The following is a 228,955-nucleotide window of genomic DNA, read 5'->3' on the forward strand; positions in this document are numbered from 1 at the left end:
GATCGGACTGCCATTGATACGCCTGTTCCACCGCAGCGGAGAGGCTCTTGGCAAAGCCGAGCGCATCCTGCTGCAGCCGGGTGATGCGATTGCCCTTGGCGGTATCGTTGGTGTACAGGCTGAAGGCCGGCGCAAGCGCGCTCACCACTTCGTTGAACAACTGGCCGGCAGCCGCATTGTCCAGATCGGTGAAGTCGAACACCTGGCCGGGCTGCAAATAGCTGGCCGGCACGAAGTTCTTCACGAACAGGATCGGGTCGACGATCTTCAACGTGTATGAGCCGCGCGTCACCGCGCCGACCTGCGTGCCCAGAAAGCCATCGTCCCAGTAGATCTCCGATTGCGTGCCGAAGCGGTTGTCGGGCAGCTCCTTCAGCGCCACAAAGAAGGCGGCCTGCTGCGTGCCAGGCTGGCCACCGAACTTGAAGCGCTCCCAGCTCTGCCGGATCAGCGGTGACACCAGGCCGTCGCCGGCAAACAGCGATTGCGCGTTGACATCGTCCGAGCGCCACTCGTAACCGCCGGCTTCGGCGATAAACGCGGTGACGGCGCCGTCTTGCATTAGCAGCAGCCCATAGCCCTCTGGGACCACGATCCTGGAGCCATTGCTGATGACGTTGGAAGATGCACCGGTGTTGGCGCCGCGTCCGGCATTACTGCCGCGCGGCACGGCGGCAAACACGGCAGCCGTTGCAGGCAGGCCCGCCGGCACGGTGTAGAAATCTTTCCACTGGTCGGCAAGAACGCCACCAACTGCACCTGCAACCGCCTGCACAAGACCGATGACAACTCCCTGTAATACGCGGCAGGCACGGCGCCCCGCGTGATCGCGGCACTATATCAGCAGCGGGCAGGGCGCCCGGCCGATCAGGCGGCGATGCAGCGGTCGTGACATTGCGCGAGCGCCAAACGAAAAAACCCCGCCGTAGCGGGGTTCTCGTTGGCAGTGCCAGGCTTGCGCCGGCAGGTCAGCGCGACATGCTCAGGGCACGTCGCATTTGAGTTTTCCATCCACGTAATAAGGCTTTGGAACGTCAGGGTTGGTGCTGGTCTTTTCGAAGACCACCTCGAACGACGCCATGTCTGGCGTGCCTTTGCGTCCCTTGCATGCGTCCTGCAGTTTTTGCTTTACCGCGGTAATGCCGGCGTCGCGATTGGCGCCGTCGGCGCTGTTGGTCAGGTTCACAACCTCGGCCGATGCGTGCGCGCTCAGGCCCAACAGTGCTCCCGCCAATACCAACATGTGCAGCTTGTGCATAACGTCTCCTAATGCAGTGTCCGTGAATGCGTTGCACCGCTTGTCCAACGCCGCGCCAGCATAAGGCGGCAGGGTGAAGGCGTTGTGCGGATGGGCCGGCTTGGCGGTTACGCGCGCACGGGCAATACGCGTCAGCGTGAGAGCCCCACAGTGGCCCAGGCCAGCACCGCATAGCGCGTGGTCTTGGCCACAGTGACCAGCATCAGGAACACACTCAGGCGTTCGCGCATGACACCGGCGGCAAGCGTCAGCGGGTCGCCGATGATCGGCATCCAGCTCACTAGCAGCGACCACTTGCCGTACCTGCCGTACCAGGCTTGTGCACGCAGCAAGGCAGACGGCTTGACGGGAAACCAGCGCCGGCCCTGAAAGCGCGTGACCTCGCGCCCGATCCACCAGTTGATCAGCGAGCCGAGCACGTTGCCCGCGCTTGCAGCGGCGACCAGGCCCCACACCGAACCGCCGTCCAGCAGCAACGCCACCAACGCCGCCTCGGACTGTGCCGGCAGCAAGGTGGCTGCAATCAGCGCCAGTGCAAAGAGCGAGAGATAGGTCATGACGCGTGGGGAAGGGCGGGTTACGTAGGTGGTGCTGGTGTATGGATGCTAGCAAGCCGTGCAGGGGAGGCCGGTGCACACGGCAAGGCGTAGCACCTGCGCATACGTGGCACTGATCCGGGGTCTGCAGATGCAGGGCGATACGCGAGTGGCAACGCGCCTTAGCGGCGAGTACGCGGCGCACTTCGGTCATGCGCGGCGCTGCAGGTGTCCAGCGCGCCTGGGCTCCAATCCAATTACGTTATAATATATCTATACAGCAACGGTGCGCAGGTCGAAGGTCGAACGTAGATGAGAATCAAGGTGTTAGTGCCCGCCATGCTGGCGGCGGCGTTTGCAAACGATGCGCGCGCCGAGTCCGACGACTCGGCGGTCACGATGGGCAGTGTGGATGTGCGGCAGGGCGGGCGCGGCCAGCTCGCCGCCAATCGGGTCCTGACCTCGGTGGACGTGCTGGGCGGTGACCAGGTCGAAAACAAGAACGTCATGAACAGCTGGGAGCTGCTCGGGCAAATGCCGGGCATCCAGCTGACCGAAACGCGCCAGGGCACCGAATCCGGCAAGGCCACGTTCCGCGCCTTTAACGGCGAGGGCTACATCAACGGCATCAAGATCCTGATCGACGGTGTGCCCAGCAACGTCAACAGCGGCAATCAGCGCTTCATCGACATGGTGTTCCCGCTGGAGATCGACTACATCGAAGTGGTGCGCGGCACCAACGATCCGCGTTACGGGCTGCACAACATTGGCGGCAACATCAATTTCGGCACCCGCCAGGGTGGCAACTACATCGACGGCCGGCTGACCTATGGCAGCTTCGACACCCGCGAAGCGCAGCTGGCCGTCGGCCGTGAGGCAGACGCGTTCGCACAGAATTACTTCGTGGGCGTTCAGGACTCCAATGGCTACCGCGACCACGACACCTCGCAGAAGTATTCGCTGGGCGGCAAATGGTTTGTTGGCAGCGACGCGGATACCGCAAAGCTTGGCCTGGTCGCGCGCGTGTATCACCATGAAGCCGACGAACCCGGGTTCATGACCGCCGAAGAACTGGCCACCGATCGCACCGCCTCGGCAGCCAAGAACGCCAACGATGGTGCGGACCGCGACATGCGCCATCTCGGCGTGCATCTGGACCTGCGGCTCAGCGACACCCTGCACTTCAACAACAAGCTGTACTACAACAGCTACGAAGAAACCCGGCGCGTGACATTCACCAGTTTTCCCACCGGCAATGCCCCGCGGCAACAGCGCGAATGGGACGAAAAGCAGACCGGCATGCTGAGCACCATCAGCTGGCGGCAGAGCGAGCTGCTGACCCTGGAGGGTGGGGCGAATGTCGAGCACCAAGACAATGGCTACCGCCGCCTGCGCTTCGCCTACAGCGTGCCGACCGACTTCAACGCCCCACCAGCACGCGTGCAGAACGACGACCGCTACACGCTGGAGAACGTCGGCGCCTACGTGCAGGCCGTGCTGACGCCCACCGCGGCGCTGAAGATCGTGCCGGCATTTCGGGTGGACCGCTTCAGCGGCGACACGCGCCTTCCCGGTGGCGTGACCGCACCGTTGCAGCACACCGGATGGATCGAGCAACCCAAGCTCAGCGTGGTGTATTCGTTTAACCCGGGCCTGCATGTCTATGCCAACTGGGGCAAGACCTTCCAGGTGCTCACCGGCTCGACCGCGCCTGCGTATCTCACCGCCGGCCAGGAGACGTTTCGCCCATCGATCAACACCGGGCAGGAAGTGGGCATCAAGTTCACCCCCGCCGCCGGCACCGAGGCGCGGCTGGCCGTCTGGCAACAGGATGCGACTGACGAAGTGGCCAACATGCCGGCCACAGGTACCACGGTAGGCTTGGGTGAAACCCGCCGGCGGGGCGTCGACCTGCAGGTGTCCTCGCACCTCGGCGAGCACTGGGTGCTGTGGGCATCGCATGCGTATCAAGAGGCCAAGGTCATCAGCGCCTTCACCACTGCCGGCGATGCGCTGGCCGGCAATGAAGTCATCGCCACGCCGCGTTACATCAGCAACATCGGCGCGGACTACCGCCCGAACGCGCAGTGGACCTTCGGCGTGCAAGGCCGGATGCAGGGCGATTACTACATCGAAGAGCGCAACACGCAAGGCAAGTTCGGCGGCTTTGCGTTGGTGGACATGAGCGCACGCTACCAGGTGTCCGAACGGATCAGCCTCGACCTGCAGGTGAGGAACCTGTTCGGCCGCGAGTACGCCTACACCTGGTACGACTACTTCTTCTGGGGCGGCAACGATCAACCGATGTTCTCACCGGCACCAGGACGCACCGCGTTCCTGTCGTTCAACGTCAAGCTGTGATCGGCGCGTTTGGCGGTGCCGAGCACCGTCACGCCAAGGCGATCCCCCCTGATGAGCCAGTTGTTCGGCCAGGTGCAGGATGCGATCACCGTGGCCAGTCTGGCGGCTGGCCTGCTGGTGTATGCGCCCTGGTTGATCGGTGTAGCTGCGGCGCACAGCCTGCTCGTGCAGCTGTGTGATTCGGCGTGGGGATCAGTCTCTCAACTTCTTCGGCTGATGCAGTAATCACCAGGCGCCCTTGCCACGCGCGCAATGTCACCGGACGCGACGCGATCTGACTGTCTAATACGCCGTGTTGGCACCGCCCACCGCTGAGGCGGACGGCGGCAACCAGCGCATGTGGCCTCAGTGCAGCGCGGCAACCTTGAACACGTCAACCGCCTGCACCAGCTGCGCGGACTGCTGCTCCAGCGAACGCGCGGCAGCGTTGGCGGCTTCCACCAGGGCGACGTTCTGCTGCGTGGTCTCGTCCATCTGGGTGATGGTCTGGTTCACCTGCTCGATGCCGCTGGCCTGTTCCTGCGACGCTGCGGCGATCTGGCCCATGATGTCGGTGACATGCTGCACGCTGTCCACGATGCCGCCCATCGTGGCGCCTGCCTTGTGCACCAGCACCGCACCGTCCGCCACTTGCTGGACCGAATGCGCGATCAGGGTCTTGATTTCCTTCGCTGCATCCGACGACCGGTGCGAGAGCGTGCGCACCTCCGATGCCACCACCGCAAAACCACGGCCTTGCTCGCCGGCGCGTGCGGCTTCCACGGCAGCATTCAAGGCCAGGATGTTGGTCTGGAACGCAATCCCATCGATGACAGACACGATGTCTGCGATCCGCCTGGATGAGGCTTCAATGCCCGACATCGTCTCCACCACCTGGCTGACCACATCGCGGCCTTCCGACGCCACGGTGGCCGCGCCCAGCGCAAGTGCATTGGCACGGCGGGCATTGTCGGCGTTCTGCTTGACGGTGGAGGTCAGCTCTTCCATCGACGCTGCGGTCTCTTCGAGGTTGGCGGCCTGCTGCGCGCTGCGGCTGGCCAGCGCCTGATTGCCGGCGGTGATGTCCTCGGCGGCGAAACCGATGTTGTTGGAACTCTCCTGGATGCCGGCAACGATTTCGGTGAGCCGCGCCACGGTGCTGTTGGCATCGTCGCGCATCAGGGCGAACACGCCCTGGAAGTTGCCGTGCATGCGAACCGTCAGGTCACCCTGGGCAATGGCGCGCAGCAGTGCCGAGAACCTGGACAGGGTGGTGTCGGAGGTCGACATCATGGTGTTGAGGTTGTCCACCATGCGCGCAAATGCATGCTCGAATCGGTCGGCCTGACCGCGGCGGCTGAAGTTGCCCGCACAAGCGGCCTCGGTGAGATCCTGGATCTGCACATTGATCGCATGCAGGTTCTGCTTGGCCTGCGACATCGTGGCGGTGATGGCAGCCTTCTCGCCAGGATACTGCTCGATGTCTTGCGCAAGATCACCAACCGCGTAGCGCCCCATGACCTCGGTCATGCGCAGCTGCGTGCGCACATGCGCATCGACCAGCGCATTGGTGTCCTGCACCATGTGCCCGTAGTCGCCGGGAAACCGCTCCGCATCGGTGCGATAGCTGATCGCGCCTGCGTCGTGGCGCGCGGCCATTTCGCGCTGGGCGGAAATCACGGCCTGCAGGCGCGCCTGCATCTGTTGCATCGCACGCAGCAACTGGCCGGATTCGTCCGCGCCTGCCGCCACATCGCGGCTGCTCAGATCGCCCGCGCTGATACGCTCGGCCAGCCCAAGCGCTTGACGCAGTGGCAACACCACGCTGCGCGTCAGCAGCAAGGCAATGGCCGCGCCCAGCAGCAGGGCAGCGATGGTCGACACCACCATGAGCATGGCGAAGCCGCGCGCCGTGGCAACGGCTTCTTCGGCCGCCTCACGGTTCTTGGATTCCTGCAGGTCGATGAAGGCATTGATGCTGGCAAGCCAGTCGATGAAGGCCGGGCGCGCCTGCTTCAACAGGTCTTCTTCCGCATGCAGGCGGTCGCCCGCATCGCGCAGCGAGCGCACCTGGGCGATCAGCGGCATGGAGCGCTGCTCGATCGCCTTGATCGACCGCAGGATGTCCTTCTCTTTCTGGTCCGACGAGGTGGCCAGCAATGCATCCAGCGGCTGCGCCGAGCGGGCGTAGTCGGCGGCGAGCTTGTCGATGGCGTGCTCGGCAGCCTGGCGGTCTGCGGTGGTGTCCATCAGCACCACGTCGCGCAGGGCGATGGCACGGTCGTGCACACTGCCGCGGAAGTTGATCGCGTAGCGTTGCTTGACGCTGTTGACGTCATTGATTTGCGTCAGCCGTTGGTCAATTGCGCGTACGCGCTGGATGCCCACCACCGTGAGCATCACCATCAGCACGATCAACGCCAGAAAGCCGAGCGCGAGGCGCTGGCCGATCCGCAGGTTTGAGAAGAAGGACATAGGTTCGATCGAATGCGAGGAGGGCCCATGCCATGCACAGGAGGCGGAACAGAATCGTTGTCCGCCCGACGGGGCGCACCGGGTTAGCGAACTCGACCAGTCCATTAGCGGCGATGGCGGTCTTGGCTGAACCCACCGCCCAATCGCGTTTAGTTCTCGTTTGCTTTGGCAGCGGCCGGGCGAGCCTGCGGTGATAGCTCCCGGCTGCCGGCGGCGATTCGTTACGCACCAGCCAGCAGCGTCGCTTCGCTGAAGCGCGCGGCGTAGCTCAGCCACAGGCCCCAGGTAGGCGCCAGTTGCCCGGGGCGTGGCTCACGGCGCCGCGACGCCGCAATTGTGATGATGGCCGGATGAACAGTGGGAACCAGATCACACCACGCACCGTCAGCATCGGCCCGATGGGACCTGCCGACGCGGGCCAGGAAGTCACCGTCCACCTCTCGGCAGCGCCGGGCCCACGTTGGCAAGCCTGCTTCAATTTTCTCTTGCAGGGGCGCGATGTACCGCTGCTGCGCGATCACGTGATGTTTGACGGCGCCTCCTTCAGCGGCTGGGCGCTGCCGGGGAGGGCGGAAGCGTTCCGCGAGGAATTGCCGCGGTTGCTGGCGTCCACCGGTGCGCTTGCGCACGCGCAAGGACTTAAAGACGCGGCGCGTTGATCGCAAACCGCATGTGACTGGCAATGGAGCGCCACGCAGCGCCCCGTTCGCCTAATACCAGCCTAAGTAAAGCAACCTCACCCGAGGCTAGCGAGCAAGGGTGCACGCGCACCGGCCCAGAGGGCAGGGTCAATGCGAGTTGGCTACGCGTGACTGGAGCGCGGGACCTCCATGAGCAGGTGCGGCGCGGGTGCGCAAAACGCCGAGCCCGGCACGAACCCGGGCTCCACGCTGTCACGACAACGAGCGATCAACTGCAGGCGTAGCGGCTCAGTCCAGCGTCTTCACTGCCGACAACATCCCCAGCATTTCATCGTATTTGCCATTGGCCTGTGCATACCGCAGATACTTGGCACGTTCCACGATGATTTCGTTCGGCGTGGTGTCTGCGTGCAACAGCGCCAGCGCTTCGTCCAGGAACTCGTCCAGCGGCATGGCGTGTTCGTCATTGCCTTGGCCGAACAGCTTGGTGCGCACGCCAGGCGGTGCCAATTCGATCACCTGCACCGAGGTCTCGGCCAATTGCACGCGCAAGCTTTCGGTGAACGAATGCACCGCGGCTTTGGTGGCGCTGTAGGTCATCGCAATCGGGAAGGGGACGAAGGCCAACGCCGAGCTGACGTTGATGAGGACGCTGTCCGTGTTCCTGACCAGCTGCGGCAGGAACGCATAACTCATGCGGATCGTGCCAAGCAGGTTGATGGCCACTGCGTCTTCGGCCGCCTTCAACGATGCGGGCGTGAGCACGTTGTCGGCCGGCATGATGCCGGCGTTGTTGATGACGACATTCAACGCAGGGTAACGCTCGGCCACCAGCTGGCTGGCCTTGACGATGGCCTCTGCGTCGGCCACGTCGAGCTCGATTGCTTCCAGCCCAGGATGTTCGGCCGTGATCTGCTCCAGCAGCGCCTTCTGGCGGCCCGACACGATGACGGTGTTGCCCGCTTGCTGGAGCCGCAGCGCCAGGCCCAGGCCGATCCCGGAGGTGGCGCCAGTGATGAGAATCGTATTGCCGGTGGTCTTCACGGATATCTCCTGATACGGATAGGTTAGAATCGAAACGGACAGTCATCCGCTTACCGCCAGACAGTGGCGGACAACTGTCCGTTTGTCAACGCATATTTGAACAAGGAGCGACGTGGAGAAGCCGAAGCGGTCCGATGCAGTGCAGAACCGGGAGCGCATCCTGTCCGTGGCGCTGGCCGAACTGGTGCGCGCAGCCGATGTTCCCTTGAGTGCAATTGCCAAGAAGGCTGGCGTGGGGCAGGGCACGTTCTATCGCCATTTCCCGACCCGCGAAGCGCTGGTCATCGAGGTCTACCGGCACGAGATGTTGCAGGTCACCGGGGCGGCCGCGCAGTTGCTCAAGACATTGCCGCCGGAGCGGGCACTGCGCGAGTGGATGAACCGCCTGGCCGAATACGCCATCACCAAGGCCGGCCTGGCCGGCGCGCTGCGCGAGTTTGCGAACGTGAAAGAGCGTGCCGGCAACGAAGGCTACGCACCGGTGATAGCCGCGGCGCAAATGCTGCTCGATGCCAATGAGGCCGCCGGCACGATCCGGCCGGGCGTCACCGCCGACAAGTTCTTTTTGGCGACTGCCGGCATCTGGCAAATCGATGTGACCGAAGACTGGCAGCCAAGACTGAACTGGCTGATGGACACGGTCATGGACGGTTTGTGCGCAGGCGCGCCAGCACGGGCTGCCGCCAAAGCACGCTGATCTTGCAGCGTGCTTGCAGTACGCACGCCGCGCGAGCTCGGCTAGCTCTTCAGCTTGCCCTGCTTGAGCTTTTCCCACATGTCTTCGGCCTGCCGCGATAACGGCCCGGTGTGCCGGATCAGGCAGATGTCCATGGCGATATCCCAGTCCGCCTGTAGCGGCGCAGCGTGCACCAGCCGCCCCTGATCGAGGTCGTCGGTCACCAGCGTGCGCGGCAGCCAGGCAATGCCGCCTCCCGCGCGGCACATGGCCAGCAAGGTTGCGGCAAGGTCGGAGGTGAGCGCGGGCGTCAGGCGCGCTTCGAGCGCGTTGAATGCCGGATGCCCCGCAAGAATGCGGCCCAGGCCGGAATCTGCGCTGTAAGACAGCAGTGGCAGCGCATCGCTTGACTCAAGCGGCCAACGTGGGCGTGCATCGTCGCTGCCCATGGGCGCACTGAAAGGCTGCAGCACGTCGCTTCCGATCACCACTTGCTCGAACTGGCCAGGGTCCAGCCCCAGCTGCAGACGCGGGTGACGGTGGCACAGCATGAATTGCGCTGCGCCCTGCAGCATCAGTTTTTCGCAGGCGCGCAACGTATCGGAGATCAGCTGGAACGCGCCGATGCCGGTGTTCGATTCAATGCGCCGGACAAAGGACGGAAAGAACGTGAACGACAGGACGTGCGTTGCAAGGAAGGCCAGCGCCGGCGTGTGCCGCCCGGCCACCTCCAATGCTTCTTGCCGGGCCGCATACAGTGCGGCGGTAAGCCCGGAGGCCTTGCGGATGAATGCCTCGCCAGCCGGCGTCAACACCACTTCCTTGCGTGAGCGAAGAAACAGCGGCGTGCCCAACCACTCTTCGAGGGCATGAATGCGCCGGCTGAAGGCGGGCTGCGTGACGAAGCGGCGCTTGGCGGCGCGCGAAAAATTCAGCGTGTCAGCCAACGCCACGCAGTCTTCGAGCCAGGTCAATTCCATGATGCCGATTGTGCATCAAGCGCCAAAAAAAGGCATTGGCCGCACCCGGCAACGCGCTCTTACTCTCTGACGCAGGCTTGCAGCACGTCACTCAGCACGTGCCGCGGCAAACGAGATTCTTGATGCGTGGCATGTCGACGGGAGCGGGCGATCATGCAGAAACAAACAGGTCTTACCGGGTTGCTGCGACAACTCTATGTACAGGTGTTGATTGCCATCGTGATTGGCGGGCTGGTGGGCTATTTCTGGCCGCATGTGGGTGTTGTGCTGCAGCCGGTCGCGGAAGGCTTCATCAAACTGATCAAGATGCTGCTGGCGCCGATCATCTTCGGCACTGTTGTGGTCGGGATCGCCAAGATGGGCAGCGTCAGGGAGGTTGGCAAGACCGGCCTCAAGGCGCTGATCTATTTCGAGGTTGTCTCCACATTGGCGCTTGCGATCGGCCTGGTGGTGGTGAACCTCATCAAGCCGGGCGAGGGCATGAACATCGATGCCGGCACCATCGACAGCAGCGCCGTTGGGCAGTATGTGGCGCGTGCAAAAGATGATGCAGGGATGGTGGAGTTCATACTGAACATCATCCCCACCACGCTGGTGGATGCCTTTGCAAAAGGCAACATGCTGCAGGTGATCCTGGTGTCGGTGTTGTTTGCCATCGGCCTGCTGCAGCTGGGCGAGCGGGGCAAGCCCTTGGTCGATCTCATCGATAACGGGCTGCAGGCGCTGTTCCGGATGATCAACATGGTGATGCGTCTGGCGCCGTTGGGCGCAGGTGCCGGCATTGCCTTCACGATTGGCAAGTACGGCCTGGCAACCTTGTGGTCGCTCGGGCACCTGATGCTTGCCGTATATGTGACCTCGGCGCTGTTCGTCTTTATCGTGTTGGGCGCCATCGCACGCTGGGCGGGTTTTCCGCTGCTGCAGCTGCTGCGCTTCATCAAGGACGAAATCCTCGTCACCTTCGGCACCTGCTCCACCGAAGCGGTGTTGCCGCGCATGATGATGAAGCTTGAACTTGCCGGGGTGCGTAAATCCACCGTCGGCCTGGTGCTGCCGACCGGCTACACCTTCAATGCCGACGGGACCTGCATCTACCTGACCATGGCGGCGATCTTTGTCGCGCAGGCCACCAACACACCGCTGCCGATCTACCAGCAGATTGCACTGCTCGGGGTGTTGTTGCTCACCTCCAAAGGCTCTGCCGGTGTTGCCGGCGCAGGCTTTGTTGCGTTGGCGGCAACGCTGTCCACCATCGATACCGTGCCGGTTGCCGGGCTGGTGCTGTTGCTCGGTGTGGACCGTTTCATGAACGAGGCGAGAGCGGTGGTCAACCTCATCGGCAACAGCGTCGCCACGCTGGCGATTGCGAAGTGGGACGGCGCACTCGACCTCGCGCAGACCCAGGACATCATCCGCCGACAAAAGAACGGCGAGCCGCTGCCCACCGCAGCGCCGTCCACAGATGCATCACTGACTTGAATCCACCACAAGGAGCCTCTCCCATGCGCATCATCGATGTTGTCGAAGTGACCAAGCCGATCGCCTCGCCGATCCGTAACGCCTATATCGACTTTTCCAAGATGACCGCGAGTCTGGTCGCGGTGGTCACCGACCAGGTCCGCGACGGTCGCCGGGTTGTCGGGTACGGCTTCAACTCCAACGGACGTTACGGCCAGGGCGGATTGATCCGCGAGCGCTTCCGCGACCGCATCCTCGAGGCGGACGGTGCCTCGCTGTGCAACGACGCGGGCGACAACCTGGATCCTTCCAAGATCTGGAAGGCGATGATGTCCAACGAAAAGCCCGGCGGGCACGGTGAGCGCTCGGTGGCGGTGGGTACGCTGGACATGGCCATCTGGGATGCCACCGCCAAGATCGCCGGCATGCCGCTGTTTCGGTACCTTGCGCAGATGAAGGGCAGGGAGGCCAACCCGCGCGTCTTCGTCTATGCCGCCGGCGGCTACTACTACCCGGGCAAAGACAACAGCGCCTTGCGCAAGGAAATGCGCGGCTATCTGGATCGCGGCTACAACGTGGTCAAGATGAAGATCGGTGGCGCGTCCATCGACGAGGATCGCGCCCGCATCGAGTCCGTGCTGGAAGAAATCGGCAGCCAGGCACGCTTGGCCGTCGATGCCAATGGCCGCTTCGATCTGGAGACCGGGATTGCCTATGCCAAGATGCTGCGGGATTACCCCTTATTCTGGTACGAAGAAGTCGGCGACCCGCTCGACTATGCGCTGCAGGCTGCATTGAGCGAGTTTTATCCCGGCCCGATGGCTACCGGCGAAAACTTGTTCTCGCATCAGGACGCACGCAACTTGCTGCGCTATGGTGGCATGCGCCCGGACCGTGATTACCTGCAGTTCGACTGCGCACTCTCGTACGGGCTGGTCGAATACCTGCGCACGCTCGACGTGCTGCATCAGTTCGGCTGGTCTCCGTCTCGCTGCATTCCGCATGGTGGTCACCAGATGTCGCTCAACATCGCGGCAGGCCTGGGGCTGGGCGGCAATGAAAGCTATCCGGATCTGTTCCAGCCCTATGGCGGCTTCCCGGATGGAGTACAGGTGCAGGATGGCCACATCGTGATGCCGGAACTGCCGGGCATTGGTTTCGAGGGCAAGTCGGATCTGATCAAGGTGATGCGCGAGCTTGCCGAGTAATGCTGCCGAGTGATTTGCCGGTACTCGGTGAGTCGCGAGCAGGTCATATGCAGGGCTGACTCAGCGAGGTCGGCGCAAAGGCTCCGGCACAGTTGCCGGAGCGCGTGGCAGCGTCATGACGTGCAGCGAGCAGCGCCTGACGCTGCACCACGGCGGTTTATAGCGCAGCCAACGCCTCCACCGCGGCGCGTACGCTCTTCCTGTTCGTGCGCACTACCGAGCGGTGAATGGTGGCGCCCTCAATAAAGGCATCGATGGCAGCCGAGGCCGCCTTGGAGAAATGCTGCTCCAGCGCGGCTCGGCTCCTGGCCATCCACTGCTCCATGATCGCGGTCATCTCCGGATGCCTGCGGGCAAACGCGTAGAGCTCATAACTCAGCAACAGCAACCGCGCAGACGCGGTGCCATCGCCGAAGATGATGTTCACCACCGCATCGCACGCTTGCTCGCGTGTTGTTGCAGCACTCACTTCCGCGGCGAAGTCATCGGACACCTCGAGCGAGAAGCGGGTGAATGCAGCAATCAGCAATTCCTGCATCGATGCGAAGTAATACGACGTCGCGGCAAGCGGCACACCGGCTTCTTCGGCAACCTTGCGAAACGTGGTGCCGGCAACGCCGTGCTCCAGCACGACGCGCAACGCGGCCTGCTCGATGCTCTGTTTTCGGTTGGGGTCTTGACGCCAGGTTCTGCCGCTCATGCACGCGTGGGTTCGATGGAAGCACGTCATGGTAATGCAGCGTTTGACATCGAAATAGTACGGATGTACAAATTCGCAACCCGCCGTCCCGGTGCCGTGCTGGCCTCGGTGAGGGCAGCACCATACGAGCCAGGAGCAAGCGCATGCGCGATGACAACGAGAGGAACGTGGACCATGGCCGCCGCGCGACGCTGGGCGGCATCGCTGCCGGCAGCGTGGTCCTGGCGACCGGCGCGAATGCGCAGGCCCGTGGGGTCTGGGAGACTGGCACCTGGCTCAACCCGCCCAAGGTGCACCGCGTCCTGCCCGGTGACGTGCTCGACGTGGTCACCGACAAGGGCACCGACTTCTGGCGCGAAACCCATTATGGCTTCACGCGCGATAGCGGCCATTTTCTCGGGATCAAGGCGCCATCGCGCTTCACCTGTCAGCTCAGGATCCGCGGCAAGTTCGAGCAGCTCTACGACCAGGCCGGCATCATGGTGCGGTTCAACGAACGGCAATGGGTGAAGGCCGGAATCGAGCTCAGCGACGGCCGCGCCATGCTGAGCAGCGTGCTGACCGATGGCACCTCCGACTGGGCCACCGGGCCCTACGAAGCCGACGCGTCCGACTTCTGGATGCGCGCAACCGTCGACAAGGGCGTGCTCCGCTTACAGGTCTCGCGCGACGGCACGTACTGGCCGCTAGTCAGGCTCTGCCCGTTCCCGGTCGCCGACTCCTACCTCGTGGGCCCGATGACCTGCACCCCGGAACGCGAAGGGCTGCGTGTCCAGTTTTCCGACTGGACGCTTGGCCCCGTGCTGGGGAAGGATCTGCACGATCTGTCTTGAAAACCGGTGGTTCCCTAGCAAGCGCCTTGGTCTGAGTCGTCCTTCGGAGCAGACGACGCTCTGCCAGTTCTTATCTCTTACATATGCTGCGGGTGCGCGACGGCGCACGCAGTCACGGAGCTGATTAGGAGCAGGGCAACCGAGAGTGAAGTCGGTCCTAGCGCATGAACCGCAGGGGCTGGGCCGGAACGTAGCCCGCCCAACTGCAATTGCTTGCAGCGTTCCTTCCAACGCATCGGCGCTCACCGAAGGCAGCGCGTCCCTCGAAGCGGCAACAAGCGAACGCTTGGTTATCAGCCAACCTCGGCTATCATTGCCGCGGATCTGATGTGAGTACGGATATGGAAGTGCGACTCACGCGCGAGCAGGTGCTCGCGCTTGCGCCTGATGCATCGTCTAGCAAAGCAGCTGGTGGCTTGGCCACGGACGCAAAATGGGGTCTGCTCGGCGTCGACGCCGATGCCCTGTGGGGCGAATGCCAGGGAAGTGGCTCCAAGCCCTACCAGACGCAGGTGGACCTGTCCGCGCTGGTCAGTCGCTGCTCGTGCCCAAGCCGCAAATTTCCCTGCAAACATGGCCTGGCGCTGCTGATGCTCTACGCCGCAGGCAACCCGCGCTGCATAGCAGGTGTGCGCCCGGCCTGGGTGGAGGAATGGATGCAGGGGCGCCGTGATCGTGCTGTCCGCAAGGAAGTCGCGGCGAGCGCGGCACCGCCCGATCCGCAAGTGCAGGCAGGGACAGCCGCCAAACGCGAGCACACACGTTGGTCGCGCATGGAAGCCGGCGCGGCAGAACTGCAACGTTGGATCGCGGACACCTTCCGCCAGGGGCTTGCCAACCTAGGCGAAGGCTTTGAGCAGGACGCGCGACGCATGATGGCACGCATGGTGGATGCACAAGCACCCGGCTTGGCCAACCGGCTGGAACACGCGCTGGGCGAGGGCGGGCGCGATCTTAGCCAGCTGGCCGAATTGGGCGAGCGTCTTGGGCTGTTGCAATTGCTCACGCAGGCGGTTCCCCGCATGGAAACATTCAATCCAGCGCGTCGGGCAGACCTGCGCGCTGCGCTGGGTTGGCCGATCGAGCGCGACGTGGTGCTACGCGAAGGCGAGGCCGTGCGCGATCAGTGGCATGTGCAGGGCCAACAGATCATTGAGCAGCCAGGCAATTTGGTGGAGCGCCGCGTCTGGCTGCACGGTCTGCAGAGCGCCCGTGCCGCGCTACTGCAGGACTATAGCCACGGCGGGCGTGGTTGGGATCAGCAGTGGCGCAACGGCCATGTCTATGCGGGGACGCTGCATTTCCACATGGGGACGGTGCCCTTGCGCGCAGTGATGGGTGAGGTGGATGCGGTAAGCGCTGCAGGCACCTCGCTACCTCGCGAAGATTCGCTCGATGCAGCTGCGCTCGCACTCGCAGCGAATCCCTGGCTGCCGCTCGTACCCATGCGCTTGGCGCAGGCACATGTGGCGCATGATGGCCACGCCGCTTGGGTACGACACGCAGAAGGCACACTGCCATTGCAGCTTTCATTGATGCAGGGGTGGGCGCTACTGGCGTTTGCCGGTGGCCACCCGTTGTGCGTGGTAGGCGAATGGGATGGCCAGACGCTGCTGCCGCTGACCGCCTGGAATGGGCAGGGAGAATGCTGGGAAAGGGGAGCAGCATGAGTCCGATATGGTTAAAGCCTGCATTACTGGGCATCGACTGCCCACAGGTCGTTCCTGCCGAAGGCGCGCTCGGCGACGTCCTCGCCGCAGTCGCCAAGCACGAGGATGCAGCACTGGCTTATAGCGTGCAGGTGGGCGTCGTGGCTGCCTCCAGACGTGCGGCCCTGCGCATGGCCGCACCGGTGGCTCTGCCGCCACCCGCGGAGAATGATCCTCAGGCACTTCCGGCAGATCACGCCTGGGCACCCCTATTGAAGCGGCTATTTAGCGGCACCCAACCACCGCCCTGGATGAGGCGCGCACGTTACGAAGCCTGCCTGCAACTGGGAGCACACAACCAGTATCTGCCAGTGGCAGTGTTGCCGTTGGCGCTGGACGCCGGGGCACGTGTGAACCCGCTGCGCGCCTTTCTGCGCCCGGTGCTGGGCATCCGTGGCCGCTGGTTGGCTGCCTGCAATCCGGATTGGAACTACGCGGTAGAAGTAGGGGATCATGGACAGGCTGCACCTGCGAATCTAGAACAGGTGTGGGACGAAGGCACATTCGATGCACGGCTGCACCTGTTTCGACAGCTACGAACCCATAACGCCGCGGCCGCAAATGCGCGCTTGCAGTGTGCGCTCAAGGACTTCTCTGCGCGCGAGCGGGTCGAGGTCATTGCCGCATTGCAGCCGCAGCTGAGCGATGCCGATGGCCCGTTGTTGCAAACACTGCTGAAGGATCGCAGCCGTGAGGTACGCATGCTGGTGGGGCCGATGCTTGCCGCACTGCCGTTCACCGTGCACGCGCAATATATAAATGCGCAGATGCGCACGCTGCTGCAGCAGCAACCCGCCGGCCTGCTGCGCCGCATGGCCTGGAAACTGGATGCGCCAGCGGTAGCTGATGCCGGCTGGGCCGACGCCGCCATCGACAGCAAGCGTCCCGGCAGCGACATGCTGGGCGAGCGCGCCTGGTGGCTTTACCAGATTGCGCGTCAACTCCCACTGGGCTGGTGGTGCCAGACCTTGGAAAAAACACCGACGCAGGTGCTGGCCTGGGCACGCAGCACGGACTGGTACGACGCGCTGCTGCGTGCATGGCTGGAACGTGTGGACGCCAGCGAACCCGAATGGGTACAAGCAATGATTGATGTGGAACAGCGACAGCTGCGCCTGGGTGAGTTGCTGGCCATGCTTCCACCCGCGCAGCGCGAGCAGCACTGGCCCGCCAGCATCGCAGAGCTGCAACAAACGTCCCTGCTTGCTGAAGTGCTCGGTAGTACCAGCCCTGGCCAGACCCTGAGCGCCGCATACTCACAGCGGCTGGCTGCGGATTTGGGTGCGCGGTTCGGTGATGAGTCGTTGCGCTACGACTACGTTCAACGTGATCTGGTGCTGGAATTGCTTGCCGTCCTTCATCCCTCCGCACTACCGCATGTGCAGATTGCCGACGCGGCGCCAAATGCCACGGAGGCCATGCTCGACTGCGTACAGCAGGCGCACGACGTTGTGACGCTGCGCCAGGCGCTGCATTCCACTTTCTGATCATTCCGCCCTTTGACTGGAGCACGTATGAGTAACGCTGTCCTGCGTCAGCACGCCGAACATCAATATGCCGAGGAACTGGAAGAACTACGCCGCCAGGACACCCGGCAGCGCCCAGCCAATTGGATCCTGTCGCCGTGGGCGGTGGTGACCTATCTGCTGGGAGGCACCCTTGAAAACGGATTCGTGGTCAGCCCCAAGTACATTGGCGATCGGCGCCTGATGGAGGTGGCTGTCGCCACCATCGCCACCGACCGCGCATTGCTGCTATTCGGCGTGCCGGGTACGGCGAAGTCGTGGGTCTCCGAGCACATGACCGCAGCGATCAGTGGTGATTCCACCCTGCTGGTGCAAGGCACCGCCGGCACCAGCGAAGAGCAGATCCGCTACGGTTGGAACTACGCACAATTGCTCGCCAATGGCCCGAGCGAGAAAGCATTGGTGCCCAGCCCGCTGATGAATGCCATGCGCCTGGGCAAGATTGCGCGTATCGAAGAACTCACGCGCATTCCGGCGGATGTGCAAGATGCGCTCATCACCGTGCTCTCCGAAAAGACACTGCCGATCCCTGAGCTGGGCAGCGAAGTGCAGGCCGTGCGTGGCTTCAGCGTGATTGCCACGGCCAACAACCGCGACAAGGGCGTCAACGAACTGTCCAGTGCACTCAAACGCCGATTCAATACCGTGATTCTGCCGGTGCCATCCAGCGAGGAAGACGAAGTCGCCATCGTGCTCAAGCGTGTCGCCGAGATGGGCGTGGCGCTGGATCTTCCTGCTGAACCGCCGGCGCTGCAGGAAGTCGCGCGTGTAGTGCGTATTTTCCGCGAGCTGCGCAATGGTGTGACCGAAGACGGCAAGGCGAAGTTGAAAAGCCCCACAGCGACGCTTTCCACCGCAGAGGCCATTTCGGTGATCAACAATGGCATGGCTTTGGCGGGACATTTCGGCGACGGTGTGTTGCGTCCAGGCGACATGGCAGCCGGAATGATCGGCGCCATTGTCAAAGACCCGGTACAGGATGCGCTGGTGTGGAAGGAGTATCTGGAGACCGTGGTAAAGGAGCGCGACGACTGGAAAGACCTGTACCGCGCGTTCCGCGAACAAGCCTGAGCAGGCTGCACCTATGACGGAAAGCATCTCCCTGTTCGGCATTCGCCACCACGGCCCCGGCTGTGCGCGCAGCCTGTTGGCTGCCCTTGAGACACTCCAGCCAGACTGTGTGTTGATCGAGGGGCCGGCGGGCACGGAGGCGCTGTTATCGCACGTGCTGGAAGAGGGCATGCAGCCGCCGGTCGCATTGCTGTCCTACAGTGTGGACGATCCACAGCTGGCAGTCTTCCATCCGTATGCGATGTACTCGCCGGAATGGCAGGCCATGCGCTGGGCGCTGCGTCATGGCACCACTCTGCGCTTTATGGATGTGCCCCCTGCATTAACGCTGGAATGGCAGTCACAGGCCCGCGCGAGCCGTCAGACGCCGGCGAGGGAAGAGCACGTTCAGTTGCAGCACCAAGTGGATGTTGAACCTGCCGCCGAAGAAGCCAGCGACGTACGTCCGGCCGATCCACTGGATTGGCTTGCGCGAGCGGCCGGCCACGCCGATGGCGAGTCCTGGTGGAATCACATGGTGGAGGAACGGGGAGACGGACAAGATCTGTTCGCTGCTATCGCCGAGGCAATGACGGCCGTGCGCGAGCACACACCGGACTATCCCGGAGTACGTGGTGAGCACGAAGCCATGCGTGAAGCGCATATGCGTAGCGTGGTACGCAGCGCAGGCAATGAATTCGCCCGCGTTGCCGTGGTGTGCGGTGCGTGGCACGTGCCGGCGCTTCAGCCGGGGGCGTTGCGCGCCAATAGTGCTGCCGCAGACAACCGCCTGCTCAAAGGCATGCCCAGGCGCAAGACCCAGAGCACCTGGGTGCCATGGACCTACCGTCATCTCAGTGTCGAAAGCGGCTACGGTGCCGGCGTGGAGGCACCTGGCTGGTACGACCATCTGTGGCGCAACGCCGGTGCTCGCAATCAGCGCACCGTGGGCTGGTACGCGCGCGTGGGGCGAATGCTGCGCGAACATGGGTTGGATTGCTCCTCGGCCCACCTCATCGAGGCCACACGCCTGGCCGACACGCTGGCGGCATTTCGCGGCCATCCCGCGCCCGGCCTGGAAGACATTGCCGAAGCAAGCCGCGCAGTGATTTGCAATGGTGATGACGCGCCCATGCGGCTTATCCGCGAGCACCTCATGGTGGGCGACGCACTGGGCCAAGTGCCCGCCAGCGTGCCCGTCGTGCCACTGCAGCGCGACCTGGAGGCACATCAGAAACGCCTGCGTCTGAAACCTGAGGCACTGGAAAAGACGCTTGATCTGGACCTGCGCAAAGAAAACGACCTGGCACGTAGCCACCTGCTGCATCGCCTGCGCTTGATTGGCATTGAATGGGGAAGGCTGGCGCGTACCGGACATTCGGCACGTGGCACCTTCCACGAAATCTGGCAGTTGGCGTGGCAGCCGCACTTTCAGATGGATCTGGTGGAAGCCAGCCGCCACGGACAAACCCTGCTGGACGCTGCGTCTAGCATGGCTTTGGTGCAGGCGCGCAGTACCAAGGCGCTGTCAGATCTTTCCGCATTAGTGGATCAGGTATTGCTTGCGGATCTGCCGCAGGCAGTGCATGCGCTTACCGCTGAACTGGAAGCCCGCGCAGCAACAGATGCGGACCCGCTGGCACTACTCGGCGCGCTGCCACCACTGGCCAACATTCTCCGCTACGGAAATGTTCGCCAGACGGAGGGCATGCATGTAGTGCACTTGTTCGACAGCATGCTGGAACGCGCGGCGATCGGCCTGAAACTCGCGCTCGTCAGCCTGGACGAAGCCCGCGCCGAACATGCCCGCACCGTGGTGCTGGATGCTGACCGCGCCATCGGCCTACGTAGTGACACAAGCTGCAGCGGCACATGGCAGCACGCATTGCAACGTATTGCGCTGTCGCCAGCGTGTAGCGCACTACTGCGTGGGGTTGCATTGCGATTGTTGTTTGACACCACTGCCGTGCAGACCGACACAGTGCACACACAGTTGCAACAGCAGCTCTCGCAAGGCGCCGAGCCGCTGCAAGCCGCGCAGTGGCTGGATGGCTTTCTCAACCGCAATGCCACCGTGTTGCTGCACGACGATGCGGTTTGGCAGATGATCGACGGCTGGGTGATCGGACTGGACGAGGTGCAGCTGGTTCGGGTGCTGCCATTGGTACGGCGTACCTTTGCGGCCTTCGAGAACGCCGACCGCCGTGCTCTGGGCGTGCGGGTCAAGCAGGCCCCGGCAGAGGACACGGTTGCCGTCGCGGCACCGGACTGGAACGTGGCCCGCGCCGAGCGCGCGTTGCCGATGCTGCGTGAACTGTTGGGGTTGCCCGCATGACCGAGAACACCGATGCAATGGATGCTCCTATCTCGCGCGAACAGCGCTGGCGTCTGATCCTGGGGCAGGAGGCCGATCGCAGCTGCGGTGCGCTGCCCAAGCAGTTGCAGGGTATCGACCAGGCCCTTGCCGCGCTGTACGAACCGGATGGCGTCGGCGGCCTGGGCCGCCGCGGCGGACGCGGGGCGTCATCTCCGAATGTGGCTCGCTGGCTGGGGGACATCCGGCAATACTTCCCGTCATCGGTGGTGCAGGTGATGCAGCGTGACGCACTGCAGCGGCTGGACCTCACCCAAATGCTGCTGGAAAAGGAAATGCTGGAGCAGGTGCAGCCAGACGTGCATATGGTCGCCAGCCTGATCGGACTAAGTCGGGTGATCCCTGCACAGACCAAGGACACCGCGCGTGTGGTCGTCCGCCAGGTGGTGGACAACCTGCTGCGCCAACTTGAAGAGCCCATGCGCTCTGCCGTGACCGGTGCGCTGGATCGCGCCCGCCGCAATCGCCGCCCGCGCCTGGCCGAAATCGACTGGCACCGCACCATTCGCAGCAACTTGCGCCATTGGCAGCCGGAATTGCGCACCGTGGTGCCGCAGGAACTGGTGGGCTATGGCCGCAAGGCGAAAAAGCCTCAGCGGGAAGTTTTGCTATGTATCGACCAGAGCGGTTCGATGGCGGCCTCGGTGGTGTATTCGAGCATCTTCGGCGCAGTGATGGCTTCGTTGCCGGCAGTGGCCACACGCCTGGTGGTATTCGACACCGAAGTCGTGGACATGAGCGAACAGTTGGACGACCCGGTGGACCTGTTGTTCGGGGTGCAACTGGGGGGAGGCACTGATATTCACCGCGCGGTGAGCTACTGCCAGAGCATCATTCGCGAACCCCACAACGCCATTCTGGTATTGATCTCCGATCTTTATGAGGGAGGTGTCGAGAACAACCTGCTGGCCCGCGCACGCGAGTTGCTGGAAGCCGGCGTACAGTTCATCGTGCTGCTGGCGCTCAGCGACGAAGGCACGCCGTCTTACGATCGCGCACTTGCCGGGAAGCTGGCGGCATTAGGCGTGCCGTCGTTTGCCTGCACGCCGGACGCGTTTCCCGGTTTGATGGCGGCCGCCATCCGCCGTGACGATATCAATCTATGGGCCGGCGGGCAGGGTCTGCTGACAACGCGATGAAGTGTGCACATGGTGTGGAAAGCACAGTGTAGTAGCGAGCAAGCTGCGGCGACGCCTGTGCTGATGTTCCAGCGGTGCTCATAGCCCGCCAGCGCGATGGCCTGTGAGTCAGGCGCGAAGCGGTTACTGACGAATGCTTTGAGTGCAGGCGTGCTCGCCACCCGCATGGCGGCCCGTGGGAGTGCGAGGCCGCAGCGCGTGTGTAGCCAGAGCAGCCGCAGCACCAGCTTGGGAATGTTCTGCATTCGTCGACGCGTGGGGCATCACGCGCTCGTATTGCGCCATGTGGCCGCTGGCGCGTTCATCGCATCCAGAATGCGCGGGAGCTCCCAGCCCTGTGTGGCAAATTGCTGATGAATAAAAACGCGTACTGGTCCACGCTCGAGGGGTTTTCGTCCGCGGGCTTTCTGGATGCAGAGATACACGCCCGGCTTTCTATCGCGGCTGCTTCAGCCCGCTTGTCGGAAATCTGCAGCAACTTCTGCAACGCGCGCATGGGTAGGCAACGCACCGGCAAATCGTTCAAGAGATAATGCGCTGCTGGCAGCACCGTTGTGACAGGCGCGCCGGACACGATGGCCTTCGACGAAGACAAAAACGGTGCTGGCACGCATGCAATTGATCGACCACAAACAAGCCGCGCGTACGCAGGCGATAGCCACTGCCACACGTTTGACATCTCGGCTGGATGCACGGCGCAAGCGAACAGAACAGCAAGCCACTGCAACCAGCGCAGCACTGCGGCGGGCGCTCTCTCGAGTTTCCTCATACATCCAAGAGCGCACCGATACGCTTCCGGCAGCATTCGCTTGCCGGCTCGTGTGGCAATGGTGTTCTCTCGCGCTCTGTCTGAGCGCCGTCTCCACGATCGCAGCGCATGCAACAACGCTCCCGGTCCAGACCTTGGACGTTCCGACGATTGCACCACCGGTGGACCAGCCATTCGCCGGCACGATTTCGCTCGATGTCGAGCAGGTCGATATCGCACATAAGCTGTTCGTCATCCGCGAGCGCATTCCGGTCCAGCAAGCCGGTGCCATGACGCTGCTCTATCCGCGGTGGGAGAGTGCAAGCCATGGACCCAGTCTCTCGGTCACCGATCTCGCCGGGCTCACCATACAGGCCGATGGTCGGGCGCTGGTCTGGCGCCGTAACACGCTCGATTCGCATGCCTTTCACCTGGATGTGCCGCCGGGAACGCAGATGATTGAGGTGCAGTTCCAGATTGTGGGTGCCGACGACGTGTTGTCTCCTGACCTGGTGGTGGTGCCGTGGCAGCGGCTGATCCTGTATCCGGCCGGGTGGTACGCGCGCAACCTGACGTTCGCCCCGAGCATGACGTTGCCGCCCAACCTGCGCGTGATCAGTTCGCTGGCTGTGCGCGACAGCTCCGAAGACACCATCCGGTTTGCAGCGGTCTCGCTCGACACCTTGCTCGACACGCCCGTGTATGCCGCACGCCACGCGCGGCAGCTGCCGTTGTCGGCACCAGGGCAACCGCCTATCTCACTCAATCTGATCGCTCGCCGGCCCGAAGACCTGACCATTGCACCCGAGCGCGTCGCCGCGTTGCGCCGCATGCTGGAGCAGGCCAGCACCGTGTTCGGCGCGGCGCCGTTTCAGCAGTACACCTTCCACGCGCGGATGGAGGACGATGGCTCGGCAGGAGGCACGGAGCATCGCGCGTCCAGCGAGATTTCGCTGCCGTCGGCCTATTTTTCCGACTGGGACAATCAGCTCAATAATCGCGACATCTTCGCGCATGAATTCGTGCATGCGTGGAACGGGCTGTATCGCACGCCCGCAGATCTCTGGGCACCTACGCCGAATGCCCCGCAAGGCGGCAGCCTGCTGTGGGTATATGAAGGGCAGACCGAGTTCTGGGGGCGGGTGCTTGCTGCGCGATCGGGGCTGCGCACACGAGAACAGACACTGGACAGGCTGGCGATCGATGCAGCAGAAATCGCCAACCGGCCAGGACGCACATGGAGGCCGCTATCGGACGATGTGAACTACCCGGCCTTCATGCTGCGCAGGGCAGTTCCGTGGCGCGACTGGCAGCGCCGCAAGGACTATTACCTGGAGGGGGTCATGCTCTGGCTCGATATCGACGCGCGGTTACGTCAGCACAGCGGCGGGCACCGCGGTATCGATGAGTTCGCAAGGCTGTTTTTTGCCGGCGCAACGCCCAACGCACCGGCACGTACGTATGTGTTCAACGATGTGGTCAACGCGTTGAACACGGTGGCGCCCGACGACTGGGCAGGGTTTTTGCGGCGCTGGCTGGATGGCCATGACGAACTCGATGCCACCGCCGGTCTCGCGCGGCAGGGATGGCGGCTGGCCTATGCCGAGACTGCGACAGAGACGTATCGCCAAAACGAGCAGGAGCTCGGCGTGACCGATCTGACGTACTCAATCGGGTTATCGGTATCTGCGAACGGGAAGGTGCGCGCAATCGCCTGGAATGGGCCCGCCTACCGGGCCGGAATCGGGCCACAGACAACGCTCGTGTCCATCGGCGAGGCACCATTTACACCGCAACGACTGCTCGACGCCGTGCGCCATGCAGCCCAGGTGCCGGTCAGCCTGACCTTCGAGCAGGATGGCCGGCGCGTGATGCATACCCTGGATTACCGCGGAACCTTGCGCTATCCGCGGCTGGAAAGGATCACAGCGCAGCCGGATCACCTGATGTCATTGCTCGCTCCGCGCTAAGGGAAACGGCGCTACCACATGAACTTCATTTCGCAGCCAATGTAGTTGCTGTCGCGGCCACCGGCAGCATGCACGGTCTCGCCGGCCTGGTAGTGGACCGCTTCGATGGCGGTCTGCAGGTGCGTGCTCAGCTTCCAATCACCACGCAACTGCAGGTAACGGCCCGTCCAGTGCGTGCCGGTGCCTGCTGTGCCGGCGAGTGGAATGTCCGGCTGCACGTATACCGCATCGGCGATGCTCTGGCGCCATTGCAAACCCAGTGCCGCGGTGAGGCTGAGCTGGGCGGTGGGCTTGATGGTGAGCATCGGTTTGATCACCAGCAGGTTGGTGTAGCCGGTGTAGCCGGCCAGGGTGATGTACGAGCCATTCGGGAACAGCGGGTTGAAGGTTTCAAGCTGGCCGTCGTCAGGACGTCGGTCGCCGGAGGCGGTATCGAGTTGCAGACCAAAACGTGGCGTCAGCGTGATGTCTTGTAGCGTGTAACCGGCCTTGACGCCCAGCGCCCAGGCGCGCGCACGGCTGCGGCCCACCTTGCCGCGTTGGCCCATTGCCTCCAGGTCCCAGTCCAGTGCGTGCTGCACGCCTGCGAAGCGCACATCGAGGATATCGCGTCGCTCATCGCCAGCGGCATCGAGAAAGCTGGCGTCATCCTGCTGATAGCGCGCGTAATACAGCGACAGTTCGTCGGTGCCCAGGACGTGGCGCTCCACACGCACGGTGTCCAGGCGCAGATGCCGGTTGGAGACATCGTCGAAACTGCGCGCATCGGCGTATTGCACTGGCTGGCTGACAAAGGCAATCCAGCGCCACGGGCCGGTCTCGTAGTTCATCCACACGGCATCGAAGGACTGGCGCACATTGGGGCCATCACGCAGTGACACAAACCGCTGCAGGTCGAATGCAAACTCCTGCCGTCCCACGCGTACCTTCATGTCACCCGCGCCCAGTGGCGTGATGTAAGCGACGAAGGCCATGCGCAGATCGGCGCGGTTGGCGTCGGCCGGGCCGATGCGGCGTTTGTCCACGGCGCGTACGTCTTCCAGCTGGGTAAACACCTGCCAATGCGCACCAATGCGCAGGTCTGCATGCACTTGCAGGCGATGCAACAGATAGCTGTCACTCTCGCGGCCGATGCCCAGCGCAGGGGTGTGGTTGCTTTCGAAGCGCTCGCGCAGGTTGATGCCGAACGACGCATACGCTGCGTCACCAAGCGGCACATATTTCAGCCGATCGAGCGGCTGCGTACGCAGCGCGGGATCGGCAAATGGCGACCAGTTCTCCTGCCAGCGGTTCGACTTGATGGCCGGGCGCGCCGGCATTGCGGCAGTCGCATCAATGGATGACTGTGCCCACGCATCGGTGCAGGGGCACAGCAGTAACAGCAACGTCAGGCGGAACGACATATACGATCAGGAGTGCGCATCGGCATGCAGCTCGGCGACATAGCCACCGGGAAATTCAACCATCGCCGAATGCCGGCCCGACCCCGCCACGGCAGGCACCAGCACCTTGGCACCAGAGGCGGTGGCGCGCGCAAGCGTTGCTTCCAGATCGTCCACTGCGTAGCCGGTGAGCTCGTGCCCGTACGGATAGGGCAGGTGGCCGTCGGTCACCAGTACCTGCAGTGCGCCGAAGCCGGAGCTGATTGCGATGCTGCGGTAGGTGTCACCTGGCCGGCCAATCAGTGCTGCATCCGCGTGGCGGTCATCGCGCAGCACCTTGCCATGCGAGAATAGCAGCCACGCTTTCACAAACGCATCGGCGCGATCCGGTGAGACATACACGCGGTTCTCCGGGATGGTGGCCAGCGGCGCGTAGTGCGGCGCGGTGTCGTGCCAATACAGTTGCATGGCGACGCCACCCGGCCAGGCGATCACTGCATCCATGCCAATGGGATCCTTGAACGGCGCCACCAGCACTTCCGCACCGGCCGCCCGCGCAGCGCTGACTGCTTGTTGCATATCGGTGACCAGGTAGCCGGTGCGTTCGTTGCCGAACGGGTGCGGCACCGGCGTACGAAACCCGAACAACGACACCGTGCCTGCCGGCGTCTGTACCAATTGCGAGCTGGTGCTGCTGGGGGTTGGCGTCACAGTCGCGATCACCTGACGCGTACTTTGCCCGCCGAAGGTGGCGGTGAAGCTGCGCACGAATGCGTCCACATCGTTAGGTGCAACGTAGACGTGCGTGGTGTCGTACTGCGGGCCAACCGACACCGGCGCGGCGGCACCGGCAAGCACCGGAGTGAGCGCGCTCAATAACAGCGCGGCGGACAGGCTCAGGGTGAGAATCGGACGCATGGGAATTCCTTTGGGGTGAGGACGCTGCGGCTTGCCGGGGGGTGCAATCGAAGCGGTTACGGCAAGTGGTGACATTGAAAACGCGTTCTTGCGCTGTCTGCGGGTCGGCACGCTGTCCGTGCTTGTGTCGTAGTGTCTTGAACGGGTAGTGGCTTTCTGGCGTGCTGCGTGGATCTGCAACGACTCGGCGGGTTAACCGATGCGCTTGCGTGGTTTTTTAAGACCGCGGCGGCCGCGGCCAACCGCAGGCGCCACGGTGTGCATCAGATCGAACTGCACCGGCCACTTTATGTGTCGTGCTCGTCGTTACGCATGGGTGGCACCAATGGCGGCGCAGAGGGAACATCCGCTGGTGCACGTTCGCCCTTGGGCAGGTGGCCGAACATATGCGGCTTGACCTGATGGCCGATCCACGAGGTTTCGCTGTGGCTGCGCGTCGTCAGCTGACGCACAAGTGGCGGCAACTGCTCGCCGACCAGAATGCCGAGCAAACCGATCAACGCAATGGCCGGAGGCGCTGGCGAGCGCACGTTGAGCAGGCTGTAGATCACACCGACCAGCAGGCCGGCGGCAAGTGAAAGCAGATAAGGCTTCATCACGCATCTCCCTGCTTGAGCGCCCGCTGCACACTGGCTGTGACACCTGCAACAGCCAGCCGTTGCTGGCAATCGCTACCGCACTCGCGCGCGACACGCGCTACGTACCTCTGTGCTGCAGTGCTCGTACTAACGAAGAAGAACGCATCTACCTTGCCGAAGGGCAGGGTGCGGCTAACGAGCGCGTGGCTCTGGCGCGAAAAATCGGACGACGTCATTGACGTGATCTCTCTGGATGGGGGACCACCAGGTCATGACATCTCACGACACCAGCGGTGTCGTCCATGCTGGGCGCTGCGCGACGAATCCAGAACACCGCGTCGGGGCAGTGCCCAATGCCCCGATCGGGGGATGCAGGGGGGTCCAGTGCACCGCGCAGTGCTAATGATCACCTGGCCCTAAGCGGGCGTCGACGGGGTCGGGCTGGCCTGTCCGTACGGCAGTGCCAGCTAGCCGAACCGTTCGATCAACAGCTCGGTCAACACACTGATCTTGCGCGCAGGGTTCGCCGCTGGCGGCCGGACGACGTACAAGCCGGCATCAGGGGCCGGGTACTTCGTCATCACGCGTACCAGCGCGCCGGAGGCGAGATGGTCGGCCACCAGGAAGTCTGGTAGCGCCGCAATGCCCAATCCAGCTAACGCGGCCGCGGCCAGAGCCGTGCCATTGTCCGCCTTGAAGCGTCCACGTGGATGGATGGTCAGCATCTTGTCGCCGGCAAGGAAGCGCCAGCCTTCGGTGCCCTGCATCAGTGCCTCATGCGCGAGCAGTTCTTCCGGAGCTTGCGGCTCACCGTGGTCGCGCACATAGTCCGGGCTTGCGACCAGGCTGCCGCGCATGACTGCGATTCGCCGTGCCACCAGGCTTGAATCGGTGAGGTACCCTAGCCGGATGACACAATCGAAGCCTGGGCAGGACGTCTGGCAGTCTGCCGTACGCAGCTACATCAAGAAATATCAGTACGGCAATGCGGTGACTGATCAGCTGTGGCAGGAGGTTGAACGCGTTGCGCCTGGCAAACGGTTCACCCGGGTGGCGCACGATTTCACCTTACAGCAGGGCGTGCCTCCTATCAGGGTCAGCACCGAATGCACGAACGGGCGCACTACGCTGACACTTGAGCAGGCGGAGTACACCGTGGACCGCCCTGGCAAGGACCCGCTGCGGTGGCACGTGCCTGTCGCTGTGCGCGCGCCGGACGGGACCCAAACACGGGTAGTGGTAGACGGAACCACCCACCTGAGTCTGGCAGGCTGCGGGCGCATGCCGCTCGTGAATGCAGGGCAGAAGGGCTATTTCCGGACGCTTTATACGCCGGCCATGTTCAAGGCGCTGACACAGGACTTCTCGAAACTGCCGGTAGTGGATCAGCTCGGCATGATGATTGATACAAATGCCTTGTCCGCCATCGGGCTGCAGCCGGTGGCTGACTCGCTCGATCTGACCAAGAAGCTTGCAGTCGGTGGTCCACCAGACCTGTGGGCATCGGTGGCGGAGACCGTCGAGATCATCAATGAAATGTATCGGGGTCACCCGCAGGCACAAACGTTATGGAGGTCCTAAGCCCGGCCGCGGCTGCTGTCGGAATTCGATCGGTTGGGGTGGGATGAGCGCAAGGACGACTCGGCGCAGGTCAGACAGCTCAGAACCCTGTTGATTGCAACGCTCAGTGCGATGGAGGAATCAACCATTCTCGACGAAGCCAAGCGCGGCTTCAGTGCGTTTCGCAAGGATCCTGCATCACTGTCGCCCGACCTGCGCAAATCTGTTCTCGACATTGTCGCGCGCAATGCCAACGCCCCAACTTGGGCTCAACTGCATGCTATGGCCAAGCAGGAAACCTCCTCAATGCTGCGTGATCAGCAATACACATTACTTGCCAAGTCAAGCGACCAGAGCCTTGCCCAGCAGGCGCTGGAGATGGCGCTAACGCCCGAGCCGGGCGCAACCACGAGCGCTGGCATGATCAGCGAAGTGTCCGAGCAACATCCTGAAATGGCACTGGACTTCGCATTGCAACACCGGGAACAGGTCAACGCGCTGGTAGATTCGAGTTCGATTTCCAGGTTCTACCCGCGTCTTGGTTACACATCCGCAAAAACTGAAACAGCCGGCAAGATCCAGAGCTTTGCGGACCACTACCTTGCGCCGTCGTCGAGGCGGGATGCAGATACGATCGCGGCTGCCATCCGGACCCGTGCGACATTGCGCGCAGCACAGTTGCCACAGGTGACCGCATGGCTGACCGACAAGCAGGCCCCTCAGGGCGTGGCGCCGTAAAGCCTGGGATGAACGTCCAAAGAGACGATGGCAATGTGGTAGCTGATCGGCGTTGGTCCGCTCACTGCCTGCTGCTTTCGCATCCAGTCATCGTCGACGGCACGCGTCGCAGGACGTCTCCTTTCCAACCTAGGATTTTTTTCTGATGATTGTTTCGGCACGGTGCCTGCTGATCTGCCTGGCAGCCAGCGTTGTTGCGCACGCACCTGCGTTTGCGTCTGAGCCTGGGCGCACCACGATCCATGTCTCCGGCTTGCAGAAGCCAGCCCAGATCCGCGTGGATCGCTGGGGCGTGGCGCATATCTATGCAAGCAGCGATGACGACGTGTTCTTCGTGCAAGGCTTCAACGTGGCGCGCGACCGGTTGTTTCAGTTGGACCTTCTACACCGCAAAGGCCTGGGCCGGCTGGCCGCCGTGTTCGGCCCCTCGTATGTCGAGCAAGACCGCGCATCGCGTCTGTTCCTGTTTCGCGGCGACATGCGACAAGAATGGAATAGCTACGGAAAGGCGGCGCAACGCAACGTCACCCGCTTTGTCGCGGGTATCAATGCTTACATCGCATGGGTGGAGCGCAATCCGCAGGCGCTTCCCTACGAATTCCGCACCTTCGGCTATCAGCCGGACGCATGGCTGCCCGAGGACGTGGTGCGTATCCGTACCACCGGCTTGAGCCGTAACGTCAAGAGCGAAGTCGCGCGTGCCAAGGTGGCCTGCAAGGCCTCGCTGGGCGTGGATGCCGTCCGTCTGCAGTTGCAGCCTGCCTGGACAACTATACTTCCCCACGGGCTCGACCCATGCTTGCCGGACGATGTGCTGAAGGTGTACGAACTGGCCACGCAAAGCCCGAGACTTGCACCCGGCACAACGCTTGCCCAGACGCCTTCCGCACTACTGGCGCCCGGCGAGGAAGCACTGGCCGAAGGCAGCAACAACTGGGTGATCGCGCCAGATAAATCGGCCACTGGTCACGCAGTGCTGGCCGACGATCCCCACCGCGCCTATACGCTGCCAAGCCTGCGCTACTTCGTGCACCTCAACAGTCCTGGCATGAACATCATCGGCGCCGGCGAACCCGCCGCCCCTGGGGTGGCGATCGGCCATAACACGCACAGCGCGTTCGGATTGACCATCTTCAACATCGACCAGGAAGATCTCTACGTCTACCGGCTCAACCCGCGCGATCCATCGCAGTACTGGTACAACGACGCGTGGGTTTCGATGACGACGCAGCGCGAGCAGGTTGCGGTGCGCGGTGGCCAGGCACAATCGGTCGCGCTGCAGTTCACCCGGCATGGACCGGTGATCTACAGCGACGCCAGCACGCTCAGAGCCTACGCAGTGCGTTCTGTGTGGAGCCAGCCCGGCACTTCGCCGTATATGGGATCGCTGCGCTACCAGTCTGCCGCCTCCTATGCGCAGTTCAAACGCGCGCTCGCTCACTGGGGCGCACCATCGGTGAACCAGCTCTATGCGGACACACGCGGCACGATCGGTTGGGTCACCGCCGGCATGACACCGCGTCGCGCGCAGTGGGATGGTCTGATGCCCGTGCCCGGCGATGGTCGCTACGAATGGAAGGGCTTCTGGAACAGCGATGCTTTGCCATCGGCACAGAATCCAGCCCGGGGCTTCATCACCACCTCCAACGAAATGAACCTGCCAAGCGGGTATCCAGCTGCTGAGCGCAAGATCGGGTTCGAGTGGGCCAACGGTGCGCGGCATGCACGCATTACCCAGGTGCTGTCGCGGCTGTCGAAGGTTACCCTTGAGGATTCGCAGGCCCTGCAGAACGACCAGGTGTCGCTACCTGCACAGCGCTTGGTCGCACTGCTGGCGCCACTGCAATCACAAGATGTTGCCACAGCCGCCGCACTTGCATTGCTGAAGCAGTGGGACGGCACGGTAGCTGCCACATCGCCCGCGGCGGCGTTGGAGGAAGTCTGGTTCAGTCGCTATCTGGGCGATGCCTATAAGGCAGTGGTACTCACACCCGCGCAGGCGGCTAGCTTTGGCGCGCCCGACACCGATGTGCTGCTGGACGCACTGGAGCACCCCGGCTCAGCCTTTGGTGCGAACCCCAGCGCTGCACGCGACCAGCTTCTGCTGCATAGCCTGCAGGCGGCGTATCGAGCGCTCACCCAGCTACAAGGCGAGGACAGCAGCCAATGGCAATGGGGCACGCTGCACCGCAATGCCATTGCCCATCCAATGAGCGCTGCCGCCGGCGCGGACCGCGCATTGCTGGATATCGGGCCTTTTGCCAAAGGCGGCAGCCCGTACACCCCCAACCAGTCCGGTTACGACGCCAAGGATTTTCGACAGACCATCGGCCCTTCGGCACGGCTGATTATCGACCTGGGCAATTGGGATAACTCCCGTGCGGTGAATTATCCGGGCCAGTCGGGAGATCCCAACAGCCCGCATTATCGCGACCTCGCCCCGATGTGGCTAAAGGGGCAGTACTTCCCGCTGCTCTACACCCGCGCCGCCGTTGATGCGGCGACCGAGCAGGTATTCGACCTGATGCCTGCTCGGCAATAAGCGAGTAGCGGTTGCATGTCGCCGAGTTCGCGTACCGCTGAATATTAATAAGGCTCCTATTGTTGAGTCCGTTAATCTTATCGAAACTCAGGCATGACTAGGGCGAGCTGAATTACCGCGTGGATGAGGCCGCGTTTCCTGGCGATTACGCAACAATCGTCCGTGACAACAGTGTCTTGCCGCCTCGCATGTCGCCGTAATGATTCACCTGGCACAGATCATGGGCCGCTACGCAGTCGGCGATCTCAGCGAAGACATGGACAAGATACCCGGCGAAAAGGCTGTGCGTACCGACACCATGGCGCAGGTGAAAACCAACCTCGGCGCGATGAACCACGAGATCAAGCATCTGGCGCAGTCCGCCGCCAACGGCGATTTCAGCGGCGATGCCGAGCGCTTCCAGTACGACTTCCGCGTGATGGTGGACAGCCTCAACACCTTGATGTCCACCGCCGATGGCAACCTGCAGTCGCTCTCCAGCCTGTTGCAGCCGATCGCCGTCGGCGACCTCACCGCACGCATGAGTGGCGAATTCCGCGGCGTGTTCGCACAGATGCGCGATGACGCCAATGCCACTGCCACGCAGCTGGCCGAGATCGTCGGCAGCATCAAGACCTCGGCGGTGTCGATCAAGGGTGCGGCCAGCGAAATTGCGGCCGGCAACCAGGACCTGTCGCAGCGCACCGAACAGCAAGCCGCCAATCTGGAAGAAACCGCGGCTTCGATGGAAGAGCTCACCTCCACCGTCAAGCAGAATGCCGAAGGCGCGCGCCAGGCCAATCAGCTGGCCATCGGTGCGGCCAGTGTGGCTGTGCAGGGCGGCGAAGTGGTCGGCAAGGTCGTCGAGACCATGTCCGGTATCGAAGCCTCGTCGAAGAAGATCGCCGACATCATCTCCGTCATCGACGGCATTGCCTTCCAGACCAACATCCTGGCGCTGAATGCTGCGGTGGAAGCAGCACGTGCCGGTGAACAAGGCCGCGGGTTTGCAGTGGTCGCATCGGAAGTGCGCACGCTTGCGCAGCGCTCCTCGGGCGCCGCCAAGGAGATCAAGGATCTCATCGACGACTCGGTGCAGCGCGTGGCCGAAGGCTCCGCACTGGTGCACACCGCCGGCAAGACCATGGGTGAAGTGGTGGCCAGCGTGCAGCGCGTCACCGACATCATGGGCGAGATCTCCGCGGCCTCGCAGGAGCAGTCGGCCGGTATCGAACAGGTCAACCAGACCATCACCCAGATGGACGAGACCACCCAACAAAACGCCGCGCTGGTGGAAGAAGCCACTGCCGCCGCGCGCTCGCTGGAAGACCAGGCCGTGCAGCTCACCGAAGCAGTGGCCGTGTTCAAGACCGACGCCGGCTATGTGGCCGCACCGCTGCAGCATGCGTCACGCCCGGCGGTCACCCCGGCGATCAAGGCGAAATTGGTCGCTGCCGGCCGTACGGCGGCGTCCAAGCCGCGCGCCGTGGTGACCGCTTCGAGCAACGAAGGCAACTGGCAGGCATTCTAGGGCCGTCAATCCGCACGAGGTGACCAGGCAAAGCACAGCTTGCTTTCCGCTGCATGGTGCTCTTCGTTACATCGGGAGCGCTGTGGACTTCGGCCTTGGCTTGTTGCCGAATAAACCAGCGTAGGCGGGAGACCTCACGGAAGCATCCACGCGCGCACGCAGCTCAACGACGCCACGGACGTTGGTCACTGCGCTTGGGAGTACTCGCACTGGCGTCTATGCATCGCATCAGATGGATATAGACGTGTCGATCCCGGCATAGCCCACCACTGCTACGCTGTGGGGCTGTGGAAGCCACCCCTTGTCGATCAGCCAAGCTCATCGAGCGTATTAACTGAGGGCAGTGCCCTTGGCTCGTGCCCTGACAGCAAATGCCTCGCTTACGTCGCCGATGGAAGGAGGCGTAGCGCTCTGCTCTTCGGCATCAGTGACTGACAAACGCCTCGATGTTCTGCACGAGATTGCGGCAGGTGTAGGGTTTGCTCAGGAAGGTCGTGCGCGGCGGCAAGCCCTTCGGTGACGATCCCAGCCCCGAGGTCAATATAGCCGGGAGATTATTGCCATCGGCCCGGAGGTAGGCAATGAGCCCATACCCATCCAGGAGACCCGGCATCTGAAGGTCGGTGAACAGCAGCGCGATTGCAGGGTGTGCATCGATCAGCTCGAGTGCTTCTTGCGCATCAGCAGCGGCGACAACGCCGTAGCCCTTGTCTTCCAACAGCAGCATGGCGATCTCGCGCAAGCCGGCATCATCGTCGACCACAAGGATCAACCGTTCGATTGGAGCGGGCATGAGGCAGGACTTCTTCAGATCGACTCGCAACAATACGTCGCGCAAATGAAGGCTGCGTGATCTACTGGTAAGCTATGAACGCAATGCAAGACTTTCCTGACCATCGTTATCGGCAAATGGTCGAGCTATCGCTGGATTCCATCAAGGAAATTTCGCTCAATGGCCGCGTGGTATTCGTCAACTCGCACGGCTTGGCCAGGGTTGCGGCGCGCAATGCGGAGGCCGTCATCGGCAAACAGTGGGCATCGCTGTGGCCAGAGGAATTCAGGCCCAGGATCGAAGAGGCGCTCGCTGCGGCGGCGCGTGGTGAGTCGCAGCGGTTTGAAGCCGAATGCACCACCGACGATGGCCACCGGCACTTCTGGCTGGTGTCGACAAACCCGCTGCGTGCTGCCGACGGCCATGTCGAAGCGGTGCTGGCGGTCAATCGCGATATCACCGAACGGCGCCAATCGCAGCAGGCGCTGCGCACGCTTAACGACAGCTTGCGCACCCAGCCCGAGCTGCTGGGCCCGCAAAGCGAGCTTGCAGACGCGATTGACCAGGAGCTGCAAAGCTATAGAAATGCCTCGGCGCCGGAGATCGAAGGCGAGCTCGACATCGCACGCGCGGCGCAGCGTCTGGCTGAAGCGGTCGCCGAGCGTGCGCAGGAAGGAGAGGCCGTCGGCCAGCTCCTGGCCGGCGTCGTGCACGACCTGAACAACGTGCTGCAAACGGCCGGCGCGGCCATCGAGATGGTGCAGACACGCGCCTCGGTCATCGGCCAGGACAAACAGCTTCTGGGGATGGCACAGAGCGCACTGCAGAAAGGCTCGATCATGGCGCAGCGCCTGTTGGGGTTTGCGCGCCACCATCCTTATGCCCCCGAGTGCATAGACCTGGGCGACCTGGCGGAGCGCCTGATGCCGCTACTGCAGCAGGCGGCGGGAAGTACCGTTGCGGTCGAATTACATCAAGAAGCGTCCCAGCGGTTCGTCCTGGCCGATGCGCACTCGTTGGAGCGCGCGCTCTTGAACCTGGTGATCAACGCACGCGATGCCTGCGCGGAAAGCGGCCACATTCGCATCACCTTGGGCAACCAGACGACGAGCGATGCCACCGACGCCGACGATCGTGCGGCAGGCGAATACGTCACGCTTGCCGTGCAGGACAATGGCAAAGGCATTGCACCTGATGTGCGTGACCGGCTGTTCGATGCGTACTTCACCACCAAGCCGGTAGGCAAGGGCACCGGACTGGGATTGGCCCAGGTTGACGGTGCGGTTCGGCAAGCCGGTGGATTCATCGATGTCGAATCCGAGCCGGGCCATGGCGCCTGTTTCATCCTGGGCTTCCCAGCGGCGGATACGCAGTGCCTTGCCGCCGACGCCGCGAAACAGCGCGGCCAATAACCTGGCTAATCATCGCAATCGCAAGCGATGGTGCAAGGAGCACGAAGTGCTCGCGAGGCAAGGCGCCCACGCCAGGCAGGAAATGACGGATCAGCGACATTGCTGACAGCGCTGGCGAGCCGAAGAATCGCCGCACCTTCACCGACCTTGGCCGCCGCAGCTTCACAATCGCGACCGACACCACCGTGGCCCAGTTCGACGCCGCGCGGCCGGAGGGCGCGGACTATGTGATCGTGCCCGCGCAGGCGGCAAAACCCCGCCTGCTCGCGTGGCTAAAGCAGCAGGCGGGGCAGGGCGCCACCAGGCGTGGGTCGATGCCCGCGGTCACGCCGGCGGATGACCACACATGCCCATGGGCGCCCGGCACGATCTCCCGCAAAACGAAGCCAACGTGCTCATAGAGCACTTGCATAGGCAGGCTGGTTTCCAGCACAACGTGCCAAAGACCGGGTCTGAGGAATAGCTGCGAGGCGCGCCAGAAGCAGCTGTGTCCCAAGGCCCCGGTGCGTGCCACCATGCCCGGCACAAGCTTGCCGTAGTGCCATTCGGCAGCATCGCGCAGAAGGAATTGGGAGACGTCGGTGCGTGCGTCCGCGCAAAAGAATGCAGAAACATTGCTTTCAAAGATGGCAAGCATGCGGTGAATCACGCTGATGACAGAGCCTGATGAACTCCATTCGTCCAGGCAGATGCACGAATATGCGGAGAGGAAATCGCTTGCCGAGATCGCACAGCTCTTGCAGACCGGCTGATCTGCCCCGTGCAACGGTACTGCAAGCGAGTGCCTCTGGCGCCTGACCCAATGTCAGCCACTGTCCTGAAGCCTTCACATGTCACCTGGCGCCAGCGCGCATGATCCTGGCTCTAGCGGCGCTCACGCCGCACAGGTCCTGTCTCCATGCTTCCACCACGGAAGGCTTCTGCGTTTTCTCTCTGGTGGCAGTCGATTATCCAACCAGCAGCACCACCAACACAGTCGGCGCGTAATGCTGGACTTCCCAGCGCAGCCCTGCTTGGCGATGAACAAATGGAGGGGCTGGCACGTGCGCTGGCAACCTCGCATGTGCTCTACACAGGGCCGGCACGGGAGTTGCTGCTATCGGGGCTCAAACGCAATCAGCGGGCGCTTGGCAGTGCAGCAGCGCAGCTGAGCCAGATGGTTGCTGAGGGGGTGCGCATGCATCCTGCCGGGGAGTGGTTGCTGGACAACTATTATCTGGTTGAAGAGCACATGCGCCTGGCGCGACTGCATCTTCCGCCGGGCTACAGCCGACAACTGCCGCGTCTGCAGACGCCAACCGCGACTGGCCTGCCGCGTGTCTACGAGCTGGGGCTGCAGGTTGTTGCGCATGGCGATGGCCGTGTGGACGCAATTACGCTGAGTCGCTTCATCGCCGCCTATCAGCAGGTCGCGCCGCTCAAACTTGGCGAGCTATGGGCGGTTCCAATCGTGCTCCGGCTGGCCTTGATCGACAACGTGCGCCGCATCGCCGACGACATCATGCACGATGGACGCGACACACATCTCGCCGCGCAGTGGGCAGCGTTGCTCAATGCCACCGCTGCAGCGCAGCCCAAGGATGTCGTGGCCGTCGTGGCCGACATGGCACGCTCGCAGCCGCCCGCCACCGGCGCATTCGTGGCTGAGCTCACGCGTGGTATCCAAGGCCGCGGCCCCGTGTTGTCGATGGCCAGTGCATGGGTGGAGCAGTGGTTGGCCAGCGAAGGCCACAGCGTGGAGGGCTTGGTGCATGCCGAGAGCCAGCGCCAAGCCGCCGAGCAGGTGTCGATCAGCAACAGCATCGGAAGCCTGCGTTTTCTGGATGAGATGGATTGGCGCGAATTCGTCGAGAGCATGAGTTTGGTCGAGCAGACCCTGCGCAAGGATCCCGCCGATGTCTATGCGCGCATGGATTTCCAGACCCGGGATGCCTACCGCCACGTAGTGGAATCGCTGGCGCAGCACATGCGCGGCGACGAGACGGAAGTGGCACACGTAGCGTTGCAGCTGGCGATGCGGGCCGACGACCGGAGCTCGGTCGCCGCACATGTGGGCTATTTCTTGGTGGATGCCGGGCTGCCCACGCTGCGTGCAGCACTGCGTGCGCCACATACGCCTGCGCAAGCGTTGCCGATCTCGCACCGGCCGCAGGCACGCAGGGTACCGCTGCCAATCTATCTGGTGCCGATTGCACTGATCTCGCTGCTGTGGGCCGGCCTCCTGATGCGATGGCTGCCGGAATTGCCGCCGGCTGTGTGGTGGTCTGTCGGCGGCCTTGCAGTGCTGGCCGCCAGCGAGCTGGGGATCGCGCTGGTCAACTGGGTGGCAACGCTGTGGGTGCGTCCGCATCCATTGCCGCGCATGGAATTGCGCCTGGGCATTCCGCCCGACTGCCGCACACTGGTGGTGATGCCCAGCATGCTGGCAAACGCGGAGGCGATCGATGAGCTGGCTGCCGCGCTTGAGGTGCACGCGCTGGCCAATCGCGATGCACAGCTCTACTTCGCCTTGCTCACCGATTTCCTGGATGCGCCAGAGGCATCGCTGCCGGCCGACGCATCGTTGCTAGCGCGCGCAGCGCAGCACATCGAGCGGCTCAACGAACGCTATGCCGATGCGCACGGCGACCGATTCTTCCTCTTGCACCGGGCACGCCAGTGGAACGCAGGCGAGCGCTGCTGGATGGGCGCAGAGCGAAAGCGCGGCAAGCTGGAAGCCCTCAACCGGCTGCTATGTGCCGAGGACGTGGCTCTGCAAGCTGCGGCCGAGTTCTTGCAGTTGCAGGGCGATGTCACCGCATTGGTGCACGTGCGCTATGTGATCACCCTGGACAGTGACACTCAGTTGCCCAGGGATGCTGCCCGTGCGCTGGTGGGTGCCATGTCGCATCCACTGAACGTGCCGCGCCTGGACGCGACCGGCCAACGCGTTGAAGCCGGCTACGGCATTTTGCAGCCTGGCCTTGGCACCGGTATGAGCGAAGGCGGCGAGTCGCGGTTTGCACGCATGTTCGGCATCGAACCAGGCATCGATCCCTACACACGTGTGGTGTCGGATGTGTATCAGGACCTGTTTGGCGAAGGCTCGTTCATCGGCAAGGGGATTTACGCGGTGGCGACCTTTGAACAGGTCTTGGCCGGCCGCTTTCCCGACAACCGCGTGCTGAGCCACGACCTGCTGGAAGGCTGTTACGTGCGTGCCGGCCTGCTCAGCGATGTGCGCCTCTACGAGCGCCACCCACAGCGCTACGCCACGGATGCCAAGCGCCGTGCGCGCTGGGTGCGCGGCGACTGGCAATTACTGCCGTGGCTGCTGCCGTGGGTGCCTGACCGCGACGGCCGACATGCGCGTAATCCGCTGTCGTGGCTATCGCGTGGCAAGTTGCTGGACAACCTGCGCCGCAGTCTGGTGGCACCGGCCGCCTTCGCCCTGTTGTTGACCGGTTGGTTGGCATCGCCGACACCCGTGCGCTGGACGCTCTGGTTGCTGCTGCTATGGCTCTTGCCAGGGCTGTGTTCGGCAGCGTATGCGCTGGCCCATCCCCCTGAAGGATTGGCATGGCACCATCATGCGCGCCAGGTGGCGGTGGGGCCGCGTCAATCGATGCTGCGCATTGGCGTGGTGCTTGCCTGCCTGCCATTCGAAGCCGGACTGCAGCTGGCTAGCCATCGCGCGCTCGCTGGTGCGCATGGTAATGACCCACCGCCATCTGCTGCAGTGGGCGCCGTCCAGCGAGGTGGAACGTGGTGCGCGCAGTGGCGACGCAGAGCATCGGGTCATGGCAGGCGCTGCCTGCACCGCGGCGCTGGTCGTCGCAGCGGTAGCCTGGTTGGCCCCGTGGGCGTTGTGGGCCGCGTTGCCAATGGGGCTGAGCTGGATGGCAGCGCCTTGGGTGATGGCGTGGCTGGGCGAACGTCCCGCCGCGCCGGTGGCACAACTGTCGCAGGAACAGCGCGTGTTTCTTGGCGGATTGGCAAGGCGCACCTGGGCATTCTTCGAGACCCATTGCACGGCGCAGCATCACTGGCTGCCGCCGGACAACATGCAGGAGTATCCGGAGACCGTGGTGGCCAGTCGCACCTCGCCGACCAATATCGGCCTGGGCCTGCTCGCCAACCTGGCCGCCTACGACCTGGGCTATCTGACCATGGGCGGGGTGATTACGCGGGTGACCGACACGCTGACCACGTTAGAAGGGTTGCCGCGTCATCGCGGGCATTTTTACAACTGGTATGACACCGAAACCCTCGCGCCGCTGTCGCCGCGCTACGTGTCCACCGTGGACAGCGGCAACCTTGCCGGGCATCTGCTGACCTTGCGCCAGGGCCTGCTGGCGCTGGCAGATGCGCCGCTGCTGCACTCGGCGCTCTTCGATGGGCTGTCTGACACCGTTGCCGTGCTCGCCGAGCAGCCGCGTGGTGATGGTGACGGTGCCGCTCTGGCTGCAATGACCCACGCACTGGATGGGGTGCGTGAGCTACCGGTGCCGACGGTACTGCAAGCCAAAGCGACATTGCAGCTGCTGCTGGCGCAAGGCCAACTGATGCGGGCAGCACGCCAGGGTCGCGGCAGCGAGGCGCCCGATCCTTGGCTGCAGCGCTTAGTGGAGACCTGTGAAGCGGTGCTGGCCGAGCTGAGCCATTGCACCTCTGCAGAGGCCGATCCCGAGACAGATGCGCCGGTAGCGCACAACAGCCGTGTCGCAACGCTGCGGCAGCTGGCCGCAACCGATGGTACGCCCAGCACGCAGCGCTGGGCCTCTGCACGTCTGCAGGAACTGGAGCAGCTGGCGCAGGTCGCAGGCCGCTTGGCAGAGATGGACTACGACTTTCTTTACCGCCCCGCGCAGCAGTTGTTGTCGATCGGCTACAACGTCGACGAGCGCCGCCTGGATGCGGGGAATTACGATCTGCTCGCTTCGGAAGCGCGTCTGGGAATCTTCGTGGCGATTGCGCAAGGCAGGTTGCCGCAGGAGAGCTGGTTCGCCCTCGGGCGCACGCTGACCGATACCGGCGGCGAGCCGACGCTGCTGTCGTGGAGCGGCTCGATGTTCGAGTATCTGATGCCTGATCTGGTGATGCCAAGCTACCCGCAGACGCTGTTGCATCGCTCGATGCGCGGCGCAGTGCAGGCGCAGATTCGCTATGGCATGGCGCGCAATGTGCCCTGGGGCGTGTCCGAATCGGGCTACAACACGGTAGATACGCAGCGCAATTACCAATACCGCGCCTTTGGAGTCCCTGGGCTCGGACTCAAGCGCGGGCTGGGCCAGGATCTGGTGATCGCGCCTTACGCCAGTGCAATGGCGTTGATGGTCGAACCGGATGCGGCGTGTCGCAATCTGCAGCGACTGCAGGAGTTGGGATTTGGTGGGCGCTTCGGTCTCTATGAGGCGATTGATTACACGCCGGCACGCGTCCCGCGTGGCACCCAGCACGCGGTGGTGCGCTCTTTCATGTCACACCATCAGGGCATGGCGCTGCTGGCGCTCGACCAGGTGCTGCGTGATGCGCCCATGCAAGCCCGCTTCATGGCCGACCCACAATGCCAGGCAACGGCATTACTGCTGCAGGAGCGAGCGCCGCGCGCCGGTGTTTACCTCAAGGGATTGACCGACGCCGAAGATCGACCAGTGCCCAGCGAGGCGGGGATGGCGTTGCGCATCTATCGCGATCCGGACCTGCCGCAACCGGCGCTGCAGCTGCTCTCCAATGGGCGCTATCACGGAATGCTGACCTCCGCCGGCGGTGGCTACAGCCGCGCGCGCGACATGGCCGTCACACGCTGGCGCGAGGACGGTACCCGCGATCACTGGGGTACGTTCTGCTATTTGCGCGACGTGGACAGCGGTGCTACATGGTCGGCCGCACATCAGCCGACCTGCGTTCCGGTGGAGCGCTACGAGGCGATCTTTTCGGATGCAAAGGCCGAGTTCAAAGGCAGCCACCAGGGCTATGAGAGCCATCTGGAAATCGCCATCTCCGCCGAGGACGATGTGGAGCTGCGGCGACTGCGCATCCGCAACCGGTCACGGCAGACGCGGATCATCGAAATCACCACCTACGCCGAAGTGGTGTTGGCACCGGCCGCCTCCGACGAAGCGCATCCGGCGTTCAGCAACTTGTTCGTGCAGACCGAAATCCTGGCCGACAAGCAGGCACTGCTGTGCACACGGCGCCCGCGTGGACATGACGAAGCGCAGCCGTGGATGTTGCATTTGGTTGCCGTCCACGATGCGGATGTGGCGTCGATCTCCTACGAGACCGATCGTGCCGCGTTCGTCGGCCGTGGCCGCAGCACCCGCAACCCAGTGGCGTTGAGCGGGCAGGGCATGTTGTCCGGCGCCGCAGGTTCGGTGCTTGATCCCATTGTGGCTATCCGTTGCCGCATCGCGTTGGCGCCAGATCAGCAGGCGCAGGTGGACATGGTCTACGGCATGGGCACCCAGCGCGAGGCGTGTAGTGCGCTGATCGACAAATACCGTGACCGCCGCTTGGCTGACCGCGTGTTCGATCTGGCACTGACACAGAGCCAGGTCACGCGCCGACAGATCAACGCCTCGCTGGAAGACGCGATGCTCTACGAACGGCTTGCCGCGCGCGTGCTCTTCGTCGACCCGCAATTGCGCGCCGATAGCGAGGTCTTGCTGCATAACCATCGAGGACAATCGGCGCTGTGGAGTCATGCCATTTCCGGCGACCTGCCGATCGTCCTGCTGCGCATCGCCGACCCGGACAATGTGGCGTTGGTGCAGCAGCTCGTGCAGGCACATGCGTATTGGCGGCTCAAGGGGCTGCGCGCGGATCTGGTGATCTGGAACGAAAGCCAGTCCGGTTACCGGCAACAGCTACAGGACACCATCCTGGGGCTGATCGCCGCCGACCCGGAAGCCAATGTGCTGGACCGCCCAGGCGGCATTTTCGTGCGTGCCATCGAACACATCTCGCAGGAAGACCGGATCCTGCTGCAAACCGTGGCGCGTGCAATCCTCAGCGACGCCAACGGCACGCTTGCCGCACAGTTGGAGCGCCTTGCCGGCCGGCGCGTGCAGCCGCCGCTGCTGGAACGCCTGCCGCAGCAGGCCGATCTCACCGATCAGCCTAGCGCGTCGGTGCTGGACATTGCAGTCGCGCAGGCTGAGGCAGGCCAGCTGCTGTTCGACAACGGCCTTGGTGCGTTTGCCGCCGATGGTCGCGAATACTGCATCACCCTGGACGAGGGTATGACCACGCCGGCGCCGTGGTGCAACGTGATGGCCAATGCGCAATTCGGCACCGTGGTCAGCGATAGCAGCCCCGGCTATACATGGGCCGAGAATGCGCATGAGTTCCGGCTGACGCCCTGGCATAACGACCCGGTCGGCGATACCTGTGGCGAAGCGTTCTACCTGCGCGATGAGGAGACTGGCCAGGTGTGGTCGCCGATGGCGCTGCCGTGCCGCGGCAGCGGGCGTTATACAGTGCGCCACGGCTTCGGCTACAGCGTCTATAGCCATACCGAACATGGCATTGCCAGCGAGCTCTGGGTGTTCGTCGATGTAGAGCAGCCCATCAAGTTCAGCCATCTACGGCTGAAGAACCTCTCCGGCCGCGCGCGTCGGCTTAGCGTGACCGGCTATGTGGAATGGGTACTCGGTGACATCCGCACGCGCTCGCAGCTGCACGTGGTGAGTGAGGTGGATTTGGCAACCAGCGTGCTCACTGCACGCAACCCATACAACACCGAGTTCGACGGCCGCGTCGCCTTCTTCGATGCCGATGCACCCAGCCGCAGTATCACTACCGACCGCAGCGAGTTCCTGGGCCGCAATGGCGACATGCAAGCGCCGGCCGCGCTGTCCCGGCAGCGGCTATCCGGGCGGGTCGGCGCAGGACTGGACCCATGTGCGGCGATCCAGATCCCGGTGACGCTGGAGGCCGGGCAGAGCGTGGAGACGGTGTTCCGGCTGGGCGCGGCCAGCAGCCGCGATGCGGCGCTGGACGTGGCGCGGCGCAGTCGTGGCGTGGCCACCGCACACGCGGCATTGCTTGCCGTGCGCACGCATTGGGAGCAGGTGCTGGGCACCGTCCAGGTGACCACGCCCGACCCGGCACTGGACCTGTTGGCCAACGGCTGGCTGCTCTATCAGACCATTGCCTGCCGGTTCCTGGCGCGCAGCGGCTATTACCAATCCGGAGGCGCTTACGGGTTTCGCGACCAGTTACAGGACAGCATGGCGATGGTGCACGCGCAGCCGGAGCTCAGCCGCGCGCACCTGCTGCGCAGCGCCGCGCGCCAGTTTCCGCAAGGCGATGTCCAGCATTGGTGGCATCCGCCACAGAACCGTGGCGTGCGCACACAGTGTTCGGACGACTTCTTGTGGTTGCCTCAAGCCATTTGCCGCTACCTGGACACCACCGCTGACAGCGGCGTGCTCGATGAACTGGTCGGCTTTATTGACGGGCGTGCACTCAAGGCCGACGAAGAGTCGTATTACGACTTGCCTGGTGTGACGGGCGCGCTGCAGTCGCTCTATGCGCACGGCGTGCTTGCACTGCAACGCGGCATGGCACATCTGGGCGAGCGTGGTTTGCCGTTGATCGGCAGCGGCGATTGGAACGACGGCATGAATCGCGTCGGCAAGGAAGGGAAGGGCGAAAGCGTTTGGCTGGGGTTCTTCCTCTACGACACACTGCTGCGTTTTTCTGCCGTGGCGGTGCAATGCGGCGATCACGCCTTTGCCGCTACCTGCCATGCGCACGCGCAGACCCTGCGTGTTGCGCTGGAGCGGCATGCCTGGGACGGGCAATGGTATCGGCGCGCCTGGTTCGACGACGGCACGCCGCTGGGGTCGCATACGTCTGACGAGTGCCGCATCGATTCGCTGTCGCAAAGTTGGTCGGTGTTATCCGGCGCGATGGATCCAGCACGCAGTGCGCAGGCCATGGATGCAATGCACCAGCAGCTGGTCGATGCGGACGCAGGCGTCGTCAAGTTGTTGATGCCGCCATTCGATCGCACCGGGCATGACCCCGGCTACATCCGCGGCTACGTGCCCGGCGTGCGCGAAAACGGGGGGCAATATACCCATGCCGCGGTCTGGGCGGCGATGGCCTTCGCACAGCTTGGCGATAGCGCCCGGGCCTGGCAGCTCGCCAGGCTGATCAACCCCATTCACCATGCGCTGGATGCGCAGGCAGTGCAGCGCTACAAAGCCGAACCTTACGTGCTGGCCGCCGACGTCTACGCGGTGGCCCCGCATACCGGTCGCGGCGGCTGGAGCTGGTATACCGGCGCAGCGGGCTGGATGTATCGGTTACTGACCGAATCGCTGCTCGGTCTGCAGCGGCGCGGCACGCGTCTCCAGATCACACCGTGCATTCCGGCCGCATGGCCGGGCTACCAGCTGCGTTATCGGTACGGCACGAGCACCTATGTCATCGACATCACCCAGCGTAAAGGCGGAGATGCCAGGCTGGAGGTGGATGGAATACCCCAGGCAGCGCTTGCTTTCACCCTGATCGATGACGGCGCGGTCCACGCTGTCGCTCTGGAGTGGCCGGGAGACGCGACATGAGCATCCGCACCAATACCGATCACCAGCTGTCCGATCTGGGCAAGATGCTGGCCGTATGGCCACAGCGCGTGCGCGACCCCAGCCAGTTCTGGCCGCAATTTGATGCGCTGGCGCAACGCATTCTCGACAGTGCTGCCCAAGCCGATGTCGTCCGCGTGCGGCGTGAGTTGCAACGCTTATTGCACCGCAACGGGCTGAGCCGTGCGCGATGGACATTCTCAACGGCTAGTTCCAAAGGACCGCAACGCGTCGGGACGAGGGCGCTGCTGGTTACGAAGTAAGTGGGCACGATTCCGGGGCGTTTATCGGGGTAGGGCACCGGAAACCATTATTCGACGCCAAGTTCTCGGCGGAGACCTGAAACATGGGCGCGGCCCACCGCCAGTTCATTAATAGCGCCTACTGCGTCTGACTTGTTAGCGACGATGCGCCGGCCGCCTGTACACAGGTTGCCTTCATTCCCCCTGTCAGCGGAGGCTGAAATGCCGCGCTTTTCCATCACCACCGTATCCATCGACACCGCGCCGCTGCGCGGCCAGCTGTTGGACTCCAGCGCCGGTGCGTTCGCCAGCTTCGAAGGCTGGGTGCGTGACAGCAACCAGGGCCAGCCCGTCACCGGGCTGCACTACCAGGCCTATGCGCGATTGGCTCAGGCTGAGGGCGAAAAGGTGCTCGATGAAGCGCTGTCGCGCTTTGACATCGTCGATGCACGGTGCATCCACCGCACCGGCGAGCTGGCCATTGGCGAAATGGCCGTGTGGGTCGGGGTGAGCGCGGGCCATCGCGACGGTGCATTTGCGGCCTGCCGCTGGATCATCGACCAGGCCAAGCTGCGCGTGCCGATCTGGAAGCAGGAGCGTTACACCAGTGGCGCGGACGCGTGGCTGCATCCACTCGCGCCTGCCGCTAAGTGATCTTCCTTGCTGGAAGACTAGGCGGGCGGACCGAGGATGGTGGGCCTCGGTCCGCATACATCGCACGAAGTTGCCGCAGTGCGTTGTGGCATCGCCAACGCCTCCTAGCATCGGAGTGTTTGGGAGAGAACTTGTTTCAAAGCACTGATGGGCCGCAATCGACTTGCGTCAAGGCGTGGCTTGGTATGTCGTGGCCGGGTCTTGACGTCAGTGGGTCAGCGACACCGTTCGCAGCTCCACTGACCGTGTGTCAGATCTTTACCAGCACTGCTGGCCATTGCGTCCCGCGTGCGTGGCTGGCGCTGTCAGGCGGGCTACCGGGCCAGACTTATCTGCGCATCGGCGTCTGATTGCCCGGAGGCGAATGGGAGTGCAGCCAGCTTGTGATCGGCACTGCGCACAGGGCGAGCAGCGAGGCGATCAAAAACACCGGACCAAGCCCCAAGGCGTTGGAGACAAGCCCCAGCAGAGGCGCCAAGACGCCCAGTGCAAGATCGATGAAGGCCGTGTAGACCCCCATCGCCAGGCCGCGCGCCTCGGCTGGCGCCCTGGCGACGGCCTCCATGCCAAGGCTTGGGTAGACCATGGCATAGCCAAAACCTGCCATCGCAGACCCGGTAAAGGCCAGCCAAGACCAATGCGCCAGCCAGATCATGGCCAGGCCGGCGCTATGAATGACGATGAAGATCATCGCCGTTCTTGCGCCTCCCAGCCTGTCTGGCAAGGCGCCGAAAAACACACGCGCCACCATCAAGGCGACCGCAAACGCAGTGAAGGACATCCAGGCAGGATGCCAGTCCCGCTGCGTAAAGAGCAGGACCGCGAAGGCTGTCATGATTCCATATCCAACGCTGGAAAGGGCCATCGCCACCCCAGGCACCCAGACCGAGCGCAACACCTTTTTTGCGGAAATGCTGACGCGCAACGGGGCCTTGATCGCCCTTCTGGAGATGACCAGCGGCAAGACCAGTGCGGCCCCCGCGCTCGTGGCGATACCGATCGACAAGAAGCCGAATTCTTCAAAAAGATAGCTGCCGAGCGGGGCGCCCAGCGCCATCGCGACAAACATGGCGGTACCAATTTGGGCAAGCATCCTTCCGACGTTGCCGGGACCGGCCAGCGCCAGGCACCAAGTCTGGGCGCCAATCATGACAAAGCTCTCCGCTCCGCCAAGCAGTACGCGTCCCAGCATCAGAATGGCCAGCGCCACTCGCGCGTCCTGCGTGGCCGTTGTTGAAAGGACATAAATCAGCCCAGACAGTAACGCCAAGAACAGCCCGACGATGACCGCGAACTTTGGCCCCTGCTGGTCGCAGATGCGGCCCGACCAAAGCCGGCACAGTAGCGCTGAGGCGAACTGGGCGCCAGACACCAGGCCGACAGTGAACGTACTGAGGCCAAGGTCGTCATGGATGTACAGCGGCAGGGCCGGTAGCGCTGCGCCGGTGACAAGAAAGACGGCAAAAACACTGCACATCAGCCCGAGCACGATGCGTTGCGGCGCTTGGCTCACTCGCATGGGTCCTGGACTGCGTGCATTTGCGAGATCGCGTCATCGCGGGCCGAGACCATCTCGGCGCACGCGGCTGGTTTGAATCCAACGGATCCGCGCGGCCGCATGCACGTCGGCGGTCTGCGCAGCAAGCAGGTGTCGCATAGGAGCAAAACGGTAATCGTGTCTGTAACCATCGATGAAGTCTCACACGAAACCATAATTAGATTTACTAATATGGCCTTTAAGTATTGATTAGCTATTCAAGATCCGCTTTACGCGCGAGGATGGTCATCACTCCGACAGAAAAGCTGACGTGGGCATCCTGGGGCCGTTTCGTCGCCGGCAAGGGCCAAGTGTGTCCTTCCATGTCGCCCGCCTACACGAGATGGCGTGCGACAACCGCAAGTCACAGCTTGCTGTCCTTACGAATCGCTCATCGTCTTAATTCTGGAGTCTTCAATGCGTCCCATCTTTCTGTCATCTGTCACGCTATTTTCTGCCCTGGTCACGGCCTCGTCTTACGGCCTGGCCGCGTCGCCCGCTCGGCCGCTTGTTGAGGTCCAGGAGCATGTCGTGGCGCCCGCAGGGACAAAAGTCCCGCGTTTTGCAGTTGACCCTTCCTGGCCGCACATGCCCGAAACAATGCTCTGGGGCGAGGTCAGCGGTGTGGCCGTCGACGCCGATGACAGTGTCTGGCTCGTGCATCGCCCGGATTCGCTCACCAAGACCGATGACGGACTCAGTCAATCGCCGCCCATCGCCTTGTGCTGCCGCGCCGCGCCTGCTGTCACGCATTTCAGCGCCGATGGAGATTTTCTTGGTGGATTTGGAGGCCCGGAAACCGCGCCCACAATTGACGGCGTCAACCAATGGCCTGTCAGTCTCCACGGAATTTTCGTCGACAGCGACAGGACGCTTTGGTTCGCCGGCATCGGCAACGGCGATCATGTGGTCATGAACTACACCTCGGACGGGAAGTTCATTCGTCAGATCGGGCGGCGTGAGCAGACCAACGGCAATGCCGATCTTGAGCATCTTGGAAACCCTTCCGACGTGGGCCGCATCGGAGACCGGGTGATGGTCGCCGATGGCTATATCAATCGGCGCTTCCTTGGTTTTGACGAGTCCGGCGGTAAGGCTTTCGGTGTTTGGGGTGCTTATGGTGGCGCGCCGACCACCCAGACACGGCAAGGTACCTTCGACCAGAGTCAGGCAACATCTAATGCGGGCAATGGACCAAACCCGGAGTCGCCTGAATTTGGCACGATCATCCACTGCGTCGTACCCACCGGTGACGGGCAGGTGTATGTCTGTGACAGGCAGAACAACCGGGCCCAGCTGTTTGACCTGAGCAAAGATGGAACCCTGAAGTTTGTACGCAATGTCGTGATCGAAGGAAAGACCGGCGGATTGGGTACGGTCACCGACGTGGCGCTGTCACCCGACAAGAAGTATCTGTATGTCGGCGACATGATGAATGGACGTATCTGGATCCTGCTGCGTGGAACCCATGAGGTGCTTGGCTCGTTTGGCCGGATCGGCCGGCAAGCCGGTCAGTTCACCTGGATGCATTCCATCGACACTGATAGTCAGGGCAACCTGTACGTCACGGAAGTCGGCACCGGGCGACGCGTACAGAAGTTCGTGCTTACTGGCGTCAGATGAGCGATGCAGGATGCGGTTGCATTCGAGGGCATGGGTGTTGACGGCAATCAACAAAGCGTTGGCCGAAAGTGGTGGATGCGGACTGCCCTTCAGAGCTTCAAGGACGAGTCGAACTGCCAGTGGAGATTTCCGGCGACGTCCCCCCGCCCTGAGTAGCGGCCTGGTTTAGAGTCCGGGGTTGATGATATCGGTGTTTGCCAGATGTTGGGCATAAGCAGCCGGGGTCATGCCGCCGATCGCCTTCTTGGGTCGGTCCTCGTTGTATTCGCGTCGCCAGCGTTCGATTTCGGTGCGCGCGTGCAGTAACGTCGGGAACCAGTGCTCGTTGAGGCATTCGTCGCGTAGTCGGCCATTGAAGGATTCGACGTAGGCGTTCTGGTTCGGTTTGCCTGGCTGGATGAGCCGTAGTTGCACATCACGGGCATGCGCCCAGGCGACCATCGCCTTACCGCAAAACTCCTTGCCATTGTCAGTGCGGATCACCTTCGGCAAACCGCGACTGTGCGCCAGTCGGTCCAGCACGCGCGCAACGCCGTGGCCCGAGATCGCGCGCTCCACGTCGATGGCGACCGCTTCGTGGGTTGCATCGTCCACGATCACCAGACACTTGATCACCCGCCCTTCGGCAGTGCGGTCGAACACAAAGTCCATCGACCACACCTGGTTGGCCTGCGATGGCCGCAGCAGCGGCTGACGCTCGCCTATTGGCACTTTTTTGCGCTTGCGCCGTCGGACCTGTAGCTGCTGTTCGCGGTACAACCGCTCCACGCGTTTGTAGTTCACGATGCGTCCTTCTTGCCGCAATTTGAGATAGATCATCCCCACGCCATAGCGACGATGGCGATGCGCCAGCGCAACAATGCGCTCGCGCAGTTCGCCATTGCGGTCTTCGCGCGGGCAATAGCGCAGCGCACTGGCGCTCATGCCGATCGCTGCCAAGGCACGACGCTCGCTGGCACCGCGCCCGATCCACTCGCGCACCAGCGTACGACGCGCCGGTGCGCTTACCACTTTTTTCGCAGCGCATCCTTGATCAGGTCGTTCTCGAACAGCTGCTCGGCTAGCAACTTCTTCAGTCGAGCATTCTCGGACTCGAGGTCCTTGAGCCGCTTGGCATCGGGCACGCTCATCCCGCCGAATTTGCTGCGCCACAGGTAGTACGAGGCCTCGCTGAAGCCATGGCGCCGGCATAGGTCCTTGATCGCTATGCCCGCTTCGGCTTCGCGCAGGAAGCCAATGATCTGTTCCTCGGTAAAGCGCTTCTTCACGTCCAATCTCCTCGGGGTAGGGAATTGGACTCCAAACTGGGGCGCTACTCAAAATTGGGGGGACGTCGGTGGGTGCTACGGATTTCTCGCCAGACTCGGTTTCGTCTAGCCAACGTGGTTTGGTAATTTTGCACCTCCTCCAGCATTCTTATGCTGAGGAGAATAAGCCCCGCCGGTCGTGCTGATTGCCGCAGGGATTGATGAGGATCTCTCATGCTTGTGTTCTGAATGAGGACGCGGATAAGAAGATCGTCCGATGATATGGTGCATCGCACCAAGTACTTTGCCTGCAAAGAAGCCGACTTAGAGCAGCTATCAAAACTACTGCGCAGCCGTCAGGCGGGCGCGGCCGGTGCTCGGAATCGGCATGTACCCACGTACATTCCGGTTCCTCCGCGCCGTCCGCACCCACCTGACGACTGCTCGCTACGTTTTGTTAGCCGCTCTTAATCAGCGCAGTCAAACAACGTCATGTCGAACGCTTTATCGCGTATCGGCCGATTTTGCTGCGTCCCATGGGTAAGCGGACATGCGCCTCTCCACCTAGAGCGTGTTATGAACTTTGCCCTTGTCACGATAACGTATACGGATGAAGCCTCGTAAGCCATATCCAACCGATATCTCCGACGAAGAATGGGCCTTCGCTGCGCCATATCTCACACTGATGGATGCGCAAGCACCGCAGCGCAAATACGCGCTACGCGCGATGTTTAACGCACTGCGCTGGATCGCACGCGCCGGCGCACCGTGGCGATTGCTTCCCAACGATTTCCCGCCTTGGGAAGCGGTGTATCAGCAAACGCAGCGCTGGCTGCAGGCTGGCTGCTTTGAGGCCATGGTCAGCGATCTGCGCTCACTCTTGCGTGTGGCACAGGGGAAGAAAGGCCAGCCGAGCGCGGTGATTTTTGATGGCCGGACGCTGCAGTCCACCTGTGAAAGCGGGCCGCGTGCTGGATACGATGGCTATAAGCGCAAGAAAGGCAGCAAGGTGCATATGGCCGTCGATACGCTGGGACATCTGCTTGCCGTCCAGGTCACGCCGGCCAACGAGCAGGAACGCGCACAGGTCCGTTCGTTGGCCCAGGAGGTACAACACGTGACCGGTGAAACGGTCAAGATCGCTTTTGTGGATCAGGGCTATACCGGCCAAGAACCGGCGCAAGCGGCTAAGGAAGAGGGCATTGAGTTGCACGTCATCAAGCTGCAAGAAGCGAAGAAAGGCTTTGTCTTGCTGCCGCGCCGCTGGGTTGTCGAGCGCAGCTTCGGCTGGGTCAATCGCTTCAGACGACTGGCGCGCGACTATGAGCGATTGCCGGAAACGTTGGCCGGTTTGCACTTTGTCGTCTTCACGATCCTGATGCTTGGAAATGCAGCCGCTCTATTTCAAAGTTCATAACACGCTCTAGGGGATCAGAAACTCGGCGCCTTGCGGAGTATCACTTAATGATGGCTGTAGTGCACACGCAAAACGAACAGTCACTCGAACGTAAACGCAAGGTATTTGGCGCCATCAGAGAACTGCTGTTTGAGCGCGGGCCACAGGTCAGCCTGGAGATGGTGGCGCGTCGTGCCGGTTGCTCCAAACAGACACTCTACAACCAGTTTGGAAGCAAGCAAGCGCTACTCAGCTGCATGCTTGCAGAGCGCCTTGGGCTTGTGGTCGCCCAGCTCGATGAAGCAACGCCTGTCAATGTTGCGCTGGAAAGCGTGGCACGAAACTACCTTGAGCACATGGCAATACCTTTGGTTGCGCTCAGCAGCCAGCTTGCCCCCAGTGCCGGATTGCGGCCGACGGCCAGCTCGGCTTCTCTGTTTCGCGATTTCACCGGGGTTCTGATTGATCGCCTCGCTCTTTGGTTGACAAGGCATTTTGTCTATCCAGGCGCGGTCGATGCCGCGCGGCACTCTGCCGAACTGTTTCTGAGCATGGTTGCCGGCATGGAGATCGAACGCCAACGCTTCTGTATCCCACCGCGCGACGCGCAGGCCCGACTGGCTTGGGTGCATCGCAGCGTTGAGCTGTTCCTGCTCACCCAGACACCCCGCGATCGCTGCAGACCGGCAGCCGCATCGCCAAGCAACTTTGAATGAAAAATATCCCTAGGAGCAATTCAATGACGACCATCCGTTTTCGGCATCTTGGCCTGGCCATCGTGCTGGCTCTGGCCGCCTGTAAAAAGGAAGAACAGCAGGCGCCGCCACCGCCTGAGGTGGGGGTGGTCAAGGTTTTGCCTCAAACCGTGCCGCTGGTGCGTGACTTCAGCGGTCGCCTGGCGCCTGTGCGCAGCGCCGACGTGCGCGCGCGCGTGCCGGGGGTGCTGCTCAAGCGTGTGTACGACGAAGGCACCGACGTCAAGGAAGGCCAAGTGCTGTTCAATATCGATCCGGCACCGCTCCAAGCAGACCTGAGCTCTGCTCAAGGCCAGCTTGCCTCGGCTCAGGCGACCTACACCAATGCCCACGTCGCTGCCGAGCGCGCGCGCCGCCTGGCGCCTGAGCAATTTGTTTCAAAATCGGACTTGGACAACGCCCAGGCAACTGAACGCAGCAGCGCCGCGTCGCTGCAGCAGGCCCGCGCGGCGGTGAGCAACGCCAAGATCAACCTGGGGTATGCCAACGTCACTTCCCCCATTTCCGGCCGCGCCGGCCAGCAAAGGGTGACCGAAGGTGCGCTGGTGGGTTCAGGTGATGTGACCCTGCTGACCACGGTTGACCAGATCGACCCGCTATATATCAACTTCTCGATGAGCTCTTCCGAGCTTGCCTCACTGCGCCAGGCGCAAGGTCAGGGAGAAGTCAGCCTCAACCAAACTCAGGACACGCTTGTTAAAGTCATGATGAATAATGGTCAGGCCTATGACCAGACCGGCATCCTGGACTTTTCGTCCGTGGTCGTGGACCAAGCGACCGGTGCAGTGTCACTGCGAGCCACGGTGCCCAATCCGCAGAAGGCCCTGCTGCCTGGCAGCTTTGTGACTCTTGAGGTCGACTTGGGGCAACGCCGCAATATCTTCCTGGTGCCGCAGGCGGCGATCCAGCGTGATACCAACGGCGCCTACGCCATGGTGGTCGGCCTCGACGGCAAGGTCTCCCGCAAGGATGTGCAGATCGAAAGTCGCGCTTTGGATGGCAAATGGATTGTCACCAAGGGCTTGAATACTGGCGACCAGGTCATCGCGCTGGGCCTGCAGAAGGCCAGGGAAGGCGGTCAGGTCAAGGCCGTGCCGTACGCACAGGCACTTGCTGAGCAAGCTCAGCAGCAACAAGACGGTCCGCCTGGCCCGACAGGCGCAGCAAGTGGCGACACGCCAAATCCCAAATCTTCCGATGACGCGACGGGCCAAGACGCCCAGCAGCCGGCTCAAGCCCAGGCCGAGTAAGGAACTTCCCCATGCCAAAATTTTTCATCGACCACCCGGTGTTCGCCTGGGTTGTGGCGATCCTCATTTCACTTGCCGGGGTGATCTCGATCCTCAACCTTGGCATCGAGTCTTATCCCAACATCGCACCGCCCCAGATCACGGTAGTGGCCAATTATCCAGGCGCCAGTGCCGATACGGCCGAAAGCTCGGTTGCTCAGGTCATCGAGCAACAGCTCACCGGTATCGACAACTTGCTGTATTTCACCTCCACCTCGGCTTCGTCCGGTCGGGTGGAGATCACCTTGACCTTCCAGACCGGCACAGACCCGGACATCGCCCAGGTCCAGGTGCAGAACAAGGTCTCGCTCGCCCAGCCGCGGCTACCCCGTGAAGTGGTCAGTCAGGGTGTGGTTGTGGCCAAGGCCAGTGCGGGCTTCCTGATGATGATCGGCTTGACCTCTGACAATCCGACGATCGGGCGTAACCAGCTCAATGACATCGTGGCATCACGCGTGCTGGACCAGATTTCGCGCATCCAAGGTGTGGGCAGCAGTCGCCAGTTTGGCTCCGAGTACTCGATGAACATCTGGCTGGATCCATTGAAGCTGCAGGGCTACAACATGTCCGCCAGCCACGTGCTCAGCGCCGTGCAGGGCCAGAATGTCCAGTTCGCCGCCGGTGCACTGGGCGCGGACCCGGCCCCGAAGGGCCAGCAATTCACGGCCACCGTCTCGGCCGAGAGCCGCTTCACTACGCCGGAGCAGTTCGAGAACATCATCCTGCGATCTGATGACAACGGTGCGGTCGTGCACCTTCGCGACGTTGCGCGTGTGCAGTTCGGCCCGCAGAACTATGGCTTCGACACGCAATGGAACGGCAAGCCCCTGGGTACCTTCGGGATCCAGCTGCTGCCTGGCGCGAATGCCTTGGATACGGCCAACGCGGTTCGGGCACGAATGAAGGAGCTGTCTAGCACCTTCCCCAGTGGGGTGACTTGGTTCGAGCCTTATGAGACCACGACCTTTATCAAGATCTCTATCGAGGAGGTGATCCACACGCTGTTGGAAGCGGTGATCCTAGTGTTTCTGGTGATGCTGATCTTCCTGCAGAATTTCAGAGCCACGATCATCCCGACGCTGGTGATCCCGGTGGCGCTGCTGGGCACCTTCGTTGGCATGTCCATCATCGGCTTTACCATCAACCAACTGACGATGTTCGCACTGGTACTGGCGATCGGTATCGTGGTCGATGATGCGATCGTAGTGATTGAGAACGTCGAACGCATCATGGCGGAGGAAAAACTCCCGCCACGCGAAGCGACGATCAAGGCGATGGAGCAGATCAGCGGTGCGGTGATCGCCATTACGGTGGTGCTGGCAGCGGTGTTCGTGCCCTCAGCGCTGCAGGGCGGCGCGGCCGGGGCAATCTACAAGCAGTTTGCGCTGACCATGGCCATCGCCATGGCGTTCTCTGCGTTCCTGGCCCTGGGTTTCACTCCTTCGCTGTGTGCCAGTTTCCTCAAGCAGCACGAACACGATAGCCACGAAAAGCCGAAGAACGCGTTCTTCCGCGTGTTCGAAAAATACTATGGAAAGCTGGAGAACACCTACGTCGGCGTGATCGGACGCCAGGTGCGTCATGCCCCGCGCTGGATGGTGGTGTTCGCCGTGCTCCTGGTCATTACCGGCTTCCTGTTCACTAAAATACCCACCAGCTTCATACCCGAAGAAGACCAGGGCTACGCGATGACCATCGTGCAGCTTCCGCCCGGTTCGCCTGTGTCCAAGACAAAAGAGGTCTTTTCGCAAGTGCGCGATGTGACCGGGAAGATCCATGGCTATGGCGACTTCCTGGAAATCAGTGGCTTCAGCTTTGTTGGATTGGGTGAAAACGTCGGCATGGGGTTCTTCAAACTCAAGCCATACGAAGAGCGTGAAGGCACCGTCAGCGATTTCATTCAGCAGGCCAATCAGGCAGTGCAGGGCATCAAGGGAGCCCAGATCTTCGTGGTCAACGTTCCGACCGTGCAGGGGCTTGGTCAGTTTGGCGGTTTTGACATGTGGCTGGAAGATCGCACCGGTGCCGGTAGGGAGGCGCTGACCGCTGCACGCGACCAGCTGCTTGCTGCTGCCCGCCAGGATGATTCGCTTCAGCAGGTGCGTCCCAACACGCTGGAAAACGCTCCCCAGCTGACCATGGCGGTGGACCGTATCCAGGCAGAGACGATGGGTTTGTCGGTCAGTGATGTCTACACCGCGGTCCAGCTGATGCTTGCACCCGTGTACGCTAACGACTTCATCTACGGTGGCCGCATCAAGCGCGTCAACCTGCGAGCCGATGCGCCTTACCGTACCGGTCCAGAGTCGCTGGCACAGTTCTATACCCCTAGCAGTACCGAAACTGATGCGGACGGCAACGCGGCGATGATCCCGCTGAGCAACGTTGTCAAGACCGGCTGGCGTTCCACGCCTCCGTCGCTGGGGCGCTTCAATGGCTATGCCGCAGTGAACATCAATGGCTCGCCGGCTGCCGGGCGCTCCTCCGGGCAAGCCATGACGTCGATGGAACACTATGTCGATGAGCTACCGGCCGGATATGGCTCGGACTGGACGGGCATGAGCTACCAGGAGATCCTGGCCGGCAATAGCCAGGTGCTGTTGTTGGTGCTGTCGCTGGTCGTGGTCTTCCTTTGCCTGGCAGCGTTGTATGAGAGCTGGTCGATCCCGGTTTCTGTCTTGCTGGTGGTGCCACTGGGCGCGCTGGGTGCTTTGGCCTTCACCATGCTTCGTGGCCTTTCAAACGACATTTTCTTTCAGATTGGTCTGATTACCGTCATTGGGCTTGCCGCCAAAAATGCGATCCTGATCGTGGAGTTCGCGGTGATGGAGCGTGCGCAAGGCAAGACGCTGCATGACGCCATCGTCAATGCCGCGCACCTGCGGCTGCGGCCAATCTTGATGACATCTTTTGCCTTCATCATGGGGGTGGTGCCGATGGCCATCTCCAGCGGTGCCGGCGCCAACGCCCGCCACGCCATCTCCACAGGCGTGATCGGAGGCATGTTGTTTGCCACTGTCCTGGGCGTGTTTCTGATCCCTATGTTCTTCGTGGTGGTGCGGCGCATGCTGGGCGATAAGATGGATGAGCCTGCCAGTGGGCCGGAGTATGCCGGGCCAAGCAAGCATTAGTTCATGCCTTGTGGATGGGCAGTAGGGCCGCCCAGCATTGGAGTAGATATTGCACTGGACGCGCCCTAGGCTGAAACCCAGGCTGGGCGCGTTTCGGCGCACATTTATTTCGCTGGAAAAGGGACCTGTGTGCGAGATGTTGCGCGCACCCGTCCGCGCAGGCAGGCTTCCAAAAGAGTCTTGCCGAGGCTACATGGCGTTTCGGGCTTTCAGCACGCGCCGACCCGTCTGGTGAAGCGGATCTTTGCTTTGCTGGAATTGGTCGAAGCAGTAAGCACGCGCTTGGCTAACCCGGCGAGGAATTCTGAGGTCTTGCTGCGTCACTGCCTTGGCGCGTCGGACGCGTGCTTGTACCTGTGGCCTTGTTGAGCAGCATCAAGCATCGTCAGGCACCTATCGCATCGGGCGAGGCCTGATGCGCTTTAAAGCGCACGCGTTCAGACCATTGCTATCAGGCCTTCCTACGGGCCAGGGTTTGCTCGCGGGCATGTCGGGTCAAGGCGTCTCAAGCTTTTCACCATGGGCATGGCCAAGAGCGCCAGCGGGCGATCAGCGCGCCTGTCAGCGCCTGCTTTAAAGTTCAAAGCAAGAGGATTCGCCGACCCTGGCCATTTCGCCACACCCGTACAGAGGTGGTGTCAGGTGGACGAATTGATGGTGCGCGATGTCATCCGCAACGTCATTGCCAGCATACTAAGAATTACGCCTTGGCCATCAGTGTGGGCGATCGCACATTCTTTGGACGACCGCGCCGGTTCGTGGACCTGATCCAGGTATTGATCAATACGGCTCATTCTTGTTAGTTGATTTTCCGACCCCTCACCGCGATCAGCCAATGCTAATTTTGTCGGTGGACTCGACCTGGCCAAGCCATGAAACTGACAGTCAATAATCATACGTTTGAAATCGACTCTCCCGGCGACACCCCGTTGTTGTGGGTGATTCGCGATGAGCTGGGCATGACCGGAACCAAGTACGGGTGCGGCCTCGCCCAGTGCGGCGCCTGCTCGGTCATGATCGACGGGGTGCTGGCGCGTTCTTGCGTGACTCCGGTGGAAGGGGTTGTAGGCAAGCAGGTCAGCACGATCGAAGCGATCGAAGCCGATGCTGTTGGCCAACGGGTCGTACAGGCATGGGTCAAGCATCAAGTGCCGCAGTGTGGGTACTGCCAGTCCGGACAGGTCATGGCCGCTACGGCATTGCTCAAAGAGGTCAGCAAGCCGTCACTGGAGCAGGTCAAGGCCGCCATGGTCAACCTGTGCCGCTGCGGGACTTACAACGCGATTTTCGCCGCGCTTGAAGATCTTTCCGGTGGTGGGCATACGGAGCCGACAGCCCAGGCTGTCTCGGCGACGCAGGCCTCCAGCCCATCGAATGGGGCATCGCCACTGATTGCGGCGGCCACGCTGATGGCGGGTGCGGCCGCCTTCAGGGCAACGCGCTCACCCGGCGACCAGGTCTCGGCCCCGGAGGTGGAGTGATGGCCCGCAATCATCCAGGCGCCGACCTTAAGGAAGTACTGCCTCGTGGCGAACAGCCGGTCAACATTTCCCGGCGTCGTTTCCTGTTGAAGTCTGCCGGCGCGACCGCTGGCGCGCTGGTGCTGGGCTTCGGCCTGCCGATCGGGCAGGCGAGGGCGCAGCTTGGCGTCAAGACGATGGTTCCCGGCACGCGTGTGCCTGCGTTCCTGGAAATCGGCGCCGATAATCTGGTCCGCCTGCAGAGCCCCTTCATGGAAGGCGGGCAGGGGATCTTCACCGCCATGGCGCAGATTGTCGGCGAGGAGCTGGATGCCGACCCATCCACCTTTGTTGTCTCTGCCGCGCCCACTGGCGCCGATTTCCAGGTGATGGGCAACGGCATGCGACTGACCGGTGGCAGCATGTCGGTGCGCACCAGTTACGACACGATGCGCAAACTGGGCGCGCTGGCACGGCGGATGCTGATGCAGGCTGCGGCTGACCAGTGGTCGGTCCCGTTGTCGTCACTGACGACCGAGCCGGGCAAAGTCCTGCACGCCGCCTCCGGTCGCGCGTTGGCTTACGGGCAGCTAGCCCCCAGGGCGTTGGACCTGCCGGTGCCCGCAGTGGAGAGTGTCACCTTGCGCGATCCGGCGACATTCCGCTGGATCGGCAAAGGCGTTGCGCGGCTGGACATGCACGAGAAGTCGGTCGGTAAAGCGGTCTACAGCATCGACGTGAAGGTTGAAGGGATGCTGCATGCCGCTGTCCAGCACGCCCCGCGCCTGGGGATGGAAGTGGCCGGCATCACCAACGAAGACCAGCTCAAGGCGATGCATGGCGTGCATTCGGTGCACCGCTTGCCGGGTGCAGTGGCCGTGGTGGCCGAGCGCTGGTGGAATGCCAAGCGGGCTGCTGAAGCGGCACAGGTGCAGTGGAAAGAGCCTGGCCCTGATTCCAAGCTGCGCTACATGCCAGCGGATTTTTCGAGCGATGCGTTTTCTGCGCAGATGGCCGAGCAGGCGGCGCAAGGCGGTGGCGACGAGGTGGAGGCCGAAGGCGATCTGGACGCGGCGTTCAAGGGTGCGCACAGCACGCTGGAAGCCACTTACCGCAGCCAATACGTCAACCACGGCCAGCTTGAGCCGCCGTCTGCCACCGCACGCTTCAGCCCGGATGGATCGCTTGAGCTGTGGCTGCCGAACCAGGCGCCGGACATGTTTCTAGCCGACGTGGCCAAGCGCACTGGGCTGGGCCCGGCGCAGATCACGCTGCACTCGCCCCTGCTGGGTGGGTTCTTCGGGCGTCATTTCCTCTACGACACGGCCTGTCCCTATCCGCAGGCGATCGAGCTGGCGCGCACGGTCGGACGCCCGGTCAAACTGATCTGGAGTCGCGAGGAGGAATTCTTGCGCGACGCGCTGCGGCCAATGGCCGCGGTGCGCTTCCGCGGGGCGCTGGACGCGCAGGGCATGCCCGTGGCGCTCGAGGCGGTCAGCGCCACGGAAGGCCCCACTGAAGGAATTGCCGGGCAGAAGGGCGAGACGGTCGATCCAACCTCGGTCGAAGGCCTGAGCGGGAAGTCCTACGCCATCGCCAACCGCCGGGTGGCGCGCCTGTACGTCAAGAACCCGGTCGTGCTGGGTTACTGGCGCTCGGTCGGCAACTCCATGAATGACTTCTTCTACGAGTCCTTCCTCGACGAACTGGCCGACAAGGGCAAGCAGGATCCCTACGAGCTGCGCCTGAAGCTGCTGCGTGACAATCCGCGCCTGACCACGCTGCTGAAGTCGGTGGTGGAGCTGTCCGGGGCATGGAAGCGCGGGCCGTTCACCGCTGAGGACGGCAGCCAGCGCGCACGCGGCATCGCCATGGCCTCGCCGTTCGGCACCCAGACCGCAGCCATTGCCGAGGTCTCCATCGAAGGTGGCCAGGTGCGGGTGCATGAGCTTTGGCAGGCGATCGACCCAGGCAGCATCGTCAATCCGGCGATCATCGATGCCCAGGTGAACTCGGCCGTGGCGCTGGGTGTCTCGCAGGTGCTGTTGGAAGAGTCGGTCTGGAAGGATGGCACGCCGGTGGCACGCAACTACGACATGTATCCGATCCTGGCGCCATCGGCGATGCCGCGGGTGCATGTGCGGATTGTCGAAAGCGGCGAAAAGATGGGCGGCATCGGCGAGCCCGGTCTGCCTGCGGTGCCTGCGGCGGTGGCGAACGCCGTGTCCGCGCTCACCCGCCAGCGCGTGCGCAGCATGCCCATGTCCCGCTTGGATTTTGGCGGACAGGTCTGATCCATCGCGCGGGCAAGGTCCGCGTCGTCCCGGAAATGGCTGACTTCTGCAGCAGCGGAAGCAGCCGCCTCTTCATGAGATGGAGCAATCTTGAAAAAGCTCAAATATCTGCTGCTTGCCTGCGTGGTCGCTGCCGTCCTGGTGGCCTGGTATGTTAACCGCACGCCTGCTTCAGCCTTCGATGGCCAGGCGATGGCCAGTAACCAGGCCCCATCCCCCGCGCTGTTGCGCCAGGGCGAATACGTCGCGCGACTGTCCGACTGCGTCGCCTGCCACAGCACGCCGGGCCATGCGCCGTTCACCGGCGGGCTGGGCATGGAAAGCCCACTTGGCACCATTACCACGACCAATATCACGCCCGACAAGGACACTGGTATTGGCCAGTACAGCCTGGCCGACTTCGACCGGGCTTTGCGCCACGGGGTCGCCAAGGATGGGCATCGCCTTTATCCGGCCATGCCGTATCCGTCTTACGCCAAGCTGTCCGACCAGGACGTGACCGCGCTGTACGCCTACTTCATGCACGGCGTCAAGCCAGTGCGTCGTGAGAACGAATCCACCGGCATCAAATGGCCCCTGAACATGCGTTGGCCGCTGGCGTTGTGGAGTGGCGTCTTCACGGAATCGGGAAGCTACAAGCCGGTTGAGGGGAAAGACGCGCAGTGGAATCGTGGTGCGTACATCGTCGAAGGTCCGGGCCATTGCGGTAGCTGCCATACGCCTCGCGGCCTGGCGTTCAATGAGCAGGGTCTGCATGCTGCCGATCCGGACTTCCTCTCCGGGGCACTGCTTGATGGCTGGTACGCGCCCAACCTGCGCGGCGATGCCAAGCGTGGGATAGGCACCTGGGCCGAGGACGACATGTTCCAGTTCCTCAAGACCGGGCGAAACAAGCATGCGGTGGTATTTGGCTCGATGACCGAAGCCTTCAACAATTCGCTGCAGTACTTGACCGACCAGGATCTACGCGCGGTTTCGCACTATCTAAAGACGCTTCCGGCCGATCCTTCCAAGGACGGCGCTGCGTATCAATACGATGCCTCCAGCAACCAGGCACTGGGCCTGGCCCAACGGAGTCAGCACCCAGGTGCGCAGACCTTCATGGCGCGCTGCAGCTCCTGTCATGGCGTCGATGGTCGCGGCCAGGCCCCATGGATTCCGCCGCTGGCCGGCGCCACCTCCTCGATGGTGGAGGCCGGCGATTCGCAGATCAACGTGACCCTCAATGGATCGGACCGCATCGTGGCTGCCAATGTGCCGGACGCCTACCGGATGCCGCCCTTCCGCAAGCAGTTGTCCGATGCCGAGATCGCCGAGGTGGTGAGCTTCGTGCGCACCTCATGGGGCAACGATGGCGGCAAGGTCGACGCAAAGGACGTGGAGAAGCTGCGTGCCAGTACCGATCCGGCCAACCCGACGCCGGTGCAGTTGCAGATGCGCTGAGCTAGAGGATGACAGTCTTTGCGCGGGCTGCAGCAGCGGTGCTCGCGTAAATGGGGAGCTCAGGCTCCCCCATTTCTAAGCAACAGGAGTACCAACATGCAGGTTTATCGCGTCACCCCGGGCAGTCAGATTGAAGGGTTGCAGCGCTATGAGGAGCAGGCTGCCGCGCTTGGTCACAACGATGTCCGCGTGCGTGTGCGCGCTGTATCGCTCAATTACCGGGACCTGATGCTGGTGCGTGGTCGTTATGGCGTGGGCGGGGATCGCAAGGTCATCCCATGTTCTGATGGTGCCGGGGAAGTGATCGCCGTTGGATCGGCAGTCACCGAGGTGAAGGCGGGCGACCGAGTCGCTGCGTCGTTCTTCCCACACTGGAACGATGGCCGGCCGACTGCCGAGAACTGCAGGGCGCCGCTAGGCGCCTACCAGGACGGCATGTTGGCCCAGGAAGTCACCCTGCCTGCGCATTCCTTGGTGCGGGTGCCGCCGGAGCTGACCGATGTTGAGGCGGCCACGCTGCCCTGTGCCGGTGTGACAGCCTGGAACGCGCTGTTTGTCAGTAGCGCGCTGCGGCCAGGTGAGACGGTGCTGCTGCTGGGCACCGGCGGCGTCTCGATCTTCGCCCTGCAGCTGGCCCATGCCGCCGGCCTGCGCACCATCATCACCTCGTGGAGCGATGCCAAGCTAGAGCGTGCCCGTGCACTTGGCGCGCAGCACACCATCAATTACCGGAGCAATCCGGAGTGGCAGGATGAAGTCCTGCGTTTTACCGGCGGCCGCGGCGTGGACCTGGTGGTGGAAGTCGGAGGTGAGAACACCTTGGAGCGCTCTGTGCAGGCAACCGCACCGGGCGGCAACGTGGCCGTGATCGGTGGCGTTAGCGGCTTTGCAGGGAAGTTCGCGCCGTTCCAGCTGGTGCCGGGTTCACGGCGCCTGTCTGGGGTGAACGTCGGCAGTCGCAAGATGCTCGAGGATCTGGCTGGCTTCATCGCCGGAGCTGGCATCAAGCCAGTGGTGGATCAGGTGTTCGGTTTGACCAGGCCATCGATGCTTTGAAGCACCTCGACGCTGCTGGGCATTTCGGCAAGCTGGTGATCCGCATCGACTGAAGTACGAGGAGTGGGCGGCACCCTCATCGCCGCCATCGGAACAGGACAAACTGCAATGCGCCCCAGGATCATCTGTCACATGATCAGCTCCATCGACGGCCGCTTGCTGGTGCAGCGCTGGACGCCACCGGCCCCCGGTGTTGCCCCGGACATCGTCACCAGCGTCTATGAGGACACGGCTTCGCAGCTCGGTGCGCAGGGCTTCATCGTCGGTCGCGCGACCATGGCCGAGTTCAAGGGAGTGCGCCAGGACGCGCCCTCGACCGGCGGCCAGGCGCAAACGCGGCTTCAGCCCTTCGTCGGCCGCCCCCGGGGGCGCCAGCTTGCGATCGTGGCCGATCCCGGCGGCAAGCTGCGGTATGAGAGTGACGATGCCGAAGGTGCACACGTGGTGGCGCTGCTGTCAGAGGAGGTTTCAGAGGACTACCTGCAGGAGCTGCGGCGGCTCGGGGTGTCCTATCTGTTCGGCAGCCTGGCGCATGCGCTCGAGCAGATCCGGGCAATGTTCGAGGTATCTGTGCTGTTGCTTGAGGGCGGCGGCGCCATCAACGGGTCATTTCTCAAGGAGTGCCTTATCGATGAGGTCAGTCTGTTGATCTATCCAGGCATCGACGGACTGGCTGGCACCCCGTGCATCTTCGACTACCGCGGGGGGGCGGACGAGCATCCGGCAGCCGGGCGCTGCCTGGTCCACACCCAAACCCGCACGCTTACCGCAGGCGTGGTTTGGCTGCGCTACGAGGTGACGCCAGCACCATCAACGCTCGCATCGAGCGAAAACTCCGGATGAAAGGCGCGCGGAAGCAACCCGCCGCCGCATCGATGGAAAGCGAGCTGCTGAGGTTTTCGTTCAGTGGATTGACCGCGTTCATTGCAGTGGTTGAAGAACGCAGCTTCACTCGTGCCGCGGCGCGCATCGGCGTGTCGCAATCGGCGATCAGCCATTCGGTTCGAGGGCTGGAGAGCGAGCTCGGTGCGCAATTGCTCGCCAGAAACGCGCGCGGCGTGGTGCCGACCGAAGCAGGTGAGCGCCTGTTTCGTGGGATTGCCCCGCGTTTCAAGGATATTGATTCGGCGATTGTTGAAGTTTCCGAGCTCAGAGACACCCCGACCGGCACCATCAGGATCTCAGCCCCTGCCGACGCCATTCGCACGATCCTGGCGCCCCGCGTGGCGCAACTACTGCGACAGCATCCCGGCATTTCGATCGAGCTGCATGCTGACAACAGCCTGGTCGATATCGTGGCCGATGGCTTTGATGCAGGGGTACGGCTGGGAGAGGCGATTGCACAGGACATGATTGCCGTCAGGATCGGCCCTGACATGAAGTTTTCGCTCGTGGCATCTCCCGAGTATTTCGCAGCCCATGCGCCACCGAAGAAACCAGGCGATCTGGTCGACCACAGCTGTATCAATATCAGGCTTCCAACCCATCAGGGACTCTGGCCCTGGGAGTTCGAAAAAGCAGGCCGCACGCTCAACATCCGGGTGCAGGGACGGCTGATCTGCAACGACATCTACGATTGCATTGACGGCGCAGTGGCACATCTTGGCATCGCCTACGTCCCGGAAGTCTTGATCCTCCAACATCTGGCCGATGGTCGGCTGGTCCAGGCGCTGAGCGACTGGAGCCCACCCTGGCCGGGATATCACCTCTACTATCCGAGCCGCCGCCAGCCCTCCGGTGCGATGGCGCTCCTGATAGCCGGTTTAAGACAAGCCCTCGGCGGGAGTTGAGTAACGGGGGCAGGGGATTGATGAATGCAGCTCATGTCGGTGTTTCGACTTTGCGTCATGACATGTGCGTCCCCTGGGTCTAAGTTTGTGCCTAGGGTCTGCCGGTTACGCCCGCTCGATGGCTGATGGACCTTCTGTCTGGTGGGCACGCAGGTGCCCCATGCGTACCCGGTGCGGGTTTGCGCAACCCACTCCCCTGAAACTGAGGAAATACAATGGAACTCAAGCGAGCTGGCTCAACGCCTTCCGCCAAAGGGCCCGCCGAGTACTTCACCGGCAATGTCCGCATTGACATGCTTGCCTCGGCCAAGGAGCCGGGCCGCGTCGGATGTGCAGCGGTCACCTTTGAACCAGGGGCGCGTACGGTGTGGCACACCCATCCGCTTGGTCAAATCCTGATCGTCACTGCCGGCCTGGGCTGGACCCAGTGCGAGCACGGCCCGATCGTGGAGATTCGCCCTGGTGACACCATCGTGTGCCCGTCCGGGCATCGGCACTGGCACGGTGCAAGCCCCACCACCGGCATGACCCACATCGCGGTCACTGAGTCGCTGGATGGCAAAGCGGTGGAGTGGATGGAACCGGTCACCGGTGAGCAGTACCTGGCAGGTGTCGGACAGGGCACTTGAGGCGCATCCATCCATCGCAGATCAATGAGGTGAAGTGATGAAGCATTTCAATATGCTGCTGTCCGCCGTGCTGCTGTCCGTTGGTTCCCTAACGGCCGGCGCCGCCGAGCCTGCCCCTTCCACCGCGACCCAGCAGATCACACGCGTCGGCACCCAGGGATCCAAAAGCGCGCCTGCCCAGTACTTCACCGGCCGCGTGCGGCTGGACATGCTGTGGCCCGCAAGCAATGGCATCAGCGCCTCTGGTGCCATGGTGACTTTCGAGCCGGGCGCACGTTCCCACTGGCACGTCCATCCGGCCGGCCAGCAGCTGGTGATCGAGTCTGGCGTGGGATACGTGCAGGAGTGGGGCAAGCCGATGCAGGAAGTCCACCCTGGCGACGTGGTGTGGTGCCCGCCAGGGGTGAAGCACTGGCATGGGGCTGCCCCCGGCACGGCCATGTCCCACTTGGCCGTCTCGGGCGCGAGCGAAGGACAGAATGTGACCTGGATGGAGCCGGTGACCGATGCGCAATATCAGGCCAGATAAGTGGTATGGCGCCGCCCTCGCGGCGCTGATCTTCTACGCCACCGCCTTGAGTCTTACAGCGGCGGCAAGTCCTCTGGAGCACACTTTTCCCATGATGACCGATTCAAGTACAGACGCCGCCCAGCAGCTGAGCGAACAGCAACGCGCCATTGTCCCGATCGCCGCGGCTGCAGCAGTAGGCGACATGGCCGGACTCGAGCCAGCGCTCGAAAAAGGCCTGGACGCCGGCCTGAGTATCAGCGATACCCGTGAGATCCTGGTCCAGGTCTATGCCTATGCCGGGTTCCCGCGCAGCCTCAACGCGCTTGGTCAGCTGATGAAGGTCGTCGATGCCCGTAAGCAGCGGGGCATTGACGACGCGCCGGGCCGGGAGCCCAGCAAGCCCATCCCGCAGGGCGACGCTTTGCTCAAGGCTGGCACCGCCAACCAGACCAGGATCGTGGGCAAGCCGGTGGCCGGCCCGCTGTTCGACTTCGCCCCGGTTGCCAACCAGTATCTGCAGGTGCATCTGTTCGGCGACATTTTCGAGCGCGACAACCTTGACTGGTCATCTCGCGAAATCGCCACCGTGAGCATGCTGGCCGCGCTTGAGGGCGTGGAGTCGCAGTTGCGCTCGCACGTGGCCAGCAGCTTCAACGTGGGCCTGAGCGAAGCCCAGCTGCAGCAAGTGGTCCAAGTGCTTGATGGTGCCAACAAGGCCTATGGTCAGCGCGCCCGCGTCGCGTTGGACCAGGTTGTTGCCGACCGGAAATCCTGACCAAAGCAGGCCTGGCGCCACAGGAACAACGGCCACAGCCACAGGTTGATGGCGCTGCGCTGTAAGCACCACCTTCGCGCCGCTGGTGGCATGGCGCGAGGCACGGTACTCAGCGTAGCTCCATGCACAAAAAGCAATGCAGCACTGCGCGCAGGCAGATGATCTGACGTCCGGGTCTCGGCCAGGACGTCGTCCAGGTAGTGCCTTGACTGCCCAACCCTGGTGGATCTTTCGCGATCAGGAATGCCTAGCCGGGCCGCGGCTTCACCGCCAAGCCAGATTGGTCGCGGTGGCCGGACCCATCATCAGGCCGTCGCGGTTCCAGACGCCGAGGCGGCTTCACCCGCGCGCAGGCTGGTGTGATGTTTTTAAGTGGCTCGCGTGGCCGGACCAGAGGCGCGTTGAGCGAAAGTCAGACCACCCACGAGCGCCGGCGCGCTGGGCGCGGCGGCGCGTTTCATCCGCACATGCAGGACGGAAGTGACAACACTCACCCATGCAGCGTGTCGGAATTGAACATGATTTATGCTGCCCACCGCCCCTGACGTTGCAGCAGGGCACTCCGACTTACTGGACGGCCAAGCCTCGATGCCCAAAGAGCACTACAGCGATCTTCTGGCCTTGGCCGCGGTCGCGCGTGAGCGCAACTTCACCAAGGCCGCTGCGCAACTTGGCATTTCGCAATCGCTGCTCAGCTACACGATTCGCCGACTGGAAGCCAGCATTGGCGTGCGCCTGCTGACCCGCACCACACGCAGCGTATCGGTCACCGAGGCCGGGGAGCGACTGCTCGCAGTGGCAACGCCAAGGCTCAAGGGGATCGAAGAAGAATTGCGCGCAGTCCGTGAACTGCGCGATGTAACTGCGGGGACCATCCGGGTCACGGCTACCGATCATGCGATTGAAACGGTGATCTGGCCCAAGCTCAGGGCTTTTTTGGCCGAGTATCCCAAGGTTGCGATCGAACTTGACGTCGACTATGCGCTGAAAGATATCGTGCAGGGTCGCTTTGATTTCGGCGTGCGTCTTGGCAACGCCGTCGCCCACGACATGATCTCGGTCCGCATCGCTCCAGACATGCGGCTGGCCATGGTAGGCGCTCCGGCCTACTTCGCCTCTCACCCGATGCCTTCGATGCCGCAGGAACTGGTCGACCACGACTGCATCAACCTGCGCCTTCCCACGCACGGGAATCTGTACGCGTGGGAGCTAAAAAAAGGAGCGCGCACGACCAGCGTGCGCGTTGAGGGGCGATTGGTGTTCAACAGGATCAGCCAGATGGTGCAGGCCGCGCTGGATGGTTTCGGGCTGGCCTATGTGCCCGAAGACCTGGTGGCCGCACATGTGGCCAGCGGCGCCTTGATCCCGGTGCTCAAGACCTGGTGGCATAAGTCGACTGGCTACCACCTCTATTACAGCAAGCAGCGCCAATCCTCGCGTGCGGCGGAAGCGTTTGTCGGTTCTTTACGCTATGAAGACTGATTGCTTGGCGTGATTAATGGATGCTGCTCATGGTTGCTAGCGGGGCTTGCACCTTACTGAGCTGAGAGGCGCCCCTTAGCATTGCACCTCCTATTACTGCGTGAGACGAAGATCGGCGCCCGCTTGAGCACGCCGGGGTTGTCTTGTGTTCGCGGTGATGTTCCCAGATGGATGACAATGCTCCAGGCTGATAATCGCGAAAAGCACAATGCAGGCAAGGCCGCCTCGCCAATGCCGTTGGCCGGACTGCTGGCCTTGTCGACCACGGCGTTCCTGACCATCCTCACCGAAACCATGCCGGCGGCCCTGCTGCCAGCGATGAGCCAAAGCCTGGAGGCAACCCCGGCGTCTATTGGCCTGCTGGTATCGGCCTATGCGCTGGCCTCGGCTGCAGTCGCCATCCCGGTCGTCGCGTTGACGCGGCGTCTGCCACGCAGGCCGTTGTACATCGTGCTGGTGCTGATATTTGCTGCAGCCAATGCGATGACCGCGCTGTCCAATGCCTATGCCCTGACGCTGGCGTCGCGCATTGTTGCCGGGATCGCGGCCGGCGTGGTCTGGCCGGTGATCTGTGGATACGCGATTCGCCTGGTGTCCCCGGCGCAGATGGGTCGGGCCGTCGCCATCACGCTGGCTGGCAGCACGGTGGCAATGGTCGCCGGCCTGCCGCTGGGTACCTTGCTGGGCGAGGTCCTGGGCTGGCATGCGACCTATGCTGCGCTCTCGGCGCTGGCGCTACTGGTGATCGGCTGGGTCTTGCTGGCGGTGCCGGCGGTCCAGCAGCAGGCCCAGAAGGGGCCGTGCGCAGATGCGAGCGGCTCAGCGTGGCACGTCCTGCGCACGCCAGGCTTGCGCCCGATCCTGTGTGCGACGTTCCTGGCCATGACCGGTCATTACGCGCTGTACACGTACATGGCACCGCTCGCCGATGCCCTGCAGCTGCCCGGTGGCGTTGGCCGCGGTCTCTTGTTGTTTGGGCTGGGCGCTGTGTTTGGCGTGGTGCTGGCCGGACGCCTGGTCGACCAGCGCGGACGCTTGCTGGCGCTCTGCGCGCTGGGGTGTGGTGCAGCGGTGATCGGTGGACTGCTGGCTGGCCCGACCGCGTGGGCGGCCAGCGCTGCGCTGTTGATGTGGGGCCTGTCTTTTGGTGGCTTGCCGACGGTGTTCCAGGCGTCCACCGGGCAGGTTGCGAGCGGGCAGGCCGAACTGGCCACTGCGATGCTCACCACCATCTACAACCTCGGAATCTTCGCTGGTGGCGCGGTGGGCGGGACGCTGCTGGGCTGGGGCGGAGTGCAGGGCTTGCAGGTGCTTGCACTGCTGGCCGTGGCCGGCTCGATGGTGATCGTTGCCAGCAACCGGCGCCATGCCTTTCCCGGATGACTTACTTCCTTTCCCTTACCCAATCCAAGGTTCAAAAAATGAAAATCACTGGTTATGCCGCCCAGTCCGCGCAGTCGGGCATGGCGCCTTTCTCATTCGAGCGCCGTGCTCTGCGTCGCGACGACGTCTCCATCGACATCCTGTATTGCGGCGTGTGTCACTCAGACCTGCACCAGACCCGCGGTGACTGGGAGTGGGCCCAAACCATCTATCCGTGCGTGCCGGGCCATGAGATCGTTGGCAAGGTCGCGGCGGTCGGCGAGGGCGTCAATGCCTATCAAGTGGGCGACCTGGTGGCCGTGGGCTGCCTGGTGGACAGTTGCGGGCATTGCGATCAGTGCCAGGCGCATGAAGAGACGCTCTGCCGCGAAGGGGTGACCGTGACGTACAACGGGCAGGACCGCATCGACGGCCAGCCGACCTTCGGCGGCTACTCCAAGACCATCGTGGTGCGCGAAAGCTTCGTGCTGCGGGTCCCGACCAGCCTGGACACCGGTCGCGTCGCGCCGCTGCTGTGTGCCGGCATCACCTGCTATACCCCGCTGCGCGCTACCAATGTCGGGCCCGGTACCCGCGTTGGCGTGATCGGGCTGGGTGGCCTGGGCCACATGGGTGTCAAGCTGGCGCGCGGCATGGGGGCCAAGGTGACCATGATCAGCCGGTCGGCCGACAAGGCCGCCGATGCTGCCGAACTGGGCGCCGAGGCGTTCCTGCTGTCGTCCAATCCCGAGTCCATGGCCGCAGCGGCCAACGCCTTTGACGTGATCATTGACACCATCCCGGTCAAGCACGATCTGTCGCCGTACATCCCGTTGCTGGACATCAACGGCACGCTGGTGATCGTGGGCCAGATCGGCCCGATGGAGGCCTTCAACAGTGCGCCGGTGCTGTTCGGGCGCCGCAAGATCACCGGCTCGCCGGTGGGCGGCATTGCCCAGACCCAGGAGATGCTGGATTTCTGCGCGGAGAAGAACATCCTGCCCGAGTGCGAGACCATCGCCATTCAGCAGATCAACGAGGCCTTTGAGCGCATGGAGCGAGCGGATGTCCGCTATCGTTTCGTGATCGACATGGCCTCGCTGGAAGGCGCCGCCGCCTGACGCAGGGTTTGCCGGCTTCAGGCCGCTATATGGAGCCCGCCAGCCATCATCAGGCATACACCCGCCGCGGTGCTGGCCGGCCTCATGTGTCCAGGGCCGATCCATCAGGTCAGGTTACTGCGCGTGCGACGCAGCGTAGGCTTGCGGCGCCTCGCCACCGGGGCCTGGCCAGATGGTGTCCAGCCGCTCCAGGGTCTGCTGATCCAGCTTAAGCTTGAGTGCGTTGAGGTTGTCCTGCAGCTGCTGGCGTGTGCGCGAACCGCCGATGGCGGCGGTCACGTCCGGCTTGTGCAACAGCCAGGCCAGGCCCGTGGTTGAGGTGCGCTCAACTGGCTAGGGTGCCGCGCGGGATCCTTGGTTCAAGTGTTCCTGGGCGCGCATCAGGCGCCCGTAGGTTGTGTGGCGGCCACGACACGTCCACACCAGAGCAAGTGCGAGGGCTCCAGGCACACGTACCTGGTCTTTTAGTAATCCATCGATTGATGGATGGGTCGATTGATCAGCATGATTCATTGATCCAATCGACTTGCACGTCTTGTTGACCGCGTATGAGTCGCTATGATTTTGACCACAGACGCGACCGCTTGCGGGCGTTGCTACGCCGCCGGACGGTGACTTGTTCCAGGTTTGGCGCTTGGTCTTTTCAAAACACTCGCTAGCTTCTGCCCCGCAGCAGGAGGTGTGCGCTGCTTTCCGATATCTAGTGGTGGTGATCATGACAGACTCAACGACTGCATCCGTGCAGTCAGCGCGCCAGGTAGGCGGCGCCATCGGATCGATGGCTTTTTGTGTGGCGCTGCTGATCGCGTCTGAATTCATGCCGGTCAGCTTGCTGACGCCCATTGCAGAGGACCTGCATGCGACCCAGGGCATGGCTGGTCAGGCGATCTCGATTTCTGGCTTTTTCGCAGTCCTGGCAAGCATCTTTATTGCCCCGATAGCAGGACGTTTTGACGTCCGGCGCGTGCTGATGTCCATGACCTGCCTCATGTTGCTCTCGCTGATCTTGATTTCCGTCGCGCCGAGCTTTGTGGTCCTGATGGCTGCGCGCGCCCTGCTCGGCGTCGCCGTGGGTGGATTCTGGTCGCTGGCCACCGCCACCGTCATACGGCTTGTACCGCCGGACAAGGTGCCTCAGTCGCTGGGCTTCATTTTCATGGGCAATGCGATTGCCACCGCGTTCGCCGCGCCAATCGGCGCCTTTCTTGGCGGGCATTTCGGATGGCGGTTGGTGTTCATGGGCCTGGTGCCGCTGGCGTTGCTGAATCTTTTCTGGCAGTTCAAGCGTCTGCCGTCGATGCCTCCCCGCGCGGCTATTCCGGTGACGCGCATGTTCGGCTTGCTGAAACGCGGAAATGTCTTGATCGGCATGGTCGCGGTGATGCTGACCTTTGCAGGTGCATTTGGTGCATTCACCTATTTCCGCCCGTTCCTGGAGCAGGCCACCGGCGTCAACCCCAATCAGCTTTCCCTGCTGTTGCTCGGTCTTGGCGTGGCAGGCTTTGCCGGGACGCATTTCGCTAGCGCATTGCTGCAGAAAGGGCATCTGTACCGGCTTCTTTTCTGGCTGCCCGTTGCACTTGCGCTTGCCACCGCGGGGATGGCGGCTTTGGGCCATGTCGTCTGGGTCGTTGCAGCTCTGATGGTGGCCTGGGGCGCGCTGAATGCTGCGATTCCCGTGTGCTGGTCCACGTGGCTTGCCAGGGAGATCAGCGATGCGCCAGAGAGCGGTGGTGGTCTCTTCGTCGCCTCGGTGCAATCGGCCATCCTGATTGGCGGCTCGCTGGGCGGACACCTGCTGGATGGGATCGGCGTGTCCGCGCCGCTGATCGGTGGAGCCGCCTTGCTCTTGCTGGCGGCAGGCCTGATCGGCAAAGGTGCTCGCCTGACTTCAAGCGATCGTGTGACGTCCAAGGCGTAGGAGCACCTGATGAGCACGGACTGGACCAGTACGGGGCAGGGCAGTGCCATGGCTGCAGGTGCAGATGGACTGCAGCGGGTGAGGGCAGGCGGTGCACCCGCAAACACCTCCTTTCAGGTGAGCGAAGGGCATGCGATGCATGTCATTCGCGCCGCTGTCCAGGCGATCCGCGGCGGGGGCGCCGCCTCACTGGCCGTGGTCCTGGAGACCGAGGGCTCCACTTACAGTCGTTCCGGTTCACTGGCTTTGTTTTCCGATGCTGATCACGTGGGCTGGATCAGCGGCGGCTGCCTGGAGCCGGAGATCCAGCGTCGCGCGGTTAGCGCCTTTTCATCCGGGATGATCGAGTGGCTTGAAATCGATACGCGAGACGACACCGCGCTGTTTTCAGGCGCTGCGGTAGGCTGCCGCGGCCGCCAGCGAATCGCGCTGCTGCCGCTTCCAGCAATGACTGGCTTGGTCGATGTATTGGCATCCTGGCTGTCTGGTTATCAGGATCTTCAGCTGGAAATCGGTGCAGATGGGTCCGTGCGTGCGGCCACGCAGCGGGTGCAAAAGCAGTAGCCAAGACGGGGCACTGCCTGGATGTGTCTGTTGCAGAAGCGCTGTCCGGCAGGCCGCCCCCGGACGCGGCATTGGTCATGCACCACAACTTTGAGATGGACCGCGACGCGCTGGAGGCGCTTGCTGGAAAAGCCGTTGCTTTCGTGGGCTTGCTCGGGCCTGAGCGACGCTCCCACGACTTATTCAAGCTGCTTTCACCTGATGATTGCGCGCTTCTGCGGCCAAGGCTACGCTCGCCCGTCGGTCTCCATCTGGGCGGCCGGGGCCCCGAGGCCATCGCGCTTTCCATTGCGGCGCAGCTGCAGGCCTGGCGGCACTCGATCAGTATCTGATCGGTGTCTTGAGCATTTGTAACCCGTGGTAGCCCTCGCAGAGACAGGTTGCATGCAAGAAGACATCCTTCGCGAATCCTTCAGTGGAATGGTGGCGTTTATTGTCGTTGCCCGGGAGAGGAGCTTCACTCGGGCCGCAGCGCACCTGGGCCTTTCCCAGTCCGCAGTGAGTCATGCGGTGCGCGCGCTCGAGAAAAGTCTGGGAGTGCAGCTGCTTGTACGTAGCTCGCGCCTGGTGGCGCCGACCGAGGCGGGTGAACACCTGATCACCACCATTGCGCCACGATTTGAGGAGATTGATGCGGAAATCATGGCGTTGTCGGAGTTGCGCGACAGTCCCACAGGCACGATTCGCATCACCGCCTCTGATCACAGCATCAGATCGGTCCTGTCGCCGAAACTGAAGCGCTTTCTGCCCAAGTATCCGGGTATCAAGATCGAGCTGTTTGGCGACAACGGACTGGTCGATATTGCGGCTGACCGATTCGATGCAGGTGTTCGCCTAGGCGAGGCCGTGGCACAGGACATGATCGCTGTGCGGATCGGCCCGGACATCAGATTTGCCGCCGTGGCCACCAAAGCCTATTTCAAAGCCCATCCAGCCCCGAAAAAACCCGAAGATTTGATCCATCACAATTGCATCAACCTGAGGTTACCCACCCACGGTGGGATCTGGCCCTGGGAATTTGAGAAGGCCGGGAGGGAAGTCAACGTTCGTGTGGATGGCCAACTCACTTACAACAGCATTTATGACTGCCTGGAAGCTGCGTGTTCTGGACTCGGCATCGCCTATGTTCCCGACGATATCGCTGCACCACATATCGCAGCCAAACAGCTGATCCATGTAATGAAAGACTGGAGTCCGCCCTGGCCTGGACTTCATATGTACTACCCCAGTCGCCGCCAACCCTCGGGCGCGATGGCCTTGCTGATTGCGGCACTGAGGTATGAGCCATAGCCACGCTATCGGTGGCATCAGCCAAAGCTGGGCCTGGCTCGGCCGACGAGTGTCTGACGCAGGGTCGGAGCGCTCCGGTAATACTTGGCATCTAGAGCGGTACCGGGCTCGAAGGGCGCGCCACAGCCAGCGCATGAAGCACTGGCTTGGCTGACGGGAATAGTCCGATTGACGCCTACGCACATGATCCAACTCTGCATGTGCCAACCAAGACATTGAAGCGCCACGCAGTGTCCTAGCCTGCATCATCCTGCGATCGGATGGGCAGTGGCGCTCACCGCTTCTCATTGAGATCGCTCGGTTGAAAGACCCTCATTGACCTTATGACATCAACAGACAAGGCGTTTATGAAGAGAATCCTGTATCGCATGCTGATTGCCCTGATCGGCCTGGCTGTGTTGGGCGCAGTGGGCGCGGGCCTCTATCTGCGTGAACCGCTGTTTGGCGCGCTACCAAGTGGAGAGCGCCTTGATCAGATCGCGCTTTCGCCCAACTACCGACAAGGCGCGTTCCGCAATCAGATCAGCACGCCCATGAAGACCACTGACCAGTCCGAGTGGTCCATGTGGGCTGAGACCTTGTTTGGCAACCATGGGCAGCCCCGTCCGCCTAGCGCGTTGCCGGCCGTCAAGACGGATCTGAAAGCGCTGGATCCGGCCCAGGACCTGGTCGTCTGGCTCGGCCACTCGTCCTACTTCGTGCAATTGGGTGGGCGCAGGGTGTTGATTGACCCCGTCTTCAGCTCCAGTGCTTCGCCGGTGCCTATGACCAACACGGCCTTCGATGGCACCAGTATTTACAACGTGGCGGACATGCCACCAATCGACTTCCTGCTGATCAGCCACGACCACTACGATCATCTGGACTATCCAAGCGTCCTGGCTCTAAAACCCAAGGTGAGACAGGTGGTGGTGGGCCTAGGTGTGGGGGCCCATTTCCAGGCCTGGGGCTACGACATGAAGCGCGTGCATGAGGCCGATTGGTACCAGACAATTGGCGATGAGGGAGGCCTGCAGATCCACGTGACACCGGCACGCCACTTTTCAGGACGAACTTTCACGCGCAATCAATCGCTGTGGGTTGGCTTTGTGCTGAGTACCGGTCAGCGCAAGCTCTTTTACAGCGGGGACTCGGGCTATGGGCCGCACTTTGCCCAGATCGGTAAGCGCTATGGCCCCTTCGACTGGGCAGCGCTCGACACCGGTCAGTACGATCCACGCTGGGCAAACGTGCACATGAATCCTGAGCAGGCCGCGCAGGCGGCAAAGGACCTTCGGACGCGTGTGCTGATGCCCAGCCATGTCGGCAGGTTCTCACTCGCGCCGCACGACTGGGATGCGCCGTTCAAGCGCGTGACCGCGGCGAGCCAGAACGCCGGCTATCGTCTCTGGAGCCCGGAGATCGGCGAACCGGCCTATCTGGATGGGCGCGAGCAGCACTTCAGCCAATGGTGGAACCTGACCGGATCTGCGAAGTAAACGGTCTCTTCGAGATTCCAGTGCGACCCGTTGTTGGAGCCTGCGGTTCGGGATCCAACTTGGCGGTCGATTGAGTGGCGTGAATGGTGCTGACGTCATGTTGCTGGCGTGACGGTGGCGTCGGGTGGCTCCAGTACCTTGGTGGCCTGGCAGGTCAAGCTGAAGATCGCGGCCATCCCAGACTGCACAGCCGGTCGGGCAGGGCAACGACATGTGCACGCTTTGATAGCGACGAGCGGCGTTGCGCGATTCCCGTCCGAAGCCCCAGTTTTTTGCGTAATGGAGGCGAATCAACCAAATGCATCTATTGATGCCACTCATGGTTGACTGCATTCATTCGGGGGTCGACCATCAAGTCTGCTGGGCGATACCTTCAAGCTTTGGATCGCGTGGCGATCTCACGCGGCTGACTCTGGCGTTTGACGTGTCTTAAACGCATCAGGCCATGCAATGCCTTGCGACCTTGGTGGATCGTGTATCGCACGACAGGCCTCTTGGGACTCATCGGTTTGCCAAGGTGCCCAGTCCTCACCTCACTTTGAAAGCAGGAGCAGCGCCATGAAGTTCGACACGCCAGCCGGCAACAACCCGGTTGACCAGCTCAAGGTCGTGGGAAAGCCCCATGATCGCGTAGAAGGGCCGCTGAAAGTGACCGGCACGGCGACCTATGCCTACGAGTGGAAGGAGGTGCCGGACAATACCGCCTATGGTTATATCGTTGGCGCCAGCATAGGAAAGGGACGCGTGGCCTCAATCGATACGCGCCGCGCATTGGCCGCACCGGGTGTTCTGGCGGTCCTCACACACCAGAACACCCAGCCCCTGGGGCGAGGTGAGTTCTACGTGCAGCGATTCCTGGCGGCACCCGATGTGGATCACTACCACCAGGCCGTGGCCGTTGTGGTGGCATCGAGCTTTGAGCAGGCGCGTGCCGCTGCATCGCTGGTGCGCGTTGAATATGTCCGTACGAACGGGAAGTTCGACCTGGCCGCTCAAGTGCCGACGGCGCCGGTTGCGCCGAAGGCGCCATTTGGTGGACCGCCATCCACCTCGCAAGGCGACTTCGAAGCGGCCTTTTCCGCAGCGCCGGTACAGGTTGACTCAACCTTCAAGACACCGGACCAGGCACATGCGATGATGGAACCCCATGCCACGATCGCAATGTGGCATCAAGGGCACCTGACCTGTCGCACCTCGATCTAGCAGATGAATTGGGGTCTTCGTGACCTGGCAAAGGCGCTGGGCATCTCCAAGGAAAACATCCACTTGACCGCACCCTATGTCGGCGGCGGTTTCGGGGGCAAAGGCACGGTGCAGTCAGATCTGGTCCTGGCAGTCCTGGCGTCCAAGGCAACGGGTCGGGCGGTGAAGTTGACGCTCCAGCGGCCGTTGATGTTCAACAACACCATTCATCGTCCTGCAACCATCCAGCGGTTGCGCCTTGGTGCTGGGCATGACGGGAAGCTGACCGCCATCGGACATGAGAGCTGGTCGGGCAACCTGGCAGGCGGACGTACCGAGCCGACGACCTTGTCGACCCGCTCGCTCTACGCCGGTGCCAATCGCATGACGCAGATGAGGTTGGCTGTGCTGGACCTTGCAGAAGGCAACGCCATGCGCGCCCCCGGTGAAGCGCCAGGCATGATGGCCCTTGAGATTGCCATGGACGAAATGGCCGAAAAGCTCGGCATGGACCCAGTGCAGTTTCGGATACTCAATGACACCCAGGTCGACCCAGAGAAGCCCTCGCGTCCATTTTCCACCCGTCCTTTCGTGGAGTGCCTGAAGACTGGAGCCGAGCGATTTAGTTGGTCCCAGCGCAACAGCAAGCCCGCCAGCGTGCGCGAGGGGCGGTGGCTGATTGGTGTTGGCGTGGCCTCGGCGATTCGCGGAGCGCCGATTTCAAAATCCGCTGCACGCGCGCGCCTGGATCATAAAGGCATGGTGACGATCGAAACCGATATGACCGACATCGGTACCGGGAGCTACACCATTGTTGCCCAGACAGCAGCAGAGGTGATGGGCGTGTCGATCAACCAGGTTGTTGCGAAGCTTGGCGATTCCAGTTTCCCGGAGAGCCCTGGCTCAGGGGGGCAGCAGGGGGCACCTTCGGTCACCGCCGGCGTCTACGCGGCATGCATGAAACTGCGCTCAACCGTGGCCCAGGCACTTGGACTTTCCGAGGATGATGCCGAGTTCTCCAATGGGATGGTGCATGCAAGAGGCCAGTCACGCCCGCTTGGTGAAGCTGCACATTCCGGCGACCTTATTGCGGAAGATTTCATGGAGTTTGGTGACCTCAAGGAGCAGTTCGCTCAGCAAACCTTTGGCGCTCATTTCGCCGAAGTTGCCGTCGACGCTTACACAGGCGAAGTTCGCGTGCGCCGTATGCTTGCGGTGTGCGCTGCCGGTCGCATCCTCAACCCAAAGACTGCGCGTAGCCAGGTCATCGGCGGCATGGTCATGGGCGTGGGTGCAGCGCTGACGGAAGAGCTGGTGGTGGACAAGCGACTGGGATTTTTCGTCAATCATGACCTGGCCGGCTACGAGGTTCCTGTTCACGCCGATATCCCACATCTGGAGACGTACTTCATTGATGAGGTCGATCCCACGATGTCACCTGTCAAGGCCAAAGGTGTCGGCGAACTGGGTCTGACCGGCGTTGCGCCAGCGTTGGCCAATGCCATCTATAACGCGACAGGGGTGCGGGTCTATGAATATCCGATCACGCTGGACAAATTGCTTGCGCGCTTGCCCGCCGTGACCGCATGAAGATGCGGTGGCCCGAGAGTCTGAAAAACAATTAGCGCCGTAGCGCCGCGGACGGTCACGAACCGTCATCTGGAAGGCTTCCCGCTTGTCGGTGCGTTGAGGGAGTCTCATGGACTTGAGGCTCCATACGGTCTCCATTGGGCATAAAGCAAGCGCTGCGGTTTGCACCACAGCGCTCGATTTATTGAAGGCTTAAAGCCTGGATCCAGCACCTGCTTGAGAAATGGTCGCCGGGGTTGGCGCGGCGCAAGGCCGGCCAACCCGGGAAGCGAGAGGGATACTGAAGCCATTGATCTCAGAAAGCTGGAGCCCTCGCTCTGGCCGGCACCGAGGGTGCCCCTTAGACCGTTTGTCCGCCATCGACGACCACGTTTGAACCGGTAGAGAAGGCAGCCTCTTCCGAACACAACCAGAGTACGGTTGCGGCGACCTCTTCAGGGCGGCCCGGTCGACCCACAGGTTCATTGTCGATCACCATGCGCAGACCTTCCTCGGTACCACCGGTGAAGCGCTTCATCATGGGGGTGTCGATGAAGCCCGGCGAGACCACGTTCACGCGAATGCCGTCAGCGGCATAGTCCAGGGCAGCAGCCTTGCTCATTCCGATAACGCCCCACTTGGTGGCGCAATAGCCGGCTTGTCCGGCAAAGCCTCTGACTCCGGCCCCGGATGAAGTGTTGACGATCGCACCACCGCCTTGCTTGAGCATGTGAGGAATCTGGTGCTTCATGCAGAGGAAGGCGCCGTTGAGATTGACCGAGGTCAGCTGTTCCCAATCCGCAGTGGTTATGTCGGCCAGGGCAATGGCTCCTTGCTCAACGCCTGCATTGTTGAATGCAAAATCCAGGCGACCGAAGGTCGAGACCGTTGCAGCGATGGCCGACTTGACCTCGTCTTCTTTCGCAACATCACACTGCAGCGCGATCGCCTGGCCGCCAGCTTGCGCGATCAGTTGTACGGTCTCCTGCAGGTTCGCTTCGGTGCGGCCTACGACGGCCACGCTTGCACCCGCCTTGGCGAACGCGAGTGCAGCAGCGCGACCAATGCCGGTTCCGCCACCGGTGACGAAGGCAACCTTGCCTGCGTAGTTGAACGCTATTGTCATATCAAATTCCTTGCACGGTTTGATTAAAGAGGGGAAGGGCAGTGCTCCGGCACACACGGGCGCTGAGCGCATCTATCGAGGTGAGAGCAGTGTGTATCGAGCGTTCCCGTCCATTTTGTCCCGCAGGCGCCGCACCGACTAGCCAACTAGTTCTTAAAGATCATATTAGTTGTGCTAATCAAACGAACACCGGATGATGTCTTGATGGTCAGACGCAATCTCAACGATCTCCTCTCCTTCGTCACCGTCGGCCGCGACGGCAGCTTCACTCGCGCGACGGCGCTACTTGGCGTGACGCAATCGGCGCTGAGCCAAGCATCAGCGGCGCTGAATAATGCAATTAGATGAAATTTTCAGTCAAGAATCCGGGTTTGATGACATCGGTGGCAGCGAGCTGTTTGGCGTAGGCGGCGGGCGTCAGCCCGCCCAGCACTTGCTTCGGCCGTTCCTCGTTGTATTCCCTGCGTCAGATTTCGATGATCGTCCGCGCTTGCATAAGCGCGGGAACCGGTGTTCGTTGAGATATTCGTCACGCAGGCGGCCGTTGAACGACTCGATGTAAGCGTTTGATTGGGTTTGCCTGGCTGGATCCGACCAAGCTGTACGCCGCGTTCGTGCGCCCAGCTGACCATCGCCTTGCCGCAGAACTCCTGCCGTTGCCGGTCCTGATCACAGCAGGCAACCCGCGGCTGAGCGTAAGCCGGTCAAGGACACGGCTCACACCGTGCCCAGAGATGGCCCGCTCGACCTCGATGGCGACCGCCTAATGGGTCGCGTCATCAACAATGGTCAGACACTTGAGTACCCGGCCTTCGCTGGTGCGGTCGAACACGAAGTCCATCGACCACCGAGCGCACGTGCACCACGACGTCGTGGCCCTCGGCCAGCAGGGTCTTGGCCGTGGCATGAGCCTGCCTGTCGGCAGAGCCAGTGATGAACACGCGAACTTTACCGCCACCGTTGCGGCCTAGGTGACGACGGGTGCGAATCCGTCGGACCAGTGCGATCACAGCGCGCAGCGATCGTCGGCAACTCCATCCACGCGTTCCCACTGCCACGCATCCATCGTTTTGCCGCGCGGCAGGTAATCGACATCGAACTGGCGTCCGTCGCGACGCAGACGTAGATGCAGATGTTGGGTCTGATTGCCCTGGATGTCATCCTGCGGTACTGGCAACACAATCTCGTCGCCGTTGCGCACACCGGCGAGGGCGGCAGCCGAGCCCTCCACGAGGCCGCGCACGATGCGCTTGGATTCGGCGAGCACCGCCGGCTCGAACCCGAGCACGTATTCGCGCAGCGGTTTGCTGGTGCGGCGAAAGCAGGGGCCAAATGCATCGGAGGCCGGCAGCGGCGGTGTTCCGGCGAGGAAAGCATGAAAATCGGCAACCCCGCTCGCGCCGAGCTCATGCGCAAGCAAGGTTTCCCAGTCCGCCTGGGTGGGTGTCGCCCCCCGCGCGTTGATCTTTAGCAGTGCGCGTTCTAAATCATCCAAGGAACGCTTCCCGCCAGATCGCTTGCGTACAGCGTCGTCCACTGTGGCCAGGTACAGCATGCCGCGGTCGTAGGCAAGCATGCGGATACGCGTGTCTTTCCAGAAACCGCCAGCGGCCTCTGCATTGGACATGGTGCGTAGTGCGTTGGTGTAGTAACGCCCGGCGATCCTATTGAGATCCTGTAAGAACTGCTCTGGCGTGATCATGCCAAAGCGCAGCGGCAAGCGGGCTTCAGCGAACATCGCCAAACCCTCCGTGAACCAGGTGACTGGCTCCGATGCACTTTCAGCAAGATGGGGCTGGTAGGTGTGAAACATCTCGTGTGACAGGGTGATCTTGAGGCGGTTTGGGTCTGCCCCTTGGCCGGCACCGTATGTCACGACGAACGATTGGTACAACGCGACTCCACCACCTGCGTTTATCGGGTTGTAGCGTAAGAAAATTGTGTAGGGGTGGGAGTCGGGTTGGGGAAATAGCGCTTGGAATTGCTGGTGCAGCCTGCCGACCCACGCGGATAATTCAGCTGCATCGAATGGTGGTTGCCCTTGCCAGTTGGCAGAAAACCCGTCCGTGCGCGCGACCTGTGGCCAACGTCCGACCTTCCCGGCCATGAAGAACATGTGTCCAAGTTCGTCGCTGGTGATGCGCTTAAGGATGGTCTGATCAACGGCGTCGGAGGATGAGCCTAACCACATCGGCCAGGCCGACGGCGCTCAGATCCTCGATTTTTTGCCGTTTCCGGCGCGTTTGCAGGGTGTTGCCCGCGTTACAGGCGCACGCTCCCCATAGCAGGCATCAACTGCTTTCGCTTTATCCACAGATTGGAGAGCGCAAACAGCGTCAGCACCTGCGCGGTGTTCTTCGCCAAGCCGCGATAGCGGACCTTGGTGTAACCGAACTGGCGCTTGATCACCCGGAACGGATGCTCCACCTTCGCACGCACGCTGGCCTTGAAGTGTTCCCAACGCTGTTCCCGAGCACGCTCCCGCTTGTTGCCGATGGCTTGCAGCGTCGAGGGCCTGGCGGCGATGAAGAATGCAGCCTCGCAGTCCTGCAGTTCTTCGCGCTTATCCGCACCGGTGTAGCCGCTGTCGCCGAACACGCTGTCTTCTTTGCCATGCAGCAACGTGTGCGTCACCGTGACATCGGCGACGTTGGCCGCTGTGCAATGGACGTGGTGCACCAACCCGGAAAATTCATCCACGCCGATGTGCGCCTTCATCCCGAAATACCATTGATTGCCTTTCTTTGTCTGATGCATCTCAGGGTCGCGCGCATGGTCGGCATTCTTGGTCGAACTGGGCGCCGCGATCAGCGTCGCATCGACGATCGTGCCCGACCGCAGGCTCTGGCCCTTGCGCGCCAGATGCGCGTTGACCGCTTCCAGCATCCGCGCGGCAAGGCCATGGGCCTCCAACAGGCGGCGAAAGTTGAGAATCGTGGTCTCGTCTGGAACGTTGTCCAAGCCACCGAGCTGAGCAAACCGCCGCAAGGTCGGGATCTCGTGCAGTGCTTCTTCCATCGCCGGATCGCTCAACGCATACCACTGCTGCAGCAGATGAATCCGCAACATCGTCGCCAGTGCGTACGGCTGCCGACCTGGCCGCCCCGAGACCGGATAGTGCGGCGCGACCAGCCCGAGCAGTTGCTGCCACGGCACGACCTGCTCCATCTCGGCCAGGAAGATCTCCCGGCGGGTCTGCTTGCGCTTGCCCAGGCCCTCAGCGTCACCGAACGTCAGTTGCATGGATCACTCCTCAACATCAGGCGGGTAGTGTCGCGTATCTGTGGTGCGTTGTTCAGAGGTTCCTTAAGTGTGGCCGTGCCGTTACCGAGGGAGCTGATCCCCAATGCAGGGGGCGGCAGATGGCTCAAATCCCAGCTTATGGTCAGTGCGTAGGACTGCTGAGCTGGCGGCAATACCAAGAATATGCTGGAAGCGCCAGAGAATGCATGGTCATCGTTACGGAACGATATTGGCTCCGCCGGACCACGCGGCGGTCTAATTGCCGTTGCCGGCACCCTGTATCGAAGCGTCAGGGCGCCGGATAGCGCACGCGACGCTGTCCAGACGCGTACTTCCTTCTGCTCGTCGCCTGATGCCATCGTGCTGGTGTGTGCCGAAAGCTGCACCGTGCCATGCGCGTCGGTCGCCTCAATCCCGTCGATGGCTTCGGCGGCCGTATCCACGTTGTCATCCATCAGCGGCAACTGAACCACAGTGTCGCCGCTGGCGATCAAGACCTTGTTCAGCCGGATACGCACGCCAAGCGTCTTGATGACGTCCCCCTCGGCCTGAGGCGACAACTCCAACACGAGTTCCGATGGGCTCACCGGGCGGGGCTCGGAAGACGGCCTCGCGGTCGCTATGTCGACTCCCCGTAAAATTGATCCATCCATAGTTAGAGGTCTCCGGGCACACTAGCCACCAAGGAGACCAACGATGCGCAAGAGCAAGTTCACCGAGAGCCAGATTGTCGCCACGCTGAAGCAGGTGGACGGCGGCCGCCAGGTCAAAGATGTGTGCCGTGAGCTGGGCATTTCCGACGCGACGTACTACGTCTGGAAGTCCAAGTACGGTGGCATGGAGGCAGCTGACGTGCAGCGCCTTCGCGACCTGGAGACCGAGCACAGCAAGCTCAAGCGCATGTATGCCGAGCTCGCGATGGAAAACCATGCACTCAAGGATGTCATCGCAAAAAAGCTGTAGACCCGGCGCATAAGCGCCCGCTTCTTGCCTGGCTCATCGAGCAGCATGGCTGGAGCGAGCGCCGGGCCTGTTCGGTGGTTGGCGTGGCGCGCTCGACAGTGCGCTATCGGCGTCGTCCAGATCGGGATGAGGAGGTCATTGCGCTGTTGTCCGAATTGGCCGAACGCTTTCCCGAGCGTGGTTTTGGAAAGCTTTTTCAGATCATCCGCCGTCGCGGACATGTGTGGAATCACAAGAGGGTCTGGCGCGTGTATTGCTTGATGAAGCTCAATCAGCGTCGTCGCAGCAGGCGCCGGGTCCCGACGCGTCATCCACAACCGCTGACATGCGGAGCAGGCCCCAATGCAGGATGGTCGATCGACTTCATGTCCGATGCGCTGTGGGATGGTCGACGCTTCCGCACGTTCAATGTCATCGACGACTTCAGTCGGGAAGCCTTGGCGATCGAAGTGGACTTGAATCTTCCGGCCGCCCGCGTCATCCGCACCTTGGAGCGCATCGCAGCCTGGCGCGGCTATCCCGTCAAGCTTCGCCTGGACAATGGCCCGGAGTTTGTCGCATTGGCCTTGGCCGAGTGGGCCGAGCGCAAAGGCATCGCCTTGGACTTCATCGAGCCGGGACGGCCGATGCAAAACGGTTTCATTGAACGCTTCAACGGCAGCTACCGGCGCGGCGTGCTGGACATGCACATCTTCCGCACGCTGAGCGAGGTTCGCGAACAGACCGAACACTGGCTGGCCGACTACAACCAGCAGATCCCGCACGACAGCCTGGGCGGGCTAACGCCCGCCGAGTTCCGCGATCAACATCAACCGCAGACCTCTAGTTTTGGCTGGCATTGAATTACGGGGAGTCGACAGCTACGCTGGCAATCAAGCAGAACAGCAGAAAAAATAGGCGGATATTGCGCATGAATGCATCGTATCGGAAAAATGTTCCTCAGTATCGCATGCCCTAGTCCGCCTGCCGGGATGCCGTAGGTCATGCAGCAGCGCAGCGCCTAAATGACGTGCCCTATAGGAAACTCTAAAAAACCTCGATTTCTAAAACTGCACGTAAGACTAAGAGCGGCTAACAAAACGTAGCGAGCAGTCGTCAGGTGGGTGCGGACGGCGCGGAGGAACCGGAATGTACGTGGGTACATGCCGATTCCGAGCACCGGCCGCGCCCGCCTGACGGCTGCGCAGTAGTTTTGATAGCTGCTCTAAGTCAATGGCTTACGCGCGTTCCGGTCGAGTCTTCTAGGGTTATTGGAGGTCCCTTTATGTTGCTGCCAGCTACTGGTGGGCAGGTAAGTGCACAGACTGAATGCGAATGCTTTTTTCGTGAAGAGGGACTGCAGCTGCGATAGGGGCAGTAGATTATTTTTGCATTGCCTTGGCGTTTTCCTTTAGCTTTGGTCTCGCATTTTGGTCGACTGCCAGCTGGTGGCAATTGGGCATGTCCTCCGTTCAGGCCGCCTGGGGGCAAGCGGCCCGCTGCGGCGCAGCGTCGTCAAAGCGGATCATGGGGACGAAGCTGGCGGCAGCCCTCGCTGATCACCTTGGCATGGAACACTGTTGCCCTTGGCCGACAGGAGCCGTTGCAGCCGAAGGCCAGCATGCCGGCGGCCCACCTCGTGGAAAGATGGTGGGATCGCGGAGCGGCTCTTACCAAGGTTGATTCGCGGGGCCGACCGTGAACTCGTTGATCGTCGTGTCCTCGGGCTGATCGATCGCGAAGGCCACGACGCTGGCGATCCGGTCGGGGGAAATGCCGTAGGTGTCGTAGATGCCTTGCATCTGGTCGAGCGACGCCTTGTCGGTGAACGTCTTGAGCAACTCGGTGTTGATGGCCGCCGGATAGATCGTCGCCGTGCGGATGTTGGTTCCCTCCATAGCCGATTCCATGCGCAGGACTTCCATGAAGTCGCGCACGAACCACTTCGTGCCGCCATAGACGGCGCCGCCCGGATAGGCCTTGAGCCCGGCCACCGACGAGGTGGCGATGACATGGCCGGACTTCTGAGCCAGGAACTCGGGCAGCACGGCGGCCACGCCGTTGAGCACGCCCTTGACGTTGACATCGACCATCTGGTGCCACTCGGCGGTTTTGAGCGCGGACAGCGGCGAGTTCGGCATCAGGCCAGCGTTGAGGAAGATGGCATCCACGCGGCCGAACCTGTCCTTGGTCAGCTTGACGATGGCGTCGTTCTCGGACTGCTGGGTGACGTCCAGTTCCTGGTACGCAGCCTGGCCGCCGTGCCGCTCGATCTCATCAGCGATCCGCTTCAGGTTGTCCGCGCGTCGCGCGCCGAGCACGACTTTGGCGCCTTTGCTGGCTAACAGCTTGGCCGTGGCTTCGCCGATGCCGGATGACGCGCCGGTGATGATGACGACTTTGTCTTTGGTCATGTTGTTATGCCTTTCTCTGTGTGGCCGGCAGCAGGCGCCGGGAGGGTGTCAGTAAACGGTGAATCCGCCATCCACGGCTAAGGCCTGGCCGGTCACGAAGGTCGAGCCCGAGCTGCACAGCCAGAGCACCGTGTCGGCGATTTCATCGCCGCGCCCCAGGCGCTTCATCGGCAGGTCGCGCAGCAGGTCGTCCATCGACAGCATTCCCTTGTCCAGCATGGACGAGACCATCGGCGTGTCGATCGTGCCGGGGCACACGGCATTGACGCGCACGCCGCGCGCGGCGTATTCGAGCGCGGCGCTCTTGGTGAGGCCGATCACGCCGTGCTTGGTGCCGTGATAGGCGGCCATCAGCGCCCGGCCGGTAAGCCCGCCGATGGACGAGCAGTTGACGATCGCGCCGCTGCCTTGCTGACGCATCTGCTTCAGCTCGTGCTTCATGCAGGCCCAGACGCCGCGCTGATTGATCGCGCTGATCAGGTCGTAGTCGTCGGCGGACTGGTCGGCGATCTCGGAAGCGGGAACCTGGATGCCGGCGTTATTGAAGGCGGCATCCAAGCGACCGAATGTCGCGACCGTGCGCTCCACCATGGCCGCCACCTGATCCTCGTCGACCACGTCGCACACCACGGCGATCGCCTTGCCGCCCGCGGCAGTGATCTCCTCCACTGCCTTGAGCAACGGCGCTTCTTCGCGGCCCGCCAAGGTGACTGCGGCGCCGGCCTTGGCGAATGCGCGTGCCGTGTCCAGCCCCATGCCGGAGCCGGCGCCGGTGACCAGGGCGACCTGCCCGGCGAAGTCGTAAGTGATGTTCATGGAAGTCTCCCTGGAGATCAGGCCGCCAGCGACGCGTTGTCGATCACGAAGCGATACTTGACGTGGCCCTTGAGCAGGCGCTCGTAGGCGTCGTTAATTTCGTCGGCGCGGATCATCTCGATGTCCGAGACGATGCCGTGCTCGGCGCAGAAATCGAGCATCTCCTGGGCCTCGGGGATGCCGCTGATCATCGAGCCGGCGATTGCGCGCCGCTTGACGATCAGGCCGAACACTGCGGGTGATGGATGCGGCGAGGCCGGCGCGCCGACCAGCGTCAAGCTGCCGTCGCGCTTGAGCAGGGCCAGGAACGGATCGAGGTCGTGCGGGACGGCAACGGTGTCGACGATCAGGTCGAGGCTCCCGGCGTGCACTGCCATCTCCTCGGCGTTGCGCGACACCACCACGTCGTCGGCGCCCAGGGCCTTGGCCGCCTCGCGCTTGGACTCGGAGGTGGTGAAGGCCACCACGCGCGCGCCCATGGCGTGCGCGAGCTTGATGCCCATGTGGCCCAGGCCGCCGATGCCGACAATGCCGACCTTCTTGCCCGGTCCCGCGTTCCAGTGGCGCAGCGGCGAGTAGGTGGTGATGCCGGCGCACAGCAGCGGTGCCACCGCGGCCAGTTGCTGCTCCGGATGGCGGATGCGCAGCACGTAACGCTCGTGCACCACGATCTGTTGCGAGTAGCCGCCCAGCGTATGGCCGGGCGCATCCGGCGTCGGGAAGTTGTAGGTGCCGATCATGCCGTCGCAGTAGTTCTCCAGGCCGGCATCGCACTCCTCGCAGTGCTTGCAGCTATCGATGATGCAGCCGATGCCGACCAGATTGCCCGGCTTGAAACCGCTCACATGCACGCCAACGGCGGCCACGCGGCCGACGATCTCATGGCCGGGCACGCAGGGGAATTGCGTGCCCGCCCATTCGGCGCGCACCTGATGCAGGTCCGAGTGGCACACGCCGCAGTAGGCGATGTCGATCAGCACGTCGTGCGCGCCTGCCGAGCGGCGGGTGATCTCCAGCGGTTCGAGGGGCTTGTCGCCAGCATGGGCGCCGTAGGCTTTGATGGTCATGTGCAATCCTTGAACGGGTGGTTCTAGCCCTTGAGGTGCGTGCCGAAGAACTCGTCGATCTTGTCGAAGGGAATCTTGTCCACGCGGTCGTACAGATCGACGTGGCTGGCGCCGGGGACGATCACCAGTTGCTTGGGTTCGGCTGCGGCCGCATAGGCGGTCTGGGCGAAATAGAGCGAATGGGCTTTTTCGCCGTGCACGAACAGGATCGGACGCGGAGAAATCTCCTTGATGTAGGTCAGGATCGGCATGTTCATGAACGACAGCGGCGTGGTGACCGTCCAGGCGTTACCGGAATTGACAGCGCGCGGGTGGTAGCCGCGCGGCGTCATGTAGTAGTCGTGGTAATCCACCATGAACTGCGCGTCACCAGCCTTCACGTCCTTGTTGTAAGGCGGCTGGTAGGCAGGCTTGCCATTCGCGGCGTCTTCCCAGCGCTGCCGGCTCAGTTGCTCCAGGGTCTGCGTGCGCTGCTCCGGGGTCACGCTGTCGTTGTAGCCCTTGGACATGACGCGGGTCATGTCGTACATGGTGCTGGCGACGACGGCCTTGACGCGCTTGTCGGCGGCCACGGCGTTCAATGCGAAGCCGCCCCAGCCGCAGACGCCGATCACGCCGATGCGCTCGCGATCGACATAGGATTGCAGACCGATGAAATCGACCGCCGCCATGAAATCTTCGGTGTTGATGTCCGGCGAGGCGACGTTACGCGGCTCACCGCCGCTCTCCCCCGTATACGATCCGTCGAAGGCCAGCGCGACGAAACCGCGCTCGGCCATGATCTGCGCATACAGGCCGGAGGACTGTTCCTTCACCGCACCGAACGGACCGCCGACGACGAGCGCCGCCAGCCGCTGATTCTGCCGGTTCTTCGGCAGGTACAGGTCGGCCGCGAGGGTGATGCCGTAGCGGTTCTTGAAGGTGACCTTCTGGTGATCGACTTTGTCACTCTTGGGAAACACCTTGTCCCACGCCTGCGTCAGCCGCAGGCCGCCCGACCCCGTTGAGGCAGAGGAGGTCTGCGCGAGCGCCGTCTGACCGCCAAGCGTGATCGCCAGTCCAGCGAGAAGTGAGCCTTGAACGAAACCCGTGAGGGCCGTCCGCCGCTTGATGTCGGTGATTTCCAGGGTAGCTTCGTTCATGACGTTATTCCTTTGCGTGGTTGGTGATGAGGCTGGTAGGTCGGTCTTGTTGCGCTGGCCGGCGAGGCTCAGCGGTACGCTGCGGGCCTGTCGCCATCGGTGTCGGGCTGGCTGATGCCCAGGTTCTGGTTGGCGTAGCGCTGCGGGTCCCTCACGAGCTCGGCCACGAAGCGCCCGATGCTCGCGCGCGAGGTTTCCGTCCCCTTGTAGGTTTCGCCTTTGCGAGTCAGCTGGAATGTTTCGGCGGGCTTGTTGGTTAGCCATACCGGGCGCAGAACGGTGCAGGCGAGGCCCGATTGCTCGGCGACCTCGGCTGCCTTCAGGTTGATGGGGCGGTACTGGCCGACCATGTCCTTGTCCCAGGCGTTGAAGGCGGGGGGCAGTTCGTCATAGATGCCGCCGGCGCTGATGACGACGATGTGACGTGCGCCGACCTCCTTCATGGCCCGAACGATGTTCGCCGTCTTGGCGTCCAGGTCCATGCCGCCCATGGCGCTGATGGCGATTTCCTGCCCGCGGATCGCACGTGTCAGGTCGGCGAGGCTGGTGGCATCGCCTTCCACGACATCGATGCGGTCGCTCCGCATGTTTTGCAAGCGGCTGGCGCGGCGCAGGAACAGGGTGAGCTTCACGTCGTCCTGTTCCAGCAGACGGGGGATGATCTCTTTCGACGTACTGCCGTTGGCGCCGATCAGAATCACGTTCTTCATGGGTGAGTTGGCCTTCGTTGTATCCGCTGGCTCGAGGCTTGCCTCGCGAACTGGGAATTTTCGGGGGTTAGGGGCGTGGGTCGTTCACCCTGTAGCGCAGCCACACCGCGCTGTCCTGCAACGGCTTCACGTCGATCAGCGTGAACGAACGCGGCGCAATGCGGGTCAGCGGCTCCTTGGCCGTGAACAGGCCCGGCGCGGTAGGCGAGGCGTCGGAGACGGGCGCCAGCAGCAGGCTCAGTTCATCGACCAGGCCGTCCTGCACATACGACCAGTTCAGCACGCCGCCGCCGCCGATCATCACCCGCTCCATGCCGAACAGCGTCGCGAGCTTGTGCAGCGCCAGGGCGTTGTCCGGTGCGTCTTTCCCGGCGATGACGTACGAGATGCCAAGGCGACGCAGCAGGTCCTTGTAGGCGTTGCTCGCCTTTTCGGTCAGCACCGACACCACGTGCGAGCGCACACCGCCATAATCGACGTGGTTCTCCTGCCAGCCCAGGCGTCCGGCAGGGTCGAGCGCCACGTAGTACATCGGCGCGTGCGCCTCTGCCACGAAGTCGCCTTCGGGAACGGTCTCCGCCGACGAGTCCAGGTCCGGCTCGCGATGGTGCGTGAAGTTGTCGTCGCTCGAGACGCGGCCGTTTAGGTAGCCCTGGATGTCGAGGACCTGCTGATCGGCATGCAGCGCCAATTGCTCGTACTGAAGCGCCGCCGCATCGAACTCGGGCAGTTCGATGCTGTGGATCCTTCCGTCCAGCGACGTCAGGGTATGAACGATGACGTAGGGCTTTTTCAAGGAAGTCATGTGCATCTAGTTCTTGGAGAACCCGATCCGCACGCTGCCTTTGCCCACTGCCTGCGCCAAACCTGCGGGGTCATCCACGCGGCCGAGGCGCGTGTACGAGTAGGACGAGCTGAAGGTCAGGTAGAAGACCACCAGCGTCCTCGGTCCATACAACATGAGGTCGCCGTTGCGGATCGTGCCGGGCGGGCTGGCGCTCGTGGGCAGCGATTTGGGCAGTTCGGCGTGCTTCTCGTTGCCGTTGAGGTCGGCCATGTCTATCGAGAGCGGCAACATCGCGGCAAAGGCGCGGGCGGCCTCGGTATCGGCCAGGGTGATGGCGAAGCGGCGTTCGCCGACGGTCATCCACATGCGAGATTCCTCCGGTTGGACGGTTGCCGCCGCGGTGGCGATGGGAGCGGCCGGAACGCCTGGCTGTGCGGCGTCACACCCGCCGAGCAAGCACAGACCGCAAAGCAGGCCTAGTGCGCGCATGGCCCGCGGGCCACGCCCAGGGCGGCGGTGCTCGATGGCCGTCCGCCGGTGGCCGCTGCGAGAGGTACTGAGGCACATGGTCATGGGTTCTCCAAGCGTGGCGAGCGGTTCATGCCGCCGGCCAGCCACGAGATCGACAGGCTGGTCAGCACCGCGAATGCGCCGGAGATCGCGATGCCTTGCCCGGTCATGGCTTCGGTGACGTGAAGGTCGGCCGCCATCGATGTCAGCAGGCTGACCGGCATGAATTCGGACGCGATCAGCGCGAACACGCACAGCGACATGGCGAACACGCCGCTCCAATGAGCGGGCTGTGCGTTGGCTTCTTGTGGGGAGTGAACAGTTCCGCGGGGAGCTGAACCTATCTGCTCTGCCATGGATGTGCTCTTTTCTTTGGTGTGCTTGTGAAAACGCCATGCTCGCCATCGAACCGGGAATCGATTTCCAACTACTTCATCGCCTCGATTCGGCCATTGAATTCGCCGTCCTTCTTCGATAACTGCTCGATGCCGGAGGCGAAGCGGCCGAGGTGAAACAGGTCGTTCGAGTGCCGAACCCTCGTAGTACGCCGGCGCGGCAGATCGAGAAATCGGGGTATCAGTACTGGCTTTTGCGTGGCTTGAATGTTGAGCCACGAAGGTCAACTTGACTAGCTAATGAGCTCTTCTATCCCATATTAGCTTGGCTAATCAATTGTGCCCTGTAAGACTGTCAGCATGATCGACCAACAGATTGAGGTTCGGAGTCGATCCAGATGCTCCGAAAATCAGGTGTAGGCGAGGAGCCGGCCGGCAAAGAGGACGCCTGTCCACGCGATCAGTGACACGCCTGCCCCAACGCGGGCGGCCACCGGGGTCAAGGCGGCATCCGTCCAGTCATTGACGCAGCGATAGATGCCGCGGTGGAACACCAGCACGTTGAGGCAGGCGAGGATCAGCAGGCCGAACTTCCACGGCGCAGCTCCACTATCGGCGACCACAGTCGCTTGCGCGCTAAGCAGTGCGATGCCCGTAATCACTGCGATGGCAAAGCCGACGTGGGAGACGGGCAGCAGATTGCGCGCAGCTGCGTTGACGGATACGACGCGGTGTCCGATCCCCAGCAATCGGAGGTCGAAGGTGAAAGCCGGGCCGACAAGGAGAGCAATCCCGAGAATGTGGCTGGCTTCAAGCACCGGATAGAGGTATTCAGCGCTGCGCACCGCCTCTCCGAGCGCAGAGCCCTGCAACAGCTTGAGCAACGAATAGAGCAATTCAGGCATGGTCCGTTCATTCCGTCCGGCGTGGTGGCGCAGGCGCAGGCGGCGCAACCCATCCGCATATGCTGCGCGCGGCGACGATGATTCCGAACACTTCCCGCATCAGTAAATTTCCAGAGCCTTGTACTGTGGCATCTGACCTGGTGGCAGCGGTGATGCTCACATCTGTCGTGCAAGCCTTATTTCGGCAGTGGCGCTCTTACCGGCAGCGTGTTGCCGAGCACCTGGTTTACCGGCATGGCCTGGTGCCCGTACCAGAACACGACTGGCCGAAACATGTCGTCGTCTGCGCGATTGATGTAGCCGACTGCCTGGAAACGCTCCCCGACCTTCAGTGCGCGGCCCAGTCCCCACCTGCCGGACCACGCCGGCGGCGCAATGATGATCTTTAGCGCCTTGTGGGGGCCCTTGTACGAGGGAGCAGCATTGACCCGGGTACTGTCCTGGGGATCTTGCAACTCCTTGGGAATTGCCAGCTTGGGCGTGCGAGCGGGCAGGTTGCTGTCCAGGGTGACATCGAAGAGCGAGTGCGGATTACCCCAGACACCATCCGAAGAGACGGATCCTGCAATGTAGACGAGGTGGTCAGTGTCGAAGCCCGCCCACCCGTGATGGGCCAACGCCGGGAGGGGCGGCACCAGCGTGGCCAGCGGTACCGCCGCCAGCGCGACAGCGCCGAGGATCACGCGCCGCCGGCTGCGCGATACGGCTTTATCCCCGTGGATGCGTTTGCGGTCGGTATTTGCCATTGGTCTTCTCTCCGCGTTTATCGGTTGCGCCACGAAACCGGCCGAGCCAGGACGTTGGTCTGGACCTTTTGATGTCTTGAATATTGGCGCGTAGCAGGAAACTTGACTAGCTAATTAAAACTTAAATGCCCTATTAGTTGAACTAATCAGTATTTCATGGAAAAATTCTGTCATGGTCAAACGCAACCTCAACGATCTCCTGTACTTCGTCACTGTGGCAAGGGAAGGCAGCTTCACACGCGCCGCTTCGCTGCTGGGCATCACGCAGTCTGCCCTCAGCCAGGCAATCAGCGGCCTGGAGACGCGGCTGGAAATCCGGCTGCTCACGCGCACCACGCGCAGCGTGTCGCCCACGGCTGCCGGCGAGCGGCTGCTCAATGCCATTGGACACCGATTCGACGAGATCGGCGCGGAACTCGATGAGCTGACCGAAATGCGGGACAAGCCTGCAGGCACGGTGCGGATCACCTGCGGCGAACACATCCTCCGGACCACGCTGCTGCCCAAGCTCACGCCCTTGCTGCTGGAATACCCAGACATCAAGATTGAGTTCGACATCAACTACGGACTCCGGGACATCGTGGCTGACCGCTTCGATGCAGGCGTGCGTATGGGCGACACCATCGACAAGGACATGGTCGCGGTGCCGATCGGGCCGCCGTTGCGCATGGTGATCGCGGCTGCGCCCGCGTACTTCAAGACGCATCCCATTCCCAAGACGCCGCGCGACCTGCTCAAGCACAACTGCATCAACATGCGCATGCAGACGGCAGGTGGCATCTACGTCTGGGACTTCGAGCGCCGCGGCCAGGCAGTGAATGTGCGGGTCGATGGGCAACTCATCTTCAATACCTCGCCCAGCGTGGTGGATGCCGCGGTGGCGGGGTTGGGGATCGCGTCCCTGCCTGAAGAAGAGTTCGCGCCCCATCTCGAGGAGGGGCGGCTGGTGCGCGTGCTGGAAGATTGGTGCCCGCCGTTCCCTGGCTATTATCTGTACTATCCGAGCCGCAGACACCCTTCCAATGCGTTCTCGCTGGTCCTCAACGCGCTGCGCGTGGCGCCCCGACCCGGCTCGAAGAAGCGCTAAGTCGGGCCCGTTCAGGACAGGCAGGTCGGTTCCATGTCTCCGCTCAGGCAGCGCAGCCAAGAGCCGTCGTGCGGGCCGGATAGAGGTTCGGCAGGGAATCATTACGTGCGGGGCCGAAATCTCTCTAAACTATTGAATCTAAAGGTCGATCTTTCCGTTTCGGTGTCGGGCTCCCCTGGCGACTGGTGACACGACTGTTGGGTTTAACCCGAGTAAGGGTTCGGCCGACATACGCGACGTCCCCCCAATTTTGAGTAGTGCCTCAGTTTGGAGTCCAATTCCCTACCCCGAGGAGATTGGACGTGAAGAAGCGTTTTTCCGAAGAACAGATCATCGGCTTCCTGCGCGAAGCCGAAAGCGGCGTCGCCATCAAGGACCTGTGCCGGCGGCATGGCTTCAGCGAGGCCTCGTACTACCTGTGGCGCAGCAAGTTCGGTGGGATGAGCGTGCCCGATGCCAAGCGGCTCAAGGACCTCGAGTCCGAGAACGCGCGGCTGAAGAAGTTGCTGGCCGAGCAGCTGTTCGAGAACGACCTGATCAAGGATGCGCTGCGAAAAAAGTGGTAAGCGCACCGGCGCGTCGTACGCTGGTGCGCGAGTGGATCGGGCGCGGTGCCAGCGAGCGTCGTGCCTTGGCAGCGATCGGCATGAGCGCCAGTGCGCTGCGCTATTGCCCGCGCGAAGACCGCAATGGCGAACTGCGCGAGCGCATTGTTGCGCTGGCGCATCGCCATCGTCGCTATGGCGTGGGGATGATCTATCTCAAATTGCGGCAAGAAGGACGCATCGTGAACTACAAACGCGTGGAGCGGTTGTACCGCGAACAGCAGCTACAGGTCCGACGGCGCAAGCGCAAAAAAGTGCCAATAGGCGAGCGTCAGCCGCTGCTGCGGCCATCGCAGGCCAACCAGGTGTGGTCGATGGACTTTGTGTTCGACCGCACTGCCGAAGGGCGGGTGATCAAGTGTCTGGTGATCGTGGACGATGCAACCCACGAAGCGGTCGCCATCGACGTGGAGCGCGCGATCTCGGGCCACGGCGTTGCGCGCGTGCTGGACCGACTGGCGCACAGTCGCGGTTTGCCGAAGGTGATCCGCACTGACAATGGCAAGGAGTTTTGCGGTAAGGCGATGGTCGCCTGGGCGCATGCCCGTGATGTGCAACTACGGCTCATCCAGCCAGGCAAACCGAACCAGAACGCCTACGTCGAATCCTTCAACGGCCGACTGCGCGACGAATGCCTCAACGAGCACTGGTTCCCGACGTTACTGCACGCGCGCACCGAAATCGAACGCTGGCGACGCGAATACAACGAGGACCGACCCAAGAAAGCAATCGGCGGCATGACCCCGGCTGCTTATGCCCAACATCTGGCAAACACCGATATCATCAACCCCGGACTCTAAACCAGGCCGCTACTCAGGGCGGGGGGACGTCGTACGTGCAAAAGTGGCTCACAAGATTGGATTTCGTCCATTTCATCAGTGGGTTAGCGGATTTTTTGGGGGGCATTTTTGCACGTATGTCGGCTGAACCCCGTATTGCCATCAGCATGGACGGCAAGGGCTGCTGGCGCGACAACGTATTCATCGAGCGGCTGTGGAAGTCGGTCAAATACGAGGAGGTCTACCTGCGCGCCTACGACAGCGTCAGCCACGCGAAGGCATCGATCGGCCGTTACCTGAGCTTCTATAACCAGCGCAGGCCACACACCGCGCTTGATCGGCTGACCCCCGATCAGGTCTACTTCAACCAGATGCTGTCCTTGCCCAAGGCAGCTTGAACCCGCAGGCGATCCACTTATCCAGCACGGCTACGCTGTTTAAATGAATGGAGCCACCTCTCTGCACCTCTCCAGCAAGACGCCCTGATGGCTGCCGTGCGCACTCAATTGCTGGACCAGAAGCGCTGAATGAACCGTCCAACTTCTGGGGGTCATTTCAATCCCGGGCGGTTCACTACCGTTATTCTTCAGACCGAGAATAGTTGTTAAGATGAACATCGGTATGACCGCTTGAAAGCGCTGTTGCGTAGTAATCCTCAAATGATCGGTATGCTGGCACGATTCCGCCGCCGTAGTCGTATGCGGCGTACCACATCAACGGATTTCCGTAGCCTAGTGATTCGATGACAGGTTGAGCCTCGGTAAAATATTTGACCATGTCTTCGATAGTTCCATACTCTACTCTTTCGGCGTTATAAGCCGCTCGCCGCTGACCTATTCGCCCCTGCTGGAAACCGGATCTGATCTCCGCAATTTCATTGGCCCGGCTCAGGTTGGAGAGTTCAACCAATAATATATTGAGAGATTGATAGTGGCTCCCTTGAACGTTGCTGGCTGTTGTCTCTGTCAAGGCAATAGTCCGAGTTCCCGGTCGTGTTGCGGCATGCCCAAAGGACTGGCCGATCTCACTGTCTGGCACGATCCTTATCGTGACACCACCTTCGCCTGCAACTGCGTTCATTCTTTTCCTGAACGTGCTTGATGCCTTGTAAATTTCTCCTGCCATCGTCAGCAAATGGTCGATGCGCGGATCTTCGTGAGGATTTCTTACTTGCGCAATAACATTGCGCCAGCTGGCTCCGTGAACGTTTGAGTTCCGTTGCAACGAAGATCTACGCTGCAGGCCATCTAGTGCTCCACTTGATGCCTGATTCTCACCTCGAGCACGCGTCGGAGTAGAAGCATTGGACGTATTTTCACTTGAGGCAGGTGAATTTGACGGTCTGCCTTGTGTTGATATGCAAATGCCCATTGCCTATTTCACCTAACTTTTAATTATACTACACTCGATGTTAGCTAAGAACTTTCACGGATTCCTGCCACACCTCTCGTACGTCATGCTTTCCGGAGACCGGGTAGCTTTGTGCCACGGGTGTCTCTATGGATGATCTCAAGTTGGATATCAGAGGTGTTAGCCAACAGGTCATCCAGGATGTAGATGCCCTTATGTACGCTGACCCAGCATCGAGGATGCAAGAGATCACATATTTCGTTTCGCGTACTCTTGCTCATACCGACCAAAATGACCGGTAGCCAATGAATTTGCCACTGCCTCGTCCTCCGACCGGGTACTAGGCTCGATATGCCCCTGGGCTGTAACCATGCAATGCCATGCGTTGGGGTTGTCGAGACCAACCCGACGTAGCGTTTCGCGCGCTTCCATATAATAAGCCTGAACGTTGCGAGTAGAGTTGTATTCAACCTTTTCAAAGCTTTCCGCGAATTCGCGGGGGGAAAGCTGGGCGATGGCTGCATTGCGCTCGCATTCTTCGAATGCGAGGTCTAGCGAAGCATTGCTCAATTCAAAGGCAAGAACGCCCATTGCAATGGTGGGGTCGCGCGCCATCATCTCTCCCAGTACCACTACCCGCTGTTGCCTATCGAAATACGCTGTGGACACTTCGGGATCAACGCGAATCCCTACCATGCCTTCCTTCTGGACGGTCTCCATGGTCTGCCGGAACGTTGGGGAATCCGCGAATATCAGGAAAAGATCCTTGATAGCCTGCTCGAGTCGCGGGTCCTTACCATCGTGTTGCAAGGTAGTGGTGGTGAGGTGCACCCACTCTTGCGCCCGTTTTTGGAGTGCCTGATGGTGCGAAGAAGCTGCGCCAGTGTCAAAGCTGGCATAAGGGTTCCAGGCGGGCTGAGACCACATATCGGCAGGAGCGATCGGATACTCGCCGGTCGATACGCCCTGCCACTCATGGGCTGAGTCATGCAAGTTGCCCTGGTATTCTGACCAACCGCTAAAACCTTCATGGCCGGACCATCCTGCCCCTTGCCAACTGGGTGAGCCCTGCGGTTCGAGAGAAGCGGAGCGACGCGGTGGGGAAGGTAAAGCCTCGCGCAGTGCACTGGTCGAAGAAGAAGGCGAATCCCTGCGCGATGGCGACGGCGACTCAGATGGCGTGGCCTGCTCTGTGGTGGGGGTTGCATAACGCGCAGGTGACCCTGCCACGCTCGGCTTTGAATTGCATAGTCCCATGTCGATCTCCTGCAGTGACTGTAGAAGCAAGTTTGCCGGGGGAGCGCTCCGCTTCGCTTCGCCTCACCGAAGGCATGGTTGGGACGGCGAAGCATTGACGCGGGGGATTCCCGAGCCTTCGCCAAGCGGCTGATCATCTGCCTGCCGGCATTGCACCGGCTGAGATGGCGTTTTCGGGTTCGCCAACGGAGTGCACTGGCCGCAGCCGCGCCAGGAGTTGTTCCAACGTGCTCAGGCGCACCGTGGCCCGCAAGGTGTCCGCCTCGGCGTGTTCCCGGCGCTGGCGCTCTTCGACCAGCTCGGCCCGCGCCGCAGCCAGTTCGGCGCGCACGCATTCCAGCGCTTGGACATCTTGGGTCCAGCGCACCTGCAGGGCTTGGTGCTCGGCGGCCGTCAGGCGCAGCGCGTCGCGCTCGCGTTGCTGGGCATCGGTCCGCTGGCGTGCCTGCGCCAGTTCCCGCTCCAGGCGGGTATGGCGTTCCAGCCACTGGCCATTGTCGCGGTTGAGCTGCATCAGATCGTGGTTCTTGGCGGTCAAGGCCTCGTTGGCCCGCCGCAGGGCGACCTGCAACTCCTGCACTTGATGCGCGTGCCGGCGCTGCTCCTGCTCGCGCTGGTCTCGGACGGAGGCGACGTCCCCCCAATTTTGAGTAGTGCCTCAGTTTGGAGTCCAATTCCCTACCCCGAGGAGATTGGACGTGAAGAAGCGTTTTTCCGAAGAACAGATCATCGGCTTCCTGCGCGAAGCCGAAAGCGGCGTCGCCATCAAGGACCTGTGCCGGCGGCATGGCTTCAGCGAGGCCTCGTACTACCTGTGGCGCAGCAAGTTCGGTGGGATGAGCGTGCCCGATGCCAAGCGGCTCAAGGACCTCGAGTCCGAGAACGCGCGGCTGAAGAAGTTGCTGGCCGAGCAGCTGTTCGAGAACGACCTGATCAAGGATGCGCTGCGAAAAAAGTGGTAAGCGCACCGGCGCGTCGTACGCTGGTGCGCGAGTGGATCGGGCGCGGTGCCAGCGAGCGTCGTGCCTTGGCAGCGATCGGCATGAGCGCCAGTGCGCTGCGCTATTGCCCGCGCGAAGACCGCAATGGCGAACTGCGCGAGCGCATTGTTGCGCTGGCGCATCGCCATCGTCGCTATGGCGTGGGGATGATCTATCTCAAATTGCGGCAAGAAGGACGCATCGTGAACTACAAACGCGTGGAGCGGTTGTACCGCGAACAGCAGCTACAGGTCCGACGGCGCAAGCGCAAAAAAGTGCCAATAGGCGAGCGTCAGCCGCTGCTGCGGCCATCGCAGGCCAACCAGGTGTGGTCGATGGACTTTGTGTTCGACCGCACTGCCGAAGGGCGGGTGATCAAGTGTCTGGTGATCGTGGACGATGCAACCCACGAAGCGGTCGCCATCGACGTGGAGCGCGCGATCTCGGGCCACGGCGTTGCGCGCGTGCTGGACCGACTGGCGCACAGTCGCGGTTTGCCGAAGGTGATCCGCACTGACAATGGCAAGGAGTTTTGCGGTAAGGCGATGGTCGCCTGGGCGCATGCCCGTGATGTGCAACTACGGCTCATCCAGCCAGGCAAACCGAACCAGAACGCCTACGTCGAATCCTTCAATGGCCGACTACGCGACGAATGCCTCAACGAGCACTGGTTCCCGACGTTACTGCACGCGCGCACCGAAATCGAACGCTGGCGACGCGAATACAACGAGGACCGACCCAAGAAGGCGATCGGCGGCATGACCCCGGCTGCTTATGCCCAACATCTGGCAAACACCGATATCATTACCCCCGGACTCTAAACCAAGCCACTACTCAGGGTGGGGGGACGTCGGACCATCGCCAACACTGCGCGCCTAGCAGGCGCTAGCGTCACCACCGTCAAGCGTGTGTGGGCCGCTCACTGTACGAAAAGCCAACCAGCGGCCGCGCTCTTGCCATCGCCCCAGCATTTGGGGAGCTGCAGGCCGGCGCAGCTGTTGATGGTGTCCCGACAGGCTGCCGCCAGTTTGTTGGCATCCACATGCCGGCGGTTGACGAACAACTGAGAGCCAGATCAATGGCCTGCGGTCTATCAGGCTGAAAAGATAATCTCTCCGTCGTATGAGATAAATCAATCGCTTCTGTACCCGGAATAATGGTAGCTGGCTCTTTTTGGTAGGTCATGCTCAGCCCTCACCGAATTTTCGGAGGGCTGCCTTGTTTTTGAATACTTGTATTCCCCAATACCCACTGCGCGCAACTCTTCTTTTCCGGAATCTGTTTCTGGGTCGCGCGAGTCATCGTAAGAACCCATCCAGGTGCCGCCCATCATGTGCTTGGCGTGTACAAGTTCGTGCGCCAGCAGACTGACCTTATCGCGATGGCTGGAAGTTGGGCCCGTGGGGTCGCCGTCCTCATCCAGTCCCATGCTGGTTTGATGCGCTGTCCAGGTGACTACGACGCTGGATCCTTCATTTTGGCCTTGTGAAGTCTTCCACGCATAACGCCTCCCTGCAGTTTCTCTGATTTCCTGATAATTGTTCAAATCGGGGTGCCGTTCTAGCTGATGCCTCGACAAGACTGGCTCCGCCGATGGCCCCGATTTGGAAACTTCCATTTCATGGATAGTGATCTTATGCCGCCTCTGGCTGCTCAGGCTTACGAGATCATCGAGCAACTGGTTTCCCGTGCTTCCAGAGCCTATGGCGTCCAGGTGAACGTTAACTTCTGCATTGAATCTCTCCAAATTTGTGCTGGAATTGATGAGGCTTTGACTGTAAATACCTCGATAATTTGTTTCGATTGGCATTGGCATTGGCGTATGTGTGAGTTGGAGTTTTATTTTATGATGTGATGGATTTTGTATTGAGATTTGGCGCGAAAAGATTTTTTGTTTTGCGAACGTGGGGTTTTCGTTTTCTGCCGTTCTTCAAAAATCGGTGATTGCCGCAAACGCTGAATCGCCCCGGGAAGTTGGGAGGCTCCAACTCTTGGGAACCTCTGAACAACGCACCATAGATACGCGACACTACCCGCCTCATGTTGAGGAGTAATCCATGCAACTGACGTTCGGCGACGCTGAAGGCCTGGGCAAGCAGACCCGCCGGGAGATCTTCCTGGCCGAGATGGAGCAGGTCGTTCCGTGGCAGCACTTGCTCGGTCTGATCGCACCGCACTATCCGGTGTCGGGACGCCCTGGTCGACAGCCATACGCACTGGCGACGATGTTGCGGATTCATTTGCTGCAGCAGTGGTATGCGTTGAGCGATCCGGCGATGGAAGAAGCGTTGCACGAGATCCCGATCTTGCGGAGGTTTGCCCAGCTCGGTGGCTTGGACAACGTTCCGGACGAGACCACGATTCTCAACTTTCGCCGCCTGCTGGAGACCCATGGCCTTGCCGCGCGGATGCTGGACGCTGTCAACGCGCATCTGGCGCGCAAGGGTCAGAGCCTGCGGTCGGGCACGATCGTCGATGCGACGCTGATCGCTGCACCCAGTTCGACCAAGAACGCCGATCACGCGCGCGACCCTGAAATGCATCAGACCAGGAAGGGCAATCAGTGGTATTTCGGGATGAAGGCGCACATCGGCGTGGATGAGTTTTCCGGGTTGGTGCACCACGTCCATTGCACAGCGGCTAATGTCGCCGACGTCACGGTGACGCACACGTTGCTGCATGGCAAAGAAGACAGCGTGTTCGGCGACAGCGGCTACACCGGCGCGGACAAACGCGACGAACTGCAGACCTGCAAGGCAGCATTCTTCATCGCCGCCAGGCCCTCGACGACGCAAGCCATCGGCAACAACCGCGAGCGTGCTCGGGAACAGCGTTGGGAACACTTCAAGGCCAGCGTGCGCGCGAAGGTGGAGCATCCATTCCGGGTGATCAAGCGCCAATTCGGTTACACCAAGGTCCGCTATCGCGGCCTGGCCAAGAACACCACGCAGGTGCTGACGTTGTTTGCGCTTTCAAACCTGTGGATGAAGCGAAAGCAGTTACAGCACGCAGCTGCAGCGCTGCGAGACCGCCCTGCAGGCCGAATGCGAGGCGAGCGCCACCGCCAGAAGCGAGGTGGCCAGCCGCACTACCGAGCTAGCTCAGCTGGAGGAACGGATCGCGGGCCTGACTGTTCGCGTGGCCGAGCACGACGCCCATGCGAAATCGTTGGAACAAAAGCACGACCATGCCAGGGAAGCCCTTGAGCACTACCGCACCTCGGTCAAGGACCAGCGTGAGCAGGAGCAGCGTCGGCACGCGCACCAAGTGCAGGAGTTGCAGGTCGCCCTGCGGCAGGCCAACGAGGCCTTGACCGCCAAGAACCACGACCTGATGCAGCTCAACCGCGACAATGGCCAGTGGCTGGAACGCCATACCCGCCTGGAGCGGGAACTGGCGCAGGCATGCCAGCGGGCCGACGCCCAGCAACGCGAGCGCGACGCACTGCGCCTGGCGGCTACGGAGTACCAAGCCCTGCAGGTGCGATGGACCATAGATGTCCAAGCGCTGGAAGGCGTGCGCGCCGAACTGGCTGCGGCGCGGACCGATCTGGTCGAAGAGCGCCAGCGCCGGGAACATGCCGAGGCGGACACCTTGCGGGCCACGGTACGTCTGAGCACGCTGGAACAGTTACTGGCGCAGCTGCGGCCAGCGCACTCCGTCGGCGAACCCGAAAACGCCATTTCAGCCGGTGCAATGACGGCAGGCAGATGATCAGCCGTTTTGGGGGAAGGCACCGGTCATCCCGTATGCCTTTCGTCGTCCCAGCCACGACTTCGGTGAGGCGAAGCGAAGCGAAGCGCTCCCCCGCCAAACTTGCTTCTACAGTCACTGCAGGAGATCGACATGGGTCTATGCAATTCAAAGCCGAGCGTGGCAGGGTCACCTGAGCATTATGCAACCCACACTACAGAGCAGGCCGCGCCATCCGAATCACCGCTGTCATCGCATAGGGAGTCGCCTTCTTCTTCGATCAGTGCACTGCGCGAGGCTTTACCTTCCCCACCGCGTCGCTCCGCTTCTCTCGAACCGCAGGGCTCACCCAGTTGGCAAGGGGCAGGATGGTCCGGCCATGAGGGTTTTAGCAGCTGGTCAGAATACCAGGGCAACTTGCATGACTCAGCCCATGAGTGGCAGGGCGTATCGACCGGCGAGTATCCGATCGCTCCTGCCGATATGTGGTCTCAGCCAGCCTGGAACCCTTATGCCAGCTTTGACACTGGCGCAGCTTCTTCGCACCCTCAAGCACTCCAAGAACGGGCGCAAGATTCGCGCACATCTCAACCCGTAACGGAGGCCATCAACGCCCTTCGCCAAATCAAGGCACGCTTCGCGGCGCTGCTCGATGGAAACTGGACGCCGGGAGAGGAAGAAAAAATCTTCGACGCCGTAGTCATTCCGACGCTAATTGCGGCGGAGTCCGCGCGCAAACCCGGCTCGCCATTGACTTTGCTCGATACGTCCAAGGAACTTGGTCAATGGTTGAGAAAAAGCATCCCCGCGTCGGGCAAGAGGGCCGTAGCCGTACTGCCAGGCTACGAAGAGCATGCGGTCGCCGTGGATGTCCGCATTATCGGTGGGCGGCGTTCGGTCCTTATCATCGATCCACTGGGAACGGATCCCGACCGGGTTGCCCAATATCGCCAGGATGTACTTCCAGCACTCAAGGAGATGCTGCCATCCAAAGCGAAGACGACGTTGCTCTGCTTGAGTACCCAGAAGGCGCAGACGGGATGCAAGATCTTCGCGCTGTCGGCTACGTCCAAAGCAGCAGATCAACAGACGCTCATGGATGACCTCCACCATCGGAACGTCAATGGTGACGCGTTCGAGGATTGGAGCGGCAACGAAATCCCCATAGCAGCGGTCGGTGATGGCGGCATCCGCATGATCGACGGGAAGCCGCTATTGCCCGCACAATTCTTCAAGCATTCGCAGTCCAGCGGCACCCTTGGTCAATGGGCGGAGGCCAATCAGCCGGGTTCTGCGGCGGCAGCCATCAACACCCGAGGCGAAACGATCGGTGACCGATATAGCCGACACGCGTCGGAGCGTCATCCATGGCCTTTCGTAATCCTTGAAATGGATCAGCGCGGCCTTCGCGGAACCGTCGACCCGAAGGTGATTGAACCTCGACGATTAAGCACCTCACTGGAGCAGAAGCGGCTTGTCTATCTACAGCGCGCAATAGATTTTCTGCGGGTGGCCTCGAAGGACGAGAGCCGCCAGTTCGTAAAGCGTCTGGAGCGGTTTCATCTAAAGGAGACCGATATCTCAACACCAAACCTGAGGAGCCAACCGTGGGGGCCGGACCCTTACACACTTTGACGGCAGGCTTTGCGAGTCCACGGCATACCGCCCCGTTGGAGCGCCAGGCATGGGTGTGCGGCCTGTCAGTTACAGTTCGTCCTGCGCAGCGCAGGCGCTGTAACTGGGCGCACTTCGTGTTGGTAACAAGCCGCGCCGCCAGGGGGCGGCGTGATTTAAGCCAAACAGCCGGCGGCTTCAACTCTGATTCGCAACACCAACGGTTGTGAAGTGGTCCGGCGACCTGACCTGACGACGTCACAGCCAAGTGGAGTTGCCCACGTCATCCAGCCGCCTGGACCAGGCCGAACGATACCGTTTGCATGCGTTATATGAAACCGGGATGTCGATGCGGGCCATCGCCGATGCGTTGGAGCGCGCGCCCAGCACGATCAGCCGCGAACTGCGCCGCAATTAGCACGCTCGGCACTATCTGCCAGAGCACGCACAGCGCATAAGCGAGCATCGGCGCACGCAGGCCAGCCGGCGTCCACGCATCGACGCTGAGCGCATCTGCCAGATCGAGGTCCTGCTGAGGGAGGACTTCAGCCCGGAACAGATTGCCGGTCGCACCGGCCTGGCCAGTCACGAATGGATCTATCGGCAAATCTACGCCGACCACAAGCGCGGTGGCCAGTTGTTCACGCATCTACGCGAAGCCCAAGCGTGGTGGAGCAGCGAAGCCGCATCGGCGACTGGGAGCTGGATACCCTCCGGGCCTCACACGGAAAGGCCGTGGTGGTCAGCATGACCGAACGCCGCAGTCGCCTGCCTCTGCTGGCTTACTCGCCTGACGGCACCGCCGAGAACGTACGCAACGCCATCGTCCAGCGGCTGGGTGGCCTACGCCATACAGTGCATATACTCACCGCCGACAACGGCAAGGAATCAAGCGTCGCAAGGTCAACTGTCAAGCTTTGCACACTGCCACTCCTGATCCATCAGTAAGCGCCCGCACTTCGGGCCGCATTAGATTAGCAGAAGTCAACAATCCTGATCTCAGGCACTTACGCACCCGGTGACCGACCGGCCTCGCACACTCGCCGCAAGACAGTTGCAGCGTGCCGAACCTCGAAAGGGACGAGGTGGTGGATGAGCCGATGGAAGCGCCGTTTTATCTGGCAACTTCATGTTTTCACAAAAGAAATCGGATTCTGCGAGTCATTTTTACACGTATGTCGTTTACACGTATGTCGGCTGAACCCCGATACGCTGCGCCTTAGAGCGGCCGAATATCAGGCGCTGCAGGTGCGCTGGAGCCAAGATGCTCAGAGTTTGGACGCTACGCGACAAGAGCTCGAACAAGCCCGAGACGAGCTGGCGCAGGAACGCGAACAACGTGAGCAGGCCGAGGTGGAGACCCTGCGCGCCACGGTGCGTCTGAGCACCCTGGAGCCGCTCGTGGCCCAGCTACTGCCGGCCAGTGCAGCTGGCAGTGGCTTAAAGCCGATCTCATCGGAAGAGACGCCGGCGCCATAGCTTACGCAGAGAACACCAGGCGCAACGATCGCAAGGAGCTTTGCCATGAGCGTAGTCACCACCACACCCCCGGAAATCACCCGTGCAGTGCGGCGCTTGGCCGATTCGGTCGTGCGCGGTGCACAGCCGGTATATCTCTCGGTACATCCAGAAGCTGATGCGATCGTGCATGAGTGCTTTCCCAACGTGCAGGCCAAGATCGCTAGGGACGGCGGCCAGATGCTGTGCGGTTGGCAACTGTGGGAATGGCCGCACGTCCTGGTGGAAGCAGAATTTCATGCCGTGTGGATCAGCCCCGCTGGGGAAATGATCGACATCACGCCAAAGCCCGAAGGCGAGGCACGTATTCTCTTCGTGCCCGACCCGCGCAGACGCTACAAAGGCTTGGCCATCGACAACGTCCGCATGCCGCTACGCGACGACCTGTTGATCAAGCACTTTATTCAGATGTCGGAAGCGATCGTTCGGGTCATGAATCGTGGCGAGCGAGCATCGCAGTATGGGCACGTTAGCGTTCCCGTCGATGAGATCCAGCCCCTTCTGCAGGCGAGGGATTTCCTCGGCCAATCACTCGGTGCAGGACTACGCGAGCATGCGCCGTGTCTGTGTGGCAGCGGCAGCAAGTACAAGCGCTGCCATGGCGCGCAGTTGGAGGCGTTCTTCCGTCGCTAACGGTGGTGCCCCTGGTCGGAATCGAACCGACGTGTACGAGCTTATCGGACGGACGCGTGCGCGCACTAGGTCAGAAGGCCGGCGTGTTCGGAAGATTAGCGTGGATATCCGCCGCCGGCATGAAGCAATTTCCTTGCATCTCAGTTAATTAGGCAGGTTTTGGCCCAAACCGTAATGATTCCCTGCCGACCCTCTAGAAACGCAGTGCTGGTTTTCCTATCCACGGCTTGCCTCTCTTAGTGAATACCTTTGCCATACTACGCACCCACGTCTCACGGGCTGCGATCGCCGGAGCGTGGTCCAAATACCAGTGAACACACGCGTGAAGCGAGGTTCATCGCGAGCGACGCTAACAGGCAAGTCAACACCACCCATCCGACGATCAGCGCCAGAGCGATCAGATGATCGAGCGGGGAGAATTGGGACCAGTCGAAGTTACGCATCACGGGACACCTCTGGCACGTGAATGACAAGGGCACTATCAAAACCGATTGACTGCAACTCATCGCTAAGGCGAACTCGCTCAGCTCCCATCTGGCTCGTCAACAGCCAGGATTCATCGCGAAAAATCGAATGAGCATAGCCAGTGCGATTTGCTAGCTGGCGCTCCACAGCTTCCAGCTGTGGCAGCAGGGCTGTGGCGACGCTCGCCGCGTCGCGCCAAAACGTGCCGCTGCCGCACGCACTGACGCCGCTCGCATTGATGGCTCCGGTGATGTCGAGAATCGGCATCGGGCCGATGACATGCCGATGCACCGCACCATCGGCGGTGTCCACTGCGTAGATCCGCCACGGTCGCGCGTCTACCGCCGTCGACGTGACAAACAGCTGCTCCCACGTGTCATAGCTGGCGAGCGTGTCGTACATCTTGCTCTCCCCGCCGGGATGTCGGGTGACTTCTAAGAGCAGCTATCAAAACGACTGCGCAGCCGCCAGGCGGGCGCGGCCGGTGCTCGGAATCTTCATGTACCCACGTACATTCCGGTTCCTCCGCGCCGTCCGCACCTACCTGACGACTGCTCGCTACGTTTTGTTAGCCGCTCTAAATACCACTGCCGCGTGTGGCATTGCGGGCAAGCACCGAGCATCGCCATCGAGATGCAGGGCGCGCCGTCGGCCTGGCGCGGTGCACGCGGGATGGCATCGCCATCGTCGGCAAGATGGGTATCGGGCACGGTCATAGCTATGTCGTTTGGGTATGCCGTCGCCAGCAGGGTGTTGCAGCTGACACACCGGACGGTAGTACTGGCAACCAGTACAACGGGTAGCAATTGGTCTTCAACCTGCATAAAAAATCATCCTCTTCCGCTTCAGATGCTTAGCAATAGCACTAAGCTTGATAATCCTCGGTACTCCCTTGATAAAGAGAATTGGCATAAGTACGCCAACGACGCCTACTGCCACAATAGTGATAACGGCTTGGTTGTCCATATTTAATCCGCGATCCGACCTGCTTTACGGGTGAATGCTACATAGCCAGTTATAGAGGCTACGAAATACAGTGCGCTCATTTTAAAAACGGTTAGACAGAAGTCTGAGCCGTCCGTTGATCCTGGCTCATACCTAACCGTCGACCATAGTGCTGCTGACAGTAATGAGAGAGGAAGCGACACAGCTGCAGATGTACTAGATAGCTCTCGAAGGAAATCCAGTGCGGCTTTCATTGGGATGGCATTAAACATGGACGCTTGTTCCTAGAATATGCATTGCATGGCACACAGCGCAGTCAGGGTTACGGCGATCCGGCGCTTTGGTATTGGGGCAGTTGTCCGGATCGCTATGCTCCAGCACGCCCTCTAGAGCCTGCCGCAGGATATGGACTGCTCCCACAGCACCATCCGCAGCCCGAAGCCATCGCGCATGTGCGATCCCTGGCGTGGTGACATCACCACGCCAGGCACTTCCGTCGTCGGTGTTGAGCAGGACGTACTTGTCAGGCTGATAGGTGGTCACATCGAGTTGATAAAGTTGGCAGTGCTGCGGCGCTTGTGTCAGCGTCCAACAACCTGCGTCAACATGCGCGGCGCCGGAGGCGCGCATCGCTTGAAGGTGTCTTTTCACTCGCGTAACAGGCGGTTCACCTTGTGCCGCAAAAGGCTGCGCCTTGTGCTTGAGCACGAATTGACGGAGCGGTGAACGAGTGAGCAAGTCGGATACCCGCAGACCTCTGCTACCAGCAAGCGCCAGTGCTTCGCGCAAGATGGCATCCAAGGCGGCGGTTGTGGGCATACCTTCAAAATCGGTCTCAATCGGTGCGCTCACGTTGGATCATCCTCTGTCCCATGATTACCATTACTCTCAAAGTACCTGGAGATCGTCGCTAGGCTCGAAGAAACCGATGTAGCAAGTTCGAGAGCCGCATCACGCTCGACGCGCAGTTGATCGATCGTGTGCATATGTTCAACTAAGAGCGGCTAACAAAACGTAGCGAGCAGTCGTCAGGTGGGTGCGGACGGCGCGGAGGAACCGGAATGTACGTGGGTACATGCCGATTCCGAGCACCGGCCGCGCCCGCCTGACGGCTGCGCAGTAGTTTTGATAGCTGCTCTAAGGCCGCGGAGAGAGTGCGTGCCTCACCATGCGCTGCTGCGAGCAGCGTTTCTGACTGCAGGAGCCTATCCTCCAATGTCGTAGCCCTAAGCGAGGCTGCAGCTAGCTCAGAAGCCTTTGCATCGAGTTGCGTCTGATGTAGCTCCAGGCGTTCAGAAAGCCTTTGGAGTGAGTCAAGCAGATTCGTTCCCTGTTCTTGCCCCGACTCGCGCAAGCGATGTATGGCATTCAATATCTTCGCGTATCGATCTTCAAAACGCTCGAAACGCTTACTCGCCGCGTCACGCTCATGGCGGGCTTCAGCCAATGCAAGTTGACTTGCCTGTTCACGCTCCTGGCTCACTGCGATTTCTTGCAGCGCGAGACCCAGCTCATCTCGCACGCCGGCAAGGGCGGAACTCAGCTCTCGAAGTTCTGACTCAACCTGCAGCCGATCCAGACGCGCTTGATCGAGACGCGACACGAGGTTGGTTTTGTCCGACTGAAGTTCGTGAATCAGTCGCTCTTGCTCGCTGGCGCGTTCGGCCATTTTTGCCTGCTCGGCAAACAACGCCTCTTCTTTCGCATCCAGCATCACCGAGCGTTGCTCCGCAGCAGCCTCGCGGGTGCATAGCGCCTCCTGCCGTTGCCGCTCTGCATCCGAGAGTACCTGAGCTGCTTGCTCCGCAGCGTGGCGTATCTGGGCGCCGATATCGGTGATCGGTTTGCGCGAGCGCGCGTCGCCAACCTTGATGAAGAACTCGGCACCGTGTTCTTCAAACCATCGAGCGATGAACTTTGACAGCACTGGACCACTACCGCGACTGCCGAGCACCTCGCGAACACTCATGTGCGTTGGCGCCTGGCCTGCAGCGAGTAGCTTCTCGATCGCATCGAACACTTCCGTCGATGTGATGCGGCTTGACTCGACCATTACAGGCTGATCCTGACTTGTGCCGAATCGATTCCAGCCTCCATCGCCTCAATGGCAGTGATTTCATCGCGCAGACTTACCGCAGTGACGCGAACTCCTGGGGCGACCTCCACGTCTTCGCCCAAAGCCTCTATAAGAGCAGCTATCAAAACTACTGCGCAGCCGTCAGGCGGGCGCGGCCGGTGCTCGGAATCGGCATGTACCCACGTACATTCCGGTTCCTCCGCGCCGTCCGCACCCACCTGACGACTGCTCGCTACGTTTTGTTAGCCGCTCTAAGTGGCTTCATGAATTTCTGCCCATTGGCGGCGTCGGTCATCTCAAACACCACCGTGCGAAACACTTTGGTTTCCATCAATTTTGCCCCTCATCTTCATTGCGGCGATCTTCCAATTCCTGCGTTGTTAGGTGGGGACTGGCGTATACGGCGTAGGCTTCTTGCCAAAAAGTCCATGCAATGCTGCATTCATAATGCCTGTATTCAAGTTCCTGGCCGCCTCTTTCGACTCTTAGGTCCTGTATCCGCGCAAACGCCTCGAAATCCTCGCGAACATCCTCTCCAGCCACTCCTGGCTTGCGCTGGGTGGTACGCATGCCGGCAATGCTGTCGGCTGCCACCGCTACCTGCACAACAGCAGCTGCGGACGGCACAACGTCGATCTCTTGCTTTCCTTGCCATTGCGACGTGAGTGCCGCAATCGCCGCATCCGCGCAAGGCAAGTAGTCTTGCCAGCGACGAGCATTGCCCTGAGCATCACCGGCGTGATCCGGCACCTCTTCGCATGCCAGACAAACAGCGCGTGCGACAGCCTCTAGCTGCTTCTCGCGTTCAATATTTTCAGCCATGTGAGTTCTCCGATTTCTTGGATGTTGTCGAGCAGGCGGCTTGCCGCGACAGCAGGTGCGCGATGTGGCGAGCGTAGGTTGCGACGGCACGCCAATACGCGGCCATTGGGCCTTTGCGTTTGCGTTTGCGCCACGCCTTTTCGGCTTCGGCATTGGCCTGGTTGCGCAGCTCTCGCATCAGCGCCTCCAGGTGTGCGCGCTCGCTCGGGGGAAGCCTCTGCAGCGCTTGGCCGGCCGGTAGTTTTAGAAGTGGGTTCAAGTAGCCCATCAGCCCCTGTCCTGGTAGAGACCGCAGGCGCAGGCGCAGGCGAGCATGTAGCAGACGCCGGCGATATTGTGTTCGTGCTTTGGCTCCCACGACCCTAGATGGGCCTGCACGGCGCGACGTAGAGCCTCAGCACTGAAGCAGGCTTGAGCTCCAGCCGCGCATCGGGCAGGGGCTGCCCGTAGAAGATGGCGCTGGCCAGCTGCGTATAAAGGTTGCCGGCCTTGAACTCCTGGGGGACCTGCTCGTAGGCTGGAAGCAAGCGCTCCGTGGCGAAAGCCACTTCAACGTCATAGGCGCGCTCACGGCGGCGTCTCGCTGCTGGTGGCCAGCACCGGGCGCCCGCCGATCATCAGCCCGGGCACGACGCCGGCGGGCAGGCGCGCGAGCTCGGCCGAGCGCAGGGCGTCGACGCGGGCGACTTCATCCCGCGTAAGGCGCGCCCGCACCATCGCCATGTTGCGACGAGTTCGATGGCACTGCAGTTCCTTGCGCAATTGTTTGCGTCGATCCGCCAGCCCGTGACGCCGGCAGTTGCGCAACTGGCCCCGGGTCTCAAGGGCTAAGCGGTGGTTTTCACGGGCAGCTAACACCCAATATGCTGTCACGCAGTTCATTGGATAATCTGCCCGTCGGCGAAGCCGCACGCCAGCAGGCGCTCGCGGACACGCTCGGTCATCGGCTGCTGCTCGTACCGCGCCGGGCCGTAGCCGAGCCGCTTCGGCAGTTTCTGAGCGACGAACACCTGGCACAGGTCTTCGTCGTCGGTCGAGGCGACAACATAGAGGCCGTCGTCTGCCTGCGGCAAGCGGAACAGCACCGCAAGGGCACTACCATCGTTGTACATCGGCATCGTCGACCTCCGATCAACCGGGCTCGGTAGACCTGTGACCACACTTCTATCGTCTCGACCCATATAAACAATCACTTATCGATGGGCGAAGGTTGGGTTTGGATTCGGTGTCACTGTAACAACATGACCAGTAAAGCTGTGACTATTTTGGGGTGAACACCAAAGCTGTGACTTTCCCGATCCCCTGAATTCTTAGGAAAAGCGATCAACAATCTCCCCCAAGTCATGCTTGGAGAAGGGCCTTGAGCGATGAGAAGTTCGAGCCGTACATACCTTGGGTGCGCGACGCTTTGCTCCCAGGAGAATCAACCTATGCATTTCTGAACAAATTGGGTTGGTTCGCGGTAACGGGCCCACTTCAGCTGATGCGTGATCTTCGCATCAACGAGCAAAATCAGTATCCCCACAAGCCAGGCCGGATCGACTACGCGGAGGTAGTGAATGAATGGAGCAGTAAGGCGCATAGGTATCTGTGGCCAATCCAGCAAGGGAGGCTAGGGGAGTACTTCAACGAGTCGGATTTCTTGATGCTGAAGGACTACTCTGACGGGGCATGGGAAGAAGAGTGTCTCCGCTTCTGCACAGAATGCGTCGCGCTTGGAATGCACTTTACGGTCTGCCAACTGCAGTTTATTGAGTTCTGTCCTTATCACCAACGACGACTGATCTCGCACTGCCCGGTCTGCGGGCGGCAAATGAAATACGCCGCCGCCGTACCCCGCCCAGCATTTAGCTGTGACAGCTGCGGTGGTTCTCTGTTGGATGCCGATATGACCAATGTGTGTGCGAATCAGCGCGTCCGATGGCGGATTTCACACGCCTATCAGGAGCTGGTTGGGGCGATGAATGCTTGCGCACCGATTTATTCCATGGTGACAAGGCGGTTTGGCAGGCGAGGCACGTTGTCGGGCGTCAAGGAAGCTACAACAGCGATGTTGGAGTCCAATAGACAACGTTCCGAGGAGCTTTCTTTTGTACCGAGATTCGCCGCTATCAAAGTCGTTCCCAACCATCGGGGGCAGCCATCTATCCAGCGTATCTTAAAAAGCCACCGTGCCGAAGAACCTTGCTCGATCGAAAAGGAGAGTCGTACCGTCATCCATCGAACTGCCCAATTACGAGCGGGTGCCTGGCTGCTTCAGCGGTATTCCGATCACCTTACCTGTATCGCAACCTCGCGAGAGGTGATCAAGCGCAAAACGTTTGGGCAGTTTCCTGCTCGGACCGCACATAAGCTTTGTTGCATAGGAAACGGGTTTGTGGCGTGGGAGATGTGCCACCTTGACCGTGTACATGAGAGGCTTCCCTATGAACTCTGGGACGCGTGGGGGCTTAAGAGCACGGCCGAGCGATCATTTGGTTCTTACGTTCTTGAGAAGGCATGTCTGATGAGTTCCATTTCGACCTTCCTGAGAAGTGATCCGGATGAACTGTCAGGCTGGTTAGCAAGTAAATTGCCCACAAGCTTTGAGCGTTGGCAAGCATCTAGAGCGTGTTATGAACTTTGAAATAGAGCGGCTGCATTTCCAAGCATCAGGATCGTGAAGACGACAAAGTGCAAACCGGCCAACGTTTCCGGCAATCGCTCATAGTCGCGCGCCAGTCGTCTGAAGCGATTGACCCAGCCGAAGCTGCGCTCGACAACCCAGCGGCGCGGCAGCAAGACAAACCTTTCTTCGCTTCTTGCAGCTTGATGACGTGCAACTCAATGCCCTCTTCCTTAGCCGCTTGCGCCGGTTCTTGGCCGGTATAGCCCTGATCCACAAAAGCGATCTTGACCGTTTCACCGGTCACGTGTTGTACCTCCTGGGCCAACGAACGGACCTGTGCGCGTTCCTGCTCGTTGGCCGGCGTGACCTGGACGGCAAGCAGATGTCCCAGCGTATCGACGGCCATATGCACCTTGCTGCCTTTCTTGCGCTTATAGCCATCGTATCCAGCACGCGGCCCGCTTTCACAGGTGGACTGCAGCGTCCGGCCATCAAAAATCACCGCGCTCGGCTGGCCTTTCTTCCCCTGTGCCACACGCAAGAGTGAGCGCAGATCGCTGACCATGGCCTCAAAGCAGCCAGCCTGCAGCCAGCGCTGCGTTTGCTGATACACCGCTTCCCAAGGCGGGAAATCGTTGGGAAGCAATCGCCACGGTGCGCCGGCGCGTGCGATCCAGCGCAGTGCGTTAAACATCGCGCGTAGCGCGTATTTGCGCTGCGGTGCTTGCGCATCCATCAGTGTGAGATATGGCGCAGCGAAGGCCCATTCTTCGTCGGAGATATCGGTTGGATATGGCTTACGAGGCTTCATCCGTATACGTTATCGTGACAAGGGCAAAGTTCATAACACGCTCTAGAGCGCCTAACGGAATGTAGCGAGCAGTCGTCAGGTGGGTGCGGTCGCGTGGAGGAATCGGAGTGTACGTGGGTATATACCGATTCCGAGCACCGGCCGCGCCCGCCTGGCAACTGCGCAGTCGTTTTGATCGCTGCTCTGGCACGCACACACAGCCGTCAAAGCAGTGTGTGCGTGGCGGCCGTCGTCGCTGCATCGCTCACCGATGAGCGACGACGTCCTTGCAATGCTGGCACGCCAAGCGCGGAGCGTGCCGGTGCGCGTGCACCACCTCAACTGCATCTCCACCTGCCCGCTGGGCGGCCACCTGATGGATGGACGCACGCACGGCGTGCTCGAGCGTGGCCACCTGAGCTGCCACTGCCTGTTGGTGGAAACCAATGCCGGTCTGGTCTTGATCGACACCGGCTTTGGGCTGCGCGATATCGCCGAGCCACGCGCGCGGCTTAGTGCGTTCTTTCTGGCGCTGGTGAAACCGGATCTGCGCGAAGACATGACGGCGATCCGGCAGATCCAGCGGTTGGGCTTCGATCCGCGCGATGTGCGGCATATCGTGCTGACCCATCTGGATTTCGACCATGCCGGCGGGCTGCATGATTTTCCGCATGCGCGCGTGCATCTGATGACGCGTGAGCGTGATGCCGCGCTGGCGCAACACACCTGGATGGACCGGCAACGCTTTCGCCCGCAGCAATGGTCCACGCGTGGGCAATGGCGCACCTACGACAGTACCTCCGGCGCGGCCTGGATGGGCCTGGAGTGCGTGCATGATTTGCACGGGCTACCGCCAGAGATCCTGCTGGTGCCGCTGCCCGGCCACACGTTCGGGCATGCCGCCGTTGCGGTGCGCACCCCTGAGCGTTGGCTGCTGCTCGCCGGCGATGCGTATTTCTATCACCGCGAATGGACCCGCAGCCTTATTGCACGCCTGGGCTGCGTTTCTATCAATGGATGCTGGAAAAGGACCGCGCTGCAAGGCTGCATAACCAGCAACGGTTGCGCGCACTGCGGCAGCAGCATGGTGCGGAGGTGGAGGTGTTCTGTTCGCACGATGTCGTGGAATTCGAGCGCATTGCCGGGCTGCCCGCACGCTTGCCTGCGGGCGCGTTGCAACATGCGCCCACGGCATGAGCACGTGCGCTTCACTTCGCCAGAACGTGCCGCAGCGCGATCATGCGCCACCAGCGCCGCAGCAGCCACGCGGTGCGCTACAGGAGAAGCACGATGCAGCAGATTGAAGTAGGCCAGATGGTGTTCTTGCGCGATGGCGAAGTGGGCGTTGGCGCGGTGCGCGAAGTGCGCAGCAACGGGGCCGAGTTGGTGATCAATATCGAAAACGGTGGCGACTTCATCGTGGCCACCTCGGTGGTGCGCGATGTGCATTCTGGCAAGGTGATGCTGGACGTGGAACAGCTCCCCGAATCAGTGCGCGCCGCCTTGCGCAAACCGCACGAGAACGAATTGCCCACCAGCACCTATGCGGCCAGCGATCCGCAGGATGGCGCGCTCAAGTAAGCGCGCGTATCAGCTTGGTGATTTGGAAACGAGCGCGTGGCGCCGCCGATTCAGGCAGCGCCATGCGCTCTTCGCTTATTCGGGCAGCAGGAAGTTGCGCGGCGCCGCTTGCGATGCGGTATCGGTGCCCAGCAGTGGGCGATCCGCCTCGTCCTTGAGCTGCACGCCGGAGAGTTTGCGTCTGAACGCCTCGCGCAGCAGGTAGCCGAGTTTGTGGCTCGCCTCGGCATAGCTCAGGCCTTCGCCACGGATATTGGAAATGCAGTTGCGTGCCGCATCGGTATGGCCAACACGTGGCGCATAGGTGAGATACAGCCCCAGGCTGTCCGGCGAGCTGAGCCCCGGGCGCTCGCCAACCAGCACGATCACCGCCTGCGCCTGCAGCAGTTCGCCCACCTCATCGCCAATCGCCACGCGGCCTTGCGCAATCAGGGTCACCGGCGCCAACGACCATCCTTCGTGCGCGGCCAGCGCATCGATCTGCTCCAGCATCGCGCCTGCATGCCGATGCACCGCCAGTGCAGACAGACCATCTGCCACCACCACCGCCAGATCCGCGCCACCGCCATGCACGGCGGTCGTGCCACGCAGCTGTTCGGCCGCCTCATCGCTCAGGCGGCGGCCCAGGTCGGGCCGTTGCAGATACAGATGACGGTCGGATGCCGCGCTATGCAGCAACACGCTGCGGCGGCCGCGCTGCTGCAGCACCGCCTGCAACGGCGCAGGATCGAACGCCAGGTGCACGGCATCGCGCGCCTGCGCATGCGCAAGCTGGAAGTCCAGATGCGAAGCGGTCGGCAGGCTGGTGCCGGCTCGCCCCAACGCGATGCGGGCCGGTGTGAGCGCGCGCAAGCGTGCCCACGCATCGCGGGGCGGTGTGGTTGGCGTGCTCATCCGCGTGGCTCCGCATCCAGCTGTGACAGCGCCTTGCGAAACGGTGCCGGCATTTCACTGCCCAACTCGAACCGGCCATCGCGCAGGCGCAGGATGCCTTGCGTGTCCAGCCAGTGTTCGAACTCCGGCGCGGGGCGCAGGCCCAACGCCTGCCGTGCGTACAGTGCGTCGTGGAAGGAGGTGGTCTGGTAGTTGAGCATCACATCGTCCGAGCCCGGAATGCCCATGATGAAGTTGATGCCGGCGGTGCCGAGCAGGGTCAACAGCATGTCCATGTCGTCCTGATCGGCTTCGGCATGGTTGGTGTAGCAGATGTCGCAGCCCATGGGCACGCCGAGCAGCTTGCCGCAGAAATGGTCCTCCAGCCCCGCACGGATGATCTGTTTGCCGTCGTAGAGATATTCCGGGCCGATGAAGCCCACCACGGTATTGACCAGCAGCGGGTTGAACTGGCGCGCCACCGCGTAGGCACGCACCTCGCAGGTCTGTTGGTCCACGCCATGATGCGCATTGGCCGACAGCGCGCTGCCCTGGCCGGTTTCGAAATACATCACGTTGTTGCCCACGCTGCCGCGCTGCTGCGACAGGCCCGCGTCCAGCCCTTCCTGCAGCAACGCCAGGTTGATGCCGAAGCTGGTGTTGGCCGCTTCGGTGCCGGCAATGGACTGGAACACTAGATCCACCGGCACGCCGCGGTTGATCGCATCGATGGTGGTGGTGATGTGCGCGAGCACGCACGCCTGGGTGGGGATGCCGTAGCCAGTGATCACCGCATCGAGCATGCGCAGCAGCGCGGTGGTCGCGGCCAGGCTGTCGCTGGCCGGGTTGATGCCGATCACCGCATCGCCGTTGCCGTACAGCAGGCCATCCAGCACGCTGGCGGCAATGCCAGTGGCATCGTCGGTGGGATGGTTGGGCTGCAGGCGCGTGGACAGGCGGCCACGCAACCCTAGCGTGTTGCGGAAGCGGGTGACCACGCGGGTTTTCTGCGCGACCAGGATCAGGTCCTGCACCCGCATCAGCTTGGAGACGGCCGCCACCATTTCCGGCATCAGCCCCGGTGCCAATGCCGCCAGCGCGTCGTCGTCGGCTTGCGCGCCCAGCAGCCAATCACGAAACCCGCCAACGGTGAGGTGCGCCACCGGCGCGAACGCGGCAGCATCGTGCTGATCAACGATCAGGCGCGTGACCTCATCACTTTCATACGGCACCACCGCCTCATCGAGGAAATGCCGCAGCGGCAGCTCCGCCAGCGCCATCTGTGCGGCGACACGCTGCAGCTCGGAGTGGGCCGCCAGCCTGGCCAGCTGATCGCCCGAGCGCGCGGGCGTGGCCTTGGCCAGCAAGTCCTTCAGATCGGCGAAGCGGAAGCGCTCGCCGCCGGCACTGAAGGCAAATCCACTCATCCTGCGATACCCCCGGCGTTGGCGCCGCCACGCAAGCTCAGCAGGCAACACACCGCACCGAACAGCAGCAGGCCGACGAAGACCAACGCCACCAGCGGGTTGAACCAGACCATCGCCACCAGGCACACCAGCGCCAGCAGCAAGGCGATCGCCGGCACCACCGGGTAGCCGGGCGCACGGAAGCTGCGCTCCAGCGTGGGTTCGGTGCGGCGTAATTTGAACAGGCTGAGCATGCTCATCACATACATCACGATGGCGCCGAACACGGACATGGTGATCATGGCCGCGGTCAGCGACATGCCCTGAATCTTCACCACGCTGTCGCTGCAGATGGCCGCAATGCCGATCACGCCACCGGCCAGGATGGCCCGGTGCGGCGTGCGGAAACGCGACAATTTCGCCAGCCCGTGCGGCAGGAAGCCGGCGCGTGCCAACGCGAAGAACTGCCGCGAATAGCCCAGGATGATGCCGTGGAAACTGGCCACCAGGCCGAACAGGCCAATCCACACCAGCATGTGCAACCACGTCGAGCTGTTGCCCACCACCGCCTTCATTGCCTGCGGCAACGGGTCGTTGATGTTGGACAGTTGGCGCCAGTCACCGACGCCGCCGGCAAACACCATCACACCCAGCGCCAACACCACCAGGGTAAGAATGCCGGCGATGTAGGCGCGTGGAATGGTCCGCTTGGGGTCCTTGGCTTCTTCGGCGGCCATCGCCGCGCCCTCGATCGCCAGGAAGAACCAGATCGCAAACGGGATCGCGGCGAAGATGCCGGAGATCGCCGCCGGCCCGAACTGATTGCTCCCGGCCCAGCCATTGGCGGCAAAGCGCGCCACGCTGAAACCCGGCGCAACCACGCCCATGAACACCAGCAGCTCGATCACCGCCAGCAAGGTCACGATCAACTCGAAGGTGGCCGCGATCGCCACACCCACGATGTTCAAGCTCATGAAGATCACGTACGCCCCGATCGCGGCGACGCGTGGGTCCAGCGTGGGGAACTGCACATTGAGATACGCGCCAATGGCCATGGCAATGGCCGGTGGCGCGAACACGAATTCGATCAAGGTCGCCAGCCCGGCGAGCATGCCGCCATAGGTGCCGAACGCGCGCAGGCTGTAGGCGAACGGGCCGCCCGCATTGGGGATGGCCGTGGTCAGTTCGGTGAAACTGAAAATGAAGCAGGTGTACATCACCGCCACCAGCACCGTGGTGACCAGAAATCCCAAGGTGCCGGCCGTGCCCCACCCATAACTCCAGCCGAAATATTCGCCTGAAATCACTAGCCCGACTGCAATGCCCCACAGTTGCCAGGTGCCCAGGGTCGGCTTGAGTTGCTCGTTGCTCATGTCGCACATCTCCTGCGGTCGGGGGAGGGGAGACGAAGCGCGTCGGTTGCCAGGACTGGGCCGCGACACGGACTGACCGTCGCTGGCTGATCGGCCGCTGTCACCGGCAATGATCGACGCTCTCCCGGTTATACCCCAAAGCCCGGCGACGGACACAAGCGCAGCGGGTAGGTGTGGTGCAACGTGGTGGCGTTCCGATCTTTATTAACTTTCCTGATGCTTGACCTCCGGTTCCGGAGAGACAGGCCCAGCTCCCGGTTCCCGGTCTGGTCTGGTCTGGTCTGGTCTGCGAGTTCAGCATGTCTGCCCTGTGCTCGCGCAGTGGCACTAGCGTGTCGTTGGCTCACGCTTTTAGTGCCGCATAGCCTCGCACGCGCAGCAAATCCATTCGATCAATCGACAAGTGGGTGGAATCACCGACAGGCCGCTGTGCGGCCGCAATTGCTGAAAGCCCCTCTCCCTGCGGGAGAGGGTTGGGGTGAGGGTACGGTTGCTTAGTTAACCAGCAGCCGGCGCGGCCTCATCCGGCGCTACGCGCCACCTTCTCCCGGTGGGAGAAGGGAGGTGTCCACGGGTGGCTGTGAGCGTGCACGGGTTGAGCGCTTGATGCGCAGACACTGGCATTGCCACAGCCCACAGCCCAGGCATTCGATCAATCAACAATTGTAAGCAATCGTCGACGACACGCTTCGCTGCCGGCAAGTGAAAGCCCCTCTCCCCGGGAGAGGGGTTGGGGTGAGGGTACGGTTACTCAGTTGACCAGTAGCAGCCGCACCCTCATCCGGCGCTACGCGCCACCTTCTCCCGAGGGGAGAAGGGAAAAGCCGCCCACTGGCACTTACTTCCCGCGCTCAAGCACCAACAAGGGATCAATCCGCACGTCGAACCAATTCATCCCCCAATGCAGATGCGGCCCGGTCGCGCGCCCGGTGGCGCCCACCGCGGCGATGACCTGCCCCTGTTCCACGCGATCGCCCACCTTCACGTCGATCCGCGACAGGTGCAGGAAGTTCGAACTGATGCCGAAGCCGTGGTCAAGCAGCAACGTGCCGCCGGTCAGGTACAGATCCGGTGCCGCAAAGGTCACCACGCCAGCGGCGGGCGCCTTGACCGGCGTGCCGGTGGGCACGGCGATATCCATGCCCGAATGACCGGCGCCAGGCTGGCCGTTGTACACGCGCGCATTGCCGAAGCGGCCGCTGATGCGGCCCTGCACCGGCCACACGAAGGGCTGCGCAAAATCGGCGCGTGGGTCGTCGCGATCGCGTGCGGCAGTGACCTGCGCCTGCTCGCGCTTGATGCGCTCGGCAATCGCTGGTGGTGGGTTGACGGTCTTTGGCGGCACGCCGTTGACGCGCTCCACCGGCCAGTCGCGCGGAGTGACCGCGATGGTTGCGGTCTCCTTTCCACCATCGGCGCGGGTGATCTGCACCTGCAACGGGCCGGTGGCGTCACGGCCGATGCCGAACACCACGCTGCCATAGCCGCTCACGCGCAGCGCGCGGCCGGCGTACTCGACCCGGCTGCCCGCCGACACCTTGCCGATCACCATCGCCCCTTGCGAGGCGCTGGCCGGAAACACCACGCGCCCGTCTGCAGCGGCGGGCTCCTGCGCAGACACCGGCACCGTGAGCAATGTGCACGGCGCCAGCGCAAGCGCCGCGCCCATCAGCAGTGCACGCATCAGCGGTCGAAGGTCAGGCGCTGGCCGGCGGCACTGCCCACCAGCTGTTCGCCATCCCATACCTGCTGGCCGTTGACCCAGGTCGCAGCGATGCGTGAGCGGAAGGTGGTGCCTTCGAACGGCGACCAGCCGCACTTGGACAGCACCTGTTCGCGCTTTACGGTGAACGGCGTGTTGTCGATCAGCACCAGGTCGGCGAAGTAGCCTTCGCGCAGGAAGCCGCGCTGCTCCACATCGAACAACTGCGCCGGCGCATGCGCGAACTTCTGCACGATACGGGTGATCGGCAGCTTGCCTTCATGCACGAGCTCCAGCGCGGCGACCAGCGCGTATTGCACCAGCGGCAAGCCCGAGGGTGCCTGCGCATACGGCTTCTGCTTTTCGTCCCAGGTATGCGGGGCATGATCGGTGGCGAGCACGTCGATGACGTCTTCGGCCAAGGCCTCGATCAATGCCAGGCGGTCCTCGGGATCCTTGATCGCGGGGTTGCATTTGATCAGGTTGCCCAGGCGCGCGTAATCGCTGCGGTCAAAGCGCAGGAAATGGATGCAGGTCTCGGCGGTGATGCGCTTGCGCACCTTGCCATCGGCATCCACCAGCGGGCCGGCTTCGAACAACATCAATTCATCGGCGGTGGAGATGTGCAGCACGTGCAGGCGGGTGTTGTGCTTGCGCGCCAGCGACACCGCCAGCTGCGAGGACTTCAGGCAGGCTTCGCGCGAGCGGATGTCCGGATGCATCTCGGCAGTCAACGCCTCGCCGTACTTCTCCTTGTAGGCGGCCATCGTGGCATCGATGGTGGGGGTGTCTTCGCAGTGGGTGATGATCGGTGTGGGAGCGTCGCGGAAGATCGCATCCAGCGTCTCGGGGTTGTCCACCAGCATGTTGCCAGTGGAGGCGCCCATGAACACCTTGATGCCGGGTGCGGTCTTGGGGTCCAGCGACTGGATGTGGGCCAGGTTGTCGTTGCTGGCGCCCATATAGAAGCCGTAGTTGGCCCAGGCGCGCCCGGCGGCCGCATCGTACTTGGCCTGCAGCGCGTCGGCGTTCAGGGTCGGCGGATTGGTGTTGGGCATGTCCATGAAGCTGGTCAGGCCACCGGCCACCGCGGCGCCGGATTCGGTGGCGATGTCGCCTTTGTGAGTCAGGCCCGGCTCGCGGAAGTGCACCTGGTCATCGATCATCCCGGGCAGCAGCCAGCGGCCGGCCGCATCCACCACGGTGTCGCCGGCAGCCGGTGCGATATGGCTGTCGATGCGGGCGATGCGGCCGCCTTCGATCAGGAGATCGGCGTCGAACTCCTTGCCTTCATTGACCAGGCGGGCGTTGACGATGACGGTTCGGCTCATGGATGGGGTCCTTTGCAGCGGCAGGAAGAGGGGGAAGATGCGGGCGCATCAGGGACGGGGTCGAACCCGCCCGGATGGAACGGATGGCAGCGGCCCAGGCGGCGTGCAGCCAGCCAGCTGCCGCGGAGCGGACCGAAGCGAGCGATGGCAGTCACCGCATACTCCGAGCAGCTGGGCGCAAAACGGCAGCGCGGCCCCAGCAGGGGGCTGATGAACCGCTTGTAGAAGCGCAGCAGCGCGATGAGCAGGCGTCCGATCACTTGCCAATGATATGCCACTTGGATTAATACGTGGTTGCCGGGGGTCTGTGGGGTAGGCTATAAAGGCCCGCTTTCCCGGGCCCCGGGGGAACCAAGGAAGAGCGTTTCGTGGCTGCTAAAAAAACTGCACAAAAGGCCGTCCAGGCCGCCAAGAAGTCCGCCAAGCCTGTTGCCAAGAAGGCCGCGGCGCCTGCCGCTGCCAAGCCGGCCGCCAAGCAACCGGTTGCCAAGAAGGCACCTGCGACCAAGACCGCTGCCAAGCCGGCGCCGGCCTCGAAACCCGCAGCGCCCAAGCCCGTGAAACCCGTCGCCAAGAGTGCTGCCAAGCCGGCGGCGAGCAAGGCAGCTCCGGCTGCCGCCAAGCCGGTCACCAAGCCGGTGGCCACCAAGTCCGTACCGAAGCCGGCCACCACGCCGGCTCCGGCCAAGTCAGTCCCGGTCAAGGCTGCCAAGCCCGCGCCCGCACCGGCCCCCAAGGCCGTCCCTGCAAAGCCGGCGAAGTCTGCGACCCCGTCATCCAAGAATCCCGTGCCCGTTTCGAAATCCTCAGCAAAAACGCCAACCAAAACCGAAGCCCCCGCCAAGCCCGCCGCGACCCGTCCGGTCGGCAAGGTGGCCGTGGCCGTGACCTCCAAACCGTCGGGCTCGACCCCGAAGGCCAAGTACAAGGTCGTCGATTACAAGACCGACGAAACCACCGGCCGCCCGATCCTGCCGCAGGGCTACAAGCCCTCCGCGGACGAGGAGTACATGAGCAAGCTGCAGCAGGAGTACTTCCGTCAGCGCCTGCAGCGTTGGCGCAACGAGATGGTGGAAGAGTCCAAGCAGACCATCGAGAACCTGCGCGAAGAAGTGCGTGACATCGGCGACGAAGCCGAACGTGCCACCCGCGAAACCGAGAACTCGCTCGAGCTGCGCGCGCGCGACCGTGCACGCAAGTTGATCTCCAAGATCGACAGCACGCTCAAGCGTCTGGAAGACGGCGACTACGGCTACTGCGTAGACACCGGCGAAGAGATCGGCCTGGACCGCCTGGAGGCGCGCCTGACCGCCGAGCGCACCATCGACGCCCAGGAGCGTTGGGAACACCTGCAGAAGCAGCAGGGCGACTGATCACCCGTTAGGGCGGTTGTCTATTGTTGCGACCAAGCCCCGCCTAGTGCGGGGCTTTTGTCGTGGGCTGCGCGACCGGCGGTGGTCAAGGGCAACTTCGCATTCGACAAGGTCCAGCGCCTGCCCGGCAACATCGGCTACGAGAAGTTCCGCCTCTTCGCCTACCCGTATCTGGCGCCGCAACCGCGAGTTCGGCAATGGACTTCGTCGCTAATACCGATGCGCTGATCATTGACCTGCGCGATAACGCTAGCGGCGACCCGGCGACCCGGCGACCCGGCGATGGTGGCGTAGCTGGCCAGCTATCGTTTTGACACGCGCGTGCGCTTGCACGACATCGTGACCCGCAAGGGCAGGGTGACCTAGCAGGCCTGGACCACGCCGGGTCTGCCAGCGCGGCTTTTGGTGGCAGCAACCGGTGTACCTCCTGAACAGCCAGCAGACCTTTTTGGCAGCCGAAGACGTTGCTTATGCGCTGCAGGCGCTGGCGCTGGCGCGCGCCACGGTGGTGGGCGAGGTCACCGCTGGCGGTGCGCATCCAAGCCGCGGCTTCAAGATCAGCAACCAGGTTGTTGCGGTGGTGCCCTACGCCCGGTTAGTGAGCCCGATCACCCGCGACAATTTGGAGCGCAGTGGCGTGATCCCCGACTTGGCGGTGCCGGCCGCACAGACGCAGCAGACGGCCTACCGATCAGGCGTGCAGGCGCTGATCGCTAGGGCGGCCAATGAAGGCGAGGCCGCGGGCTTGCGGGCGTTGCTGGAGGACCCAGCCAGTAGTTGTGTAATGGTCGCACGTGCATCGCTTCACGCGCGACAGCAACGTCTTTGTAGGAGCGCGCTTGCGCGCGAGAGGCGTCCGCGGGAATGCCCTCGTGCGCAAGCGCGCTCCTACGTGTGGCATGCGTTGATCGAGACGTTGGCCAATCTACGGATCGCCAAGAAGCGGCCGCGGTAGTTGCGCTACGCTGCTGTCTTGCTGGCTCTCCATGCGGCGCCAGCGGCGCTAAGCGTTGCTAGTAGCGGCTGTTCGCACGACCGTAAGTGCGGTCCTAATTTCGCGAGCAGGCGCACGCAAACCCGACCACGCTACATGTAGCGGCTACTGCAGATCGCGCAGATCCAGCTTGCGCAATTTCGGCGCCTTCCACGCAGTGGTCGCCACCACGCCCAGGGTCACGCAGCCACCGATCACCACCGCCGGCACCAGGCCGACCAGTCGCGCCATCACCCCGTCGTAGAACGCGCCCAGCTCGTTGGACGAGCCGATAAAGATGCCGTTGATCGAGGACACCCGGCCGCGCATCGCGTCCGGCGTGGCGAGCTGCAGGATGGTTTGCCGCACCACCACCGACACGCCGTCGCACATGCCGTAGGCCAGCAGGATCGCCGCCGATAACCAGAAGTGGCGCGACAGGCCGAAGGCGATCGTGCACAGCCCGAACCCAGCCACCGACAGCAGCAGGATGCGCCCGGCGTTGCGCTGCAGCGGGTGCCGCGCCAACCACACGCCGACCAGGATCGAGCCCAGCGCAGGTGCGCCGCGCAGGATGCCTAGCCCTTCCGGCCCGTAGTGCAGGATGTCGTGGATGAAGGCCGGCAGCATCGACACCGCACCGCCGAGCAGCACCGAGAACATGTCCAGCGCCATCGCGCCGAGCATGATCTGGTTGGACAGCACGAACTGCGCGCCTTCGGCAATGCTGCGGAAGATCGGCGCACGCGGGCCTGCGTTGACCGGCTCGGTCACGCGCAGCAGGAACAGCGCCAGGATGGCCACCAGCGCCACGCTTGCCGCTACGCCATAGGCCAGGCCCTTGCCACCCCAGGCGACCAGCACGCCGCCCAGCGCCGGGCCGATCACCATGCCGGCCTGGAAGGTCACGCTGCCGATGCTGGCGCCACGCGCGAAGGCCTCGCGCGGCAGGGCGCGTGCGAACAAGGCGTTGTATACCGGCGACAGGAACGAGCGCGCGGCGCCGGTCAGCGCGATGGCCGCATAGATCGGCCACACGCCGTTGACGGGCAACCAGCCATGCGTGATGGCCGTCAGGATCAGGGCGGTGGCCACCAGGCCCAGCGCGGCCGTCATGCCGAGCCGGCGCCGCGGCAGATGGTCGACCAGATACCCGGCGAACGGCGCGATGCAGAAGAACGGCAGGATTTCCGCCAGCCCGATCAATCCCAGCGACAGCGGACTGCGGGTGATCTCGTAGATGTGCCAGCCCACCGTCACCGCAACGATCTGGTAGGACAGCATCGCGCTGACGCGGTACAGCAGGATCAACCCGAAGCCGGGGTAGGTCAGCAGCGTGCGCAGCGAGGCTGCCGGTGACGGCGTGGGCGTGCTCACTGCTGCGCGCGGGCGGTGTCGCGGATGAAGGCCAGCATCGCGGCCACGCCATTGCTGCGGGTCGGTGAGAGGTGCTTGGCCAGGCCGATCCCGGCGATGTAGTCCGGCTCGGTCGCCAGGATCTCCTGCGCGCTACGGCCCGAGTACACGCGCAGCGCCAGGTAGATCAGGCCAGAGACGATCGCCGAATCGCTGACCGCGTGGAAGTCCAGGCGCTCGGCATTGCCCTCCGGCACGATCCACACCATCGACTGGCAGCCGTGCAGGCGGTGTTCTTCGCTCTTCCACTGTTCCGGGAAAGTGGGCAGCTTGCGGCCCAGGTCGATCAGGTACTGGTAGCGCTCGGACCAGTCGCCGAAGAAGGAAAACTCCTCGGCGATGGTGGCTTGCGCTTCGACGGCGGTGGGTTCTAGCGGGAAGGGGGTGGTGGTCATCAAAACTCCAGAATCATTCGCAAAATCCAGGGTCGTTCGGTCAAAGCCCCTCTCCCTTCGGGGCGAGAAGGCACGGTTTGCGCGCCACTGGCGCGCGGGCCTTGGAGCGCCCGCGCCGCCAGCGCGGGCCGGGGCGCGGAGCGGGGGTTGGGGCGAGGGTACGGGCGAAGCTTCGCTGGAGTTCGATGCGGGTGGCTTCGCTCTTACCTCAAAAAAATCGATGCACGTGGCTTCGCTCGCACCCTCATCCGCCCCTGCGGGGCACCTTCTCCCGGAGGGAGAAGGGAATAAAGTCATGCACGCTTCCAGCGCACGCCTTGTGGGGTGTCTTCCAGCACGATGCCTTCGTCGGCCAGCTGCTGGCGGATGGCATCGGCGTGAGCGAAATCCTTGGTTTTCTTTGCGGCATTGCGCTCTTCGACCAGCGCAGTGATACGCGCATCGTCGCCTGCATCAGTGCTGGTGCCAGCCTTGTTGCCACGCGATAACCAAGCGGCCGGATCTTGTTGCAACAGTCCCAGGGCCAAGCCAGCGCCGAGGAGTTCGGCTTTGGCTTTCTTCACGGCGTCGGTGCTGCCGGTCTGCTCGCTGTCTGGCCCGCCTGGCGGTGCAAACTCCTTCAGTGCGCGACGCGCCCGGTCAGCAAATTTTGCCAGCACTCTGAGAGCCAGCGGCGTATTGAGGTCTTCGTTCAATGCATCTTCAATCTCGTCAGGGATCGAAGCTTGAACTTCATCAAAAGCCTTCAAACGATTCAGCAGTTTGTACAAGCCGTCGAGCCTGTTGGTCTCGGTCTCAATCAAGCCATCCGACCAATCCAAGGGCTGGCGGTAATGCGCACTCAACAACGCGCAGCGCAGCGCTTCAGGCCGGTGCTTGGCGATCAGGTCGTGCACGGTCTCGATGTTGCCCAGCGACTTGCTCATCTTGGCGCCGCTGAAGTTGAGCATGCCGTTGTGTAGCCAGAACCGCGCGAAGACGGCGCCGCCGTGGGCGCACTCGCTCTGCGCTATTTCGTTTTCGTGATGCGGGAACTGCAGGTCCACGCCGCCGGCGTGGATGTCGATGGTCGGCCCGAGGTGCGCGGCGGCCATTGCCGAGCATTCGATATGCCAGCCGGGGCGGCCGCGGCCCCACGGCGAGTCCCAACCGGGCAGGTCGTCGCTGGAGGGCTTCCACAGCACGAAGTCGCCAGGGTCGCGCTTGTAGGGAGCCACATCGACGCGTGCGCCGGCCAGCATTTCATCGGGATCGCGGCGTGACAGCTTGCCGTAGTCGGCAAAGCTGGCCACCGCGAACAGCACATGGCCTTCGGCGGCATAGGCATGCCCGCTGGCGATCAGCTGTTCTATCATCGCCACGATCTGCGGGATGTGCGCGGTGGCCTCCGGCTCGATATCCGGCGGCACCACACCGAGCGCGGCCATATCCTGGCGGTAGATCGCCGCGAAGCGGTCGGTGATGGTGGAGATCGGCACGCCCTGCGCCTGGGCGGCGGCGTTGATCTTGTCGTCCACGTCGGTGATGTTGCGTGCGTAGCGCAGCGCGCCATAGCGCCGGCGCAGCAGCGCCGCCAGCACATCGAACACCACCGGGCCACGCGCATTGCCGATATGCGCATAGTTGTAGACCGTGGGCCCGCACACATACAGGGTGGGGCTGGACGGATCGAGCGGTGCGAACGGCTCGACCCGCCGCGTCAGATTGTTGTGCAGGCGCAGGCTCATCGGCATCTTGGCGAGGGTAACTGGGCGATTCTAGCCGGTCGCGGCGATGCGGCGAACCGGCAGACAAGCGATGGCAACCGGATGGGCTGCGTTCAGCCCAAGGTCTCGCAAGCTCCATACACTTACGTATTGCTCTGCTCCGCCTCCTTGGTCCTGATGCGACTTCTCCCGTTCTCCATGCTGTGTGTGCTGGCCTGGCAGGCATTGCCGGTGCAGGCGGCAGAACCCGACGTGAAAAACCGGGTGGTCGTGATCGAAAACGTCAAGCTGGACTATGCCCAGGTGCTCAACGTGGAGCCGGTCTACCAGACCTTGCGCGCCACCCGCATCGAAGAGCAATGCGAGGCCGAGCAGGCCGCTGCGGTGGCCGCCGCGCCCGTCGAGTCCGGCGAAGGCCGCATCAACCGGATGATGGATTCGGTCAAGGAGATGTTCTCGCGCCAGCCCGAGCCGGCCGCCCCGGCAGCGGTGCCGCCGACCAGCACGCGGCGCAACTGCAAGGTGGTGGAGGTGCCGCGCGAGTTCCGCCGGCCGATCGCCTTCGACGTGGACTACGTCTACAAGGGCACCAAATACCGTTCCCGGCTGCCGGAAGACCCGGGCAACCGGCTGCGGATCCGGGTCTCGGTGACCCCGTACATTCCCGACGCCATCGTCGCGCCGCCGCGATGAGGCCCGCAGCGGTTGCGCCGTGCCCGCATGCGTGCGAGGATTCGCGCCCTATGCACGCAAACGCCTTTCAGCACGACACCAGCGCCGCCCGGATGGCCTCCGGCATGACGTCGCGTGCCCGCCGACCGGAATCCCACATTTTCGCTGGGTAACCGGAGCGTTTTGCTGCCTGTTTCGAAAACCCAGCCCGCGGCTGGGTTTTTTCGTTTCGGGCCCGGGAAAAGTTTCACTCGCAAGAACCGCGCATTCCGCGCAACCCGTCGCTCGCGGCGGACCACGCAGCAGAAGTACGCAGCAAAGGATCGATCGATGTCACTGAAGCACTTCTTGAACACCCAGGACTGGAGCCGCGCCGAACTGGATGCGCTGTTGACCCAGGCCGCGTTGTTCAAACGCAACAAGCTGGGAAGCGAGCTGAAGGGCAAGTCGATCGCGCTGGTGTTCTTCAACCCGTCCATGCGTACCCGCACCAGCTTCGAGTTGGGTGCGTTCCAGCTGGGTGGGCATGCGGTGGTGCTGCAGCCGGGCAAGGATGCGTGGCCGATCGAATTCAACCTGGGTACGGTGATGGACGGCGATACCGAGGAGCACATCGCCGAGGTGGCGCGCGTGCTGGGGCGCTACGTCGACCTGATCGGCGTGCGTGCGTTCCCGAAGTTCGTCGATTGGTCCAAGGACCGCGAAGACCAGGTGCTCAAGAGCTTTGCCAAGTATTCGCCGGTGCCGGTGATCAACATGGAGACCATCACCCACCCGTGCCAGGAGCTGGCGCATGCGCTGGCGCTGCAGGAGCATTTCGGCACCCAGGACCTGCGCGGCAAGAAGTACGTGTTGACCTGGACCTACCACCCCAAGCCGTTGAACACCGCGGTAGCCAATTCGGCACTGACCATCGCCACGCGCATGGGCATGGACGTGACCCTGCTGTGCCCGACCCCGGACTATATCCTGGACGAGCGTTACATGGACTGGGCGGCGCAGAACGTGGCAGAGAGCGGTGGCTCGCTGCAGGTCAGCCACGACATCGACAGTGCCTATGCCGGCGCCGATGTGGTGTACGCCAAGAGCTGGGGCGCATTGCCGTTCTTCGGCAACTGGGAGCCGGAAAAGCCGATTCGCGACCAGTACCAGCATTTCATCGTCGACGAACGCAAGATGGCGCTGACCAACAACGGCGTGTTTTCGCACTGCCTGCCGCTGCGTCGCAACGTCAAGGCCACCGATGCGGTGATGGATTCGCCCAACTGCATCGCAATCGACGAGGCCGAAAACCGTCTGCATGTGCAGAAGGCGATCATGGCAGCGCTGGTGGGTCAGAACCGCCCGTGAGCCACCACACGCATCGTTATGCCGCCCGTGTCACCTGGACCGGTGATCGCGGGCAGGGCACGCACAGCTATCGCAGTTACGGCCGCGAGCACGAGATTGCCATCGCCGGCAAGTCGCCGATCGTCGGGTCGTCGGACCCGCTGTTTCGCGGCGACGCGGGTCTGCACAATCCCGAGGACCTGCTGGTGTCGTCGCTATCGGCCTGCCACATGCTGTGGTACCTGCACCTGGCTGCCGAGTCCGGCATCGTGGTGCGCGGCTATGTCGACGATGCGATCGGCAGCATGTTCACCGACGCTGACAGCGGCCGTTTCAGCGAGGTGGTGCTCAAGCCCACGGTGACCATTTCCGCAGGCGACCCCGCGACTGCCGACGCCCTGCATCATCTCGCGCATCAAGCCTGTTTCATCGCCAATTCGGTCAACTTCCCGGTGCGCTGTGAACCGCGCATCGTGGTGACGGACTAACTTTTCTCCCTTGCCCCCAGGAACTTCGTCATGAGCAGCAAAGATATCGTCCTCGCTTTCTCCGGTGGCCTCGACACCAGCTTCTGCATTCCATATCTGCAGGAACGCGGCTATGCCGTGCATACCGTGTTCGCCGATACCGGCGGTGTGGATGCCGAAGAACGCGATTTCATCGAGAAGCGCGCCGCCGAGCTGGGCGCAGCCAGCCATGTCACCGTCGATGGCGGCCCGGCGATCTGGGAAGGCTTCGTCAAGCCGTTCGTGTGGGCCGGCGAGGGCTACCAGGGCCAGTACCCGTTGCTGGTGTCCGACCGTTACCTGATCGTCGATGCCGCGCTCAAGCGCGCCGAAGAACTGGGCACGCGGATCATTGCGCACGGCTGCACCGGCATGGGCAACGATCAGGTGCGTTTCGACCTGGCGGTGAAGGCGCTGGGCGACTACCAGATTGTGGCGCCGATTCGCGAGATCCAGAAAGAACACACCCAGACCCGCGCCTACGAACAGAAGTACCTGGAAGAGCGCGGCTTCGGCGTGCGCGCCAAGCAGAAGGCCTACACCATCAACGAGAACCTGCTGGGCGTGACCATGTCCGGCGGCGAGATCGATCGCTGGGAAGCACCGGGCGAAGGCGCACGCGGCTGGTGCGCACCGCGTAGCGCGTGGCCGACCGAAGCGTTGACGGTGACGCTGAAGTTTGTCGAAGGCGAGGCGGTGGCGCTGGACGGCAAGGCGCTGCCGGGCGCGCAGATCCTGGCCAAGCTCAACACCTTGTTCGCGCAGTACGGCGTGGGCCGTGGCGTGTACACCGGCGACACCGTGATCGGCCTGAAGGGCCGCATCGTGTTCGAAGCGCCGGGCCTGATCTCGCTGCTCACCGCGCACCGTGCGCTGGAAGATGCGGTGCTGACCAAGCAGCAGAACCGCTTCAAGCCGGACGTGGCGCGCAAGTGGGTGGAGCTGGTGTACGAGGGCTTCTATCACGACCCGCTCAAGACCGATATCGAGGCGTTCCTGAAGTCGTCGCAGTCCAAGGTCAATGGCGAAGTGACGCTGGAAACCCGTGGCGGCCGCGTCGATGCGGTGGCGGTGCGTTCGCCGCACCTGCTCAACGCCAAGGGCGCGACCTACGCGCAGTCGGCAGATTGGGGCGTGGAAGAGGCCGAGGGTTTCATCAAGCTGTTCGGGATGAGCTCTACGCTGTACGCGCAGGTGAATCGCTGAGGTTTCCAGGCACGTAGGCAAAGCCCCTCCCCCTCGGGAGAGGGGTTGGGGTGAGGGTACGGAGCGAAGCTCTCGCGATGTTCAGTGCACTAGGCTTCGCCCGCACCCTCATCCGCCCCTTCGGGGCACCTTCTCCCGAAGGGGAGAAGGAATCGCTTCGATGAGATTTACCAGTCGTTTGCGCGCCTCCGTGCTTTGCACACTTTCATCCAGCCGCCACTTCGGACCAATGATCAAACAGACATGACCGATCTACTCGCCTCCACCCTCGAACACCTGGAAACGCTGGTGTCCTTCGACACCCGCAATCCGCCGCGTGCGATCGCTGCCGAAGGTGGCATCTTCGATTATCTGCATGCGCAGTTGCCCGGTTTCCAGGTCGAGGTGATCGATCATGGCGATGGGGCGGTGAGCCTGTACGCGGTGCGTGGCACGCCGAAGTACCTGTTCAATGTGCATCTGGACACGGTGCCGGATTCGCCGCACTGGAGCGCCGATCCGCACGTGATGCGGCGCACCGAGGACCGGGTGATCGGCCTGGGCGTCTGCGACATCAAGGGCGCGGCCGCGGCGTTGGTAGCGGCCGCCAATGCCGGCGATGGCGATGCGGCGTTTCTGTTTTCGTCCGACGAAGAAGCCAATGACCCGCGGTGCATCGCGGCGTTTCTGGCGCGTGGCTTGCCGTATGACGCCGTGCTGGTGGCCGAGCCGACCATGGGCGAGGCGGTGCTGGCGCATCGCGGCATCAGCTCGGTGCTGATGCGCTTTGCTGGCCGTGCCGGGCATGCGTCCGGCAAGCAGGATCCGGCTGCCAGCGCGCTGCATCAGGCGATGCGCTGGGGCGGCAAGGCGCTGGATCATGTCGAGTCGCTGGCGCACGCGCGTTTCGGTGGGCTGACCGGTTTGCGCTTCAACATCGGCCGCGTCGATGGCGGCATCAAGGCCAACATGATCGCGCCGGCGGCCGAGTTGCGCTTTGGCTTCCGGCCGCTGCCGTCCATGGATGTGGATGGCCTGTTGGCGACTTTTGCCGGGTTTGCCGATCCGGCTGCGGCGCATTTCGAAGAAACCTTTCGCGGCCCCAGCCTGCCATCGGGCGACATCGCACGTGCCGAAGAGCGTCGCCTGGCGGCGCGCGATGTGGCCGACGCGCTGGACCTGCCGATCGGCAATGCGGTGGACTTCTGGACCGAGGCCTCGCTGTTTTCGGCCGGCGGCTACACCGCACTGGTTTATGGCCCGGGCGATATTGCCCAGGCGCACACCGCCGACGAGTTCGTGACGCTGGCGCAGTTGCAGCGCTACGCCGAGTCGGTCAACCGCATCATCAACGGCTCGCACTGAGCCTGCGTTCCGCGCCTGGCGCGGCCATTCCTCCCAACGATCACCGCAATGTCCCTTCCTGCACAGCCCCACAAACAGACCCGCCAGACCATCGTGCGCCTGCTTTCGAGCATGGCCAGCGCGAAGGAGATCAGCCAGTACCTGAAGCGTTTCTCGCAGCTGGACGCCAAGCGCTTTGCGGTGGTCAAGGTGGGCGGCGCGGTGTTGCGCGACGACCTGGAGGCGCTGACCTCGTCGTTGTCGTTCCTGCAGGAAGTAGGGCTCACCCCGATCGTGCTGCACGGCGCGGGCCCGCAGCTGGATGCCGAACTCTCGGCCGCCGGCATCGAAAAGCAGACCGTCAACGGCCTGCGCGTGACCTCGCCGCAAGCCCTGGCGATCGTGCGCAAGGTGTTTCAGGCCTCCAACCTCAAGCTGGTGGAAGCGCTGCAGCAGAACGGCGCGCGTGCGACTTCGATCACCGGCGGCGTCTTCGAAGCCGAATATCTGGATCGCGAAACCTACGGCCTGGTCGGCGAGGTCAAGGCAGTGAACCTGGCGCCGATCGAAGCCAGCCTGCAGGCCGGTTCGATCCCGGTGATCACCAGCCTGGGCGAAACCCCGAGCGGGCAGATCCTCAACGTCAACGCCGATTTTGCCGCCAACGAACTGGTGCAGGAACTGCAGCCGTACAAGATCATCTTCCTCACCGGCACCGGCGGCTTGCTGGATGCCGACGGCAAGCTGATCGACTCGATCAACCTGTCCACCGAATACGACCATCTGATGCAGCAGCCGTGGATCAACGGCGGCATGCGGGTGAAGATCGAACAGATCAAGGATCTGCTCGATCGGCTGCCGCTGGAATCGTCGGTATCGATCACCCGGCCGGCGGATCTGGCCAAGGAACTGTTCACCCACAAAGGCTCCGGCACGCTGGTGCGACGTGGCGAGCGTGTGCTGCGCGCGACCTCGTGGGACGCGCTGGACCTGCCGCGGCTGACGTCCCTGATCGAATCCAGCTTCGGCCGCACGTTGGTGCCGGACTATTTCAGCAACACCAAGCTGCTGCGTGCCTACGTCAGCGAGAACTACCGCGCGGCGGTGATCCTCACCGATGAAGGCATGCTGGGCGAGGGCACCTTGACCTATCTGGACAAGTTCGCCGTGCTCGACGACGCGCAGGGCGAAGGCCTGGGCCGTGCGGTCTGGAACGTGATGCGCGAAGAAACCCCCCAGCTGTTCTGGCGCTCGCGTCACAACAACCAGGTCAACATCTTCTACTACGCCGAATCCGACGGCTGCATCAAGCAGGAAAAGTGGAAGGTGTTCTGGTACGGGCTGGAAAACTTCGAGCAGATCCAGCACTGCGTGGCGCATTGCGCGACGCGTCAACCCACCTTGCTGGGGTGAGTGCAATGACGGCCGCCGCATCGCAAACGCTTTGGCGCGAGGTGCCCACCTTGCGCGGCCAGCACGTCACGCTGGAGCCACTGCGCGCCGCCCACGCCGATGGCTTGCGTGCGGCAGTGGCCGATGGTGCGTTGTCGCGCCTGTGGTACACCAGCGTGCCCGGTGCTGCGCAAGTCGATGACTACATCGCCGCCGCGTTGGCCGCGCAGGCGGACGGCACTGCGCTGCCGTTCGTGGTGCGCGATGCGGCGGGCGAGATCGCCGGCAGCACACGCTACTACGCACTGGATGCGTCGGTGCCGAAGCTGTCGATCGGCTACACCTGGTACGCGCCGCGGGTGCAGCGCACCGGCCTCAATACCGAGGCAAAACGCCTGCTGCTTGGGCATGCCTTTGAAACGCTCGGCTGCCTGAGCGTGGTGTTCGAGACCAGCTGGTTCAATCACACCTCGCGCGCGGCCATCGCGCGGCTGGGTGCAAAGCAGGACGGGGTGCTGCGCAATCACACGCGCCACGCCGACGGCACGCCACGCGATACCGTGGTGTTTTCCATCATCAATGCGGAATGGGCCGGGGTGAAACGCCACCTGCAGTTCCGCCTGGACGCACACGCATGACTGTTCAACCAACCACCATCGGCATTGTGGGCGCGCGCGGCCATACCGGCGCGGAGCTCATCAAGCTGATTGCCGCGCACCCGCAGTTGCAGCTGGTGTTCGTGTCCTCGCGCGAGCTCGCCGGCCAGCGCGTGGCCGAGCACAGCGACGGCTATCAGGGCGAGCTGCGCTATGAAAGCCTGGACGCCGACGCGGTGGCTGCCAAGGCCGCGGATGTGGTGATCCTGGCATTGCCCAACGGCAAGGCCGCGCCCTTCGTGGCGGCCATCGATGCCAGCCGGCCGAAGACACTGCTGATCGACCTGTCGGCCGACTACCGCTTCGATCCGGCCTGGTATTACGGCTTGCCGGAGCTCACCCGCCACACCTACGCCGGCCAGCGCCGCATCAGCAATCCCGGCTGCTATGCCACCGCGATGCAGCTGACGATCGCGCCGCTGCGCGAGCAACTGGCCGGCCCGCCGCAGTGCTTTGGCGTCTCCGGCTATTCCGGCGCAGGCACCACGCCCTCGGACAAGAACAACCCCGCGTTGCTGGCCGACAACCTGATGCCGTACGCGCTGACCAACCACATGCACGAGCGCGAAGTCTCCGCGCAGCTCGGCGTACCGGTGGAATTCATGCCGCATGTGGCGCCGCATTTCCGCGGCATCACCATGACCGTGAACCTGTGGCTGCAGCAGCCGTTGACGCGCGAGCAGATCCACGCGCGCTACCTGGAGCGGTATGCGCATGAGCCCTTGATCGAGATCGTGGACGAAGCGCCGTGGGTAAGCCGCATCGCCGGCACCCATGGCGTGCAGATCGGTGGGTTCACCGTGGCACCGGGCAACAAGCGCGTGGTGGTGGTGGCAACGCTGGACAACCTGCTCAAGGGTGCGGCCACGCAGGCCATGCAGAACCTCAACCTGGCGCTGGGTTGGGACGAATTGACCGCAATTGGTTGATGCGCGTCCCTCGCACAAGCCCGCACATCCATCTGCGGGGATTCAATTGGACGACTTATTTCGAGACGCTTTCCGATGACCAATCTGTTGTGGCAAAAACCCGGCGTGGCGGTGGACGCCAAGATCCAGACCTTCCTGGCTGGCGATGACGTCATCCTGGACCGCGAGTTCTTCCTGTACGACATCGCGGCCAGCAAGGCGCATGCGCAGGGGCTGCAGCACATCGGCATCCTGTCGCTGGAGGAACTGGGCGGGCTGAGCGAGCAGCTGGATCTGCTGGCCGGCCACTTCCGTAGCGGCACGTTCGTGCTCGATGCGCAGTACGAGGATTGCCATTCGGCTATCGAAGCGCGGCTGACCGAACGCCTGGGCGATGCCGGCCGCAAGATCCACACCGGCCGCAGCCGCAACGACCAGATCCTGGTGGCCACGCGGCTATGGTTGAAAGACAAGCTGCAGCGCGTAGCTGCGCTCAGCACCGAGGTGGCCAAGGTGGCGCTGGACCGCGCGCAGGCCGAAGCCGAGCTACCGGTGCCCGGCTACACGCACATCCAGCGTGCGGTGGTGTCCTCGGCCGGCATGTGGTGGGCGGGGTGGGCCGAGGCCTTCATCGACAACGCCGTGCGCGCCAACGACACCTTCAAGCTGGTCGACGCCAACCCGCTGGGCACTGCCGCGGGTTATGGCGTCAATCTGCCGCTGGACCGTGCGCACACCACCGCCGAACTTGGCTTCGCGCGGCTGCAGGTCTCACCCATCTACGCCCAGCTCTCGCGCGGCAAGTTCGAGCTGGCTGCACTGGAAGCGCTGGGTGGCGCAACGCTGGACCTGCGCCGGATTGCCTGGGATCTGTCGTTGTTCACCAGCGGTGAGTTCGCCTTTGTCGCGCTGCCGGCGCAGTACACCACCGGCAGTTCGATCATGCCGAACAAGCGCAACCCCGATGTCATCGAACTGATGCGCGCCACCCACGCCAGCGTGGCAGCGGCGCGCACCGAGATCGAACAGCTGCTGTCGCTGCCGTCCGGCTACCACCGCGATCTGCAGAGCAGCAAGGGCGCGATCGTGCACGGCTTTGCGCGCGGCCTGGCCGCGCTGGAGCTGTTGCCGGCCCTGCTGGCCAACCTGGAATGGCGGCCGGACAAGCTGCGCGCGGCGATCGATTCGGGCATGTACGCCACCGATGTGGCGGTGGAAGCTGCCGTGGCCGGGGTGCCGTTCCGCGACGCCTACAAGGCGGCCGCCGCCGCGTCTGACAGCGCAGGGCAGGGGCGCACACCGGAAGCCAGCCTGGCCGCACGCGTGTCGCCCGGTGCGGCGGCCGATCTGCAGCTGGATGTGCTGCGCGCCCGCTGGGAGGCGCTGCAGTGATCCCGACCCTCAGTGCCGACACCGCCGAGCACTATCCCTGGGGCGAGGCCTGCGATGGCTGGCACCTGCTGCGCGACCCGGGGCTGAGCGTGCTCGAAGAGCACATGCCGCCCGGCGCGATGGAGCAACGCCACCGGCATAGCCGTGCACGGCATTTTTTCTATGTGCTCGCAGGCGAAGTCATGCTGCAGGTGGATGGCGAGCAGCACGTGCTCAAGGTGGGCCAGGGCCTGCATGTGACGCCCGGCTCGACCCATCAGATGCACAACCTGTCCGACGAGCAGGCGCGGTTTCTGGTGATTTCCACGCCGCATGGCAAGGCCGAGCTTACGACCACCGCGAGCACACCCGTGGCCACCGCCGCCGTGGTGGCACCGGGCGCCGCGCCAACGGAGGCCGACTGATGGCCACGCGCTATCTGGTCCTGGCGATGCGCCAGCCCGACTTCCCGGCCGATGTGGTGCAGCCGCATCGCGATTTTCTGGATGCGCTGCGAGCCGCCGGGCAACTGGAGTTGACCGGGGGCTTCAGCGACGGCAGTGGTGGCGCGTACGTATTGATCAATGTCGAGGGTCTGGCGCAGGCGCAGCAGATCGTGGCGCAGGATCCCCTGGCCGTGCGCGGTGCCTCCACGCTCACGGTGTACGAATGGAACGCGCAGTGAGGCTGCACATCCGCGTGGCACGCGTGGTAATCGCTGCCGCAATCAGTAGGGCACGGTCATGACCCAGCCGGTCGTCGCGACCTCGCTATTCACCGAGCAGGTGCTGCCGCCGTGGCGGCGCGCAGTGCTCAAGGTGGGCAGCAGCCTGCTGGCGGCCGATGGCGGCGGCCTGTCGCCGCGATTTGCGCTGGGCCTGGCGCAGTTTGTGTCGGCCAATCTGGCGGCGGGGCGCGAAGTGGTGATCGTCTCGTCCGGTGCGGTGGCGGCCGGGCGCGCCATCCTGCCCAAGGCAGCCGAAGCCGGCGCCGCCATCGCCGCACGTCAGGCGCTGGCCGCGCTGGGCCAGGCGCAGTTGATCGCGTTGTGGCAGCGCTTTTTCGAGCGCCCGGTGGCACAGGTGCTGCTCACCCACGACGACCTGCGCAACCGCCGCCGTTACCTCAATGCGCGCGCCACGCTGTGCGAACTGTTGCGGCTGGGCGCATTGCCGGTGATCAACGAGAACGACACCGTGTCGGTGGACGAACTCAAGCTCGGCGACAACGACAACCTGGCCGCGATCGTGGCCGCGCTGGTCGATGCCGATGCCTTGTTCATCGCCACCGACATCGATGGCTTGTACAGCGCCGACCCGCGCAGCAACCCGCTGGCACGCCCGCTCGACGAGGTGGCCGAACTCAGCGCCGAGGTGCTGGCGATGGCCGGCGGCAGCGGCAGCAGCGTTGGCACCGGCGGCATGCGCACCAAGCTGGAAGCCGCCGCCAAGGCCGGCGCGGCCGGGATCGAAACCTATCTGTTCAACGGCCGCAGTGCCGAGGTGGTGCGCGGGCTGGCGCAGGACCGGCTGTGCGGCACGCGTATCCACGCCGCGCGCACGCGCATTGCCGCGCGCAAATACTGGCTGCGGCATGCGCCGGTGGAGCCGGGCACGATCCTGATCGATGCCGGCGCCGCACTGGCGCTCACCGACAAGGGCGCCTCGCTGCTACCCGGTGGCGTGGCCGGTGCCGAAGGCGATTTCCGCCGTGGCGACATGGTGGAAATCCACCTGCGCGACAGTGTGGGCAGCCGCTGCCTGGCACGCGGCGTGAGCCAGTATTCGGCAGTGGATGTGCGCCGCATCGCCCGCCGCCATTCGCGCGAGATCGAACCGATCCTGGGCTACAGCTATGGCGAGAATGTGGTGCATCGTGATGATCTGGTAGTTTTGTAGCAGGGATTGGTGAGTCGGGATTGGGGATTCGCAACAGCATCTGTTGTGCGTTTCCCAAACGTTGTCTCTGTGTCCCAACGACTGCTTCCCTTGTGGTGATAAAACGGTCGCTTGCGTTTGCCAATCCCCAATCCCGATTCTCGAATCCCGGCCCCCCAATGACCATCAAATCGCTCGCCCTGCAATGCCGCGACGCCGCGCAGGTGCTGTCGCAACTGTCCGCAGACGCCAAGCAGGCCTTGTTGCTGGCCATGGCCGATGCGCTCGACACCGATGCGCAGCAGATTCTGCAGGCCAACCAGCGTGACGTGGATGCGGCGCGTGAGAAGGGCACCGGGGCGGCGATGCTCGATCGCCTGGCGCTGACGCCGGCGCGCTTGTCGGCAGTGGGCGCGGCGTTGCGCGAGGTGGCCGTGCTGCCGGATCCAGTGGGCCAGGTCACGCGCGACGATGTGCGCCCCAACGGCATCCGCGTGCAGAAGGTGCGCGTGCCGCTGGGGGTGATCGCGATGATCTACGAAGCCCGCCCCAATGTGACCGCTGATGCGGCAGCGCTGTGCATCAAGGCCGGCAACGGTGTGATCCTGCGTGGCGGCTCCGAAGCGATTCACTCCAACACCGCGATTGCGCGCGCCCTGCAGCGTGCCCTGCGCGAGGCCGGCGTGCCCGAAGCGGCGCTGACGCTGGTGGAGGACTTGCGGCGCGAGACCATGCTGGAGTTGCTGCAGCTCAGCGACATCGTCGACCTGGCGATTCCGCGTGGTGGCGAAGGCCTGATCCGCTTCGTTGCCGAACACGCGCGCGTGCCGGTGATCAAGCATTACAAGGGTGTCTGCCATCTGTTCGTGGATGCATCGGCCGATGTGGACCTGGCGGTGCGCCTGCTGGTGGATGGCAAGGCTTCGCGGCCATCGGCGTGCAATTCGCTGGAGACCCTGTTGGTGCACGCAGACATTGCCGAACGCTTTCTGCCCGCCGCCGCCGCTGCGTTGCGCGCGCGCCACGTCGAGCTGCGTGGCGATGCGGCAACGCGCGCAGTGCTGCCCGAGATCGCCGCGGCCAGCGACGACGACTACGCCGCCGAATTCCTGGACCTGATCCTGGCCATCCGCGTGGTGCCGGATCTGGACACCGCGCTGGCGCATATCCGCCAGTACGGCTCCGACCACACCGAAGTGATCGCCACGCAGGACACGGCCAATGCCGAGCAGTTCGTGCAATCGCTGCGCTCGGCCGTGGTGATGGTCAACGCTTCCTCGCGTTTTTCCGACGGTGGCGAACTCGGCCTGGGCGCGGAGATCGGCATCTCCACCACGCGCCTGCATTCGTACGGCCCGATGGGCCTGGAGGCGCTGACCGTTGAGCGCTTCGTGGTGCGTGGTGAGGGCCAGGTACGGCACTGACGGCTTGGCCTGGTGCTGGCGCACAGGCCGCCAGTGCAGGCATGGTTGCAGCAGCGGGCTACGCGATGCACCGGGCCGTTGCTCGGGCGCAGACGATGGTGACGCCGTCCTTCCTCGTTGTCGCTGAGACGCTGGCAGTCACCCGCAACCGAGTGCCGAACCGGAAATCACCCTGCGCAGGCAGTGCATCGAGAGCCTGCGCTGCGTACGCCGCTCCATGCGGACATCACGCGGACGCAGACGCGCACCTAGCGCAGGCCGCCAACCGCGCAGCCTGCTCGCCCGCCAGGCAGCCGCATCACCGCAACCACGACCTTTGACACTCCCCCCGGCAGCGGCGCGCTGCTTACAGTCGACGACTTCCCCCAGTTTCCGGAGTCGTCGATGCGTCGTCTTGCCGCCTGCCTGCTCGCTACCGCCGTTGCCGCCGCCACCAGCGCGGCGCTGGCACAGACCTCGCCGATGACCCCGGACATCACCGGCAAGCCGTTCGTGGCAAGCGACGCTGCCAACGACTACATCAAGCGCGAGGTGATGATTCCGATGCGCGATGGGGTCAAGTTGCATACGGTGATCGTGCTGCCCAAGGGCGCACGCAACGCACCGATGGTGCTCACGCGCACGCCGTACAACGCCAGTGGCCGCACCGAGCGCATGGCGTCGCCGCACATGAAGGACCTGCTCGCGCAGGGCGACGATGTGTTCGTGGAAGGTGGCTACATCCGCGTGATCCAGGACGTGCGCGGCAAGTACGGCTCGGAAGGCGATTACGTGATGACCCGGCCGTTGCGCGGGCCGCTCAATCCCAGCGAGGTCGACCATGCCACCGATGCGTGGGACACCATCGATTGGCTGGTCAAGAACGTCAAGGAGTCCAACGGCAAGGTCGGCATGATCGGCTCCTCGTACGAAGGCTTCACCGTGGTGATGGCACTCACCAACCCGCATCCGGCGCTCAAGGTCGCGGTGCCGGAAAGCCCCATGGTGGACGGCTGGATGGGCGACGACTGGTTCAACTACGGCGCGTTCCGCCAGGTGAACTTCGATTACTTCACCGGCCAGCTGACCCAGCGCGGTAAGGGCACCGGCATCGCGCGCCAGGGCCATGACGACTACAGCAATTTCCTGCGCGCCGGCTCGGCCGGCGACTTCGCCAAGGCGGCGGGTCTGGAACAACTGCCGTGGTGGCACAAGCTCACCGAGCACGCCGCCTACGACAGCTTCTGGCAGGAGCAGGCGCTGGACAAGGTGATGGCGCGCACGCCGCTGAAGGTGCCCACGATGTGGCTGCAGGGCCTGTGGGATCAGGAAGACATGTGGGGCGCCATCCACAGCTATGCGGCGATGGAGCCGCGCGACAAGAGCAACACGCTCAACTACCTGGTGATGGGGCCGTGGCGGCACAGCCAGGTCAACTACGATGGCAGCGCGCTGGGTGCGTTGAACTTCGGTGGCGATACCGCGCGGCAGTTCCGCCACGATGTGCTGCGCCCGTTCTTCGACCAGTACCTGGTCGATGGCGCGCCGAAAGCCGCCACGCCGCCGGTGTTCATCTACAACACCGGCGAGAACCATTGGGACCGCCTGCAGACCTGGCCACGTAGTTGCGACAAGGGCTGCACAGCCAAGAGCAAGCCGCTGTATCTGCAGGCCGGCGGCAAGCTGTCGTTCCAGGCGCCAACGGCGGCGCAACCGGCGTTTGAGGAATACGTGTCCGACCCGGCCAAGCCGGTGCCGTTCGTGCCACGCCCGGTCGACTTCGGCGACCGCAGCATGTGGACCACCTGGCTTGTGCACGACCAGCGCTTCGTCGATGGTCGCCCGGACGTCCTCACTTTCGTCACCGAGCCGCTGACCGCACCGCTGCAGATCGCCGGCGCGCCGGATGTGCATCTGCAAGCGTCCACCAGCGGCAGCGACAGCGACTGGGTGGTCAAGCTGATCGATGTCTACCCGGACGAGATGGCGGCCGACCCGAAGATGGGCGGCTATGAGCTGCCGGTGTCGATGGCGATCTTCCGCGGCCGCTACCGCGAAGGTTTCAGCACGCCCGCGCCGCTGGCAGCCAACCAGCCGCTGGCATTCCAGTTCGGCCTGCCCACTGCCAATCACACCTTCCAGCCGGGCCATCGGGTGATGGTGCAGGTGCAGTCCAGCCTGTTCCCGCTGTACGACCGCAACCCGCAGACCTACGTGCCCAATGTCTTCTTCGCCAAGCCCGGCGATTATCAGAAGGCGACCCAGCGCGTGTACGTGGCGCCGGGGCAGGGCAGCTACATCAGTCTGCCGGTGCGTTGACGCCGCGGGCGCTGCGTGCCGGCGGCGCCCACACGTCTTCCAGCCACTGCGGGCGGCAGGCCACCCAGGCGGCCACCAGCTGGATCACGATGCACGCGACCAGTAGCAGGAAGGGCGAGGTCCAGCCGCCGCGGTGGGCGTGCAACCAGCCGAACAGGAACGGCCCCAGGCAGCTCACCAGGTAGCCCATGCCCTGCGAAAACCCCGACAGTGCCGCCGAGCCGGCGGCAGTGCGGCTGCGCTGGTTGACCAGCACCAGTGCCAGCGGGAACGTGCTGGGCCCCAGGCCGAGCAGGGTGACCCACAGGATCGGCGCCGCCAGCGGTGCCCACCACAGCCCGGCGAACGCCACAAGGTGGCAGGCCGCGCACAGCAGCACGATCGGGAACGGGTTGCGCAGGCGCACCGCCAGGGCGGGCATGGTCAGCGCGCCAACCATGCCCAGCGCCGAGAACAACGCCACCATGGTGCCGCCGAAGGCCGGCGACGCACCGGCCTCGCGGAACAGCGTCGGCAGCCAGGTGAACATCGAATAGGTCACCAGCGAGGTCATGCCGAAGGTCAGCGCCATGCTCCAGCCCAGCGCGGTGCGTGCCACTCGGCCTTCCGCTTCCGGGGTGGGCGTCACCGGGGCCGGCCCGGTCGCGGCCAGGCGGCGATGGCGCGCATGCACCAGCGCCCAGGCGATCAACGCCAGCAGCGCCGGCAGCATCCACACCATCATCGAACTGCGCCAGCCCCAGGCATCGGCCACCGGCACCGCCATCAATGCCGGCAACAGCGTGCCCACCTGGAGCACGGTGATGTACAGCGTGCTGACGCCACCCACGCGGTCACCGAAATAGCGCTTCACCAGCGGCGGCAGCACCACGTTGCCCACGCCCATGCCGGCCAGCGCCACCAGCGAGCCCAGCAGCAATCCCCCGGTGCCCGGCAACAGCGGGCGCACCAGCAAACCGATCGTGGCCAAGCCCATGGCAATCAGTGCGGTCTGCAGCAGCCCGAACCGGCGCAACAACGCGGGCGTGGCCACGCCGGTGAGCGCGAACGCGGCAGTCGGCAACATGCCTAGCGCGCCCATCGTGGGGGCACCAAAATCGTACTCATGCGCGATGCGTTCCAGCAGCGGCGTCAGCGAGGTCACCGCCGTGCGCAGATTGAACGCAGACAACAGAACCGCAGCCAGCACCACCCCGCGACCACGTCGCTGTGCGGAAGGTGAGGCAACGGTAGAAAGTGCACCAGACATGACAGACCGTCCGCACCGACCACAGCACTATGGCGGCGCCTGAAAACACAAAACCGGCACGAGGCCGGTTTTGTGTTTTGAAACTTGGTCGGGGAGACAGGATTCGAACCTGCGACCTCTACGTCCCGAACGTAGCGCTCTACCAGACTGAGCTACACCCCGAAGGAGCCGCGTATGTTACATAGGGAATGCCAAATCGGCAAGCACTGCAGACAACTTTTTTTATCAATGCGGTGTGTCTTGCTCGCGCGCCTCGAACCACATGCCGTTGAGCACGGCAGCCAGTGCGGCCAGACCGGTGCCAAGAATCCATGCGAAATACCACATCGGTGTACTCCTTGTTGCGTTGAAGTGTGGGCATGCGAGCGCTGGTGCGCCGTGGAGCAGCGCCCGCAGGTGTGCGCTCAATACGCGTTGGGATTGCCGGCCATCTCTTCGGCGGTGACCTTGCCCTTGAGCACGCGGTAGACCCAGGTGGTGTAGGCGATGATGATCGGCAGGAACACCGCAGTGGCCAGCAACATGATCCACAGCGTCAGCCGGCTGCTGGAGGCATCCCACAGCGTCAGGCTCGAGCCCGGTGTGCTGGAAGATGGCAGCAGGAACGGAAACAGCGCAAAGCCCACGGTCAGGATGATGCCGGCGATGGCACTGCCCGAGGCAATGAACGCCAGGCCGCCACGGCGTGCGCGCAGCAGCGCCGCGTTGAGGGCCAATCCCAGCAGGCCGACCAGCGGCGCAACTGCAGTGGCGGGCATGCTGCGGTAGTTGTGCAGCCAGCCACCGGCGGCGGTGAGGGCGGCGGTCTTGCCGAGCGGGTCGGTGGCCGCGTCGGTCACCGTTGCCGAGGTCACCACATAGCCGGGCAACCCGAACGCCACCCAGGCACCGGCACCTGCAAACAACGCCACGCCGAGCACGGCCGCACTACTGCCGTAGCGCGCCGCGCGGTCGGCCACCGGGCCGTCGGTCTTGAGCACCAGCATCGCCGCGCCATGCGCCACCAGCATCGCCACGCTGAGCAGGCCGGCCAGCAACGCGAAGGGCGTCAACAACCCGAAGAAGCTGCCGGTGTAGAACACGCGCAGGCTGTCGTCGAAATGGAACGGCACACCCAGCACCACGTTGCCCACCGCCACGCCCATGATCAGCGCCGGAATGAAGCCGCCGACAAACAGCGCCCAGTCCCAGTTGCTGCGCCAGCGCTGCCCCGGCAGCTTGCCGCGGTACTTGAAACCCACCGGGCGCAGGATCAGCGCAAACAGGATCACGAACATCGCCAGATAAAAGCCCGAAAAGCTCACCGCATACAGCGGTGGCCAGGCTGCGAAGATCGCGCCGCCACCGAGCACCAGCCACACCTGGTTGCCTTCCCATACCGGGCCGATGGTGTTGACCACCAGCCGGCGCTCGGCATCGGTGCGCGCCACAAATGGCAGCAGCGTGCCCACGCCCAGGTCGAACCCGTCCATGACCGCAAACCCGATCAGCAGGATGCCGAGCAGTAGCCACCAGATCACGCGCAGCGTTGTGTAGTCCAATCCAATGAAATCCATGGGTGTCTCCGACCGTTACGGTTGAGCGCCAGCCAGCGCATCGCCGGCATGCGTGGGGGCAGGGGAGGTGGTGTCGCGCAAGGCGGGAAAGAACGCGTCCGGGCCTTTGCGGATGGCTTTGAGCATCAGCTTGATCTCGATGATCAGCAGCACCGTGTACAGCGCCACGAAGCCGCCCAGCGAGAGCAGGATCTGATGCAGGGCAAGACCGGAGGCGGCATAGAACGTGGGCAGCACGCCTTCCACCGCCCACGGCTGGCGGCCGTACTCGGCCACAAACCAGCCGCATTCGATGGCGATCCACGGTGCCGGCAACGACCACAGCGCCACCGTCAGGAACCAGCGCTTGTCTTCGAAAGTGTGCTTGCACGAGAACCAGAACGCGGCGGCGAAGAAGGCGATCAGATAGAAGCCCAGTGCCGCCATCACCCGGAACGTCCAGAACAGCGGCAACACGCGCGGCACGGTGTCCATTGCGGCCTGTGCAATCTGCTCTGGCGTGGCGTTGCCGATGTCATCGCGATAGCGCTTGAGCAGCAGCCCGTGTCCCAGATCCTGCCAATGCGCATCGAACACCTTGCGTGCTTCAACGTCGTGCTTGTCGGCACGCAGGCGTTGCAATGCACCGTAGGCGATCTGCCCGCCGCGGATGCGGTGTTCGGCACGCTTGACCAGATCCAGGATGCCGGGGATCTGCTGGTCCAGCGAGCGCGTGGCCACCAGCCCCATCAGGTAGGGCAGCTGGATCGCGTAATCGTTGCGGTGCGTGGTCTGGTTGGGAATGCCGAACGCGGTGAAGTTGGCCGGTGCGGCTTCGGTCTCCCACATCGCCTCGATTGCGGCCAGCTTCATCTTCTGGTGTTCGTTGGCGGCATAGCCGCTCTCATCGCCGAGCACCACCACCGACAGCGCGGAGAACAGGCCGAACGCCGCAGCCACCGCGAACGAGCGCCGGGCCAGCTCGCGGTGCGTGCCGCGCAGCAGGAACAACGCACTGATCGACATGACGAACATTGCGCCGGTGACATAGCCCGCGCTCACCGTGTGCACGAACTTGGCCTGCGCCACCGGGTTGAACAGCACCGCCATGAAGTCCACCACCTCCATGCGCATGGTGTCCGGGTTGAACACCGCGCCGGTGGGGTTCTGCATCCAGCCGTTGGCGATCAGGATCCACAGCGCCGACAGGTTGGTGCCCAGCGCCATCAGCCAGGTCACCGTGAGGTGCTGCACGCGCGAGAGCCGGCTCCAGCCGAAAAAGAACAGGCCGATGAAGGTCGCTTCCAGGAAGAACGCCATCAGCCCTTCGATCGCCAGCGGTGCGCCGAAGATGTCGCCGACATAGTGGCTGTAGTAGGACCAGTTCATGCCGAACTGGAACTCCATCACGATGCCGGTGCCGACACCCATGGCGAAATTGATGCCGAACAGCACGCCCCAGAACAGCGTCATGCGGCGCCAGACGTCCTTACCGGTCATGACATAGACGCTCTCCATGATCGCAATCATGAAAGAAAGCCCCAGGGTCAGCGGGACGAAGAGAAAGTGGTACATCGCGGTCAGTGCGAACTGCAGCCGCGACAGTTCAACGACTGTCGAGTCGATCATGGCAGGGTGGACCTGGTTGAGTGTCGGTAGGAACACAGCGGATGATCTGCCCCTGCCGCGCCCGGCGCGTTGATCCAAATCAAGGCGGCCACCGATGGGTGCGTCAGACTGTCCAACCCGCAGCCGTGGGATGGCGACTTACAATTGCGATCCGCCGCGATGTCTTCCGAGAGCGATGTGAGCCAGCCCAGCGTGCCAGCCAGCGAAACGCCCGCGCAGCGCCGCCAGCGCGGCCAATGGCTGGACGCGCTGGCCGCACCGGCCACGCGCGCGCGCCGTCTGGCGGGCGTGGCGGTGACGATTTCGGGCGTGTTGTTGCTGCTGCAGTCCGCCGCCATCGCCTGGCTGATCCAGTCCGTGCTGGTGCAGCACCGGCCACTGGCGGAGCTGGGCCATGTCGGCCTGGGCCTGCTGGGTGCGGCGATCGGTCGCGCGCTGTGCGGCGCATGGGCGCAATCGCTGGCCGGCGAGGTGGCCGATGTCGCCAAACACGCCTTGCGCCTGCGTATTGCACGGCGCCTGCTCGAACACGGCCCGGTGTGGTTGCGCCGCCAGCGCAGCGGTGAACTCGGTGAACTGAGCCTGGCGCATAGCGACGCGCTGGAAGGTTATTTCGTTGGTTACCAGCTGGCGCGCACCGAAATGCTGGTGGTGCCGGGGCTGATCCTGCTGGCGGTGTTCTCGGTGGATTGGGTGGTGGGCCTGGTGCTGTTGCTCACCGCGCCGCTGATTCCGTTTTTCATGATGCTGGTGGGGTGGGGCGCCGAAGCCGCCGGCCGCGAACAACTGGGCGAGCTGGCGCGCATGGGCGGGCACTTTGCCGACCGCCTCAAGGGCCTGGGCCTGCTGCGAGTGTACGGCCGTGGCGAGGCCGAATTGGGCGGTATTGCGGCAGCCGCCGACGGCGTGCGCGAGCGCTCGCTGAAAGTGCTGCGCATCGCGTTCCTGTCCTCCACCGTGCTGGAGTTCTTCGCCTCGGTGAGCGTGGCGATCGTGGCGCTGTATTTCGGGTTGAGCTACCTGGGCATGCTGGATCTGCACGGGCTGCCGAGCCTGGGCACGGGCATGTTCTGCCTGCTGCTGGCGCCGGAATTCTTTGCACCCCTGCGACGGCTGGCCGCGCACTACCACGACCGCGCCAACGCGCTGGCCGCGGTGTCCGAAGCCGAGCGCCTGCTGCACGGCTTTGCACCGCCTGCGGTGGCGGTGCAGGTGCCGGCAGTGCCGGCGCGGCCGCTGGAACCGGCACAGGCGCACGCACCGTTGCTGCAGGCGCGTGGGCTGGCAGTGCGCCCGCCTGGCTCGCCAGTGCAGGTGGTGCGCGATTTTTCCCTGGCCCTGGAGGCCGGTCAGCGTGTCGCACTGGTTGGCCCCAGCGGCAGCGGCAAGAGCACGCTGCTGGAAGGCCTGGCCGGCTGGCTGGAGTTGGAGGGCGGCAGCCTGGCGGTGCGGCCGGGCGTGCGCATCGGCTATGCACCGCAGCGGCCCTACCTGTTCCACGGCAGCATCGCCGACAACCTGCGCCTGGCCGATCCACAGGCCAACGACACCCGCCTGCGCGCGGTGGCCAACGCGGCGCAGGTGCTGCGGTTTGCCACGCAGCTGCCGGACGGGCTGGACACGGTGATCGGCGAGCGCGGCTTCGGGCTGTCCGGTGGCGAAGCCCGGCGCGTGGCGTTGGCACGGCTGCTGTTGCGGGAGCCCGATGTGCTGTTGCTGGACGAGCCCACGGCCTTTCTCGATCCCGACACCGAGGCGGACCTGCTGCGCAGCCTTGCGCTGTTCGCGCGTGGACGCGCCGTGGTGCTGGCCACGCACAGCGCCGCAGTGATGCAGTGGGCCGATACGGTGATCGATCTACGCGGCGCGCGCGTTGCGATGGAGCAGCCATGAAGCACCCGGCACCCGATCGCCTGCGCGATGTGTTTACCCGCCACCTGTGGCGGTTGCTGGTGTCGGCGGTGCTGGTGCTGGTCACCGCGCTGGCGGGCGTTGGTTTGCTCAGCCTGTCTGGCGGGTTTCTCACCGCCGCAGCCCTGGCCGGTGTTGCCGGGATGGGCTCGGGCTTCAATTTCTTCTCGCCCTCGGCCGGGATCCGGGCGTTGACGTTCGCGCGGATCGTGTCGCGCTATGGCGAGAAACTGATCGGCCACGATGCCACCTTGCGCATCGCGCGCGACGCGCGGGTGTGGTTCTTCCGTCGCGCGTTGCCGCTCGCACCCGGACGCCTGTCGGCCACGCGCACCGGTGACCTGCTGGCGCGGCTGATGTCCGATATCGGCGAGGTCGATGGCGTCAGCGTGCGCGCGTTGGCGCCGTTGTCTGCATTGCTGGGTGTGTGGTGCGCCGGCGTGGCCGCCTCCGCGGTGATCTACCCGTCGGCTGCACGGCTGCTGGTGGTGCTGGGGCTGCTGATCGGCGTGCTGGTGCCGTGGCAGGTGGCACGTGGCGGCGCCGCGCGCGAACAGCGCCGCACCCAGCAGCGCGCCGCCTTGCGCACGCAGGCCTTCGAGGGCTTGGAGGGTGCGGCGGACCTGGCCGCGGTGGAGGCACAAGGCACCTGGATCACCCGCATCGACACCGCCGCCACGGCGTTGGCGCAGGGCGACCGCAGCCAGCGGCGGCACCTGATCGGCGGCAATCTGCTGCATGCGCTCTGCGGCGGTATCGGCCTGGCGGGCATGCTGTGGCTGGCGCTGGATGCGGCCGAGCGCGACCTGATCGACGCCGCGATGGCAGCCGGCCTGGTGTTCCTGACCATGGCCTTGCTGGAGGTGTGGGCCGGCGCCGGCCTGGCGTTGCAGGCGCTGCAGAGTGCGCGCGTGGCCGGGCAGCGCCTGCAGGCGATCGTGGACCAGGCGCCTTCGGTGCAGGACCCGCCGCAGTCAGTCGCGGTGCCGCCCAGCGGTGTGCTGGAACTGCGCCAGGTGCGCTTTGCCTGGCCGGGGGCCGCGCGGCCGGTGCTGCAGGCGGTGGACCTGCGGCTGGGCCCGGGCGAGCGCATCGCCATCAGCGGCGATAGCGGCAGCGGCAAGAGCACGCTGTCGGCCCTGCTGCTGCGGCTGTGGGACCCGCAGGACGGGCAGGTGGACTACGCCGGCATCGCGCTGCGCGCGTTCGCGCAGGCGCAGTGGCACCAACGCATCGCCTGGCTGCCGCAGAACGCGCCGGTGTTTGCCGGCACCGTGCGCGAGAACCTGACCATCGGCGCTGCTGCTGCCAGCGATGCCGCGCTATGGGCCGTGCTCGATCAGGTGCGCCTGCGCGACTGGGCCACCGCCCAGAACGGCCTGGAGACCTGGGTGGGCGAAAACGGCGCCACGCTTTCGGCTGGCCAGGCCCGCCGGCTTGCACTGGCACGCGCGCTGTTGCGCGATGCGCAGATCCTGCTGCTGGACGAACCCACCGACGGCCTGGACGTGGATACCGCAGATGCGCTGTTGATTGACCTGGCCGCCGCACTCGGCCAGCGCAGCCTGGTGATGATCACCCACGACAGCGTGCCCGACGGCGTGGTGCAGCGGCGCTACCGAATGCGGGACGGAGTGCTGGAAGCGCTGCCCTGAGCGAGACGCACCTGTCCCGGTGTGTCTCGCAGTCACGGTGCCGTGCTCAGTCCAGCACCGCTCGGAGCGTGGCCATTAGCCCCGGCTGCAGCCAGGCCCACAGCAACAGGCCGACATTCAACCCGGCGGTGATCCAGAACGTCAGCTGGAACGCGGCCTTGCTGCATTTATGGCGAAACCATTCCTGCGCCAGCAACGCGCCAGGCCAGCCGCCCAGCACACCGATCAGGTGCAAGGTGGCCTCCGGCGTCCGCCATTGGTTGCGTTGCGCCGCAGACTTGTCGATGGCGTAGGCAAGCACAGCCACCCCACTGGCGGTCGCATACCAGAGCAGCACCAGCAACGGCAGCCGCTGCAGCACGACCGCGGCGACGATCGCGCCCAGGAACATCACCGCAATGAACTTGCGCGGCAAGCCGCTGCCGCGTTGCCGGGTCCTGGCCTGGGTGCTGCGGTCTGCCCAGCGCACCTGCGTGGCCTTCAGCCGCGCGTGTGCATCGCGCTGCACCGCGTAGGTGAGCACATCGCCATTGCAGGGCCGCCGCCGCTGCGGCCCAAATGCGCCGATATGCACGAAGGCACGTTCGCCACCGCCATGCGGCACGACGAACCCGAAGCCCTTGTGGTCATCCCAATCGCTCAGACGCCCCTGATAACGCATCGATCCCCCACCATGAGCGGCTTAGCAGTCTGCAAGAAACGCCCGCACTGCCGGGCCGAAGCGGGCGAAATCCACCAGGAAGGCGTCGTGGCCCTGCGGAGAATCCAGGCCCAGGAACTGTGCATCGGCACCGCCGACACGCAGGCCTTCCGCAATCTGCTCTTGCTGCTGCACCGGGAACAGGATGTCGGTATTGGCACCGATCGCCAGTGCGCGCGCGATGCGGATCTGCGCCAGCCCGGCCAGCACGCCGGATTCCGGCGCTGCGCCCTCGGGCACGTGCGGTGCGTATTCGGCCAGATCGAACCAGTCCATCGAGCGGCTTAGATAGAGATAGCAGTTGGGGTCGAAGAAGCGCACGAAGCGGCGTGCATGACCTTCGAGATAGCTTTCGACCTGGAATTCGAGCCCGAATGGATCGTCGGCGGTCTGTTCGGAATCCAGCCGCACGCGGCCGAAACGGCCATCCCATTCCAGCGCCGAGCGGTAAGTGATCACGCCCAGCTTGCGCGCCATGCGCATGCCCGATTCCGGGTACTGCACATCGTCGTAGTGGCCGCCGTTCCAGTGCGGATCCAGGCGAATGGCTTCGCGCTGCAGCGAGCGGATGGCGATCGAAAACGGCAACGCCTGCGCGCTGCCGGAGATGTTGATGTGGCTGCGCGCGATGCCCGGGTGGCGCAGCAGCAACGCCAACGCGGTCATGCCGCCCATCGAGTTGCCGATCAGGCAGGCCAGCTGCGCGATGCCCAGCGCACGCACCACATCGGCTGCGGCATCGGCGACATCTTCGATGGACAATTCTGGGAACGACAGCCGGTAGGGAGCGCCGGTGGCCGGGTCGATCGAAGCCGGGCCGGTGGAGCCCTTGCAACTGCCCAACGAGTTGACGCACACCACGAACCAGCGCTCGGTGTCGATCGGCTTGCCCGGGCCCACCATCGCCTCCCACCAACCGGGCTCGGGGTTGCCGGCATTGGCCGCGGCGTGGGCATTGGGCGACAGGCCGGTGACGATCAACACGGCATTGCCGTGGTCCGCGTCCAGCGTGCCCCAGGTTTCATAAGCCACCCTGGCCTGATGCAGCACGCCGCCGCGTTTCATCGGCAACGGCGAGGGCAGGGCGTGGAAGCGGGTACCGGTGGGAATGAATTCGGTCATCGCGTGATTCTATCCGGCATGGCGGGGGCCGGCGTGCGCACGGTTGGCACGCGCTGTCGCGGTGTGAGGGCGTGGGCAGTGCGCCGCGTTGGAGGTGCCGGTTTCCGGCGATGTGATCGCTTTAGAGCGGCTAACAAAACGTAGCGAGCAGTCGTCAGGTGGGTGCGGACGGCGCGGAGGAACCGGAGTGTACGGCGGTACATGAGGATTCCGAGCACCGGCCGCGCCCGCCTGGCGGCTGCGCAGTAGTTTTGATAGCTGCTCTTAATGCCGAGGTGTTTCCGCGCGCGCCCGGAGTGCTATGCGCTTACAAGCGCGCAGCACTCAGCGGCCGATGACCAGCTCCACCTGCGCATCGGTGGGCAACTGCACCGTCAACGACGTGCTTTCCACATCGTCGCTCTGGCGCATCGCATTGCCGCTGCGCGAGAGCCGGGCCACCAGTTGCACCTTGTCCAGTGACGACAGCGTGCGCGTGGGCATCGGGCTGTCGCCATCATCCAGGGTGACGGTCAATGGCAGCGCGCTGAGCGGGTGTTTTTCCACCGCCACCGGCATCGGAGTGTCGGCGGAGCGTGCAATCACGAACACGCTGGTGTCGTCGGGCAAGCCGGCGCGCTTGGCGAACTCGGCGTCCAGCACCACCCGCACGCGAATGGCCTTGCCTGTGCTGGCCGTGGCGGTTGCCGGTGCGGCGGCCTGGATCGGCGCCAGCTTGGCCTCGCGGCGCGCGGCATTGATCTGTTCCAGCAGCCCGGGGCGGGTCTTGGGGTCTACCACCTCCAGCAGCGGTAGCCAGGTAGCGCTGGCCGCGGCGGGCTGCCCGGCCTGGCGTTGCAGCACGCCCAGGAACCAGCGCGCACGCTCGTGTTCGGGCTGCACCGCAAGCGCATGCTCGAGCAGGCGTTGCGCCTCGTGATCCGGCTGCGGCGTGTCGTCGGCGAGCATGCGCGTCTGCGCGGCGGCCACCAATACATCCGGCTCGTCCGGGCGCAGCGCCACGGCACGTGCAAATGCATCGCGCGCTTCGGCGAACTTCTCCTGGCTGGACAGTGACCGCCCCAGCAGCACCCAGCCTTCGGCCTGGTCTGGGTTGCGCGCCAGGGCAGTGCGCAGTTGCACGATGGCCTCGTCCAATGTGCGTGGCGTGGCCGGGCGGTCGGCGGTCTGTTCGATCGCCGCCGGCGTGCCGACCAGCCAGTAAAGCGCGGCGCTGGCCGCCAGCAGCAACACCACCAGCGCGCCGGCCAAGCCGCGCGCCTCACGCCACAGCGGGCGTAGCACCAGGCCGAACGCCAATACCGCCAGCACCACGATGCACGCGACAAAGATCGCCATTACCACTCCTGCTCGTCGACGCTGGTGGTGGGCGCTGCCGCACTGCGCCGCCGCACCACCAGCGCCACCGCCGTGCCGCCGAGCAGCAGCACCAGCAACGGGCCGAACCACAGCAGCCAGGTGCGCGATTCGACCTGCGGCCGGTACAGCACGAACTCACCGTAACGGGCCACCAGAAACTGACGGATCTGCGCGTCGCTGCGGCCTTCGTGCATCAGCGCCAGCACTTCGCGGCGCAGGTCCTGTGCAATTTGCGCGTTGGAATCGGCCAGCGACTGGTTCTGGCATTGCACGCAACGCAGCTCGGCGGTGAGCGCATGAAAGCGCGCTTCCTCGGCGGCCGAGCGGTACTGCAGCGGCGAGGGGTCGCCCATTGGCTGGGCCAATGCCAGCCAGGGCCACAGCAACAACGCGAGTAGCCAGGCGCGTGTCATCGGGCGGTGTGCAGGTCCGGCGCGGCGCTGGGCGAGCGCTCGATCTTGCTCAGCGCCGGAATCAACTGCGTGTCGATGATGGACTGGGTCAGCATGCCGCTGTACTTCCAGCGCACCACGCCGCGGCCGTCGACCAGGAAGGTTTCCGGTGCGGCGGCAATGCCGAAGTCGATCGCGGTGCGGCCATCGGTGTCGGCGACCACCAGCAGATACGGGTTGCCCAGTTGTTCGAGCCAGCGCAAGGCATCGGCGCGCTCGTCCTTCCAGTTGTAGCCGATCACGCGCACGCGCTTGGTCAGTGCGAAACGGCTCAGCACCGGATGTTCTTCGCGGCAGGCCGGGCACCAGCTGCCCCACACGTTGATGATGTAAGGCGCACCGCGCAGTTCGCGCGCATGCACGATGATGCTGGGGTCGTGCAGCAACGGCAGCGCGAACTCCGGCGCCGGCTTGCCGATCAGTGCCGACGGCAGGGCGTCACGGTCGTCATTGCCCGAACGCACCACGGCGTAGACCAGCAACGCCGCCAGCGCGAGCAGCAGGATGCCCGCTCCCACAAGCACGGCGGTGGGCAGGCGGGAGGTGTGGGGGTCAGACATTTAGGGACTCCGGAGAACGACGGAAACGCCGGTCGGCCGCGGTGACCAGCCCGCCGAGCGCCATCAGCAGCGCTCCCAGCCAGATCCAGCGGACAAACGGTTTGAGATGCACGCGCACCGCCCAGGCCTGATTGCCCAGCGGTTCGCCCAGGGCGACGTAGAGATCGCCAAACGGGCCCGGGCGGATCGCCGCCTCGGTCAGGGTTTGGCCGCCACTGGCGTAGCGGCGTTTTTCGGCATGCAGCGTGCCCACTGCGGCGTCGTCCTTGAACACCTGCAAGGTGGCGCGGTCGGAGACGTAGTTCGGCCCGCGGACTTCTTCCAGCCCGTCGAAGTGCAGCGCGTAGCTGCCGATCTCCATCTGCTGGCCGGGTGCCAGCGCGACTTCACGCTGCAGGCTGAGCGATTCCACCAGCAAGGCGCCGGCCAGGAACACCGCCACGCCCGTATGCGCCAGCGCCATGCCGAGCATCTCGGCGGTGAACTTGCGCCCCTTGGCAGCGCGGCGCGTCCACAGAAAACGCAGCGTGCCCAGCACCACCCAGGCCGCCCCCGCTACGCCGAGTGCCGCTTTCAGCTGGCCCTGCGGTGCGGCGAACCAGGCCAGCACCCCGAGCACGGCGGCCAGCGCGGCCCAGGGTGCGAGCATCGCCAGCGGACGCGAGGGTTGTTCGCGCTGCCAGCGGGTCAGCGGCCCGAACGGCAGCAGCGCCACCAGCGGCGCCATCAGCACCAGGAATAACGTGCCGAAGTAGGGCGGGCCAACCGACAGTTTGCCCAGGCCCAGCGCATCGGCCAGCAGCGGGTACAGCGTGCCCAGCAGCACCATCGCGCAAGCGCAGGCAAGCAGCAGGTTGTTCAACAGCAACAGCGTTTCGCGCGAGCTGCCGGCAAAGGCCCGGCGCGGGTCATCGCCCTGCGACAACCGCGGCGCGCGCAGCACGTACAGCAGCAGCGAGCCGCCAACTACACTCAGCAGGAACACCAGGATGAACACGCCGCGCGAGGGATCGGCCGCAAACGAATGCACGCTGGTCAGCACACCCGAACGCACCAGGAAGGTCCCCAGCAGCGACAGCGCAAAGGCGGCGATCGCCAGCAGCAGCGTCCAGCTGGCGAAGCTGCCGCGTTTTTCGGTGACCGCCTGCGAGTGCAGCAGCGCAGTGCCGACCAGCCAAGGCATGAAGCTGGCGTTTTCCACGGGGTCCCAGAACCACCAGCCACCCCAGCCCAGTTCGTAATACGCCCACCAGCTGCCCAGCGCGATGCCCACGGTAAGCATCGACCAGGCGATGTTGGTCCATGGCCGCGTCCAGCGCAGCCAGCGTGCGTCCATGCGGCCTTCCAGCAGCGCGGCAATGGCGAACGCGAACGGCACCGCAAAGCCCACATACCCGCAATAAAGCATCGGCGGATGGATGATCAGGCCCGGGTCCTGCAGCAGCGGATTGAGATCGGCGCCTTCCAGCGGCACCGGCATCAACCGCGCGAACGGATTGGAGGTGAACAACAGGAACGCCAGGAAGCCGATGCTCACCAGCGCCATCACGCCCAGCACGCGTGCGATCACCTGGGCGGGCAACTGCCGCGACCAGATCGCCACCGCACCCGTCCACAGCGCCAGCACCAGCGTCCACAGCAGCAACGAGCCTTCGTGCGCGCCCCAGACCGCCGAATAGCGGTAGATCAACGGCAGCAACGAGTTGGAGTTCTCGGCCACGTAGCGCACCGAAAAATCCTGCACCAGGAAGGCGTGCGTCAACACCGCGAACGCCGCAGCGATCAGCGCCAGTTGCACCAATGCGGCGGGGCGGGCAACCGCCATCCAGGCATTGCGCCCGCGCTGCGCACCGGCCAGCGGCACGACGGCCTGCACCAGCGCCACCAGCAGCGCCAGCACCAGTAGAAAGGTACCGAGTTCAGGCAGCATCGGCCTGCCTGTTTCCGGGGCCACGTGTGATGGCCGGCGACACCGCGCCGCTATCGCGCCTGTGCGGTGGCGTCTGGCTGTATGCCACGGTCGTGTTGATAACAGCGTCGCATTCGGCCGGGGAGGTCACCGTCACTGGGTCACCTTGGCCGGCGCGACCTGGTGCTTGCGATGCGCACTGCCCATCTTGTCGGCGACTTCCTTGGGCATGTAGGTCTCATCATGCTTGGCCAGCACGTCCTCGGCCACGAACACACCTTGCTGCATGCGGCCGGTGGCCACCACCGCCTGGCCCTCGCGGAACAGGTCGGGAAGGATGCGGTCATAGCGCACCGGCAATTGCGCGTCGCCGTCGGTGACGCGGAAGTGCGCTTCCAGCGAGCCGGCTTCGCGCCGGAACGAGCCTTTTTCCACCATGCCACCCAAACGGAAACGCGCATGCTCCCCGGCTTCACCGCGCAACACCTCGGCCGGCGTGTACAGATACGCCACATTGCGCTGCAGAGCCATGGCCACCAGCGTGGTCGCCAGGCCACCGGCCAGCACCAGCGCCAGCACCAGCCACAGACGGCGGCGACGTTGCGGGTTCATCGGGTCAGCTCCACATCGGTGGGCAGTGTGCGTTTGCGCTCGCGCAGGCGCCGTGCGCGGGCCACCTTCAAGGCTTTGCGCACCTGCCAGCGGCCGGCGATCAAATCCCACAGCAGCACCAGCGCGAACACCGCGTAGGCCGCAATCACATAGGGCAGATAATTCATGCCGTGCCCTCCGCATCGCGCACGATCCACGCCTTGCCGGCTTCGCGGCGCAGGTTGTCGGCACGCGCCCGCGTGAGCAGCGAGCCGGCAAACCAGAACTTGGTGCCGATCACCATCAGCCACAGCGGCAGCAGCATGCTGGCATCGATACTGGACGGGCCCAGCAGACGGATGCTCTGGCCCTGGTGCAGCGAATTCCACCACACCACCGAATAGCGGATCACCGGCAGCAACGCGACGCCGACGATCGCCAGCAGGCTCGCCGCCCGCGCGGCCTGACGGCGGTCGTCGATGGCGTGATACAGCCCGATCACGCCCAGGTACAGAAACAGCAGGATCAATTCGGTGGTCAGGCGCGGGTCCCAGTCCCACCAGGCGCCCCACATCGGCTTGCCCCAGATGCTGCCGGTGAGCAGGGTGATCACGGTAAAGGCGGCGCCGATCGGCGCGCAGGCCATGGCCAGGATCTCGCACACCTTGATGCGCCAGATCAGCGCGATGGCCGCATACAGCGCCATCAGCCCGAACACGAACAGGCTCATCCATGCGCTGGGCACGTGGATATACAGGATGCGGAAGCTGTCGCCCTGCTGGTAGTCGGCCGGCACCGCGAACAATGCCTGCCAGATGCCGATGCCCAGCAATACCGCCGCCAGCGCATAGCACCACGGCGCCCAGCGCGCGGTAAAACGGTCGAAGATCGGCGGGGAAGCAACGTGGTGGAACCAGCGGGCGACGACGTTCATGCGATGGCGATGGCTCTCGGTATGACAATTGCTTGCGGAGCGGAGTGTCGCATCAACGCCGCATCGACTGCATTGGTCAGCTCAGTGAAATACGGATCGCGGCCGCCGCAGCCAGCGGTGCCAAAACCACGCCGATCACCAGGCCGGCCCCCAACAACAACAACGCACCCACCGCATCCTGGCCCTGTCCACTGGCCGCCACACTGCCGGCACCGAACACCAGCACCGGCACATACAGCGGCAACGCCAGCAGCGCCACGAGAATACCAGAGCGTTTCATGGTGACTGTCAGCGCTGCAACCACGGCGCCGAGCAGGCTCAGAAGCGGTGTTCCCAATGCCAACGATGCCAGCAGCACGGGCAGTTGGTCATGTGGCAGGTGCAGCAATTCGCCCAGCAACGGGGTCACCGCGATCAGCGGCAGTGCGCTGGTGGCCCAGTGCAGCAGCACGCGCACCGCGATCAACCAGGCCAGCGGCACCGGCGCGAGCAGCCATTGCTCCATTGAGCCGTCTTCGACATCGCTGCGGAACAGCGCATCCAGCGACAACAGCCCGGCCAGCAGCACCGACAGCCACAGCACCGCCGGCGCGGCCTGTGCCAGCAGGTCCGGGCGCCCGCCCAGGCCCAGCGCGAACAGCACCACGATCAGCAGCGCAAACAGCGCCGGTTGCAGCGCATCGCTGCGGCGGCGCCACAGCAGTTGCAGGTCGCGGCGCACCAGCGCCCGCCCGGCCTGCCACAGCGAGGGTTGCGGCGAATGCGCGCTCATGCGGCGGCCTCCAGGGTCAGCATGCGCGTGCGCACCGGCGGCGCGGCATAGGCGCCGTGCGTGGTGACCAGGGCCGCGCCACCGCCACGCAGATGCGCGGAGATCATCCGGTTGACCAGGGTGATGCCCTCCAGATCCAGGTTGGCATAGGGTTCGTCCAGCAACCACAGCGGCGCCGGCGAGAGCCACAGCCGGGCCAGTGCCAGCCGCTTGCGCTGGCCGGCCGAGAGCTGCCGCACCAGCGCATCCTCGTAGCCGGCCAGGCCCACGATGGCCAGTGCACTGCCAGGCATCTGTTTGGCCCGCCGGCCGTGCAGGCCGCACAGGAAATGCAGGTTTTCCAGCGTGCTGAGGTCGGCCTTGAGGCCGGGCAGATGCCCGAGGTAGGCCATGAAGCGGCTGCGGTCGCCACGGCGAGCGGTCTTGCCGTCGATCAGGATTTCGCCGCGCTCCACGTGCAGCAGCCCGGCCAGCACGCGCAGCAGCGTGGTCTTGCCGGCGCCGTTGTCGCCTTGCACCAGCAAGGCCTCGCCGGCATCGACATGGAAGTCCAGCGGGCCGAACACCGGCTCCTCGTTGCGGCTGAAGGCCAGCGCGCGCGCAGCCAGCAACGGCGGCGCAGTGTGGAGCGGATCGATCATCGGCGCAGCGGGCTCCCGTCGCAGGACGGCATGGGAAGGGCGGGACAGGGCGCGCATTGTAGCGGCGATGCGCACGGCCCGGGGCCGCGCATGCGGTGTGATGTGTCCGGGAACGCTGTTTTGCGCATCGCCCGGCGCACTGGCTGGGCGGGTTTGCGTACACTCGCGGTCCCCTGATTTGTCGACCGGAACCGCGCGATGCCCGTCACGACCAAGCTGCCCAAGGTGGGCACCACCATCTTCACCGTCATGTCGCAGCTGGCGGCCGAGCACAGCGCGGTGAACCTCGGCCAGGGCTTCCCGGATTTCGCGGTGCCGCAGCGGCTGGTCGACGCACTCGGCCAGGCCATGGCCGCCGGACACAACCAGTACCCGCCGATGACCGGTGTGGCCGCGTTGCGCCAGGCCATCGCCGGCAAGGCGCAGCGCTGCTATGGCGCGCAGGTGGATGCCGATACCGAAATCACCGTCACCAGCGGCGCCACCGAGGCCATCTTCAACGCCATCCACGCGGTGGTGCGCGCGGGCGAAGAAGTGATCGTGCTGGACCCGGCCTACGACTGCTACGAGCCGGCGATCGATCTGGCCGGCGCACGCGCCGTGCACGTGGCGTTGGACCCGCAGACCTTTGCGGTGGATTGGGACGCGCTGCGCGCGGCGATCACGCCGAAGACGCGCTTGCTGATGATCAACTCGCCGCACAATCCCTCCGGCGCGATGCTCTCGGCCGCCGACATGCAGACCCTCACCGAGCTGCTGCATGGCACCGATATCTTCCTGCTGTCTGACGAGGTCTACGAGCACATCGTGTTCGACGGCCGCCGGCACGAGTCGGTGCTGCGCTGGCCGGAACTGCGCGTGCGCGCATTCGTGATTTCCAGCTTCGGCAAGACCTACCATTGCACCGGCTGGAAGATCGGTTACGCCATCGCGCCGCCCGCGCTGAGTGCTGAATTCCGCAAGGTGCACCAGTACAACACCTTCACCAGCTTCGGCCCGGCGCAGCACGCGTTTGCCGCGATGCTGCGCGACGAACCCGAGCACGACGAGCAACTGGGCGCGTTCTATCAGGCCAAGCGCGACCGCTTCCGCGAGCAGCTGCTGACCACACGCCTGGTCCCGCTGCCGGTGCCGGGTGGTTATTTCCAGCTGGTGGACTATTCGGCCATCAGCGACCTGCCCGACACCGAGTTCGTGAAGTGGCTGACGGTGGAGAAGGGCGTGGCGGCGATTCCGCTGTCGCCGTTCTACGAAACCGCACCGTCCGGCCAACGCCTGGCGCGGCTGTGTTTCGCCAAGAACGATGCCACGTTGGATGCGGCGATTGCGAGGTTACAGCAGCTTTGAGGCCATCTGCCGAAAATGTGGATGAGCGAAAACTGCATTTAGTCCAGGTGAAGGATCACGGCGATGTCGATTACGGGAATGTATTTTGGCATCACATTCGGCTTGACCTTGGCTAGCGGAATGGTCAATGGCGCACTCTTTTATGGCCATGTGTTGACCGGACTAGCTGACCGTGGCCAGGGGGCGGATCTTGATTTCGCCGTGCTGCCATCCCGGAGAGAGAGATACGTGGAACGTTATCTCGCCCTGCTCACCGCCCAGGAAAGGCGCACCACCGCCAACCGTCTGGTTCGCCACCTGCGCTGGGTAACTCCTACATTAGGGTTGTTGTGTCTGTTTGGCACACTTTGCATTGGAGCACGTTGGCGATGACGCTTACCCCGCAAGATCTAAAAATTTCTCTGGTCCAGGGAAGCACCCGCTGGCACGATCCAGCCGGCAATCGCGACTATTACGGCGCGTTGCTGGAGCCGTTGGCCGGGCAGAGCGATCTGGTGATCCTGCCGGAAACCTTCACCAGCGGGTTTTCCAACGAGGCCATCGACAAGGCCGAAGACATGGACGGGCCCACCGTGGCGTGGATCCGCACGCAGGCCGCGCGGTTGGGTGCGGCGATCACCGGCAGCGTGCAGCTGCGCACCGAGCACGGTGTGTTCAACCGGCTGCTGTGGGCCACGCCGGATGGGGCGCTGCAGTACTACGACAAACGCCACCTGTTCCGCTTCGGCAACGAGCATCTGCGCTATGCAGCCGGGCGCGAGCGCCTCTGCGTCGAGTGGAAGGGGTGGCGGATCAATCTGCAGGTCTGCTACGACCTGCGCTTTCCGGTGTTTTGCCGTAACCGCTTCGATGTGGAGCGCCCGGGCCAACTGGATTTCGATCTGCAGCTGTTCGTCGCCAACTGGCCTTCGGCGCGTGCCTACGCCTGGAAGACACTGCTGCGTGCGCGGGCGATCGAGAACCTGTGCTTCGTGGCGGCGGTCAATCGCGTCGGGGTGGACGGCAACCAGTTGCACTACGCCGGCGACAGCGCGGTGATCGATTTCCTCGGCCAGCCGCAAGTGGAAATCCGCGAACAGGAACAGGTGGTGACCACCACGATCAGCGCAGCCGCGCTGGCCGAGCACCGCGCGCGCTTCCCGGCGATGCTGGATGCGGACAGTTTTGTGCTGGGCGAGTAGGTGTGGGGGGGGATTGGGGAGTCGGGATTGGGGATTTGCGAGGGCGAGAGTGCTGACGCCTGATTTATCTGCGGGCTGCTTCGGCCTGGTAGCAGCTGAAAGCGGCTTGTCGAGGAATACCTGCGTTTCCATTCAGGCGTAGGCCGCTTCGGCGCGCGACGGCTAGCGCCTGACATTGCATTGCGCTTGCCTGGGCTGCCAGCCGCTAATCACTCGGAGTGGTGGGCGACTCTCCCTGTTCGCTCCGCGCTTCGCAGCTACTGCGCGTGCTTGCCGGCCGCGGCGTGCGGCAGTGGTGTGAGCCGGATTTCATAGAGCGTCGGCCAGCGTTTGCCGGTGACGAACAAGCGGTCGTGCTCGGCGTCGAATGCGATGCCGTTGAGCACATCGTTGGTGGAGTCGGTGAGCGCATCGGCGTCCGGCACCAGCGCTTGCAGGTCGATCCAGGCCACTACCTTGCCGCTGGCCGGATCGATGCGCGCAATGCGCGAGGTCAGCCAGACATTGGCGAGCAGCTCGCCGTTGACCCATTCCAGCTCGTTGAGATTGTCCAGCGGCCGGCCGCCAGCGGTGACCTTGATGCTGCCGACCTGCTGCAATGTGTCCGGATCGAGTTTGCGGATCACGGCGGTGCCGTCGCTCATGTACAGGTGGCTGTCATCGCTGGTCAGCGCCCAGCCTTCGCCCGGATAGCGGAAACGCGCGCGTGGCGTCAGCGTCGCCAGGTCGTAGACGAAGCCTTCGTGGTTACGCCAGGTCAGCTGGATCAAGCGGTCGCGCCAGGCCACGATGCCTTCGCCGAAATACGGTGGCGGCACCTCGGCGCGTTGCAGGATGCGCCCTGTTTCCAGGTCCACCTTGCGCACGCTCGAGCGCCCGGTCTCGCCAGTGCTTTCGTATAGATGGCCGCGCAGATAAAACAGGCCTTCGGTAAAGGCGCTGGTGTCGTGCGGATAGCGCTTGACCACGCGATAGCCCTGCGTCGGGACCGAGTCGCGGGCGATTGCCATGGCCGGCAGGAGTGCGAGGATGAGTAGCAGGGCAGGGACGAGACGTGGCATGGAGTGATCATCCCATGCCGGCCAAGACCGAAGCCAACCGCACCGCGATCTGCTCAATCAACGCTGGATGCAAGGACACCTGCGCGCTGGGATGCGGCATGCAGCGCCAGTGATCCCATCGGTTCCAGTGCGCGGCGACTAACCTTCCCTCGATCCGGCTGCTCACGGCTGCATCAAGCGCACCTATGCATCGAAGATGCAGGACCATTGATTCCGATTGGGCATTCGACAACGCAACGGCCCCCAGCGGCGGCTCGGCCTTGCGCCTTCGCGCCGCCAGCGCTTCGCTCCGGCGGTGGCGCCCATCGGCACGGGATGCCACGCGGTGAACTGCGCCGCCTGCGCCTTGCACGCGCCCCAACGATTCGCTGAACCGGTGCTTGCACGGCGCGGGGACCTTGTCGCGGCCGCCACACCGGCGCTGCTAGGCTCGCGCCACGTCCATCACCGGAAGCTGCACATGATCAAGTCGTTCTCTCTGTTCGCGCTGCTGGGCGTCGCCACGCTCGCGCCGCAGGCCCAGGCAGCAGGCAACATCGACTGCAAACTGTCGTTCAATCTCGAAGGCTGGTCGGTGTTCTACAAGACTGCCAGCGGCACCGGCACCATCACCTGCGACAACGGTGCGGTGATTCCGGTGAAGATCTCCAGCAAGGGCGGTGGCCTGACAGTCGGCAAGTCCAAGATTACCGGCGGCCGCGGCACCTTCTCCGGTGCATACAGCCTCAATGATCTGCTGGGCACCTATGCGGCCGCCGAGGCGCATGCCGGCGTGGTCAAGTCCAGTACCGCACAGGTCGTCACCAAGGGCGACATCTCGCTGGCCCTGGCCGGGACGGGCGAGGGCGTAGATCTGGGCGTCAATGTAGGCAACTTCGTGATCGAGCGTCGCAAGTAAGACGCAGCAGATCGCGCTGAAGACGGCACTGCACACAACAAGCGCATCTGTACGCGAGAGGCTTTGTTACCTGGAGATAGGTAACAAAGCCTCTAGAGGTCTGTAGCGATGGCGGCAGTGCGTTGGCCGCACTGACTTTGATTGACGAGTGGAATGATGTCGGGATGGCAGCGACATTGCGCGGATCGAGTGAGCTTGATCAGACCGGCAACTAGTCGGACGGCCGCACGGCATGCACTGCTCGCACATGCACACCGACACTCTGGACTGGTCCTTGCCCGTCCACCGGCGCGGGACCTTCTGCGGCATGGATGCCGTAGAAGAGCTTACATGGACGTACTTGCAGCGTGTCCCGCGACGGTGGACGGGCTAGGGCCTTGCAGCCAAGCCGCAGATCAGCCGCTCTGCAAGTGATCTATCCGCACTGTCCAACCACTCCAAGACAGGAGAAGACAATCGAAATGTCGAGTCTTAGCCGCATTTGGATGTAGTCAAAAAGCTTGGTTAGTCGAGGGCGCGTTGCCCTCACCGCTTGTGGGACACGCCGCAAGTACGTCCATGTAGGCTCGGTGGCGGCATCCATGCCGCCACACGGTCCCGCAAGCGGTGAGGACATCGCACCTGGCAACCTGGTTGTGTGCTGATGGGAACCACAAAGCCGGCCGCGCCCGCAGAGCGGTGTTCCGTTGGCCGCTCTAAAGCTGCCTCGCGTGCCGGTTCGCTGCGAGCCACAGTTTTCGCTGCGAGCCACTGTTAACGTCTCGCGCTTACTTCGATGTATCGCGTGATTCAAGCAGACATGATCCAAGCGATAACGAAAAACGGCCCTTCGCAGGGCCGTTTTTTTTTGCACGTCTTGTAGCTTAGCGACCGCGATTGCCGCCACCTGGTGGCCGACGGTTGCCGCCACCCGGGGGACGACCACCCGGACCACCTGGGCCACGCGGTGCGCCGCCCGGACCACCGGGACCACGATTACCGCCTGGTCCACGGTTGCCGCCGGGGCCGCCTGCACGCGCACCGGTCGGACGACCGGTGGCCGGCCGCGCGGCACCATACGGGCTGAAGCCCGGATTGGCGTGGTCGGACGGGAAGCTCGGCGCGTTGCCCGGGTGGCCGTAGGGGTGCTTGCGCTGGCCCTGACCTTGACCCTGCGACTGACCTTGCCCACCTGCCGCGCCGCGACCCTGGCCGCCAGCGCCCGGGCGTGCGCCGCCCGGACCCTTCTTGGCGTAGGGACGCGGCTGGCCGGTGCCGGCGCCGCCGGGGCCTGCGTTGCGGTGGCCGCTCGGGCCGGTGCTCACGCCATCGGGCACATACCAGCTGCGGAACGCGGCCGGGTTGCCGTCCGGCAGCGAGCGGTCGCCCTTGGCCGGGCCACGCTGCTTGAACGGGCGCTGCTGCGATTGCTTGGCAGCGGCTTCGCCGCTGACCGTCAGGCCGCCCTTGAAGCCGCCGGGCTTGCCGCGGCCACCACGGCCGCCGCGATCCTCGCGCAGGTTGTCGAAGCGGCGCAGCTCACGGCCTTCATCGGCGCCGGAGGTCTGGCCATTGACGTAGGCATTGCTGCGGCCGTCGCGCGACACGTGCACGGTCGACTTGGCGGCGCGGCGCTGGCCGATCACCGGCTGCAGCGTCAGTGCTGACGGCGCGCCTTCTTCCAGCTTGAGTTCGGCGCGCAGGGCGTCGACCTTTTCCTGTGCCAGTTCCACCGATTGCCCGCGCAACAGCTCGCGCGGCAGCGACACCTTGCCGTAGCGGGTGCGCTTGAGGCGGCTGACCTGGCAGCCTTGCGACTCCCACAGGCGGCGCACTTCGCGGTTACGGCCTTCCTTGACCACCACGCGGAACCAGTCGTGCGAATCGGTGCCGCCGATGCGTTCGATCTCGTCGAACTTGGCGCCGCCGTCTTCCAGCAACACGCCGCGCGAGAGACGCTCGATCATGCTGTCGGGCACCTTCTCTTCGCCTTCCGGGGCGCGCACGCGCACCACGTACTCGCGTTCAACCTCGTAGGAGGGGTGCATCATCGCGTTGGCCAGCTCGCCATCGGTGGTGAGCAGCAGCAGGCCGGTGGTGTTGATGTCCAGGCGGCCGATGGCGATCCAGCGCGAGCCTTTCAGCGCCGGCAGCGACTCGAACACGGTCGGGCGGCCTTCGGGATCTTCGCGGGTGGTCACTTCGCCTTCGGGCTTGTTGTAGACCAGCACGCGCGAGGATTCGGTCAGCGCGCTGGCGACGAAGCTGCGGCCGTCCAGTTCGATCTTGTCGCCGCTGCGCACCGACATGCCGGTCTGCGCGACGGCGCCATTGACCTTGATCAGGCCATCGGCAATGCGCTGCTCCAGTGCGCGGCGCGAGCCCAGGCCGGCCTGGGCCAGCACCTTGTGCAGGCGCTCTTCCAGTTTCGGCGCTTCGGGCGCGCTGTCGCGCTTGAGGGAAAGCTTGTTCAACGACAGCTTGCGGGGGGTGTCACTCATGTGTCTGGCTCCGGCCGACGCGTTCTGGGTCGGCCTCTGGGTCGGAATCGGCTTCGTCAACAGCCACGGTCGTCGTCGCGACGGCGTTGTCTTCGTCTTCGTTCACTGCATCCGCGCGCGTGCCCGGCGCGGTGTCGGGGTCGCCCTCGCGGGCGCTGTCTGGGTCTTGCGTGTCTTGCGTGTGCTGCGCCGAGGAGGCCTCGGGGTGGTGCGATGTGTCGTCGCTCATCGTGTCGGCGATGTCGTCTGACGTGCCGGCGTCGGGTGTTGCGGTAGCGGTGTCGGCATCGTCGTTTGATGCATGGTCGTCGTCGTTGCTGCTGTCGATGCCGACATCGCCGATATCTGTACCGCGAGCGAGGTCTTCATCTGTTTCGATCGAAAGATGCGCGTCCGCTGCGTCGTTGTCTGCCGCATCAACGCTTCCGTCAGCGCCGGTCCCGGCATCTGCGTCGCTCGCAGCAGCAGAGTCGGCAGTGTCAGTCGTATCCGATGCATCGGCAGCGACACCGACATCGGTGTTGCCGTCAGCCGCATCGGACCCGTCCGTACCGTCCAGGTCCTGCGCCGCATCCATCGCCGCCGATGCCGGCACCGCGCCATCCAGCTGGCCGTCGCGGTCCAGCGGCAGCTGCGGTTCCAGCTCGGCGATGTCCTTCAACTCTGACAATGGCGGCAGCTCGTCCAGCCGCTTGAGCCCGAAGTAGTCCAGAAAGCCCTTGGTGGTGCCGAACAGGGCGGGCTTGCCGGGCACGTCGCGGTGGCCCACCACGCGGATCCACTCGCGTTCTTCCAGGGCCTGGATGATGTTGCTGCTCACCGCCACGCCGCGCACCTGCTCGATTTCGCCGCGGGTGATCGGCTGGCGGTAGGCGATCAGCGCCAGGGTTTCCAGCGTGGCACGGGTGTACTTGGTGCGGCGCTCGGTCCACAGCCGCGCCACCCAGCCGTGCACGTCGGCCTTGACCTGAAAGCGGAAGCCGGACGCCACTTCCACCAGTTCCACACCGCGCTCGGTGCACCCCTCGCGCAGCAGTTCCAGCGCGCGCTCCACGCTGCCGGGCGGTGCCGGCTCTTCCTCGGGAAACAGCCCTTGCAGCTGCGCCAGCGTCAACGGCTGGCTGCTGGCCAACAGGGCAGCTTCGATAATGCGGGTGATCAGCGCTTGATCCATTCGGTGATCGGCTTCAGGTGGGTTCGTTGGCAGCGTCGCTGTCGTCGAATTCGCTGGAGAATTGCAACGGCGCATTGGTATTGCCCAACGCCAGCGACTTCACGTAGATCGGCGCCAGCGGCGCTTCCTGCACGATGTCCAGCAACTGCTCCTTGGCCAATTCCAGCAACGCCAAAAAGGTGACCAGCACGCCGAGCTTGCCTTCCTCGGCAGTGAACAGCGATTCGAATCGGTAGAACTTGCCATCGTCCAGACGGCTGAGCACATCGCCCATGCGCTGGCGCACGCTCAGCGCCTCGCGTTTGATTGCATGCCCGGTAAACAGCTCGGCGCGTTTGAGCACGTCGTACAGCGCCATCAGCATTTCTTTCAGATCCACCGGCGGCGGCAGCTTGACCGCGGCGCGTTCGGGCAGATGCGCCTGCACCGGCGCCGAGTCGCGGCCCATGCGGGGCAGGGTGTCCAGATCCTCGGCGGCCTGCTTGAACCGCTCGTATTCCTGCAGCCGGCGCACCAGTTCTGCGCGCGGGTCGTCTTCTTCGCCTTCCTGGCTGGGCGGGCGCGGCAGCAGCATGCGCGACTTGATCTCGGCCAGGATCGCGGCCATCACCAGGTATTCGGCGGCCAGTTCGAAACGCAGCTCCTGCATCACGTTGATGTAGTCCACGTACTGCCGGGTGATCTCGGCGACGGGAATATCCAGGATGTCCAGGTTCTGGCGGCGGATCAGGTACAGCAGCAGGTCCAGCGGACCTTCGAAGGCGTCCAGGATGACTTCCAGCGCGTCCGGCGGGATATACAGATCCTGCGGGATCTGCAGCACCGGTTGCCCATGCACGACCGCCAGCGGCATTTCCTGCTGCTGCGGTGGCGCGCTCGTGGCTGGCGGATTCGCGTCGTGCGCGAGTTCGGAATTCATCAGGTCGACATCGGGTCTTGCGGTCGCCGGCCACGGTACGGAGCCGTGCCTGCAGGGCTTTGCCTTGAGTTATTGCGATCAATGTCGTGCCTGCTTCGGCACGATCCCACAAATCCACATACGCCGGTCCGCATGCAATCAGGCGCCGCGTGGCAGGCGGCGACGGAACAGCGGGGAGGTCGTCTACGCGGGCCGGCGGTGGGCAGCGAATCGGCCGTCGAGAGAAGCGTTGAGCCTGGGCCGACGGGCCGCTGCGTCCGGTTGCGTGTGCAGTGGTGTCAAGGGTAATGCGTGGGTGGGGGCGGTGTCCAGCGCTGGCGCGGCTAGAATTGGCGGGGTGATCTTCCGATGTGGGCGAGGTGGCGTGTGTGGTACGTAATCGAAGGCTATGACCGGGCCGATGCCCTGGCGGCACGGCAGCAGGCGCGACCGGCGCATCTGCAGCGCCTGCAGGCACTTACGGCAGAAGGGCGGCTGTTGGTCGCCGGCCCATGCCCGGCAATCGACGCCGAGGACCCGGGCCCGGCCGGCTTCAGCGGCAGCGTGGTGATTGCCGAGTTCGCTTCACTGGAGGCGGCGCGCGCGTGGGCCGATGCCGACCCGTATGTGGCGGCCGGGGTGTATACGCGGGTCGACGTCCGCCCGTTCCGGCGGGTGCTGCCATGAGCCGGGTCGACCGCATCCGCGCCGCGCTGCAGGCCGCGCTGGCACCCGTCGAACTGGAGGTGGTCGACGACAGTCATCGCCATGCCGGGCATGCCGGCGCGCAAGATGGGCGTGGGCACTTCAATGTGCGCGTGGTCAGCAGTGTGTTCGCCGGCAAGGCGCCACTGGCGCGGCACCGTGCGGTGTACGCCGCGGTGGGCGAGATGATGCAGACCGATATCCATGCACTCTCGATCGAGGCGCTGGCGCCTGGTGAGTCCGGGTAGGGCGACCGTCCGGTCAATCCGGTTCTGCCGGGTTGGCCGGAAGCGATTGCGGTGCAGGAGCATGCTGGTTGCAGCTTTCTTGTGATCTCCAAGAGCGGGGCTGCAGCTGCCTGATCACCAAGCGGGTGGTCAGGCTGACGCTCGCCAAGCGCGCACGACTTGCGGCTTTGCCCAAGCGAATCAAGGCGCTGCTGGCCCCGCGCGATGCCTGCAAACACTGACCTGTCCGCTGCTGTCCATGCGTCAGTCGCGGCGTCATCCCGTGGCGCCAACGAGACCGGCGTCGCGCTTCGTCTGTGGAGCAATCGCTGCGGGGTTGTTGCGACGCAGCATACTTATTCACGTATCCATCACTTCTAGATGCTTGATCTGTAAGCGTTTTCACAAGCCCATTCACAGGGGTTTACGCCCCCGTATGAAAACGCTTACAGTCCGCGCCAGATTTTGGGAAGTCGGTCGCGGAGGGCGACCCGAATGGCCAAAGGTGCGGTCACCATCAAAGATGTCGCTCGAGAAGCACGCGTCTCCGTTGCCACGGTGTCGCGGGCGCTCAATGGGCATGACAACGTCGCCGGGCCGGTGCGCCAGGTGGTCCTGGACGTAGCCGAACGGCTGCGTTACAGCCCGCATGCGGCGGCACGCAGCCTCAGCAGCCGGCGCACCCAGACCCTGGGTGTGGTGCTGCCTGATCTGTACGGCGAGTTCTTTTCCGAACTGATTCGCGGCATCGATGGGGCGGCGCGTGCGGCCGGCCAGCATCTGCTGGTCTCCAGCTACCACGGCGATCCCGAAGCCCAGGGCAGGGCGCTGCGTTCCATGCGCGGCCGCGTGGATGGCCTGCTGGTGTTGTCCCCGTATGCGGAGCAGCCGGGTTTTCTGACCGACAACCTGCCGCAGGCACTGCCCACCGTCCTGATCAACGCGCATCTACCGGGCGCCGACTACCCGGTGCTGAGCATCGACGACCACGCCGGTGCGATGGCGATGACCGAGCACCTGCTTGCTGCCGGGCACCGCCGCATCGCCTTCATCGGCGGGCCGGCGCTGAACTTCGATGCGCGCGAGCGCTTGCGCGGCTTCCGTGACGCGATCGCCGGCCATGCGGGCGGAGCGGAGGGGCTCGAATTCGCTGGCGACTTCGACGAAGCCTCCGGCCATCGTGCCGGCCTTGCCATGCTGGCCGCCGGGGATCTGCCCGATGCGGTCTTCGCTGCCAATGACATGACCGCGCTCGGCTGCCTGTACGCCTTCGCCCAGGCGGATGTGTCGGTGCCCGACGACGTGGCGCTGGCCGGGTTTGACGACATCCCGCTGGCGCGCTTCGTGCACCCGGCGCTGACCACAATGCGGGTCAGCATTGCGCGCCTTGGCGAGCAGGCGATGACACGGCTGATGCGGCTGGTGGACCAGCCCGGCCACGACGACGGCATCCGCCAGTTGCTCACCCCGGAGCTGGTGGTGCGTGCGTCCTGCGGTGCCGGCGAGCCCGGCGCCTGACCCTTTTCGCGGACGTCCTGTCCGCTCCCGTTGCCTCCCCCGCAGCGGTTGTTCCTGCAAGACCTTAGTGCCCACAACAACAAGATATCGATCCCTGGAGGGACCAATGAGCCACCATCACCCCCATTCCGCCAGCCCGGCGCGCAAGCTGCTCAGCTGCGCCCTGGCCAGCTGCCTGTTGCTGGGCGCCGCGCCCGCGTTCGCGCAGAGCACCGCTGCGACCATCCGCGGCCAGGTCACGGTCGACTCCGCACCTGCTGCCCAGGCCCAGGTCACCGCCACCAATCTCGCCACCGGCCTGACCCGCACCGTGCAGGTCACCAATGGCGGCTATTCGGTTGGCGGCCTTCCGCCTGGTTCGTACCGCCTGGATGTCACTGCCAATGGGCAGACCACCTCGCAGAACGTCACCGTGCAGGTCGGCCAGACCGCCACCTTGAACCTGGGCGTCGGCGGCGAGCCGGCCACGGCCGAAGGTGGTAACGCCACCACGCTGGACGCGGTGCAGGTCAAGGCGCCGCCGGTGCTGGTGGAGACGCGCACCTCCGAGAACGCCACCTATATTTCCAACGTGCAGATCCAGAACCTGCCGCGTGCCACGCGCAACTTCCTGGAGCTGGCCGACACCGTGCCGAACGTGCAGTTCACCCGTGAAGCAAACGGCACCACCAAGGTGCGCTCGGGCGCCACTTCGGCCGAAGGCACCAACGTCTACATCGATGGCGTCAGCCAGAAGAACTACGTGTTGACCGGCGGCGTCAGTGGCCAGGATTCCAGCCGTGGCAACCCGTTCCCGCAGTCGGCGATCGGCGAATACAAGGTCATCACCTCCAACTACAAGGCCGAGTTCGACCAGGTCAGCGGCGCCGCCATCGTGGCCTCGTCCAAGTCCGGCACCAACGATTTCCATGGCAGCTTCTTCTGGGATACCAGCAACGATGGCTGGCGCGAAGAGAGCCCGCTGGAGAAGAAGGCCGGCGTGCGCGACGACTTCGAGGAAACCCAGTACGGTGCGACCTTCAGCGGCCCGATCCTCAAGGACAAGGCACATTTCTTCATTGCCTATGAAGCCAAGGAATACACCACCCCCAACGTGGTGATCCCCGGCTCGATCTACTCGGACCGCATCGACCAGCTGCCGGCGCAGCTGCAGCCGCTGGTGGCTACCTACAGCACCCCGTTCAAGGAAGACCTGTACTTCGGCAAGATCGACTGGACCATTGGCGACAACAACCTGTTCGAGCTGACTGGCAAGTACCGCAAGGAAGACGAGCTCAACGACGTCGGCCAGACCTCGACCTTCGAGCACGGCAGCGTCAACGGCCAGGAAGAAAAGCGCGCCAACCTGCGTTGGCAGTACAGCGGTGTCAACTTCCTCAACGAAGCCAACCTCAGCTATGAAAGCGCGTTCTGGAACCAGGCGCCGCTCAACGACGGCACGGGCTACGTGCTCAGCTACACGCCCAACCGTGGCAACGAGACCGACGTGCTCGCTGCCGGCGCCGGCAGCAGCTTCCAGCGCAAGGGCCAGAAGGGCTGGACCTTCCAGGACGACCTGACCTTGAACAGCCTGGAATGGCATGGCGCGCACACCGTCAAGATGGGCGTGAAGTTCAAGAGCATCGATCTGGATTCCACCCAGTTCAACCCGGCCAACCCGCAGTACTACTACAACATCCTCTCCGATGTCGAAACGCCGTACCGGGTGCGCTTTGGTGCGCCGTTGACCGAAGGCGGCGGCTCGGTGGTGTCCAAGAACAAGCAGTACGGCATCTACCTGCAGGACGACTGGGAGGTCAACGAACACTGGACCTTGAACCTGGGCGTGCGCTACGACTATGAAGAAAGCCCGGCGTTCCTGGACTTCGTGACCCCGTCGGATGTGGCCGGTGCGCTGCAGAACTGGCCCAACCTGCAGAACGCCAACTACAACATCAACAACTTCATCAGCACCGGCAACAACCGCAAGGCGTTCAAGAACGCCTGGCAGCCACGCCTGGGTGCCTCGTACGACCTGTTCGGCGACCAGGCCCACGTGATCTACGGCGGTGCCGGGCGTGCCTATGACCGCAACATCTTCGACTACCTGGCGCTCGAGCAGCTCAACAACTCGTTCAATTCGTATAGCTACTACTTCACCAGTGCCAACAACCCGGCCTGCCTGGGCGACCCGTGCACCGCCTGGAACCCGGCCTACAGCACGCAGGAAGGCCTGAACACCCTCACCGCCAACAGCGCCGGCGGCGGTGGTCGCGAGGTCTACCTGATCGACAACAACATCAAGACCCCGTACTCCGACCAATTCAGCATCGGCATGCGCAACATGGTGCCGCTGTGGGGCCAGGACTGGTTCACCGACGTGACCCTGAGCCGGATCGAAAGCCATGACGGCTTCGCCTTCGTGCGCGGCAACCGGCTGCCCGATGGCTCGTTCTTCCAGCCGGGCACCACCTCCGGTTCGCCGAACGACGGCCCGGACGGCTATAGCGCCATTGTGCTCGGCACCAATGGTGTGGAAACCCGCAACAACCAGCTCGCGTTGCAGATCGAGAAGCCCTACGACGAAGAATCCGGCTGGGGTCTAACCGTGGCCTACACCTTCTCCGATGCCAAGGAGAACCGCCAGTTCGGCGAGCACTACGCACTGGACCGCGAGCGCGTCGAAGACTACGGCTGGCGCGAGGCCGGTGGTATTGCCAAGAACCGTCTGGTCGTAACCGGCATCTACGAGCTGCCGTATGAGATCAAGCTGTCCGGCAAGCTTTCGCTGGCCAGCCAGACCGCGCGCTACGGGCAGAACTGTCTGGCCGGCAACGACCAGTGCTACATCGTGCAGTTCAAGCCGGACGGCACGCTGGGCTACAAGGAGTTCAGCATTGCAGCCAATAAAGAATGGGATACCGGTGGCGGTGTCAAATTCAACGTCCGTGCGGATATCCTCAACGTGTTCAATTGGGTGAACTACGCCAACCTTAACGGCGAGACCGGGACACTCGGTGACTTGAACACGGCATACGGCACGCCAACCGGCGTGCTGGCATCGCCGATGCGCACCTTCCGTCTGGCCTTCGGTCTGAACTGGTAAGGAGCACGCGACCGTCCTGGCAGGTGCCAGGACGGTCGAAGTCGGCGCCCGGATAGGGTAGGTTTGCGTGCGAGATGTAATCGATTACACGAGTGGGGGGCGGATGAACAGGGGTAAGACATCGCGTTGGCTGGCAGTTCCACTGATGGTGGGGGCGCTGTTGCTGGCGTCCTGCAAACAGGCCGAGGAGCCCAAGGTGGCTGAAAAGAAGGCACCCGTGAAAGTGATCCTGGTGGAAGCACAGATTCCGCCCAAGCCGGTCAAGCCGCCGCTGCCGCCGCTGTTTTCCGATATCGAACGCCGCACCTTCCAGTTTTTTTGGGACACCACCAACGAACTCAATGGGCTGTCGCCGGACCGGTTTCCCTCGCGTCCGTTCGCCAGCATCGCCTCGGTGGGCTTTGCGCTCACCGCGTATCCGATCGGTATCGAGAACGGCTGGGTCAGCCGCAATCAGGCGATCGACCGCACCTTGACCACCCTCAAATTCTTCCGCGATGCGCCGATGGGGCCGCAGCGGACCGGTAAGGCCGGCTACAAGGGCTTTTACTATCACTTTCTGGATATGCAGCAGGGCAACCGCTATGACAGCTGGGTCGAGCTGTCGAGCGTGGATACCGCGCTGCTGATGATGGGCGTGCTGTTCACCCAGTCGTACTACGACGGTGACGACCCGCGCGAAAAGGAAATCCGCCAGATCGCCGACACGCTGTACAAACGTGTGGACTGGCGCTGGCTGCAGCAGCGGGCGCCGCTGATCTCGATGGGTTGGTTCCCCGAGAGCGGCTTCATCGACCACGACTGGATGGGCTACAACGAAGCCATGATGCTGTACATCCTGGCGCTCGGCTCGCCCACGCACGGCGTGGAGCCGGATGCGTGGACGGTCTGGACCCGCACCTACAACAACGACTGGGGCGTCTACCAGGGCCAGGAATACCTGTCCTTCGGCCCGATGTTTGGCCACCAGTACAGCCATGTCTGGATCGACTTCCGCGATATCCAGGACCAGTACATGCGCGAGCGCGGCATCGACTACTTCCTCAACAGCCGCCGCGCCACGCTGGCCCAGCGCGACTACGCCATCGATAACCCGATGAAGTGGAAGGACTACGGCGAAAACGTCTGGGGTCTCACCGCCGGCGACGGCCCGCAGAACACCAGCCAGGAATACCGCGGCGAGCAGCGCCAGTTCCGCCATTACTCTTCACGCGGCGCCGGCCTGCGCGAGAACTTCGACGACGGCACCATCGCGCCAACCGCGGCGATCTCCTCGATCGTGTTCGCACCGGAGGTGGTGATTCCGGCCACCGAAGAAATGCACAAGCGCTATGGCGACTTCCTGTATTCGAGCTATGGGTTCCTGGATTCGTTCAACCCCAGCTTCAACTACGACATTCCGCTGAAGACCGGGCGCATGGTGCCGGACCGTGGCTGGGTGGCCAGCGACTACATCGCCATCGACCAGGGCCCGATCCTGGCGATGATCGCCAACTACCAGAACGAATTCGTCTGGAACGTGATGAAGAAGAACGCCTACATCCGTACCGGCCTGGAACGCGCCGGCTTCACCGGTGGCTGGCTCACGCCCGACGGCGAGCCGCAGCCGCTGCCCAAGAAGGACGAGCAGGCCGCCGCGGCGCGCGCGCTGGGCATGGCCGAATCGCGTGCCGCCGCTGCCCAGGCGCAGCAGGATCCGTCGCAGCGGCAACACTCCTCGCAACGCCCCAAACCCGAGTAATCCGTGCGCCTTTTGAAACTGATGATGATGGCCGCCGCACTATGTCTGGGTGCGGCGGGATGTGAACGTTCCGAGCAGGGCCAGACCACCGTGCGCTTCTGGGCGATGGGCAAGGAAGCGGAGGTGGTGGCCGAGCTGGTGGATGAGTTCGAGCAGCAGAATCCCGGCATCAAGGTGGATGTGCAGAACATCCCGATGACGGCCGCGCACGAAAAACTGCTCACCGCCTTCGCCGCCGATGGGCTGCCGGATGTGTGCCAGCTCGGCAACACCTGGCTGCCGGAATTTGCCCTGCTGGACACGCTGGAGCCGATGCAGCCGTATGTGGCGCGCTCGAGCATCGTCGATCCCAAGGACTACTTCCCCGGCGTGTGGGACACCAATCTGGTCGACGGCACCTTGTACGGGGTGCCGTGGTACGTGGACACGCGCCTGTTGTTCTATCGCAAGGATTTGCTGCGCGAAGCCGGCTATACCGAGATGCCCAAGACCTGGGCGGAGATGGAGCAGGTGATGGCGGCGATCAAGCGCCATGTCGGCCCGGACCGCTACGCGATCCTGATGCCGCTCAACGAGTTCGAGCAGCAGCTGTCGTTTGCGCTGCAGCAGGACGACCGCCTGCTGCGCGACCACGATAACTACGGCAACTTCCGGGGCGAAGGCTTCCGCAAGGCGCTGGGCTTCTACGACACCATGTACCAGAAGGGTTGGGCACCCAAGGTCTCCGAGACCCAGGTTTCCAACGTCTGGTACGAATTCTTCAACGGCTACTACGCGTTCTACCTGTCTGGGCCCTGGAACGTGCGCGAGTTCAAGCTGCGCCAGCCGCCGGGCATGGAAGGCAAGTGGGGCACCGCGCCGTTGCCGGGCCCCAACGGCCTGGGCGCCGGCATTGCGGGTGGCTCCAGCCTGGTGATCTTCAAGTCGTCCCAGCACAAGGACGCCGCCTGGAAGCTGATCGAATATCTGTCCCAGCCGACCGTGCAGGCGCGCTTCCACGCCATCATCGGCGACCTGCCGCCGCGCCGCAGCACCTGGAAGTTGCCGTCGCTGGCCAATGACGAGCTTGCGCATGCCTTCGGCGACCAGCTCGAGCGGGTCAAGGCCACGCCGAAGGTGCTGGAGTGGGAGCGCATCGTGCAGGAGATGCGCCTGGTGACCGAGCGCGTGGTGCGTGGCGGGCAATCGCACGAGGACGCCGTGCAGGAACTGGACAAACGCGTGGACGAGATTCTGGCCAAGCGCCGCTGGATCTACGAACAGGAAGGCGGGCATGTCGGCCCGGCGGCCGCACCGGCCACGCCGACGCCCGCGCCGGCGAACGCAGCGGCTGAAGGAGCTGCCCGATGATGAAGCGCAACTCCGTGGCCGGCTGGGTCTTCGCCGCGCCGTCGATCCTGGTGCTGGGCATGTTCTTCGGCTTGCCGGTGTTTGCCGCGCTGGTGCTCAGCGTCACCGACTTCGACCTGTACGCACTGGCCGACAGCAGCCATCTGCGCTTCGTTGGCCTGGGCAACTACATCGAGCTGCTGCAGACGCCGCTGTTCTGGAAGTCGCTGTGGAATACCACCTACTTCGTGCTGCTGGGCGTGCCGATGTCCATCGCGGTGTCGCTGGGCGCGGCGCTGCTGCTCAATGCCAAGGCCTCGCGGTTCAAGGCCTTGTTCCGCACCGCGTTGTTCGCGCCGGTGGTCACCACGCTGGTGGCGGTGGCGGTGATCTGGCGCTACCTGTTCCACATCAAGTACGGCCTGGTGAATTTCGGCCTGAGCCACCTGGGCATCGCCCCGATCGACTGGCTGGGTGATCCGCGCTGGGCAATGCCGACCATCATGCTGTTCGCGGTGTGGAAGAACTTCGGCTACAACATGGTGATCTTCCTGGCCGGCCTGCAGGCGATCCCGCAAGATCTGTATGAGGCGGCGCGCATCGACGGTGCCTCGCGCTGGAAGCAGTTCCTGCACATCACCTTGCCGATGCTCGGCCCGGTGTTGATGGTGGTCGGTGTGATCACCATCTCCGGTTATTTCCAGCTGTTCGCCGAACCCTACGTGATGACCCGCGGCGACCCACTGCAAAGCACCGTGAGCGTGCTGTATTTCATGTTCGAGGAAGGCTTCAAGTGGTGGAACCTCGGCCGCGCGTCGGCGGTGGCGTTCCTGCTGTTCCTGATCATCCTGACCGTGACCACCGTGATGCTGCGCTTCGGGCGCAAGAAGGACCTGATATGAGTCGTGATGTCGGCGAATCGCGCTGGAATGGCCTGCTGATCAATGGCGGGTTGTTGCTGCTGGCGCTGGTCAGCCTGGCGCCGCTGTTGTGGATGCTGTCTGTGTCGTTCATGCCCACCGGCGAGGCCAGCCGGTTTCCGCCGCCGATGCTGCCGTCGGCGTTCACCCTGGCCAACTACCACGAGCTGTTCGCCCGCACCGGCATGGCGCGCAACTTCGCCAACAGCCTGATGGTGTCTGGCCTGATCACGCTGGGCTCGTTGCTGATCAACACCATGGCCGGCTATGCGTTTGCCAAGCTGCAGTTCGTGGGCCGCGAGCGCATCTTCAAGATCCTGATGGCCGCGTTGGTGATCCCGGCGCAGGTGGCGATGCTGCCGCTGTTCCTGCTGATGAAGCAGCTGCATCTGGTCAACAACATCGGCGGGGTGGTGGTGCCGGCACTGGCCACCGTGTTCGGTATTTTTCTGGTGCGCCAGTACGCGCGCAGCATTCCCGACGAGCTAATTGAAGCGGCGCGCATCGATGGCGCCAGCGAGATGCGGATCTTCTTCCAGATCGTGCTGCCGATGCTCAAGCCGGTGCTGGTCACCTTGACCATCTTCACTTTCATGGGCTCCTGGAACGACTTCATGTGGCCGCTGATCGTGCTGACCGACCAGGAGCAATACACCTTGCCGGTGGCGCTGGCCGCATTGTCGCGCGAGCACATCATGGATGTGGAATTGATGATGGCCGGCGCGGTGGTGACGGTGATTCCGGTGCTGCTATTGTTCCTGGCGCTGCAGCGTTACTACATCCAAGGTCTTCTGCTGGGGAGTGTGAAGGGGTGAAGCCAATTTTCCTGCGACTGTTTGCCATGGCCGCTGTTGCCACCGCGGGTGCGGCACAGGCGCAGGAGCGCGTGCTCGACGGATTCAACGACATCGCCGCGTGGCGGTTGGTGGTCTCCAACCAGGTCAGCGGCTCGCTGCGCCCGGTAGCAACCACCTCCGGTGGCCACGCCTTGTGCCTGGACTACAACTTCAACGGCGTGTCTGGCTATGTCGGCATCCGCCGCAGCCTGCCGATCGAGTATCCGGACAACTACCGCATTGGCTTTGCGCTACGCGGCGAGTCGCCGTCCAACGATCTGCAGGTCAAGCTGATCGATGCCAGCGGCGACAACGTGTGGTGGATCAACCGGCCGGGCTTCAATTTCCCCAAGACCTGGACCACCTTCAACTACCGCAAGCGCAACATCGAAAAGGCCTGGGGCCCGGGTGCGGACAAGCAGCTGCGCAGCAGTGCCGATGTCGAGTTCACTATCTACAACAAGGTCGGTGGCAAGGGCTCGGTGTGCTTCGACCGCCTGACCCTGACCCCGTTGCCGCCGGAAGACACCTCGCCGTTGAAGGCCGAGGCCATTACCGACACCGCACCGGCGCTGGAGCAGCGTCTGGCCGATGGCAAGCCGGACACCTTCTGGCTCAGCGGCGCAGTCAAACAGCAGACGGTGACCCTGGACCTGGGCAAGGTGCGCGAGTTCGGCGGTGCCATCGTGCAGTGGGTGCCGGGCCTGCAGGCATCGCAGTACGTGGTGCGGTCGTCCAGCGACGGGCGTAGCTGGCGCGACCTGCGCACGGTCACCGCCGGCGCCGGCGGCACCGACTGGCTGGCCTTGCCCGATACCGAGGCGCGCTACCTGCGTTTCGATCTCAAGGATGGTCCCAACTGGCGCTATGGCATCAAGGAAGTGCAACTGCAGCCGCTGGCCTTCGCCGCGACGCCGAATGACTTCATCAAATCGCTGGCGGCGCAATCGCCGCGTGGCAACTTTCCACGCGGGTTTTCCGGCGAGCAGCCGTACTGGACCATCCTCGGCCTGGACGGCGGCACCGAGCAAGGCCTGATCGGCGAAGACGGCGCGGTGGAAGTGGGCAAGGGCGGTTTCAGCGTGGAGCCGTTCGTCAGTGTCGGCGGCAAGCTGTTGCGCTGGGCGGATGTCAGCAGCGAACAAAGTCTGCAGGACGACTATCTGCCAATCCCCAGCGTCGACTGGCACCACGACCTGATGAACTTGCGCATCACCGGCTTCGTGCAGGGCACCCCTGATCAGGCACAGCTGGTCGCGCGCTATCAGTTGCGTAACACCGGCAAGGACGCGCGCGAGTTCACCCTCGCGTTGGCGGTACGGCCGTTCCAGGTCAACCCGCCGGCGCAGTTCCTCAACACCCTGGGCGGCATCAGCCGCATCGAGCAGTTGTCGGTGGACGGGGCGCAGGTCAACGTCAACGGCAAGCCGCGCGTGTTCGCCGCGCAGCGGCCGGATGCCGCCTTCGCCAGCGCCTTCGACAGCGGCATGGATGTCACCCATCTCACCGCCGCGACGCTGCCCACAACCACGCAGGTCAAGGACGAAACCGGGCTGGCCTCGGGCGTGCTGGTATATCGCTGGAAGCTGGAGCCGGGCCAGAGCCGCGAGGTTGCGCTGGTCATTCCGCAGACCGGCAGCGCGCAGCTGCCGGCCGGCTTCGATGCCGACAAGGCGCAGCAGCAAGTGGCCCAGCAGTGGCGCGGCAAGCTCGATCGCGTGCGCATCAGCGTGCCGGCCGAAGGCAAGCCGGTTGTCGATACGCTGCGTACCGCGTTAGCGCACATGCTGATCTCGCGCATCGGCCCGCGTCTGCAGCCGGGCACGCGCTCGTATTCGCGCAGCTGGATCCGCGACGGCGCCATGATTTCCGAAGGCCTGCTGCGGCTCGGGCGCGAAGACGTCGTGCGTGACTACGTCGGCTGGTTTGCGCCGTATCAATTTGCCGACGGCATGGTGCCGTGCTGCGTGGACGACCGTGGCAGCGACCCGGTGCCGGAGAACGACAGCCATGGCGAGCTGATCTTCAACGTCGCCGAGTACTACCGTTATACCGGCGACAAGCCGTTCCTGGAAAAGATGTGGCCGCACGTGCTCGGTGCCTACGACTACATGGAAAAGCTGCGCGCCAGCGAGCGCACCGAAGATAACTTCATGCGTAACCCGGCTTTCTACGGAATGATGCCGGTGTCGATCAGCCACGAAGGCTACTCGGCCAAGCCGGTGCATTCCTATTGGGACAACTTCTGGGCGCTGCGCGGCTACAAGGACGCGGTGATGTTGGCCGGTGCGCTGGACAAGCCCGATGAGGTTGCGCGCTTCAGCACCGCCCGCGACGAATTCAGCGGCGATCTCACGGCCTCGCTGGCGGCGGCGGTACGCCAGCATCAGCTGGATTTCCTGCCCGGTTCGGCGGAGCTGGGCGACTTCGATGCAACCTCCACCACCATCGCGCTGGCGCCCGGTGGCGAGCAGCAGCGTCTGCCGCCGGAGCTGTTGAACAATACCTTCGAGCGGTACTGGAAGGAGTTCACCGACCGCCGCGACAGCAAGCGCGAATGGAAGGACTACACGCCGTACGAATGGCGCAACGTGGCTGCATTCGTGCGCCTGGGCTGGCGCGACCGCGCCTGGGATGCCACCGCGTTCTTCTTCAAGGACCGCGCGCCGCAGCCCTGGAATCAGTGGGCCGAAGTGGTCTCGCGTACGCCGCGCACGCCGTTCTTCGTCGGCGACCTGCCGCATGCGTGGGTGGCCTCGGACTTCGTGCGCTCGGTGCTGGACATGTTTGCCTACGGGCGCGAGGCCGACGCCAGCCTGGTGATCGCCGCCGGCACGCCAACGCGCTGGTTCGACGGCAAGGGCATTGGCATTGCCGAGCTGCGCACGCCCTATGGGCGCCTCAACTACACCTTGCAGCGCACCGACAAGCAGCTGGTGCTGCAGCTGCAGCCCGGCCTGATCCTGCCGCCCGGCGGCGTGGTGTTTGCCTGGCCGTATCAGGGCGAACCGGGCAAGGCCAGCATCAATGGCGAGGCGGCGCAGTGGGAGAATGGCGAGTTGCGCATCCAGCAGCTGCCGGCCTCCGTGCAGATCGACGTGCCAAGCGCGGTGCGGCGGGCCGAACGGGCTGCGCAATGAATACGTGGCGCCGGTCGTTGCGAGCAACAACGTCGCGGCGTTACGGCGGCCGGCTCGGTGCGTTGATGGTGCTGGCCCTGTCCTGCGCCGCTGCGCAAGCGGAGCAAGCCAATGTCCAGAACGCAAGGCAAACATCGCGCTCGCAGCAAACCGCCAGCGCGGCCCCGCGCGAGATGACCCTGGTCACCCTCAACCTGCATCACGACCGCGAAGACTGGCCTGCGCGCCGTGCCTATATCGCCAAGGAACTCAAACGGCTGGCGCCGGATGTGATCGCCTTGCAGGAAGTCATCGAACGCCGCGGCAGTGTGGAGAATCAGGCCGCCTGGCTGGCCCGTCGGCTTGGCTACGCATACACGTTCGCATCGGTCGACCCGCCCGGCGCGCCCAAGCGCTACGGCAACGCGCTGTTGAGCAAGCGCCGCGTGCTGGCCCAGCATCAGCGCCCGCTGCAACCGCTGGACGATTACCGCGTGGCCGCGCATCTGCAGGTTGATATGGATGGCCAGCCGGTCAACGTCTACGTGACGCATCTCAACGAGCGGTCCGACGCGCGCGGTGCGGCGACCCGCACCCGCCAGGTGGCCGACTTGCTGGACTTCATCGCCTCCAACAGCAACCAGGCGCCGGTGGTCATCGCCGGTGATTTCAACACCGCGGCCGATACCCTGGATCTGGAAGCGCTACGCAAGGGCTATGGCGACAGCTATGGCAGCGTGCACCGCAACAGCGATGCAACTGTCAGCACCTTGAACCTGCATGTGTTCGATAAACCCGCGCGCATCGATCACGTGTTCTTCCAGCAGAACCGCCTGCTCGCACGCGAGGCGCGCATCCTGTTCGACACCCCGTATGCCGAAGGCCGCTGGGCCTCGGACCATTACGGGGTCTGGGTACGCCTGCAGTTCGCGCCGGAAACGGCTGCCGCCCCGTAGCAGCCCTCGTCGTAGGAGCGTAGCTGGGCGCGATCAGGCTGCCCATTCCAGCCGTCAATCGCGCAAGTCACCATCGCGCCCAGGTGGGCTCCTACAACGGCAGGACCGCATCAACTGCCGATGCGGCGACCGCGCTCCCCCAACTCACCCATGCAGCCGCTGAAAAATCTGCACACCGGCCAGCCACACGCCCGCGCCGCTGCCCAGGTTGGTCAGCAGGAAGGTGAGCACCGCCCGCGACACGCGGTTGCGGTACCAGCCACGCAAGGTCTGTGCATCGTCGCGCAGGGTGAGGAAGTCGCCATACGCCGGCTTGCGCATATGCACTTCGACCAAGGCGGCGAACGCGCCGGTCGGCACGCTCAGCCGGAACGGCTTGAACGGTGCCACCACCGCGGCGGTGAGAATGCTCAGTGGATGGCTGCCGGCCAACAGGCAGCCCAGCGCTGCCAGGCCGCCGGTGTACATCGCCCATTGCAGCAGCAGGTCCGCACCCATCGACATGCCGCCGCGCCAGAACCCGATCCCGATCCCGGCAATGATCACCGTCAGCATGCCCAGCGTGATCCAGGGAACACGCTTGCGCTGCTGCACGTATTCCAGCGACTCGCGCAGCGGGCCGGGCGCATCGGTGTCCTGCGCAAGATGGCGGGCGAGCCCGGCAAGATGGCCGGCGCCGACCACGGCCAGCACCTCGCGCTGGGTGGGGCTGGCTTCTTCGCGCAGCCGCGTGGCCATGTACCGATCGCGCTCGGCAATCACCGTCTCGTACAGCTCCGGGCTTTCGCTGGCGAAGTCACCGAAGCTGGCCTCCAGCATGTCGCCTTGCTTGAGCTTTTCGATCTCTTCTTCGCCCACTTCGTCAGCGGCGAACAGCCCCGCCAGCAGGCCACCGGCCAGCTTCATCTTGCCGAAGAAGCCCAACCGCCCGGAGGCACGTTTGAAGGTCAGGCCCACTTCGCGGTCGATCAGATGCACCGGCAGGCCCTGCGCACGTGCCAGGTTCACCGCTTCCTTCAGCTCCGCACCCGGCTCGATGCCCAATTGCTTGGCCAGGCGCCGTTGGTAGGCGGCCAATGCCAGGTTGGCGGCGAACAACGCCACGCGACCCTTGCGGATCACCTGCACCAGATCCAGGCGGGCGAGGGCATCGGGGTCGCTGAGCGCCTGCAGGCGCTGCGCGTCCAGCTCCACGGCCACCGCGTCGTACCGGCCGCTGCCGATCGCCCGCTGCACCGCGGCCACGCTTGCCAGCGAGACATGCGCGGTGCCGAGCAGGGTGTAGCGCACACCGTCGCGTTCGACGATGCGGTGCGGCTGGCCGGACAGCGCATCGTCCTGCAGCACGGGGGTGATTTCGGTCATGGGGTCATTCATCGGAAGGAGGGGCGGTGTGACCGGAGCCGAGCGGGCGCTGCATCTGCACCGCGTCCAACCAGCGGCCATGCTTGCGGCCCAGTCCGTTGAAGACTCCGACCGTACGAAACTCAAAACGTTCATGCAGGCGCAGTGACGCCTGGTTGGTGGCATCGCCGATCACGGCAATCATCTGCCGGTAGCCGCGCTGCTCGCAGACGGCAATCAAGGCGCCAAGCAACTGCGAGCCGATGCCACATCCTTGCGCGGCAGCGGCCAGATAAATCGAATTTTCCACCGTCCAGCGATAGCCGGCGCGTGCGCGGTAGCTGCTTGCATAGGCGTACCCGACCACCGCGCCATCGCGTTCGGCCACCAGATACGGATAACCGGCGTCCACGATGGCACGCACGCGGCCGCGCATCTGCTCGGCCGACGGCGCGACGTATTCGTAGGTGTTGCACCCGGCGATCTGCTCCGCGTAGATCGCGGTGATCGCCGGGATGTCCGCGTCGCGGACCTCACGCAGCTCGACGGGCATGCGCGGTCAGTCGATGTAACGCTTGAGCAGGTCGCCATACGCGTCGATGCGGCGATCGCGCAGGAACGGCCAGATGCGCCGCACATGCTCGCTGCGCTGCAGGTCCACATCGCACACCAGGATGGTCGGATCCTGCCCGGCTTCGGCAATGAATTCGCCCTGCGGCCCCAGCACGTGGCTATTGCCCCAGAACTGGATGCCCGAAGCACCGATCGGCGACGGCTCGTGACCGACACGGTTGCACGACAGCACCGGCACGCCGTTGGCCACCGCATGGCCGCGATGGCTCAGCACCCACGCATCGCGCTGGCGTTCCTGTTCGGCCTGCGCATCGTCCGGATCCCAGCCGATCGCGGTGGGGTAGAGCAGCAGTTCGGCACCGGCCAGCGCCATCAGGCGCGCCGCTTCCGGGTACCACTGGTCCCAGCACACCAACACGCCGAGCCGGCCGACCGACGTATCCACCGGCGTAAAGCCCAGATCGCCCGGGGTGAAGTAGAACTTCTCGTAGAAGCCCGGGTCGTCGGGGATATGCATCTTGCGGTACTTGCCAAGCAAACGGCCGTCGACTTCCAGCACCACGGCGGTGTTGTGGTACAGGCCGGCGGCGCGGCGCTCGAACAACGAGGCCACGATCACCACGCCATGCTGCTTTGCCAGCGCGCCCAGGCGCTCGGTGCTGGGGCCGGGAATCGGCTCGGCCAGATCGAACACGTCTACCGATTCGTGCTGGCAGAAATACGCGCCGTTGTGCAGTTCCTGCAGCAGCACCAGCTTGGCGCCCTGTGCGGCGGCTTCGGCCACGCGCGACTCGATGACGGCCAGATTGGCCTCGGCGTCGCCGTGGTTGCGCTCCTGGATCAGCGCGACGGGAAGGAGATGTCGGGTCATGGCTACTCGTCCTGCTAGGTGGCGCACAGGGTAGCGCGCCATGGTGGAACGCTGGCCTGCCGGCCGGAACAATACGGGTCAGGCGGCCAGCAGGCCGGCAGGCAACTGCATGGTCAGACAATGCAGGCTGCCGTTCTGCCAGATCAGCGGGCGGCATGGCACCGGCACGATCTGGTGCTGCGGAAACGCGTCGGCCAGCACCGCCTGCGCCGCAGCATCGGCGTCGTCGCCATAGGCCGGCATCAGCACCGCACCGTTGACGATCAAAAAATTGGCGTACGACGCCGCAAGGCGCCGGCCCTGGTCCAGGATCGGCTCTGCCCACGGCAGCACGAACAGGCGATACGGCTGCCCATCAGCCTTGCGCAGCGCAGCCAGTTCTTCGCCCATTGCCTGCAGCTCGGCGTAGTGGGAATCGCTCGGTACGTCGCAGCCCTGGTAGACGATCGCATCCGGGCCGGCAAAGCGCGCCAGCGTATCGATATGCGCGTCGGTGTCATCACCTTCCAGATAGCCGTGGTCCAGCCACAGCACGCGATCCTGCGCCAGCCACGTCGCCAGGTCGCTGCTGAGGGAGTCGCGCGAGCGCTGCGGGTGCCGCTCGTGCAGGCACTTCCAAGTGGTCAGCAAGGTGCCGGCGCCATCGGTTTCGATCGCGCCGCCTTCCAGCGCAAAGTCGACCGTCTGCACCCCGGCGGGCACGAAGACGCTGGCTGCATCAAGGCTGCTAACCAGTTGATCGTCCAGGCTCGCCTCGAACTTGCCACCCCAGCCGGTAAAGCGGAAATCCATCAGCCGGAAGCCGTCGCCATGGCGCAGGGTGATAGGGCCCGAATCGCGCAACCAAGTGTCGTTGTAGGCGGCGACCACGAAGCGCACCTGTGCCATTTCCACACGCGCCGAACGCAGGCGGGCTTCGGCATAGATCTGCAGGTCATCGTCGGCCACGCAGATTATCGCCGGCTGGAAGCGGGTGATCGCGGTGACCAGGGCAATATAGGTGTCTTCCACCTCGGCCAGGCGCTCGGCCCAGTCGGTGCCGGCATGTGGCCAGGCAATCAGGATGGCGGATTGGGATTCCCACTCCGCAGGAAAACGAACGCTGTCGGTCATGCCGGTCACTTACTCATCTGATGCCTGGGGCAACGCCCCGGCGGTGGGCCATCTCCGCACCCAGGTGCGAAGGCTTGCAGTCCGCTCATGCCACTTAGGCGGCAGTGCTCGGTGGCTGCACCGGAGCGTTGTACGCCCCGGCTGTGTCAAGCAGCGCGGCGGCACGCATGCGCGCCGCGCCTGATGTTGCGGACGTGGTACTCAGCGGATCGGCGGTTTCGGGCCGATCTCGTCGGCGTCGGCCTGATTGGCCACCACGTCGATCACCTTGCTCTTTTCGAAGTACACCGTGAAGGCGGGATACACCCAGCGATGGATGGTCGGCCATTGACGCTTCTGGCCGCCGCGCGGGTCCAGCTTTTCCTGCGGCGCACCGTAGCGGCCTTCCACCTGGCTCATGCTGTCGCCACGCAAGGGCAGGGCGGCGGCAGGTTTCTGCTGCGCGCGATCAACCAGCAGCGTTTCGGCATAAGCACCGGCACTGATCCCCATCAATGCCATCAGTGACCCTACAAACAGACGGTTGCGCATGTCATCTACTCCCCAGTGGACAAGATTCGAACGGTGATTACAGCAAAAAAGCATCGCAAAAGCTGGTGCACGCCCCGGTGAGCGTAGCCGGCCGGGCCTGTCATGCAGGCGGATGCGAATGGGTGCAGCATCGTGCGGACATCAGCCAAGAAAAAACCGCCCGGAGGCGGCTTTCTCGGGTCTTGCTGCGCAAGGCGTCGGCTTAGCGCTGACGGGCCTTGAAGCGCGGGTTCGACTTGCAGATCACGAAGACCTTGCCGCGGCGGCGGACCACCTTGCAGTCGCGGTGACGGGTCTTCGCAGACTTCAGGGAGGACAGGACTTTCATGGCACACCTCGGCGTAAACGGTTGGATTCGATGGAAGAGTGCCCGCGATCGAGGGTGCACCCGGAATTAAGCCGGCAATTCTAACCGGCTTTTCGTCGTGCTTTCAAGTGGTTGCATCCGAATGGCTGCGAGCGGCGCTACACTACCGCCTGATGACCTTCCGGAAACCTGAATGACCGACCTGTCACCCGTGCTCACCATCGATGGACCCTCCGGCGCCGGCAAGGGAACCGTCAGCCGGATCGTCGCCGCCCGGCTGGGCTGGCATTACCTCGATTCGGGCGCACTTTACCGTGCGGTGGGCGTGGCGGCGAGCTGGGCCGACCTGGATGTGTCCGACCCGGCCGCGCTGGTGCGTTGCACCTTCGACACCAAGGTCGAGTTCGATGAAGCGGGCGAGGCCGGCCTGCGGGTGCTGGTCAACGGCGTGGACGCCACCGGCGAGTTGCGCCTGGAAACCACCGGCGCGCTGGCTTCGGCGATCGCCGCCATCCCGGAGGTGCGCTCGGCCCTGAAGGAGCGCCAGCGCGCGTTCCGCCAGCCGCCGGGCCTGGTCGCCGATGGCCGCGACATGGGCACGGTCATCTTCCCGGATGCCGCATTCAAGGTCTTCCTGACCGCCAGTGCCGAAGAACGTGCGGGCCGTCGCCATAAACAGTTGATGGAAAAGGGTGTTTCGGTTATCTTTGACGACCTGCTGCGCGAGATCATGGCCCGTGATGCCCGTGATGCGCAGCGGGTGGTGGCGCCATTGCGGCCGGCCGAAGACGCCGTGCTGATCGATACCAGCGGGATCGGGATCGAAGATGTCGTCCAGCGTGTGGTGGGGCTGTTGGACTCCCGCACGCCGTAAATGTTGCAGCCAGCGGGCACGTCCCGCCGACCGTAAGGCGTTCCAAAGGCTCCGTCGCGCATCCCGCGTGGCGGTTCTATTACTTCACAACCGACCCGCGGTGCCGGGGTCAAACAGGCTGGGCGGTACGTATCGGTCGCTAGGCGACGATCAACGCCCGTGTGTTCAACTGAGTAAACTCCAAATGACAGAATCTTTTGCCGAACTGTTCGAAGCCAGCCAAGCCAATCTGGCGAAGCTGAAGCCGGGCTCCATTGTCACCGGTACCGTCGTGGAAGTCCGCGGCGACGTGGTGGTGATCAACGCTGGCCTGAAGTCCGAAGGCATCGTGCCGATCGAGCAGTTCCGTAACGACGCTGGCGAAATCGATGTCGGCGTTGGCGACCAGGTCAAGGTTGCCCTCGACTCCATCGAAAACGGCTTCGGCGAAACCGTGTTGTCGCGCGAGAAGGCCAAGCGCGCGATGGTGTGGGACGAGCTGGAAGAAGCGTTGGAAAAGAACGAAACCATCACCGGCCGCATCAGCGGCAAGGTCAAGGGTGGTTTCACCGTGGACATCAAGGATGTTCGCGCGTTCCTGCCTGGTTCGCTGGTGGATGTGCGCCCGGTGCGCGACCCGGCCTACCTGGAAGGCAAGGAGCTTGAGTTCAAGCTGATCAAGCTGGACCGCAAGCGCAACAACGTGGTCGTGTCCCGCCGTGCAGTGGTCGAGAGCGAGCATTCGGAAGAGCGCGAGCAGCTGATGGACAAGCTGCAGGAAGGCGCGATCCTGAAGGGTGTCGTCAAGAACCTGACCGACTACGGTGCATTCGTGGACCTGGGCGGTATCGACGGCCTGCTGCACATCACCGACATGGCCTGGAAGCGCGTGCGCCATCCGTCCGAAGTCGTGAACGTCGGCGACGAGCTGGACGTGCGCGTGCTGAAGTTCGATCGCGAGCGTAACCGCGTCAGCCTCGGCCTGAAGCAGCTGGGCGAAGATCCGTGGGACAACATCGCACGTCGTTACCCGGCCAACAGCCGCGTGTTCGGCAAGGTCTCCAACGTCACCGATTACGGCGCATTCGTCGAGATCGAGCCGGGCGTCGAAGGTCTGGTGCACGTGTCCGAGATGGATTGGACCAACAAGAACGTCAACCCGTCCAAGGTTGTGCAGGTCGGTGACGAAGTCGAAGTGATGGTGCTGGACGTCGATGAAGAGCGTCGCCGCATCTCGCTGGGCATGAAGCAGGTTGCCGCCAATCCGTGGGAAACCTTCGCTGCGACCCACAAGAAGAACGACAAGGTGTCCGGTCAGATCAAGTCGATCACCGACTTCGGCATCTTCATCGGTCTGGACGGCGGCATCGACGGTCTGGTGCACCTGTCCGACATCAGCTGGAACACCACCGGCGAAGATGTCGTGCGCAACTACAAGAAGGGCGACACGCTGGAAGCCGTTGTGCTGGCAGTCGATCCGGAACGTGAGCGCATCAGCCTGGGCGTCAAGCAGCTGGAGCAGGATCCGTTCGGTCAGTACATGGCGTCCAACCCGAAGGGTTCGAAGGTCGAAGGCGTGGTGCGTGAAGTGGATGCCAAGGGCGCCACGATCGACCTGGCCGATGGCATCGAAGGCTACGTCGCTGCACGCGACATCGCCAACGAGCGCGTCGACGATGCCACCCAGCACCTGAAGGTTGGCGACAAGATCGAAGCCAAGTTCGTGGGCATGGACCGCAAGGGCCGTACCCTGCAGCTGTCGATCAAGGCCAAGGACGATGCCGAAATGCGCGAAGTGCTGGAGGAATACCAGTCCGCGTCGGGCGGCACGACTCAGCTGGGTGCGCTGCTGCGCGCGCAGTTGAACAGCAACAAGTCCGAGTAAGCGCGTAGCGCTCTTTCTGAGAGCGTGATGGATCGGCCCGGGCTTGCCCGGGCCGATTCCGATGTGTCAGTCGAAAAAAGCAAGTCTTCCCATGACCAAGTCCGAATTGATCGAAATCCTGGCGCGACGCCAAGCGCATCTGAAGTCGGACGATGTGGATCTGGCGGTCAAGTCGCTGCTGGAAATGATGGGGCAGGCCTTGTCCGATGGTGATCGGATCGAAATCCGCGGGTTTGGCAGCTTCTCGCTGCATTACCGCCCGCCACGCCTGGGCCGCAACCCGAAGACCGGTGAATCGGTCGCGCTGCCTGGCAAGCATGTTCCGCATTTCAAACCCGGCAAGGAGCTGCGCGAGCGCGTGAGCTCGGTGGTGCCGGTCGACATGGTGGATGCGGCGGACTAAGTCCGTGGTGCTGCTGCGTTGATGTCCGCTCGGTTAAGCTAGGCGCCTTCCCGACGGAGTTCCGCCATGAAGGTGTTTCGCTTGCTGGTGATGTTGGCCTTCCTGCTGGTTGGTCTGATCATTGGCGCGGTCAATTCCCAGGACGTCACGCTCGACTTCCTGTTCTCCAGTGTGCACACGACCTCCGGGATCGCGATCATCGTCGCGCTGTTGGTCGGTGTGTTGATCGGCGCCGGCATGGTGCTGGTCAGTGTGGTCATTCCCCTCTATTCCAAGCTGCGCCAGGCCAACAAGGCTGCCGCGGTCAGTCGCGCCGACGCCAGGCCAGTTGCACCTGTCGCCGTCGAGCCGCGCCCGCTTGATGGACTGTAAGTACGTATGGACTTCCTGACCGAATGGTTCTGGTTCTTCCTGTTTCTGCCGATCGCCGCGCTTGGCGGCTGGATCGTTGGCCGGCGCGGTGGCCAGCGCCACGGCGACACCCAGGTCAGCCGTCTGTCCAGCACCTACTTCCGTGGTCTGAACTATCTGCTCAACGAGCAGCCGGACAAGGCCATCGAACTGTTTCTGCATATCGCCGAACTGGACAAGGAAACCTTCGAGACCCAGGTCGCGTTGGGGCATCTGTTCCGCCGCCGCGGTGAAGTGGACCGCGCGATCCGCCTGCACCAAGGACTGGTGCAGCGCGCCGATCTGACCGATCAGCAGCGTGTCCAGGCCTTGCTGGCACTGGGCGAGGACTACATGAAGTCCGGCCTGCTGGATCGCGCCGAAACCGTGTTCACCGAGCTGGCGCAGCTGGACCAGCGCGCGCCGCAGGCGTTGCGCCATCTGATCGGCATCTACCAGGCCGAGCGTGACTGGGAAAAGGCGATCGACAACGCCACTCGCTACGAAGAAGTCACCGGCGAGCCGATGGGCAAGCTGATCTCGCAGTTCGAATGTGAGCTGGCCGATCGCTACCGTGGCGTCGGTAAGCCAGACGAAGCGCTGCAGGCCATCGCACGGGCTTACCAGGCTGACGGCACCTCGGTGCGCGCCGGCATTCTGGAAGGTCGGATCGAGGCCGAGCGCGGTCACGACGAGGCGGCTGTCCGCGCGTTCGAGCGTGCCGCGCGGCACGATCCGGAATACCTGCCGGAAATCATTCCCGCACTGATGGCGGCCTACCGCAGGGTGGGCGACATCGCCGGCGCGCGCAATTTCCTGTCGGAGATGACCGAGCACTATCGCGGCATTGCGCCGGTGCTGGCCCTGACCCAGTTGATGGAAGCGCAGGACGGCGTGGCGCCGGCCCTGGCATATCTGGGCCGTCAACTCAAGGATCGCCCCTCGGTACGCGGCGAGTCTGCATTGATCGATCTGACGCTCGCCGAAGGCAGCGACCCGGTCGGTACCTTGCAGGATCTCAAGCACATCACCGACCAATTGCTGGTGCGCAATCCCAGCTATCGCTGCACCCGCTGCGGGTTCGGCGCCAAGACCCATCACTGGCAATGCCCCAGCTGCAAGGAATGGGGAACCGTCAAGCCGCTGCTGAACTACGCGGTGGTCTAGTGCCGCCGCTCTGGCTGTGGTGCGCGCTGCATCTGCTGATCGCAGCGCTGGGAACCTGGGGGCTGCGGCGCTATGCGTTGCATCGGCGCCTGCTCGACCATCCCGGCGAACGGCGCAGCCATACCGTGGCTACCCCGCGCGGTGGCGGCATGGCCATTGTCGTTGCGCTCGTGACGGGATGCCTGGTGGCCTCGTTGGTATGGCCTACCGCGCGCCTGTCGATTGCCTGGTTCGCTGCAGGCTTATTCCTGGTTGCGGGCGTGGGCTGGTGGGACGACCACCGGCCGCTGTCGGCCAAACTGCGCTTTGCGATCCATGCCCTCGCCTCGGTGTCGCTTGGCCTGCTGGTGGTACGCCATACAGGGCAACCGCTGGATGGGATCCTCACGGTGTTTGCGTCGGTGGTGCTGATCAATGTCTGGAATTTCATGGATGGCATCAACGGGCTGGCTTCCAGTCAGGCCGCACTTGCGGGTGCCGCGTTCGCGCTTGTCGTCCCAGGCAACCTTTCGTGGGCTGGATGGGCACTGACAGCGGCATGTCTTGGATTTCTCCCATTCAACTTTCCACGCGCGCGCATCTTCCTGGGCGATGGCGGCAGCGGGGCACTCGGTTATGTGCTGGCCGGGCTCCTAGCTTTGTCAGTGGGAGCGGGGCAGGTGAGTTGGTGGATCGTGTGGTTCCCGTTGACTGCATTTCTTGTCGACGCCGGCTTCACGCTGCTGTCTCGCATGCTTTCCGGACAGCGCTGGTGGGAGCCTCACGCCTCGCACGTCTATCAACGCCTGGCACGACTGCTGACCAATCATGTGCCGGTGACCACGGTTTACTTCGCTTTCAGTGTCATCGCTGTTTGCTTGTTTGTCATAATTCGTACCGATTCGCGCGGGTGGCTCATGGCTGATGCGGTGGCATGGGGCATCGGCGCAACGGCGATCTGGCAACTTCTGCGCCATGGATTGCGCAATTCTTGAGTAATGGACTTTTATGATTTCCTGGCGTGATCGTTTGACCAAGTCGCTTCCACAGATCGCTGTGGTCGTCCATGACCTGCTGGTGGTCTGGGTCTGCTGGCAGCTGCTGCATGCGGGCCGCTACTCCATGCTGCGCGACGCGCCAGACCTGCCACTGTGGGATTGGCGTACGGCGGTGGTCTTGGTCGCGCAGGGGTTGGTGTTCTGGCGGATGGGTCTGTATCGCGGCCTCTGGCGCTTTGCCTCGGTGCCGGATCTGTGGAACATCTTCAAGTCCAGTTTTCTCGGCCTGGTCGCGATCGTGCTGGCGCTGTCGTACGACCGCCTCGATGGCGTGCCGCTCTCGGTGTTGGTGGTCTATCCGTTTGCGTTGTCGGCGTTGCTCGGCACGCCGCGGTTGCTCTACCGCGCCTGGAAGGATTACCAAATTGCCCACTCTGGCGATGCCGCGCAGCGGGTGCTGATTCTTGGCGCAGGGCGTGCGGCCGAGGGCCTGGTGCGTGACCTGCGCCGTAGCGGCACGTTCGTCCCGGTCGGCTTTCTGGATGACGCCACCCATCTGCACGGCGCCAAGATCCAGGGCCTGAATGTGCTGGGCAATCTGGATCAGGCCGCGGCGATCGCCAAGGAAACTGCGGCCAAGCTCCTCGTCATCGCGATTCCATCGTTGGATGCATCCGGCATGCAGCGGGTGGTGGCCATCTGCGAAAGCACTGGTCTGCCGTTCCGGATGGTCCCCAAGCTGATCAACGTGCTGGAGGGCCGGTCGCTGCCAGGCGAGTTGAAGGAAGTGGCGATCGAGGACCTGCTCAACCGCAAGCCGGTCACGCCGGACTGGCGCCTGATCCGCGACTGGCTCACCAACAAGACCGTGATGGTGACCGGCGCCGGTGGTTCGATCGGCTCGGAAGTCTGCCGGCAGTGCGCGCGTCATGGCGCGCGCCGCATCGTGCTGCTGGAAATCGATGAGCTGGCGCTGCTGACCATCGATTCGGACCTGCGCCGGTTGTTCCCCGATATCGAAGTGGTGCGTGTGCTTGGCGACTGCGGCGACCCGGCAGTGGTGGCGCATGCCTTACGCACGGCCACGCCCGATGCCGTGTTCCATGCGGCCGCCTACAAGCAGGTACCGCTGCTGGAAGAGCAGCTGCGCGAAGCGGTGCGCAACAACGTGCTGGCAACCGAGAACGTGGCGCGTGCCTGCCAGCGGGCGCGGATCGAAACGTTTGTGTTCATCTCTACCGACAAGGCGGTAGAGCCGGTCAACGTGCTCGGCGCGAGCAAGCGCTATGCGGAGATGATCTGCCAGAGTCTTGACGCCCGCGATGCGCCGACGCGCTTCATCACCGTGCGCTTCGGCAACGTGCTGGATTCGGCCGGCAGCGTGGTGCCGTTGTTCCGCGAACAGATCCGGCAGGGCGGCCCGGTCACGGTGACGCATCCGGATGTGACGCGTTACTTCATGACCATTCCCGAAGCCTGCCAGCTGGTGGTGCAGGCCGCAGCATCTGCGTCGCACGGTGCCATCTACACGCTGGACATGGGCGAGCCAGTGCCGATCCGGCTCCTGGCCGAGCAGATGATCCGCCTGGCAGGCAAACAGCCGGGCAAGGACATCGCCATTCTCTACACCGGTCTGCGCCCGGGCGAAAAATTGCACGAGACCTTGTTCTATTCCGACGAGGACTACCGCCCCACCGCGCATCCCAAGATCCTGGAAGCCGGTGTGCGCGAGTTCTCGCACGAGCAGGTGTTGCAACTGGTGACGCGCCTGCGCGAGGCGGTTAACCGCTATGACATCAACGCAATGGAGACTGTGCTGGGCAGTCTGATGCCGGATTTTGCGGCTGCTCGACGGAAAGTCGACGCGCGATCTGATACGGTCGTTCCATTCCCCGCACGTGAGGTCAGAAGACTTTAATGAGCAAGCGTATTCGCAAGGCCGTATTCCCCGTCGCAGGTCTTGGGACCCGCTTTCTTCCGGCAACCAAGACGGTGCCGAAGGAAATGCTGCCGATCATCGATAAACCGCTTATCCAGTACGCCGTGGACGAAGCCATCCAGGCCGGTTGCGATACGCTGATCTTCGTCACCAATCGCTATAAGCACTCGATCGCCGACTACTTCGACAAGGCCTATGAGCTGGAGCAGAAGCTCGAGCGCGCAGGCAAGCTCGAGCAACTGGAGCTGGTGCGTCATGCACTGCCCGAAGGCGTCCGCGCCATTTTTGTGACGCAGGCCGAAGCGCTCGGCCTGGGCCATGCAGTGCTGTGTGCCAAGGCCGTGGTCGGTGACGAACCGTTCGCGGTGCTGCTGCCCGACGACCTGATGTGGAACCGCGGCGATGCTGCGCTGACCCAGATGGCCGACGTGGCGGAAGCCTCCGGCGGCAGCGTGATCGCCGTGGAAGATGTGCCGCACGACAAGACGGCCAGCTATGGAATTGTTTCTACCGATGCGTTCGACGGCCGCAAGGGCCGCATCAATGCCATCGTCGAAAAGCCCAAGCCGGAAGTGGCGCCAAGCAACCTGGCGGTCGTCGGTCGTTACGTGCTCAGCCCGAAGATCTTCGAGTACCTGGAGTCCACGGGCGCCGGTGCAGGTGGCGAGATCCAGCTCACCGATGCGATCGCCGAGCTGCTCAAGCAGGAACAGGTCGACGCGTTCCGTTTCGAGGGCCGTCGCTTCGACTGCGGCGCGCACATCGGTTTGATCGAGGCCACGGTGCACTTTGCGCTCGAGCACGAGAAGCATGGCGCGCCGGCCAAGGAAATCATTCGCAGCGCCTTGGCCGCGGCCGACGCACGCGGTTGAGTGTTCGGCTAGCAGTGTTGCAACGAACGGCGCCATTGGGCGCCGTTCGTCGTTTTGGGTCCGCGCGTTAGCGAAGAGTGGTGCCATGCTTGAGATCGCTGCCATTCATACCGCGCGTCACATGCGCAAGCACGTGCAGGCCAGCGGCCGCCAGGTGCCGCTAGAATCCTTGGCATGAGCCAGCCTGCCGAATCCAGTGAACTGATCAACGTGGTGACCCTGCTGGGCGCTGCAGTGGTCGCCATCCCGCTGTTTCGACGGGTGGGCCTTGGCTCGGTGCTCGGCTATCTGGCCGCCGGCTTGGCGATCGGGCCGTTCGGGCTTGGCCTGTTCGATGACCCGCAGGCGATCCTGCATGTGGCCGAACTGGGTGTGGTGATGTTCCTGTTCGTGATCGGGCTGGAGATGCGGCCCTCGCATCTGTGGAGCTTGCGTTCTGAAATCTTTGGCTTGGGTACGGTGCAAATCTGCGTGTGCGCGCTGGTCTTGACTGGCATCGGCATCCTGCTCGGCTTTGCGCCGCCGGTGGCCTTCGTGGCCGCTTCCGGTTTCGTGCTGACCTCCACTGCAGTGGTGATGCAGTTGCTTGCCGAGCGCGGCGACGTGGCGCTGCCATCGGGGCAGAAGATCGTGGCGATCCTGCTGTTCGAGGACCTGCTGATCGTGCCGCTGTTGGCGATCGTGGCCTGGATGGGCGCCAGTGGCGACCCGCAAGCCGCTTCGCAGCGTTGGCAGGGCATTGGCATTGGCCTGGCCTGCATCGTTGGACTGCTGGTGGCTGGGCGGTGGTTGCTCAATCCCTTGTTCCGCATCCTGGCCGCCAGCAAGGCGCGCGAGGTGATGACCGCTGCCGCGCTGCTGGTGGTGCTCGGCGCCGCGTTGTTGATGCAGGTCGGCGGGCTGTCGATGGCGATGGGCGCGTTCCTGGCCGGCGTGCTGTTGTCCGAATCCACCTTCCGCCATCAGATCGAAGCCGACATCGAACCGTTCCGCGGCATCCTGCTGGGTCTGTTCTTCCTGGGGGTCGGCATGAGCCTGGATTTGCGCGTGGTCGCGGCGGACTGGCGCTTGATCCTGGTCGGTGTGCTGGCGTTGATGGTGGGCAAGGCGGTGTGCATCTATGCGGTGGCGCGCCTGATGCGCAGCGATCACCGCCAGGCGCTGGATCGTGGCGTGCTGATGGCGCAGGGCGGCGAGTTTGCGTTCGTATTGTTCGCGGCGGCGTCCGCATCCGGTGTCATCGACGCCCAGGTCAATGCTAGCCTCACCGCGATCGTGGTGTTGTCGATGGCACTGACGCCGGCAGCGGCGGTGTCGCTGGATGGCGTGGAGGAAGCCAGCGGCCAGACCGGCAGCGTGTTGGTGATCGGGTTCGGGCGCTTCGGTCAGGTGGCCAGCCAGTCGCTGCTGGCGCGCGATGTGGACGTGACCATCATCGACAACGACATCGAGATGATTCAGAGCGCGGAGGAATTCGGGTTCAAGATCTACTACGGCGACGGCACCCGGTTGGATGTGCTGCATGCCTCCGGTGCGCATACCGCGCGTGCGATTGCGGTGTGCGTTGACAACCGCGAGGCCGCCAATCGCATCGTCGAATTGGCAACGCGCGAGTTCCCGCACGCGAAATTGCTGGTGCGTTCCTTTGATCGCGAACACGCTTTGGAGTTGATTGCTGCTGGCGTGGACTACCAGATCCGCGAAACCTTCGAGTCAGCGGTCGCGTTCGGCGAAGTGGCCCTGGTCGAACTGGGCGTGGACGAGGATGAGGCCCGCACGATTGCGCGCGAGATCCGGCGCCGCGATGCCGAGCGCCTGGAGCTGGAAATTGCCGCGGGCAATGTGCGCGCCGGGGCAGGCCTGATGTATGGCAACATCATGCCGACCGTGCCCAAGCCCACGCCATTCACCCCGCCCAAGCGCGAGAGCCGCACGCTCAATCGCGATGCGCTGCCGCAGGAGTTGCGCGAAGAAACGGCTGCGCGGGACTAAACGCAGCGATCACATCACTGCGTGACTGCCAGGCGGGTGCGGCCGGTGCTCGGGATCTGCAGTTGCCCCGGGATCTGCATTTGCCCGAGGCACTTAGGTTTCTTCGCACCCGCCTGACGATTGCTCGCGACGTTTCGTCGGCCGCTTTAAGGTGATTCAGAACGGCCAGCACCCAACGTGCCGGCCGTCATTGCAGGCGCTCAGCCGTGCTTGCGCTGCGCCGCCGCGAAGGCTTCCAGCTGTTCCGGTGTCGCTTCCTGTTGGTGCTGCTGTTTCCACTGCGCAAATGGCATGCCGTACACCACTTCGCGCGCCTGCTCCTTGCTCATGGGTTGACCTTGAGCTTCGGCGGCTTCGCGGTACCAGTCGCCCAGGCAGTTACGGCAGAAGCCGGCAAGAATCATCAGGTCGATGTTCTGCACGTCGGTGCGGTCCTGGTTGAGATGCAGCAGCAGGCGGCGGAACGCGGCGGCTTCGATCGAAGTGGTGTCGGTCATGGCGGAATCGGGGACAATAGACGGCCTTCGACTCTACACCTGACGCCCCATGACCGCTCCCGCGCCAGCTGCCCTCGCTCCGGCCCGCCTCCTCGATGGTCGCCGTATTGCCGAGGAATTGCTCGACGGTCTGAAGCTGCGCGTGGATGCGCGCCTGGCGGCGGGCAAGACCCGGCCCGGGTTGGCGGTGGTGCTGGTGGGTGGCGATCCGGCCTCGTCGGTGTATGTGCGCAACAAGCGCCGCGCGGCCGAAAAAGTGGGCATCGAGGCCTTCGACTACGATCTGCCGCAAGGCACCACCGAAGCCGAGCTGGCCGCGTTGATCGACCAGCTCAACACCGATCCCAAGGTCCACGGCATCCTGATCCAGTTGCCGCTGCCGGGCATTCCCGATGCCAACCGGCTGATCCAGCGCATCGACCCGCGCAAGGACGTGGACGGGTTCCATCCGCAAAATGTCGGGCATCTGGCGCTGCGCGAATTCGGTTTGCGGCCGTGTACCCCGCGCGGCATCGTGACCTTGCTGGCGCATACCGACCAGCCGGTGCGCGGGCGCAACGCCACCATCGTCGGGGTGAGTAACCATGTGGGCCGGCCGATGGGTCTGGAGCTGCTGATTGCCGGATGCACGGTGACCAGCTGCCACAAGTTCACCCCGCCGGATGTGCTGGAAGCCAGCGTGCGCAACGCCGACATCCTGGTGGTGGCGGTGGGCCGGCCGGGGCTGATTCCGGGCGAATGGGTCAAGCCTGGGGCGGTGGTCATCGACGTGGGCATCAACCGCCTGGACGATGGGCGCCTGGTCGGCGATGTGGGGTTCGAGGCCGCGGCGCAGCGCGCCGGCTGGATCACCCCGGTGCCGGGCGGGGTGGGGCCGATGACGGTGGCCACGCTGATGCAGAACACGCTCGAGGCGGCCGATGCGGCCGGTTGAGCCGTCCGTGTAACGCAGCATTGCGGCGGCACTCAGCTGCCGCAGTGTCTTCGCGGCCGCTTTCAGGGTAAAATGTCGCGCTTCCCCAAACTCGGGTCCGCCGATGCTCCGCATCCAGGCTGAAGCTCTTACCTACGACGACGTCTCGCTCGTCCCCGCGCATTCCATTGTCCTGCCAAAGGACGTCAGCCTTGAGACTCGGCTGACACGCGACCTGCGCCTCAAACTGCCGATCTTGTCCGCGGCCATGGATACGGTGACCGAACACCGCCTGGCGGTGGCGATGGCCCAGCTGGGCGGCATCGGCATCATCCATAAGAACCTGACCCCGGCTCAGCAGGCGGGCGAGGTGGCCAAGGTCAAGAAGTTCGAGTCCGGCGTGATCACCGAGCCGTTTACGGTGAGCCCGGACACCACCATTGGCGAAGTGATCGCGCTGACGCGCGCGCGCAACATCTCCGGCGTGCCGGTAGTGGATGGCAGCGAACTGGTTGGCATCGTGACCAGCCGCGACATGCGCTTCGAAAAGAAGCTCGACGATCCGGTCCGCCACATCATGACCAAGAAGGATCGCCTGATCACTGTGCGCGAAGGCGCCAGCGATGAGGAAGTGCTCGAGCTGCTGCATCGCAACCGCATCGAAAAGATCCTGGTGGTCAACGACAGCTTCGAGCTGCGCGGGCTGATCACGGTCAAGGACATCCAGAAGAAGACCGACAACCCCAACGCCGCCAAAGACGACGCCAAGCGCTTGCTGGTCGGTGCGGCGGTGGGTGTGGGCGGCGACACCGAACAACGTATCGAACTGCTCGCCGCTGCGGGTGTGGACGTGGTCATCGTGGATACCGCGCACGGCCATTCGCAAGGCGTGATCGACCGCGTGGCTTGGGTCAAGAAGACCTATCCGCACCTGCAGGTGATCGGCGGCAATATCGTCACTGGCGATGCAGCGCTGGCGCTCATGGACGCCGGCGCCGACGCGGTCAAGGTTGGCGTGGGCCCGGGGTCGATTTGCACCACGCGTGTGGTTGCGGGCGTAGGCGTGCCACAGATCACCGCGGTGGACATGGTGGCCGAAGCACTGCAGGACCGCATCCCGCTGATTGCCGATGGCGGCATCCGTTACTCCGGCGATATCGGCAAGGCGCTGGTGGCCGGCGCGTCCACGGTGATGGTCGGCGGCTTGCTGGCCGGCACCGAGGAAGCGCCTGGCGAAGTCGAGTTGTTCCAGGGTCGCAGCTACAAGAGCTACCGCGGCATGGGCAGCCTGGGCGCGATGGAGAAGGGGTCCAAGGACCGCTATTTCCAGGACGCTTCCGACGCCGACAAGCTGGTGCCAGAAGGCATCGAAGGCCGGGTGCCGTATCGCGGACCGGTGGGCGGCATCATCCATCAGCTGATCGGTGGCCTACGCGCGACCATGGGCTACGTTGGCTGCGCCACGGTCGAGGAAATGCGCACCAAGCCGAAGTTCGTCAAGATCACCGGCGCCGGTCAGCGTGAGAGCCACGTCCACGACGTGCAGATCACCAAAGAGCCGCCGAACTATCGCGCTGGCTAAACCAGCGCGCGGGAATGGGGAATCGCGCATCGGGAATCGTAAGAGCCCGCCGCTTCCTCGTCCGACAGCGGCTGGCGCCGCGTTTGCTGTTGCGATTCTCCAATCCCGATTCCCGATTCCCGATTCCCGGCTCTCAATGACCAACATCCATAACGACAAGATCCTCATCCTCGATTTCGGCGCGCAGTACACCCAGCTGATCGCGCGGCGTATTCGCGAAATTGGCGTGTACTGCGAGATCTGGGCCTGGGATCACGATCCGAGCGAGATCGCCGGGTTCGGTGCCAAGGGCATCATCCTGTCGGGCGGGCCGGAGTCGACCACCTTGCCGGGTGCGCCGGTTGCGCCGCAGGAAGTGTTCGATGGCGGCTTGCCGGTGTTCGGTATCTGTTACGGCATGCAGACACTGGCTGCGCAGTTGGGCGGCACCACCGAGGCGGCCGATCAGCGTGAGTTCGGTCATGCCGAAGTCGATGTAGTGGCGGCCGATGCACTGTTCTCTGGCCTGACCGACCACGCCGGCGCGTCGCGCCTGAATGTGTGGATGAGCCACGGCGACCACGTGTCGCAGGTGCCGCCGGGCTTCACGATTACTGCCGTGACCGACCGTATTCCGGTGGCGGCGATGTCCAACGAAGACAAGCGCTGGTACGGCGTGCAGTTCCACCCGGAAGTAACGCATACGCTGCAGGGCCAGACCTTGCTGCGGCGCTTCGTGGTGGATGTGTGTGGCTGCCAGACGCTGTGGACCGCCGCCAACATCATCGATGACCAGATTTCGCGCGTGCGCGAGCAGGTGGGCGACGATGAAGTGATTCTTGGCCTGTCCGGCGGTGTGGATTCGTCGGTGGTCGCGGCACTGCTGCACAAGGCGATCGGTGACAAGCTGACCTGCGTGTTCGTCGACACCGGCCTGCTGCGTTGGCAGGAAGGCGACCAGGTGATGGCGATGTTTGCCGAGCACATGGGCGTCAAGGTGATCCGCGTCAATGCGGCCGACCGCTATTTCGCCAAGCTTGAAGGCGTGAGCGACCCTGAAGCCAAGCGCAAGATCATCGGCAACCTGTTCGTGGATATCTTCGATGAAGAATCCAACAAGCTGGCCAATGCCAAGTGGCTGGCGCAGGGCACGATTTATCCGGACGTGATCGAGTCGGCCGGCAGCAAGACCGGCAAGGCACACGTGATCAAGAGCCACCACAACGTGGGTGGCCTGCCGGAGCACATGAAGCTGGGCCTGGTGGAGCCGCTGCGCGAATTGTTCAAGGACGAGGTGCGTCGCCTGGGCGTGGAACTCGGCCTGCCACGCACCATGGTGTATCGCCATCCGTTCCCGGGCCCGGGCCTGGGTGTGCGCATCCTGGGCGAGGTGAAGCGCGAATACGCCGAACTGCTGGCCAAGGCCGATGCGATCTTCATCGACGAGCTGCGCAAGGCGGACCTGTACGACAAGACCAGCCAGGCATTCGCGGTGTTCCTACCGGTGAAGTCGGTGGGTGTGGTGGGCGATGCGCGCGCCTACGAATGGGTGATCGCACTGCGCGCGGTAGAGACCATCGACTTCATGACCGCGCACTGGGCGCACCTGCCGTACGACTTCCTCGGCACGGTGAGCAACCGCATCATCAACGAACTGCGCGGCGTCTCGCGCGTGGTCTATGACATCTCCGGCAAACCGCCGGCGACGATTGAGTGGGAGTGAGTAGATAACAAGAGGGCGCCGAAAGGCGCCTTTTTTGTTTGTGAAGATCGGAGGCAAGACCGAAGGTCGAGGTGATCCCGTCATCTGTCCGTATGGAGACCATTGGCGTAGTCACCAGCCGCGAGGGTGGATGCTATCCACTACCTCTCAATCCAGTTCGACCTTGCGTCGTTCAGTGGCACAAAGGTGTGCAATCTCGTTCGGGGTCTCAAGCCGAATAAGTCATTCGTGCCCGAATAGGTGTGGATGATTTTCAAGCCGCCACGTAGGCGTCAGTGGAGCGGGGCGAGGGGAAGATGGAAAGCCTGAAGGGCCAAGCGCAAGGACCGCAGGGCAGGGTTGCTCGATGCGCAGCACGACAGCGCGCCCGGCCGCCTACTTGGGAGGGGACGTCCAGACCTGAATCGGCATTACCTGAATCGGCAGTGGGGTACCTGAGCACTCGTTCGATGACAGGCACTAGGGTACCGACAGAACTGGCTTGGTCAACTACGCTGCCAGTCATCTTCACCATCCAAGACAGGCCATGAGCGCACCTCAATCCGATAACGCGAGGCAGATCTGCGAAATAATCCTCATCGAAGGGAAGCGCTACAACGTCGAGCACCGCATCCTGCCCAGTGAGAATGCCGTTGCCGATCGGTTGCTTGCTCGCGGCATCGAGCTGACCGAGGCTTACGACGAACTGCACGGCAAGCTCTACGCACATCCGCACGCGCTGCAGATTTTCCTAGGGCTTGTCCTCAGCACCGCCGCGTTCTGGAACCCAGAGAAGATCGCACAGGCGCGTGCCGCACGCGGCGATCTCGGCAATGTCAACCTGCAGATTGCGAGGAAGGCGGCGGAACTGGCCGGTCTGCTGCAGCAGCGGTTCGATCTGCACAACACCTCCGGCTTCAGCACCAACACCCACTACCACGTGTGCGATGTGATCGAGGCGGCGGCCAAGAGCAACTACCTTTTCACGTCGCACGTCCAGGAACGCCTCGATGCTCTTCACGGCCAGTTCGATCTGAAGTATTGGCCGTCGCTGAGCGACTTCCTGCAAGAGTTGGCCTCCGATGCCGAGGACGCGGTCATGGAGGCCACAGACCCCTTGACCGCGGCCGCCACCATGGCATCGCGTCCATCCCGGGCCGATTTCATCAAGGCGTTGCTCGCAGCCATCGAGGAGAACAGTGGGCGCAACCACGGCCAACTGCCCAACGATTTCAAGGTCACCGACAACACGCTCGCTTCCTTGGCGAGCTGTGTGTTGGACCTGGGCCCCGACGACCTGGTCGATGGCCCTTACGTCAAGCGGCTCCGTCAGCGTGAGCGCGACGGAGCCAAGTAGTCACCGACGGGGCGCTTCGGTGACTTCGTTTCGGGCCGATCAGGCGCAGCCTGTTCGGCGGCACGTCAGGGGCGCCAAGCGACGCGCAGCGGGGATGGGCTGCCAGCCGATCCCCTGGAGGCAAGCGCAGCGCTCAGGCTCGTCAGGGTCGTGCGTCAGGGATCAAAGCCGGATGGCCGTGCTTTGGCACGAAGCGCGGGGCGTAGCCCGTGAGCCCGACGGGGAGACGCCGGGACACTACATGGTCTTCCGCTGCCTCAACGTTCGATCCATACGTTACGAGGCGTGGCGCTTATGGCTGTGGTGGCCTCTCGATTGTTCAAGCTCGCGAAAACTTGCTTTCGGCAACTGCCTTCCACTGACGGGGCGATTCTGACAAGCATTCTGGTGGGTGAGCATACTGAAGCGGCGCCGTGGCGCTGAAGACATGCAATGGTGCAGTGCCTGAAAAATATCGAAGAGTCCCATGCTCCGGTTTGCAATTGAACACTAATTGCTTTGCGTCACAGATTGCCTTTTGCTGACCATACAGCCATATTTTTTCATGATGCGGTGATGGCAAGATAATTTCTTATTGGTACAGAGGATTGCATTCGATGTTCGCCGCAAAGCGGAATCAAGATGCCGTTCGCACACGAATAAGGGACGTATGGTTTCTATCCATGTAGATGGCGAAGATAAGACTGCGAAGATCAGTGATTGGGTGATTTGCTGGAGCGACAAGTACAAAGCCCTGCAACTGACTTGTCATTACCCCTCAAAAAAAACCTACACCCGCCCACTTAGAGCGGCTAACAAAACGTAGCGAGCAGTCGTCAGGTGGGTGCGGACGGCGCGGAGGAACCGGAATGTACGTGGGTACATGCCGATTCCGAGCACCGGCCGCGCCCGCCTGACGGCTGCGCAGTAGTTTTGATAGCTGCTCTTAGCAGCTGTCGCGTTTCTCCATCGCGCGAGTTGGGCGATATGTTACTAACAAAACCAAGTAGTACGATCGTCAAGCCCGTCTCCAAGGTGACGATCTATGGCGAACGGTATGCGGTCGTGCACTATCCGGACGCCAATAGGCCCTACGTTTATAAGATGGACGGTATCGGTCTTGTGGCGCCGACGGCGATAAAAGATACGCCGATCTTCCATTACTTCTTAGCCGTGGCGAATGCCCGTCGCGATTGCGCGAAATCTGAGACTGACCGCGAAATAGCTGCAAATGTTGTGCGCCAACTGGGAAGACTGCCTGCCAGTGCCGACACTGCCTTGCAGGCCTATTGCACGGGGCGTAACGGTGCACTGGCGCCAAGCCTGGGGCTAATCTATCCGTTCGGGCTGAACGAGAGCCAGCTTGCGGCAGTCGAGCAGGCGTTCCGCGCGCAGGTAAGCGTAATCGAGGGCCCGCCGGGGACCGGCAAGACACAGACCATCCTCAACATCCTCGCCAATATCCTTCTACGTGGGCAGACGGTGGCGGTACTGTCCAACAACAATGCGGCGGTGGAAAACGTCTACGAGAAGCTGGAAAAGTGCGGCTTGGGCCAGCTAGTCGCCAAGCTCGGTAACCAGGACAACCGTAGGGACTTCTTCGCGGATCTAGCGCCGTGGCCACCTATCGAATCCGAGCCCGCACCGTCGCTAGAGGAAATCCAGGTCCTGCTTGACCGCTTGAAGCAGCACCTGCACGATCGCAATCGGGTAGCGCAACTGCAGGTCGAGCTAGACGAACTGACTGTCGAGCGGCGCTATCTGCAGCAGTGGCAAGCAGAAAGCGGTGTGCAGGTGGCCGCCTCGCTGGACAAGTACGGACTGTCGCCGCCCAAGACCACGGATCTGATGGCCTATCTGGCCCATCTCGGTGAGCAGCGCATCCGCCTGAAAGATCGCATCGAGCTGTTGTTCCAGTTCAAGATTTTCCGCACCAAGCCGTTCGCTGATGGCGATGCGCGCCTGACCGTTTTCCATGCCCTGCAGATGCACTACTACGACAAGACGTTACGGGATAAGGAAGCGGAGTTGCAGAAGTGCCGCGACTCGCTGGCGCTCGCAAATTTTGATGTTTCGCTGGAGGCGTTGAAGGCGGCATCGATGCGTCACCTGAAGCAACATCTGCAAGCTCAGGTGCGCCCTTCGGATAACTTCAATGCCAATACGTACCGGCATCAACAACAGTTCGATGCCTTCCTGCAGCGTTTTCCAATTCTGGGTAGCGGCACGCACTCCATTGTCAATTCGATCGCGTCTGGGGCAATCCTCGATTATGTGATTATCGACGAGGCTTCACTGCAAAATATTGTGCCGGGCATCCTGCCGCTGGGCTGCGCAAAGAATCTAATCGTCGTCGGCGACAACCGCCAGTTGGCACATATCCCGGTGGTGCTGGGCCTGCCTGCGCCCGACGACGCCTACGATTGCGAGCGCTACAGTTTGCTCGATTCGTGCGTCAAGGTATTCGGTGCTGCGATACCCAGGACGATGCTGAAAGAGCACTATCGCTGCCACCCCAGGATCATCCAGTTCTGCAATCAGCAGTTCTACGACAACGCATTGATACCAATGACCGAGGACAAAGGGGAGGCGCCTCTACGCTTGGTGGTGACTGCCAGGGGGAACCATACCCGTAAGAACACCAACCTTAGGGAGCTGGATTCCCTGCTCAAGCTGCTAGACGACGAGGGCGATCCCGTCGGGATGGACCACGACGGCCGTGGCTTTATCGCTCCATTCCGGGCGCAGGTTAATCTCTCGGGCAGGTGCCTTCCGGAGGATTTCGTTAAGGATACTGTGCACAAGTTCCAAGGCCGGGAGTGCGACGAGATCGTCTTCTCCACCGTGCTGGACAAGAAGCGCTACAACCAGCAACGCGAGCGGCTAGATTTCGTCGACGATCCGCACATGATCAACGTAGCGGTGTCGCGAGCCAAGCACCGCTTCACCCTGGTGACGGGCGACGAGGTGTTCACCGGCAACAACGGCCAGATTGCGGCTCTTGTGCGTTACGTCACTTATTACGCGCAGGACGAGCAGATTTTGCGCGCGCCGGTGGTGTCGGCCTTCGATCTACTGTATCGCGAGTACGACCACTCCCTTGCGCGCTTGAACGCGCGCTTGAGGCCCGAGGACTCACGCTACAAGTCCGAACAGATCGTGGCGCAGCTACTGCGCGAGGCGCTGTCCGCCTCGGTGTACCGGTCGTTGATGTACCACGATCAGATTAAGAGCGGCTAACAAAACGTAGCGAGCAGTCGTCAGGTGGGTGCGGACGGCGCGGAGGAACCGGAATGTACGTGGGTACATGCCGATTCCGAGCACCGGCCGCGCCCGCCTGACGGCTGCGCAGTAGTTTTGATAGCTGCTCTAAATTGGATCAGGTCGCATCGCCGAATAATCCAGATTTAACGCAACGCGAGCGAGCCTTCATGGCACGCGCCAGCTGCGATTTTGTGATTTATTTCAAGGTGGGCAAGGTGCCTTTAGGGGTGATCGAGGTCGATGGTGGTTCACATGACCGGCCAGATCAGGCGGCGCGGGACGCCTTGAAGAACGGAATTCTGGCGAAAAGTGGCATCCCCATCCTACGCCTGAGCACGATCAAGAGCTGCATCGCAGAGAGTATCGACGACTTCATTGCTCAGTGGGCAGGTGCACCGCGCAGCGCATAGGGCGGGGGGCGCCAGGTCCGGGGCACGATGACCGTATCTCAATCCGGCTCAATCACTGTGGAACCGTCTACGCGGTGTCTGGTCTGTAATGTCCCCGCAGATTTCCTGCTCAAGTATTACTTTTCGAAGGAGACAGCGATGAGTGAAGTGGTGGACGAGGACTAGATCAGCGCTGGATGGTTTGATGCGTCGCTGGCAGCGTGGCCTCGCCTCAGCGCAGCTTGGCCAGCGCCACACGCGCATCGGCCATGAACTTCTGCGTTTCCTGCGGCGTGGAGAGGTTGGCGCCAAGCTGATTGAGCACTTGCTCGATGTCGCTCGATGCCTCCCAGGCTTCGTCGCACAGCACGCCGGCGATCGGGCCGAGGTAGTTCAACGCGACTTTTTCCAATGCATCGCGTACGCGCTCGTCGGGTGCAGATCCACCGCCGACGGATGCAGACGCTGCGCTCGGTGCCGCGACAGGCGTTGCTGCTGCCGTCACGACTGCCGGTGCAACTGGCGCACGCGGCGCAGCCGGTGCACCGCCCAGGTCCTGTTCGAAGCCGCCCATCAGCCACTGCCGCGAGTCCTCGCTGAGCAGCGAGGGCTTGCCCATGCCGGCGCCGGGGTCGACCTGGAAGCGGGCCTTGGCGGCGCCGACCATGGTGAGGCGTTGCACGGCCTCATCATTGCGCAGCATGCGGAACACCACTTCTTCGATCTGACCCGCATTGATGCGGATGATGCAGGAGTGGTTCTCCTCGGTGACGACGAACAGAAAGCCGGACGCCTTCTTCAGCGCCAGCGCCTTGAGCTCGCGCAGGACCTCGATCAGCGGACGGAATTCAGTGGACATGGCGTCTTCCTTGCATCATCTGGTGCGGAGTTATACAGCACGGCTCAGCGCTTGCTGAGGCGTTCCATGGCCAACCGAACGCTGTTGGACAGGCGGGAAATGGCGCGCGCCAGGGTACCGATTTCATCCTTGAGGTTGACCTCGGCAATGGTGTGGTTCCACTTGCCCAGGCTCAGTTCTTCGGCAACGGTGGTCAAGTGCTGGATGGGCCGCAACACGCGATTCCAGATCAAGGCCCACTGCAAGCCGAGCAACAGCGCGCAGACCAGCAGGCCGATGCCGGCGATCCACAGCGACTGGCGCACGATGACGCCGTTGACGTCGCTCTTGGGGTAGGCCGAGACGAGCGTGAAGCCCCAGTCCGGCACTTCCTGCTTGGTCACGACCCAATCGTTCGGGCTTTCCTTGACGATCCGCTCGATGGTGGCGGTGTCGGTGGTGGCGCCGGTGGTGGACTGGAAGCGCAGCGTGTTCTTGCTGTCGAAGATGGCGATGAAGCCCGAGTCGAGCACGCGACGGCTGCTGACCACGTTTTCCAGCGCCTGGGTGTCGGCCTTGTAACCGACGTACCAGGCACCGATGACGCGCTTGTCGTTGCCGGCAAAGATCGGCTCGTAACCGGTGACATATGGGTTGCCGAGGATGTCGACCACGCCGTAGAAGCTTTCGCCGTTGCGCAGCTTGGCAGCGGCCTGGCCGGTGGGGTCGAGCACGGTGCCGATGGCGCGGCTGCCGTCGTCCTTCTTGACGTTGGTGGAGATACGTACGAAGTCGTCACCGGTGCGCGAGAACAGCGTTGCGGTGCCTTCGTGGATCGCGGTGACGTCGTCGAGCATGTCGAACACGTTGGCCTGCGACTTCTGGCCCAGCAACAGGTCGTTGGCGTTGCGGTCGGCCACGCGGACGTCACTGCCCACGCTGGGCGCGCCCTGGGCGTTGGCTTCCTTGCGCAGCTGGCGCATGGAGGAGTTGACGCGATCGAGCATCATCGCGCGGGTGACCGAGAACAGCGTCTGCAGGGAGACCGACTGGCGCTCGATGGCGTCTGCGGTTTCCGATTTGACCCGGTTGGCCTCGGTAATGGCCAGAATGACCGTCAGTGCCACCACCACGACCAGCACCAAGGCCAGCACCGGCAACAGCAGGCGCACCCGCAAAGAGTGACGAAGCATCGCAATTCCCCTGAACGCGTTTAAATGATTGAATCGAGCACCGCCGCAGCGCGGTGCGGCGGTCGGACGTAGCCGTTATCGGCTGCCGGACAAGATGCTGAAGCGGCTCCCCGAGCCGCTGGCGGTGCATACGATAGCCGAAGCCGATCGGTTTGGCAGCGCCGCATCGCGGCGGCTTCGCCTCGCGTTCAAGAATGGTCGAGCGCGTCGCATTCGTCGGCCGTGCAGCTGGCGACGTGTGGGCTGGTTGCGGAGCGCCGGGCGCCGACGACGGTAGCTGGGCGCCGCTGCACTGTTTGCTGCCGCGTGCGCCGGCGCGACGAGCGGGGCAGGCGGGCGATGTAGGCCCGCCAATGGCGGTGGCGCTCTCAGGTCTCCAGCGACAGGATCCCGCGACGCAGCGCAACGGTGACCGCGTGGGTGCGGTCGCGCACGCCGAGCTTGCACAGGATGTTCTTCATGTGCGCCTTGACGGTTTCTTCGGAAATGCCCAGCGCGTTGCCGATCTGCTTGTTGGAGCAGCCGGTGGCGACCAGGTTCAGCACCTCGGTCTCGCGTGCGGACAAGGCGTCGTCGAGCACGTGTGCGGCGATGTTCTCGGCCACCGAGGCGGGCACGTGGCGGCGTTGACCGCGGCGCACGTCGCGGATGGTGTCGACCAGTTCGCGCCGCAACGCGCTCTTGAGCAGATACCCGCAAGCGCCGGCCTGCAAGGCGCGTACTGCACGCACATCGCCGGTGTAGGTGGTCAGGACGATGACCTTGGCCATGGGGTCGAGCTGGCGGATGCGCTGGATCGCCTGCACGCCGTCCACGCGTGGCATCTGCAGATCCATCAGCACCACGTCCGGGCGCAGGCGGGTGTAGTAGTCCACGGCCTGTTCGCCATCCTCGGCTTCGCCCACCACCTGCATGTCGCGCTCGGCGCCGAGCATGGCGCTCAATCCGTCACGCAACAACGGGTGATCGTCCACCACCAGCACCGCGGTCGGTCGTGTCGTATCAGCCATGGGGAGCCTCCGTGGGTCGTGCGTTTTGAAAGGGCCAGCACCAGCGTTTGGGTGGTCGAACGTACGCAGCGCGCGCGGGGACGACGATCTGCACTTCGGTTCCGCTGCCGGGCCGCGACCACAGTTGCATCTGTGCCCCGATGCGCCGTGCGCGTTCCTGCATGCCGGTCAATCCCCAGTGCCCGGTGCGGGCGTGGCCGTGCAGCACGTCCGGCGCCAGGCCGCAGCCATCGTCGCGGATGCGCAGCACGAAGTCACGTGAACCGTAACGCAGTTCCAGGACGATCTTGTTTGCACGGGCGTGCCGGTCGGCATTGCTCAGCGCTTCGCGCCCGAGCTGGAACAGTTCGTCGGCCACCATCGCGCGCAAGACGAGTGGGCGGCCATTGACCAGCACGTCCAGGGTTGCGGTGGGGATCGGCATGGTGGTTTCGCGCGCCTGCTGCAACGCGCCGGCCAGATCGGTGCGCAGCGAGTGGGTGTCGCGTAAGCCGTTGACGCGGTCGCGCCCTTCGATGAGGGCGCGCTCGGCCAGTTCGACGGTCTTTTCCAGTTCCTGCCGGCGGGGGTCATCCCAGGCCAGCGAGCGGCTAGCGGTATGCAGGCGCAGGATCAGCCCCTGTGTGCCTTGCAGCAGGGTGTCGTGCAGCTCGCGGGCGATGCGCTCGCGCTCGCGGTAACGCTCTTCCAACCGCGCACGCAGGCGACCGGCCACATGCCGGGTGCGCAAGCGCCACGCCACCGCCAGGACCGCGACCACGGCCAGCACGCAGCACAGTTTGAATTGCCAGGTCTGCACGAACGCCGGTTCGATGGCGACGTCGAGGGCGTCGCCACGTGCGTTCCACACACCATCGTTGTTGGCGGCGGCCACCTCGAAGCGATAACGGCCAGGCGCCAGGTTGGTATAGAACGCCTCGGTGCGATTGCCGGCGTCCTGCCAGGCAGCGTCCACGCCATCCAGCCGGTAGCGGAAGCGCACGCGCTCGGGGCGGGTGAGGCTGACCGCTTCGTAGCCGATGCGCAGGCGGTCGCTCCACTTGGGCAGGCGCAGCGCGGCCTGCAGCGGATACGGACGATCGTTGGCGACCACCTCGGTGATGGCGACCGTGGGCGCGGTGGGATTGCGATAGGTCTGGCTGGGGTCGAGCCAGGCCAGGCCCTGGTTGGTGGCGAACCACAGCAGGCCATCGGCTGCGGCCAGCGCACTGGGAACCGGCGTGGCCTGCTGGGCGATGCCGGGCAGGCCATCCATGGTGTCGTACAGTCGCAGCGATGGCGCCGGCAGGCCGGTCTGCACGCTCTGCGTCAACGCTTGCCGGCTCAGGTGCACCACGCCGCGATTGCCGTTCAACCAGACCCCGCCGGCGGCGTCCTGCACGATACCGGTGACCCCCTGCAGCAGCGGGCTGGCCTGGTCGGGCAGGGTGCGGAATCGGCCATCGGGGCCGAGCACGGCCACCGCCGCTTCGCCAGCCACCAGGGTCAGCGCGGTGCTGCTCCACAGGGCGGTGATCGGGCCGACCGACAAGCCGTCCGTTGCGCTATAGCGGCGCACGCGATTGCCGCGCAGCAGGCGCAGCTCCCCTTTGACGTCACCGATCCACAGCGCGCCATCGTGCGCACGCGCCAGCACCGAGCATGGGGTTTCCTGCACGCCGGCCAGCGGTTGCCAGCCGGTGCCGTCGTAGCGATACGGCCCACGCGCATCCGGGCACACCAGCGGCTGGTCCGTCGCATCGACCAGCAACGCACGTATTTCGCCGGGCGCAACGCCGAGCGGCAACGGCACCGGTTGCACAAGGCCGCCCTGTAGACGCAGCAGCGCGTGTTCGGCCAATACCCAACTGCGTAACGTGTTCGGCACAGCGAGCGTGCTGGCCGCGCCGCCGTGCTGCATCCGATCGATGCGCAGGCGCGTCAGTGCGAGCAGGCGGTTGTCGCGCAATGCGGCAACCAGCGGCCCGGGCGCTGCGCCGCTGCGGCTGGTGAACATCTCCACTGCGGTGGCCGGGCCGGGCAGCAAAGCGGCCAATGGCAACAGCGCGCGGTGGCGGAAGCGATTCAAGCCCAGGTTGGTGCCGACCCAGAGGTTGCCTTCGCGATCTTCCAGCAACGGGCCGGCGGTTGCGGAGGTCAGGCCTTGCAGCGTGCCGACGTGCTCCAGCACCGGCGCCGGCGCCAGCGGCGTGGCGATCCGGAACACACCACCGGCCGCGTAGTCCGTGCCCCACAGCGCGCCGTCGCGCATGAAGCGGATACGGCGCGCAAACAGCCCGGCAAAGCGCGGCTGCGCGCGTGCTGCGGCGGGAAGCAGCTGCCCGCGCGCGTCGGTCAATGCAAAGATTCCGCGGTACGGGTCGGCGACCCAGACGCTGCCATCCGGGCTCTCGGCCATGGTGGTGAACGGGCCAACCTGCTGCCCGCTAGGTTCGAAGCGCTTGCCGCCTGCGCGCAGTCGCAGCAGCTGGGTGCCGTCGCTGACCCACAGCACGCCACGGCGGTCGCGCAGCAACCACTGTGCGCGTGCGGCCGGGTAGCCCCAGTCGGCACCGGCACGGTGCCAGCGCGTGCCATCGAACCAGCACAGGCCGCCATCGATTGCGGCCCAGAGGCGCCCGCTGCCATCGCGCTCCAGCTTGAACACCATGCCGCTGGGCAGGTCCTTGCCTGGTGCGAAGTGGGTGAGGTGGCCGTCGGCGAGACGGTCGATCCCGGCACCGAAATACCCGATCCACGCGGTGTCGTCCGGTGCGAGCGTCAGCGCGGTCATGTTGTGCGATGCGTACGCCTCGCCATTGGGCGGCGGCACACGTGCGAAGCGGTCACCATCGAACTGGAACAAGCCAAAACCGGTCGCCAGCCACAGCGGGCCGTTGTCGGCCTGCGCGATATCCCAGATGTCGGCCGGTGCGCCGCGCTCGGTGCTCCAGGCGGTGTGGTGAAACTGCAGCACGCCGTCGCGTGTTGCGGCGATCCCGCTCGCCCATGCCGGTACGCATAGCAGCAGCCAACAGCACGCCAGCGTGACCCACCGCGTAACGCGCAGGCGTAACGACGAAGCGGGGTAGCTGACGGGCTCATGCGGCATCGCAGCATTGTCGGACGAGATCGGGGGAAGCACCACCACCTCTTTCGGGGGGGGACGCGCACTGCGCAGTGGAGTAGGGCGGTGACAGCTTGCAACTCCCGCGGGCATGAGCGCACGCGGCACTCCTTTCGCACGGTTGGAGTATCGCGCAGTGCATGGGTATGTTCGGCTGCGTCCGCTTGTTTGGCGTGGTGCGTGACCGGTGAGTCTGGGCGGTGTGCCGCGCCGTGCGGCGTGGCCTGCACGCGGCTGCATCGGCGCTCCATGCTGCGCGCGAACCGCGCCAACGCGCGTCGATCTTGCACCCGGGCCACTGCGGCGGCCCCCCCGAAAGAGGGGGCGATTGACCTCACCATCTGGGGTGGGAGCGCGCACCTGCTCACCGCACCATGGCCGCACCCCCAACGGAGACGCCGCATGGCACGTGGCATTGCCGTCGACTGCCGCACCGCGCCCCACGCATGCAGCGCACTTGAAGCACCGCGCATCCGTGCGGTGGCTAGAGCCATGCAGTACATCGACACGCATCTGTGCGAACCGATCACGGTGACCCATCTGGCTACGGCCGCGTGCATGAGCCGCTTCCATTTTGCGCGTGTATTTCGCGACGTGGTCGGTGCCAGCCCGATGGAATATCTGCGCCGCCGCCGCATCGAGCGCGCACAGGCCTTGCTGCGCGAAGGCCGCCACAAGATCAGCCAGATCGCCAGCGAGCTGTGTTTCTTCGACCAAAGCCATTTCGTCCGCAGTTTCCGCCATGCCACCGGCTGCACGCCGGCGCGCTTTGCCGCGCAGACCGCATGCACTACCGCACACAGCACGCCGGCCAGTACGCCGCGGGCTGCCACGTCTTCCTTCTCACCACTCCTGGAGCACCACCGATGACCACCGCCACCGCCGTCCCCGGCAAGTCCCTGCTGTCGCCGAACGACCACGCCCTGATCCTGATCGACCACCAGTCGCAGATGGCGTTTGCCACCCACACCATCGACATCTCGGCCCTGCGCAACAACGTGGCGCTGATCGGCAAGGCCGCCAAGGGCTTCCAGGTGCCAGTGGTGCTCACCACGGTGGCCGAGAAGTCGTTCTCCGGCCCGTTGTTTCCGGAGCTGCCGGAGATCTTCGCCGGCGAGCCGGTGTTCGACCGCACCAGCATGAATGCCTGGGAAGACCAGGGCGTGATCGACCGCATCAACGCGATCGGCAAGCGCCGCCTGGTGATCGCCGGTTTGTGGACCAGCGTGTGCATCGTCGGGCCGACGTTGTCGGCGATCGAACAGGGCTTTGAGGTGTACGTAATCACCGATGCCTGCGGCGATGTCAGCGATGAAGCGCACGAGCGTGCCATTGCCCGCATGGTGCAGGCCGGCGCAGCACCGATCACCAGCGTGCAGTACCTGCTGGAACTGCAGCGCGATTGGGCGCGCAGCGACACCTACGACCTCACCACCGGCATCGCACGTGCGCATGCGGGCGGCTACGGCATCGGCATTCAATACGCGAAGACCATGTTCGGCGCGCAGGAAGGCGGACATTGAACAGCCATGCGCCGGCACGCTCGCCTGGCCTGGACGCGGCGCTGTTGATGCTGCGGCTGGCTGGCGGCGGCTTTCTGCTGCCGCATGGCCTGGGCAAGTTGCTGGGGTGGTTCAACGGCCCCGGCCTTGCCGGTTTTGCTGCGGAATTGCAGCAGTTCGGGCTGCCGGCGACAGCGCCACTGCCGCTGCTGTTGGCACTGGTGCAGAGCCTGTCTGGAGTGGCGGTGCTGATCGGGCTGTGGACGCGCGCCAGCGCGGCACTGGCCGCGGCGTTCATTGCCACCACCGTGGTGATTGCCCTTCCCAAGGGCTGGTTCTGGATGCATGGCGGCATGGAATACCCGCTGATGTGGACGCTGGTCTTGCTGGCGCTGGTGTGCGCCGGCGGTGGCGCGTGGTCGCTGGACGGCCTGCGTCGGCGGCACGCGTCATGAGTACGCCCACTGATTCCCACGATGCCGGCCGGCGCCAGCTGTTGCAGGGTGCCGCCGCCGGCCTTGCACTGGGCATCGCGCCTGCTGCGTTGACTGCCAACAGGACGCCTCCGATGGTCGATCTCATTCTCCGTAATGCACGTATCACCACGCTTGACCCGCGCCAACCCAGCGCCACTGCGCTGGCGGTGGCCGATGGCCGCATCGTGGCAGTGGGTGACGACGCGCAGATCATGGCCATGGCCAAGCAGGCGCGTGTCATCGACGCGCAGCAGCGACGCGTGGTGCCCGGGCTCAACGACAGCCACACGCATCTCATTCGCGGCGGTTTGAACTACAACCTGGAGTTGCGCTGGGACGGAGTGCGCTCGCTGGCCGAGGCCATGGCATTGCTCAAGGCGCAGGTCGACCGTACGCCGGCGCCGCAGTGGGTGCGCGTGGTCGGCGGTTTCACCGCGCATCAGTTCGTTGAAAAGCGCCTGCCAACCCTGGACGAAATCAATGCAATCGCACCGGACACACCGGTGTTCCTGCTGCATCTCTACGACCGCGCCTTGCTCAATCGCGCGGCGTTGCGTGCATGTGGTTACGACAAGACCACGCCGGATCCGCCCGGTGGCCGTATCGAGCGCGACAAGCTCGGCAATCCCACCGGCCTGCTGCTGGCCAAGCCGAATGCGCTGATCCTGTATGCCAGCCTGGCGAAAGGGCCGCGGCTGCCGATCGAATACCAGGCCAACTCCACGCGCCACTTCATGCGCGAGCTCAACCGCCTGGGCATCACCTCGGTCATCGACGCCGGTGGCGGGTTCCAGAACTATCCGGAGGACTATCAGGTCATCGAGCAGTTGCATGCGGCCGGGCAGCTGAGCGTGCGCATCGCCTACAACCTGTTTACCCAGAACAAGGGCAAGGAAGTTGCCGATTTCCGCGGCTGGACCGAGGTGTTGCCGGTCCGCAAGGGCGACGATCTGCTGCGCCACAACGGTGCCGGCGAAATGCTGGTGTTCTCGGCGGCCGATTTCGAGCAGTTCAGTGAGCCGCGCCCGGAGCTTGCCCCCGAGATGGAACCGGAACTGGAGCAGGTGGTGCGCCTGCTGGTGGAAAAACGCTGGCCTTTCCGCATCCACGCCACCTACGACGAAAGCATCGCGCGCATTCTCGATGTCTACGAACGCGTCAACGCGGACATGCCGTTCGATGGCCTGCGCTGGTTCATCGATCACGCCGAAACCATCACGCCACGCAACATCGATCGGATCCGCGCGTTGAACGGCGGCATCGCGGTGCAGCACCGCATGGCCTATCAGGGCGAAGCCTTCGTACAGCGCTACGGCGTGCAGGCTGCGCGGCACACGCCGCCGGTGCGGCGCATGTTGGCGGCCGGTGTGCCGGTGGGCGCGGGCACCGATGCCACGCGCGTGGCCAGCTACAACCCGTGGGTGGCGCTGTCGTGGCTGGTCACCGGCCGCACCGTCGGCGGGCTGGCACTGTATGGCGACGAGAACCTGCTCGAACGCGAGCAGGCCTTGCGCTTGTGGACGCAGGGCAGTGCCTGGTTCTCCGGTGATGAAGACAAGAAGGGCACCTTGGCGCCTGGTCAGTTGGCCGATTTCATCGTGTTGTCGGATGACTATTTCCGCGTCGACGATGCCGCGATCGCCGATATCACCAGCGTGCTGACCGTGCTGGGCGGTGCCGTGGTGCACGGTGACGGCGACTTCGCTGCACTTGCGCCCAGCCTGCCGCCGGCAATGCCGAAATGGTCGCCGGTCAACCGTTTTGGTGGCTATCACGTCGGCGGTGCGGTGAGCGGGCTGGCAAGCGTGGCGCATGCGCATGGCCCTGGCTGCCGCACCCACGGCGCACATGGGCATGCCGCCCACCACGCCGCCCCCAGCGACGATCTGCGCGGCTTCTGGGGGGCATTGGGATGCGCATGTTTCGCGTTTTAAGGCAGCCGCATCGCCTGGCTGCGGCGAGAGGTCAGCGCAGCGTTGCAGCGCAGGTCTGCAGCCTTGAGAAGGCGTGTGCAGTGTCCGTCGCGGGTGCCTGGCCGGACCGCGCGTTTTTCCGTTCTGGAGTGTGACAATGACAACCGCTTCGATCCCACCGGCTGACGCCGGTGCCTGGGCACCGCTGCGCCAACCGATCTTCCGTGCCCTGTGGCTCGCCATCCTGGGCAGCAATATCGGCACCTGGATCAACGATGTGGCCGCCTCCTGGGTGATGGCCGAACAGACCGGTTCGCCGCTGATGGTGGCGGCGGTGCAGTCGGCCACCACCTTGCCGGTGGTGTTGTTCGCACTCGCCGCCGGCACCTTGGCCGACATCGTCGACCGGCGCCGCTACCTCATGCTCACCCAGGGCTGGATGCTGCTGGTGGCCGCGTCGCTGGCGCTGCTGTCGCACCTGCAGTTGCTCACCCCGTGGGTGCTGGTCGCGCTGACCTTCGCCATGGGCATGGGCGCGGCGATGGCAATGCCGGCGCAAGCGGCGATCGTCTCGGAGTTGGTGCCGCGCCCGTTGCTGGCCTCGGCAGTGGCGCTCAACTCGATCGGCATGAATATCGCGCGGTCGATCGGGCCGGCAATCGGCGGCTTGATCGTGGCGCAGTTCGGCCCGCCATGGGCCTTCCTGCTCAATGGGCTCACCTTCGGCTTGATGATGTGGGTGCTGTGGCGCTGGCGTCGCGAGACGCAGGCATCCGCATTGCCGCCGGAGAGCTTTGGTGCGGGCCTGCGTGCCGGTCTGCGCTATGCGGCGCGCGCCGGGCGTCTGCAGGCAGTGTTGATCAAGGCGGCCGGCTTCTTCCTGTTCGCCAGCGCATTGACCGCCTTGTTACCGCTGGTGGTCCGCCGCGACATGCAGCTGGGTGCGGGCAGTTACGGTCTGTTGCTGGGCTGCATCGGCATTGGCGCGATCAGTGGTGCGCTGGTATTGCCGCGCTTGCGTGCACGCTATGACCGCGACCTGCTGGTGTTCGTCGCCACGTTGATCTGCGCAGCCTCGCTGCTGGGGTTGGCGCTCTCGCGCCAGATTGGCGTGTTGTGTGTGGTGATGGTGGTCAACGGCCTTGCCTGGATCACCGTGCTGTCGTCGCTGCAGATCGCTGCGCAAACCTCGGTACCGGCCTGGGTGCGCGCCCGTGCGCTGTCGCTGTATATCGTGGTGTTCTCGCTCGGCATGGCCAGCGGTTCGTTGTTGTGGGGTGCGCTGGCGCAACGCACGTCGATCGCGATCGCACTGCAGATTGCCGCGGCCGGTGCAGTGATTGCCGCACTGCTGGTCAAGCGCGCACGCATTGCCGGTACCGAGCAGCTCGATCTCGCACCGGCGGGCCACTGGCCCGCACCGGCGCAGGCCGATGGTGTCGAACACGACCGTGGCCCGGTGCTGGTGACCGTGGAATACCGCATCGCCGATGACGCACGTGCAGAGTTTGTGCGCCTGGTGACACAGCTGGGCAGTGCACGCCGCCGCGACGGCGCTGTGGTGTGGGGCGTGGCCGAGGACGCCGCCACGCCCGGTGTGCAGCTGGAATACTTCATCGTGGCCTCGTGGCTGGAACACCTGCGTCAGCATGAGCGCGTGACCGGCGACGACCGCCAGCTGCAGGAGCAGATTCGTGCCCTGCATCAGGGCGAGCGCGCGCCGCTCGTGCGCCACTTTGTGGGCGGTGGTGGTGCGGCGGTGCCGCCGCATACGCATTCGGATATTTGATCCGCAGGCGGCTGGAGTCTATTTGTCGGGCTTGTGAGCCGCGCGGCGAATGCAGATCGCAAAACGTGCAACGGGCGCCTGGTATGGGCGCCCGTTGTGTTTTGTCCGATGTGTGCTGATACCGAGCATGGTCATGCTCAGGCGATTTTGGATCAATGACGTGCACGCGAGAAAAGCGTGTTTTGCAGCGCGATATGGCGTCGTAAGGACATTGCGTTCTGGTGCGTGTGGCCTGCGCCTTGTGGGCGAATCGCAGGCGGGCTCACTGTCCGTCCGGTGAGGGCGGGGTCACCTCGCGGATCTGCTATCGGCATCTGGATGGGGGGGCTGATTGGGGTCATCTCGGATTGCTGAGTTGCAAGTGACCGCGCGATCCAGCGTGTGCGCTGATGCTCGATCATGCCGCTGGTACAGGTATGCGTGAGCACCATGCCGCTGCGGCTAGGGCAGGGCACAGGCTGAAGCAACCGCGATTTCCGAGCGCCTTCATTTCTTCGCCAACAGGACCCAGATTGCCCTGCAACCAAGCGGCGCTGATTGGCGCGCGCACCTTTATTCCAAGGCGCCTGCTCTGCTGCCTCGACGGCCGTGATCCAAACCAAGTGCCCCAAAAGAGGCCATAAAAAAAGCCGGCTCCCGCGAGCCGGCTTTTCACGCAACCAACTGGATCACGCCTTGGCGAAGGCCAGCAGATCCTTGTTGAACTGGTCGGCGTGGGTCACCGGCAGTCCGTGCGGCGCACCGGCGTAGATCTTCAGCTCGGCGTTCTTGATGATCTTGGCCGACAGCTTGCCCGATGCATCGATCGGCACGATCTGATCGTCGTCGCCATGTACCACCAGCGCCGGCACATCGATCTTCTTCAGGTCAGCGGTGTAATCCACTTCCGAGAATTCCTTGATGCAGTCGTACTGGCCCTTGTGCCCGCCCAGCATGCCCTGCAGCCAGAACGAATCGCGCATGCCCTGGGTGACTTTATTGCCGTCGCGGTTGGCACCGAAGAACGGGGTGCTCAGGTCCTGGTAGAACTGCGAACGGTCCTTGGCAACACCTTCGCGGATGCCGTCGAATACGCTGATCGGCAGGCCGCCCGGGTTGGTCGGGCTCTTGACCATCTGCGGCGGCACCGCGCCCACCAGCACCACCTTGGCCACGCGCTTGCTGCCATGGCGGCCGACGTAATGCGCCACTTCGCCACCGCCGGTGGAATGGCCCACCAGGATGGCGTCCTTCAGATCCAGCGCCTCGATCACGGCGGCCAGATCATCGGCGTAGGTGTCCATGTCGTTACCGTCCCAGGTCTGGCTGGAGCGGCCATGGCTGCGGCGGTCATGTGCGATGACGCGGAAGCCGTTCTGACCCATGAACAGCATCTGCGCGTCCCAGGCATCGGCGCTGAGCGGCCAGCCATGCGAGAACACGACGGGCTGGCCCTTGCCCCAGTCCTTGTAGAAGATCTTGGCGCCATCGGGGCGGGTGACAAAGTTGGACATCGGTGTAGCTCCGTGAGAGGTGGGATGGGTCGGGGAAGTGGATGACGCACGCGCGGGAGTTGCCGCACGGGCGAAGGCGGGCAGCGACAACGCTGCCACCGCGGCCGTGCCGGCAACGAGAAAATTGCGTCGCCCGGAATCGGCCGGAGACGGCTCGAACGGATGCATGGAAACTCCTTGGTGGGGAAGCGCACCGGTTGCGCCAACGGCCGAGGTCGCCACTGTGACCAGGAAGGCGATTGCGGGTGGGCGGCAGGCCGCCGGCGCCGATGCTGCCGCCAGTAAAGCGTGCGCGCGGCGCGCGAGATTGCATCGGCGTGCGCACTGGCGTGGCTGCATCTCGCGACAGGCCGCACCTCATCGCGTGCACCGCATCGCCAGAGCAGGGCGGTGCAACGTAGTGCGGTGCACTTTCAGCAGCATCTGCAAGACCGGCACGTGCAAGCACAAGCGCGCGCAGTGCCGCCGCCGCTTGCCTCTTACCCCAACGCGAATTCCCAAAGCAGCTTGAGGTTCAAGCCAACGATCACCAGGGCAATCACCCAGGCAATGCGCACCAGCCATGCCGGTGCCACCAATGCGCCCATCAAGCCGCGGTCAGCGACAAAGCGCACCAACGGGATCACCGCGAACGGCAACTGCATCGACAGCACCACCTGGCTCAAGACCAGCAAGCGGGCGGTACCGGCCTCGCCATACAGCCAGGTCACCACCACTACCGGCACGATGGCAATGCCGCGGGTGAGCAGGCGGCGCATCCACGGCGGCAAGCGCAGGCGCAGGAAGCCTTCCATCACGATCTGCCCGGCCAAGGTCGCGGTCACTGTCGAATTGACGCCCGAGGCGAGCAACGCCACTGCGAACAGGGTCGAGGCCAGGCCGACGCCGAGCATCGGTGCCAGCAGCGCGTGCGCCTGTTCGATCTCCTGCACATCGGTGCGGCCCTGCGCATGGAACACCGCCGCGGCCAGGATCAGGATGGCTGCGTTGATGAACAACGCGAACATCAAGGCCACGGTGCTGTCGGTGACTGCCCAGCGCAGTGCCGAACGGCGGCCTGCATCGGTGCGCGGATATGCGCGCGTTTGCACGATCGACGAGTGCAGATACAGGTTATGCGGCATCACGGTGGCACCGATGATGCCGATCGCCAGATACAGCGCATGCGGGTTGGTCACCACTTCGGCACGCGGGATGAAGCCGGTCAGCACTGCGGCGATCGGCGGCGCCGCCAGCGCGATCTGGATGCCGAAGCACACGAAGATCACCAGCAGCAATGCCATGACGAACGCTTCCAGCGCACGGAAGCCGCGGTTCATCAGCAACAACACCAACACCACGTCCAGCGCGGTGATGATGGCGCCCAGTGTCAGCGGAATGCCGAACAGCAACTTGAGTGCGATCGCCGTGCCGATCACTTCGGCCAGATCGCAGGCGATGATGGCCAGCTCGCATAGCCCCCACAGCGCCAGGTTGATGCCGCGCGGGTAACGTGCGCGGCAGGCCTGCGCCAGGTCCAGGCCGGTAGCGATGCCCAACCGCGCCGACAACCCCTGCAGCACGATGGCCATCAGGTTGGAGAGCAGGATCACCGACAGCAGCAGATAACCGAACTGCGAGCCGCCCGCCAGGTCAGTGGCCCAGTTGCCCGGGTCCATATAGCCGACCGAGACCATGTAGCCAGGGCCCAGAAACGCCAGTAGGCGGAACCACCAGTGGCCACCCTTGGGCACGGCAACGCTGGCGTGCGCGGCACCCAGCCCACCGTCGGCTGGGCGAATGGGTTCTGCGTTCGGGACGACTTCGCTGGACATGGGCGGGCGGAAAGACGGGACGCGGCCGATGATATAGCAAGTGCTATGCTGTTGAGCATTGGCAATCTCAATCGTATTGATCGGCGCCGTGCTTCACACTACGCATCCCGGCAGTTGCGCCGGAGGCGATGACGAGGACAAGGGTGGGCAAGAGCGAAAAGCTGGACGCGTCCGCACCGGTATTGATCGATGCGCAGGTGCACATGGAGAGCTTCCGCCAGGTGCGCGAGGCGCGCCGTGCCGAATTGGTCGAAGACTATGTCGAGCTGATCTCCGATCTGCTGGTCGACGGTGGCGAGGCGCGCCAGGTCGATATCGCCGCGCGCCTTGGTGTGGCGCAGCCCACCGTGGCCAAGATGCTCAAGCGCCTGGTGCGCGATGGCTGGGTGGTGCAGCGGCCGTATCGCGGCGTGTTTCTGACCCCGGCCGGCGAAGCGCTGGCGGCCTCCAGCCGGCAGCGGCACCAGATCGTCGAGCGCTTCCTGCTTGCGCTGGGCATCGACGAGGCCACCGCACGGCGTGACGCCGAAGGCATCGAACACCACGTCAGCGAAGCCACCGTCGCTGCTTTTGCCGCGTTTCTGGAGCGGCAGGGCAACAGCACTCCGTGAGCGTGTCGCCCGATCACCACGCGCAAGAGGCACACCTGCAAATCGACCAGCAATGGATGACTCACGCCTTGCAGCTGGCCGAACGTGCCGAGCGCGACTATGACGAGATTCCGGTCGGCGCGGTGCTGGTGGGTCCAACCGGCGCGCTGCTCGGCGAGGGCTGGAACTTCAACATTGCCAGCCACGACCCCAGCGCGCATGCCGAGATCATGGCCATGCGCGAAGGCGGCCGGCGGCTGGCCAACCACCGCCTGATCGGCTGCACGCTGTACGTGACGCTGGAGCCGTGTGCAATGTGCGCCATGGCGATGATCCATGCGCGCATTGCGCGGGTGGTGTTTGCCGCCAGCGACCCCAAGACCGGCGCGTGCGGCAGCGTGTTCGACCTGCTCGCCGACCCACGCCACAACCATCGCGTGCAGGTCAGCGGCGGGGTGCTGGCCGCCGAGGCCGGGCTGCGCCTGACCAATTACTTTCGCGCCAAGCGTGGCAAGCCGCCGCTCGTGCCCTGATCGGCATGGCCGCGGTATGATGCGCGCCCTTTCAGCACCCGGCCGGCAACGGCCCTCCACAGGACGGTGATATGGCAGACAACGTTGCGGGCAACGACCGACTGATCTGGATCGATCTGGAAATGACCGGCCTGGATACCGATCGCGATTCGATCATCGAGATCGCCACCATCGTGACCGATGCGCAGTTGAACGTGCTCGCCGAGGGGCCGGAACTGGCCATTGCCCATTCGCTGGAAACCCTGGAAGCGATGGACGAGTGGAACCGCAACCAGCACCGCCGCTCCGGCCTGTGGCAACGCGTGCTCGACAGCCAGGTCACCCACGCGCAAGCCGAGGCGCAGACAGTGGCCTTCCTGGGCGAATGGATCCGCGCTGGCGCTTCACCGATGTGCGGCAATTCGATCTGTCAGGACCGCCGTTTCCTGCACCGCCAGATGTCGCGCCTGGAGCGCTATTTCCATTACCGCAACCTGGACGTGTCCACCATCAAGGAACTGGCGCGGCGCTGGGCACCGGCAGTGGCCTCCGGCTTTGCCAAGAGTTCGGCGCATACGGCGCTGAGCGACGTGCGCGACTCCATCGACGAGTTGCGGCACTACCGGCAATTCATGGGCACGCTGGGTGGCGATAACGGCGGCGGTGTGCAGAACTGAGGTTCCCAACCGGGAGCACGGCTGCGAGGCTCCCACATTCGTGCGGCCAGCGAATCGTTGTACTGACCGGACACCCGCAGTAACAGAAAGGGCCGCATCATTGATGCGGCCCTTTGCGTTTGACTCACTGCAACGCATGCCAATGCAGGCTCAACGGGCCAGCGGCGGCCCCTTGGTCAGATCGCCATCGTCGGTGACACCCTTGCGCAGCAGCTCGGCAATCGGCTTGCCATCGGCATCGTGGTGATACACGTGCAGGTCGCGCTGCGGATAGGGGATGCTCAGTCCGTTTTCCAGCAACTGGTCGCGGATTTGCTCCAGCGTGGTGCTCTTGGCCGCGCCGAAATTACCGTTGCTGGCATACGCAAACAGCATCAGATCCACGGTGCTTTCGCCGAGGTTGGTGACCTGGACGAACGGCGCCGGTGTGTCCAGGATGTTCGGGTTGTCCTTGGCAATCTGCAGCAGCAGTTGCTGCGCCTTCTTCAAATCGTCGCCGTAGCCGACGCCCACGGTGACTTCCAGGCGGCGGGTGGGCAGGGTGCTGTAATTGATGATGGGTGCGGTCGTGATCGTGCTGTTGGGCAGCGTGATCATGCGTTCGTCGAACGCCTTGATCCGGGTCTGGAAGATCCGGATCTCATCGACAATGCCTTCCTGGCCGGCAATCACCACGTGGTCGCCATCGCGCATCGGCCGCAGCACGATCAGCATGACGCCTGCGGCGATGTTGGACAGCGAGTCCTTCAATGCCAAACCCACTGCCAGACCGGCCGCGCCGAGCACCGCAATCAGCGACGTCGGCGGCACACCGATCTTGCTCAGTGCGCTCACGAACACCAGCACCAGCAACAACGCATACGACACGTTGCGCAGGAAGTTGGCCAGCGTGATTTCGACCCGTGCCCGCGTCAGTGCGCGGTGCAGCCACTGGCTGAGTTGCTTGGCCAGCCACATGCCCACCACGAGGATGAGCAGTGCCAACCCGCAATTGAGCGCGTACTCCGCCCAATTGAGGTTGCTCCAGTCAAAGGCCGGCGACTTCGCTGCCGCCGGTTTTGCGGCGGCCGCTCCCGCAGCCGCCGCCGCCAACACTCCACCCACCATTCCCATCAGCCCTCGCTCTTGAGCTTGGCCAGGCGCAGCCAGGTATCGACCACGGTGTCAGGATTCAGCGACACCGACTCGATGCCTTCCTGCATCAACCACTCGGCCAGTTCCGGGTGATCCGACGGCCCCTGGCCACAGATGCCCACGTACTTGCCCTTGGCGCGCGCCGACTTGATCGCCATCGACAGCAGCTTTTTCACCGCCGGGTTCCGCTCGTCGAACAGGTGCGCCACGATCGAGGAATCGCGGTCCAGGCCCAGGGTGAGCTGGGTCAGGTCGTTGGAGCCGATCGAGAAGCCGTCGAAGATCTCCAGGAACTCGTCGGCCAGCAGCGCATTGGACGGCAGCTCGCACATCATGATGATCTTCAGCCCGTTCTCGCCTTGCTTGAGCCCGTTCTGCTCCAGCACCTCGATCACCTTGCGGCCTTCTTCCAGCGTGCGCACGAACGGAATCATGACCCAGAGGTTGTCCAGGCCCATCTCGTTGCGCACCTTCAACACCGCCTTGCACTCCAGCGAGAACGCCTTGGTGAAGGACGGATCGACATAACGGCTGGCGCCGCGGAAGCCGATCATCGGGTTCTCTTCGTGCGGCTCGTAACGCGAGCCACCGATCAGGTTGGCGTACTCGTTGGACTTGAAGTCCGACAACCGCACGATCACCGTGTTCGGCGCCACCGACGCGGTCAGCGTCGCGATGCCCTCGGCAAGGCGGTTGATGTAGAAGCTCACCGGGTCGCCATAGCCGGCGATCTTGGCGTCGATCTTCTTGCGGACGTCGGCGTCCTGCTTGTCGTATTCCAGCAGTGCGTTGGGATGGATGCCGATGTGCGCGGCGATGATCATTTCCAGACGCGCCAGGCCGATACCGGCGTTGGGCAGCTGGCCGAAGTCGAATGCGCGCTCCGGGTTGGCCACGTTCATCATGATCTTGAGCGGGGCAGGCGGCATGTTGCCCAGGTCGGTGGTGGTGCGCTCGAACGGCAGCAAGCCTTCATAGATGAAGCCGGTGTCGCCCTCGGCGCAGCTCACAGTGACTTCCTGGCC

At 63.6% G+C, this 228,955-nt stretch carries 189 protein-coding genes, 1 tRNA gene, 9 other RNA genes and 16 pseudogenes (2 of these 215 cut by a window edge); 118 read left to right on the forward strand and 97 right to left on the reverse strand.

Annotated features, from left to right (window positions below):
- The 3 genes from ACCQ01_RS10955 to ACCQ01_RS10965 form a co-directional block, all read right to left on the reverse strand.
- Window positions 1-784, reverse strand: the 5' portion of a protein-coding gene (locus tag ACCQ01_RS10955; RefSeq protein WP_115004792.1) for an SPFH domain-containing protein. Its footprint begins 359 nt before the window's first position; the window shows 784 of its 1,143 coding nt (coding positions 1-784); its start codon is at window positions 782-784; the stop codon falls past the left edge of the window.
- 198 nt (window positions 785-982) lie between these two features.
- Window positions 983-1,258: a hypothetical protein gene (locus tag ACCQ01_RS10960; RefSeq protein ID WP_114998573.1), complete on the reverse strand. Its 276-nt coding sequence runs from the start codon at window positions 1,256-1,258 to the stop codon at window positions 983-985.
- A 131-nt stretch (window positions 1,259-1,389) separates the two neighbouring features.
- Entirely contained in the window at window positions 1,390-1,815 is a 426-nt protein-coding gene (locus ACCQ01_RS10965) for a YqaA family protein (RefSeq protein WP_228434097.1), read from the reverse strand.
- 291 nt (window positions 1,816-2,106) lie between these two features.
- Here ACCQ01_RS10965 and ACCQ01_RS10970 point away from each other — a divergent pair, with 291 nt between their 5' ends.
- Window positions 2,107-4,155 (forward strand): TonB-dependent receptor, encoded by a 2,049-nt coding sequence (locus ACCQ01_RS10970; RefSeq protein WP_228434098.1) that lies wholly within the window; start codon window positions 2,107-2,109, stop codon window positions 4,153-4,155.
- A gap of 51 nt (window positions 4,156-4,206) precedes the next feature.
- On the forward strand, window positions 4,207-4,380 hold the full coding sequence (locus ACCQ01_RS10975) for a hypothetical protein (protein ID WP_162604275.1): 174 nt from the start codon (window positions 4,207-4,209) through the stop codon (window positions 4,378-4,380).
- Between the two features lie 120 nt (window positions 4,381-4,500).
- Here ACCQ01_RS10975 and ACCQ01_RS10980 read toward each other — a convergent pair whose 3' ends face one another.
- Entirely contained in the window at window positions 4,501-6,609 is a 2,109-nt protein-coding gene (locus tag ACCQ01_RS10980) for a methyl-accepting chemotaxis protein (RefSeq protein WP_228434099.1), read from the reverse strand.
- Between the two features lie 350 nt (window positions 6,610-6,959).
- Here ACCQ01_RS10980 and ACCQ01_RS10985 point away from each other — a divergent pair, with 350 nt between their 5' ends.
- Window positions 6,960-7,268: a hypothetical protein gene (locus ACCQ01_RS10985; RefSeq protein ID WP_228434100.1), complete on the forward strand. Its 309-nt coding sequence runs from the start codon at window positions 6,960-6,962 to the stop codon at window positions 7,266-7,268.
- Window positions 7,269-7,538: 270 nt separating this feature from the next.
- Here the strand turns inward: ACCQ01_RS10985 and ACCQ01_RS10990 are convergent, their stop codons facing one another.
- Window positions 7,539-8,294, reverse strand: coding sequence for an SDR family oxidoreductase (locus ACCQ01_RS10990; RefSeq protein WP_228434101.1), 756 nt, complete (start codon window positions 8,292-8,294; stop codon window positions 7,539-7,541).
- A 166-nt stretch (window positions 8,295-8,460) separates the two neighbouring features.
- Between ACCQ01_RS10990 and ACCQ01_RS10995 the strand changes: the two genes are divergently transcribed.
- Window positions 8,461-8,991, forward strand: coding sequence for a TetR/AcrR family transcriptional regulator (locus tag ACCQ01_RS10995; protein ID WP_323370343.1), 531 nt, complete (start codon window positions 8,461-8,463; stop codon window positions 8,989-8,991).
- A gap of 41 nt (window positions 8,992-9,032) precedes the next feature.
- Here the strand turns inward: ACCQ01_RS10995 and ACCQ01_RS11000 are convergent, their stop codons facing one another.
- Entirely contained in the window at window positions 9,033-9,950 is a 918-nt protein-coding gene (locus tag ACCQ01_RS11000; protein ID WP_228434102.1) for a LysR family transcriptional regulator, read from the reverse strand.
- 153 nt (window positions 9,951-10,103) lie between these two features.
- Between ACCQ01_RS11000 and dctA the strand changes: the two genes are divergently transcribed.
- Complete coding sequence (gene dctA / locus ACCQ01_RS11005; protein ID WP_076055259.1) at window positions 10,104-11,429, forward strand: C4-dicarboxylate transporter DctA; 1,326 nt, start codon at window positions 10,104-10,106, stop codon at window positions 11,427-11,429.
- Window positions 11,430-11,452: 23 nt separating this feature from the next.
- A complete protein-coding gene (locus ACCQ01_RS11010) occupies window positions 11,453-12,616 on the forward strand; it encodes a mandelate racemase/muconate lactonizing enzyme family protein (protein WP_042596074.1) in 1,164 nt (387 codons plus the stop codon).
- Between the two features lie 157 nt (window positions 12,617-12,773).
- Here the strand turns inward: ACCQ01_RS11010 and ACCQ01_RS11015 are convergent, their stop codons facing one another.
- On the reverse strand, window positions 12,774-13,346 hold the full coding sequence (locus tag ACCQ01_RS11015; protein WP_372358873.1) for a TetR/AcrR family transcriptional regulator: 573 nt from the start codon (window positions 13,344-13,346) through the stop codon (window positions 12,774-12,776).
- 113 nt (window positions 13,347-13,459) lie between these two features.
- Here ACCQ01_RS11015 and ACCQ01_RS11020 point away from each other — a divergent pair, with 113 nt between their 5' ends.
- The 6 genes from ACCQ01_RS11020 to ACCQ01_RS11045 all read left to right on the forward strand — a co-directional run bounded on the left by ACCQ01_RS11020 (window position 13,460) and on the right by ACCQ01_RS11045 (window position 21,947).
- A complete protein-coding gene (locus ACCQ01_RS11020; protein ID WP_228434104.1) occupies window positions 13,460-14,149 on the forward strand; it encodes a DUF1349 domain-containing protein in 690 nt (229 codons plus the stop codon).
- Between the two features lie 209 nt (window positions 14,150-14,358).
- Entirely contained in the window at window positions 14,359-15,819 is a 1,461-nt protein-coding gene (locus tag ACCQ01_RS11025; RefSeq protein WP_372358874.1) for an SWIM zinc finger family protein, read from the forward strand.
- The gene (locus tag ACCQ01_RS11030; protein ID WP_372358875.1) at window positions 15,816-17,345 is read left to right on the forward strand and encodes a DUF5691 domain-containing protein; all 1,530 of its coding nucleotides are present in this window, start codon (window positions 15,816-15,818) and stop codon (window positions 17,343-17,345) included. Before ACCQ01_RS11025 ends, ACCQ01_RS11030 begins: the two co-directional genes overlap by 4 nt.
- A gap of 27 nt (window positions 17,346-17,372) precedes the next feature.
- On the forward strand, window positions 17,373-18,455 hold the full coding sequence (locus tag ACCQ01_RS11035) for an ATP-binding protein (protein WP_103701537.1): 1,083 nt from the start codon (window positions 17,373-17,375) through the stop codon (window positions 18,453-18,455).
- Window positions 18,456-18,468: 13 nt separating this feature from the next.
- Window positions 18,469-20,769, forward strand: a complete 2,301-nt coding sequence (locus tag ACCQ01_RS11040; RefSeq protein WP_228434106.1) for a DUF5682 family protein — start codon at window positions 18,469-18,471, stop codon at window positions 20,767-20,769.
- Window positions 20,766-21,947: a VWA domain-containing protein gene (locus ACCQ01_RS11045; RefSeq protein WP_103701533.1), complete on the forward strand. Its 1,182-nt coding sequence runs from the start codon at window positions 20,766-20,768 to the stop codon at window positions 21,945-21,947. Before ACCQ01_RS11040 ends, ACCQ01_RS11045 begins: the two co-directional genes overlap by 4 nt.
- A gap of 449 nt (window positions 21,948-22,396) precedes the next feature.
- Here ACCQ01_RS11045 and ACCQ01_RS11050 read toward each other — a convergent pair whose 3' ends face one another.
- On the reverse strand, window positions 22,397-22,561 hold the full coding sequence (locus ACCQ01_RS11050; protein WP_183111207.1) for a hypothetical protein: 165 nt from the start codon (window positions 22,559-22,561) through the stop codon (window positions 22,397-22,399).
- On the opposite strand from ACCQ01_RS11050, the gene ACCQ01_RS11055 reads away from it, so the two are divergent.
- Window positions 22,560-24,665 carry a M61 family metallopeptidase gene (locus tag ACCQ01_RS11055; RefSeq protein WP_228434107.1) on the forward strand — a complete coding sequence of 702 codons (2,106 nt, stop codon included), beginning with the start codon at window positions 22,560-22,562 and terminating at the stop codon, window positions 24,663-24,665. The genes ACCQ01_RS11050 and ACCQ01_RS11055 overlap by 2 nt on opposite strands.
- An 11-nt stretch (window positions 24,666-24,676) precedes the next feature.
- Here the strand turns inward: ACCQ01_RS11055 and ACCQ01_RS11060 are convergent, their stop codons facing one another.
- The 4 genes from ACCQ01_RS11060 to ACCQ01_RS11075 all read right to left on the reverse strand — a co-directional run bounded on the left by ACCQ01_RS11060 (window position 24,677) and on the right by ACCQ01_RS11075 (window position 28,421).
- Window positions 24,677-26,068, reverse strand: a complete 1,392-nt coding sequence (locus ACCQ01_RS11060; RefSeq protein WP_228434108.1) for an alginate export family protein — start codon at window positions 26,066-26,068, stop codon at window positions 24,677-24,679.
- A 6-nt stretch (window positions 26,069-26,074) separates the two neighbouring features.
- The gene (locus ACCQ01_RS11065; RefSeq protein WP_228434109.1) at window positions 26,075-26,965 is read right to left on the reverse strand and encodes a VOC family protein; all 891 of its coding nucleotides are present in this window, start codon (window positions 26,963-26,965) and stop codon (window positions 26,075-26,077) included.
- A 287-nt stretch (window positions 26,966-27,252) separates the two neighbouring features.
- Window positions 27,253-27,561 (reverse strand): XapX domain-containing protein, encoded by a 309-nt coding sequence (locus tag ACCQ01_RS11070; protein ID WP_228434110.1) that lies wholly within the window; start codon window positions 27,559-27,561, stop codon window positions 27,253-27,255.
- 449 nt (window positions 27,562-28,010) lie between these two features.
- Window positions 28,011-28,421 (reverse strand): LysR substrate-binding domain-containing protein, encoded by a 411-nt coding sequence (locus tag ACCQ01_RS11075; RefSeq protein ID WP_323369869.1) that lies wholly within the window; start codon window positions 28,419-28,421, stop codon window positions 28,011-28,013.
- Window positions 28,422-28,824: 403 nt separating this feature from the next.
- On the opposite strand from ACCQ01_RS11075, the pseudogene ACCQ01_RS11080 reads away from it, so the two are divergent.
- From ACCQ01_RS11080 to ACCQ01_RS11090, 3 genes and pseudogenes are all read left to right on the forward strand, one after another.
- Window positions 28,825-29,841: pseudogene (locus ACCQ01_RS11080) on the forward strand (ERAP1-like C-terminal domain-containing protein).
- Between the two features lie 145 nt (window positions 29,842-29,986).
- A complete protein-coding gene (locus tag ACCQ01_RS11085) occupies window positions 29,987-32,383 on the forward strand; it encodes a penicillin acylase family protein (RefSeq protein WP_228434113.1) in 2,397 nt (798 codons plus the stop codon).
- Between the two features lie 101 nt (window positions 32,384-32,484).
- A pseudogene (locus ACCQ01_RS11090) lies at window positions 32,485-33,893 on the forward strand (methyl-accepting chemotaxis protein); the annotation flags it as partial.
- Window positions 33,894-34,317: 424 nt separating this feature from the next.
- Here the strand turns inward: ACCQ01_RS11090 and ACCQ01_RS11095 are convergent.
- Window positions 34,318-34,686 carry a response regulator gene (locus ACCQ01_RS11095; RefSeq protein WP_115540328.1) on the reverse strand — a complete coding sequence of 123 codons (369 nt, stop codon included), beginning with the start codon at window positions 34,684-34,686 and terminating at the stop codon, window positions 34,318-34,320.
- A 74-nt stretch (window positions 34,687-34,760) separates the two neighbouring features.
- Here ACCQ01_RS11095 and ACCQ01_RS11100 point away from each other — a divergent pair, with 74 nt between their 5' ends.
- Window positions 34,761-36,077, forward strand: a complete 1,317-nt coding sequence (locus ACCQ01_RS11100) for a two-component system sensor histidine kinase NtrB (protein ID WP_228434115.1) — start codon at window positions 34,761-34,763, stop codon at window positions 36,075-36,077.
- A 223-nt stretch (window positions 36,078-36,300) separates the two neighbouring features.
- Here the strand turns inward: ACCQ01_RS11100 and ACCQ01_RS11105 are convergent, their stop codons facing one another.
- Window positions 36,301-36,714 carry a hypothetical protein gene (locus ACCQ01_RS11105; protein WP_228434116.1) on the reverse strand — a complete coding sequence of 138 codons (414 nt, stop codon included), beginning with the start codon at window positions 36,712-36,714 and terminating at the stop codon, window positions 36,301-36,303.
- Between the two features lie 261 nt (window positions 36,715-36,975).
- Between ACCQ01_RS11105 and ACCQ01_RS11110 the strand changes: the two are divergent.
- From ACCQ01_RS11110 to ACCQ01_RS11120, 3 genes and pseudogenes are all read left to right on the forward strand, one after another.
- A pseudogene (locus ACCQ01_RS11110) lies at window positions 36,976-45,634 on the forward strand (glycoside hydrolase family 94 protein).
- Complete coding sequence (locus ACCQ01_RS11115; RefSeq protein ID WP_228434118.1) at window positions 45,631-45,915, forward strand: hypothetical protein; 285 nt, start codon at window positions 45,631-45,633, stop codon at window positions 45,913-45,915. Before ACCQ01_RS11110 ends, ACCQ01_RS11115 begins: the two are co-directional and overlap by 4 nt.
- 201 nt (window positions 45,916-46,116) lie before the next feature.
- On the forward strand, window positions 46,117-46,548 hold the full coding sequence (locus ACCQ01_RS11120) for a molybdenum cofactor biosynthesis protein MoaE (protein ID WP_228434119.1): 432 nt from the start codon (window positions 46,117-46,119) through the stop codon (window positions 46,546-46,548).
- 328 nt (window positions 46,549-46,876) lie between these two features.
- Here ACCQ01_RS11120 and ACCQ01_RS11125 read toward each other — a convergent pair whose 3' ends face one another.
- Window positions 46,877-48,061: an arabinose transporter gene (locus tag ACCQ01_RS11125; RefSeq protein WP_228434120.1), complete on the reverse strand. Its 1,185-nt coding sequence runs from the start codon at window positions 48,059-48,061 to the stop codon at window positions 46,877-46,879.
- Window positions 48,062-48,502: 441 nt separating this feature from the next.
- Here ACCQ01_RS11125 and ACCQ01_RS11130 point away from each other — a divergent pair, with 441 nt between their 5' ends.
- Entirely contained in the window at window positions 48,503-49,708 is a 1,206-nt protein-coding gene (locus ACCQ01_RS11130) for an NHL repeat-containing protein (RefSeq protein WP_228434121.1), read from the forward strand.
- Between the two features lie 165 nt (window positions 49,709-49,873).
- Here ACCQ01_RS11130 and ACCQ01_RS11135 read toward each other — a convergent pair.
- A protein-coding gene (locus ACCQ01_RS11135) for an IS3 family transposase (protein WP_372358798.1) occupies window positions 49,874-50,976 on the reverse strand; the annotation gives its coding sequence in 2 pieces (ribosomal slippage) (window positions 49,874-50,718 and window positions 50,718-50,976; 1,104 coding nt in all).
- 367 nt (window positions 50,977-51,343) lie between these two features.
- On the opposite strand from ACCQ01_RS11135, the gene ACCQ01_RS11140 reads away from it, so the two are divergent.
- From ACCQ01_RS11140 to ACCQ01_RS11220, 17 genes are all read left to right on the forward strand, one after another.
- A non-coding RNA gene (locus tag ACCQ01_RS11140) (sX9 sRNA) lies at window positions 51,344-51,418 on the forward strand.
- Between the two features lie 147 nt (window positions 51,419-51,565).
- Window positions 51,566-52,372, forward strand: coding sequence for an IS5 family transposase (locus ACCQ01_RS11145; RefSeq protein ID WP_006449292.1), 807 nt, complete (start codon window positions 51,566-51,568; stop codon window positions 52,370-52,372).
- Between the two features lie 59 nt (window positions 52,373-52,431).
- Window positions 52,432-53,067: a TetR/AcrR family transcriptional regulator gene (locus tag ACCQ01_RS11150; RefSeq protein WP_503258105.1), complete on the forward strand. Its 636-nt coding sequence runs from the start codon at window positions 52,432-52,434 to the stop codon at window positions 53,065-53,067.
- Between the two features lie 23 nt (window positions 53,068-53,090).
- Window positions 53,091-54,356, forward strand: a complete 1,266-nt coding sequence (locus ACCQ01_RS11155; RefSeq protein WP_228434242.1) for an efflux RND transporter periplasmic adaptor subunit — start codon at window positions 53,091-53,093, stop codon at window positions 54,354-54,356.
- Window positions 54,357-54,367: 11 nt separating this feature from the next.
- A complete protein-coding gene (locus ACCQ01_RS11160; protein WP_228434241.1) occupies window positions 54,368-57,526 on the forward strand; it encodes a multidrug efflux RND transporter permease subunit in 3,159 nt (1,052 codons plus the stop codon).
- Between the two features lie 872 nt (window positions 57,527-58,398).
- The gene (locus ACCQ01_RS11165; protein WP_228434240.1) at window positions 58,399-59,007 is read left to right on the forward strand and encodes a (2Fe-2S)-binding protein; all 609 of its coding nucleotides are present in this window, start codon (window positions 58,399-58,401) and stop codon (window positions 59,005-59,007) included.
- Complete coding sequence (locus ACCQ01_RS11170) at window positions 59,007-61,280, forward strand: xanthine dehydrogenase family protein molybdopterin-binding subunit (protein ID WP_228434239.1); 2,274 nt, start codon at window positions 59,007-59,009, stop codon at window positions 61,278-61,280. The genes ACCQ01_RS11165 and ACCQ01_RS11170 overlap by 1 nt, the downstream gene beginning before the upstream one ends.
- Window positions 61,281-61,370: 90 nt before the next feature.
- The gene (locus ACCQ01_RS11175; protein WP_228434238.1) at window positions 61,371-62,723 is read left to right on the forward strand and encodes a c-type cytochrome; all 1,353 of its coding nucleotides are present in this window, start codon (window positions 61,371-61,373) and stop codon (window positions 62,721-62,723) included.
- 18 nt (window positions 62,724-62,741) lie between these two features.
- Window positions 62,742-63,779: a zinc-dependent alcohol dehydrogenase family protein gene (locus ACCQ01_RS11180; RefSeq protein WP_228434237.1), complete on the forward strand. Its 1,038-nt coding sequence runs from the start codon at window positions 62,742-62,744 to the stop codon at window positions 63,777-63,779.
- Window positions 63,780-63,911: 132 nt separating this feature from the next.
- A complete protein-coding gene (locus ACCQ01_RS11185) occupies window positions 63,912-64,622 on the forward strand; it encodes a dihydrofolate reductase family protein (protein ID WP_372358877.1) in 711 nt (236 codons plus the stop codon).
- Between the two features lie 44 nt (window positions 64,623-64,666).
- Entirely contained in the window at window positions 64,667-65,569 is a 903-nt protein-coding gene (locus ACCQ01_RS11190; protein WP_323370349.1) for a LysR family transcriptional regulator, read from the forward strand.
- Window positions 65,570-65,784: 215 nt separating this feature from the next.
- Complete coding sequence (locus ACCQ01_RS11195) at window positions 65,785-66,198, forward strand: (R)-mandelonitrile lyase (protein ID WP_228434234.1); 414 nt, start codon at window positions 65,785-65,787, stop codon at window positions 66,196-66,198.
- Window positions 66,199-66,235: 37 nt separating this feature from the next.
- Window positions 66,236-66,727 (forward strand): (R)-mandelonitrile lyase, encoded by a 492-nt coding sequence (locus ACCQ01_RS11200; protein WP_228434233.1) that lies wholly within the window; start codon window positions 66,236-66,238, stop codon window positions 66,725-66,727.
- Entirely contained in the window at window positions 66,705-67,484 is a 780-nt protein-coding gene (locus tag ACCQ01_RS11205; RefSeq protein WP_323370348.1) for a carboxymuconolactone decarboxylase family protein, read from the forward strand. The genes ACCQ01_RS11200 and ACCQ01_RS11205 overlap by 23 nt, the downstream gene beginning before the upstream one ends.
- Before the next feature lie 588 nt (window positions 67,485-68,072).
- Window positions 68,073-68,966, forward strand: coding sequence for a LysR family transcriptional regulator (locus ACCQ01_RS11210; RefSeq protein WP_228434247.1), 894 nt, complete (start codon window positions 68,073-68,075; stop codon window positions 68,964-68,966).
- A gap of 177 nt (window positions 68,967-69,143) precedes the next feature.
- Window positions 69,144-70,349, forward strand: a complete 1,206-nt coding sequence (locus ACCQ01_RS11215; protein ID WP_228434232.1) for an MFS transporter — start codon at window positions 69,144-69,146, stop codon at window positions 70,347-70,349.
- A 38-nt stretch (window positions 70,350-70,387) separates the two neighbouring features.
- Window positions 70,388-71,449, forward strand: a complete 1,062-nt coding sequence (locus ACCQ01_RS11220; RefSeq protein WP_228434231.1) for an NAD(P)-dependent alcohol dehydrogenase — start codon at window positions 70,388-70,390, stop codon at window positions 71,447-71,449.
- A gap of 114 nt (window positions 71,450-71,563) precedes the next feature.
- Here the strand turns inward: ACCQ01_RS11220 and ACCQ01_RS11225 are convergent, their stop codons facing one another.
- A complete protein-coding gene (locus ACCQ01_RS11225; protein WP_372358878.1) occupies window positions 71,564-71,728 on the reverse strand; it encodes a hypothetical protein in 165 nt (54 codons plus the stop codon).
- A gap of 436 nt (window positions 71,729-72,164) precedes the next feature.
- Here ACCQ01_RS11225 and ACCQ01_RS11230 point away from each other — a divergent pair, with 436 nt between their 5' ends.
- The 6 genes and pseudogenes from ACCQ01_RS11230 (at window position 72,165) to paoC (ending at window position 79,474) form a co-directional block, all read left to right on the forward strand.
- On the forward strand, window positions 72,165-73,370 hold the full coding sequence (locus ACCQ01_RS11230) for an MFS transporter (protein WP_228434230.1): 1,206 nt from the start codon (window positions 72,165-72,167) through the stop codon (window positions 73,368-73,370).
- Between the two features lie 9 nt (window positions 73,371-73,379).
- Window positions 73,380-73,934 (forward strand): XdhC family protein, encoded by a 555-nt coding sequence (locus ACCQ01_RS11235; RefSeq protein WP_228434229.1) that lies wholly within the window; start codon window positions 73,380-73,382, stop codon window positions 73,932-73,934.
- A 23-nt stretch (window positions 73,935-73,957) separates the two neighbouring features.
- Window positions 73,958-74,266, forward strand: coding sequence for an XdhC family protein (locus ACCQ01_RS11240; protein WP_323370347.1), 309 nt, complete (start codon window positions 73,958-73,960; stop codon window positions 74,264-74,266).
- 64 nt (window positions 74,267-74,330) lie between these two features.
- Window positions 74,331-75,224 (forward strand): LysR family transcriptional regulator, encoded by an 894-nt coding sequence (locus tag ACCQ01_RS11245; RefSeq protein ID WP_228434244.1) that lies wholly within the window; start codon window positions 74,331-74,333, stop codon window positions 75,222-75,224.
- 347 nt (window positions 75,225-75,571) lie between these two features.
- A complete protein-coding gene (locus ACCQ01_RS11250) occupies window positions 75,572-76,702 on the forward strand; it encodes an MBL fold metallo-hydrolase (protein WP_228434228.1) in 1,131 nt (376 codons plus the stop codon).
- A gap of 558 nt (window positions 76,703-77,260) precedes the next feature.
- A pseudogene (gene paoC, locus ACCQ01_RS11255) lies at window positions 77,261-79,474 on the forward strand (aldehyde oxidoreductase molybdenum-binding subunit PaoC).
- 340 nt (window positions 79,475-79,814) lie between these two features.
- On the opposite strand, the gene ACCQ01_RS11260 reads toward paoC, so the two are convergent.
- Entirely contained in the window at window positions 79,815-80,579 is a 765-nt protein-coding gene (locus ACCQ01_RS11260) for a glucose 1-dehydrogenase (RefSeq protein ID WP_228434227.1), read from the reverse strand.
- A 204-nt stretch (window positions 80,580-80,783) separates the two neighbouring features.
- Between ACCQ01_RS11260 and ACCQ01_RS11265 the strand changes: the two are divergent.
- A pseudogene (locus ACCQ01_RS11265) lies at window positions 80,784-80,921 on the forward strand (helix-turn-helix domain-containing protein); the annotation flags it as partial.
- Here ACCQ01_RS11265 and ACCQ01_RS11270 read toward each other — a convergent pair.
- The 4 genes and pseudogenes from ACCQ01_RS11270 to ACCQ01_RS11285 form a co-directional block, all read right to left on the reverse strand.
- Window positions 80,920-81,426: pseudogene (locus ACCQ01_RS11270) on the reverse strand (integrase core domain-containing protein); the annotation flags it as partial. The pseudogenes ACCQ01_RS11265 and ACCQ01_RS11270 overlap by 2 nt on opposite strands.
- A gap of 159 nt (window positions 81,427-81,585) precedes the next feature.
- Complete coding sequence (locus ACCQ01_RS11275; RefSeq protein ID WP_228434226.1) at window positions 81,586-82,770, reverse strand: M61 metallopeptidase family protein; 1,185 nt, start codon at window positions 82,768-82,770, stop codon at window positions 81,586-81,588.
- 71 nt (window positions 82,771-82,841) lie between these two features.
- The gene (locus tag ACCQ01_RS11280) at window positions 82,842-83,822 is read right to left on the reverse strand and encodes an IS5 family transposase (RefSeq protein ID WP_372358879.1); all 981 of its coding nucleotides are present in this window, start codon (window positions 83,820-83,822) and stop codon (window positions 82,842-82,844) included.
- The gene (locus ACCQ01_RS11285) at window positions 83,813-84,391 is read right to left on the reverse strand and encodes a hypothetical protein (RefSeq protein WP_372358880.1); all 579 of its coding nucleotides are present in this window, start codon (window positions 84,389-84,391) and stop codon (window positions 83,813-83,815) included. The genes ACCQ01_RS11280 and ACCQ01_RS11285 overlap by 10 nt, the downstream gene beginning before the upstream one ends.
- Window positions 84,392-84,518: 127 nt before the next feature.
- Between ACCQ01_RS11285 and ACCQ01_RS11290 the strand changes: the two genes are divergently transcribed.
- A protein-coding gene (locus tag ACCQ01_RS11290; protein WP_503258120.1) for an IS3 family transposase occupies window positions 84,519-85,627 on the forward strand; the annotation gives its coding sequence in 2 pieces (ribosomal slippage) (window positions 84,519-84,780 and window positions 84,780-85,627; 1,110 coding nt in all).
- Between the two features lie 227 nt (window positions 85,628-85,854).
- Here the strand turns inward: ACCQ01_RS11290 and ACCQ01_RS11295 are convergent.
- The 11 genes and pseudogenes from ACCQ01_RS11295 to ACCQ01_RS11345 form a co-directional block, all read right to left on the reverse strand.
- Window positions 85,855-85,929, reverse strand: a non-coding RNA gene (locus ACCQ01_RS11295) — sX9 sRNA.
- Window positions 85,930-86,434: 505 nt separating this feature from the next.
- A complete protein-coding gene (locus ACCQ01_RS11300) occupies window positions 86,435-87,178 on the reverse strand; it encodes an SDR family oxidoreductase (protein ID WP_228434293.1) in 744 nt (247 codons plus the stop codon).
- 48 nt (window positions 87,179-87,226) lie between these two features.
- Window positions 87,227-87,994: a glucose 1-dehydrogenase gene (locus ACCQ01_RS11305; protein WP_228434294.1), complete on the reverse strand. Its 768-nt coding sequence runs from the start codon at window positions 87,992-87,994 to the stop codon at window positions 87,227-87,229.
- 17 nt (window positions 87,995-88,011) lie between these two features.
- Window positions 88,012-89,061, reverse strand: coding sequence for an NAD(P)-dependent alcohol dehydrogenase (locus ACCQ01_RS11310; protein ID WP_228434295.1), 1,050 nt, complete (start codon window positions 89,059-89,061; stop codon window positions 88,012-88,014).
- A 23-nt stretch (window positions 89,062-89,084) separates the two neighbouring features.
- Window positions 89,085-90,203 (reverse strand): alpha/beta hydrolase, encoded by a 1,119-nt coding sequence (locus tag ACCQ01_RS11315; protein ID WP_228434296.1) that lies wholly within the window; start codon window positions 90,201-90,203, stop codon window positions 89,085-89,087.
- A gap of 68 nt (window positions 90,204-90,271) precedes the next feature.
- Window positions 90,272-90,913, reverse strand: coding sequence for an NAD(P)H-binding protein (locus ACCQ01_RS11320; RefSeq protein WP_228434297.1), 642 nt, complete (start codon window positions 90,911-90,913; stop codon window positions 90,272-90,274).
- Between the two features lie 67 nt (window positions 90,914-90,980).
- On the reverse strand, window positions 90,981-91,718 hold the full coding sequence (locus ACCQ01_RS11325; RefSeq protein ID WP_228434298.1) for a dihydrofolate reductase family protein: 738 nt from the start codon (window positions 91,716-91,718) through the stop codon (window positions 90,981-90,983).
- Between the two features lie 6 nt (window positions 91,719-91,724).
- A complete protein-coding gene (locus tag ACCQ01_RS11330; RefSeq protein ID WP_228434299.1) occupies window positions 91,725-92,066 on the reverse strand; it encodes a cyclophilin-like fold protein in 342 nt (113 codons plus the stop codon).
- 227 nt (window positions 92,067-92,293) lie between these two features.
- Window positions 92,294-92,473: pseudogene (locus ACCQ01_RS11335) on the reverse strand (MFS transporter); the annotation flags it as partial.
- Between the two features lie 482 nt (window positions 92,474-92,955).
- Complete coding sequence (locus tag ACCQ01_RS11340) at window positions 92,956-93,450, reverse strand: hypothetical protein (RefSeq protein ID WP_228434300.1); 495 nt, start codon at window positions 93,448-93,450, stop codon at window positions 92,956-92,958.
- 176 nt (window positions 93,451-93,626) lie between these two features.
- Window positions 93,627-94,196, reverse strand: a complete 570-nt coding sequence (locus ACCQ01_RS11345) for a hypothetical protein (protein ID WP_228434301.1) — start codon at window positions 94,194-94,196, stop codon at window positions 93,627-93,629.
- A 172-nt stretch (window positions 94,197-94,368) separates the two neighbouring features.
- Between ACCQ01_RS11345 and ACCQ01_RS11350 the strand changes: the two genes are divergently transcribed.
- The 3 genes and pseudogenes from ACCQ01_RS11350 to ACCQ01_RS11360 all read left to right on the forward strand — a co-directional run.
- Window positions 94,369-95,283 carry a LysR family transcriptional regulator gene (locus ACCQ01_RS11350; RefSeq protein WP_228434302.1) on the forward strand — a complete coding sequence of 305 codons (915 nt, stop codon included), beginning with the start codon at window positions 94,369-94,371 and terminating at the stop codon, window positions 95,281-95,283.
- A 302-nt stretch (window positions 95,284-95,585) separates the two neighbouring features.
- Window positions 95,586-96,688, forward strand: a protein-coding gene (locus ACCQ01_RS11355; protein WP_372358881.1) for an IS3 family transposase whose coding sequence is annotated in 2 segments (ribosomal slippage) — window positions 95,586-95,844 and window positions 95,844-96,688 — 1,104 coding nt in all. Because the reading frame shifts where the segments join, the coding sequence is not laid out codon by codon here.
- Between the two features lie 131 nt (window positions 96,689-96,819).
- Window positions 96,820-97,065, forward strand: a pseudogene (locus ACCQ01_RS11360) (integrase core domain-containing protein); the annotation flags it as partial.
- A 181-nt stretch (window positions 97,066-97,246) separates the two neighbouring features.
- On the opposite strand, the gene ACCQ01_RS11365 reads toward ACCQ01_RS11360, so the two are convergent.
- The 3 genes and pseudogenes from ACCQ01_RS11365 to ACCQ01_RS11375 form a co-directional block, all read right to left on the reverse strand.
- A complete protein-coding gene (locus ACCQ01_RS11365; RefSeq protein ID WP_218973958.1) occupies window positions 97,247-97,792 on the reverse strand; it encodes a hypothetical protein in 546 nt (181 codons plus the stop codon).
- A 474-nt stretch (window positions 97,793-98,266) separates the two neighbouring features.
- Window positions 98,267-99,010, reverse strand: coding sequence for a hypothetical protein (locus ACCQ01_RS11370; protein WP_228434360.1), 744 nt, complete (start codon window positions 99,008-99,010; stop codon window positions 98,267-98,269).
- Window positions 99,011-99,407: 397 nt separating this feature from the next.
- Window positions 99,408-99,902, reverse strand: a pseudogene (locus ACCQ01_RS11375) (DNA-binding protein); the annotation flags it as partial.
- A 70-nt stretch (window positions 99,903-99,972) separates the two neighbouring features.
- Here ACCQ01_RS11375 and ACCQ01_RS11380 point away from each other — a divergent pair.
- Window positions 99,973-101,075 (forward strand): IS3 family transposase gene (locus tag ACCQ01_RS11380; RefSeq protein ID WP_372358882.1). Its coding sequence is split into 2 segments (ribosomal slippage): window positions 99,973-100,231 and window positions 100,231-101,075, totalling 1,104 coding nucleotides; the frame shifts between segments, so codons are not numbered across the junction.
- A 21-nt stretch (window positions 101,076-101,096) separates the two neighbouring features.
- Window positions 101,097-101,186 (forward strand): annotated as a pseudogene (locus ACCQ01_RS11385) (recombinase family protein); the annotation flags it as partial.
- A gap of 200 nt (window positions 101,187-101,386) precedes the next feature.
- Here the strand turns inward: ACCQ01_RS11385 and xopG are convergent.
- Window positions 101,387-102,070 (reverse strand): XopG/HopH/AvrPtoH family type III secretion system effector, encoded by a 684-nt coding sequence (xopG, locus tag ACCQ01_RS11390; RefSeq protein ID WP_503258128.1) that lies wholly within the window; start codon window positions 102,068-102,070, stop codon window positions 101,387-101,389.
- A 241-nt stretch (window positions 102,071-102,311) separates the two neighbouring features.
- On the opposite strand from xopG, the pseudogene ACCQ01_RS11395 reads away from it, so the two are divergent.
- The 6 genes and pseudogenes from ACCQ01_RS11395 to ACCQ01_RS11420 all read left to right on the forward strand — a co-directional run.
- Window positions 102,312-103,277 (forward strand): annotated as a pseudogene (locus ACCQ01_RS11395) (IS5 family transposase); the annotation flags it as partial.
- Window positions 103,252-103,968, forward strand: a pseudogene (locus ACCQ01_RS11400) (DNA-binding protein); the annotation flags it as partial. The pseudogenes ACCQ01_RS11395 and ACCQ01_RS11400, both read left to right, overlap by 26 nt.
- A 396-nt stretch (window positions 103,969-104,364) precedes the next feature.
- Window positions 104,365-105,582, forward strand: coding sequence for a YopJ family acetyltransferase (locus tag ACCQ01_RS11405; protein WP_228434288.1), 1,218 nt, complete (start codon window positions 104,365-104,367; stop codon window positions 105,580-105,582).
- A 253-nt stretch (window positions 105,583-105,835) separates the two neighbouring features.
- A pseudogene (locus ACCQ01_RS11410) lies at window positions 105,836-106,449 on the forward strand (IS30 family transposase); the annotation flags it as partial.
- Between the two features lie 204 nt (window positions 106,450-106,653).
- Window positions 106,654-107,040, forward strand: a complete 387-nt coding sequence (locus ACCQ01_RS11415; RefSeq protein ID WP_372358884.1) for a hypothetical protein — start codon at window positions 106,654-106,656, stop codon at window positions 107,038-107,040.
- A gap of 45 nt (window positions 107,041-107,085) precedes the next feature.
- Window positions 107,086-107,712 carry an SEC-C domain-containing protein gene (locus ACCQ01_RS11420; RefSeq protein WP_081306973.1) on the forward strand — a complete coding sequence of 209 codons (627 nt, stop codon included), beginning with the start codon at window positions 107,086-107,088 and terminating at the stop codon, window positions 107,710-107,712.
- Between the two features lie 272 nt (window positions 107,713-107,984).
- Here ACCQ01_RS11420 and ACCQ01_RS11425 read toward each other — a convergent pair whose 3' ends face one another.
- Together ACCQ01_RS11425 and ACCQ01_RS11430 are read right to left on the reverse strand one after the other, a co-directional pair.
- Window positions 107,985-108,155, reverse strand: a complete 171-nt coding sequence (locus tag ACCQ01_RS11425; RefSeq protein WP_155767704.1) for a hypothetical protein — start codon at window positions 108,153-108,155, stop codon at window positions 107,985-107,987.
- A complete protein-coding gene (locus ACCQ01_RS11430; protein ID WP_228434282.1) occupies window positions 108,148-108,579 on the reverse strand; it encodes a hypothetical protein in 432 nt (143 codons plus the stop codon). Before ACCQ01_RS11430 ends, ACCQ01_RS11425 begins: the two co-directional genes overlap by 8 nt.
- Before the next feature lie 97 nt (window positions 108,580-108,676).
- On the opposite strand from ACCQ01_RS11430, the gene ACCQ01_RS11435 reads away from it, so the two are divergent.
- Window positions 108,677-108,751: non-coding RNA, sX9 sRNA (locus ACCQ01_RS11435), on the forward strand.
- 635 nt (window positions 108,752-109,386) lie between these two features.
- Here ACCQ01_RS11435 and ACCQ01_RS11440 read toward each other — a convergent pair.
- Window positions 109,387-109,974 carry a hypothetical protein gene (locus ACCQ01_RS11440; RefSeq protein WP_126936940.1) on the reverse strand — a complete coding sequence of 196 codons (588 nt, stop codon included), beginning with the start codon at window positions 109,972-109,974 and terminating at the stop codon, window positions 109,387-109,389.
- A 150-nt stretch (window positions 109,975-110,124) separates the two neighbouring features.
- Window positions 110,125-110,199, reverse strand: a non-coding RNA gene (locus ACCQ01_RS11445) — sX9 sRNA.
- A gap of 280 nt (window positions 110,200-110,479) precedes the next feature.
- Between ACCQ01_RS11445 and ACCQ01_RS11450 the strand changes: the two genes are divergently transcribed.
- Window positions 110,480-110,680, forward strand: a complete 201-nt coding sequence (locus tag ACCQ01_RS11450) for a hypothetical protein (protein WP_228434283.1) — start codon at window positions 110,480-110,482, stop codon at window positions 110,678-110,680.
- A gap of 192 nt (window positions 110,681-110,872) precedes the next feature.
- Here the strand turns inward: ACCQ01_RS11450 and ACCQ01_RS11455 are convergent.
- Window positions 110,873-111,175, reverse strand: a pseudogene (locus tag ACCQ01_RS11455) (DNA-binding protein); the annotation flags it as partial.
- Between the two features lie 197 nt (window positions 111,176-111,372).
- Between ACCQ01_RS11455 and ACCQ01_RS11460 the strand changes: the two are divergent.
- Window positions 111,373-111,447: non-coding RNA, sX9 sRNA (locus ACCQ01_RS11460), on the forward strand.
- Between the two features lie 82 nt (window positions 111,448-111,529).
- Here the strand turns inward: ACCQ01_RS11460 and ACCQ01_RS11465 are convergent.
- The 5 genes from ACCQ01_RS11465 to ACCQ01_RS11485 form a co-directional block, all read right to left on the reverse strand.
- On the reverse strand, window positions 111,530-112,021 hold the full coding sequence (locus ACCQ01_RS11465; protein ID WP_228434284.1) for a hypothetical protein: 492 nt from the start codon (window positions 112,019-112,021) through the stop codon (window positions 111,530-111,532).
- Window positions 112,014-112,289: a hypothetical protein gene (locus ACCQ01_RS11470; RefSeq protein ID WP_046936227.1), complete on the reverse strand. Its 276-nt coding sequence runs from the start codon at window positions 112,287-112,289 to the stop codon at window positions 112,014-112,016. Before ACCQ01_RS11470 ends, ACCQ01_RS11465 begins: the two co-directional genes overlap by 8 nt.
- A gap of 94 nt (window positions 112,290-112,383) precedes the next feature.
- Window positions 112,384-112,569 carry a hypothetical protein gene (locus ACCQ01_RS11475; protein WP_046936229.1) on the reverse strand — a complete coding sequence of 62 codons (186 nt, stop codon included), beginning with the start codon at window positions 112,567-112,569 and terminating at the stop codon, window positions 112,384-112,386.
- Window positions 112,570-112,588: 19 nt separating this feature from the next.
- Window positions 112,589-112,903, reverse strand: coding sequence for a hypothetical protein (locus ACCQ01_RS11480; RefSeq protein WP_228434285.1), 315 nt, complete (start codon window positions 112,901-112,903; stop codon window positions 112,589-112,591).
- The gene (locus ACCQ01_RS11485) at window positions 112,900-113,139 is read right to left on the reverse strand and encodes a hypothetical protein (protein ID WP_228434286.1); all 240 of its coding nucleotides are present in this window, start codon (window positions 113,137-113,139) and stop codon (window positions 112,900-112,902) included. The genes ACCQ01_RS11480 and ACCQ01_RS11485 overlap by 4 nt, the downstream gene beginning before the upstream one ends.
- A gap of 242 nt (window positions 113,140-113,381) precedes the next feature.
- On the opposite strand from ACCQ01_RS11485, the gene ACCQ01_RS11490 reads away from it, so the two are divergent.
- A complete protein-coding gene (locus ACCQ01_RS11490) occupies window positions 113,382-114,647 on the forward strand; it encodes a hypothetical protein (protein WP_228434287.1) in 1,266 nt (421 codons plus the stop codon).
- On the opposite strand, the pseudogene ACCQ01_RS11495 reads toward ACCQ01_RS11490, so the two are convergent.
- Together ACCQ01_RS11495 and ACCQ01_RS11500 are read right to left on the reverse strand one after the other, a co-directional pair.
- Window positions 114,635-115,440: pseudogene (locus tag ACCQ01_RS11495) on the reverse strand (IS5 family transposase). The gene ACCQ01_RS11490 and the pseudogene ACCQ01_RS11495 sit on opposite strands and share 13 nt — an antisense overlap.
- Window positions 115,441-115,489: 49 nt before the next feature.
- Window positions 115,490-115,563: non-coding RNA, sX9 sRNA (locus tag ACCQ01_RS11500), on the reverse strand.
- 178 nt (window positions 115,564-115,741) lie between these two features.
- Between ACCQ01_RS11500 and ACCQ01_RS11505 the strand changes: the two are divergent.
- Window positions 115,742-116,616, forward strand: a pseudogene (locus ACCQ01_RS11505) (MBL fold metallo-hydrolase).
- A gap of 93 nt (window positions 116,617-116,709) precedes the next feature.
- A complete protein-coding gene (locus ACCQ01_RS11510; RefSeq protein ID WP_014507946.1) occupies window positions 116,710-117,000 on the forward strand; it encodes a hypothetical protein in 291 nt (96 codons plus the stop codon).
- Between the two features lie 75 nt (window positions 117,001-117,075).
- On the opposite strand, the gene eutC is transcribed toward ACCQ01_RS11510, so the two are convergent.
- The 7 genes from eutC to ACCQ01_RS11545 all read right to left on the reverse strand — a co-directional run bounded on the left by eutC (window position 117,076) and on the right by ACCQ01_RS11545 (window position 124,580).
- Window positions 117,076-117,894: an ethanolamine ammonia-lyase subunit EutC gene (gene eutC, locus ACCQ01_RS11515; protein ID WP_228432670.1), complete on the reverse strand. Its 819-nt coding sequence runs from the start codon at window positions 117,892-117,894 to the stop codon at window positions 117,076-117,078.
- Window positions 117,891-119,300, reverse strand: a complete 1,410-nt coding sequence (locus ACCQ01_RS11520) for an ethanolamine ammonia-lyase subunit EutB (RefSeq protein WP_228432671.1) — start codon at window positions 119,298-119,300, stop codon at window positions 117,891-117,893. Before ACCQ01_RS11520 ends, eutC begins: the two co-directional genes overlap by 4 nt.
- A complete protein-coding gene (gene eat / locus ACCQ01_RS11525) occupies window positions 119,297-120,661 on the reverse strand; it encodes an ethanolamine permease (RefSeq protein WP_228432672.1) in 1,365 nt (454 codons plus the stop codon). The genes ACCQ01_RS11520 and eat overlap by 4 nt, the downstream gene beginning before the upstream one ends.
- Before the next feature lie 829 nt (window positions 120,662-121,490).
- On the reverse strand, window positions 121,491-122,336 hold the full coding sequence (locus ACCQ01_RS11530) for a M23 family metallopeptidase (RefSeq protein WP_228432673.1): 846 nt from the start codon (window positions 122,334-122,336) through the stop codon (window positions 121,491-121,493).
- The gene (locus ACCQ01_RS11535; RefSeq protein WP_070691248.1) at window positions 122,336-123,685 is read right to left on the reverse strand and encodes a dihydroorotase; all 1,350 of its coding nucleotides are present in this window, start codon (window positions 123,683-123,685) and stop codon (window positions 122,336-122,338) included. The genes ACCQ01_RS11530 and ACCQ01_RS11535 overlap by 1 nt, the downstream gene beginning before the upstream one ends.
- Window positions 123,682-123,963, reverse strand: coding sequence for a membrane protein insertion efficiency factor YidD (gene yidD, locus ACCQ01_RS11540; protein WP_228432674.1), 282 nt, complete (start codon window positions 123,961-123,963; stop codon window positions 123,682-123,684). Before yidD ends, ACCQ01_RS11535 begins: the two co-directional genes overlap by 4 nt.
- 5 nt (window positions 123,964-123,968) lie before the next feature.
- A complete protein-coding gene (locus ACCQ01_RS11545) occupies window positions 123,969-124,580 on the reverse strand; it encodes a hypothetical protein (protein ID WP_267132068.1) in 612 nt (203 codons plus the stop codon).
- Between the two features lie 172 nt (window positions 124,581-124,752).
- Between ACCQ01_RS11545 and dksA the strand changes: the two genes are divergently transcribed.
- Window positions 124,753-125,058: an RNA polymerase-binding protein DksA gene (gene dksA, locus ACCQ01_RS11550; RefSeq protein ID WP_228909003.1), complete on the forward strand. Its 306-nt coding sequence runs from the start codon at window positions 124,753-124,755 to the stop codon at window positions 125,056-125,058.
- Window positions 125,059-125,476: 418 nt separating this feature from the next.
- The gene (locus ACCQ01_RS11555) at window positions 125,477-126,013 is read left to right on the forward strand and encodes a S41 family peptidase (RefSeq protein ID WP_228432676.1); all 537 of its coding nucleotides are present in this window, start codon (window positions 125,477-125,479) and stop codon (window positions 126,011-126,013) included.
- A 144-nt stretch (window positions 126,014-126,157) separates the two neighbouring features.
- Here the strand turns inward: ACCQ01_RS11555 and ACCQ01_RS11560 are convergent, their stop codons facing one another.
- The 3 genes from ACCQ01_RS11560 to cysS all read right to left on the reverse strand — a co-directional run bounded on the left by ACCQ01_RS11560 (window position 126,158) and on the right by cysS (window position 129,569).
- On the reverse strand, window positions 126,158-127,408 hold the full coding sequence (locus tag ACCQ01_RS11560; protein WP_114998854.1) for an MFS transporter: 1,251 nt from the start codon (window positions 127,406-127,408) through the stop codon (window positions 126,158-126,160).
- The gene (locus ACCQ01_RS11565; protein WP_016944485.1) at window positions 127,405-127,842 is read right to left on the reverse strand and encodes a SufE family protein; all 438 of its coding nucleotides are present in this window, start codon (window positions 127,840-127,842) and stop codon (window positions 127,405-127,407) included. Before ACCQ01_RS11565 ends, ACCQ01_RS11560 begins: the two co-directional genes overlap by 4 nt.
- Before the next feature lie 293 nt (window positions 127,843-128,135).
- Entirely contained in the window at window positions 128,136-129,569 is a 1,434-nt protein-coding gene (cysS, locus tag ACCQ01_RS11570; RefSeq protein WP_228432677.1) for a cysteine--tRNA ligase, read from the reverse strand.
- Window positions 129,570-129,725: 156 nt separating this feature from the next.
- On the opposite strand from cysS, the gene ACCQ01_RS11575 reads away from it, so the two are divergent.
- From ACCQ01_RS11575 to ACCQ01_RS11640, 14 genes are all read left to right on the forward strand, one after another.
- Complete coding sequence (locus ACCQ01_RS11575) at window positions 129,726-130,241, forward strand: hypothetical protein (protein WP_042599283.1); 516 nt, start codon at window positions 129,726-129,728, stop codon at window positions 130,239-130,241.
- Window positions 130,242-130,550: 309 nt separating this feature from the next.
- On the forward strand, window positions 130,551-131,570 hold the full coding sequence (locus ACCQ01_RS11580) for an N-acetylornithine carbamoyltransferase (RefSeq protein ID WP_042599282.1): 1,020 nt from the start codon (window positions 130,551-130,553) through the stop codon (window positions 131,568-131,570).
- Window positions 131,567-132,037 carry an OsmC family protein gene (locus ACCQ01_RS11585; protein ID WP_228432678.1) on the forward strand — a complete coding sequence of 157 codons (471 nt, stop codon included), beginning with the start codon at window positions 131,567-131,569 and terminating at the stop codon, window positions 132,035-132,037. Before ACCQ01_RS11580 ends, ACCQ01_RS11585 begins: the two co-directional genes overlap by 4 nt.
- A 30-nt stretch (window positions 132,038-132,067) precedes the next feature.
- Window positions 132,068-133,261, forward strand: coding sequence for an argininosuccinate synthase (locus ACCQ01_RS11590; RefSeq protein ID WP_011037391.1), 1,194 nt, complete (start codon window positions 132,068-132,070; stop codon window positions 133,259-133,261).
- A 243-nt stretch (window positions 133,262-133,504) separates the two neighbouring features.
- On the forward strand, window positions 133,505-134,605 hold the full coding sequence (locus ACCQ01_RS11595) for an acetylornithine deacetylase (RefSeq protein WP_228432679.1): 1,101 nt from the start codon (window positions 133,505-133,507) through the stop codon (window positions 134,603-134,605).
- A gap of 48 nt (window positions 134,606-134,653) precedes the next feature.
- The gene (locus ACCQ01_RS11600; protein WP_228432680.1) at window positions 134,654-135,997 is read left to right on the forward strand and encodes an acetylglutamate kinase; all 1,344 of its coding nucleotides are present in this window, start codon (window positions 134,654-134,656) and stop codon (window positions 135,995-135,997) included.
- A 5-nt stretch (window positions 135,998-136,002) separates the two neighbouring features.
- Window positions 136,003-136,614 carry a GNAT family N-acetyltransferase gene (locus tag ACCQ01_RS11605; protein WP_019237602.1) on the forward strand — a complete coding sequence of 204 codons (612 nt, stop codon included), beginning with the start codon at window positions 136,003-136,005 and terminating at the stop codon, window positions 136,612-136,614.
- Window positions 136,611-137,561 (forward strand): N-acetyl-gamma-glutamyl-phosphate reductase, encoded by a 951-nt coding sequence (gene argC, locus ACCQ01_RS11610; protein WP_228432681.1) that lies wholly within the window; start codon window positions 136,611-136,613, stop codon window positions 137,559-137,561. Before ACCQ01_RS11605 ends, argC begins: the two co-directional genes overlap by 4 nt.
- A 75-nt stretch (window positions 137,562-137,636) precedes the next feature.
- Window positions 137,637-138,932 (forward strand): argininosuccinate lyase, encoded by a 1,296-nt coding sequence (locus ACCQ01_RS11615; protein ID WP_228432682.1) that lies wholly within the window; start codon window positions 137,637-137,639, stop codon window positions 138,930-138,932.
- Window positions 138,929-139,336 (forward strand): cupin domain-containing protein, encoded by a 408-nt coding sequence (locus tag ACCQ01_RS11620; protein ID WP_042599276.1) that lies wholly within the window; start codon window positions 138,929-138,931, stop codon window positions 139,334-139,336. Before ACCQ01_RS11615 ends, ACCQ01_RS11620 begins: the two co-directional genes overlap by 4 nt.
- Window positions 139,336-139,596: a YciI family protein gene (locus tag ACCQ01_RS11625; protein WP_012438175.1), complete on the forward strand. Its 261-nt coding sequence runs from the start codon at window positions 139,336-139,338 to the stop codon at window positions 139,594-139,596. The genes ACCQ01_RS11620 and ACCQ01_RS11625 overlap by 1 nt, the downstream gene beginning before the upstream one ends.
- 58 nt (window positions 139,597-139,654) lie before the next feature.
- A complete protein-coding gene (gene proB / locus ACCQ01_RS11630; protein WP_228432683.1) occupies window positions 139,655-140,809 on the forward strand; it encodes a glutamate 5-kinase in 1,155 nt (384 codons plus the stop codon).
- Between the two features lie 158 nt (window positions 140,810-140,967).
- On the forward strand, window positions 140,968-142,212 hold the full coding sequence (locus ACCQ01_RS11635; RefSeq protein ID WP_228432684.1) for a glutamate-5-semialdehyde dehydrogenase: 1,245 nt from the start codon (window positions 140,968-140,970) through the stop codon (window positions 142,210-142,212).
- Window positions 142,213-142,596: 384 nt separating this feature from the next.
- On the forward strand, window positions 142,597-144,510 hold the full coding sequence (locus tag ACCQ01_RS11640) for a CocE/NonD family hydrolase (protein WP_228432685.1): 1,914 nt from the start codon (window positions 142,597-142,599) through the stop codon (window positions 144,508-144,510).
- On the opposite strand, the gene ACCQ01_RS11645 is transcribed toward ACCQ01_RS11640, so the two are convergent.
- The 5 genes from ACCQ01_RS11645 to ACCQ01_RS11665 all read right to left on the reverse strand — a co-directional run bounded on the left by ACCQ01_RS11645 (window position 144,491) and on the right by ACCQ01_RS11665 (window position 148,923).
- Complete coding sequence (locus tag ACCQ01_RS11645; RefSeq protein ID WP_228432686.1) at window positions 144,491-145,759, reverse strand: CynX/NimT family MFS transporter; 1,269 nt, start codon at window positions 145,757-145,759, stop codon at window positions 144,491-144,493. The two genes, ACCQ01_RS11640 and ACCQ01_RS11645, sit on opposite strands and share 20 nt — an antisense overlap.
- 85 nt (window positions 145,760-145,844) lie before the next feature.
- A tRNA-Pro gene (locus tag ACCQ01_RS11650) sits at window positions 145,845-145,921 on the reverse strand.
- A gap of 63 nt (window positions 145,922-145,984) precedes the next feature.
- On the reverse strand, window positions 145,985-146,086 hold the full coding sequence (gene cydX, locus ACCQ01_RS11655) for a cytochrome bd-I oxidase subunit CydX (protein WP_011037379.1): 102 nt from the start codon (window positions 146,084-146,086) through the stop codon (window positions 145,985-145,987).
- A gap of 77 nt (window positions 146,087-146,163) precedes the next feature.
- Window positions 146,164-147,315: a cytochrome d ubiquinol oxidase subunit II gene (gene cydB, locus ACCQ01_RS11660; RefSeq protein WP_228432687.1), complete on the reverse strand. Its 1,152-nt coding sequence runs from the start codon at window positions 147,313-147,315 to the stop codon at window positions 146,164-146,166.
- A 15-nt stretch (window positions 147,316-147,330) separates the two neighbouring features.
- Complete coding sequence (locus ACCQ01_RS11665; RefSeq protein WP_228432688.1) at window positions 147,331-148,923, reverse strand: cytochrome ubiquinol oxidase subunit I; 1,593 nt, start codon at window positions 148,921-148,923, stop codon at window positions 147,331-147,333.
- Window positions 148,924-149,082: 159 nt separating this feature from the next.
- Here ACCQ01_RS11665 and cydD point away from each other — a divergent pair, with 159 nt between their 5' ends.
- Together cydD and cydC are read left to right on the forward strand one after the other, a co-directional pair.
- Window positions 149,083-150,816, forward strand: a complete 1,734-nt coding sequence (cydD, locus tag ACCQ01_RS11670) for a thiol reductant ABC exporter subunit CydD (RefSeq protein WP_228432689.1) — start codon at window positions 149,083-149,085, stop codon at window positions 150,814-150,816.
- Window positions 150,813-152,489 carry a thiol reductant ABC exporter subunit CydC gene (cydC, locus tag ACCQ01_RS11675; protein WP_228432690.1) on the forward strand — a complete coding sequence of 559 codons (1,677 nt, stop codon included), beginning with the start codon at window positions 150,813-150,815 and terminating at the stop codon, window positions 152,487-152,489. Before cydD ends, cydC begins: the two co-directional genes overlap by 4 nt.
- 46 nt (window positions 152,490-152,535) lie before the next feature.
- On the opposite strand, the gene ACCQ01_RS11680 is transcribed toward cydC, so the two are convergent.
- The 12 genes from ACCQ01_RS11680 to ccmA form a co-directional block, all read right to left on the reverse strand.
- The gene (locus ACCQ01_RS11680; protein ID WP_221291062.1) at window positions 152,536-153,150 is read right to left on the reverse strand and encodes a DUF1294 domain-containing protein; all 615 of its coding nucleotides are present in this window, start codon (window positions 153,148-153,150) and stop codon (window positions 152,536-152,538) included.
- A 21-nt stretch (window positions 153,151-153,171) separates the two neighbouring features.
- On the reverse strand, window positions 153,172-154,311 hold the full coding sequence (metX, locus tag ACCQ01_RS11685; protein WP_228432691.1) for a homoserine O-acetyltransferase MetX: 1,140 nt from the start codon (window positions 154,309-154,311) through the stop codon (window positions 153,172-153,174).
- A 128-nt stretch (window positions 154,312-154,439) separates the two neighbouring features.
- Window positions 154,440-154,514, reverse strand: a non-coding RNA gene (locus tag ACCQ01_RS11690) — sX9 sRNA.
- A 121-nt stretch (window positions 154,515-154,635) separates the two neighbouring features.
- Window positions 154,636-155,649 (reverse strand): tetratricopeptide repeat protein, encoded by a 1,014-nt coding sequence (locus ACCQ01_RS11695; protein ID WP_228432692.1) that lies wholly within the window; start codon window positions 155,647-155,649, stop codon window positions 154,636-154,638.
- Entirely contained in the window at window positions 155,649-156,083 is a 435-nt protein-coding gene (locus ACCQ01_RS11700; protein WP_040941232.1) for a cytochrome c-type biogenesis protein, read from the reverse strand. The genes ACCQ01_RS11695 and ACCQ01_RS11700 overlap by 1 nt, the downstream gene beginning before the upstream one ends.
- Window positions 156,080-156,682 (reverse strand): DsbE family thiol:disulfide interchange protein, encoded by a 603-nt coding sequence (locus ACCQ01_RS11705; RefSeq protein WP_228432693.1) that lies wholly within the window; start codon window positions 156,680-156,682, stop codon window positions 156,080-156,082. Before ACCQ01_RS11705 ends, ACCQ01_RS11700 begins: the two co-directional genes overlap by 4 nt.
- Entirely contained in the window at window positions 156,675-158,612 is a 1,938-nt protein-coding gene (locus ACCQ01_RS11710) for a heme lyase CcmF/NrfE family subunit (RefSeq protein WP_228432694.1), read from the reverse strand. Before ACCQ01_RS11710 ends, ACCQ01_RS11705 begins: the two co-directional genes overlap by 8 nt.
- 132 nt (window positions 158,613-158,744) lie before the next feature.
- A complete protein-coding gene (gene ccmE, locus ACCQ01_RS11715) occupies window positions 158,745-159,203 on the reverse strand; it encodes a cytochrome c maturation protein CcmE (protein ID WP_011037368.1) in 459 nt (152 codons plus the stop codon).
- A complete protein-coding gene (locus ACCQ01_RS11720; RefSeq protein ID WP_012438189.1) occupies window positions 159,200-159,370 on the reverse strand; it encodes a heme exporter protein CcmD in 171 nt (56 codons plus the stop codon). The genes ccmE and ACCQ01_RS11720 overlap by 4 nt, the downstream gene beginning before the upstream one ends.
- Window positions 159,367-160,116, reverse strand: a complete 750-nt coding sequence (locus ACCQ01_RS11725; RefSeq protein WP_011037366.1) for a heme ABC transporter permease — start codon at window positions 160,114-160,116, stop codon at window positions 159,367-159,369. The genes ACCQ01_RS11720 and ACCQ01_RS11725 overlap by 4 nt, the downstream gene beginning before the upstream one ends.
- Before the next feature lie 76 nt (window positions 160,117-160,192).
- Window positions 160,193-160,888, reverse strand: coding sequence for a heme exporter protein CcmB (gene ccmB, locus ACCQ01_RS11730; RefSeq protein ID WP_011037365.1), 696 nt, complete (start codon window positions 160,886-160,888; stop codon window positions 160,193-160,195).
- Window positions 160,885-161,529 (reverse strand): heme ABC exporter ATP-binding protein CcmA, encoded by a 645-nt coding sequence (gene ccmA / locus ACCQ01_RS11735; RefSeq protein ID WP_011037364.1) that lies wholly within the window; start codon window positions 161,527-161,529, stop codon window positions 160,885-160,887. The genes ccmB and ccmA overlap by 4 nt, the downstream gene beginning before the upstream one ends.
- A 198-nt stretch (window positions 161,530-161,727) precedes the next feature.
- On the opposite strand from ccmA, the gene ACCQ01_RS11740 reads away from it, so the two are divergent.
- The 3 genes from ACCQ01_RS11740 to ACCQ01_RS11750 all read left to right on the forward strand — a co-directional run bounded on the left by ACCQ01_RS11740 (window position 161,728) and on the right by ACCQ01_RS11750 (window position 164,057).
- Window positions 161,728-162,876, forward strand: coding sequence for a pyridoxal phosphate-dependent aminotransferase (locus ACCQ01_RS11740; RefSeq protein WP_115004940.1), 1,149 nt, complete (start codon window positions 161,728-161,730; stop codon window positions 162,874-162,876).
- 63 nt (window positions 162,877-162,939) lie between these two features.
- On the forward strand, window positions 162,940-163,248 hold the full coding sequence (locus tag ACCQ01_RS11745; RefSeq protein ID WP_076055080.1) for a hypothetical protein: 309 nt from the start codon (window positions 162,940-162,942) through the stop codon (window positions 163,246-163,248).
- Window positions 163,245-164,057 (forward strand): amidohydrolase, encoded by an 813-nt coding sequence (locus tag ACCQ01_RS11750; RefSeq protein WP_228432695.1) that lies wholly within the window; start codon window positions 163,245-163,247, stop codon window positions 164,055-164,057. The genes ACCQ01_RS11745 and ACCQ01_RS11750 overlap by 4 nt, the downstream gene beginning before the upstream one ends.
- A gap of 257 nt (window positions 164,058-164,314) precedes the next feature.
- On the opposite strand, the gene ACCQ01_RS11755 is transcribed toward ACCQ01_RS11750, so the two are convergent.
- Window positions 164,315-165,118: a glutaminyl-peptide cyclotransferase gene (locus ACCQ01_RS11755; protein ID WP_115004936.1), complete on the reverse strand. Its 804-nt coding sequence runs from the start codon at window positions 165,116-165,118 to the stop codon at window positions 164,315-164,317.
- A gap of 460 nt (window positions 165,119-165,578) precedes the next feature.
- Here ACCQ01_RS11755 and ACCQ01_RS11760 point away from each other — a divergent pair, with 460 nt between their 5' ends.
- Window positions 165,579-166,016, forward strand: a complete 438-nt coding sequence (locus ACCQ01_RS11760) for a hypothetical protein (protein WP_011037360.1) — start codon at window positions 165,579-165,581, stop codon at window positions 166,014-166,016.
- An 863-nt stretch (window positions 166,017-166,879) separates the two neighbouring features.
- Here ACCQ01_RS11760 and ACCQ01_RS11765 read toward each other — a convergent pair.
- The 3 genes from ACCQ01_RS11765 to ACCQ01_RS11775 are packed head-to-tail and all read right to left on the reverse strand — an operon-like array spanning window position 166,880 to window position 170,589.
- The gene (locus tag ACCQ01_RS11765) at window positions 166,880-168,496 is read right to left on the reverse strand and encodes a pseudouridine synthase (RefSeq protein ID WP_228424653.1); all 1,617 of its coding nucleotides are present in this window, start codon (window positions 168,494-168,496) and stop codon (window positions 166,880-166,882) included.
- Complete coding sequence (scpB, locus tag ACCQ01_RS11770) at window positions 168,489-169,745, reverse strand: SMC-Scp complex subunit ScpB (RefSeq protein ID WP_228432696.1); 1,257 nt, start codon at window positions 169,743-169,745, stop codon at window positions 168,489-168,491. Before scpB ends, ACCQ01_RS11765 begins: the two co-directional genes overlap by 8 nt.
- Window positions 169,684-170,589, reverse strand: a complete 906-nt coding sequence (locus ACCQ01_RS11775) for a segregation and condensation protein A (RefSeq protein ID WP_011037357.1) — start codon at window positions 170,587-170,589, stop codon at window positions 169,684-169,686. The genes scpB and ACCQ01_RS11775 overlap by 62 nt, the downstream gene beginning before the upstream one ends.
- A gap of 366 nt (window positions 170,590-170,955) precedes the next feature.
- Between ACCQ01_RS11775 and ACCQ01_RS11780 the strand changes: the two genes are divergently transcribed.
- From ACCQ01_RS11780 to ACCQ01_RS11825, 10 genes are all read left to right on the forward strand, one after another.
- A complete protein-coding gene (locus ACCQ01_RS11780) occupies window positions 170,956-171,255 on the forward strand; it encodes a YciI family protein (protein WP_042599254.1) in 300 nt (99 codons plus the stop codon).
- Window positions 171,252-171,521: a BolA family protein gene (locus ACCQ01_RS11785; protein ID WP_070691336.1), complete on the forward strand. Its 270-nt coding sequence runs from the start codon at window positions 171,252-171,254 to the stop codon at window positions 171,519-171,521. Before ACCQ01_RS11780 ends, ACCQ01_RS11785 begins: the two co-directional genes overlap by 4 nt.
- Window positions 171,522-171,995: 474 nt before the next feature.
- Window positions 171,996-173,018, forward strand: a complete 1,023-nt coding sequence (locus tag ACCQ01_RS11790; RefSeq protein WP_050911454.1) for a LacI family DNA-binding transcriptional regulator — start codon at window positions 171,996-171,998, stop codon at window positions 173,016-173,018.
- Window positions 173,019-173,124: 106 nt separating this feature from the next.
- On the forward strand, window positions 173,125-176,103 hold the full coding sequence (locus ACCQ01_RS11795; protein WP_228432697.1) for a TonB-dependent receptor: 2,979 nt from the start codon (window positions 173,125-173,127) through the stop codon (window positions 176,101-176,103).
- Between the two features lie 103 nt (window positions 176,104-176,206).
- Entirely contained in the window at window positions 176,207-177,844 is a 1,638-nt protein-coding gene (locus ACCQ01_RS11800) for a glucoamylase family protein (RefSeq protein WP_011037352.1), read from the forward strand.
- Window positions 177,845-177,847: 3 nt separating this feature from the next.
- Complete coding sequence (locus tag ACCQ01_RS11805) at window positions 177,848-179,194, forward strand: sugar ABC transporter substrate-binding protein (RefSeq protein ID WP_103701268.1); 1,347 nt, start codon at window positions 177,848-177,850, stop codon at window positions 179,192-179,194.
- On the forward strand, window positions 179,191-180,075 hold the full coding sequence (locus tag ACCQ01_RS11810; RefSeq protein ID WP_228419322.1) for a carbohydrate ABC transporter permease: 885 nt from the start codon (window positions 179,191-179,193) through the stop codon (window positions 180,073-180,075). Before ACCQ01_RS11805 ends, ACCQ01_RS11810 begins: the two co-directional genes overlap by 4 nt.
- Window positions 180,072-180,908 (forward strand): carbohydrate ABC transporter permease, encoded by an 837-nt coding sequence (locus ACCQ01_RS11815; RefSeq protein ID WP_012438197.1) that lies wholly within the window; start codon window positions 180,072-180,074, stop codon window positions 180,906-180,908. The genes ACCQ01_RS11810 and ACCQ01_RS11815 overlap by 4 nt, the downstream gene beginning before the upstream one ends.
- A 26-nt stretch (window positions 180,909-180,934) precedes the next feature.
- Window positions 180,935-184,069: a discoidin domain-containing protein gene (locus ACCQ01_RS11820; protein ID WP_228432698.1), complete on the forward strand. Its 3,135-nt coding sequence runs from the start codon at window positions 180,935-180,937 to the stop codon at window positions 184,067-184,069.
- Window positions 184,070-184,134: 65 nt separating this feature from the next.
- A complete protein-coding gene (locus tag ACCQ01_RS11825; protein ID WP_372358898.1) occupies window positions 184,135-185,004 on the forward strand; it encodes an endonuclease/exonuclease/phosphatase family protein in 870 nt (289 codons plus the stop codon).
- A gap of 144 nt (window positions 185,005-185,148) precedes the next feature.
- Here ACCQ01_RS11825 and ACCQ01_RS11830 read toward each other — a convergent pair whose 3' ends face one another.
- The 6 genes from ACCQ01_RS11830 to ykgO form a co-directional block, all read right to left on the reverse strand.
- On the reverse strand, window positions 185,149-186,369 hold the full coding sequence (locus ACCQ01_RS11830) for a TraB/GumN family protein (protein ID WP_228432700.1): 1,221 nt from the start codon (window positions 186,367-186,369) through the stop codon (window positions 185,149-185,151).
- A gap of 4 nt (window positions 186,370-186,373) precedes the next feature.
- Window positions 186,374-186,901 (reverse strand): GNAT family N-acetyltransferase, encoded by a 528-nt coding sequence (locus ACCQ01_RS11835; RefSeq protein WP_228432701.1) that lies wholly within the window; start codon window positions 186,899-186,901, stop codon window positions 186,374-186,376.
- Between the two features lie 6 nt (window positions 186,902-186,907).
- Window positions 186,908-187,792, reverse strand: a complete 885-nt coding sequence (locus tag ACCQ01_RS11840; RefSeq protein ID WP_228432702.1) for a carbon-nitrogen hydrolase — start codon at window positions 187,790-187,792, stop codon at window positions 186,908-186,910.
- A gap of 78 nt (window positions 187,793-187,870) precedes the next feature.
- The gene (locus ACCQ01_RS11845; RefSeq protein WP_228432703.1) at window positions 187,871-188,905 is read right to left on the reverse strand and encodes an agmatine deiminase family protein; all 1,035 of its coding nucleotides are present in this window, start codon (window positions 188,903-188,905) and stop codon (window positions 187,871-187,873) included.
- Between the two features lie 201 nt (window positions 188,906-189,106).
- Window positions 189,107-189,436: a hypothetical protein gene (locus ACCQ01_RS11850; protein WP_070691356.1), complete on the reverse strand. Its 330-nt coding sequence runs from the start codon at window positions 189,434-189,436 to the stop codon at window positions 189,107-189,109.
- Window positions 189,437-189,638: 202 nt separating this feature from the next.
- Entirely contained in the window at window positions 189,639-189,764 is a 126-nt protein-coding gene (gene ykgO, locus ACCQ01_RS11855) for a type B 50S ribosomal protein L36 (RefSeq protein WP_005913193.1), read from the reverse strand.
- A gap of 172 nt (window positions 189,765-189,936) precedes the next feature.
- Between ykgO and cmk the strand changes: the two genes are divergently transcribed.
- The 9 genes from cmk (at window position 189,937) to ACCQ01_RS11900 (ending at window position 200,221) form a co-directional block, all read left to right on the forward strand.
- The gene (cmk, locus tag ACCQ01_RS11860; protein ID WP_012438204.1) at window positions 189,937-190,617 is read left to right on the forward strand and encodes a (d)CMP kinase; all 681 of its coding nucleotides are present in this window, start codon (window positions 189,937-189,939) and stop codon (window positions 190,615-190,617) included.
- 184 nt (window positions 190,618-190,801) lie between these two features.
- Window positions 190,802-192,481 (forward strand): 30S ribosomal protein S1, encoded by a 1,680-nt coding sequence (gene rpsA / locus ACCQ01_RS11865; RefSeq protein WP_011037340.1) that lies wholly within the window; start codon window positions 190,802-190,804, stop codon window positions 192,479-192,481.
- Between the two features lie 91 nt (window positions 192,482-192,572).
- Window positions 192,573-192,884: an integration host factor subunit beta gene (locus ACCQ01_RS11870; RefSeq protein ID WP_011037339.1), complete on the forward strand. Its 312-nt coding sequence runs from the start codon at window positions 192,573-192,575 to the stop codon at window positions 192,882-192,884.
- A gap of 66 nt (window positions 192,885-192,950) precedes the next feature.
- Window positions 192,951-193,256, forward strand: a complete 306-nt coding sequence (locus ACCQ01_RS11875) for a lipopolysaccharide assembly protein LapA domain-containing protein (RefSeq protein WP_012438205.1) — start codon at window positions 192,951-192,953, stop codon at window positions 193,254-193,256.
- 6 nt (window positions 193,257-193,262) lie between these two features.
- Window positions 193,263-194,441, forward strand: a complete 1,179-nt coding sequence (gene lapB, locus ACCQ01_RS11880; RefSeq protein ID WP_011269674.1) for a lipopolysaccharide assembly protein LapB — start codon at window positions 193,263-193,265, stop codon at window positions 194,439-194,441.
- A complete protein-coding gene (locus ACCQ01_RS11885; protein WP_228432744.1) occupies window positions 194,399-195,415 on the forward strand; it encodes an MraY family glycosyltransferase in 1,017 nt (338 codons plus the stop codon). Before lapB ends, ACCQ01_RS11885 begins: the two co-directional genes overlap by 43 nt.
- Window positions 195,416-195,428: 13 nt before the next feature.
- Complete coding sequence (locus ACCQ01_RS11890) at window positions 195,429-197,336, forward strand: polysaccharide biosynthesis protein (RefSeq protein WP_228432704.1); 1,908 nt, start codon at window positions 195,429-195,431, stop codon at window positions 197,334-197,336.
- The gene (gene galU, locus ACCQ01_RS11895; RefSeq protein ID WP_012438207.1) at window positions 197,336-198,229 is read left to right on the forward strand and encodes a UTP--glucose-1-phosphate uridylyltransferase GalU; all 894 of its coding nucleotides are present in this window, start codon (window positions 197,336-197,338) and stop codon (window positions 198,227-198,229) included. Before ACCQ01_RS11890 ends, galU begins: the two co-directional genes overlap by 1 nt.
- A 174-nt stretch (window positions 198,230-198,403) precedes the next feature.
- On the forward strand, window positions 198,404-200,221 hold the full coding sequence (locus ACCQ01_RS11900) for a monovalent cation:proton antiporter-2 (CPA2) family protein (RefSeq protein WP_228432705.1): 1,818 nt from the start codon (window positions 198,404-198,406) through the stop codon (window positions 200,219-200,221).
- 200 nt (window positions 200,222-200,421) lie between these two features.
- On the opposite strand, the gene ACCQ01_RS11905 is transcribed toward ACCQ01_RS11900, so the two are convergent.
- The gene (locus ACCQ01_RS11905) at window positions 200,422-200,718 is read right to left on the reverse strand and encodes a DUF1244 domain-containing protein (RefSeq protein ID WP_228432706.1); all 297 of its coding nucleotides are present in this window, start codon (window positions 200,716-200,718) and stop codon (window positions 200,422-200,424) included.
- A 49-nt stretch (window positions 200,719-200,767) separates the two neighbouring features.
- Between ACCQ01_RS11905 and folD the strand changes: the two genes are divergently transcribed.
- The 4 genes from folD (at window position 200,768) to ACCQ01_RS11925 (ending at window position 206,251) form a co-directional block, all read left to right on the forward strand.
- A complete protein-coding gene (gene folD, locus ACCQ01_RS11910; protein WP_014507888.1) occupies window positions 200,768-201,652 on the forward strand; it encodes a bifunctional methylenetetrahydrofolate dehydrogenase/methenyltetrahydrofolate cyclohydrolase FolD in 885 nt (294 codons plus the stop codon).
- A 103-nt stretch (window positions 201,653-201,755) separates the two neighbouring features.
- Window positions 201,756-203,213 carry an IMP dehydrogenase gene (guaB, locus tag ACCQ01_RS11915; protein ID WP_040941253.1) on the forward strand — a complete coding sequence of 486 codons (1,458 nt, stop codon included), beginning with the start codon at window positions 201,756-201,758 and terminating at the stop codon, window positions 203,211-203,213.
- A gap of 136 nt (window positions 203,214-203,349) precedes the next feature.
- Window positions 203,350-204,915, forward strand: a complete 1,566-nt coding sequence (gene guaA, locus ACCQ01_RS11920; protein ID WP_228432707.1) for a glutamine-hydrolyzing GMP synthase — start codon at window positions 203,350-203,352, stop codon at window positions 204,913-204,915.
- Between the two features lie 526 nt (window positions 204,916-205,441).
- A complete protein-coding gene (locus ACCQ01_RS11925) occupies window positions 205,442-206,251 on the forward strand; it encodes a hypothetical protein (RefSeq protein WP_228432708.1) in 810 nt (269 codons plus the stop codon).
- A gap of 789 nt (window positions 206,252-207,040) precedes the next feature.
- Here ACCQ01_RS11925 and ACCQ01_RS11930 read toward each other — a convergent pair.
- A non-coding RNA gene (locus ACCQ01_RS11930) (sX9 sRNA) lies at window positions 207,041-207,115 on the reverse strand.
- Window positions 207,116-207,217: 102 nt separating this feature from the next.
- Between ACCQ01_RS11930 and ACCQ01_RS11935 the strand changes: the two genes are divergently transcribed.
- On the forward strand, window positions 207,218-209,470 hold the full coding sequence (locus tag ACCQ01_RS11935) for a DEAD/DEAH box helicase (RefSeq protein ID WP_228432709.1): 2,253 nt from the start codon (window positions 207,218-207,220) through the stop codon (window positions 209,468-209,470).
- Here the strand turns inward: ACCQ01_RS11935 and ACCQ01_RS11940 are convergent.
- Window positions 209,465-209,539: non-coding RNA, sX9 sRNA (locus ACCQ01_RS11940), on the reverse strand. The two genes, ACCQ01_RS11935 and ACCQ01_RS11940, sit on opposite strands and share 6 nt — an antisense overlap.
- 65 nt (window positions 209,540-209,604) lie before the next feature.
- On the opposite strand from ACCQ01_RS11940, the gene ACCQ01_RS11945 reads away from it, so the two are divergent.
- Complete coding sequence (locus ACCQ01_RS11945; protein WP_228432710.1) at window positions 209,605-209,904, forward strand: DUF2726 domain-containing protein; 300 nt, start codon at window positions 209,605-209,607, stop codon at window positions 209,902-209,904.
- A gap of 211 nt (window positions 209,905-210,115) precedes the next feature.
- Here ACCQ01_RS11945 and ACCQ01_RS11950 read toward each other — a convergent pair whose 3' ends face one another.
- The 4 genes from ACCQ01_RS11950 to ACCQ01_RS11965 form a co-directional block, all read right to left on the reverse strand.
- Window positions 210,116-210,742 (reverse strand): DUF8082 domain-containing protein, encoded by a 627-nt coding sequence (locus tag ACCQ01_RS11950; protein ID WP_228432711.1) that lies wholly within the window; start codon window positions 210,740-210,742, stop codon window positions 210,116-210,118.
- Window positions 210,743-210,786: 44 nt separating this feature from the next.
- A complete protein-coding gene (locus ACCQ01_RS11955; RefSeq protein WP_103702142.1) occupies window positions 210,787-211,914 on the reverse strand; it encodes a Cache 3/Cache 2 fusion domain-containing protein in 1,128 nt (375 codons plus the stop codon).
- A gap of 368 nt (window positions 211,915-212,282) precedes the next feature.
- Entirely contained in the window at window positions 212,283-212,924 is a 642-nt protein-coding gene (locus ACCQ01_RS11960; protein WP_011037326.1) for a response regulator, read from the reverse strand.
- Window positions 212,917-216,015 carry a sensor histidine kinase gene (locus ACCQ01_RS11965; RefSeq protein ID WP_228432712.1) on the reverse strand — a complete coding sequence of 1,033 codons (3,099 nt, stop codon included), beginning with the start codon at window positions 216,013-216,015 and terminating at the stop codon, window positions 212,917-212,919. Before ACCQ01_RS11965 ends, ACCQ01_RS11960 begins: the two co-directional genes overlap by 8 nt.
- Before the next feature lie 417 nt (window positions 216,016-216,432).
- Here ACCQ01_RS11965 and ACCQ01_RS11970 point away from each other — a divergent pair, with 417 nt between their 5' ends.
- The 5 genes from ACCQ01_RS11970 (at window position 216,433) to ACCQ01_RS11990 (ending at window position 221,710) form a co-directional block, all read left to right on the forward strand.
- Window positions 216,433-216,900 (forward strand): helix-turn-helix transcriptional regulator, encoded by a 468-nt coding sequence (locus tag ACCQ01_RS11970; protein ID WP_103702138.1) that lies wholly within the window; start codon window positions 216,433-216,435, stop codon window positions 216,898-216,900.
- Window positions 216,897-217,553: a hydrolase gene (locus tag ACCQ01_RS11975; RefSeq protein WP_042599234.1), complete on the forward strand. Its 657-nt coding sequence runs from the start codon at window positions 216,897-216,899 to the stop codon at window positions 217,551-217,553. Before ACCQ01_RS11970 ends, ACCQ01_RS11975 begins: the two co-directional genes overlap by 4 nt.
- Complete coding sequence (locus tag ACCQ01_RS11980) at window positions 217,550-217,987, forward strand: DoxX family protein (RefSeq protein ID WP_228432713.1); 438 nt, start codon at window positions 217,550-217,552, stop codon at window positions 217,985-217,987. Before ACCQ01_RS11975 ends, ACCQ01_RS11980 begins: the two co-directional genes overlap by 4 nt.
- Before the next feature lie 113 nt (window positions 217,988-218,100).
- Entirely contained in the window at window positions 218,101-219,942 is a 1,842-nt protein-coding gene (locus ACCQ01_RS11985; protein ID WP_228432745.1) for an amidohydrolase, read from the forward strand.
- Window positions 219,943-220,078: 136 nt separating this feature from the next.
- Entirely contained in the window at window positions 220,079-221,710 is a 1,632-nt protein-coding gene (locus tag ACCQ01_RS11990) for an MFS transporter (protein WP_011037320.1), read from the forward strand.
- A gap of 668 nt (window positions 221,711-222,378) precedes the next feature.
- Here ACCQ01_RS11990 and ACCQ01_RS11995 read toward each other — a convergent pair.
- Both ACCQ01_RS11995 and ACCQ01_RS12000 read right to left on the reverse strand, forming a co-directional pair.
- Window positions 222,379-223,203, reverse strand: coding sequence for an alpha/beta fold hydrolase (locus ACCQ01_RS11995; protein ID WP_043921782.1), 825 nt, complete (start codon window positions 223,201-223,203; stop codon window positions 222,379-222,381).
- A gap of 479 nt (window positions 223,204-223,682) precedes the next feature.
- The gene (locus tag ACCQ01_RS12000; protein WP_228432714.1) at window positions 223,683-225,017 is read right to left on the reverse strand and encodes an Nramp family divalent metal transporter; all 1,335 of its coding nucleotides are present in this window, start codon (window positions 225,015-225,017) and stop codon (window positions 223,683-223,685) included.
- A gap of 143 nt (window positions 225,018-225,160) precedes the next feature.
- Between ACCQ01_RS12000 and mntR the strand changes: the two genes are divergently transcribed.
- From mntR to orn, 3 genes are all read left to right on the forward strand, one after another.
- Window positions 225,161-225,628, forward strand: a complete 468-nt coding sequence (mntR, locus tag ACCQ01_RS12005; protein ID WP_011037316.1) for a manganese-binding transcriptional regulator MntR — start codon at window positions 225,161-225,163, stop codon at window positions 225,626-225,628.
- Window positions 225,629-225,684: 56 nt separating this feature from the next.
- A complete protein-coding gene (gene tadA, locus ACCQ01_RS12010) occupies window positions 225,685-226,140 on the forward strand; it encodes a tRNA adenosine(34) deaminase TadA (protein ID WP_220674383.1) in 456 nt (151 codons plus the stop codon).
- A 71-nt stretch (window positions 226,141-226,211) separates the two neighbouring features.
- Window positions 226,212-226,796 (forward strand): oligoribonuclease, encoded by a 585-nt coding sequence (orn, locus tag ACCQ01_RS12015; protein WP_012438217.1) that lies wholly within the window; start codon window positions 226,212-226,214, stop codon window positions 226,794-226,796.
- 150 nt (window positions 226,797-226,946) lie between these two features.
- Here the strand turns inward: orn and ACCQ01_RS12020 are convergent, their stop codons facing one another.
- Both ACCQ01_RS12020 and ppsA read right to left on the reverse strand, forming a co-directional pair.
- Entirely contained in the window at window positions 226,947-227,909 is a 963-nt protein-coding gene (locus ACCQ01_RS12020) for a mechanosensitive ion channel family protein (RefSeq protein WP_228432715.1), read from the reverse strand.
- Window positions 227,909-228,955 carry the end of a phosphoenolpyruvate synthase gene (ppsA, locus tag ACCQ01_RS12025; protein ID WP_011037312.1) on the reverse strand. The gene runs 1,332 nt beyond the window's last position, so only the last 1,047 of its 2,379 coding nucleotides appear in the window; its start codon lies beyond the right edge, outside the window; it ends in the stop codon at window positions 227,909-227,911. Before ppsA ends, ACCQ01_RS12020 begins: the two co-directional genes overlap by 1 nt.

Source organism: Xanthomonas sp. NCPPB 4037 (assembly GCF_041475695.2).
GTDB classification, from domain to species: domain Bacteria; phylum Pseudomonadota; class Gammaproteobacteria; order Xanthomonadales; family Xanthomonadaceae; genus Xanthomonas; species Xanthomonas campestris.

What these genes read in the sequence shown, in the direction of transcription:
- tadA (WP_220674383.1), top strand. Translation starts at nt 225,685, where the DNA reads ATGACTCACGCCTTGCAGCTGGCCGAACGTGCCGAGCGCGACTATGAC.
- ACCQ01_RS10970 (WP_228434098.1), top strand. Translation starts at nt 2,107, where the DNA reads ATGAGAATCAAGGTGTTAGTGCCCGCCATGCTGGCGGCGGCGTTTGCA.
- ACCQ01_RS11820 (WP_228432698.1), top strand. Translation starts at nt 180,935, where the DNA reads ATGGCCGCTGTTGCCACCGCGGGTGCGGCACAGGCGCAGGAGCGCGTG.
- ccmA (WP_011037364.1), bottom strand. Translation starts at nt 161,529, where the DNA reads ATGATCGATCCGCTCCACACTGCGCCGCCGTTGCTGGCTGCGCGCGCG.
- ACCQ01_RS10985 (WP_228434100.1), top strand. Translation starts at nt 6,960, where the DNA reads ATGAACAGTGGGAACCAGATCACACCACGCACCGTCAGCATCGGCCCG.
- cydC (WP_228432690.1), top strand. Translation starts at nt 150,813, where the DNA reads ATGAAGCACCCGGCACCCGATCGCCTGCGCGATGTGTTTACCCGCCAC.
- ACCQ01_RS11115 (WP_228434118.1), top strand. Translation starts at nt 45,631, where the DNA reads ATGAGCATCCGCACCAATACCGATCACCAGCTGTCCGATCTGGGCAAG.
- ACCQ01_RS11900 (WP_228432705.1), top strand. Translation starts at nt 198,404, where the DNA reads ATGAGCCAGCCTGCCGAATCCAGTGAACTGATCAACGTGGTGACCCTG.
- ACCQ01_RS11210 (WP_228434247.1), top strand. Translation starts at nt 68,073, where the DNA reads ATGCCCAAAGAGCACTACAGCGATCTTCTGGCCTTGGCCGCGGTCGCG.
- ACCQ01_RS11195 (WP_228434234.1), top strand. Translation starts at nt 65,785, where the DNA reads ATGGAACTCAAGCGAGCTGGCTCAACGCCTTCCGCCAAAGGGCCCGCC.
- ACCQ01_RS11815 (WP_012438197.1), top strand. Translation starts at nt 180,072, where the DNA reads ATGAGTCGTGATGTCGGCGAATCGCGCTGGAATGGCCTGCTGATCAAT.
- ACCQ01_RS11170 (WP_228434239.1), top strand. Translation starts at nt 59,007, where the DNA reads ATGGCCCGCAATCATCCAGGCGCCGACCTTAAGGAAGTACTGCCTCGT.
- ACCQ01_RS11590 (WP_011037391.1), top strand. Translation starts at nt 132,068, where the DNA reads ATGAGCAGCAAAGATATCGTCCTCGCTTTCTCCGGTGGCCTCGACACC.
- ACCQ01_RS11120 (WP_228434119.1), top strand. Translation starts at nt 46,117, where the DNA reads ATGCCGCGCTTTTCCATCACCACCGTATCCATCGACACCGCGCCGCTG.
- ACCQ01_RS10960 (WP_114998573.1), bottom strand. Translation starts at nt 1,258, where the DNA reads ATGCACAAGCTGCACATGTTGGTATTGGCGGGAGCACTGTTGGGCCTG.
- ACCQ01_RS11615 (WP_228432682.1), top strand. Translation starts at nt 137,637, where the DNA reads ATGACCAATCTGTTGTGGCAAAAACCCGGCGTGGCGGTGGACGCCAAG.
- guaA (WP_228432707.1), top strand. Translation starts at nt 203,350, where the DNA reads ATGACCAACATCCATAACGACAAGATCCTCATCCTCGATTTCGGCGCG.
- ACCQ01_RS10980 (WP_228434099.1), bottom strand. Translation starts at nt 6,609, where the DNA reads ATGTCCTTCTTCTCAAACCTGCGGATCGGCCAGCGCCTCGCGCTCGGC.
- ACCQ01_RS11750 (WP_228432695.1), top strand. Translation starts at nt 163,245, where the DNA reads ATGACGCTTACCCCGCAAGATCTAAAAATTTCTCTGGTCCAGGGAAGC.
- ACCQ01_RS11530 (WP_228432673.1), bottom strand. Translation starts at nt 122,336, where the DNA reads ATGCGTGCACTGCTGATGGGCGCGGCGCTTGCGCTGGCGCCGTGCACA.
- scpB (WP_228432696.1), bottom strand. Translation starts at nt 169,745, where the DNA reads ATGCGCCGTTGCAATTCTCCAGCGAATTCGACGACAGCGACGCTGCCA.
- ACCQ01_RS11710 (WP_228432694.1), bottom strand. Translation starts at nt 158,612, where the DNA reads ATGCTGCCTGAACTCGGTACCTTTCTACTGGTGCTGGCGCTGCTGGTG.
- ACCQ01_RS11430 (WP_228434282.1), bottom strand. Translation starts at nt 108,579, where the DNA reads ATGTACGACACGCTCGCCAGCTATGACACGTGGGAGCAGCTGTTTGTC.
- cysS (WP_228432677.1), bottom strand. Translation starts at nt 129,569, where the DNA reads ATGAGCCTGCGCCTGCACAACAATCTGACGCGGCGGGTCGAGCCGTTC.
- ACCQ01_RS11575 (WP_042599283.1), top strand. Translation starts at nt 129,726, where the DNA reads ATGCGACTTCTCCCGTTCTCCATGCTGTGTGTGCTGGCCTGGCAGGCA.
- ACCQ01_RS11850 (WP_070691356.1), bottom strand. Translation starts at nt 189,436, where the DNA reads ATGCGCAACCGTCTGTTTGTAGGGTCACTGATGGCATTGATGGGGATC.
- ccmE (WP_011037368.1), bottom strand. Translation starts at nt 159,203, where the DNA reads ATGAACCCGCAACGTCGCCGCCGTCTGTGGCTGGTGCTGGCGCTGGTG.
- ACCQ01_RS11845 (WP_228432703.1), bottom strand. Translation starts at nt 188,905, where the DNA reads ATGACCGACAGCGTTCGTTTTCCTGCGGAGTGGGAATCCCAATCCGCC.
- ACCQ01_RS11990 (WP_011037320.1), top strand. Translation starts at nt 220,079, where the DNA reads ATGACAACCGCTTCGATCCCACCGGCTGACGCCGGTGCCTGGGCACCG.
- ACCQ01_RS11200 (WP_228434233.1), top strand. Translation starts at nt 66,236, where the DNA reads ATGAAGCATTTCAATATGCTGCTGTCCGCCGTGCTGCTGTCCGTTGGT.
- ACCQ01_RS11315 (WP_228434296.1), bottom strand. Translation starts at nt 90,203, where the DNA reads ATGAACGAAGCTACCCTGGAAATCACCGACATCAAGCGGCGGACGGCC.
- ACCQ01_RS11645 (WP_228432686.1), bottom strand. Translation starts at nt 145,759, where the DNA reads ATGTCTGGTGCACTTTCTACCGTTGCCTCACCTTCCGCACAGCGACGT.
- ACCQ01_RS11535 (WP_070691248.1), bottom strand. Translation starts at nt 123,685, where the DNA reads ATGAGCCGAACCGTCATCGTCAACGCCCGCCTGGTCAATGAAGGCAAG.
- ACCQ01_RS11695 (WP_228432692.1), bottom strand. Translation starts at nt 155,649, where the DNA reads ATGGCGATCTTTGTCGCGTGCATCGTGGTGCTGGCGGTATTGGCGTTC.
- ACCQ01_RS11145 (WP_006449292.1), top strand. Translation starts at nt 51,566, where the DNA reads ATGAAGCCTCGTAAGCCATATCCAACCGATATCTCCGACGAAGAATGG.
- ACCQ01_RS11800 (WP_011037352.1), top strand. Translation starts at nt 176,207, where the DNA reads ATGAACAGGGGTAAGACATCGCGTTGGCTGGCAGTTCCACTGATGGTG.
- ACCQ01_RS11420 (WP_081306973.1), top strand. Translation starts at nt 107,086, where the DNA reads ATGAGCGTAGTCACCACCACACCCCCGGAAATCACCCGTGCAGTGCGG.
- ACCQ01_RS11875 (WP_012438205.1), top strand. Translation starts at nt 192,951, where the DNA reads ATGAAGGTGTTTCGCTTGCTGGTGATGTTGGCCTTCCTGCTGGTTGGT.
- ACCQ01_RS11565 (WP_016944485.1), bottom strand. Translation starts at nt 127,842, where the DNA reads ATGACCACCACCCCCTTCCCGCTAGAACCCACCGCCGTCGAAGCGCAA.
- ACCQ01_RS11465 (WP_228434284.1), bottom strand. Translation starts at nt 112,021, where the DNA reads ATGGCTGAAAATATTGAACGCGAGAAGCAGCTAGAGGCTGTCGCACGC.
- ACCQ01_RS11040 (WP_228434106.1), top strand. Translation starts at nt 18,469, where the DNA reads ATGACGGAAAGCATCTCCCTGTTCGGCATTCGCCACCACGGCCCCGGC.
- ACCQ01_RS11310 (WP_228434295.1), bottom strand. Translation starts at nt 89,061, where the DNA reads ATGACCATCAAAGCCTACGGCGCCCATGCTGGCGACAAGCCCCTCGAA.
- orn (WP_012438217.1), top strand. Translation starts at nt 226,212, where the DNA reads ATGGCAGACAACGTTGCGGGCAACGACCGACTGATCTGGATCGATCTG.
- ACCQ01_RS11340 (WP_228434300.1), bottom strand. Translation starts at nt 93,450, where the DNA reads ATGCCTGAATTGCTCTATTCGTTGCTCAAGCTGTTGCAGGGCTCTGCG.
- ACCQ01_RS11595 (WP_228432679.1), top strand. Translation starts at nt 133,505, where the DNA reads ATGACCGATCTACTCGCCTCCACCCTCGAACACCTGGAAACGCTGGTG.
- ACCQ01_RS11085 (WP_228434113.1), top strand. Translation starts at nt 29,987, where the DNA reads ATGATTGTTTCGGCACGGTGCCTGCTGATCTGCCTGGCAGCCAGCGTT.
- ACCQ01_RS11795 (WP_228432697.1), top strand. Translation starts at nt 173,125, where the DNA reads ATGAGCCACCATCACCCCCATTCCGCCAGCCCGGCGCGCAAGCTGCTC.
- ACCQ01_RS11705 (WP_228432693.1), bottom strand. Translation starts at nt 156,682, where the DNA reads ATGTCTGACCCCCACACCTCCCGCCTGCCCACCGCCGTGCTTGTGGGA.
- ykgO (WP_005913193.1), bottom strand. Translation starts at nt 189,764, where the DNA reads ATGAAAGTCCTGTCCTCCCTGAAGTCTGCGAAGACCCGTCACCGCGAC.
- ACCQ01_RS11955 (WP_103702142.1), bottom strand. Translation starts at nt 211,914, where the DNA reads ATGCTTCGTCACTCTTTGCGGGTGCGCCTGCTGTTGCCGGTGCTGGCC.
- ACCQ01_RS11970 (WP_103702138.1), top strand. Translation starts at nt 216,433, where the DNA reads ATGGCACGTGGCATTGCCGTCGACTGCCGCACCGCGCCCCACGCATGC.
- ACCQ01_RS11935 (WP_228432709.1), top strand. Translation starts at nt 207,218, where the DNA reads ATGTTACTAACAAAACCAAGTAGTACGATCGTCAAGCCCGTCTCCAAG.
- ACCQ01_RS11825 (WP_372358898.1), top strand. Translation starts at nt 184,135, where the DNA reads ATGGTGCTGGCCCTGTCCTGCGCCGCTGCGCAAGCGGAGCAAGCCAAT.
- ACCQ01_RS11250 (WP_228434228.1), top strand. Translation starts at nt 75,572, where the DNA reads ATGAAGAGAATCCTGTATCGCATGCTGATTGCCCTGATCGGCCTGGCT.
- ACCQ01_RS11185 (WP_372358877.1), top strand. Translation starts at nt 63,912, where the DNA reads ATGATCAGCTCCATCGACGGCCGCTTGCTGGTGCAGCGCTGGACGCCA.
- cydB (WP_228432687.1), bottom strand. Translation starts at nt 147,315, where the DNA reads ATGGATTTCATTGGATTGGACTACACAACGCTGCGCGTGATCTGGTGG.
- ACCQ01_RS11840 (WP_228432702.1), bottom strand. Translation starts at nt 187,792, where the DNA reads ATGACCCGACATCTCCTTCCCGTCGCGCTGATCCAGGAGCGCAACCAC.
- ACCQ01_RS11950 (WP_228432711.1), bottom strand. Translation starts at nt 210,742, where the DNA reads ATGTCCACTGAATTCCGTCCGCTGATCGAGGTCCTGCGCGAGCTCAAG.
- ACCQ01_RS11480 (WP_228434285.1), bottom strand. Translation starts at nt 112,903, where the DNA reads ATGAACTGCGTGACAGCATATTGGGTGTTAGCTGCCCGTGAAAACCAC.
- ACCQ01_RS11105 (WP_228434116.1), bottom strand. Translation starts at nt 36,714, where the DNA reads ATGCTTGCCATCTTTGAAAGCAATGTTTCTGCATTCTTTTGCGCGGAC.
- ACCQ01_RS10975 (WP_162604275.1), top strand. Translation starts at nt 4,207, where the DNA reads ATGAGCCAGTTGTTCGGCCAGGTGCAGGATGCGATCACCGTGGCCAGT.
- dksA (WP_228909003.1), top strand. Translation starts at nt 124,753, where the DNA reads ATGGTGGAAGAGTCCAAGCAGACCATCGAGAACCTGCGCGAAGAAGTG.
- rpsA (WP_011037340.1), top strand. Translation starts at nt 190,802, where the DNA reads ATGACAGAATCTTTTGCCGAACTGTTCGAAGCCAGCCAAGCCAATCTG.
- ACCQ01_RS11030 (WP_372358875.1), top strand. Translation starts at nt 15,816, where the DNA reads ATGAGTCCGATATGGTTAAAGCCTGCATTACTGGGCATCGACTGCCCA.
- ACCQ01_RS11320 (WP_228434297.1), bottom strand. Translation starts at nt 90,913, where the DNA reads ATGAAGAACGTGATTCTGATCGGCGCCAACGGCAGTACGTCGAAAGAG.
- ACCQ01_RS10965 (WP_228434097.1), bottom strand. Translation starts at nt 1,815, where the DNA reads ATGACCTATCTCTCGCTCTTTGCACTGGCGCTGATTGCAGCCACCTTG.
- ACCQ01_RS11275 (WP_228434226.1), bottom strand. Translation starts at nt 82,770, where the DNA reads ATGTGGTTAGGCTCATCCTCCGACGCCGTTGATCAGACCATCCTTAAG.
- ACCQ01_RS11830 (WP_228432700.1), bottom strand. Translation starts at nt 186,369, where the DNA reads ATGACCGAAATCACCCCCGTGCTGCAGGACGATGCGCTGTCCGGCCAG.
- ACCQ01_RS11605 (WP_019237602.1), top strand. Translation starts at nt 136,003, where the DNA reads ATGACGGCCGCCGCATCGCAAACGCTTTGGCGCGAGGTGCCCACCTTG.
- ACCQ01_RS11215 (WP_228434232.1), top strand. Translation starts at nt 69,144, where the DNA reads ATGCTCCAGGCTGATAATCGCGAAAAGCACAATGCAGGCAAGGCCGCC.
- ACCQ01_RS11070 (WP_228434110.1), bottom strand. Translation starts at nt 27,561, where the DNA reads ATGAAGCCTTATCTGCTTTCACTTGCCGCCGGCCTGCTGGTCGGTGTG.
- ACCQ01_RS11870 (WP_011037339.1), top strand. Translation starts at nt 192,573, where the DNA reads ATGACCAAGTCCGAATTGATCGAAATCCTGGCGCGACGCCAAGCGCAT.
- argC (WP_228432681.1), top strand. Translation starts at nt 136,611, where the DNA reads ATGACTGTTCAACCAACCACCATCGGCATTGTGGGCGCGCGCGGCCAT.
- ACCQ01_RS11220 (WP_228434231.1), top strand. Translation starts at nt 70,388, where the DNA reads ATGAAAATCACTGGTTATGCCGCCCAGTCCGCGCAGTCGGGCATGGCG.
- ACCQ01_RS11450 (WP_228434283.1), top strand. Translation starts at nt 110,480, where the DNA reads ATGTATGGCATTCAATATCTTCGCGTATCGATCTTCAAAACGCTCGAA.
- dctA (WP_076055259.1), top strand. Translation starts at nt 10,104, where the DNA reads ATGCAGAAACAAACAGGTCTTACCGGGTTGCTGCGACAACTCTATGTA.
- ACCQ01_RS11035 (WP_103701537.1), top strand. Translation starts at nt 17,373, where the DNA reads ATGAGTAACGCTGTCCTGCGTCAGCACGCCGAACATCAATATGCCGAG.
- eat (WP_228432672.1), bottom strand. Translation starts at nt 120,661, where the DNA reads ATGTGCGACATGAGCAACGAGCAACTCAAGCCGACCCTGGGCACCTGG.
- ACCQ01_RS11350 (WP_228434302.1), top strand. Translation starts at nt 94,369, where the DNA reads ATGGTCAAACGCAACCTCAACGATCTCCTGTACTTCGTCACTGTGGCA.
- ACCQ01_RS11055 (WP_228434107.1), top strand. Translation starts at nt 22,560, where the DNA reads ATGCAATTGATCGACCACAAACAAGCCGCGCGTACGCAGGCGATAGCC.
- ACCQ01_RS11810 (WP_228419322.1), top strand. Translation starts at nt 179,191, where the DNA reads ATGATGAAGCGCAACTCCGTGGCCGGCTGGGTCTTCGCCGCGCCGTCG.
- ACCQ01_RS11975 (WP_042599234.1), top strand. Translation starts at nt 216,897, where the DNA reads ATGACCACCGCCACCGCCGTCCCCGGCAAGTCCCTGCTGTCGCCGAAC.
- ACCQ01_RS11000 (WP_228434102.1), bottom strand. Translation starts at nt 9,950, where the DNA reads ATGGAATTGACCTGGCTCGAAGACTGCGTGGCGTTGGCTGACACGCTG.
- ACCQ01_RS11165 (WP_228434240.1), top strand. Translation starts at nt 58,399, where the DNA reads ATGAAACTGACAGTCAATAATCATACGTTTGAAATCGACTCTCCCGGC.
- ACCQ01_RS11700 (WP_040941232.1), bottom strand. Translation starts at nt 156,083, where the DNA reads ATGACACGCGCCTGGCTACTCGCGTTGTTGCTGTGGCCCTGGCTGGCA.
- ACCQ01_RS11305 (WP_228434294.1), bottom strand. Translation starts at nt 87,994, where the DNA reads ATGAACATCACTTACGACTTCGCCGGGCAGGTCGCCCTGGTCACCGGC.
- ACCQ01_RS11760 (WP_011037360.1), top strand. Translation starts at nt 165,579, where the DNA reads ATGATCAAGTCGTTCTCTCTGTTCGCGCTGCTGGGCGTCGCCACGCTC.
- ACCQ01_RS11050 (WP_183111207.1), bottom strand. Translation starts at nt 22,561, where the DNA reads ATGCGTGCCAGCACCGTTTTTGTCTTCGTCGAAGGCCATCGTGTCCGG.
- ACCQ01_RS11725 (WP_011037366.1), bottom strand. Translation starts at nt 160,116, where the DNA reads ATGAACGTCGTCGCCCGCTGGTTCCACCACGTTGCTTCCCCGCCGATC.
- ACCQ01_RS11510 (WP_014507946.1), top strand. Translation starts at nt 116,710, where the DNA reads ATGCAGCAGATTGAAGTAGGCCAGATGGTGTTCTTGCGCGATGGCGAA.
- ACCQ01_RS11635 (WP_228432684.1), top strand. Translation starts at nt 140,968, where the DNA reads ATGACCATCAAATCGCTCGCCCTGCAATGCCGCGACGCCGCGCAGGTG.
- ACCQ01_RS11995 (WP_043921782.1), bottom strand. Translation starts at nt 223,203, where the DNA reads ATGTCCAACTTTGTCACCCGCCCCGATGGCGCCAAGATCTTCTACAAG.
- ACCQ01_RS11640 (WP_228432685.1), top strand. Translation starts at nt 142,597, where the DNA reads ATGCGTCGTCTTGCCGCCTGCCTGCTCGCTACCGCCGTTGCCGCCGCC.
- ACCQ01_RS11965 (WP_228432712.1), bottom strand. Translation starts at nt 216,015, where the DNA reads ATGCCGCATGAGCCCGTCAGCTACCCCGCTTCGTCGTTACGCCTGCGC.
- cmk (WP_012438204.1), top strand. Translation starts at nt 189,937, where the DNA reads ATGACCGACCTGTCACCCGTGCTCACCATCGATGGACCCTCCGGCGCC.
- galU (WP_012438207.1), top strand. Translation starts at nt 197,336, where the DNA reads ATGAGCAAGCGTATTCGCAAGGCCGTATTCCCCGTCGCAGGTCTTGGG.
- ACCQ01_RS11665 (WP_228432688.1), bottom strand. Translation starts at nt 148,923, where the DNA reads ATGATCGACTCGACAGTCGTTGAACTGTCGCGGCTGCAGTTCGCACTG.
- ACCQ01_RS11905 (WP_228432706.1), bottom strand. Translation starts at nt 200,718, where the DNA reads ATGACCGACACCACTTCGATCGAAGCCGCCGCGTTCCGCCGCCTGCTG.
- ACCQ01_RS11745 (WP_076055080.1), top strand. Translation starts at nt 162,940, where the DNA reads ATGTCGATTACGGGAATGTATTTTGGCATCACATTCGGCTTGACCTTG.
- ACCQ01_RS12020 (WP_228432715.1), bottom strand. Translation starts at nt 227,909, where the DNA reads ATGGGAATGGTGGGTGGAGTGTTGGCGGCGGCGGCTGCGGGAGCGGCC.
- ACCQ01_RS11885 (WP_228432744.1), top strand. Translation starts at nt 194,399, where the DNA reads ATGGGGAACCGTCAAGCCGCTGCTGAACTACGCGGTGGTCTAGTGCCG.
- ACCQ01_RS11470 (WP_046936227.1), bottom strand. Translation starts at nt 112,289, where the DNA reads ATGGGCTACTTGAACCCACTTCTAAAACTACCGGCCGGCCAAGCGCTG.
- ACCQ01_RS11625 (WP_012438175.1), top strand. Translation starts at nt 139,336, where the DNA reads ATGGCCACGCGCTATCTGGTCCTGGCGATGCGCCAGCCCGACTTCCCG.
- ACCQ01_RS11960 (WP_011037326.1), bottom strand. Translation starts at nt 212,924, where the DNA reads ATGGCTGATACGACACGACCGACCGCGGTGCTGGTGGTGGACGATCAC.
- ACCQ01_RS11330 (WP_228434299.1), bottom strand. Translation starts at nt 92,066, where the DNA reads ATGTGGATGACCGTCGGCGAACGCCGCTTCGCCATCACCCTGGCCGAT.
- cydD (WP_228432689.1), top strand. Translation starts at nt 149,083, where the DNA reads ATGTCTTCCGAGAGCGATGTGAGCCAGCCCAGCGTGCCAGCCAGCGAA.
- ACCQ01_RS11925 (WP_228432708.1), top strand. Translation starts at nt 205,442, where the DNA reads ATGAGCGCACCTCAATCCGATAACGCGAGGCAGATCTGCGAAATAATC.
- guaB (WP_040941253.1), top strand. Translation starts at nt 201,756, where the DNA reads ATGCTCCGCATCCAGGCTGAAGCTCTTACCTACGACGACGTCTCGCTC.
- ACCQ01_RS11580 (WP_042599282.1), top strand. Translation starts at nt 130,551, where the DNA reads ATGTCACTGAAGCACTTCTTGAACACCCAGGACTGGAGCCGCGCCGAA.
- ACCQ01_RS11065 (WP_228434109.1), bottom strand. Translation starts at nt 26,965, where the DNA reads ATGCGTCCGATTCTCACCCTGAGCCTGTCCGCCGCGCTGTTATTGAGC.
- ACCQ01_RS11785 (WP_070691336.1), top strand. Translation starts at nt 171,252, where the DNA reads ATGAGCCGGGTCGACCGCATCCGCGCCGCGCTGCAGGCCGCGCTGGCA.
- ACCQ01_RS11155 (WP_228434242.1), top strand. Translation starts at nt 53,091, where the DNA reads ATGACGACCATCCGTTTTCGGCATCTTGGCCTGGCCATCGTGCTGGCT.
- ACCQ01_RS11345 (WP_228434301.1), bottom strand. Translation starts at nt 94,196, where the DNA reads ATGGCAAATACCGACCGCAAACGCATCCACGGGGATAAAGCCGTATCG.
- ACCQ01_RS11775 (WP_011037357.1), bottom strand. Translation starts at nt 170,589, where the DNA reads ATGAATTCCGAACTCGCGCACGACGCGAATCCGCCAGCCACGAGCGCG.
- ACCQ01_RS11790 (WP_050911454.1), top strand. Translation starts at nt 171,996, where the DNA reads ATGGCCAAAGGTGCGGTCACCATCAAAGATGTCGCTCGAGAAGCACGC.
- ACCQ01_RS11765 (WP_228424653.1), bottom strand. Translation starts at nt 168,496, where the DNA reads ATGAGTGACACCCCCCGCAAGCTGTCGTTGAACAAGCTTTCCCTCAAG.
- lapB (WP_011269674.1), top strand. Translation starts at nt 193,263, where the DNA reads ATGGACTTCCTGACCGAATGGTTCTGGTTCTTCCTGTTTCTGCCGATC.
- eutC (WP_228432670.1), bottom strand. Translation starts at nt 117,894, where the DNA reads ATGAGCACGCCAACCACACCGCCCCGCGATGCGTGGGCACGCTTGCGC.
- ACCQ01_RS11020 (WP_228434104.1), top strand. Translation starts at nt 13,460, where the DNA reads ATGCGCGATGACAACGAGAGGAACGTGGACCATGGCCGCCGCGCGACG.
- ACCQ01_RS11720 (WP_012438189.1), bottom strand. Translation starts at nt 159,370, where the DNA reads ATGAATTATCTGCCCTATGTGATTGCGGCCTACGCGGTGTTCGCGCTG.
- ACCQ01_RS11425 (WP_155767704.1), bottom strand. Translation starts at nt 108,155, where the DNA reads ATGCGTAACTTCGACTGGTCCCAATTCTCCCCGCTCGATCATCTGATC.
- ACCQ01_RS11100 (WP_228434115.1), top strand. Translation starts at nt 34,761, where the DNA reads ATGAACGCAATGCAAGACTTTCCTGACCATCGTTATCGGCAAATGGTC.
- ACCQ01_RS12000 (WP_228432714.1), bottom strand. Translation starts at nt 225,017, where the DNA reads ATGTCCAGCGAAGTCGTCCCGAACGCAGAACCCATTCGCCCAGCCGAC.
- ccmB (WP_011037365.1), bottom strand. Translation starts at nt 160,888, where the DNA reads ATGAGCGCGCATTCGCCGCAACCCTCGCTGTGGCAGGCCGGGCGGGCG.
- cydX (WP_011037379.1), bottom strand. Translation starts at nt 146,086, where the DNA reads ATGTGGTATTTCGCATGGATTCTTGGCACCGGTCTGGCCGCACTGGCT.
- ACCQ01_RS11260 (WP_228434227.1), bottom strand. Translation starts at nt 80,579, where the DNA reads ATGACAATAGCGTTCAACTACGCAGGCAAGGTTGCCTTCGTCACCGGT.
- metX (WP_228432691.1), bottom strand. Translation starts at nt 154,311, where the DNA reads ATGACCGAATTCATTCCCACCGGTACCCGCTTCCACGCCCTGCCCTCG.
- ACCQ01_RS11230 (WP_228434230.1), top strand. Translation starts at nt 72,165, where the DNA reads ATGACAGACTCAACGACTGCATCCGTGCAGTCAGCGCGCCAGGTAGGC.
- ACCQ01_RS11010 (WP_042596074.1), top strand. Translation starts at nt 11,453, where the DNA reads ATGCGCATCATCGATGTTGTCGAAGTGACCAAGCCGATCGCCTCGCCG.
- ACCQ01_RS11985 (WP_228432745.1), top strand. Translation starts at nt 218,101, where the DNA reads ATGGTCGATCTCATTCTCCGTAATGCACGTATCACCACGCTTGACCCG.
- xopG (WP_503258128.1), bottom strand. Translation starts at nt 102,070, where the DNA reads ATGCCAATGCCAATCGAAACAAATTATCGAGGTATTTACAGTCAAAGC.
- ACCQ01_RS11890 (WP_228432704.1), top strand. Translation starts at nt 195,429, where the DNA reads ATGATTTCCTGGCGTGATCGTTTGACCAAGTCGCTTCCACAGATCGCT.
- ACCQ01_RS11325 (WP_228434298.1), bottom strand. Translation starts at nt 91,718, where the DNA reads ATGACTTCCTTGAAAAAGCCCTACGTCATCGTTCATACCCTGACGTCG.
- ACCQ01_RS11045 (WP_103701533.1), top strand. Translation starts at nt 20,766, where the DNA reads ATGACCGAGAACACCGATGCAATGGATGCTCCTATCTCGCGCGAACAG.
- ACCQ01_RS11130 (WP_228434121.1), top strand. Translation starts at nt 48,503, where the DNA reads ATGCGTCCCATCTTTCTGTCATCTGTCACGCTATTTTCTGCCCTGGTC.
- ACCQ01_RS11280 (WP_372358879.1), bottom strand. Translation starts at nt 83,822, where the DNA reads ATGCAACTGACGTTCGGTGACGCTGAGGGCCTGGGCAAGCGCAAGCAG.
- ACCQ01_RS11740 (WP_115004940.1), top strand. Translation starts at nt 161,728, where the DNA reads ATGCCCGTCACGACCAAGCTGCCCAAGGTGGGCACCACCATCTTCACC.
- ACCQ01_RS11680 (WP_221291062.1), bottom strand. Translation starts at nt 153,150, where the DNA reads ATGCGTTATCAGGGGCGTCTGAGCGATTGGGATGACCACAAGGGCTTC.
- proB (WP_228432683.1), top strand. Translation starts at nt 139,655, where the DNA reads ATGACCCAGCCGGTCGTCGCGACCTCGCTATTCACCGAGCAGGTGCTG.
- ACCQ01_RS11300 (WP_228434293.1), bottom strand. Translation starts at nt 87,178, where the DNA reads ATGACCAAAGACAAAGTCGTCATCATCACCGGCGCGTCATCCGGCATC.
- ACCQ01_RS11205 (WP_323370348.1), top strand. Translation starts at nt 66,705, where the DNA reads ATGCGCAATATCAGGCCAGATAAGTGGTATGGCGCCGCCCTCGCGGCG.
- ACCQ01_RS11060 (WP_228434108.1), bottom strand. Translation starts at nt 26,068, where the DNA reads ATGTCGTTCCGCCTGACGTTGCTGTTACTGCTGTGCCCCTGCACCGAT.
- ACCQ01_RS11235 (WP_228434229.1), top strand. Translation starts at nt 73,380, where the DNA reads ATGAGCACGGACTGGACCAGTACGGGGCAGGGCAGTGCCATGGCTGCA.
- ACCQ01_RS11600 (WP_228432680.1), top strand. Translation starts at nt 134,654, where the DNA reads ATGTCCCTTCCTGCACAGCCCCACAAACAGACCCGCCAGACCATCGTG.
- folD (WP_014507888.1), top strand. Translation starts at nt 200,768, where the DNA reads ATGACCGCTCCCGCGCCAGCTGCCCTCGCTCCGGCCCGCCTCCTCGAT.
- ACCQ01_RS11095 (WP_115540328.1), bottom strand. Translation starts at nt 34,686, where the DNA reads ATGCCCGCTCCAATCGAACGGTTGATCCTTGTGGTCGACGATGATGCC.
- ACCQ01_RS11755 (WP_115004936.1), bottom strand. Translation starts at nt 165,118, where the DNA reads ATGCCACGTCTCGTCCCTGCCCTGCTACTCATCCTCGCACTCCTGCCG.
- ACCQ01_RS11835 (WP_228432701.1), bottom strand. Translation starts at nt 186,901, where the DNA reads ATGCCCGTCGAGCTGCGTGAGGTCCGCGACGCGGACATCCCGGCGATC.
- ACCQ01_RS11485 (WP_228434286.1), bottom strand. Translation starts at nt 113,139, where the DNA reads ATGCCGATGTACAACGATGGTAGTGCCCTTGCGGTGCTGTTCCGCTTG.
- ACCQ01_RS11160 (WP_228434241.1), top strand. Translation starts at nt 54,368, where the DNA reads ATGCCAAAATTTTTCATCGACCACCCGGTGTTCGCCTGGGTTGTGGCG.
- ACCQ01_RS11520 (WP_228432671.1), bottom strand. Translation starts at nt 119,300, where the DNA reads ATGAGTGGATTTGCCTTCAGTGCCGGCGGCGAGCGCTTCCGCTTCGCC.
- ACCQ01_RS11415 (WP_372358884.1), top strand. Translation starts at nt 106,654, where the DNA reads ATGAGCCGATGGAAGCGCCGTTTTATCTGGCAACTTCATGTTTTCACA.
- ACCQ01_RS11015 (WP_372358873.1), bottom strand. Translation starts at nt 13,346, where the DNA reads ATGACGTGCTTCCATCGAACCCACGCGTGCATGAGCGGCAGAACCTGG.
- ACCQ01_RS11365 (WP_218973958.1), bottom strand. Translation starts at nt 97,792, where the DNA reads ATGGCAGGAGAAATTTACAAGGCATCAAGCACGTTCAGGAAAAGAATG.